209 protein-coding genes, 3 tRNA genes, 1 pseudogene, 2 riboswitches and 1 other annotated feature (2 of these 216 running past the window's edge) are annotated in these 230,686 nt (G+C 37.3%); of the genes and pseudogenes, 175 read left to right on the top strand and 38 right to left on the bottom strand.

Translation table 11 applies throughout. The features are described from left to right. On the bottom strand, positions 1-388 hold the 5' end (the start) of the coding sequence (locus IGI97_RS08730) for a Cof-type HAD-IIB family hydrolase (protein ID WP_002363786.1). Its footprint begins 392 nt before the window's first position; only the first 388 of its 780 coding nucleotides appear in the window; the start codon lies at positions 386-388; its stop codon lies off the left edge, out of view. Between the two features lie 214 nt (positions 389-602). Here IGI97_RS08730 and IGI97_RS08725 point away from each other — a divergent pair, with 214 nt between their 5' ends. Together IGI97_RS08725 and IGI97_RS08720 are read left to right on the top strand one after the other, a co-directional pair. Beyond that, a complete protein-coding gene (locus IGI97_RS08725; protein ID WP_002381953.1) occupies positions 603-1,322 on the top strand; it encodes a response regulator transcription factor in 720 nt (239 codons plus the stop codon). Then, the gene (locus IGI97_RS08720; RefSeq protein WP_002357872.1) at positions 1,322-2,791 is read left to right on the top strand and encodes a sensor histidine kinase; all 1,470 of its coding nucleotides are present in this window, start codon (positions 1,322-1,324) and stop codon (positions 2,789-2,791) included. The genes IGI97_RS08725 and IGI97_RS08720 overlap by 1 nt, the downstream gene beginning before the upstream one ends. 37 nt (positions 2,792-2,828) lie before the next feature. Here IGI97_RS08720 and IGI97_RS08715 read toward each other — a convergent pair whose 3' ends face one another. The 3 genes from IGI97_RS08715 to IGI97_RS08705 form a co-directional block, all read right to left on the bottom strand. Then, positions 2,829-3,380: a hypothetical protein gene (locus IGI97_RS08715; protein WP_002357871.1), complete on the bottom strand. Its 552-nt coding sequence runs from the start codon at positions 3,378-3,380 to the stop codon at positions 2,829-2,831. A gap of 14 nt (positions 3,381-3,394) precedes the next feature. Further along, positions 3,395-4,096, bottom strand: coding sequence for a hypothetical protein (locus IGI97_RS08710; protein WP_002357870.1), 702 nt, complete (start codon positions 4,094-4,096; stop codon positions 3,395-3,397). 105 nt (positions 4,097-4,201) lie between these two features. Beyond that, positions 4,202-6,310 (bottom strand): LTA synthase family protein, encoded by a 2,109-nt coding sequence (locus tag IGI97_RS08705; protein WP_002357869.1) that lies wholly within the window; start codon positions 6,308-6,310, stop codon positions 4,202-4,204. A 257-nt stretch (positions 6,311-6,567) separates the two neighbouring features. Between IGI97_RS08705 and IGI97_RS08700 the strand changes: the two genes are divergently transcribed. Next, entirely contained in the window at positions 6,568-7,740 is a 1,173-nt protein-coding gene (locus IGI97_RS08700) for a class I SAM-dependent rRNA methyltransferase (RefSeq protein ID WP_438738431.1), read from the top strand. Between the two features lie 66 nt (positions 7,741-7,806). On the opposite strand, the gene rnhC is transcribed toward IGI97_RS08700, so the two are convergent. After that, entirely contained in the window at positions 7,807-8,724 is a 918-nt protein-coding gene (gene rnhC / locus IGI97_RS08695; protein ID WP_002393198.1) for a ribonuclease HIII, read from the bottom strand. Positions 8,725-8,942: 218 nt separating this feature from the next. Here rnhC and IGI97_RS08690 point away from each other — a divergent pair, with 218 nt between their 5' ends. The 9 genes from IGI97_RS08690 (at position 8,943) to IGI97_RS08650 (ending at position 19,125) form a co-directional block, all read left to right on the top strand. Then, positions 8,943-11,363 carry a cation-translocating P-type ATPase gene (locus IGI97_RS08690; protein WP_002382225.1) on the top strand — a complete coding sequence of 807 codons (2,421 nt, stop codon included), beginning with the start codon at positions 8,943-8,945 and terminating at the stop codon, positions 11,361-11,363. Between the two features lie 141 nt (positions 11,364-11,504). Continuing rightward, positions 11,505-13,391 carry an Ig-like domain-containing protein gene (locus IGI97_RS08685; RefSeq protein ID WP_438738429.1) on the top strand — a complete coding sequence of 629 codons (1,887 nt, stop codon included), beginning with the start codon at positions 11,505-11,507 and terminating at the stop codon, positions 13,389-13,391. A 205-nt stretch (positions 13,392-13,596) separates the two neighbouring features. Next, positions 13,597-14,070 carry a ribosome maturation factor RimP gene (gene rimP / locus IGI97_RS08680; protein WP_002357863.1) on the top strand — a complete coding sequence of 158 codons (474 nt, stop codon included), beginning with the start codon at positions 13,597-13,599 and terminating at the stop codon, positions 14,068-14,070. A 143-nt stretch (positions 14,071-14,213) separates the two neighbouring features. Next, on the top strand, positions 14,214-15,413 hold the full coding sequence (nusA, locus tag IGI97_RS08675; protein ID WP_002357862.1) for a transcription termination factor NusA: 1,200 nt from the start codon (positions 14,214-14,216) through the stop codon (positions 15,411-15,413). A 20-nt stretch (positions 15,414-15,433) separates the two neighbouring features. Beyond that, a complete protein-coding gene (gene rnpM / locus IGI97_RS08670; RefSeq protein WP_002363794.1) occupies positions 15,434-15,733 on the top strand; it encodes an RNase P modulator RnpM in 300 nt (99 codons plus the stop codon). Continuing rightward, entirely contained in the window at positions 15,723-16,028 is a 306-nt protein-coding gene (locus IGI97_RS08665; protein ID WP_002357860.1) for a YlxQ-related RNA-binding protein, read from the top strand. Before rnpM ends, IGI97_RS08665 begins: the two co-directional genes overlap by 11 nt. 12 nt (positions 16,029-16,040) lie before the next feature. Then, complete coding sequence (gene infB / locus IGI97_RS08660) at positions 16,041-18,437, top strand: translation initiation factor IF-2 (protein ID WP_002357859.1); 2,397 nt, start codon at positions 16,041-16,043, stop codon at positions 18,435-18,437. Between the two features lie 24 nt (positions 18,438-18,461). Then, positions 18,462-18,812: a 30S ribosome-binding factor RbfA gene (gene rbfA / locus IGI97_RS08655; RefSeq protein ID WP_002360497.1), complete on the top strand. Its 351-nt coding sequence runs from the start codon at positions 18,462-18,464 to the stop codon at positions 18,810-18,812. A gap of 82 nt (positions 18,813-18,894) precedes the next feature. Further along, complete coding sequence (locus IGI97_RS08650; RefSeq protein ID WP_025187326.1) at positions 18,895-19,125, top strand: hypothetical protein; 231 nt, start codon at positions 18,895-18,897, stop codon at positions 19,123-19,125. Positions 19,126-19,184: 59 nt separating this feature from the next. Here the strand turns inward: IGI97_RS08650 and IGI97_RS08645 are convergent, their stop codons facing one another. Together IGI97_RS08645 and IGI97_RS08640 are read right to left on the bottom strand one after the other, a co-directional pair. After that, positions 19,185-19,670 (bottom strand): toxin, encoded by a 486-nt coding sequence (locus IGI97_RS08645; protein WP_002382232.1) that lies wholly within the window; start codon positions 19,668-19,670, stop codon positions 19,185-19,187. A 34-nt stretch (positions 19,671-19,704) separates the two neighbouring features. After that, complete coding sequence (locus IGI97_RS08640; RefSeq protein WP_129193588.1) at positions 19,705-20,187, bottom strand: helix-turn-helix domain-containing protein; 483 nt, start codon at positions 20,185-20,187, stop codon at positions 19,705-19,707. A gap of 169 nt (positions 20,188-20,356) precedes the next feature. Between IGI97_RS08640 and IGI97_RS08635 the strand changes: the two genes are divergently transcribed. From IGI97_RS08635 to IGI97_RS08525, 23 genes are all read left to right on the top strand, one after another. Then, entirely contained in the window at positions 20,357-20,539 is a 183-nt protein-coding gene (locus tag IGI97_RS08635; RefSeq protein ID WP_141416716.1) for a hypothetical protein, read from the top strand. Positions 20,540-20,584: 45 nt separating this feature from the next. Further along, on the top strand, positions 20,585-21,340 hold the full coding sequence (locus IGI97_RS08630; RefSeq protein ID WP_163327401.1) for a DnaD domain protein: 756 nt from the start codon (positions 20,585-20,587) through the stop codon (positions 21,338-21,340). Between the two features lie 18 nt (positions 21,341-21,358). Further along, positions 21,359-22,201: an ATP-binding protein gene (locus tag IGI97_RS08625; RefSeq protein WP_438738425.1), complete on the top strand. Its 843-nt coding sequence runs from the start codon at positions 21,359-21,361 to the stop codon at positions 22,199-22,201. Positions 22,202-22,267: 66 nt separating this feature from the next. Beyond that, a complete protein-coding gene (locus IGI97_RS08620; protein WP_002360492.1) occupies positions 22,268-22,660 on the top strand; it encodes a hypothetical protein in 393 nt (130 codons plus the stop codon). A 19-nt stretch (positions 22,661-22,679) separates the two neighbouring features. Next, positions 22,680-23,087: a RinA family phage transcriptional activator gene (locus IGI97_RS08615; RefSeq protein ID WP_002360491.1), complete on the top strand. Its 408-nt coding sequence runs from the start codon at positions 22,680-22,682 to the stop codon at positions 23,085-23,087. Between the two features lie 221 nt (positions 23,088-23,308). Beyond that, on the top strand, positions 23,309-23,725 hold the full coding sequence (locus tag IGI97_RS08610; protein WP_002382237.1) for a hypothetical protein: 417 nt from the start codon (positions 23,309-23,311) through the stop codon (positions 23,723-23,725). 12 nt (positions 23,726-23,737) lie between these two features. Continuing rightward, the gene (locus IGI97_RS08605; RefSeq protein ID WP_002369526.1) at positions 23,738-24,250 is read left to right on the top strand and encodes a phage major tail protein, TP901-1 family; all 513 of its coding nucleotides are present in this window, start codon (positions 23,738-23,740) and stop codon (positions 24,248-24,250) included. A 32-nt stretch (positions 24,251-24,282) separates the two neighbouring features. Next, a complete protein-coding gene (locus tag IGI97_RS08600) occupies positions 24,283-24,642 on the top strand; it encodes a tail assembly chaperone (protein WP_002357848.1) in 360 nt (119 codons plus the stop codon). 17 nt (positions 24,643-24,659) lie between these two features. Then, a complete protein-coding gene (locus tag IGI97_RS08595) occupies positions 24,660-25,028 on the top strand; it encodes a hypothetical protein (protein WP_002361692.1) in 369 nt (122 codons plus the stop codon). Beyond that, on the top strand, positions 25,018-27,951 hold the full coding sequence (locus tag IGI97_RS08590) for a phage tail protein (RefSeq protein WP_438738422.1): 2,934 nt from the start codon (positions 25,018-25,020) through the stop codon (positions 27,949-27,951). Before IGI97_RS08595 ends, IGI97_RS08590 begins: the two co-directional genes overlap by 11 nt. Position 27,952: 1 nt before the next feature. Beyond that, the gene (locus tag IGI97_RS08585; RefSeq protein WP_438738420.1) at positions 27,953-28,879 is read left to right on the top strand and encodes a distal tail protein Dit; all 927 of its coding nucleotides are present in this window, start codon (positions 27,953-27,955) and stop codon (positions 28,877-28,879) included. Positions 28,880-28,891: 12 nt separating this feature from the next. Continuing rightward, a complete protein-coding gene (locus IGI97_RS08580; protein ID WP_096397700.1) occupies positions 28,892-30,349 on the top strand; it encodes a phage tail protein in 1,458 nt (485 codons plus the stop codon). A 32-nt stretch (positions 30,350-30,381) separates the two neighbouring features. Further along, positions 30,382-32,151, top strand: a complete 1,770-nt coding sequence (locus IGI97_RS08575; protein ID WP_438738418.1) for a hypothetical protein — start codon at positions 30,382-30,384, stop codon at positions 32,149-32,151. 23 nt (positions 32,152-32,174) lie between these two features. Next, positions 32,175-32,570: a phage holin family protein gene (locus IGI97_RS08570; RefSeq protein WP_002357842.1), complete on the top strand. Its 396-nt coding sequence runs from the start codon at positions 32,175-32,177 to the stop codon at positions 32,568-32,570. A 118-nt stretch (positions 32,571-32,688) separates the two neighbouring features. Beyond that, positions 32,689-33,813 carry an SH3 domain-containing protein gene (locus tag IGI97_RS08565; protein WP_438738416.1) on the top strand — a complete coding sequence of 375 codons (1,125 nt, stop codon included), beginning with the start codon at positions 32,689-32,691 and terminating at the stop codon, positions 33,811-33,813. Between the two features lie 153 nt (positions 33,814-33,966). After that, entirely contained in the window at positions 33,967-34,887 is a 921-nt protein-coding gene (gene truB / locus IGI97_RS08560) for a tRNA pseudouridine(55) synthase TruB (RefSeq protein WP_002360476.1), read from the top strand. Between the two features lie 25 nt (positions 34,888-34,912). Further along, on the top strand, positions 34,913-35,863 hold the full coding sequence (gene ribF / locus IGI97_RS08555) for a riboflavin biosynthesis protein RibF (RefSeq protein WP_002375028.1): 951 nt from the start codon (positions 34,913-34,915) through the stop codon (positions 35,861-35,863). After that, positions 35,863-36,459, top strand: a complete 597-nt coding sequence (locus tag IGI97_RS08550; protein ID WP_438738413.1) for a GNAT family N-acetyltransferase — start codon at positions 35,863-35,865, stop codon at positions 36,457-36,459. The genes ribF and IGI97_RS08550 overlap by 1 nt, the downstream gene beginning before the upstream one ends. Before the next feature lie 391 nt (positions 36,460-36,850). Then, entirely contained in the window at positions 36,851-37,174 is a 324-nt protein-coding gene (locus IGI97_RS08545) for a PadR family transcriptional regulator (protein WP_002357837.1), read from the top strand. A gap of 3 nt (positions 37,175-37,177) precedes the next feature. Further along, complete coding sequence (locus tag IGI97_RS08540; protein ID WP_002357836.1) at positions 37,178-37,519, top strand: DUF1048 domain-containing protein; 342 nt, start codon at positions 37,178-37,180, stop codon at positions 37,517-37,519. 25 nt (positions 37,520-37,544) lie between these two features. Next, a complete protein-coding gene (locus IGI97_RS08535; protein ID WP_002360471.1) occupies positions 37,545-37,805 on the top strand; it encodes a DUF2087 domain-containing protein in 261 nt (86 codons plus the stop codon). Positions 37,806-37,963: 158 nt separating this feature from the next. Then, entirely contained in the window at positions 37,964-39,139 is a 1,176-nt protein-coding gene (locus IGI97_RS08530) for an FtsW/RodA/SpoVE family cell cycle protein (RefSeq protein ID WP_002357834.1), read from the top strand. Beyond that, on the top strand, positions 39,105-40,253 hold the full coding sequence (locus tag IGI97_RS08525) for an FtsW/RodA/SpoVE family cell cycle protein (RefSeq protein WP_129193598.1): 1,149 nt from the start codon (positions 39,105-39,107) through the stop codon (positions 40,251-40,253). Before IGI97_RS08530 ends, IGI97_RS08525 begins: the two co-directional genes overlap by 35 nt. Positions 40,254-40,314: 61 nt before the next feature. Here the strand turns inward: IGI97_RS08525 and IGI97_RS08520 are convergent, their stop codons facing one another. Together IGI97_RS08520 and IGI97_RS08515 are read right to left on the bottom strand one after the other, a co-directional pair. Further along, positions 40,315-41,202 carry a LysR family transcriptional regulator gene (locus IGI97_RS08520; protein ID WP_002357832.1) on the bottom strand — a complete coding sequence of 296 codons (888 nt, stop codon included), beginning with the start codon at positions 41,200-41,202 and terminating at the stop codon, positions 40,315-40,317. A gap of 23 nt (positions 41,203-41,225) precedes the next feature. Then, positions 41,226-42,101: a LysR family transcriptional regulator gene (locus IGI97_RS08515; RefSeq protein ID WP_002382245.1), complete on the bottom strand. Its 876-nt coding sequence runs from the start codon at positions 42,099-42,101 to the stop codon at positions 41,226-41,228. Positions 42,102-42,353: 252 nt separating this feature from the next. Then, positions 42,354-42,524, top strand: a riboswitch (M-box (ykoK) riboswitch). Between the two features lie 113 nt (positions 42,525-42,637). Here IGI97_RS08515 and mgtA (IGI97_RS08510) point away from each other — a divergent pair. The 12 genes from mgtA (IGI97_RS08510) (at position 42,638) to IGI97_RS08455 (ending at position 57,321) form a co-directional block, all read left to right on the top strand. Next, entirely contained in the window at positions 42,638-45,298 is a 2,661-nt protein-coding gene (mgtA, locus tag IGI97_RS08510; RefSeq protein WP_002363817.1) for a magnesium-translocating P-type ATPase, read from the top strand. Between the two features lie 243 nt (positions 45,299-45,541). Next, entirely contained in the window at positions 45,542-46,690 is a 1,149-nt protein-coding gene (gene hemW / locus IGI97_RS08505) for a radical SAM family heme chaperone HemW (protein ID WP_002357829.1), read from the top strand. A 225-nt stretch (positions 46,691-46,915) separates the two neighbouring features. Continuing rightward, a complete protein-coding gene (gene hrcA, locus IGI97_RS08500) occupies positions 46,916-47,959 on the top strand; it encodes a heat-inducible transcriptional repressor HrcA (RefSeq protein ID WP_002357828.1) in 1,044 nt (347 codons plus the stop codon). A 54-nt stretch (positions 47,960-48,013) separates the two neighbouring features. Beyond that, positions 48,014-48,553 carry a nucleotide exchange factor GrpE gene (grpE, locus tag IGI97_RS08495; protein ID WP_002357827.1) on the top strand — a complete coding sequence of 180 codons (540 nt, stop codon included), beginning with the start codon at positions 48,014-48,016 and terminating at the stop codon, positions 48,551-48,553. Positions 48,554-48,612: 59 nt separating this feature from the next. Beyond that, a complete protein-coding gene (gene dnaK / locus IGI97_RS08490; protein ID WP_002357825.1) occupies positions 48,613-50,442 on the top strand; it encodes a molecular chaperone DnaK in 1,830 nt (609 codons plus the stop codon). 114 nt (positions 50,443-50,556) lie between these two features. Continuing rightward, positions 50,557-50,679, top strand: coding sequence for a hypothetical protein (locus IGI97_RS08485; RefSeq protein WP_002357824.1), 123 nt, complete (start codon positions 50,557-50,559; stop codon positions 50,677-50,679). Positions 50,680-50,733: 54 nt separating this feature from the next. Further along, positions 50,734-51,900: a molecular chaperone DnaJ gene (gene dnaJ, locus IGI97_RS08480; RefSeq protein ID WP_002361704.1), complete on the top strand. Its 1,167-nt coding sequence runs from the start codon at positions 50,734-50,736 to the stop codon at positions 51,898-51,900. Positions 51,901-52,138: 238 nt separating this feature from the next. Then, positions 52,139-52,873 (top strand): metallophosphoesterase family protein, encoded by a 735-nt coding sequence (locus IGI97_RS08475; protein WP_438738411.1) that lies wholly within the window; start codon positions 52,139-52,141, stop codon positions 52,871-52,873. Positions 52,874-52,970: 97 nt separating this feature from the next. After that, entirely contained in the window at positions 52,971-55,163 is a 2,193-nt protein-coding gene (locus IGI97_RS08470; RefSeq protein ID WP_002360465.1) for a Tex family protein, read from the top strand. A gap of 26 nt (positions 55,164-55,189) precedes the next feature. Beyond that, positions 55,190-55,651: a SprT family protein gene (locus tag IGI97_RS08465; protein ID WP_002365561.1), complete on the top strand. Its 462-nt coding sequence runs from the start codon at positions 55,190-55,192 to the stop codon at positions 55,649-55,651. A gap of 68 nt (positions 55,652-55,719) precedes the next feature. Beyond that, positions 55,720-55,803, top strand: a tRNA-Leu gene (locus tag IGI97_RS08460). A 300-nt stretch (positions 55,804-56,103) separates the two neighbouring features. Next, a complete protein-coding gene (locus IGI97_RS08455) occupies positions 56,104-57,321 on the top strand; it encodes a pyridoxal phosphate-dependent aminotransferase (RefSeq protein WP_002357817.1) in 1,218 nt (405 codons plus the stop codon). Positions 57,322-57,386: 65 nt separating this feature from the next. On the opposite strand, the gene IGI97_RS08450 is transcribed toward IGI97_RS08455, so the two are convergent. After that, positions 57,387-57,563, bottom strand: coding sequence for a hypothetical protein (locus IGI97_RS08450; RefSeq protein ID WP_002357816.1), 177 nt, complete (start codon positions 57,561-57,563; stop codon positions 57,387-57,389). 177 nt (positions 57,564-57,740) lie between these two features. Between IGI97_RS08450 and IGI97_RS08445 the strand changes: the two genes are divergently transcribed. Next, a complete protein-coding gene (locus tag IGI97_RS08445) occupies positions 57,741-58,568 on the top strand; it encodes a helix-turn-helix domain-containing protein (RefSeq protein ID WP_002381942.1) in 828 nt (275 codons plus the stop codon). A gap of 100 nt (positions 58,569-58,668) precedes the next feature. Next, complete coding sequence (nagA, locus tag IGI97_RS08440) at positions 58,669-59,817, top strand: N-acetylglucosamine-6-phosphate deacetylase (protein WP_438738409.1); 1,149 nt, start codon at positions 58,669-58,671, stop codon at positions 59,815-59,817. A gap of 42 nt (positions 59,818-59,859) precedes the next feature. Here the strand turns inward: nagA and IGI97_RS08435 are convergent, their stop codons facing one another. Beyond that, positions 59,860-60,246, bottom strand: a complete 387-nt coding sequence (locus IGI97_RS08435) for a hypothetical protein (protein ID WP_002360464.1) — start codon at positions 60,244-60,246, stop codon at positions 59,860-59,862. Between the two features lie 13 nt (positions 60,247-60,259). Next, positions 60,260-60,919: a DNA/RNA non-specific endonuclease gene (locus tag IGI97_RS08430; RefSeq protein WP_002357812.1), complete on the bottom strand. Its 660-nt coding sequence runs from the start codon at positions 60,917-60,919 to the stop codon at positions 60,260-60,262. A 160-nt stretch (positions 60,920-61,079) separates the two neighbouring features. On the opposite strand from IGI97_RS08430, the gene IGI97_RS08425 reads away from it, so the two are divergent. The 8 genes from IGI97_RS08425 (at position 61,080) to IGI97_RS08390 (ending at position 67,601) form a co-directional block, all read left to right on the top strand. Further along, complete coding sequence (locus IGI97_RS08425) at positions 61,080-61,781, top strand: ABC transporter ATP-binding protein (protein WP_438738407.1); 702 nt, start codon at positions 61,080-61,082, stop codon at positions 61,779-61,781. A gap of 9 nt (positions 61,782-61,790) precedes the next feature. Next, positions 61,791-64,427, top strand: coding sequence for an FtsX-like permease family protein (locus tag IGI97_RS08420; RefSeq protein WP_438738405.1), 2,637 nt, complete (start codon positions 61,791-61,793; stop codon positions 64,425-64,427). 182 nt (positions 64,428-64,609) lie between these two features. Further along, positions 64,610-65,143, top strand: a complete 534-nt coding sequence (locus IGI97_RS08415) for a hypothetical protein (RefSeq protein ID WP_002357809.1) — start codon at positions 64,610-64,612, stop codon at positions 65,141-65,143. A 16-nt stretch (positions 65,144-65,159) separates the two neighbouring features. Continuing rightward, positions 65,160-66,629 carry a flotillin family protein gene (locus IGI97_RS08410; RefSeq protein WP_002357808.1) on the top strand — a complete coding sequence of 490 codons (1,470 nt, stop codon included), beginning with the start codon at positions 65,160-65,162 and terminating at the stop codon, positions 66,627-66,629. Between the two features lie 146 nt (positions 66,630-66,775). Continuing rightward, positions 66,776-67,009 (top strand): DUF2969 domain-containing protein, encoded by a 234-nt coding sequence (locus IGI97_RS08405; RefSeq protein WP_002357806.1) that lies wholly within the window; start codon positions 66,776-66,778, stop codon positions 67,007-67,009. 96 nt (positions 67,010-67,105) lie between these two features. After that, positions 67,106-67,186, top strand: a tRNA-Tyr gene (locus tag IGI97_RS08400). 9 nt (positions 67,187-67,195) lie between these two features. After that, positions 67,196-67,267: transfer RNA gene (locus IGI97_RS08395), tRNA-Gln, on the top strand. Between the two features lie 154 nt (positions 67,268-67,421). Further along, positions 67,422-67,601, top strand: coding sequence for a hypothetical protein (locus IGI97_RS08390; protein ID WP_002357804.1), 180 nt, complete (start codon positions 67,422-67,424; stop codon positions 67,599-67,601). Positions 67,602-67,656: 55 nt separating this feature from the next. Here IGI97_RS08390 and IGI97_RS08385 read toward each other — a convergent pair whose 3' ends face one another. Beyond that, positions 67,657-68,268, bottom strand: a complete 612-nt coding sequence (locus tag IGI97_RS08385; RefSeq protein ID WP_002357803.1) for a TetR/AcrR family transcriptional regulator — start codon at positions 68,266-68,268, stop codon at positions 67,657-67,659. A 175-nt stretch (positions 68,269-68,443) separates the two neighbouring features. On the opposite strand from IGI97_RS08385, the gene IGI97_RS08380 reads away from it, so the two are divergent. The 23 genes from IGI97_RS08380 to trxB all read left to right on the top strand — a co-directional run bounded on the left by IGI97_RS08380 (position 68,444) and on the right by trxB (position 93,958). Beyond that, a complete protein-coding gene (locus IGI97_RS08380) occupies positions 68,444-72,691 on the top strand; it encodes an acyl-CoA dehydratase activase-related protein (RefSeq protein ID WP_438738801.1) in 4,248 nt (1,415 codons plus the stop codon). Between the two features lie 205 nt (positions 72,692-72,896). Next, on the top strand, positions 72,897-73,604 hold the full coding sequence (locus IGI97_RS08375) for a GntR family transcriptional regulator (protein ID WP_002357800.1): 708 nt from the start codon (positions 72,897-72,899) through the stop codon (positions 73,602-73,604). 417 nt (positions 73,605-74,021) lie between these two features. Further along, positions 74,022-74,315 (top strand): WXG100 family type VII secretion target, encoded by a 294-nt coding sequence (locus IGI97_RS08370; RefSeq protein ID WP_202564659.1) that lies wholly within the window; start codon positions 74,022-74,024, stop codon positions 74,313-74,315. 27 nt (positions 74,316-74,342) lie between these two features. Then, positions 74,343-77,819 carry a type VII secretion protein EsaA gene (gene esaA, locus IGI97_RS08365; protein WP_438738403.1) on the top strand — a complete coding sequence of 1,159 codons (3,477 nt, stop codon included), beginning with the start codon at positions 74,343-74,345 and terminating at the stop codon, positions 77,817-77,819. A 2-nt stretch (positions 77,820-77,821) separates the two neighbouring features. After that, positions 77,822-78,319, top strand: coding sequence for a hypothetical protein (locus tag IGI97_RS08360; protein ID WP_438738401.1), 498 nt, complete (start codon positions 77,822-77,824; stop codon positions 78,317-78,319). Positions 78,320-78,333: 14 nt separating this feature from the next. Then, entirely contained in the window at positions 78,334-78,603 is a 270-nt protein-coding gene (locus IGI97_RS08355; RefSeq protein WP_010712367.1) for an EsaB/YukD family protein, read from the top strand. Continuing rightward, positions 78,600-79,772: a type VII secretion protein EssB gene (essB, locus tag IGI97_RS08350; RefSeq protein WP_438738399.1), complete on the top strand. Its 1,173-nt coding sequence runs from the start codon at positions 78,600-78,602 to the stop codon at positions 79,770-79,772. Before IGI97_RS08355 ends, essB begins: the two co-directional genes overlap by 4 nt. Continuing rightward, entirely contained in the window at positions 79,753-84,201 is a 4,449-nt protein-coding gene (gene essC / locus IGI97_RS08345) for a type VII secretion protein EssC (protein ID WP_438738397.1), read from the top strand. The genes essB and essC overlap by 20 nt, the downstream gene beginning before the upstream one ends. A gap of 14 nt (positions 84,202-84,215) precedes the next feature. Continuing rightward, positions 84,216-85,088, top strand: a complete 873-nt coding sequence (locus tag IGI97_RS08340; protein WP_421502862.1) for a DUF6232 family protein — start codon at positions 84,216-84,218, stop codon at positions 85,086-85,088. A 12-nt stretch (positions 85,089-85,100) separates the two neighbouring features. Beyond that, positions 85,101-85,547 carry a YwqH-like family protein gene (locus tag IGI97_RS08335; protein WP_438738395.1) on the top strand — a complete coding sequence of 149 codons (447 nt, stop codon included), beginning with the start codon at positions 85,101-85,103 and terminating at the stop codon, positions 85,545-85,547. A gap of 19 nt (positions 85,548-85,566) precedes the next feature. Then, on the top strand, positions 85,567-85,839 hold the full coding sequence (locus IGI97_RS08330) for a hypothetical protein (protein WP_438738393.1): 273 nt from the start codon (positions 85,567-85,569) through the stop codon (positions 85,837-85,839). A 13-nt stretch (positions 85,840-85,852) separates the two neighbouring features. Then, positions 85,853-86,497 carry a DUF4176 domain-containing protein gene (locus IGI97_RS08325; RefSeq protein WP_421502860.1) on the top strand — a complete coding sequence of 215 codons (645 nt, stop codon included), beginning with the start codon at positions 85,853-85,855 and terminating at the stop codon, positions 86,495-86,497. A gap of 15 nt (positions 86,498-86,512) precedes the next feature. Further along, positions 86,513-88,069: a T7SS effector LXG polymorphic toxin gene (locus tag IGI97_RS08320; RefSeq protein WP_438738391.1), complete on the top strand. Its 1,557-nt coding sequence runs from the start codon at positions 86,513-86,515 to the stop codon at positions 88,067-88,069. After that, positions 88,045-88,770 carry a hypothetical protein gene (locus IGI97_RS08315; RefSeq protein ID WP_057086931.1) on the top strand — a complete coding sequence of 242 codons (726 nt, stop codon included), beginning with the start codon at positions 88,045-88,047 and terminating at the stop codon, positions 88,768-88,770. The genes IGI97_RS08320 and IGI97_RS08315 overlap by 25 nt, the downstream gene beginning before the upstream one ends. Before the next feature lie 68 nt (positions 88,771-88,838). Further along, positions 88,839-89,030 (top strand): hypothetical protein, encoded by a 192-nt coding sequence (locus IGI97_RS08310; RefSeq protein ID WP_438738389.1) that lies wholly within the window; start codon positions 88,839-88,841, stop codon positions 89,028-89,030. Next, entirely contained in the window at positions 89,027-89,737 is a 711-nt protein-coding gene (locus tag IGI97_RS08305) for a hypothetical protein (protein ID WP_438738387.1), read from the top strand. The genes IGI97_RS08310 and IGI97_RS08305 overlap by 4 nt, the downstream gene beginning before the upstream one ends. 25 nt (positions 89,738-89,762) lie before the next feature. Then, positions 89,763-90,461, top strand: coding sequence for a hypothetical protein (locus IGI97_RS08300; RefSeq protein ID WP_438738385.1), 699 nt, complete (start codon positions 89,763-89,765; stop codon positions 90,459-90,461). Next, positions 90,449-91,168 carry a hypothetical protein gene (locus IGI97_RS08295; RefSeq protein ID WP_438738383.1) on the top strand — a complete coding sequence of 240 codons (720 nt, stop codon included), beginning with the start codon at positions 90,449-90,451 and terminating at the stop codon, positions 91,166-91,168. Before IGI97_RS08300 ends, IGI97_RS08295 begins: the two co-directional genes overlap by 13 nt. Before the next feature lie 239 nt (positions 91,169-91,407). Further along, positions 91,408-91,854, top strand: a complete 447-nt coding sequence (locus IGI97_RS08290) for a hypothetical protein (RefSeq protein WP_002357783.1) — start codon at positions 91,408-91,410, stop codon at positions 91,852-91,854. Between the two features lie 8 nt (positions 91,855-91,862). Next, entirely contained in the window at positions 91,863-92,051 is a 189-nt protein-coding gene (locus IGI97_RS08285) for a hypothetical protein (RefSeq protein ID WP_438738381.1), read from the top strand. Continuing rightward, complete coding sequence (locus IGI97_RS08280; protein ID WP_438738799.1) at positions 92,052-92,312, top strand: DUF5085 family protein; 261 nt, start codon at positions 92,052-92,054, stop codon at positions 92,310-92,312. A 73-nt stretch (positions 92,313-92,385) separates the two neighbouring features. Continuing rightward, the gene (locus tag IGI97_RS08275) at positions 92,386-92,886 is read left to right on the top strand and encodes a hypothetical protein (protein ID WP_002357781.1); all 501 of its coding nucleotides are present in this window, start codon (positions 92,386-92,388) and stop codon (positions 92,884-92,886) included. 157 nt (positions 92,887-93,043) lie between these two features. After that, positions 93,044-93,958 carry a thioredoxin-disulfide reductase gene (gene trxB / locus IGI97_RS08270; protein WP_002357780.1) on the top strand — a complete coding sequence of 305 codons (915 nt, stop codon included), beginning with the start codon at positions 93,044-93,046 and terminating at the stop codon, positions 93,956-93,958. Positions 93,959-93,999: 41 nt separating this feature from the next. Here trxB and IGI97_RS08265 read toward each other — a convergent pair whose 3' ends face one another. The 3 genes from IGI97_RS08265 to IGI97_RS08255 all read right to left on the bottom strand — a co-directional run bounded on the left by IGI97_RS08265 (position 94,000) and on the right by IGI97_RS08255 (position 97,616). Beyond that, positions 94,000-94,461: a hypothetical protein gene (locus tag IGI97_RS08265; RefSeq protein WP_002355960.1), complete on the bottom strand. Its 462-nt coding sequence runs from the start codon at positions 94,459-94,461 to the stop codon at positions 94,000-94,002. 196 nt (positions 94,462-94,657) lie between these two features. Continuing rightward, positions 94,658-95,158, bottom strand: coding sequence for a plasmid sex pheromone cAM373 precursor (camE, locus tag IGI97_RS08260; RefSeq protein ID WP_002358931.1), 501 nt, complete (start codon positions 95,156-95,158; stop codon positions 94,658-94,660). A 118-nt stretch (positions 95,159-95,276) separates the two neighbouring features. Next, positions 95,277-97,616, bottom strand: coding sequence for an ABC transporter ATP-binding protein/permease (locus IGI97_RS08255; protein WP_002360456.1), 2,340 nt, complete (start codon positions 97,614-97,616; stop codon positions 95,277-95,279). Between the two features lie 124 nt (positions 97,617-97,740). Between IGI97_RS08255 and IGI97_RS08250 the strand changes: the two genes are divergently transcribed. Further along, positions 97,741-98,250 (top strand): MarR family winged helix-turn-helix transcriptional regulator, encoded by a 510-nt coding sequence (locus IGI97_RS08250; RefSeq protein ID WP_002365578.1) that lies wholly within the window; start codon positions 97,741-97,743, stop codon positions 98,248-98,250. 37 nt (positions 98,251-98,287) lie between these two features. Here IGI97_RS08250 and IGI97_RS08245 read toward each other — a convergent pair whose 3' ends face one another. From IGI97_RS08245 to IGI97_RS08235, 3 genes are all read right to left on the bottom strand, one after another. Next, positions 98,288-99,151 (bottom strand): sugar ABC transporter permease, encoded by an 864-nt coding sequence (locus IGI97_RS08245; RefSeq protein WP_002360454.1) that lies wholly within the window; start codon positions 99,149-99,151, stop codon positions 98,288-98,290. A gap of 3 nt (positions 99,152-99,154) precedes the next feature. Then, positions 99,155-100,498, bottom strand: a complete 1,344-nt coding sequence (locus tag IGI97_RS08240) for a carbohydrate ABC transporter permease (RefSeq protein ID WP_002357775.1) — start codon at positions 100,496-100,498, stop codon at positions 99,155-99,157. An 85-nt stretch (positions 100,499-100,583) separates the two neighbouring features. Further along, on the bottom strand, positions 100,584-101,834 hold the full coding sequence (locus tag IGI97_RS08235) for an extracellular solute-binding protein (RefSeq protein ID WP_002382263.1): 1,251 nt from the start codon (positions 101,832-101,834) through the stop codon (positions 100,584-100,586). A gap of 259 nt (positions 101,835-102,093) precedes the next feature. Here IGI97_RS08235 and IGI97_RS08230 point away from each other — a divergent pair, with 259 nt between their 5' ends. From IGI97_RS08230 to lpdA, 9 genes are all read left to right on the top strand, one after another. Next, positions 102,094-103,860, top strand: a complete 1,767-nt coding sequence (locus IGI97_RS08230; protein WP_325820811.1) for a glycoside hydrolase family 13 protein — start codon at positions 102,094-102,096, stop codon at positions 103,858-103,860. Between the two features lie 27 nt (positions 103,861-103,887). Beyond that, positions 103,888-105,513, top strand: coding sequence for a glycoside hydrolase family 13 protein (locus tag IGI97_RS08225; protein WP_104890972.1), 1,626 nt, complete (start codon positions 103,888-103,890; stop codon positions 105,511-105,513). A 1-nt stretch (position 105,514) separates the two neighbouring features. Then, positions 105,515-107,128, top strand: a complete 1,614-nt coding sequence (locus IGI97_RS08220) for a glycoside hydrolase family 13 protein (protein WP_438738379.1) — start codon at positions 105,515-105,517, stop codon at positions 107,126-107,128. A 169-nt stretch (positions 107,129-107,297) separates the two neighbouring features. Beyond that, positions 107,298-107,879, top strand: a complete 582-nt coding sequence (locus tag IGI97_RS08215; protein ID WP_002392546.1) for a TMEM175 family protein — start codon at positions 107,298-107,300, stop codon at positions 107,877-107,879. Positions 107,880-107,960: 81 nt separating this feature from the next. Next, positions 107,961-108,128: riboswitch (M-box (ykoK) riboswitch) on the top strand. Positions 108,129-108,352: 224 nt separating this feature from the next. Then, a complete protein-coding gene (gene mgtA / locus IGI97_RS08210; protein ID WP_438738377.1) occupies positions 108,353-110,965 on the top strand; it encodes a magnesium-translocating P-type ATPase in 2,613 nt (870 codons plus the stop codon). Between the two features lie 598 nt (positions 110,966-111,563). Then, on the top strand, positions 111,564-112,679 hold the full coding sequence (pdhA, locus tag IGI97_RS08205; RefSeq protein WP_002357768.1) for a pyruvate dehydrogenase (acetyl-transferring) E1 component subunit alpha: 1,116 nt from the start codon (positions 111,564-111,566) through the stop codon (positions 112,677-112,679). Positions 112,680-112,681: 2 nt separating this feature from the next. After that, entirely contained in the window at positions 112,682-113,659 is a 978-nt protein-coding gene (locus IGI97_RS08200; RefSeq protein WP_002357767.1) for an alpha-ketoacid dehydrogenase subunit beta, read from the top strand. A 142-nt stretch (positions 113,660-113,801) separates the two neighbouring features. Next, a complete protein-coding gene (locus IGI97_RS08195) occupies positions 113,802-115,421 on the top strand; it encodes a dihydrolipoyllysine-residue acetyltransferase (RefSeq protein WP_002357766.1) in 1,620 nt (539 codons plus the stop codon). Positions 115,422-115,428: 7 nt separating this feature from the next. After that, entirely contained in the window at positions 115,429-116,835 is a 1,407-nt protein-coding gene (lpdA, locus tag IGI97_RS08190; RefSeq protein WP_002357765.1) for a dihydrolipoyl dehydrogenase, read from the top strand. Positions 116,836-116,948: 113 nt separating this feature from the next. On the opposite strand, the gene IGI97_RS08185 is transcribed toward lpdA, so the two are convergent. Then, a complete protein-coding gene (locus IGI97_RS08185; protein ID WP_002382271.1) occupies positions 116,949-117,935 on the bottom strand; it encodes a PocR ligand-binding domain-containing protein in 987 nt (328 codons plus the stop codon). A gap of 160 nt (positions 117,936-118,095) precedes the next feature. On the opposite strand from IGI97_RS08185, the gene IGI97_RS08180 reads away from it, so the two are divergent. From IGI97_RS08180 to IGI97_RS08160, 5 genes are all read left to right on the top strand, one after another. Beyond that, positions 118,096-119,235 carry a glycerol dehydrogenase gene (locus tag IGI97_RS08180; protein WP_002363858.1) on the top strand — a complete coding sequence of 380 codons (1,140 nt, stop codon included), beginning with the start codon at positions 118,096-118,098 and terminating at the stop codon, positions 119,233-119,235. Between the two features lie 12 nt (positions 119,236-119,247). Further along, a complete protein-coding gene (gene dhaM, locus IGI97_RS08175) occupies positions 119,248-119,646 on the top strand; it encodes a dihydroxyacetone kinase phosphoryl donor subunit DhaM (protein ID WP_002357762.1) in 399 nt (132 codons plus the stop codon). Next, positions 119,647-120,630 (top strand): dihydroxyacetone kinase subunit DhaK, encoded by a 984-nt coding sequence (gene dhaK, locus IGI97_RS08170; RefSeq protein WP_002366604.1) that lies wholly within the window; start codon positions 119,647-119,649, stop codon positions 120,628-120,630. Positions 120,631-120,642: 12 nt separating this feature from the next. Then, on the top strand, positions 120,643-121,245 hold the full coding sequence (gene dhaL / locus IGI97_RS08165; protein WP_010822768.1) for a dihydroxyacetone kinase subunit DhaL: 603 nt from the start codon (positions 120,643-120,645) through the stop codon (positions 121,243-121,245). A 123-nt stretch (positions 121,246-121,368) separates the two neighbouring features. Next, positions 121,369-122,151 carry a hypothetical protein gene (locus IGI97_RS08160; protein ID WP_282897315.1) on the top strand — a complete coding sequence of 261 codons (783 nt, stop codon included), beginning with the start codon at positions 121,369-121,371 and terminating at the stop codon, positions 122,149-122,151. 72 nt (positions 122,152-122,223) lie between these two features. On the opposite strand, the gene IGI97_RS08155 is transcribed toward IGI97_RS08160, so the two are convergent. After that, positions 122,224-123,375 (bottom strand): hydroxymethylglutaryl-CoA synthase, encoded by a 1,152-nt coding sequence (locus IGI97_RS08155; RefSeq protein ID WP_033660168.1) that lies wholly within the window; start codon positions 123,373-123,375, stop codon positions 122,224-122,226. A gap of 185 nt (positions 123,376-123,560) precedes the next feature. Between IGI97_RS08155 and IGI97_RS08150 the strand changes: the two genes are divergently transcribed. Then, a complete protein-coding gene (locus tag IGI97_RS08150) occupies positions 123,561-125,972 on the top strand; it encodes a hydroxymethylglutaryl-CoA reductase, degradative (RefSeq protein WP_016633510.1) in 2,412 nt (803 codons plus the stop codon). Between the two features lie 21 nt (positions 125,973-125,993). Here IGI97_RS08150 and IGI97_RS08145 read toward each other — a convergent pair whose 3' ends face one another. The 5 genes from IGI97_RS08145 to IGI97_RS08125 all read right to left on the bottom strand — a co-directional run bounded on the left by IGI97_RS08145 (position 125,994) and on the right by IGI97_RS08125 (position 130,729). Next, a complete protein-coding gene (locus IGI97_RS08145) occupies positions 125,994-127,046 on the bottom strand; it encodes an AI-2E family transporter (RefSeq protein WP_002357754.1) in 1,053 nt (350 codons plus the stop codon). Positions 127,047-127,062: 16 nt separating this feature from the next. Beyond that, positions 127,063-128,268 carry a YdcF family protein gene (locus tag IGI97_RS08140; RefSeq protein ID WP_002382277.1) on the bottom strand — a complete coding sequence of 402 codons (1,206 nt, stop codon included), beginning with the start codon at positions 128,266-128,268 and terminating at the stop codon, positions 127,063-127,065. A gap of 155 nt (positions 128,269-128,423) precedes the next feature. Further along, complete coding sequence (locus tag IGI97_RS08135; protein ID WP_002357750.1) at positions 128,424-128,624, bottom strand: cold-shock protein; 201 nt, start codon at positions 128,622-128,624, stop codon at positions 128,424-128,426. A 297-nt stretch (positions 128,625-128,921) separates the two neighbouring features. Further along, positions 128,922-130,043: a baeRF6 domain-containing protein gene (locus IGI97_RS08130; protein WP_002365588.1), complete on the bottom strand. Its 1,122-nt coding sequence runs from the start codon at positions 130,041-130,043 to the stop codon at positions 128,922-128,924. 335 nt (positions 130,044-130,378) lie between these two features. Next, the gene (locus IGI97_RS08125) at positions 130,379-130,729 is read right to left on the bottom strand and encodes a helix-turn-helix domain-containing protein (protein ID WP_002377642.1); all 351 of its coding nucleotides are present in this window, start codon (positions 130,727-130,729) and stop codon (positions 130,379-130,381) included. A 191-nt stretch (positions 130,730-130,920) separates the two neighbouring features. Between IGI97_RS08125 and IGI97_RS08120 the strand changes: the two genes are divergently transcribed. From IGI97_RS08120 to IGI97_RS08100, 5 genes are all read left to right on the top strand, one after another. After that, the gene (locus IGI97_RS08120) at positions 130,921-132,354 is read left to right on the top strand and encodes an MFS transporter (RefSeq protein WP_010715153.1); all 1,434 of its coding nucleotides are present in this window, start codon (positions 130,921-130,923) and stop codon (positions 132,352-132,354) included. A gap of 204 nt (positions 132,355-132,558) precedes the next feature. Beyond that, positions 132,559-133,233: a metal-dependent hydrolase gene (locus tag IGI97_RS08115; protein WP_002357744.1), complete on the top strand. Its 675-nt coding sequence runs from the start codon at positions 132,559-132,561 to the stop codon at positions 133,231-133,233. 9 nt (positions 133,234-133,242) lie between these two features. Then, a complete protein-coding gene (locus IGI97_RS08110; RefSeq protein WP_002357743.1) occupies positions 133,243-134,562 on the top strand; it encodes a DRTGG domain-containing protein in 1,320 nt (439 codons plus the stop codon). Positions 134,563-134,575: 13 nt separating this feature from the next. Next, on the top strand, positions 134,576-135,529 hold the full coding sequence (locus tag IGI97_RS08105; RefSeq protein WP_438738373.1) for a DHH family phosphoesterase: 954 nt from the start codon (positions 134,576-134,578) through the stop codon (positions 135,527-135,529). A 113-nt stretch (positions 135,530-135,642) separates the two neighbouring features. Then, positions 135,643-135,981 carry a zinc ribbon domain-containing protein YjdM gene (locus IGI97_RS08100; RefSeq protein WP_002357741.1) on the top strand — a complete coding sequence of 113 codons (339 nt, stop codon included), beginning with the start codon at positions 135,643-135,645 and terminating at the stop codon, positions 135,979-135,981. 60 nt (positions 135,982-136,041) lie between these two features. On the opposite strand, the gene IGI97_RS08095 is transcribed toward IGI97_RS08100, so the two are convergent. Beyond that, positions 136,042-136,440: a hypothetical protein gene (locus IGI97_RS08095; RefSeq protein WP_002382283.1), complete on the bottom strand. Its 399-nt coding sequence runs from the start codon at positions 136,438-136,440 to the stop codon at positions 136,042-136,044. 55 nt (positions 136,441-136,495) lie between these two features. On the opposite strand from IGI97_RS08095, the gene IGI97_RS08090 reads away from it, so the two are divergent. From IGI97_RS08090 to IGI97_RS07930, 33 genes are all read left to right on the top strand, one after another. Continuing rightward, positions 136,496-137,677, top strand: a complete 1,182-nt coding sequence (locus tag IGI97_RS08090; protein WP_002357739.1) for a VanZ family protein — start codon at positions 136,496-136,498, stop codon at positions 137,675-137,677. 53 nt (positions 137,678-137,730) lie between these two features. Beyond that, positions 137,731-139,089, top strand: coding sequence for a DEAD/DEAH box helicase (locus tag IGI97_RS08085; RefSeq protein WP_438738371.1), 1,359 nt, complete (start codon positions 137,731-137,733; stop codon positions 139,087-139,089). Between the two features lie 543 nt (positions 139,090-139,632). Beyond that, the gene (locus tag IGI97_RS08080; RefSeq protein WP_002381934.1) at positions 139,633-140,316 is read left to right on the top strand and encodes a helix-turn-helix domain-containing protein; all 684 of its coding nucleotides are present in this window, start codon (positions 139,633-139,635) and stop codon (positions 140,314-140,316) included. A 345-nt stretch (positions 140,317-140,661) separates the two neighbouring features. Further along, entirely contained in the window at positions 140,662-143,304 is a 2,643-nt protein-coding gene (gene alaS, locus IGI97_RS08075; RefSeq protein WP_002357736.1) for an alanine--tRNA ligase, read from the top strand. Positions 143,305-143,506: 202 nt separating this feature from the next. Then, positions 143,507-144,223, top strand: coding sequence for a tRNA (adenine(22)-N(1))-methyltransferase (locus IGI97_RS08070; RefSeq protein WP_002357733.1), 717 nt, complete (start codon positions 143,507-143,509; stop codon positions 144,221-144,223). Further along, positions 144,207-145,325 carry a Nif3-like dinuclear metal center hexameric protein gene (locus IGI97_RS08065; protein ID WP_002357732.1) on the top strand — a complete coding sequence of 373 codons (1,119 nt, stop codon included), beginning with the start codon at positions 144,207-144,209 and terminating at the stop codon, positions 145,323-145,325. Before IGI97_RS08070 ends, IGI97_RS08065 begins: the two co-directional genes overlap by 17 nt. A gap of 29 nt (positions 145,326-145,354) precedes the next feature. Then, entirely contained in the window at positions 145,355-146,584 is a 1,230-nt protein-coding gene (gene pepT, locus IGI97_RS08060; RefSeq protein ID WP_002357731.1) for a peptidase T, read from the top strand. Positions 146,585-146,729: 145 nt separating this feature from the next. Next, positions 146,730-146,996 carry a DUF1294 domain-containing protein gene (locus tag IGI97_RS08055; protein WP_002357729.1) on the top strand — a complete coding sequence of 89 codons (267 nt, stop codon included), beginning with the start codon at positions 146,730-146,732 and terminating at the stop codon, positions 146,994-146,996. Positions 146,997-147,015: 19 nt separating this feature from the next. Beyond that, a complete protein-coding gene (locus IGI97_RS08050; protein WP_002357727.1) occupies positions 147,016-148,044 on the top strand; it encodes a lysylphosphatidylglycerol synthase transmembrane domain-containing protein in 1,029 nt (342 codons plus the stop codon). A gap of 140 nt (positions 148,045-148,184) precedes the next feature. Beyond that, a complete protein-coding gene (gene mobA / locus IGI97_RS08045) occupies positions 148,185-148,760 on the top strand; it encodes a molybdenum cofactor guanylyltransferase (RefSeq protein WP_002357726.1) in 576 nt (191 codons plus the stop codon). 15 nt (positions 148,761-148,775) lie between these two features. Then, positions 148,776-149,600 carry a formate/nitrite transporter family protein gene (locus tag IGI97_RS08040; RefSeq protein ID WP_438738369.1) on the top strand — a complete coding sequence of 275 codons (825 nt, stop codon included), beginning with the start codon at positions 148,776-148,778 and terminating at the stop codon, positions 149,598-149,600. Continuing rightward, positions 149,590-150,171, top strand: a complete 582-nt coding sequence (locus IGI97_RS08035; RefSeq protein WP_002363879.1) for a hypothetical protein — start codon at positions 149,590-149,592, stop codon at positions 150,169-150,171. The genes IGI97_RS08040 and IGI97_RS08035 overlap by 11 nt, the downstream gene beginning before the upstream one ends. After that, positions 150,159-150,647 (top strand): NADH-quinone oxidoreductase subunit NuoE family protein, encoded by a 489-nt coding sequence (locus IGI97_RS08030; RefSeq protein WP_002357722.1) that lies wholly within the window; start codon positions 150,159-150,161, stop codon positions 150,645-150,647. Before IGI97_RS08035 ends, IGI97_RS08030 begins: the two co-directional genes overlap by 13 nt. A gap of 11 nt (positions 150,648-150,658) precedes the next feature. Next, positions 150,659-151,957 carry a complex I 51 kDa subunit family protein gene (locus tag IGI97_RS08025; RefSeq protein ID WP_002394421.1) on the top strand — a complete coding sequence of 433 codons (1,299 nt, stop codon included), beginning with the start codon at positions 150,659-150,661 and terminating at the stop codon, positions 151,955-151,957. 2 nt (positions 151,958-151,959) lie between these two features. After that, on the top strand, positions 151,960-154,680 hold the full coding sequence (gene fdhF, locus IGI97_RS08020) for a formate dehydrogenase subunit alpha (protein ID WP_438738367.1): 2,721 nt from the start codon (positions 151,960-151,962) through the stop codon (positions 154,678-154,680). 17 nt (positions 154,681-154,697) lie between these two features. Then, positions 154,698-155,900 carry a molybdopterin molybdotransferase MoeA gene (locus tag IGI97_RS08015; protein ID WP_379896970.1) on the top strand — a complete coding sequence of 401 codons (1,203 nt, stop codon included), beginning with the start codon at positions 154,698-154,700 and terminating at the stop codon, positions 155,898-155,900. A gap of 262 nt (positions 155,901-156,162) precedes the next feature. Continuing rightward, complete coding sequence (gene moaC / locus IGI97_RS08010) at positions 156,163-156,672, top strand: cyclic pyranopterin monophosphate synthase MoaC (protein WP_438738364.1); 510 nt, start codon at positions 156,163-156,165, stop codon at positions 156,670-156,672. Further along, positions 156,669-157,643 carry a GTP 3',8-cyclase MoaA gene (moaA, locus tag IGI97_RS08005; protein WP_438738362.1) on the top strand — a complete coding sequence of 325 codons (975 nt, stop codon included), beginning with the start codon at positions 156,669-156,671 and terminating at the stop codon, positions 157,641-157,643. Before moaC ends, moaA begins: the two co-directional genes overlap by 4 nt. 2 nt (positions 157,644-157,645) lie before the next feature. Continuing rightward, positions 157,646-158,080 carry an MOSC domain-containing protein gene (locus IGI97_RS08000; RefSeq protein WP_002357714.1) on the top strand — a complete coding sequence of 145 codons (435 nt, stop codon included), beginning with the start codon at positions 157,646-157,648 and terminating at the stop codon, positions 158,078-158,080. Then, positions 158,073-158,555, top strand: coding sequence for a MogA/MoaB family molybdenum cofactor biosynthesis protein (locus IGI97_RS07995; RefSeq protein WP_086317854.1), 483 nt, complete (start codon positions 158,073-158,075; stop codon positions 158,553-158,555). Before IGI97_RS08000 ends, IGI97_RS07995 begins: the two co-directional genes overlap by 8 nt. Before the next feature lie 3 nt (positions 158,556-158,558). Then, positions 158,559-159,530 carry a molybdopterin-binding protein gene (locus IGI97_RS07990; protein WP_379896967.1) on the top strand — a complete coding sequence of 324 codons (972 nt, stop codon included), beginning with the start codon at positions 158,559-158,561 and terminating at the stop codon, positions 159,528-159,530. 18 nt (positions 159,531-159,548) lie between these two features. Next, entirely contained in the window at positions 159,549-160,349 is an 801-nt protein-coding gene (gene modA / locus IGI97_RS07985) for a molybdate ABC transporter substrate-binding protein (protein ID WP_002357711.1), read from the top strand. 8 nt (positions 160,350-160,357) lie between these two features. Continuing rightward, positions 160,358-161,029 carry a molybdate ABC transporter permease subunit gene (modB, locus tag IGI97_RS07980; protein ID WP_002357709.1) on the top strand — a complete coding sequence of 224 codons (672 nt, stop codon included), beginning with the start codon at positions 160,358-160,360 and terminating at the stop codon, positions 161,027-161,029. Beyond that, complete coding sequence (locus IGI97_RS07975) at positions 161,026-162,030, top strand: ATP-binding cassette domain-containing protein (RefSeq protein WP_010828773.1); 1,005 nt, start codon at positions 161,026-161,028, stop codon at positions 162,028-162,030. Before modB ends, IGI97_RS07975 begins: the two co-directional genes overlap by 4 nt. 121 nt (positions 162,031-162,151) lie before the next feature. Continuing rightward, on the top strand, positions 162,152-164,254 hold the full coding sequence (locus IGI97_RS07970) for a heavy metal translocating P-type ATPase (RefSeq protein ID WP_002357707.1): 2,103 nt from the start codon (positions 162,152-162,154) through the stop codon (positions 164,252-164,254). Positions 164,255-164,522: 268 nt separating this feature from the next. Beyond that, positions 164,523-164,966, top strand: a complete 444-nt coding sequence (gene zapA / locus IGI97_RS07965; RefSeq protein WP_263306437.1) for a cell division protein ZapA — start codon at positions 164,523-164,525, stop codon at positions 164,964-164,966. Positions 164,967-164,985: 19 nt separating this feature from the next. Continuing rightward, positions 164,986-165,534, top strand: coding sequence for a CvpA family protein (locus IGI97_RS07960; RefSeq protein ID WP_002357705.1), 549 nt, complete (start codon positions 164,986-164,988; stop codon positions 165,532-165,534). 110 nt (positions 165,535-165,644) lie between these two features. Further along, complete coding sequence (locus IGI97_RS07955) at positions 165,645-168,011, top strand: endonuclease MutS2 (RefSeq protein ID WP_263307406.1); 2,367 nt, start codon at positions 165,645-165,647, stop codon at positions 168,009-168,011. A gap of 97 nt (positions 168,012-168,108) precedes the next feature. Then, positions 168,109-168,423: a thioredoxin gene (gene trxA / locus IGI97_RS07950; RefSeq protein ID WP_002357703.1), complete on the top strand. Its 315-nt coding sequence runs from the start codon at positions 168,109-168,111 to the stop codon at positions 168,421-168,423. Between the two features lie 164 nt (positions 168,424-168,587). Further along, positions 168,588-170,384, top strand: a complete 1,797-nt coding sequence (uvrC, locus tag IGI97_RS07945) for an excinuclease ABC subunit UvrC (protein ID WP_002366633.1) — start codon at positions 168,588-168,590, stop codon at positions 170,382-170,384. A gap of 151 nt (positions 170,385-170,535) precedes the next feature. After that, entirely contained in the window at positions 170,536-170,793 is a 258-nt protein-coding gene (locus IGI97_RS07940) for a DUF3884 family protein (RefSeq protein ID WP_002369461.1), read from the top strand. Between the two features lie 104 nt (positions 170,794-170,897). Beyond that, a complete protein-coding gene (locus IGI97_RS07935) occupies positions 170,898-171,797 on the top strand; it encodes an ABC transporter ATP-binding protein (RefSeq protein ID WP_002357699.1) in 900 nt (299 codons plus the stop codon). Continuing rightward, positions 171,790-173,052, top strand: coding sequence for an ABC transporter permease (locus IGI97_RS07930; protein ID WP_002357698.1), 1,263 nt, complete (start codon positions 171,790-171,792; stop codon positions 173,050-173,052). Before IGI97_RS07935 ends, IGI97_RS07930 begins: the two co-directional genes overlap by 8 nt. Positions 173,053-173,087: 35 nt before the next feature. On the opposite strand, the gene IGI97_RS07925 is transcribed toward IGI97_RS07930, so the two are convergent. After that, positions 173,088-174,086 carry a LacI family DNA-binding transcriptional regulator gene (locus IGI97_RS07925; RefSeq protein WP_438738359.1) on the bottom strand — a complete coding sequence of 333 codons (999 nt, stop codon included), beginning with the start codon at positions 174,084-174,086 and terminating at the stop codon, positions 173,088-173,090. Between the two features lie 140 nt (positions 174,087-174,226). Here IGI97_RS07925 and IGI97_RS07920 point away from each other — a divergent pair, with 140 nt between their 5' ends. Next, on the top strand, positions 174,227-175,621 hold the full coding sequence (locus tag IGI97_RS07920; protein ID WP_353973644.1) for a 6-phospho-beta-glucosidase: 1,395 nt from the start codon (positions 174,227-174,229) through the stop codon (positions 175,619-175,621). A 25-nt stretch (positions 175,622-175,646) separates the two neighbouring features. Here the strand turns inward: IGI97_RS07920 and IGI97_RS07915 are convergent, their stop codons facing one another. Continuing rightward, positions 175,647-176,153 carry a hypothetical protein gene (locus IGI97_RS07915; protein WP_002357693.1) on the bottom strand — a complete coding sequence of 169 codons (507 nt, stop codon included), beginning with the start codon at positions 176,151-176,153 and terminating at the stop codon, positions 175,647-175,649. 259 nt (positions 176,154-176,412) lie between these two features. Here IGI97_RS07915 and abc-f point away from each other — a divergent pair. Continuing rightward, positions 176,413-177,768 (top strand): annotated as a pseudogene (gene abc-f, locus IGI97_RS07910) (ribosomal protection-like ABC-F family protein); the annotation flags it as partial. Between the two features lie 40 nt (positions 177,769-177,808). Here the strand turns inward: abc-f and IGI97_RS07905 are convergent. Next, positions 177,809-179,095, bottom strand: a complete 1,287-nt coding sequence (locus IGI97_RS07905; protein WP_002371192.1) for an NAD(P)/FAD-dependent oxidoreductase — start codon at positions 179,093-179,095, stop codon at positions 177,809-177,811. 137 nt (positions 179,096-179,232) lie between these two features. Here IGI97_RS07905 and gdhA point away from each other — a divergent pair, with 137 nt between their 5' ends. Together gdhA and IGI97_RS07895 are read left to right on the top strand one after the other, a co-directional pair. Beyond that, positions 179,233-180,579 carry an NADP-specific glutamate dehydrogenase gene (gene gdhA / locus IGI97_RS07900; protein ID WP_002360402.1) on the top strand — a complete coding sequence of 449 codons (1,347 nt, stop codon included), beginning with the start codon at positions 179,233-179,235 and terminating at the stop codon, positions 180,577-180,579. Positions 180,580-180,760: 181 nt separating this feature from the next. After that, positions 180,761-182,110, top strand: coding sequence for a glucose-6-phosphate isomerase (locus tag IGI97_RS07895; RefSeq protein ID WP_002357685.1), 1,350 nt, complete (start codon positions 180,761-180,763; stop codon positions 182,108-182,110). Between the two features lie 65 nt (positions 182,111-182,175). Here the strand turns inward: IGI97_RS07895 and IGI97_RS07890 are convergent, their stop codons facing one another. Further along, the gene (locus tag IGI97_RS07890; RefSeq protein WP_002357684.1) at positions 182,176-182,355 is read right to left on the bottom strand and encodes a hypothetical protein; all 180 of its coding nucleotides are present in this window, start codon (positions 182,353-182,355) and stop codon (positions 182,176-182,178) included. A 58-nt stretch (positions 182,356-182,413) separates the two neighbouring features. After that, positions 182,414-182,857, bottom strand: a complete 444-nt coding sequence (gene nrdI, locus IGI97_RS07885) for a class Ib ribonucleoside-diphosphate reductase assembly flavoprotein NrdI (RefSeq protein ID WP_002389303.1) — start codon at positions 182,855-182,857, stop codon at positions 182,414-182,416. Between the two features lie 209 nt (positions 182,858-183,066). After that, positions 183,067-183,114 (top strand) — a sequence feature (sodium ion sensor (DUF1646 type); this cis-regulatory element may regulate processes involved in with the transportation of sodium ions). A gap of 116 nt (positions 183,115-183,230) precedes the next feature. On the opposite strand from nrdI, the gene IGI97_RS07880 reads away from it, so the two are divergent. From IGI97_RS07880 to IGI97_RS07835, 10 genes are all read left to right on the top strand, one after another. Continuing rightward, positions 183,231-183,554, top strand: a complete 324-nt coding sequence (locus IGI97_RS07880; protein WP_002381927.1) for a V-type ATPase subunit F — start codon at positions 183,231-183,233, stop codon at positions 183,552-183,554. After that, the gene (locus IGI97_RS07875) at positions 183,544-185,523 is read left to right on the top strand and encodes a V-type ATP synthase subunit I (protein WP_033595230.1); all 1,980 of its coding nucleotides are present in this window, start codon (positions 183,544-183,546) and stop codon (positions 185,521-185,523) included. The genes IGI97_RS07880 and IGI97_RS07875 overlap by 11 nt, the downstream gene beginning before the upstream one ends. 27 nt (positions 185,524-185,550) lie before the next feature. Next, positions 185,551-186,024 (top strand): V-type ATP synthase subunit K, encoded by a 474-nt coding sequence (locus IGI97_RS07870; protein WP_002363905.1) that lies wholly within the window; start codon positions 185,551-185,553, stop codon positions 186,022-186,024. Between the two features lie 16 nt (positions 186,025-186,040). Beyond that, positions 186,041-186,622 carry a V-type ATP synthase subunit E gene (locus IGI97_RS07865; RefSeq protein WP_002365627.1) on the top strand — a complete coding sequence of 194 codons (582 nt, stop codon included), beginning with the start codon at positions 186,041-186,043 and terminating at the stop codon, positions 186,620-186,622. 16 nt (positions 186,623-186,638) lie between these two features. Further along, positions 186,639-187,640 (top strand): V-type ATPase subunit, encoded by a 1,002-nt coding sequence (locus IGI97_RS07860; RefSeq protein ID WP_002363908.1) that lies wholly within the window; start codon positions 186,639-186,641, stop codon positions 187,638-187,640. After that, complete coding sequence (locus IGI97_RS07855) at positions 187,630-187,941, top strand: V-type ATP synthase subunit F (RefSeq protein WP_002357676.1); 312 nt, start codon at positions 187,630-187,632, stop codon at positions 187,939-187,941. The genes IGI97_RS07860 and IGI97_RS07855 overlap by 11 nt, the downstream gene beginning before the upstream one ends. 17 nt (positions 187,942-187,958) lie before the next feature. Further along, positions 187,959-189,740, top strand: a complete 1,782-nt coding sequence (locus IGI97_RS07850) for a V-type ATP synthase subunit A (RefSeq protein ID WP_438738797.1) — start codon at positions 187,959-187,961, stop codon at positions 189,738-189,740. After that, positions 189,733-191,109, top strand: coding sequence for a V-type ATP synthase subunit B (locus IGI97_RS07845; RefSeq protein WP_002357674.1), 1,377 nt, complete (start codon positions 189,733-189,735; stop codon positions 191,107-191,109). Before IGI97_RS07850 ends, IGI97_RS07845 begins: the two co-directional genes overlap by 8 nt. A 4-nt stretch (positions 191,110-191,113) precedes the next feature. Continuing rightward, entirely contained in the window at positions 191,114-191,749 is a 636-nt protein-coding gene (locus IGI97_RS07840) for a V-type ATP synthase subunit D (protein ID WP_002357673.1), read from the top strand. Between the two features lie 74 nt (positions 191,750-191,823). Then, complete coding sequence (locus IGI97_RS07835; protein WP_033921470.1) at positions 191,824-192,234, top strand: hypothetical protein; 411 nt, start codon at positions 191,824-191,826, stop codon at positions 192,232-192,234. A gap of 59 nt (positions 192,235-192,293) precedes the next feature. On the opposite strand, the gene IGI97_RS07830 is transcribed toward IGI97_RS07835, so the two are convergent. Next, positions 192,294-193,175, bottom strand: coding sequence for a serine hydrolase (locus IGI97_RS07830; RefSeq protein WP_002374908.1), 882 nt, complete (start codon positions 193,173-193,175; stop codon positions 192,294-192,296). A 154-nt stretch (positions 193,176-193,329) separates the two neighbouring features. Beyond that, positions 193,330-195,210, bottom strand: coding sequence for a fructose-bisphosphatase class III (locus IGI97_RS07825; RefSeq protein WP_002357667.1), 1,881 nt, complete (start codon positions 195,208-195,210; stop codon positions 193,330-193,332). Between the two features lie 197 nt (positions 195,211-195,407). Between IGI97_RS07825 and lysA the strand changes: the two genes are divergently transcribed. Together lysA and IGI97_RS07815 are read left to right on the top strand one after the other, a co-directional pair. Then, complete coding sequence (gene lysA, locus IGI97_RS07820; protein WP_002357666.1) at positions 195,408-196,718, top strand: diaminopimelate decarboxylase; 1,311 nt, start codon at positions 195,408-195,410, stop codon at positions 196,716-196,718. 146 nt (positions 196,719-196,864) lie between these two features. Next, positions 196,865-197,857, top strand: coding sequence for an alpha/beta hydrolase (locus tag IGI97_RS07815; RefSeq protein ID WP_002392399.1), 993 nt, complete (start codon positions 196,865-196,867; stop codon positions 197,855-197,857). On the opposite strand, the gene IGI97_RS07810 is transcribed toward IGI97_RS07815, so the two are convergent. After that, complete coding sequence (locus IGI97_RS07810; protein WP_002357664.1) at positions 197,854-198,405, bottom strand: hypothetical protein; 552 nt, start codon at positions 198,403-198,405, stop codon at positions 197,854-197,856. The genes IGI97_RS07815 and IGI97_RS07810 overlap by 4 nt on opposite strands. 285 nt (positions 198,406-198,690) lie before the next feature. Here IGI97_RS07810 and IGI97_RS07805 point away from each other — a divergent pair, with 285 nt between their 5' ends. Beyond that, entirely contained in the window at positions 198,691-199,545 is an 855-nt protein-coding gene (locus tag IGI97_RS07805; protein ID WP_438738355.1) for a hypothetical protein, read from the top strand. Between the two features lie 212 nt (positions 199,546-199,757). Then, complete coding sequence (locus IGI97_RS07800; protein ID WP_002357661.1) at positions 199,758-200,297, top strand: GNAT family N-acetyltransferase; 540 nt, start codon at positions 199,758-199,760, stop codon at positions 200,295-200,297. 97 nt (positions 200,298-200,394) lie between these two features. On the opposite strand, the gene IGI97_RS07795 is transcribed toward IGI97_RS07800, so the two are convergent. Beyond that, positions 200,395-200,739: a metal-sulfur cluster assembly factor gene (locus IGI97_RS07795; protein ID WP_002357660.1), complete on the bottom strand. Its 345-nt coding sequence runs from the start codon at positions 200,737-200,739 to the stop codon at positions 200,395-200,397. A 275-nt stretch (positions 200,740-201,014) separates the two neighbouring features. Here IGI97_RS07795 and IGI97_RS07790 point away from each other — a divergent pair, with 275 nt between their 5' ends. The 18 genes from IGI97_RS07790 to fur all read left to right on the top strand — a co-directional run bounded on the left by IGI97_RS07790 (position 201,015) and on the right by fur (position 224,260). After that, positions 201,015-202,079 (top strand): dipeptide epimerase, encoded by a 1,065-nt coding sequence (locus IGI97_RS07790; RefSeq protein ID WP_002357659.1) that lies wholly within the window; start codon positions 201,015-201,017, stop codon positions 202,077-202,079. A gap of 16 nt (positions 202,080-202,095) precedes the next feature. Then, the gene (locus tag IGI97_RS07785) at positions 202,096-203,472 is read left to right on the top strand and encodes a transglutaminase-like domain-containing protein (RefSeq protein WP_002357657.1); all 1,377 of its coding nucleotides are present in this window, start codon (positions 202,096-202,098) and stop codon (positions 203,470-203,472) included. A 17-nt stretch (positions 203,473-203,489) separates the two neighbouring features. Further along, positions 203,490-205,142, top strand: a complete 1,653-nt coding sequence (locus tag IGI97_RS07780; RefSeq protein ID WP_033595226.1) for a peptide ABC transporter substrate-binding protein — start codon at positions 203,490-203,492, stop codon at positions 205,140-205,142. Positions 205,143-205,880: 738 nt separating this feature from the next. Continuing rightward, positions 205,881-206,714: a PRD domain-containing protein gene (locus IGI97_RS07775; RefSeq protein ID WP_002357655.1), complete on the top strand. Its 834-nt coding sequence runs from the start codon at positions 205,881-205,883 to the stop codon at positions 206,712-206,714. A 36-nt stretch (positions 206,715-206,750) separates the two neighbouring features. Next, the gene (gene nagE, locus IGI97_RS07770) at positions 206,751-208,748 is read left to right on the top strand and encodes an N-acetylglucosamine-specific PTS transporter subunit IIBC (protein ID WP_425135841.1); all 1,998 of its coding nucleotides are present in this window, start codon (positions 206,751-206,753) and stop codon (positions 208,746-208,748) included. A gap of 240 nt (positions 208,749-208,988) precedes the next feature. Then, on the top strand, positions 208,989-210,470 hold the full coding sequence (locus IGI97_RS07765; RefSeq protein ID WP_438738352.1) for a BglG family transcription antiterminator: 1,482 nt from the start codon (positions 208,989-208,991) through the stop codon (positions 210,468-210,470). After that, the gene (locus IGI97_RS07760) at positions 210,460-210,912 is read left to right on the top strand and encodes a PTS sugar transporter subunit IIA (RefSeq protein ID WP_002384546.1); all 453 of its coding nucleotides are present in this window, start codon (positions 210,460-210,462) and stop codon (positions 210,910-210,912) included. Before IGI97_RS07765 ends, IGI97_RS07760 begins: the two co-directional genes overlap by 11 nt. After that, positions 210,912-211,229 (top strand): PTS fructose transporter subunit IIB, encoded by a 318-nt coding sequence (locus IGI97_RS07755; RefSeq protein ID WP_002408519.1) that lies wholly within the window; start codon positions 210,912-210,914, stop codon positions 211,227-211,229. The genes IGI97_RS07760 and IGI97_RS07755 overlap by 1 nt, the downstream gene beginning before the upstream one ends. A gap of 19 nt (positions 211,230-211,248) precedes the next feature. Next, positions 211,249-211,698, top strand: a complete 450-nt coding sequence (locus IGI97_RS07750; RefSeq protein ID WP_085366381.1) for a PTS sugar transporter subunit IIA — start codon at positions 211,249-211,251, stop codon at positions 211,696-211,698. A 108-nt stretch (positions 211,699-211,806) separates the two neighbouring features. Then, positions 211,807-212,907 (top strand): PTS fructose transporter subunit IIC, encoded by a 1,101-nt coding sequence (locus IGI97_RS07745; RefSeq protein ID WP_101731772.1) that lies wholly within the window; start codon positions 211,807-211,809, stop codon positions 212,905-212,907. A 137-nt stretch (positions 212,908-213,044) separates the two neighbouring features. After that, on the top strand, positions 213,045-213,734 hold the full coding sequence (gene alsE, locus IGI97_RS07740) for a D-allulose 6-phosphate 3-epimerase (protein ID WP_142956387.1): 690 nt from the start codon (positions 213,045-213,047) through the stop codon (positions 213,732-213,734). A 291-nt stretch (positions 213,735-214,025) separates the two neighbouring features. Continuing rightward, positions 214,026-214,643: a lysozyme family protein gene (locus IGI97_RS07735; RefSeq protein ID WP_438738347.1), complete on the top strand. Its 618-nt coding sequence runs from the start codon at positions 214,026-214,028 to the stop codon at positions 214,641-214,643. Between the two features lie 128 nt (positions 214,644-214,771). Then, a complete protein-coding gene (locus IGI97_RS07730; RefSeq protein ID WP_438738345.1) occupies positions 214,772-217,108 on the top strand; it encodes a cation-translocating P-type ATPase in 2,337 nt (778 codons plus the stop codon). Between the two features lie 316 nt (positions 217,109-217,424). Then, complete coding sequence (gene dnaG, locus IGI97_RS07725) at positions 217,425-219,311, top strand: DNA primase (protein WP_010822804.1); 1,887 nt, start codon at positions 217,425-217,427, stop codon at positions 219,309-219,311. A gap of 107 nt (positions 219,312-219,418) precedes the next feature. Then, complete coding sequence (gene rpoD / locus IGI97_RS07720; RefSeq protein WP_002360364.1) at positions 219,419-220,525, top strand: RNA polymerase sigma factor RpoD; 1,107 nt, start codon at positions 219,419-219,421, stop codon at positions 220,523-220,525. A 151-nt stretch (positions 220,526-220,676) separates the two neighbouring features. Beyond that, positions 220,677-222,740 (top strand): cell division site-positioning protein MapZ family protein, encoded by a 2,064-nt coding sequence (locus IGI97_RS07715; RefSeq protein ID WP_438738343.1) that lies wholly within the window; start codon positions 220,677-220,679, stop codon positions 222,738-222,740. Between the two features lie 73 nt (positions 222,741-222,813). After that, positions 222,814-223,695 (top strand): CvfB family protein, encoded by an 882-nt coding sequence (locus tag IGI97_RS07710; protein WP_141410147.1) that lies wholly within the window; start codon positions 222,814-222,816, stop codon positions 223,693-223,695. A 115-nt stretch (positions 223,696-223,810) separates the two neighbouring features. Next, the gene (fur, locus tag IGI97_RS07705; protein WP_002357640.1) at positions 223,811-224,260 is read left to right on the top strand and encodes a ferric iron uptake transcriptional regulator; all 450 of its coding nucleotides are present in this window, start codon (positions 223,811-223,813) and stop codon (positions 224,258-224,260) included. Positions 224,261-224,310: 50 nt separating this feature from the next. On the opposite strand, the gene gap is transcribed toward fur, so the two are convergent. Then, on the bottom strand, positions 224,311-225,321 hold the full coding sequence (gene gap / locus IGI97_RS07700) for a type I glyceraldehyde-3-phosphate dehydrogenase (RefSeq protein ID WP_002357638.1): 1,011 nt from the start codon (positions 225,319-225,321) through the stop codon (positions 224,311-224,313). Between the two features lie 287 nt (positions 225,322-225,608). Between gap and obgE the strand changes: the two genes are divergently transcribed. The 5 genes from obgE to IGI97_RS07675 all read left to right on the top strand — a co-directional run bounded on the left by obgE (position 225,609) and on the right by IGI97_RS07675 (position 229,972). Beyond that, positions 225,609-226,925 (top strand): GTPase ObgE, encoded by a 1,317-nt coding sequence (gene obgE / locus IGI97_RS07695; protein WP_002384537.1) that lies wholly within the window; start codon positions 225,609-225,611, stop codon positions 226,923-226,925. 138 nt (positions 226,926-227,063) lie between these two features. Continuing rightward, entirely contained in the window at positions 227,064-227,366 is a 303-nt protein-coding gene (locus tag IGI97_RS07690; protein WP_002357636.1) for a hypothetical protein, read from the top strand. 26 nt (positions 227,367-227,392) lie between these two features. Further along, on the top strand, positions 227,393-228,691 hold the full coding sequence (locus tag IGI97_RS07685; RefSeq protein WP_002363934.1) for a PTS sugar transporter subunit IIC: 1,299 nt from the start codon (positions 227,393-227,395) through the stop codon (positions 228,689-228,691). 218 nt (positions 228,692-228,909) lie between these two features. Continuing rightward, a complete protein-coding gene (locus tag IGI97_RS07680) occupies positions 228,910-229,455 on the top strand; it encodes a TetR/AcrR family transcriptional regulator (RefSeq protein WP_002365644.1) in 546 nt (181 codons plus the stop codon). A gap of 142 nt (positions 229,456-229,597) precedes the next feature. Further along, on the top strand, positions 229,598-229,972 hold the full coding sequence (locus IGI97_RS07675; RefSeq protein WP_002357632.1) for a YxeA family protein: 375 nt from the start codon (positions 229,598-229,600) through the stop codon (positions 229,970-229,972). Positions 229,973-230,015: 43 nt separating this feature from the next. Here IGI97_RS07675 and IGI97_RS07670 read toward each other — a convergent pair whose 3' ends face one another. Beyond that, positions 230,016-230,686, bottom strand: partial view of a peptidylprolyl isomerase gene (locus IGI97_RS07670; RefSeq protein WP_010708185.1) — the 3' portion only. Its footprint extends 79 nt past the window's final position; only the last 671 of its 750 coding nucleotides appear in the window; the start codon falls outside the window, past its right edge; the stop codon is at positions 230,016-230,018.

The raw sequence follows: 230,686 nt of genomic DNA, 5'->3' as shown, positions 1-230,686 counted from the left end.
CTGAATGAATATAATCATAGGCTTGTTTCACTGTGCCAGTATGCCCTGTACAAAAAATACGGCGCTCATTGTAAAAAGCCAATTCATGACCACGCTGTTTGACATGTTCATGCAGTGAAACACATTCCTCTGTTGTAAATTCATCTGAATAAATCGTTTTTCCTTCATAATGAATAAATTGCCCGTTCATTACAATCGCTGAGTCAATACCACTGGCTTTCATGATTGGCTGAATCTCACACAAGGTCCGTCCTGTCGCAATTAAAGGTAAAATTTGATTGTCTTTCAAGGCCGCCACTGCTGCGGTAATCTCAGGAGTAATTTGCGATGTTCCATCTAACAAAGTTCCATCTAAATCAAAAAAAGTAATAGCTTTCATTTTATCCATACCCTAACATCCTCTCTACGCTTGTTATTTTAACAAACTTTTCTGAAAAGACAATGGGTTCCCATCGTTTTCTTTAAAAGAGCAGGAAAAAAAGTGATTTTTGATGGTTCTGTAAAGGATTTTTGAAGAAATATAGAATCGGTTGGTACAAATTCAATTTTAGAGTATACTACAATAGAGCAGTTTTATGAAAAGTGAATAAGGAGTGAATGAAATGAATATATTAATGATTGAAGACAATGAATCCGTCTCAGAAATGATGCAAATGTTTTTCTTAAATGAAGGGTGGGAAGCTACCTTTAAAGATGATGGCAAAGAAGGATTGGCGACTTTTCTTGCTTCGCCAGAAAAATGGGACATGATTACGTTAGACTTAAACTTACCTAGTATGGATGGGATGGCTGTTTGTCGTGAAATTCGCAAAGTTTCAGCCAATGTTCCCATTATTATGTTGACCGCTCGTGATTCTGAAAGTGACCAAGTAATTGGCCTTGAAATGGGTGCGGATGATTATGTGACAAAACCATTTAGTCCATTAACTTTGATTGCACGGATGAAAGCTCTACATCGTCGTGCCGAGGTGGCAGAGGCTGCGCATGATACGTCTGAGAATACAGATGAAACATTTGACGTGATTACGGATCATTTTAAAATGAATACGAAAACACGAGAAACATATTTAGATAATCAATTAATTGAAGGCTTAACACCTAAAGAATTTGATTTGCTATACACTTTAGCAAAAAAACCACGCCAAGTCTTTTCACGCGAACAACTACTAGAATTGGTTTGGGACTATCAATACTTTGGCGATGAACGGACAGTTGATGCCCATATCAAAAAATTACGACAAAAAATTGAAAAAGTAGGTCCTCAAGTCATCCAAACGGTTTGGGGCGTAGGGTATAAATTCGACGATTCAGGTGTTGCTTAATGAAGTATTTGTATCAACAATTACTTGCTTTTATAGGTGTGATTGCTCTGATAATTCTCATTGTCGGAACGTCTTTCACACAATTGACCAAGCGCACAATGCAAGAAAATAACTATGAACAGCTGTATGGTTATGCAGAATCGGCTTTAGAAACACGTGACTTTTTTATTAATGTCGCAGGCGTTTCGGATCGAGATGTTTTATCCTATTCATTTCAGTTGACTGAACGTGTACTCCAGAAGCAAGATGTGCAATTTGTGTTTATTAACAAGGACCGCGAAGTGCAGTACCCACCAGTTGATAGCACAAAAAAATTAGACTTTTCCTTAATCGATAAAAATTGGGATCAAATCATGAAAGGCAATCGTGTTTATGCAACAGAAAACATTGATATTTACGGGGCCCGAAATACTTCGTCCTATGTAATGTTACCGGTGTATGCATCAAATCAGTCTTCTGATAAAAAAGTGATTATTGGTTCACTCGTTATTACACAACCTGCCAAAAACGTTGACCGAAGTGTTCAGTCCGTGACACAAAACTTGATTAAAGGCTTTATTTTTTCTGGTGTGATTGCCTTGTTACTAAGTTATCTATTTGCGACTTTCCAAGTGAAACGAATTAATCGGATGCGTAAAGCCACCAAAGAAATTACTAGTGGAAATTTTGATATTCAATTACCGGTTCATGACAAAGATGAATTTGATGACCTAGCAGAAGATTTTAATAAAATGGCCGCGTCTTTAAAAGAATCACAAGAAGAAATCAATCGGCAAGAAGAGCGCCGTCGTCAATTTATGGCGGATGCCTCTCATGAAATGCGGACGCCTTTAACAACTATTAATGGCTTGTTAGAGGGATTGCAGTATAATGCTATTCCTGAAAATCAAAAAGAGAATGCGATTAAACTGATGCAGAATGAGACCGCTCGCTTGATTCGCTTAGTCAATGAAAATCTTGATTATGAAAAAATTCGGACCAACCAGATTCAAATTGTTGTGAAGAAGTTCAACGGAACAGAAGCTTTAGAAAATATTGTGACTCAACTAACGGCCAAAGCTGAAGCCGCCGGTAATCAATTGTATTTAGACACCACCGAACCAATTGATGTGTATGCCGATTATGATCGTTTCGTTCAAGTAGTTGTCAATATTGTTCAAAATGCCATCCAATTTACTGAAAATGGCGAAATTCATATTGCTTTAGAAAAAGGCTATTTAGAAACTATTGTCCGTATTTCTGATACAGGAATCGGCATGACGGAAGAGCAAATTCTGAATATCTGGGATCGTTATTACAAAGTAGATCCATCCCGTAAAAATACGAAATATGGAGAATCAGGATTAGGCTTACCAATCGTTCAACAATTGGTCCGTTTGCATAAAGGAAAAATCAATGTTGAAAGTGAACTTGGTAAAGGCACCACATTTATTATTTCATTTCCTGATGTTGAAATTACTGAAAACTAAAGAAAACGTCTGGTCACAATCAGTGCCAGACGTTTTTTTAGTTTAATAACGCATGTAGAGACAGAGGGTGCACATAGGGACTATCAATAATTTGTGGATCTTTTGTCAGAAATAGCAAGCGCTTGTTTCTTTTTTGAACTGCTATTTTTAATTGAGGTAAAATTTCTTGACGTTGTCCAATCGTTAATGAAGAAAAGATGTCATCAATCACTAATGTACTTGTTTTTGAAAGCAAAAGTTGTATTATGCGCATTTTAATTTTTTCAAAAGTCGTAAAAGAAGTAAATGAACGACCAAGTAAGGCAGGTTCTAATTGGAACACCTGGAAAGCTTCGGCTAGAACTACTTTTCGATCCCGTTCTTTGATCGTACTAGCGATAAATAAATTTTCTTCTAATGGCAAGTAGGGCAGAAAGGTTTCACTAGAAGAAAGCCTAGTAATGGTTAGTTGGTTTGTTTGGAAAACATCGGCCAATGCGAGTTCTTGTTCTGGAGCAGAATAAATGATTCCATAAACTTCTCGCAAAGCTAACGCGTCGAATGAGGATTTTTTTTCGGTTGTTTTTTTGAATGATGGTGTGACATTCATAGAAAATCCCTCCCTTATTTCTGATGTGTGCGTAAATAAATCAATGTAAAAGGAGTCCCGCAAACAAGAGGAATACCAAGCAAGATTAAGCAGTTAACAAAGCAATTACGGATTGTATAAAGTGACTGCATACTTTTAAAATCAAAAGAAAACGCTTGGATCGTTTGAATCCCTAAATGCTGGATATTTGTAATCGTGACATCCTGGTCGGTACTTTTAGCTAAAAATGCTGGAGTTTCCAAATGAGACCACTGTAAAATAGCATCACGAGCAGCCCAAAGAACAGTATTATACGTTTCTTGAAACATTAAAGTGAAAAGTAAAAAACTGAAAATTCCTAATAGAGCCGGTAAACATAACTCTAGTAAGAGCTGTTTGGTGACATACATATTTGAAAAGTGCATGTGATACCATGTATGTATTTCTTCCTTTTTTATGCGTAATGTCACATACATCAACAGAAGAAAAGTAACACCAAAGAAAATGACACTACCTAGATAGAGGTGCCAATAGTATTGGATCAGTTGGTAATGGTAACTAGTTTGTTTTTCAATATCGACAAAGTCTGGCATCGTTCGTAAAAACTCTTTTTCAAAATCAATCAAGTTAAACAGCCCTGTCAATAAGAAAGAGAACAGGAAGAAGAAGAGTGCAGTGATTAACGTGATTTTTTTATGATAAAAACTACTAGCTGTAGCGTAACGGACACTTCTCATCAACTTTCACCTCTCTAAACTATCTTTAGTATAGTGAAATAATATGAATTAATTATGAAAAAGTAGCAAAAAAGCTTGAGCAAATTGCTCAAGCTTTTTGAAGATTTATTTACCCGTTTTTTGATAGCCTTGATAACTGTCAGTGTGATATTCATCAACGGTTGATTTATTATTGTTTTTACTGTAAACACTCGTTGATTTTTCACCTTTTTCTTTTTCAATTGCTTCCAGTTGTTGCAATTGGTTCTTGTAATCATAGTCTTCTGGGTTAACTGGTTTTAAGCCGCTATTGGTATAGAAACGAAGCAAGTCACCGTTAGTAATTTGGTCAGACGTTTCTAATTGTTTCGTCGCTTTGGCTTTTAAATCAGCGACTTCTTTCTTAACTTCTTCGGTTGGCTCTGTAATTAAAGTGCCTGTTTTAGTATCGTAAATGCTAGAACCTAAAATAGTATATTTAGGTGTTACAACATTGCCGTTGCGGAAAGCAACGATTTGATTGTGTTGTTTAGAGAATAAATCTTGGCCTAACTGAATGTAGTTTTTCGTATCGACACCAAGCAAGTGTAGAAGGGTTGGTAAGGCATCAACTTGGCCGCCATACGTATGGTTCACACCGCCATTTTCTTGACCAGGAACGTGAATCATATAAGGAACACGTTGCATATTGGCGTTGTCAAAATCGTTCCAATCTGCTTTGGTTTTACCTACTAATTCTGCTAAGTTTTGGTTTCTTGAATTAGAAACCCCATAGTGATCGCCATAAAGAACAATGACTGAGTTTTCATAGAGACCTGAAGATTTCAAGTAGTTAAAGAATTCTTCTACCGCTTTATCTAAATAATTCGCTGTTGCAAAGTAACCATTAATTGTTTCGTCAGAGGTTTTTGCAATTGGGAATCCTGCTTCATCGTTTGTAAATTGAGAATAAGGATAATGATTGGATACAGCAATAAATTTAGAATAGAACGGTTGTTGTAAATGTTCTAAATATTGAACGGATTGATTAAAGAATGGTTTATCGTGTAACCCATATTGGAATGAGTTATCTGAATTAACATCATAATAACTAGCATCAAAGAAATAGTCATAGCCTAAACGTTTATAGGTTTCATTTCGATTCCAGAAGTTACCGGCATTTCCGTGGAAAGCAGCGCTAGTGTAACCTTGCGTTTGTTTTAAAATATCGGGTGCTGCTTCAAACGTATTTTTCCCACCAACTTGTGTAAAGAGTGAACCTTGGTCTAAACCAAAGAGTGAATTTTCAAGTAACGTTTCGGCATCACTTGTTTTTCCTTGACCAACTTGGTGGAAGAAGTTATCAAAGCTAAAGGTACTTTTACTATTGTAAAGACTATTGATAAATGGTGTGACTTCGTGTTCTACGCCATTTTCATCTTTTAATTTGTAATTAACTAAAAATTGTTGGAAACTTTCTAAATGGATATAAATTACATTTTTGCCTTTTGCAATACCAAACTTACTATCATCGGGTGCCGCATATTGTTGTTTCACGTAATCTTCAACTTGTTTCATATCGTTAGCACTAGCTTCTGCACGGACTTGGTTTGTTTGGTAAGTTGTAATGCCATCGTACACGGTAAAGGCATTTAAGCCTAAGAATTTCACGATATAGTCACGAGAGAATTGACGTCCTAATAATTGGGGACGTTCTGTTTCAGCCATAAATAGATTGAATAAGAAAAAGACAACAGAAAGGAGTGTGACAGAGACTGCTACACGTGCGCGGACTGGACGCGCATCTGTTTTAATTTTTTTCGTTAATAATAATACGCCAATAATAATGAAGTCTAAGAAATAAATGACGTCATAAGGTCTAAAGAGACGTAAGGCACTTTCGCCAAGACCGCTAGCTACTTTGCCAGCACCAAGCATCGTATTAACTGTGATGAAGTCAGTAAATTCTCGATAATACACGACATTTGAGAAGAGCAGTAAACTCATCAAGAAGTAAATAATCATCATTGTAATATAAGAAGCTTTTTTACGGCGAACATACAAAGCGATGGCTAATAAAAAGACCGTTGTGGCAATTGGATTAATTAAGAGTATGAAATACTCGTTAATATTTTCCAAACGTAAATGGAAATCAACGGCGTACGCAAAGAGGTTTTTTAGCCACAATAAGATGGCGATTAGCGAGAATAACCCCAGTCGCGTGTTCAAAATATTTGTTTTAAATAATTTTTTCAAAATAAACGTCCTTTCTAAACGATGATTCTATAAAAGTAAAATTAGGTAAATTTCGTATTTTACAATATCGCTTTAATTTTACTCTTTCACAAATTTTATGTCAATTCTTACCGAAGTGAGGAATGATGATGTTAAAGAAAACTTACTATTTCCTTAAACTTTTTAGTTCGTTAAATGACGTGAAGCTTGAATCCTTTAAAGACAGATGGGCCTTTTTTTGCTATACTAGATAGGACTTTGAAAAGTAGGTGTACAGAATGAAACTTCAAGTAACTAAAAAAGCAGAACATAAATTTAAAAAAGGATATCCTTTAATTCAGAAAGAAGATTTGCAACAAGTGCCAGCGCCGTTACCAACAGATTGGCTTACTTTGATTGATAGTAAAGGCCAGCGTTTAGCTGAAGGATATTTAGGCGAACAAAATAAAGGAATTGGTTGGTTGCTGTCATGGCATGGACCAATTAATCAATCTTTTTTTCAACAACTCTTTGGAATAAGTCGTGAGAAGCGGACGTCTTTTGAAAAGGATTCGCTGACAACCGCGTATCGATTATTTAATGGAGAAGGGGATGGCATTGGGGGAGTGATCATCGATCGCTATGCAGATTACGCCGTTTTTTCATGGTATAATGAAACCCTTTATCAGAAAAAAGCCGAACTTTTGACGGCGTTTCGCACAGTTTACCCTGACATTGTTGGTGCCTACGAAAAGATTCGCTTTTCCACAAAAGATTTACCAGAATCACAGTTTTTATATGGTGAACAAGCACCCGAGCCATTACTTGTCACCGAAAATGGCGTTCAATTTGCTACCTATTTAAACGAAGGATTAATGACAGGCATCTTTTTAGATCAAAAAGAAGTTCGTGGTCGATTAGTAGATGGTTTTGCAGTAGGGAAAACAGTCTTAAATATGTTTAGTTATACAGGTGCTTTTTCAGTAGCTGCCGCTATGGGAGGTGCCGTGGCCACCACTAGTGTGGATTTAGCTAAACGAAGCTTACCGAAAACGACTGAGCAATTTGAAGTCAATCATTTAAATCTTGCCGCGCAAAAGATTATTGTCATGGATGTTTTTGACTACTTTAAATATGCTTCACGTAAAGGCTTGAGTTATGACATGATCATTTTGGATCCGCCAAGTTTTGCTCGCAACAAAAAGAAAGTTTTTTCCGTTGCTAAAAATTATGGGGAGCTAGTGAAAGATTCTATTGATATTTTAACGGATAAGGGAACGCTTATTGCCTCAACCAATGCGGCAAATTTATCCTTAGCCAAATATCAAAAAATGGTGATTACTGCCTTGCAAGAGAAAAATGTCCGTTACAAGATTACGGACACGTATCAATTACCAGCAGACTTTCAAGTGAATTCTAATTTTCCAGAGGGGAACTACTTAAAAGTCCTGTTTATCGAAATTGAAAAATAATTTTTTACACCAAGCAAAAGTCCCAGCGCCGCTAATCGGCATTGGGACTTTTGCTTGGTGTTTATTTTATAGTAACTTTTGAGCTTTTTGGGTGTTTGCAAAATGCAGCTTCGCGTAGTTCGCTAATAAGTCTAGGCCGCCTTTTTTCAAAATACGGGCGGCTACTTGGTCTGATTTGCTGCCAGCACCAGAGGGCACAGAGAAACCCAATTCTGCAGATTCTTTGTCTAACTCTTCTAAAAAAGCAGCGCGGCTAATAATAGAGGCGGCAGCAACGGCAACATGATACTGCTCTCCTTTAGTGACGAAGAACAATTTTTCAGTGACTTGATTTTTTTCATTACGAACATATTTCCGATAGTTATTTTCAGGGGTGAACTGGTCAATCAAAATCCCTTCTGGCTTTGTGGGAGCCAATTCTTGCAGCAACAGATAAATCGCTTGGTTATGCAAAGCGACTTTCATGTGTACAGCATTGTAGTTTGGTTGGATCTCATTGTATTTTTTGGGTTCAACGATTAATAACTTGTAAGGAATCAGTTCTTTAATGACATGTGACAATTGAATAATTTGTGGGTCGGTTAATTCTTTGGAATCACGAACACCTAATGCTTTTAGTTTGCTAATCATGCTTTTGTCAACATAGGCAGCACAGACAGTTACAGGACCAAAATAGCTACCATTACCGACTTCATCGGAACCTATCACAGACCAGTTGCCAAAATCAGCAGGCAGTGTAGTAGTCTGGGGAGAAATTTTTTTCTTTGGTGTGGTACTCGTTCCTTCCCAACGAGCGGCCTCTTTTTCAGCTTGAGGTCCCTGAAACATGACTTTACCTGATTGATAAGCAGTGATGGTAGTGGTACCAACCTTGGCCACAAAGACAGTATAAGGCACCGTTTTATTTAAACGATTGGGTTGATAAACAGTGGTCATCTCTGCTAATGTTTTTTTACTAACTTTAATTACGTGATTCTGTGCCATCAATTGTTCCTCATTTCTTGATATTTCTTCTTTACTATAGTAAAGGAAAAACAAGTAAATGAAAAGGTTTTGCGTTAGCTTGTTCCTGAAAATGACAATGTTTAGGAAATGTATAATTTTTTTCTATAGTTGGACGCTAGTTGTTATCTAAATTTTTATTCAGTGCTATACTGTGGGAGAGAAGGAGACGATGAAAGAGTCGACTAGAACAAGGGGTGATGTGTTTGAGAAGAAAAAAAGAAATGCAAGAAAATGAACCAATAGCAGTGACTGCTAACGCGGAACGCTATTATCCAGAAGATAAACAAGGCTTGACGGCCGCACAAGTTGAAGAAAGAAAGCGAAAAGGCTTAGTCAATGCCGCCGTCGATACAGAGTTTATCACAACGAAACAGATTGTTATTAATAACGTATTTACGTATTTCAACTTAATTTTTGTGGTACTAGGTGTGTTATTAATGCTGGTACAATCTTATAAAAATATGACCTTTTTGCCAGTAGTAATCATTAATACGGTCATTGGAATTTACCAAGAAATTAAGTCGAAGAAAGTATTAGATAGCTTAAATATTCTAAACGCTACAAAAGTAACCGTTGTAAGGGATGGCCAAGAACAAGAAATTTCGCCAGATGAACTGGTTTTGGATGATGTGGTGCTCTTTAAATCGGGTGAACAGATTTCTGGGGATGCAATTGTCTTATCTGGTGAAGTCCGTGTGAATGAATCCTTGTTAACTGGGGAATCTGATGAGATTACCAAAGTAGCAGATAGCCAACTTTTGTCAGGTAGCTTTATTGTGTCAGGTTCTTGTTATGCAAGAATTGATAAAATTGGCGCTGAGGCCTATGTTCATCAATTAACGCTTGAAGCGAAGTCAATTAAAAAAGGGGAACAATCAGAGATGGTTGGTTCCATTAACCGTTTGGTGAAATGGGTAGGGATTATTATTATCCCAATCGGCTGTGTTCTATTTTTCCAAAGTTATTTCATCAACCATCAAGGGCTTCATGACAGCATTGTCTCCATGGAAGCTGCCTTGATTGGGATGATTCCGGAAGGGTTGTACCTTTTAACAACCGTTGCATTAGCTGCCAGCACAATGCGCTTAGCGAAGCGCGGCGTTTTATTGCACAACATGAAAAGTATCGAATCCTTAGCACGTGTCGATGTGTTATGTGTAGATAAAACAGGAACAATTACTGAAAACACGATGGAAGTCCAAGAGTTGGTTCCTGTGGTGAGTATCGAAAATGATGGTACAGACTTAACCAATGTCGAAAAATTAATTGGCGATTTTTGTCGAACAATGTCAGCTGACAATGATACGATGAAAGCGATGAAAGAATTTTTTGTTACTAATAATCAGAGGGAAGCCGTTAGCTATACCTCGTTTTCGTCTGTCGAAAAATTTAGTAGCGTGACTTTCCCAGAAGCGACGTATATTCTTGGGGCGCCAGAGATGATTTTGAGAGACAATTATGAAATGTATCAATCTGAAGTGGAACATTATACAAGTCAAGGCTATCGCTTATTGGTGTTCGGAAAGTATTTAGGAGAATTTCAGGAAACGTTGGCAGCAGAGGTTCAACCTCTAGGCTACATTCTTCTTTGGAATCCGATTCGTAAAGAAGCCAAAGCAACTTTTGAATATTTCGCTGAACAAAATGTGGCTATTAAGGTCATTTCTGGCGATAATCCTTTAACAGTATCCAATGTAGCACAAGCGGCAGGCATTATTGGTGCTGAAAATTATGTGGACGCGCGAACATTAACTACAATGGAAGCCCAGACAGAAGCTTTAGAAAAATACACCGTTTTTGGTCGTGTCACGCCAGAACAAAAGAAACAATTTGTACTATTGTTGAAAAAATTAGATCATACAGTGGCGATGACAGGGGATGGAGTCAATGATATTTTAGCCATGAAAGAAGCAGATTGTAGTATTGCCATGGCTTCAGGAAATCAAGCTACAGCACAAGCCTCGCAAGTTGTGTTGTTGGATTCTGATTTTTCAACGATGCCGGAGGTTGTCTTTGAAGGCCGCCAAGTAGTTAATAACATTGAACGCTCTTCAAGTTTATTCCTTGTAAAAAATATTTTCTCCTTGCTAATGTCTGTCTTTGCTATGATTTTTGCCGTGACATATCCTTTACAACCGACACAAGTCACATTGATTAGTTTATTTACAATTGGGATTCCTTCGACATTTCTAGCTTTGGAACCAAATCATCGTCGCATTGAAGGGAAATTTCTTTTCAATGTGTTATCAAAAGCAATTCCTGGTGGGTTAACGGATATGTTAGTAGTCGGTGCCTTACTAATTTGTGGTGATATTCTTGCACTTCAAAAAACGGACATTTCAACGACTGCAACATTGTTGCTAGTTTCAGTCGGCTTTATGGTTCTTTATAAAATTAGTTCACCAATGAATCGTTACCGCAAGCGCGTAATGATTGGCTGTTTAATCGGAATGGTTATTACAAGTATTTCCATGAAAAACTTGTTCTCGTTAACTTCGGTATCGCCAACAGCCTTGTTACTTTTAGCCATTCTTTTCTTTGCAGCAGACTCAACTTTCCAACATTTATCAACCATTTCTGAAAAAGTTCAATTATGGTTTTATAAGAAAAGACATTAGGAGCAAAACACCGAGCCAAAATTATTTTGGTTCGGTGTTTTTTGTTTTTTATTGTTGGGAAAAATAAAAACACTTGTACCTAGTTAATCCTTGATAGTATAAACCTAACCAATTATTTTAGATAGGAAGGATTGAATAAAAATGAAAAAAAGAAGTTTTGTCTATTGGGGAATGTTTTTCATTCTTTTGTCGACGCTGATAACGCCTTTTCTGAAACTTGAAACAGGATATGCACAAACGGAACCAACTAGTACCAGTGAAACCAATCAAATTTCTGCTACGCCAAACGTAGTGCCGCGTAAGCAAGTAGGCAACATTGTGACAGCGATTCAGCTAACGGACAAAGAGGGAAACCCACTTGGGACCATTAATCAATATACAGACATCTACCTCCGAATTGAGTTCAACTTAGCGGATAATACCGTTAATAGTGGGGATACGAGTGTGATTACTTTGCCCGAAGAGCTACGTCTCGAGAAAAATATGACCTTTAATGTAGTAGATGATACAGGTGCTGTGGTTGCAATCGCACAGACCGATGTAGCAAATAAAACGGTCACGTTAACGTATACAGATTACGTAGAAAACCATGCCAATATTAGTGGGTCTTTATATTTTACAAGTTTGATTGATTTCGAAAATGTCGAAAATGAATCCAAGATTCCTATTTACGTCACGGTTGAAGGGGAAAAAATATTTGCTGGCGATCTTGATTACCAAGGTGAAGGCGATGATGTTAACGAAAAATTTAGCAAGTATTCGTGGTTTATCGAAGACGATCCAACCGAAATTTACAATGTACTACGGATTAATCCAACAGGGCAAACGTATACTGATTTAGAAGTGGAAGATGTGCTAAAAACAGCAAGTTTAAGTTATATGAAAGACACTATGAAAATTGAACGAGGACAATGGACACTGGATGGAAATGCTATTTGGCAGTTCACGCCAGAGGAAGATATAACTGATCAGTTGGCTGTCCAGTATGGTCCTGGTGACCGCAATTTTTCGGTGCATTTTGGTAATATTGGGACTAACGAATATCGTATCACCTATAAAACCAAAATCGATCATCTTCCCGAAAAAGGTGAAACCTTCACAAATTATGCAAAATTAACAGAAAATCAAACGGTGGTGGAAGAAGTCGAAGTGAGTCGTGTCTCACAAACGGGTGGTGGAGAAGCTAATGGTGAACAATATGTTGTTGAAATTCATAAAGAAGATGAAGCAGGCCAGCGTTTAGCAGGTGCAGAGTTTAAACTCATTCGTAACTCAACCAATCAAACAGTGGCCAAAATCACAACAGATCAAAACGGAACAGCGATTGTTAAAGGCTTGTTAAAAGATAACTATACTTTAGAAGAAACCAAAGCACCTACCGGTTACCAGCTTTCGCAAAACAAGATTTCAATAACACCTGAAGACTTTGGTAAAAACTTAGTTGCACTGAAAACTGTTGTGAATCATAAGATTTCATATCAACCAGTCGCTGCTTCATTTTTAGCTGGAAAAGTTCTTTTAGGAAAACCACTGAAGGATGCTGAATTTCAATTTGAATTGTTAGATGAGAAAGGTACAGTACTAGAAACGGTTAGTAACGATACTTTAGGGAAAATTCAATTTTCACCATTAACCTTTGAAACTCCCGGAAACTATCAATACACCATTCGGGAAGTAAACACGCAACAGGCAGGTGTTTCCTACGATACGCACAACCTTCAAGTTCAAGTAACCGTCGAGGCGCTTTTAGGAAATCTTGTGGCGACTACTCAGTATGATGGAGGTCAAGTATTTACTAATCACTATACGCCAGAAAAACCTATAGAAAGTACCACACCACCAACGAGTGGGACAACAGATACTACCACGAATTCAACCACAGAAACTACTTCAATAACCATTGAAAAACAGGCGATTCGTAATAAGGAATTGCCAAAAACAGGTGAAACAAAAGAAAACGCGTTTCTTTTCTTAGGTAGCCTTCTTTTGATTCAAGGATTATTTATCTATTTTAAAACGAAAAAATAATCGCTTAGATAGTTTCAGTAATCGAGACAAAATGTGCAAATTTCGAGAGATTTAGCTTGTTCATTTGAGTTTGGAGTGGTTCTGTGCTATACTATCTTTAGCGTAATGATACTAGTTGGGAGTGAGCGGATTTCTGCTCACTCTTTTTGATGGAAAAGTCATCAGGACACGGTTCGTTACATCAATCTCGAAGGAGGCGAAAATTTTGAGTAGTGCTGTGGAGACTGTAACAAAGTTAGTCACACCAATCTTAGAAGAACAAAATTTTGAACTTGTGGAAGTAGAGTTTGTTAAGGAAGGAAAAAATTGGTTTTTACGAGTATTTATCGATAAAGAAGGTGGCATTGATATTGAGGAATGTGCCTTTGTCAGCGAAAAATTAAGTGAAAAACTAGATGCAATGGATCCAGATCCAATTCCGCAAGCGTACTTTCTGGAAGTTTCTTCTCCGGGAGCAGAACGTCCGTTAAAGAAAGAAAGCGATTATGAACAAGCGGTAGGTAAGTACATTCATATTTCTCTTTATCAAGCAGTTGATGGAGAAAAACAGATTGAGGGTACCTTAGTCCATCTTGATTCAGAACAATTAACATTAAGTGTAAAAATTAAAACCAGAGTGAAGGAAATGACTTTTGAACGTAAAAATATCGCAAAAGCTCGTTTAGCCATTCAATTTTAATCAACAGACTCGAATGTAAAAAAGGGTCCACTAAAAGTTTTACTTTTAGCTAGGCCTGTGACAAGTTTTAACGAGAAGTTTTTCCCTTGGAAGAAGAACCACTCGTTCAGCTTTAACGAATCCATAGGAGGAAAAGAAAAACAATGAGCAAAGAAATGTTAAATGCATTAGACGTATTAGAAGCTGAAAAAGGGATTCCTAAAGATACGGTGATTGAAGCGTTACAAGCAGCTTTAGTTTCTGCATATAAAAGACATTATGGACAAGCAAGCAACGTCGAAGTTGAATTTGAACCAAAAAAAGGCAATATTCACGTGTATGCTGTCAAAGAAGTAACAGAAGAAGTATTTGATTCACAATTGGAAGTTTCATTAAAAGATGCCGTTGCATTAAATGGTGCATATGAAATCGGCGACAAAATTCGTTTTGAAGTTACACCAAAAGACTTTGGCCGCATTGCTGCCCAAACAGCAAAGCAAGTAATTTTACAACGTGTCCGTGAAGCGGAAAGAACAATTATTTATAATGAATTTAGCGAATATGAAAATGACATCATGCAAGGAATTGTTGAACGTCAAGATCGTCGTTATATTTATGTAAACTTAGGTAAAATCGAAGCAGTCTTATCAAAACAAGATCAAATGCCAAATGAATTTTACCAACCGCATGATCGGATTAAAGTTTACGTATCACGTGTTGAAAACACATCAAAAGGCCCACAAGTTTTTGTAAGCCGTAGTCATCCAGATTTACTAAAACGTCTTTTTGAACAAGAAATTCCAGAAGTTTATGATGGAATTGTTGAAATCGTAAGTGTCGCTCGTGAAGCTGGCGATCGTTCAAAAGTAGCTGTTCGTTCAACAGATCCTAATATTGATCCAGTGGGTACCTGTGTCGGTCCAAAAGGCCAACGTGTCCAAGCGATTGTGAATGAATTAAAAGGCGAAAATATGGATATTGTGGAATGGAACGAAGATCCAGCTATTTATATTAGTAATGCCTTGAATCCAGCTCAAGTATTAGATGTTATTTTTGATCCAGAAAATAGCAAAGCCTGTACAGTTGTTGTACCTGATTATCAATTGTCATTAGCAATTGGTAAACGTGGTCAAAATGCGCGCTTAGCTGCTAAATTAACGGGCCATAAAATTGATATCAAATCAGAATCTGATATGGCTGAATTTTATGAGCAACAAGCCAATCAAGAAGTTGCCGAAGTGGCAGAAGAAATGGATGAAGCAATTATCCATTCAGATATGACGGCAGATGATTACGAAAACTTGGCTGCTGAAGAAGCAGTTGTTGAAGCAGAAATTACAGAAGAATTACCTGAACAAGAATAACGTTTTTGGAGGGTGAAAAAATGAAAAAGAGAAAAATTCCAATGCGTAAATCGGTTGTTTCAGGCGAAATGAAACCGAAAAAAGAATTAGTCAGAATTACTCGCTCCAAAGAAGGTGAAGTGGCCTTAGATCCAACTGGTAAATTACCTGGACGTGGCGCTTACGTTGATTTGGATCCTGCGGAAGTCCAAAAAGCTTGGGATAAAAAAATTCTTGATCGTGTCTTAGAAACAAAATTAAGTGATGAATTTTATCAAGAACTATTGGATTATGTAACGCACCAAAAAGCCCGCAAAGAGTTGTTTGGCGATGGAAAATAAAACCAAAATTTTGAACCTTTTAGGTTTAGCAATGCGCGCCGGTAAATTAGTCACAGGCGAGGAATTAACCCTTAAAGATATTCGTGCAAACAAAGCGAAATTTGTGTTTGTTGCGCAAGATGCCAGTGAGAATACTAGAAAGAAAATCAAGGACAAAAGTTCTTATTATAATGTTCCTGTTAGCGAACTGTTCAGTCAATTCGAGCTCAGCCAAGCGATTGGGCGACCACGAATGGTTATCGGAGTAACTGATGCAGGATTTGCCACCAAAATCAAGGAATTACTAAAAGGTTAGGAAGGTGATTGCATGGGAAAAAAAAGAATTTATGAACTAGCAAAAGAAATGAATAAAGCAAGCAAAGACGTTGTCGATAAAGCGCATCAATTAGGTATGGATGTTAAAAACCATATGGGCGCAATTAGTTCCGAGCAAGAAACAAAGCTTCGTCAAGCATTCGGAGGAGGAAGTACCGTAAATACTCAATCAAAAGCAACAAACAACCAAAAGCAACAAACAACACAAAATAAACCAGCCAATAAGAAACCAATGAACAATAAACCTGGTGAACAAAGAAATAACCAAAATCGTCCAAACAATCAATCAACGAATGGACAACAAAGAAACAACAACAACCAAAATCGTCACGGCCAAAGCAACACACAAAACCGTAGCAATCAAACAAATACAAACAATCAAAACCGCAATACCCAAAACAATAACGGTTCTACAACGAATCAAAATCGGACCAGCCAAAATAACAATGGCGGGAACAACCAAAACCGTGGCGGCCAAAACCGCAACAACAATTTTGGTGGCGGTCAAAATCGTAATAACCGGAATAACTTTAATAACCAAAACCGCAATCGTTTCAATAAAAAAGGGAAAAAAGGCAAACATCAACAAGAATCAGCGAAGCCAGCAGTACCAGCACGTAAATTCCGTGAATTACCAGATGTTTTAGAATATACAGAAGGTATGAACGTGGCGGATATTGCGAAAAAAATCCACCGCGAACCAGCGGAAATCATCAAAAAATTATTTATGATGGGTGTCATGGTTAACCAAAACCAAGCCCTAGATAAAGATACAATTGAATTATTAGCTGTGGACTATGGCATGGAACCGCAAGAAAAAGTCCAAGTTGATATTGCGGACATTGATAAATTCTTCGAACCAGAAGCAGTTGTTGAAGAAAACTTAACTACACGTCCCCCTGTTGTCACAATCATGGGACACGTAGACCACGGGAAAACAACATTATTAGATACATTGCGCCATTCTCGTGTGACTTCAGGTGAAGCGGGCGGAATCACGCAGCATATTGGGGCCTATCAGTTAGATATTGATGGCAAACCAATTACGTTCTTAGATACACCAGGACATGCGGCCTTTACAAGTATGCGCGCGCGTGGTGCCAGCATCACTGATATTACCATCTTAGTTGTTGCAGCGGACGATGGAGTAATGCCACAAACAATCGAGGCGATTAACCATGCCAAAGCGGCAAAAGTGCCGATTATTGTAGCAGTTAACAAAATTGATAAGCCTGGTGCGAACCCTGATCATGTGAAACAAGAATTAAGTGAACATGAATTAATTCCTGAAGAATGGGGCGGAGATACGATTTTCGTCAATATTTCAGCGAAATTCAATCAAAACATTGATGAACTATTGGAAAATATTTTACTGATTGCTGAAGTAGAAGACTTAAAAGCTGATCCAACGCAAAAAGCAATTGGAACAGTGATTGAAGCGCGCTTAGATAAAGGTAAAGGTCCGGTTGCGACATTACTCGTTCAACAAGGAACTTTACATGTTGGTGATCCAATCGTTGTTGGTAATACTTACGGACGTGTTCGTGTGATGACCAATGACATGGGCCGCCGTGATAAAGAAGCAGGACCAGCAACTCCTGTGGAAATTACCGGATTAAATGATGTTCCTCAAGCGGGTGATCGTTTTGTAGTCTTTGAAGATGAAAAAACAGCACGTCAAGCAGGGGAAGAACGAGCTAAACGTGCGTTACTTGAACAACGTTCAGCAAGTAGCCGTGTGACATTGGATAACTTATTTGAAAGTCTAAAAGAAGGCGAATTAAAAGAAGTTAATATCATTGTCAAAGCAGACGTACAAGGATCTGCCGAAGCCGTTTCAGCAAGTTTACAAAAAATTGATGTAGAAGGCGTTCGTGTGAAAATTGTTCACGCGGCAGTTGGGGCCATCAATGAAAGCGACGTAACTTTAGCCGCAGCAAGTAATGCGATTATTATCGGCTTTAACGTTCGCCCAACACCACAAGCGAAACAACAAGCAGAACAAGAAGAAGTTGATATTCGTTTACACCGTATTATCTATAAAGCCCTAGAAGAAATCGAAACAGCGATGAAAGGATTATTAGATCCAGAATTTGAAGAAAAAATTACGGGTCAAATGACGGTTCGTGAATTGTACAAAGTATCTAAAGTTGGCACAATCGCTGGCTGTTATGTTACAGAAGGCTTTATTCGCCGCGATAGTGGCGTTCGTGTCATTCGTGATGGTATTGTTATTTATGAAGGTAAATTAGCAAGCTTGAAACGCTTTAAAGATGACGTGAAAGAAGTCAAACTTGGTTTTGAATGTGGCGCTATGATTGAAAATTTCAATGATTTACGTGTAGATGATGCGATTGAAGGCTTCATTATGGAAGAAATCAAACAATAATTTTAGTAATTGGAGGAAGACACTATGGCAAATTATCGTGACCGTCGTGTAGGTCAAGAAATCATGCGTGAAGTGAATGATATCTTGAACAAACGCATCAGAGATCCACGCGTCCAAGGCATCACTATTACAGATGTTCGTGTGACCGGTGATTTACAACAAGCAACGATTTATTACAGCTTGTTATCTGATTTAGCTTCCGAACAACAAAAAGCTCAACAAGGCTTAGACAAAGCCAAAGGACTGATTCGTAAAGAATTAGGACAACGGTTAACCTTGTATAAAACACCAGAGTTGATTTTTGAAAGAGACGAATCTGTCCAATACGGAAATCACATTGATGAGTTGATTCGTAAGTTGAATCAAGGTGAATAATTAAAAAGAAAAAGCACACCAGACGAATGGTGTGCTTTTTCTTTTCATGATTTCTTGATAAAATAGTCATGGAGGTGCAAAGATGAAAAGAATTGTTGGTTTCTATAAAAATGGAGATCGCTATTTAAAAGAAATGGGTTCAGGCAAGAGTTCCCTGTACTTTTTTCTTTTCTTATTTGTACTACATAGTATGCGGGAACATATTATTCAGTTCATCGGATTTTGGCCGTCATTTATATTCGTCCTCATACTTGTCCCAAATCTTATGCTTGGCGTCGGACATATTAACCATTGGTACAAAAACCGCTCTTGAATTTTCCAGAATACTTTTAAGCATGGAACAAAATCAATAAGGATTTTGTTCCATGCTTTTTAAGTTAACCCGGTATTTAATACCATCACAGAATAATCCCTAAATTCAAAAATTCGTCCTTTATAAAGATAAGTGGCGCCATACTTTTGTCGATAGTACGTAATCACATTTTTTAATGTTTCAACATCGATTTCCAAAAATTCAGCACAAGAATAATGGTTGCTTAAGCCAGCTTCAGAGCAACGAATTAAATCGTCTAATGTAACTAATTGCTCTAAGGCCACATTGCGGGCTTTCAACTCTTGCTTCCGATTTTCTGTACAATTTTGATTTAAAATAGTGCCAACGGATGTTTGATAATGCCCGTATTCCTCGGCTAAAATATTCTTCTTTTGACGGGTACTCAATGTTTTTTCAATATAAATTTTGCCATTTCGATACAACCCATAACAACCTGTTTGATTGTATAAATCAATTTCTAAAACCGTCACATCCTTTTGAATGGAACTGACGAGTTTTTCATAATCATTCACTTTACCATTCACCTGCCATTACTTAATAAAAAGAGTAGATGGGAAGTTAATCCTCTTTTTTGTCAGAAGAAATCGATTGTTGATATTTGGCATCAATTTCATCCAAGTAATCGTGAATTTTCTCGATTTCTTCTTTTGAAAATATCTTTTCTGGATCCCCAGCGTGGGCAGCCAGTGTCATTTCGTCATGGCGAGGGAAGGAAAGAATTTCTGCTTGCGTTTGTTGTTCGTGTAATTGTTGTTCGGCAAATTGATAAACGATGGCTTGTCGTTGGGGCTCTAATTTTTTATAAATGCGGTCGATAGTTGAGGCATTTTTTTCCATGGGAACCTCTTGTCCCATCAACCAGGCCTCATTAATATCTAATGCATCTGCAATGCGATAAACTTTGTCTTGTTTTGCTTCGTAACGACCAGCTAGCCAATCGCTGATCGAAGATTTACCGATGCCAGTTTTTTTCGCTAATTCACTAGGTTTGATATTCTTGGCTGTTAAAGCCTCTTTTAAACGGATAGCAAAAATGTTCATATTTCCGAACCTCCTATTGTCTCAAAGTATACTATACCTGTTTAGAGAAGGCAAGTAACAATCGCAATTAAAATTAGCAGTTCATAAAACCGAACTTATGAGTTGACAGTGAAAATATTTGATGCTAAGATAGAGCCATTCAAATGTTCGGTTAACTGAACTAATTTTTTTGAACACTTTGTTCGGAAAACCGTATTTTGGTGGAAAGGGTGAAGAAATGAGTCAGAACTATAAAAAAACGTTGTCGGATACGTTACTTTTAGCAATTATTTTATTAATAAGCAGTGTCTCAATAAAAATTGGGGCCATCGTGATTGGTATGATTGGTCTCATGGAATTACTAACAGAGTAACAATAATTTAGTCAAAAGGAGAGAAGCGGATTGGCAGAACGACGCATGTTTGCAAAAACGATTATTGATAGTGATGCGTTTTTAGATATGCCCTTATCAAGTCAGGCCCTGTATTTTCATTTAGCGATGCGTGCCGATGATGATGGATTTATCAATAATCCCAAAAAATTGCAGCGAATGGTTGGTTGTGGGGAAGACGATCTAAAATTGCTAATGGTTAAAAAATTTATTCTAGTATTTGAAAGTGGTGTGATCGTTATCAAACATTGGAAAATTCATAATTATATTCGCAGTGATCGTTACAAACCAACCTTGTATCAAGAAGAGAAAAATCAGATTGTTGAAAAAAATAGCAAAGCTTATACGTTTAAAGCAGAATCGTCTGTCAGTGGTCAACCAACTGACTACCAACGGTTACCACAGGAAAGCATAGTCCAGTCTAAGTTAGGTCAGAGTCAAGGTAGTAGTTCAGAAAACGATTGTTTAAAGACGATTTATCATTTTTATGAGGAAAACGGCTTTGGTACACTGGCCTCAAAAACAAGCCAAGATTTTAAGTATTGGTTGCAAGATTTTATACAAAAAGGGGCTAGCCAAGAGGAAGCATGCCAATTAATCTTGCATGCTTTAGGAATTGCCGTCGATCGAAATAAAAGGAATTACGGCTATGTAAATGCTATTTTGAAAAGTTGGGAGCAACAAAATTATTTATCCGTACATGAAGTTCTGGTAAATGATAAAAAACAAGTGTTGGAGCATGCGCCGCAAATGACAGAAGAATATCAAGAGTTAGGTTTTTAAAGAAAGGAGGAAATCAGTATGCATGCGACAGATCAAACTTTTCAAATACTATTGAGTCAATTGTTAGAAAAAGTTGAAGACCGTTGTCCTGAATGTGGCAGTGAACAATATGTTTGGCAACAAAAAAATAAAGATGGCACAGAACGTTGTGCCCCAACTTGTTGGTCGTGTGGGTATAAAATGCTAAAAAAACATGAACAAGAAGCCACTCAACAACGTTCTCAAGAGAGTTTTATGGCACGTACACAAAAATTTTTTCATCAAGGGTCCTTAATTGCTGATGATGCGCTACGGCAATGTCGTTTAACCAATTACCAAACCACTGAATTAGAAACAAGACAAGCAAAAGAACGGGCCTTAGCAGCAGTTTCAGCGATTGTTGAAGGAAAGCCAATCCACGTTATTTTTTCAGGGAAACCTGGTGTCGGTAAAAGTCATTTGGCTATCAGTATTTTAGTTGAAGTCTTAGAACGCTCTGCATATAAAAAGTATTGTTTATTTGTCAGCTACTCTGAGTTATTAGAAAAACTAAAAATGTCCATGAATGAGTCGACCAAAAGCCAAGCAAAGGCTCAAGCGTATATTACTAGAATGAAAAAAGCAGACGTTTTGGTCTTAGATGATTTAGGTGCTGAATTAGGAATTAAAAATAAAGTTAGTACGGATTTTAATAATGACATCTTAAACCGAATTTTAGAAGCTAGACAGAATAAAGCAACTATTTTTACTACTAATTTTTCTGGAAAACAACTGGTGGAGGCCTATGGAACACGCATTATTTCTCGTCTAATGAAGCACGCCAGTGGCTATGTTTTCCAATATAAAGACACAACAGACAAACGAATGAGGAGTGTGAAATAAATATGTTAACAATTATTATTGGGTTTATCTTTTGGACAATGACACTGATGTTAGGTTATCTAATTGGTGAAAGAGAAGGCCGTAAACATGAGTAATTTAACAAAACGTAAAAAAGATTTATTTGAAATGAAAAGCGTTGTATTTAAAGATATTTCAAAGCAACAAAGCGAAAAAGCACAAAAAAGAAAACGACTCTTACAACTAATGAATCAATATCCCGATTGGGCAAGTCAAAAAAATAAACTTATTATGCAGGAAATTCAAGAATTAGGACAAGCAATCGGTAATTGGTCGATGGATCAATCAAGACCCATCCAATCCATCAAGGCCGCATCGTTTACAAAAAGCGAGTATCTCTATTTAATTTGGCTCGGTTATTCAGATGAAGCGATTCGTCACGGCTTAGACATGTCGAAAGAGTGTTATTTTATTTATCGATTAACGCTTTTAAATGAATAAAAGTAAAGGAGATTAACCAATGCGTACGTCAACATTTAATTATATCAAAGATATTTTAGCAGACTTTTATAAAACAGATGAGTATATCCGTCAACGGGAAGAAGAATTACGGCACCCTTATCAAGAAGCAGATTTAAATGCTGGTATTAGAGGACAAGGACTTCACTCTGTAGTGACCGAACGAATGGCGATTACGATAGCTATGGATCGTCGTCTGTGGAACTTAGAGAGAAATCGAGACATTATCAAAAATTGTTTAGCTGAAGCGGATGAACAAACGCGCGTGATTATTGAAGAACTATATATGAAAAAACGGCCCTCTTTAACATTAATTGGACTTGCCCAGCAATTATTTATTAGTAAAAGCCAAGCCTATAAATTAAGAAATCATTTCTTTGAAGCGGTGGCGGATGAACTAGGCATGTAAACATGGAAAAAGCGTGGAATTTTTTCAGGTGTCAACATGGTAAATTAATAGTGTCGAAAGAGATAGATAAACGTGAGGCAACCAAAAAAATGAAGACACGGAATTCTATAATTTTGACTGCTTTCTTGTGTCAGCTATGAAGGAGAAGAAAATGCCGGCTACTTTCAAAATCCTTCATTTTGACTAGAAGAGAGCCAATTGGTTAACCAATCCTGAATTTTTTGAATGGAAAGGTGGCTCTAAAAATGAATGAAGCGGAACAAGAGTTATATGAAGCCCTTGTTGCAATCTGCCAGACGTCAGGATTTTTGTTGCTAGAGGAACTGCCGACAGATTTACCAGATCAGCCATTTGTTTACTTAGGTGATAGTAAAGAATTACCTAAGCCAACTAAATCAGCTATTTTGGGAGAAATTGAATTAATAATGCATGTTTATGGTGCGTTATCTGAACGACAACAAATTTCTACAATTAAAGGAACGATTTTACGGCAGGCAACCAGTAACTTAAAACGAACGGCTCATTTTAATTGGGGTATCAAACATCAAGAAGTCAAAGCACAAATGGTAAAAGATACCAAACAAATGAAAAAAACAATTTGGCATGCTGTACTACCATTACACATGCAATTTTACTAGGAGGAATTATCAATGGGAGAAGTTATGCAAGGAAAAGACCGTATTTTATTAGTTCGTCGCTTGGATGAAGCAGCGACAAAGAAAGCAATGAAACCCTTATTTCAAATTGAACATGAATGGGAATTCTCACGTGAATCGAGCGGTACGCAAACAAAAGATGGCGTTGCGAATGCTGTTTCTGGTTTAGAAGTTACGTTATCGTTAAGCGGTTTAGCCTCTCGAGATGATGAAAATTTATACATGAAAGACGCAGTTGAAGATGGCATCTTAATGGAATTTTGGGATGTTGATTTAAAAGGTGAAAAAAATGCGGAAGGTAAATATCCAGCAATTTATGCCCAAGGTTATGTAAATTCATGGAGTTTACCAGCCAATGTAGAAGAATTAGTAGAAATCGAAACAGAAGCCTCTATTAATGGCAAGCCACAAGATGGCTTTGCAACAGTAGAAGCAGATATTATTGCGGAAGCACAATATGCGTTCCAAGATACCGTTCCAGAGAAAGCACCACAACCTGGCGAATAATCAAAAAGTGTTGAATTTTAGGAGGATAAAAAATGAATTTAGAGATTAACGGAAAAACAATTGAAGTGAAATTTACGATTGGCGCGATTCGCGAATTAGATAAACGTTACCAAATTGAAAATGGCGCTGCCAAATTCGGTATGGGCATCAGTTCAGCAATGATTTATTTACGCCAATACAATCCAGTAATCTTAGTTGACATCATGGAAGCTTTACAAAGTGGGCAATTAAAAATAGGTAAGTCGGAAATTGAAGCATGGTTAATGACCCAAGATGTCAAAAAACTTTCAGATGATTTGCTTAAAGAAATGGGAAAGCAACCTCTTACAAAACCAATGATCGATCAGTTCAGCAAAGAAGCGAAGAAAGCAGAAGCGCAAGCGACCAACTAATTAAAACGAGCGATGACGTGTATCACGACATCGCTCTTTCTGCTTTTCGCTACTTAGGCTGTCGTTCGTTTGAAGAAGTGGATCGGATGACCATGTCTGAATTTGAATTACGAATGATTGCTTTTAATTTAGCAGAAGTAGATGAAGAGCGGAAAAGGCACGAGCTTGCCTACTTAAATGTTAAAGCGCAAGCGACAAACAAAAAAGGAAAACCCGTTTTTGAAAGCTTTAAAAGTTTTTATGATTATGAAAAACGAGTTGCTGAAGTTCTGGCAGCTAACCAGCCACAACGAACGAAATTAAATGAGCGGAAAAAAACGCAACTTGCTACTGTGGCAGAGCGTCTACGCCGCTATCGAGAAGGGAGGAGAGTAGATGGAGAATGACAAAGAAAAAACGCCGTTATCGGAGGCAAAGAAAAGCCTTGCAGGCGTCCAACAAGCATTAAAAAGTATGAGCGGTGAGTATGCCTTATTAAGTGGATATTTAGGGAAAATTAGTGCGGGTGTCAATCAGTCAGCCACGGTCATGAACACATTTAAAACCGTCATGCAACAATCTGGAGAAACAGTGAAAAAAACAGGAGACGAAACAGCAAAGGCAGCAGATCAAATGAACACAGCGTTAACAGATTCTGCTGAACAAGCCGGTGAAGCAGCTAAAAAAGCGGGGAAAGAAACCTCTGATGGCTTTACTAATGCACAAAATAATATGCTGAGCTTTGGGACGGCCATGACTAGTGCCGTTTCCTTACCTATGCTGAACGTTTTAAAAACAGCTATGGGCGTCGGTGCTGGGGTCAGTGGCGAATTTCAAGGAATGCAAGGACTGATTATGGCCAGTGCAGGAGGGATTTCTGATTCATTGCAAGGCGAGTTGCAAGGGGCATTGACTCAGATGAATCAATCATTTGAAGCGGCGGCACAAGTGATTCAAAGCGTGATGGCTCCAGGAATGGAAATTTTGGTTCAAGTGGTTATCACAGTCGTCAAAGGCATTACAGCTTTGGTGAATTTATTTATCAAATTACCAAAACCCGTCCAAGTTTTTATTGTTGCCATTATGGGCATTTTAGCCGCCATTGGGCCCATGTTGATTATGGTAACGATGGCTCAGCAAAAATTTCAACAGTTTAGTGATGGTTTGGTTCTTGTAAAAGGAAACATTGGGAAGTTAGGTGGTGGCTTATCAAAACTAAGTGCTAGTTTTAGTGCCTTAAGTGGAGGACCATTAATTTTAATTGTAGCAGCCGTTTTAGCAGCGGTAGCAGCGTTTGTTTATTTCTATAAAACCAATGAAACATTTAGAAATAGTATCAATAGCTTAGCTAGTGCCATTCAAGGAGCTGTTTCAGCGGCGTTTGGCAAATTGGTAGGACTGCTACAACAGATCCAGCCGGCCTTTCAGCAAGTAATGGCAGTTTTTAAACAATTTTTTGCAGTAGGCTTAGAGAAAATGGCGACTATTTTTTCAACAATTGGTCGTGTGCTAACAGGCGTTTTTGCCAGCGGTTTGCAATTAGGTAGTAACTTATTAGGGCAATTTGGTGGCACCTTTGACAAAGCTGGTTTAGCGGTTGGTCTTTTGGTAAAAGTTCTGACAAAGGTTGCACTGGCTGCATTAGGAATTTCCGGGCCGTTTGGTCTAATTATTTCCTTGATTGTTTCATTCGTGACGGCCTGGATGAAAACCGGTGATTTGAGTGCGGGTGGTATTACCCAAGTCTTTGATAATTTAGGTAACACGATTATATCGGTTACAACAATGCTGGCAGCTAATCTACCGAAAGTTATACAACTTTTTACAACCGTCTTAACCAGTATTCTCGAGAAAATAACAGAAGCTATTCCAAGCATCGTAACCGCGTTATCTAGTTTAATTACGTTAATTGTTGGTGCGATCGTTGCCAATTTGCCAGTCTTAATTGAAGCGGCAACACAAATTATTACTACGTTGATTCAGGGGATTACAACAGTCTTACCAATGTTGATAGAAGTTGGTTTGAGCTTATTAATGACTTTAGTTAATGCGATTGTCACCGCCTTGCCAACAATTACAACTGCAGCGATTAATATCATCACTACATTAGTGACAGCTTTTGTCACAGCGTTACCAATGCTAGTTACAGCAGGTGTTTCAATTATCACAGCCTTAGTCAATGCATTTGTTACGATGTTACCGTTGATTTTGACTGCAGGTTTACAAATTTTGATGGCATTAATCACTGGGATTATGACGATTTTACCTCAGTTAATTCAATCAGCGCTGACGATTATTCTAGCGTTAGTGACAGCGTTGATAGGTGCCTTACCACAGATTATCAGCGCAGGTGTCAAATTGTTAATGGCGTTAATTCAAGGAATTATTTCGATTTTACCAACCTTAGTTGCGGCAGCTATTACCTTAATTTTGACATTGGTAAATGCCTTAATTGGTGCCTTGCCACAAATCATCAGCGCAGGCGTCAAATTGCTAATGGCTTTGATCCAAGGGATTATTTCAATTTTACCGCAACTGGTTACTGCAGCAATTACACTAATTACCGCTTTAATGGGTGCGTTAATCAATGCGTTGCCACAGTTGTTAAGTGCTGGGATTCAACTGATTCAAGCCTTAATTAATGGTGTACTCAGTCTATTGGGTGCCTTGCTGTCCGCAGCAGGAACATTAATCTCACAAATGATCACGAAGATTGGTTCTTATTTTGGTCAACTGTTAGCTTCGGGCGGACAGTTAGTTGAAAATATCAAAAATGGGGTTACCAATGCAGCCGATCAGGTAAAAAATGCCATTGGTTCTGTAATTGAAGGTGCTTGGCAAGCAATCCAAGGTTGGTTTTCAAAATTCACCGATGCCGGTGCGAATATTGTCGGTATGATTGCTGATGGAATTACAGGCGCAATTGGAAAAGCCAAAGAAGCAATCGATGGGGTCGCCAGTAAAATTCGTAACTTTTTACCATTTTCACCAGCAAAAGAAGGTCCCTTATCTGATTTGCATAAATTGAATTTCGGCGGCACGATTGCCACGGGGATTTATGCAGGCGAAACAGCCGTTAGTAGAGCAATGGCTTCTATTTTAGACTTACCGCTGTTAAATGATTTTGCCTTGGACTTAGCTGGTCGAGGAAACTTCACGGCAACGATTGACCATCGTTTAGAAAATGATGCATACAATCGACCATTATTTGTGACAGTAGAGTCAACGTTAGATGGAAAAGTTGTCGCAGCAACTACGGCGCCTTATTTAGCAACAGAGTTACAACGACAACAAGTGAAACAAAATAACCGCTTAGGAAGGAGAGGATAACATGTATAAATTTGTTGATACCAATCAAGCAACTCATTCAACGCCTCTTCCTTCAGAAGCGTTGAATTTTAACGGCCAATTTTTAGAAAAAGTCATCCCTGGCTATCAAACATTATCAGTTTCAGGACGAGAATTAGTTCCAAGCGAAATTGAAAGCTATCAATTAGGGATTCGTGATGGTAAACGTCACGTTTATGCGCGAATTCCAGAACGAGAATTAACAGTCAAATATCGCCTTTCAGCTGTGAATAATGAAGCGTTTCGAGATGCATTTAATCATTTAAACGTTGCTTTGTTTACGGAAAAAGACGTTTCTATTTGGTTTAACGACGAACCGGAAATGCTGTGGTTTGGCAGTAAGTCTTCAGTGAGTGATGTACCCGAAGGTGTTAACCAAGTAACAGGCACCTTTACTTTATTGCTTTCTGATCCGTATAAATACACACGGAGTGATGCGACTAGTGTGATGTGGGGTTCGCCAACCATTACATTTCAAGCAAATTACTTAATGGGGAATACAGGCTCGGGAGCAGTTGATTTTCCAATTTTAATTGAAGGTGGAGCCTATTGGGGATCAACCATGATTACCTTTCAAAATCGGGCTTACACGATGGGGGATTTAGGCAAAGAAGTTCGGCCAATTGAAATTTATCCTACGGTTGAAGGCTTAAAAGTCAAACCGACCATTATTTTAACAGGAACCGGACGTGGTGTTTGGATTAAAACACGGAACGATACAATTAACTTAGGAGACTTTGATCGTTCGGAAATTATCATTGATACTGAAAATTTTTATCTGACAAAAAATGGTGCACCGATGATTCGACCAATGAACGATTTTTATCTATATCCCAATGAACCGCTGTATATTCAAGCCAAAGATAGCGACTTCTGCTTGACGATTCGCTATCCTAACCGATTTGTGTAGGAGGGTGATTAAATGTTAATGGCGCTGGATTTAAAAAGAACATATACGGCAATCTTGGATAATGCCTATCAAGTCAGTTATGAAAAAATAGAGAACAAAATTGGCAGTTTAGATTTTACCATGCCGCTAGATGATCCTAAAAATGAATTTATTGCAGAAATGCAATGGGTGGAACTGACCGACAATGAGAATGAATATATTGGTTTATATCGCGTGATGCCAACCACAATTAAGAAAGATGCGAACAATAATCAAATTCACTACTCTGCCACAGAAGCATTATGTACCTTAGGTGATACTGTCCTTTTTGGTTGTCACGAAATTAAAAACAAAACAACGAAAGAGGCCATTCAATTTCTATTAAATAAACAAAAAACAAAGCATTGGGTCCTAAAAAAATGTGATTTTTCAAGGAAATTAACCTATAAATGGGAGAATGAAAACGGGCTAGTCGAGCCTTTATTTAGCATCCCAGCCGATTTCGAAGAGGAATATCTTTGGCAATGGAATACAGAGGTCTATCCTTTTGAACTTTCATTAGTCAAACCGCCAACAGAACCAGTTGCGCGAATTCAAGAAGGTTACAACATGCAAGGATTTGAAATAGAACGTAATCCCAAGATGCTAATCAATCGGATTTATCCATTAGGTTCAGGCGAAGGTGTTAACAAAGTCAATATTCGCTCGGTCAATCAAGGGGTTCCGTATTTAGAGAACAAGGCCGCAATTGACCGCTATGGTTTATTAGAGTCAATTTGGGTGGAACAGCGTTTTTCTGATCCCAAGGCATTAAAGGAAAATGCTTTGCGAATGTTAGAAGAATGGACCAAGCCACAAGTTTCTTGGGTAGTGACTGCAGCTGATTTAATTAAATTAACAGATCAACCTTTAGCAATCGATCGTTTGCGGTTGGGCACGGTTATCATGATTAATACGAATGAGTTTGGGAGTGTCAACCTTCGTATCAAAAAAGAAAGTAAAAAAGATGTCTTTGGTGCCCCCCAAGACATTCAGCTAGAGTTGGGAAATCTGCAAGAAACAATTCATAGTACCATGACAGCTTTCAGTCGGAAACAAGAGATTAGCGAAACTTACGCACAAGGGGCGACGACACTTTTAAATCGTTCAGTACAAGGAGAACTTAGCAAGACACAGCCAGTGGAGCTGAATTTATACTTTGACGAGGACATTCTTTATGTAAACACCTCAGAATTAACGTTCAAGGCAACTGCTAAAGGACCTTCGCATTCTGTAACGAACATTGATTTGGTAGTGGATGGCAAAAAATTACCCCAACTATCATTGCAACAACAACGGCTAAACATTTTGAGTTATTTACGAAAAACAACAGATGGAAAAATCGAACGCGGCAATCACACGCTTCAATTTTTCTCTCATCAGCCACTATGGTTGGATGCTTCGGTCATCTGTCGTGTGTATATTCAATCCCAATTGGGCGGTCAGTTTTAATAAAATAATGAAAATTAGAGGAGTGTGACGAAATGTCAGTAGAACATATTGAAGAATTAGATACCCTGAATCAAGGTCGCCTTAAAATCAATGCAATCTTGGATCAGTCGAATGCATCAGCTGAGAAAGTTGATGCTTACCAAGTCCAGTTAACGAATGGAATTTCTGAAGCGAAAAACATTGCAGATGAAGCTGGCAAAGAAGCCGTACAAATTGCCACCGATGCAGGCAATCAAGCAAATGAAACAGCCAACCAAGCGATGAACAATGCCAAAACAGCAATCACGATTGCAGGAAATGCAGTTTCAACGGCAAATAATAATAAACAAGAATTTGATACTTTGCGAAATGATTTCGATCAATTAGTAGCAGAAGCAGGTGATAGTAATCCAGAAATTGTCCAAGCACGCACAGATACACAAGGCATCAAACAAGCTACCTTAGCGAATCGTCTTCAAATTGATTTGAATGACCGTATGACAAAAGCAGATGGTATTTCTTTATTGGCTAAGCCAACCACTGTCAAATTGAAGTTAGACTTTAACGGTAAAACGGCCGGCAATACAGCCACCAATGCAAACAGTTATTCCACTGATTTTACGGCAAAAATTCTTAAGAAGCCAACAGACGTTTGGGAGGAAGTTTCCCAAGCGGACTACAATAAAATGGCCAGCCGTGATGATGAGGGTGTGAAAACAGGTTCCACCCAAAGCGGTGTGATTCCGCAACAATTAGCGGCCTTCAATCTCGTTGAAGCCGCTAAAAAATTAATTCCACAAATGTTTGAGACAGTCACAACTGACGAGGCGGTGGCATTTATTCGCCAGAACGTTCAATTTTTTACGATTAATCAACGTGTGAAAGCCGCTGCGCCGAATAATCAAACGATTAAAATCGCTGCGTATTTACCAACTACGGATAATTGGGTAACTCAAATTCAAGAATCAGCAAAAGAGTTCAGCGATTTTTCAATTCAAATCAATGATCAGAATTTTATCACAGATGAAGGTTTCATTTATTTAATGAGCTATACAGATTCATCAAATGGGGTAACGCCAGCCAGCGTAGAAGTTGATTACGTGGGGCTTCATATTGGTCTGTCTGTTGATGCCCAAGCGGTTTTAGCGAAGAGTGGCTTTGTTCAAGCAGAGCAACTCAATACCCATGTGGAAAATCAGAATAATCCGCACCAAGTAACCGCTGAACAAGTGGGGCTAGGCAATGTAGAAAATTATGGCTTCGCATCAGACAGCGAAGCAGTCGCGGGAACTTTAACTAGTAAATATATGCACCCGAAAAACGTTGCGGAAGCGATTAAAGGTCAAGCTGTGACACAAACAGGTGATCAAGAGATTGCTGGGGCGAAGAATTTTGTAACTATGCCAACCGTCAATGATGTGCCTTTAGAATCCTCTAAAATGGCCATTTATGAAGCTAGTGGAGTCGGTGAAGTCGAGGCAAAATATCAGGCGGCCTTTAATAAGGATAATATGAAATTTGTATTAATTAGGGTAGGAAATCGTGTTGATGCATTTGTAAGATGTAATTTGAGTGATCCAACGAAATTGAATAACCAGGTAGTCAAAGTTTTTAATGTTCCCACAGGTTATAGTATAAACTCTGTTATCAAAAGAAATACTTGGAATATTCCTTTAACAGCAGTTCAATATAATTTTCCTCAACCAATTTGTACAGCCTTGTATGAGATGGATAATAAGGGAATTATATTTTGTTCTAACCGTGCTGGAAATATTTACCTACAAGGAAGTTGGTACACGGACGATCCGTTTCCAACAAAATAACAAGCTAGTTTAGGAGTCTTTTTATGGAACGTTATCTCAACACAATAACAATGCTTTTAAGCATTTTCGGTGGGATTGTCGTACGTTTATTAGGTGGATTAGATCAATTGTTGGATGTCTTCCTCTTTTTAATTATTGTCGATTTCATCACAGGTTGGATTAAGGCAATCGCCACAAAAGAATTGTCCAGTCGGATTGGTATGCTCGGAATTGCGAAAAAAGTTACGATGTTATTTGTGGTTGCCGTAGCGGTTCGTGTTGAAAAAGTTGTGGGGAACAATTTGCCAATTCGGGAAATGGTTCTGATTTTTTACATTGCGAACGAAGGACTTTCTTTTTTTGAAAATATTGCGACCTTTATTCCTATGCCGAAAAAGTTAAAAGAGTTATTTATTCAGTTAAAAAATAAAGATGATTAAGTAGAAGTGGTCGGGACAAACGTAGAACTTTCGGCTGATTGCCGAAGAAATTACTTCTGTCCCGCCATTTATCTGCGGGTTTAAGCCGTGAAAGGGAAGTTATTTTGACCTTCCTTTCATGGCTTTTTTTAGAAAGGAGTATGCTATGTTTAAAAAATTAATGATTCAACTTGCTTTAGTGATTGGCTTAAGTTTAACGATTCCGATGACGGCTTGCGCTTACACCATCGAAGCGGATCCAATCAACTTTACTTATTTTCCAGGCTCTGCAAGCAATGAATTAATTGTTTTACATGAATCTGGAAACGAGCGGAACCTAGGACCACACAGTTTAGACAATGAAGTGGCCTATATGAAACGAAATTGGTCAAATGCTTATGTCTCATATTTTGTCGGATCTGGTGGACGAGTGAAACAATTAGCTCCTGCTGGCCAAATTCAATATGGCGCAGGTTCTTTAGCTAATCAAAAAGCCTATGCGCAAATCGAATTGGCTCGAACGAATAATGCGGCGACGTTTAAAAAAGATTATGCTGCCTATGTTAATTTGGCCCGTGATTTGGCTCAGAACATTGGTGCTGATTTTTCGCTAGACGATGGAACAGGTTATGGAATAGTCACTCATGATTGGATTACAAAAAATTGGTGGGGAGATCATACAGATCCTTATGGTTATTTAGCGCGTTGGGGGATTAGTAAAGCGCAGTTGGCACAAGATTTACAAACGGGCGTTTCTGAAACAGGTGAGACTGTCATTATTCAGCCAGGTAAACCTAATGCACCAAAATATCAAGTAGGACAAGCAATTCGTTTCACTTCAATCTATACAACACCAGATGCTTTAATCAATGAACATCTATCAGCAGAGGCACTTTGGACACAGGTAGGAACAATTACAGCGAAATTACCGGACCGACAAAACCTTTACCGTATTGAAAATAGCGGACATTTGTTAGGCTATATGAACGATGGCGACATTGCTGAACTTTGGCGCCCGCAAAAGAAGAAATCATTTCTAATTGGTGTGGACGAAGGCATTGTTTTAAGAGCAGGACAACCTAGTCTGTCAGCACCCATTTATGGTATCTGGCCCAAAAATACTCGCTTTTATTACGATGCGTTTTATATTGCAGATGGGTATGTTTTTATTGGTGGGACAGATACAACAGGCGCGAGAATTTATTTGCCAATCGGACCAAACGATGGCAACGCACAGAATACATGGGGATCATTTGCTAGCTAAAAAAAGCCACAAACTCTGCTTTTATCAGAGTTTGTGGCTTTTTTTGCATTTAGCAGAGATTTTGCCAAAGGGAATAAGCAACGGAGACTGCGAAGCTAGGTACTTTTATGCTATAATGACAAAGTTAGTATTATCGGAACTGGAGGAACTATAATGGACGGCATTTTACCGTTATGGAAGGAACGTGGCATGACAAGTCATGACTGCGTATTTAAATTGAGAAAAATTTTACATACCAAAAAAATTGGTCATGGTGGTACGCTAGATCCAGATGTCGAAGGGGTCTTACCCATCTGCGTTGGCAAAGGAACGAAAGTGATCGAATACATGGTAGATTCTGGCAAAACCTATGAAGGTGAAATTACACTTGGATTTGCTACGACAACCGAAGATGTTAGTGGCGAGATTGTTGAAAAAAAACCAGTTACAACACCTCTGTCAACTGAACAAATTGATCAAGCAATGGCCGAAATGACAGGTGAAATCACACAAATCCCACCGATGTTTTCTGCGGTGAAAGTCAATGGTAAACGTTTATATGAATATGCGCGGAATGGGGAAGAAGTTGAACGGCCCCAACGAAAAGCTACGATTTATTCATTTGAACGTACTAGTGAACCAATTTTTAATGAATCTGCTCAAACACAAAGTTGGCGGTTTAAAGTGGTCTGTGGCAAAGGAACCTATGTACGGACACTATCCGTGGATACTGGCAAAAAATTAGGCTATCCTGCCCATATGTCGGATTTAACGAGAACGGCAAGTGGCGGTTTGCAAGCTGCGCAATGCTTAACGTTAGAAGAAGTAGCCAAACAAATGGCTGCTGAAACAATTGATCAATGCCTGTTGCCCATTGAGACAGCAGTAGAACAATTCCCACGAATTGATTTATCAGATGAATTGTATCAAAAAGTAAAAAATGGCATGCGTTTGCACAAAAAAGAATTAGGAATAAAGGCAATGCCAGAATCCTTAGTTGCCTTATTTTACCAAAATCAAGTGGTTAGTTTATACATGCCACACCCAACGCATGATAAATTATTGAAACCAAGTAAAGTTCTACGGAATAATTAAATAAAAAAGAAGGAAGTTTTTGCACATGCAAGTTATTCAACTACATCATCCCTATGAACCCAATCAAATTCCTAATGACGAAGTCGTGATGGTCCTAGGCTTCTTTGACGGTGTTCACAAAGGCCACCAAAAAGTAATTGAAACAGGCAAAAAGATTGCTGAGGAAAAAGGCTTGAAGTTAGCTGTGATGACCTTCAACCAACACCCATCAATCGTTTTTCAAAAAGTTTTACCAGAAAATATGAAATATTTAACTAGCTTGGAACAAAAAGAACGCCTAATGGCCAACTTGGGCGTTGATATTTTATATATTGTCGAATTTACTTCAGCGTTTGCTCAATTAAAACCGCAAGATTTTGTCGATCAGTATATCGTTAATTTAAATAGTGCAGTAGCAGTCTCTGGGTTTGATTATACGTATGGTCCTAAAGAAATTGCTGGAGTCAAACAGTTACCAACTTATGCGCAAGGCCGTTTTGAAGTGGTGACAGTACCAAAAGAAGAAATGACTGGTGCCAAAATTAGCTCAACAAGAATTCGCGAAAAAATGGAAGCCGGCGAAATGGAGGAGGTCACGGAGTTGTTAGGATATATTTATGAAACAGAAGGAACAGTTGTCCATGGCGATGCTCGTGGCCGTTTATTGGGTTTCCCGACCGCTAATGTCAAAGTGAAAAGCACTGTGCGCTTACCAAGAATTGGCGTCTATGCTGTGCAAATCGAAGTTGGTGGCAAATGGTATGTCGGCATGGGCTCAATTGGTCATAATGACACCTTTGGAGAAGGACGCGATTTAACCGTGGAAGTCTATATTTTGGACTTCCATCAAGACATCTATGGTGAACAAGTGGTGGTTCGTTGGAATCATTATTTACGTGACCAAGTGAAATTCAATGGGGCTGAAGCCTTGATCGACCAATTAAAACAAGATGAACGAGATACGGCTGACTATTTCCAACAATCTGAGGACAAATAATGAAGATTCGTCAAGAAAAACCTGCAGAGTATCAAGCTGTAGAACGTTTAACGTATCAAGCGTTCAAGGAATTAAACTTGACCGAAAACTGGCGTCCCACAGAGCATTTTATCGTGCATTTATTAAGAGAAAGTGCCGACTTTATTCCGGAGTTGTCCTTAGTTTCAGAAACTGATCAAGGAAAATTAACGGGTCATATTATGTCTTCGAAAGCCAAACTACGATTACCTGATCATACAGAGAAGGCTGTTTTGACCGTTGGGCCGCTAAGTGTCCATCCAGAAGCACAGAACACGGGCGTAGGCTCAGCGTTAATTAAGCATTCTGTACAGAAGGCCAAAAAATTAGGCGTCGGCGGATTGATTATCCTGGGCCATCCAACTTACTATACGAAGTTCGGTTTTGTTCCAGCGACTACTTTTCAGATTACGTTACCGGAAAAAGAAACATCAGAAGCATTATTGGCTTTGGAATTACTGCCAGGTTATTTTAGCACAAGTGGTGGGGAGTGGCATTTTTCAACATGCTTTGCTTATCCAGAAACACACCTTGTAGAATTAGAAGCCTTTGAAGCAGAACTCGGAATAAATGAATAAAGAATAATAAGGAGGTCGGGACAGAAGTGTTTAACTCCGAGAAATAAGAAGGAATTTCCGAAAATTGTTCTATAATTTTTGGAGACCAAGTAGGTATTGTTCATCATCGAATCACTACGTTCTTCGTGATTCTCAACAATTTCGGCTTATTTCCGAAGGACCTTCAACTCTTAGAGCTTTAGCTCTTAGAAGTTGTTGAGATCGGAGCAACGCGTAGTGTTGCTTCTGTTCCCGCCGTTTATTAGTTTTTGAGCGTGGAGCAAAAATCCAAAGTGATTTTTGTCCCACGCTCCTTTACTACTTTTTATTACAAAGTAGTTGACAGAACCGGTACTCAGTATTATTATGTAGTGGTACATAGTAATAAAGAGTAGTTCAGGGAGGAAAAGCAGTGAAGCAGACAGAGTTGCTAAAAGGCATTTTAGAAGGTTTAGTTTTAGCCATCATCCAAAGGAAAGAAACATATGGTTATGAAATTACAAAAATTTTAAATGACCAAGGGTTTACTGAAATTGTTGAAGGAACCGTTTATACGATTTTACTGCGTTTAGAAAAAAATCAATGGGTTATAGCTGAAAAAAAGCCTTCAGAAAAAGGACCAATGCGGAAGTTCTATCGCTTAACCTCATCAGGAGAAGCAGAACTCGCTGATTTTTGGCAGCGGTGGACGTTGCTTTCAAAACAAGTAAACAAGATGAAAAAAATGGAGGGATAGAGCATGTCAAATTTTAAAGCGTTGATCAAAAAAGTTGTTGGGGATAAAAAAGAGTACAAAGAATATAAACGACGGATTGCTGCATTACCAGCAGAGTATCGACAAGTATTTCAAGAAATTGAAAAATATGCATGGCATTTTTCAGATCATAGCGGAGCCAATATGTTCAATGCGTTGACTGATTTACTTGATCTGTTTGAAGAAGGAGCTGCTAACGGAACACCTATCAAAAATATTACGGGAGAAAAAGTAGGTGATTTTGCTGAAACAATTGTCAATGAAGTCGCTGGCAAATGGACTGATAAACAGAAAGAAAAACTGAATCATCAATTTTCTAAACAATAGTCAAAACAAAAAAAGGAGAATAAACATGGTTGAAAATTTTTTTAAAGAAGGAAAGTTGCTGGTTATTCCCAAGAAAAATGCGAAAAAAGTCCAAGTGTTTCAACGTGTGGCCAACCAATTTGAATTTGGGAAAGAATATACGGAAAAAGAAGTCAATCAGCGACTTAGAGAAATCTATGAAGATTATGCACTTTTGAGACGGTATTTAGTAGATTATCAGTATTTAGAAAGAGATAAGTTTGGAAAAATTTATCAGAAATGTGAGCAACACACAAAAATTATATAAATGTCTTTTTTTAAAAGTAGCGAAACTAGGTGAAATGAACCAAGTCTAGCTACTTTTTGTTATGTAAGCTTAGTAATAGTTCTATAAAAAACTCTCTATTTGTTTTCTAACTCAGACTGGTAAGATTGATTTAATTAGAAAAAGATAGAGGTGAGAGAATGAATCTACGTACTTTAGGTCTAACAAAAATTCTTTTGACCTTTATTATATTAAGTATTATTGGCGCGTTAATGATTTATAGCGCCAGTAGCTATGACTTGCTGATGCAAGGCGTGAAGCCCACTGCTGTGTTTATTAAACAAGGTATTATTATGTGTCTCAGCTGGGTGCTAATGTTCGTGATCTACAAAGTTCGACTAGAAGTGTTATTTAATAAGAAAATTGCGATTGGACTGCTTTTAGTTTCGGTACTATTACTGTTAATGGTTCGACTACCTTTTTTTGGTGTAGCAGCGAATGGCGCACAACGTTGGATTTCTCTCTTTGGAATCCAATTTCAGCCATCAGAGCTTTGTAATTTTGCGATTATTTATTACTTGAGTTGTTATTTAGGTGAAAAAGAAAATGGCTTGACAACGAAGCAGTTAAGGAAACAATGGCTGTTTGTTTTGGTCGTTGCATTTTTAGTTTTGATTCAACCCAAAGTTGGCGGGGCTATTCTTATTTTAGTTATTGGCAGTGTCTTGATTTTCTCAGCAAGTATTCATGCAAAATTTAGTGTAATTGCTGCGGGGATTGTCGTTGCTAGCGCGGCGCTTCTTTCTAAAATAATTATTTTTCTAGGCGATCACCGCTACTTACCACATTTTTTTGCGCATGTGTATGACCGCTTAGTTGTTTTGAAAAATCCGTTTTTATCCTTTCATGATCGCGGATTTCAGCCTTCAATGGCCTATTTAGCAATGTATAACGGTGGGTTTTGGGGCACTGGATTAGCCAATGGTATGGTAAAAAAAGGTGGCTTGCCAGAAGGTCAAACCGATTTTATCTTTGCGGTGATTGTGGAAGAACTTGGTTTAATTGGCGGCTTACTATTGCTATTTCTTTTGTTATTTTTAGCGGCCTCGATTTTGCGGAGTAGTTGTGTAATAAAAAATCATTGTTACGGCTTGTTTTTGTTAGGGGTCGGGACCTTGATTTTAGCTCAAACGGCGATTAACATTGGTGGCGTTTTGGGTTTGATTCCAATGACGGGAATTCCTTTACCGTTTGTTAGTTACGGTGGGACAAGTTATTTAATCTTTTCAGTGGCATTAGGAATCGTCATTAAAATTATTGCAAACGAAAGGCGGCAGTTAAATGGTCAATACAAAAAAATTCAACTTACATCTTAATTATGATTTATTATTGCCCATTTTTTTACTCACACTTTTATCTTCTGGTGTGCAATATTGGATTGCCGTTAATGAAGGAAAAGATGGAACTGTGCCAGCATTAAAACAACTTTTCTTTATTTTTGTTGGCTATGCAGGCATGTTTTTAGCTAGTCGGCTGTCACAGAAGTTTATTTGGAAAGTAGCTCCTTTTTTCTATGGGTTTTCATTAATCTTAATGAGTGCTTTGTATTTTTCCTATGACAAAGGAATGTATTTATTGACGGGCACAAAGCGCTGGTTAGATTTAGGGTTTATTAAATTTCAGCCATCAGAAATTGCGAAAATTGCGTTTATTTTAATGTTGGCAAAAATTATTGTCCAACATGAGCAACAAGACTGGTCTGATAAATGGCGTTCAGACAAGCAACTTCTAAAAAAAATCGTTGCGGTTAGTGTCCCTGTTTTTTTCTTGATGGCGATACAAAAAGATTTTGGGACATCCCTTGTTTTCGTAACGATTATCCTATCTCTTTTAGTTATTTCAGGAATTGATCGTAAAATTTTAATCATTATTTTCAGTGCTTTAGCAACGTTAGGCGTGGTCTTGATTCTGTTAGTCTTTACAGAGTGGGGGCACAAAGTACTCTTCTTTTTACATTTTAAACAATATCAATTGGATCGAATTTTAGCATGGATTCATCCCTATGATTATGTCGATAAAATCTCCTATCAACAAGTACAAGGCTTATTGGCAATTGGTTCGGGTGGTTTATTTGGCAAGGGTGTGCATGGGATTGAAGTGTATGTTCCTGTTCGTGAGTCTGATATGGTTTTTACTTTTATCGGGGAAGCCTGGGGCTTTGTGGGCAGTGCCACTGTTGTTTTTCTCTATTTTTACTTGTTTTATCAAGTTTTAGTAGCTGGCTTGCGGAGCAATTCGCGTTTTTGTATGTACATCTGTGTCGCCCTCATTTTTTCGCTGGTTTTTCAAACGGTGGAGAATATCGGTGCGGTGATTGGACTGTTGCCGTTAAAAGGTATTCCGCTTCCGTTTTTAAGTCAAGGAGGCACTTCGTTAGTGATGGCTATCACTTCTTTAGGATTTGTCAAAGGAAGAGAAGCCGCTACCTGAAAACACAAATAAAAACCAAGACTGGAACTCGCTTGCCGACAAGCTCTAGTCTTGGTTTTTACTATTGAAATTGTTTTTGGCATTCAGCCAAAAGTTGTTGAAGTTGTCGACTCATGTAACGTTCTTTTAAATAATAAACTGCCATGTTTCGTTTAGGTAGTTCTTGGTAAGTTAGTGTATGAATCGAATTGTCTAAAAGTTGAATATTTGTGTATTCGGGGACAATAGCGAAACTATCGGAATGAGACACCAAGTGAGTAATAAGTGAAAGAGTATCCACTTGAATGACTTTCTCTGGAGAAAAATTAGAAAACGTAGTATCTAGCCAATTGGTTAATTTGTTTTGCTCGGAAAATTCGGTATTTAAACGGACGAAGGGGTACATTGTTAGTTCTTTTAAAATTTCTTCCGTCGTGGCTTTGGCCAAAGCTGGATGATCATTTCTTAAAATGAATTGATAATTTGCTGTAAATAAATCAATTTTACCAATATGTTCAGGTAATGGTAAGTCAGCAAAGGAAATACCAAAATCTGCATCCATTGTTTCCAAGGATTGAAGAATATTTTCTGTAATAATGGTGTGGACTTGTAAGTTGGATGAACGATCCGTTAATGTTGTCATTAGTAAGTCATTCAATTTATATTCTAAATCACAGAGATAAGTGGCTACATAAATATGGTTGGAAGAATGATTAATTTCTTTTAGCTCTTCTTCAATTGAGACCAACTCATTGGTGATGCGCCAACAATATTTTTCTAAAATTAATCCAGCTGGTGTTAAGGTGGTAGTTTGGCCTTGGCGATTAAAAAGTTCAGCGCCTAACGTTGCTTCAAGAATTTTTATTTGCTTACTTAGGGCAGCTTGAGAAATTGCTAAATTTTCGGCTGCTTTAGTAAATTGTTTCACTTTGCATAACTCTAAAAAATAATGTAAACGAAATAGTTCCATGGGAATTCCTCCTTTTTCTATTCCTAGAATAAATAACGTAATTGTTCGAATAAATAACGGTGTGCTTCACAATGTCCGTGATGATTATTCTGAACTAAATAGATGGCTCGTTCTGGACTATCTTCCAGAGGAATACCAACTAAGTTACGTCTGTTTAGTTCATCAGTGAGTGAATAGGGAAGGATGCTACAGGCTTTTTCTCGTTGGACCATGTCTAAGACTAAATGAAGAGAAGGAAGTTCGATGACGATTTGCCGATTTTCCCAATTGATTTTACGTTCCCAACGTTTAAACACTTTTTTTTCATATACTTGATCGGAATATGCAGCAAAAGGTAAAGAACGAATTTCGTCAATCGTCACGCTATCGGCATGGGCTAAAGGATGATTTTTATTGACACAAAGGAGATAGCTTTCTGTATAAATTAATTCTTTCTCTAATGGAATCGAGGTATCCAAAAATATCCCAATCCCAATGTCAATTAAATCTGTTTCCAAGGCTGTTTCAAGATCGTAATAATACTTAAAATCAATACTTACATACGGATAGGATTGATTAAATAACAACAAGACTTCTCCAAATGCTTTATCTATATCAATTAAGTTTGTTCCAATCCGAATGGTCGTTGTCGATCCTTGGGTCACTAATTCGTTAATCTCTTCTTGCGCTTCCTTAATGAGTGCAAAAATCATTTCTGTTCGCTTGGCGACGACTTCGCCTGCTGGAGAAAGCCGACAATGTTTCTTGTCTCTTAAAATTAATGAAGCACCTAATTCACGTTCCAACTCCTTGAGCTGGGTACTTAAATAAGGTTGACTCGTATGGAGCTTTTGAGAAGCTAAAGTAAAACTCGCATACTTTGAAACTGCCATAAAATATTCTAGTTGTTGTAATTTCATTTTCCTCACCGCCGTTTCTTTAACTATACAAAAAATAGCAGAAGAAAAGCTTCTCGACAAGGCTATCTGACGGTCTTTAGATTAATTTAACCAGTTATGATTCTATGAATAAATACGAATCATACCAGAAAACCATAGTAAATAAGCGGATTATTTTTCTTTTTGTTACTGAATGGACAAAAAGTTATCTGCTAAAAACTTTTTCTATATCGTTATTTTTTCAAGGAAGAATTATACTTGCTGTTGTAATTAAATAAGATTTGTTAGGTGAGGCTCCTATACAAACATAGGCTACTGCCCAAAAATGTCGAGAGACGCCAATGGGTAGAACAGGAACTGTCGAATGAAGGCTTTTCTTAAGGTAGCTAAAAGCAATCGCTTTTTACGTTGTATAGTGCTAAAGCTCAACGATAAGAACGATTATTCTTTGACACGTTGAGTTTTCAGCGTGTCTTTTTTTGTGGAAAGGGTGAGGAAAATGGAAGATGAATCGATCGTCAATTCAAGTCAACAACAGATAAATGAGGTGAAAGAAAATGGAAAAGAAAATGCGTCACTTGGGCCATGACTATAGTTACAAAAAGTTTGCCCATTCAGAAGTAGAAAAAGTTTTACAACGTTTCGGCTCAACTTGGGATGGCATTAAACACCAAGATATTGAAGAATTACAAGAACGTTATGGCCGCAATAAAATTATGAATGAAAAAAAAGCTTCACGGCTGCGACTTTTTATAAAATCGTATATCACGCCGTTTACTTTGGTGTTATTAGCACTAGCCACGATTTCATTTTTTACAGAATATGTCTATGCTGCGCCAGAGGAAAAAGATGTTACTGGCGTGTTAATTATGTTAGCGATGGTCATCTTAAGCGGCACGATGAGTTTTGTACAATCAGTCAAATCAAGCAATGCAGTTGAAAAATTACAAAATATGATTAAAGTTACAGCGACAGTCATTCGTGACAAGAAGCAAATGGAAATTCCTATTGAGGAAGTTGTGTGTGGCGACTTAGTCCAACTATCCGCTGGCGATATGATTCCAGCCGATTTACGTTTAATCCAATCTAAGGACTTATTTGTTTCCCAATCATCCTTGACTGGAGAGAGTTTTCCCATTGAAAAACACGCGACTCATCAAAAAGATAGTGATCAAATTGATACAGAATACGACAATCTTTTGTTTTTAGGAACAAATGTAATTAGTGGCACTGGTTTGGGCATTGTCATTAAAGTTGGTAATCAAACTTTATTCGGACGGATGGCTTCTGATAACGGAGAAGAGCAGCAACAGACGAGTTTTGAAACAGGAATTAATAAAACAACGTGGGTGCTGATTCGCTTTATGTTGGTCATTACGCCAACTGTTTTTCTAATTAATGGGTTAACAAAAGGCGATTGGGTGGAAGCGTTAATGTTTGCGATTGCCACAGCTGTCGGCTTGACACCAGAAATGTTACCTATGATTGTAACAACCAATTTAGTCAAAGGTTCTCGAGAAATGGCTAAAGAAGGCACGATTATGAAAAATGTCAATGCCATTCAAAATTTTGGCGGGATGGATGTACTTTGTACGGATAAAACAGGTACCTTAACACAAGATAAAGTAATTTTAGAATACCACTATAATATTGGGTGCCAAGAAGATCAAAAAGTCTTGGATTTAGCATTTCTAAACAGTTATTTTCAAACAGGTTTGCGTAATTTAATGGATAACGCCGTTATTCAAGCGGCGACGCAAGAAAGTGATATACAATCAGATGATTTTTATAAAGTAGATGAAATTCCTTTCGATTTCAATCGACGTCGAATGAGCGTGATTATCAAAGAGTTTAAAACGCGAGAAACACGCTTAATTACCAAAGGTGCGGTTGAAGAAATGCTCTTGGTCTGCACACAGGTACTTTTAAATGGCGAAATTGTGCCCTTAACAGAGACGCTACGTCAAAAAATTACCAAAGACGTTGAAGCTTTAAATCGAGATGGTTTGCGCGTTCTAGCAATTGCCGATAAAAAAGTCGAAGCGGCTGAATGGGAGTATACAACTAAAGATGAATCAGAGTTGATTTTACAAGGTTATCTTGCCTTCTTGGATCCGCCAAAAGAAACAGCGGCGGCAGCTATTCACGCCTTGCATCAACATAATGTAGCTGTGAAAGTATTAACGGGGGACAATCAGTATGTGACGCATTCTGTTTGTAAAGAAGTTGGTCTGGCTGGCGAAAAAATTATTACAGGAAATGAACTTCAACAATTAAACCAAGAAGAATTAAGAAAAACCGTTCAAGCGTATAATATTTTCGCCAAAATTACGCCTGACCAAAAAGTTCGTATTGTAAATGCGTTAACTGAAAATGGTCAAACTGTTGGCTTTTTAGGTGATGGAATAAATGATGCTGGAGCAATGCGTGCTGCTGATGTAGGAATCTCTGTTGATACAGCTGTCGATGTGGCGAAAGAATCGGCGGATGTAATTTTATTGAGAAAAGATTTAATGGTTTTGGAAAAAGGAATTTTATCTGGACGGCGCGTGTTTACGAATACGATGAAGTACGTCAAATTAACAGCAAGTTCTAATTTTGGCAATGTTTTTTCCGTGATCCCAGCAAGTATCTTTTTACCATTTTTACCGATTGCTCCGATTCAATCGCTATTATTAAATCTAATTTACGATACTTCGTGTATGTCAGTTCCTTGGGACAAAGTAGATGAAGAATACGTAGAAAAACCAAAAAAATGGGAACCAAAATCAATTGGTAATTTTATGCGTTGGTTTGGTCCAACGAGTTCTATTTTTGATATTGTTACCTATTTATTTATGTATTTCATTGTGTGTCCGGCTATCCTAGGTGGCTCATTCTTTGAATTAAATGGAGCAGATCAATTGCTCTTTATCGGTATTTTCCATGCAGGATGGTTCATTGAGTCCTTATGGTCCCAAATGCTCGTCTTGCATTTCCTACGAACAGAAAAAATGCCTTTCCTTCAAAGTAGTGCTTCTGGAATTATGACGTTAGTCACTACAGCAGGGATTGTTCTCGGAACTGTTTTACCCTTTACCGCTTTCGGTGCAGAACTAGGATTTGTCGGTTTATCACCAAGCTATTTCTTGTATTTAATCCCGACAATTGTTGCTTATTTAGCACTGGTTGCGTTCATTAAAGTTTTATACGTCAAACGTTACGGTCAATTACTGTAACTGATTTGTACTATTATATATAGAAAAATTTTTTTACTTTTCTTTCAAGGTTGAGGAGGTGTCGGTTTTTATGACAGCTCCTCATTGTTGTTTTAAGTGGCTGCGCGAATTTTTTTATGGATTTATTTGTCATTTACAGTTAGTATGGCTAGTAGAGACTTTCCAAAAAGAACGAGCTTTTTGGTAATAAGGAGATAAAACGAGCTAATGACCAAAACAAACCAACTTTCAACTTCAACGCCGATGTTCGATCGGTCGGCCTATATTCATATTCCATTTTGTGAGCATATTTGTTATTATTGCGATTTTAACAAGGTCTTTTTAGAAGGACAACCAGTTGATGAATATATTCAGAGTTTATTAAAAGAAATTCAACTTACGCAAGCATTGTATCCAGAACAAGAAATGAAAACCATCTATATTGGCGGAGGCACGCCAACTTCATTATCAGCGAAACAGTTAGATGTGCTACTAAAAGGGGTTCGCGAACAGCTAACGTTTGATGACCGAAATGAATTTACGGTGGAAGCAAACCCTGGTGATTTAACCCAAGAAAAATTACAAGTCATGAAAAACTATGGCGTCAATCGTCTTTCGATGGGCGTTCAGACATTTGATGATCGCTTGCTCAAAAAAATCGGCCGCAAGCACACCGCCGCAGATGTTTATGAAACAATGAAATTTTTAGAAAAAGAAAATTTTACCAATGTCAGTATTGACTTAATCTATGCTTTACCTGGACAAACATTGGAAAGTTTTCGCGATACTTTGACAAGAGCATTAGCATTGGACTTGCCACACTATTCGCTTTATTCATTAATTCTTGAAAATAAAACAATGTTCATGAACTGGGTTCGTCAAGGACGGTTACAGCTGCCTGAAGAAGAAATCGAAGCGCAAATGTTTGACGAAACGATTGAAGCAATGGAGAAAAAAGGACGTCACCAATATGAAGTCAGTAATTTTGCTTTAACAGGAAAAGAAAGCCAGCATAATCTAGCTTATTGGAATAATGACCACTACTATGGATTTGGCGCAGGTGCCAGCGGCTATCTTGGGCAAACTCGTTACAAAAATCACGGTCCAATCCAACATTATTTGAAACCCTTGCGAGAAAATCAATTGCCAATTGTGGAGACCGAAGAATTAACTCGTCTAAATCAAATAGAAGAGGAGTTATTTTTAGGCTTACGTAAAAAAGTAGGCATTTCTAAACAAAAATTCCAACAAAAATTTCATGAACCAATTGAAGCAATTTATGGAGAGGTCATTCAACGCTTAATCAAAGAAGAATTATTAATTGAAGAAGCAGATATCTTACGTTTAACGAAAAAAGGACTATTTGTGGGGAATAATGTTTTTGAAGCATTTTTGTTAAGTGAAAAAGAGTAAAAAAATAAAAAAATCATCGAAGTGTGACAAAGCATTTCGATGATTTTTTTATTACAAAAGTTGGTATTGATAATTTTTTAAGGTGATTTGCAGCAGTTAGCACTCTTGTTTGAAGAGTGCTAAAAAGTTGCGTATTTCCCTTGACAAAAAGGTAAGGACTTGTTATATTAGTATATGTAGTTAGCACTTAGATGTTAAGAGTGCTAATGAAGGGTGGTAATAACGATGATTACAGAAAGACAACAAAATATCTTGAGACTTATCATCCAAAATTACACGAACACGGGCTTACCTGTCGGTTCTAAGAAATTGATGGAGGATGGCATTGCCTCTAGTTCTGCCACAATTCGTAATGATATGAAAGCATTAGAGGAATACGGCTTATTAGCTAAGACCCATTCTTCTTCAGGGCGAATCCCCTCAATGGCTGGTTATCGTTACTACGTGGATCATCTTTTACAACCAACACAAGTAGAAGAGAACGAACTTAGAAGAATCCGTCAATCTTTTGGAAAAGAATTTCATGAGATTAATGATATTATTCGACAATCAGCTGAAATTCTATCAGAATTGACAAGTTATACTGCTTTTTCATTAGGACCTGAAGTGAAAGAACGGAAATTAACCGGCTTTCGAATGGTTCCTTTGAATGATCGGCAAGTCCTTGCTATTATAGTGACAGATAAAGGCAATGTTGAAAACCAAGTATTTGCCATTCCTGCCGCTGTTTCTAGCCAAGATCTTGAAAAAATGACACAAATCATCAATGATAAGTTGGTTGGACAACCTTTGTTGACCGTTTATCATCGTTTGCGGACGGAGATTCCGATGATTTTACATCGCTATTTCCAAACGCCAGAAGGAATGATGAACTTATTCGATGAGATGTTAGGACATGCCTTTGAAGAAAAAGTCTTTGTCGGTGGTCGCATGAATTTGTTAGATTTTGGCATCAAACAAGATATTGAACAATTGAAATCTGTCTATTCCTTTATGCAAAATTCTGATGAGCTGACGCATTTATTAAATGGTTCTGCAACAACAGAAAATCCAATTGTTTTTCGTATCGGCTCAGAAATTGGCAACAATCTCTTAGAAGATATGAGCATGATCACTGCTACGTATGAAGTATCAGGACATGGCAAAGGAACAATTGCCCTGCTAGGACCAACCAGTATGCCGTATTCAAAAATATTCGGTTTGGTAGACACGTTTCGACATGAGCTAGCTTCACAACTAGGTGACTATTACCGTTTTTTAGGTAATTAAGCAAACCTTGTTAGGATAAGAAGTAGATGCATAAAGAGAAAGGAAGTTGCTGAAGTGAGTAAAAAAGAAGAGAAGCAAGAAGAATTACAAGAAGAAATGGAAGCTGTTGATGCTGCTGGCGTTTCTGAAGTAGAAGTTGAAGCAACAGAGATTGAAAATCTTAAAGCAGAGCTTTCCGAAATGGAAGACAAGTTCTTGCGGGCAAGAGCTGAAATTGCTAATATGAGCAATCGAAATAAAAACGAACGAGAATTATTAGTTCGTTACCGCTCACAAGATTTAGGTAAAAAGATTTTACCATCTATTGATAATTTAGAACGAGCAATGGCTATTGAAGTATCAGATGAACAAGGCGAAAGCTTGAAAAAAGGTATTTCGATGGTGCTAGAAAGTATTACTGTGGCTTTAAAAGAAGAAGGAATTGAAGAAATCCCAGCAATGGGTGAAACCTTTGATCCAAATTTACATCAAGCCGTTCAAACAGTCCCTGCTTCTGAAGAAACCCCAGCAGATACCATTGTTGAAGTTCTACAAAAAGGGTACAAATTACAAGATCGTGTGTTACGACCATCAATGGTCATTGTTGCACAATAACAAACGTTAATTAAAAATATATTATTATAGAAAACTAATACAGATTGGAGATATTCACTATGAGTAAAATTATTGGTATTGACTTAGGAACAACAAACTCAGCTGTCGCAGTGCTAGAAGGCGGCGAAGCAAAAATTATTGCAAACCCAGAAGGTAACCGCACAACTCCTTCTGTCGTTTCATTCAAAAACGGTGAAATTCAAGTGGGCGAAGTAGCAAAACGTCAAGCTGTTACAAATCCTAACACGATTTCATCTATTAAACGTCACATGGGTGAAGCTGGCTACAAAGTTGATGTTGAAGGAAAATCATATACACCACAAGAAGTTTCTGCAATGATCTTACAATATTTAAAAGGTTTTGCTGAAGACTATTTAGGTGAAAAAGTTGAAAAAGCAGTTATTACAGTTCCTGCATATTTCAACGATGCGCAACGTCAAGCAACAAAAGATGCTGGTAAAATTGCTGGTTTAGAAGTAGAACGGATCGTTAACGAACCAACAGCAGCAGCTTTAGCTTATGGTTTAGATAAAACAGACAAAGATGAAAAAATTCTTGTCTTTGACCTTGGTGGTGGTACATTCGACGTGTCAATCCTTGAATTAGGCGATGGCGTTTTCGATGTATTATCAACAGCAGGTGATAACAACCTAGGTGGGGATGACTTTGATAATAAAATCATTGACTACATGGTTGCAGAATTTAAAAAAGAAAATGGCATTGACTTAGCTAACGATAAAATGGCATTACAACGTTTGAAAGATGCTGCTGAAAAAGCGAAAAAAGACTTATCAGGTGTAACAAGCACACAAATCAGCTTGCCATTTATTACTGCTGGCGAAGCAGGACCATTGCACTTAGAAATGAACTTAACTCGTGCAAAATTTGATGAATTAACAAGTGATTTAGTTGAACGTACAAAAGTACCAGTACGTCAAGCCTTGAAAGATGCTGGTTTAAATCCTTCTGAAATCGACGAAGTTATCCTAGTTGGTGGTTCAACACGTATTCCAGCTGTAGTTGAAGCTGTTCGCAAAGAAACAAACAAAGAACCAAACAAATCAGTTAACCCTGACGAAGTAGTAGCAATGGGTGCTGCCATCCAAGGTGGCGTAATCACTGGTGATGTTAAAGACGTTGTCTTATTAGACGTAACACCGTTGTCATTAGGTATTGAAACAATGGGTGGCGTATTTACAAAATTAATTGATCGTAACACTACGATTCCAACAAGTAAATCACAAGTCTTCTCAACTGCTGCTGACAATCAACCAGCTGTTGATATTCACGTTTTACAAGGTGAACGTCCAATGGCCGCTGATAATAAAACATTAGGTCGTTTCCAATTAACAGATATTCCTGCGGCTCCTCGTGGTGTGCCACAAATTGAAGTAAGCTTTGACATTGATAAAAACGGGATTGTAAATGTTCGTGCGAAAGACTTAGGCACTCAAAAAGAACAAACAATCACGATTAAATCTTCTTCAGGTTTATCTGATGATGAAATCGAACGTATGGTGAAAGATGCTGAAGCAAACGCTGAAGCAGATAAACAACGTAAAGAAGAAGTTGACTTACGTAACGATGCAGATGCTTTATTATTCACTGTTGATAAAACATTGAAAGAATTAGAAGGCAAAGTAGACGCTGAAGAAGTGAAAAAAGCAGAAGATGCGCGTGATGAATTAAAAGCAGCCATCGAAGCAAACGATATCGAACAAATGAAAGCAAAACGTGATTCATTGAATGAAATCGTCCAAAACTTAACAGTAAAACTTTACGAACAAGCTGCGCAACAACAAGCACAAGAAAATCCTGAAGCTGCCCAAGGTGGCGCTGATGATGTTGTTGATGCTGATTTTGAAGAAGTAAATGGTGATGACAAATAATCAATAACAATTGATTTTAGGGACTGGATCATTAGTACAATGACTAATGTCCCAGTCCCTTGTCTTTTGTGAGAAAATCAACCACAATCAAGTTAGCAAGAAACTATTTAGGTTTTGAAAGAACTGTGGTATGATTACAACGATGTTAAACAAGCTGAAAATACCTATTCACAGCTAGTAACACTGATTCAAGGTGTGACAGATAATCCAACCAGAGAGACCGAAAGCAATCGATGAATTTGGCTGGTTCTAAACACATTGTAAAGTTTGAAGAAAGTTGGAGGGAAGTCAATGGCGACGAAACGAGATTATTATGAAGTGCTAGGATTAGCAAAAGGTGCTTCAGATGATGAAATTAAAAAAGCATACCGCAAACTTTCCAAAAAGTACCATCCAGATATTAACAAAGAAGCCGATGCGGAAGAAAAATTTAAAGAAGTTTCTGAAGCGTATGAAGTATTAAGTGATCCACAGAAAAAAGCGGCCTATGACCAATATGGCCATGCAGGAACTGATCCTAATTACGGTGGCGGCGCTGGTGGCTTTGGCGGTTTCGGTGGCGGCGGATTTAGCAGTAGTGGTTTTGGTGGATTCGAAGATATTTTCGATTCATTCTTTGGCGGCGGTGGCCGTTCTGTTGATCCAAATGCACCAAGACAAGGCGCCGATTTACAATATACAATTCAATTGAAATTTGAAGAAGCTATTTTCGGTGTCGAAAAAGAGATTAAGTACAATCGAGAAGATACTTGTGCAACCTGTGGCGGTAATGGCGCCAAACCAGGCACACACCCAGAAACTTGTCATAAATGTCATGGCTCTGGAACAATCAATGTTGAACGTCAAACGCCATTAGGTCGTATGATGAGTCGTCAAACTTGTGATGTGTGTCATGGCACAGGGAAAGAAATTAAAGAACCATGTCCAACTTGTCATGGCACTGGTCATGAGAAAAAAGCGCATACTGTCAAAGTAAATGTGCCTGCTGGAGTAGAAGACGGTCAACAAATGCGCTTAGCCAACCAAGGAGAAGCGGGTACCAATGGTGGACCATATGGTGATTTATATGTAGTCTTTCGTGTTGAAGATAGTGATATTTTCGATCGAGATGGCGCAGAAATCTACTACGATTTACCAGTAAGTTTCGTCCAAGCGGCTCTAGGTGACGAAGTAACTGTGCCAACTGTTCATGGTGACGTGAAATTAAAAATTCCGGCTGGAACACAAACTGGCACAAACTTCCGCTTAAGAGGCAAAGGTGCGCCACGTTTACGTGGTGGGGGCAATGGTGATCAACACGTGAAAGTGAAATTAATAACACCAAAAAATCTTAATGAAGAACAAAAGGATGCCCTACGAGCTTTTGCAAAAGCTGGTGGACAAAATGTAACTGAACAACAAGAAGAAGGCTTCTTTGATAAAATGAAAGATGCGTTTGGCGGTAAGAAGAAAAAATAAACCAAACGAGTTAGAGACAAAAGCAGTTAGCTCCAAGTGTTCATCACTCTTGAAAGCTAAATTGCAACGAGTAATTGCAGGTGCTGCTTTTGTTCAACTGATTATTTTAAGATTTAGAGAGTGGGACATAAGTCGTTTTGACTTATGTCCTATTTTCGTTTTTTATTTCCAAACATTTTACGAGAATATTTTAAAATTTAGCGTATACTTAATATAAGCAAGTTAGGAGGGCTTATTTATGAAACCATATGTTTATGTAATCAGTGATATTCATGGACAAGCAGATTTGTTTGATGCCTTACTCACAGACTATGACCCAGTCGAGCATCAGCTGGTTTTAATTGGTGATTTAAACGACCGTGGTCCGCATTCTAAAACCTGTTTTCTCAAAGGAAAAGAACTTGTCGAGCAACACGGCGCTGTTTATTTACGAGGCAATCATGAAGAATATTTTTTGCAGTTTCTTCAAAATCCAGAGGACTGGTTTGTAGGATATGTTCGCAATGGTGGCAAGGAAACAATTGAAAGCCTCTTGCATCCAGGAGCTACTGCAGAATACTCACCAACAGAAATGGCCTTAATGATCTGTAGTCGCTATCCAGAGTTAATTGATTTTTTAACAAAACGACCGCTTTATTTTGAATGGCAGCATTACTTATTTGTGCATGCTGGGGTTGATTTAACGATGGAAGATTGGCGGCAAACAGCACCTAAGGATTTTTTGTGGATTCGCGAACCCTTTCATCAAGGGAAAAATAATACAGGCAAGACCATTGTTTTTGGTCATACCATTACCCCGATGTTACATGGTGATATGCAGACCACGGACCTTTGGCAAAGTGATGGAAAAATTGGGATAGATGGTGGTGCTATTTTTGGTGGCTCAGTGCATGGTGTGATTTTTAATGAAAAAGGCATTGTCCAAGATATCGAATATCAAAAACGCACCCCTGCGTGGCAACCAGAATTTTGATTCCTTAATCGCACGAATCAGTTACCTCACTTCTATATTTAGAAGCAAAAATATGCTAAAATAGATAAGTATGCATAAGAAAAGAGGTATCTAGTTAATGGCAGAAGCTTATAACGAAGAAGTAGTAGCGCTACTTCAAAAAGAATTGACAACGTATCGTTCAAAACAAATAACAACGGTTTTAACTTTATTAAATGAAGGAAATACAGTTCCTTTTATTGCCCGTTACCGGAAAGAAATGACTGGAAGTTTAGATGAAGTCCAAATCCGTGAAATAGAAGAACGTTATCATTATTTACAAAACTTGAAAAAGCGGAAAGAAGAAGTTCTCCGTTTAATTGAAGAGCAAGGAAAACTAACAAAAGAACTCAAAACAGATATTCAAAAAGCAGTAAAAATGCAACAAGTGGAAGATTTATATCGACCATATAAACAAAAACGTCGGACTAAAGCGACTATCGCGAAAGAAAAAGGGTTGGAACCATTAGCAGATTGGTTGCTCTCTTTACCTGAAAACGCGGATATCTTAGCTAAAGCGGCTACTTTTATTAATGAAGAAAAAGAAGTTGCAACCGCCGAGATAGCCTTGCAAGGTGCTCATGAAATTTTAGCAGAACGTATTAGCGATGAACCAAAATACCGAACATGGTTACGTGATTATATGGTTAAACATGCGCAATACGTTAGCGTAGTTAAGGACGAAGAAAAAGACGAAAAGCGGACCTATGAAATGTATTACGATTTTGCAGAACCAGTTAGCAAAATGGTGCCGCACCGTGTCTTAGCAACGAATCGTGGTGAAAAAGAAGACATTTTAAAGGTTTCCCTTGTCGCTGATGAAACAAAAATTAATGATTATTTCCAACGTCAACTAATCGGCAAACAAGCAACAAGTTTTGCTGCTCCATACATTGAGGCTGCTTATTTAGATAGCTATAAACGATTTATTGGACCAGCGATTGAACGGGAGATTCGCAATGAATTAACAGAAAAAGCTGATGAACAAGCGATTGCAATTTTCGGTGAAAATTTACGTAATTTATTATTACAGTCACCACTTAAAGGAAAAGTTGTTCTAGGATTTGACCCGGCTTATCGGACAGGCTGTAAATTAGCAGTTGTCGATGAAACGGGTAAAGTTTTAGCAATTCAAGTGATTTATCCACATAAACCAGCGACTGCTGCGAAACGTGAAGCCGCTGGTCCAGCCTTTAAAAAGATCATTGAAGACTATCAAGTGGACATGGTAGCTATTGGAAACGGAACGGCAAGTCGTGAATCTGAATTGTTTGTGGCAGAGCAATTAAAAGCGGTGAAACGGGACGTCTTTTACGTGATTGTTAATGAAGCAGGGGCTTCCGTTTACTCTGCGAGTGAAGTGGCTCGTAAAGAGTTTCCTGATTTACAAGTCGAAGAACGAAGTGCGGTCAGCATTGCACGTCGTTTACAAGATCCGTTGGCAGAATTAGTAAAAATTGATCCCAAAGCAGTCGGGGTCGGTCAATATCAGCATGACGTATCGCAAAAACGTCTTGCCGAGCAATTGGATTTTGTTGTGGAAACTGCGGTAAACCAAGTTGGTGTTGATGTGAATACAGCGAGTGCTCAACTTTTACAACATATTTCTGGCTTAAATAAAACAACGGCGCAAAACTTAGTCACTTATCGTGATGAAAATGGTGTCTTTACAGCACGAAATCAAGTCAAAAAAGTACCTCGTTTAGGACCAAAAGCATTTGAACAAGCAATTGGCTTTTTACGAATTCCTAATGGCAAAAATGTGTTAGATAACACTGGCATTCACCCAGAAAGTTATCCAGTAGCACAAGCAATTTTAGAAAAAGCAGAGATTGCTTCTAAAGAATTAGGGACAGCAGAAGCTATCGAAAAATTGAAACAGTTACCAGTGAATCAATTAGCTACTGAGTTAGAAGTTGGTTCAGAAACACTCACAGATATTATTGCTAGTTTAATCCAACCAGGTCGTGATATGCGCGATGAGATGTCCGCGCCACTTTTACGTAAAGACGTGTTGACAATGGAAGATTTGAAACCAGGAATGGAAATGCAAGGGACTGTTCGAAACGTAATTGACTTTGGCGCGTTTGTCGATATTGGTGTGAAGCAAGATGGCTTAGTCCACATTTCTAAGTTAAGTACTAAATTTGTTAAGCACCCAACGGATGTTGTTGCGGTGGGGGATGTAGTCACAGTTTGGGTAGAAGATGTTGACTTGAAAAAGGGGCGTATTAGTTTAACTATGTTGCCTCGTGCTGATAGAAAAGAGTAACAATGAAAGAGTCTCAACCAGTCTTGATGACAGATCAAGCGCTTCAAACGCTAGTGGAAAAAATTTCAATCGTATTTTTTCAGAAACCTTTTCTGCATCAAGCTACATTTAATCGGCGGTTAAAAACTACGGGCGGTCGCTATCATTTAGCTTCGCATCACCTGGATTTTAATCCAACTGTCTTTTTAAAGTATGGACAAGAGGAACTGGAAAAAGTCATTAAGCATGAGTTATGTCACTATCATTTACATTTAGCTGGCAAAGGCTATCAGCATAAAGATAAGGACTTTAAAGAGTTATTGGCTAAGACTGGCGGTGCCCGTTATGCACCGCCTCTAGTAGAACGGAAAAAAGCAGTTTTCCATCAGTACCAATGTCAGTCTTGTGGAGAAGTCATCCTCAGAAAACGACGAATTGATACGACACGATATGTCTGCGGAAAATGTCATGGGCGTTTGTCCTGGCAAGCGAAAAAAGAACAAATCTAACGATTCTGGTCTTTGTTATCTTGACAAAGACCAGTAATTATTTTAGGATAAATAAGTGCTCTTAAAATGCAGATGTGTTGGAATTGGCAGACAAGCATGATTGAGGGTCATGTGGACAGATGTCCGTGTGGGTTCGAGTCCCATCATCTGCATCAACTAGTATAACAAGAGGTCGGGACAGAAGTGTTTAACTCCGAGAAATAAGAAGGAATTTCCGAAAATTGTTCTTTAATTTTTGGAGAATTTCGGCTTATTTCCGAAGAAGTTGCTTCTGTTCCCACCGTTTATCAGTTTTTGAGCGTGGAGCAAAAATCCAAAGTGATTTTTGTCCCACGCTCTTGTTTATTACGGAAAAACCATCAATTTTTTATTAAATTCTGATATTTATTATTGCTTTTTCATTATAGTTGGCGTAACTTTAGAGTATAAATTTGTGAAGCGAGGGAGTCCGTGTGAGAAATTTTAAAAAATCTGATAAATTAAATAACGTAAGTTACGATGTCCGTGGTCCTGTTTTAGAAGAAGCAGAACGCATGCAAGAAGAGGGCATACGTATTTTGAAATTAAATACAGGGAATCCAGCGCCATTTGGTTTTGATGCCCCAAATGAAATTGTGCGCGACATGATTGTAAATGTTCGCGATTCAGAAGGTTATTCCGATTCAAAAGGTATTTTTTCTGCAAGAAAAGCGATTGAACAATATTGCCAATTAAAAAAATTTCCTAATGTAACGATTAATGATATTTACACTGGTAATGGCGTGAGTGAACTAATTACCATGTGTATGCAAGGCTTGTTAAATAACGGCGATGAAGTACTTGTGCCAATGCCAGACTATCCTTTATGGACTGCATCTGTTTCTTTGGCGGGCGGTACGCCCGTTCATTATATTTGTGATGAGCAAGCAGAATGGTATCCAGACATTGATGATATAAAATCAAAAATAACTTCGAATACAAAAGCAATCGTTATTATAAATCCAAATAATCCGACTGGTGCTTTATATCCGAAAGAGTTATTACTAGAAATTGTCGAAGTGGCACGTCAAAATGATTTAATTATTTACTCCGATGAAATTTATGATCGTTTGGTCATGGACGGTTTGGTTCATGTACCGATTGCTACATTAGCACCTGATTTATTTGTCGTAACATTGAATGGTTTGTCAAAATCACATCGAGTGGCAGGCTTCCGATGCGGTTGGATGGTGTTAAGTGGAGATAAATCACGAGTAAAAGGGTATATCGAAGGGCTAAATATGCTTGCTTCCATGCGGTTATGTTCGAATGTGTTGTCACAACAAATCATTCAAACCGCATTAGGCGGCTATCAAAGTGTCGATGATTTACTTTTACCAGGTGGCAGAATTTACGAACAACGAGAATTTATTTACAATGCGATAAATGATATTCCTGGTTTATCAGCCGTGAAGCCTAAAGCAGCTTTCTATATTTTCCCGAAAATTGATACGGCCAAATTTGACATTTATGATGATGAAAAATTTGTTTTAGATTTCTTACACAAACATCATATTTTATTAGTCCATGGTGGTGGGTTCAACTGGCAACAACCAGATCACTTCCGTATTGTTTATTTACCGAAGATGGAAGACTTAAAAACTACAGCAGATAAAATGCGTGAATTTTTAAGTACCTACAAACAAAAATAAAAGAACTACCAAAAAATAGCCTCTAACGAAGCTATTTTTTGGTAGTTCTTGTTTTATCAACAATACTATTCTGCGGTTTCACATGCTTTTTTACTAATAATCATTCGGTTGGTATATTTTTCTTCCATATCAGGACTAGGATTTGCTACTACGATGAGATAAGAATTTTCATACTCCTTCTCCACAAAGCCTGAATAATTTGTTTTTTCCCAAATGAAGTGAACCTTTTTCTCTTCGGCCATACAATAACACTCCTTTTTAATAAAAATGAACCTATTTATTTTCTAAGAAAACCTTAGATAATGTTCTTGCAGTATATTATGCAATAAAGTACAATAAAAGCATAATGCGAATTCGCATATTTTGACAAAATCCCCATTTTGCAAGGAAAATGGCCGATATAAATAGGAGCTATTGTGATGAATTCTTTAGGTGCAGTTATTAAAGAAATTAGAAAAAATAGAAAATTGACACAGAAAATGTTATCAGAAGACATCTGTTCGCAAAGTGTTTTAAGTCGCATTGAAAACAATGAAGAGTTGCCAAACGTTCTCGTAATGCAACAACTTTGTGATCGTTTAGGTGTGACTGTTGATCAGATTATGCGTTATAAATCTGGTGATGTGCACGTTGTTACGTATTCATTTGAAAAAATGGCTGAATATTTTCGCCATAAAAAATATCAATTATTATTAAATTATTTAAAGGAAAATCGTATTGAAGAACAATTGTATTTAGATACGGACTGGCAAAAATATTATTATTATTTAGGTAGTTGTGAATTGTTTGTTCTAAATGATTATGAAAAAGCTATTGCTAGCTTGCGTAAAGGGTTATCTTTCACCTATAAAGCCGATAAGTTAAATGTTTCTGATTTAGAGATTCAATTAATTAGTTGTCTAGGTGCCACTTATGGTTACATGGGCAATCGAGTAGAAGCAGAACGATTTTTAAGTTTGAGTATTCATTATTTTAATCAATTGCCAAATGAACGCAGTAATGCAGAGTTAACGAAAATATTTTTTAATTATGCTGATTTCTTATTTAAAAATTATACAGAAAAAGATGCCGAAATTTATGTGGATCAAGGAATTACTTGGGCCCGCAAAAAAAATAGTTATTATTATTTAAGTGAATTATTAAATCTAAAATATTTAGTTTTAATGAGAAAGAATAAACACGAAGAAGCAGAACGTTATTTAAACTTAGCACAACAAATGAAAAATGTGGAAAGTGGCAATCTTTAAAAAATCCTCAGAATTGCTTAAAAGGTCTACACCATTTCTTGACTTTTGTACTGATTAAGAGTACTTTTGAAGTAAGTAAAATAAAGAAAGAAGGATGAAGATGAAAACATTTATCTTTGCAGACAAGTTCTTTTTAAAAAGCGAGGTTAAAGGACCTGGTTATTTAGAAATCACGGATGGTATCTTTGGTAATTATACAAAAGATGAACCGCAAGGGGACGTAAAAATTATTCGTGAGGAAGGCAAATGGATTGCCCCAGGTTTAGTGGATACTCATATTCATGGTTACATGAATCATGACGTAATGGATAACGATGCAGAAGGCATTAAAGTGATGTCTGAAGGCTTATTATCTTGTGGTGTAACTTCATTTTTACCAACAACGTTAACTTCAAGTAAAGAACGTTTAACAGACGTTGCACGTACGATTGGTCAAGTCTACCAAGAAGTACCTGGTGCAAAAATTCAAGGGATTTACTTTGAAGGACCTTTCTTTACTGAAGAACATAAAGGCGCACAAAATCCAAGTTATTTTGGAGATCCAGACCTTGATACATTCCACGAATGGCAAGAAGCTTCAGGCGGAATTATTAAGAAAATTGCGTTGGCTCCAGAACGTAATGGTGTGAAAGAATTTGTTGAAACCGTTACAGATGAAGGTGTCGTTGTTGCTTTAGGCCATAGTAATGCGACCTTAGAAGAAGCTGATGTGGCAGTTGAAGCAGGCGCTAGCGTTTTTGTTCATGCATATAATGGGATGCGCGGCTTAAATCACCGTGAACCAGGGATGGTTGGTGCATTGTTAACGTTACAACACGTTTTCTCTGAATTAATTTGTGATGGACACCATGTACATCCGCAAGCGGCTGAAGTATTGATGGAAAAAGCGGGCCATGATCACGTTGCGTTAATTACAGACTGCATGATGGCTGGCGGTATGCCAGATGGCAACTACAATTTAGGTGAATTTCCTGTTGTGGTAGCAGAAGGAACGGCTCGTTTGGATACTGGGAACTTAGCAGGTAGTATTTTAAAACTAAAAGAAGCAATTAAAAATGTAGTTGATTGGGGTATTGCAACACCTGCACAAGCAATTATGATGGCTTCATTAGTTCCTGCTATTAGCTGTAAAATTGATGATCAATGTGGCATGATTGCAAATGGTCGAGATGCTGACTTTATCGTATTAGAACCAACCATGGAATTAGCAGCCACTTATTTAGATGGCGTAGAACGTTATCGAGCATAAGACACAAGAAAAAGCTTGCGGAAATTTATCCGCAAGCTTTTTTTATAATTCTTTTGGTAAAATCGCAGAAGTGATTTCTTTGTTCTCGTAGGCAATAAAAAAATCGATTAATTGCTTGTCAAATTGCTCAATATCCTCTTTGTAAAGGGAGCTGGGAATCACAAAGGTTTGCTCTAGAGTACCTGCTAGATAATCGCCATCTAAACTTTGGGCGACAACTAAAAATTCTTGTTTGCGCCAATGTTCCACATCTGTTTCAGAAATGGTTTCTGGAGAGGCTAAAAATTTACAATTTTCGACAAACTGTTCATCAATTTCTTCACTGAAAGTTAATTCAGCATCCTCTTCTTGAGGTTGAGAGAGGATTGCTTGCAAAAATGTTTGTGGTTTTGCATCGGGTAATGTTTCTTTTAGCTGTTCAAAATCCAATGAAAGTTCCTCCTTATTGTTTGTTTAAAATAGTTACTGAAAAATCAATGGGTGAATTTGTTTTAAGGCTTTTGGCTTCTAAGATGATTTTTTCAGCCAACAAATCGTTTCCGTTATATACAGGTGTCACGCGATAACGAACGGTTTCGCCGCGATCAAGAGCTGCCCGAATCTGATTTTCATATTTCGTCATATAAGGAGTGTTGACAGGATTCTGATACAAGGTGGTTAAGTTACGTGGATCATCACCACTGCCTCCCATTTGACGGCCGATTAGGTGGCCACGCGAATGATTAGCTTTTCCTGAAATGAAACCAGCTGGTCGAATATCTTTATTAGCGGAAGTTCCTGTATTGACCATTGCGGGTTTTAATAGCGCATCAGCGCCTGTCGCTCGTTTTAGACGATCTAGAGAATGATAAGTAATCCAGCCGTTTGAGTTATCCTTTAATTCCTCTGCTGAAAATGTGGCTTTACCATTTTCAATGGGTCCGGGATTATCTCCTTTAGGTGCTGGTGTGCTTGAAGGGGTGGTTGTTTGTGGTTGAACATTAAATAAATCTTGTAAAGCATCAGGAACTTTAACGCCAACCGCGCCTAAAATTAAAATGATTAATGCGCCAATTAGCATGATGGTTGAATTAAATGGTGGTTTCTTCTTTCTGTTTGCCATAACGTGCTCCTCTAATTTTATACTTGCAATAGTCCAAATTTAAGTGGACCATCTTTTCTATTATACGTAAATTTGCTAAAAAATCAAAAAAGGCTTTTCTTTGAAAGACTTGTTTTCTCAGATATGTTACTATTTTAATGTAGAAGGGAAGGGATAGTGGATGGCCTATATTGAAGTAAAAAATGAATACAAGCGTTACCAAATGGGAGAGACAACTATTACTGCGAATGACGGCATTTTTTTTGAAGTGGAAAAAGGAGAAGTAGCGGTTATTTTAGGCCCCAGCGGTGCTGGAAAATCAACTGTTTTAAATATTCTTGGTGGAATGGACAGCTGTGATGAAGGGGAAATTATTATTGATGGTACAGATATCGCTCAGTTTTCAGAGAAACAATTAACCACTTATCGACGCAATGATGTCGGGTTTGTTTTCCAATTTTACAATTTAGTCCCAAATTTAACGGCAAAAGAAAATGTCGAATTGGCTTCGCAAATCGTTGCGGATGCGTTGGATTCGACCACTGTTTTACAATCGGTGGGTTTAGGGGAACGTTTAGATAATTTTCCAGCGCAACTTTCTGGTGGTGAACAACAACGAGTGACCATCGCCCGTGCGATTGCTAAAAAGCCCAAGTTACTTTTATGTGATGAACCGACAGGAGCACTGGATTATGAAACAGGGAAACAAATTTTAACTATTTTGCAAAACACTGCTCGTGAAACAGGAACGACCGTCTTAATTATTACCCACAATTCAGCCATTGCAGAAATGGCCGATCGGGTAATTCGAATTAATGATGCGAAAGTTCGCGAAATGACTGTGAATGATCAGCCTAAATTGGTTGCTGAAATTGAATGGTAGGTGCCTAAAATGAAGAAAACAGCGCTAATTAAAACAAGCTTACGTGAAATTAGACAATCTACTACACGGTTTTTATCGATTATGGGGATTATTTTCCTTGGTGTAATGGTTTTTGTTGGTTTGAAAGCTACTGGACCAGATATGATTAAAACCGCGAATAATTATTACCAGAAAGAGCAGCTTCCAGATGCGCGAATAATTTCTACAATGGGACTGGAAAAGAAAGATTTAACAACACTACAGTCTTTAAAAGATGTCGAAACAGTTGTGCCGCGGTATACAATAGATGCCACGATTGGGCCGCAAAATAATGCAGTAAAATTGTTTGGCTATCGAAAAAATCAAGCAGGATCGGTTAACTATCAAGTAGTTGACGGTCGCTTACCTAAACAAACAAATGAAATTGCATTAGATACATTAGCGAAAACTAGATATGACTATAAAATGGGTGATAAAATCACTTTAAACGATGCAGCGATTAAAGAAAAAGGACTGACGCAAACTCATTTTACTGTTGTCGGATTTATCAATTCACCAGAATATATTGATAATACATCCAGGGGAACCACAACGGTCGGTTCTGGAACGTTAAACTTTTTTGGCGTGGTTTCGGAAAAAGCCTTTGACAGTCAACGGTATCCAGAATTGCTAATCTCATTTCGTTCATTAAAACATCAAAATACGTATTCCTCTGATTATGAAAAGAAAAGAGAGCAGGCCTTAAATCAGGTAAAAGAGGCACTGAAAAATCGGCCAGAAGAACAGGTTGCGGCTCTGCGTGATTCGGCTCAGCCGGACATTAACCAAGGTCGGCAAGCGCTGGAAACGGGAAAACAAGCACTTGCGCAGTTGGAGCAACAACCAGGAATTCCATCTGAGATGCTTGAAAAGCAAAAAGACGAATTGGCTAAACAAGAACAACTGTTGGCTGAAAAAGAAACAGAGCTAGCCAATTTGAAAGCCCCAACTTATTATTATTTTACCAGGGAAGACAATCCAGGATTTTCTGAATATCAAGATAATGCTGATCGGATTTCTTCTTTAGCCACGCTGTTCCCGTTGTTCTTTTTCCTAATTGCGGCATTAGTCAGCTTAACTACCATGACACGTATGGTGGAAGAAAAAAGAATGGAAATTGGTAGTTTGAAAGCTTTAGGTTATCGTAATCGTGAAATTGCTTCGATTTTTATTACCTATGCAACGGTTGCTAGCCTAACAGGTGCATTATTAGGATTGGCAGTTGGCTATTATCTATTCCCTAAAATAATTTTTGATGCCTACGGTCAAATGTACAATATTCCTGATTTAGTTACACCGTGGTACTTAAATTACAGTTTATGGGGCATCATTGTAGCCTTAGCTTGTACTGTGGGAGCGGCCTTAGTGACATTAAGAATCGATTTATTAAGTACCCCAGCTACCTTGCTAAGACCCAAAGCGCCGAAAGCAGGCCAACGGATTTTATTAGAACGAATCCGCCCTTTATGGCAACGCATGAGCTTTATTCAAAAAGTGACCGCTAGAAATCTGTTCCGCTATAAACGACGGATGCTGATGACCGTTATCGGAATAGCTGGTTGTATGGGGCTGTTAATTGTTGGTTTTGGTTTACGCGATTCAATTGTGGATGTCGCTACAATTCAATTTAATAAAATCTGGCATTACCAAGCAGTCGTGACTTTTAAAGAGCAAACAACACCTGAAGAGACAAAAGAGTATCAAGAAACGTTGCGCAAACTGGATGGTTTGAATAAAACAATTCCGTTATATTCAGAAATCTTTAAAACGAAGGGCAAAGGCGCACCAACTCAAAATATTACTCTTTATGTGCCACAAGATCCTTCGAAAATGGCTGAGTTTCAATTATTTAATGATCGAGTCACTGGAGAAAAATATTCCCTCAACGATGACGGTGTAATCATTAATGAAAAATTAGCTAAATTATTTGGCTATAAAGTCGGAGATCAATTAAATTTAGAAAATAGTGATAATCAAACCTATCACGTGAAAATTGCCGCGATTGCAGAGAACTACACGGGTCATTTTGTCTATATGACGCCGAAACTCTACCAGACGATGACGAAACAGAAGCCGGAGTATAATACAGAATTCCTACTTTTTGACAAAAAGTTATCCTCAAAACAAGAAACCTCAATCGGAGAGGCGTTGACAAAACAGCCGAAAGTGTTGAACATTACGTTTTTAACTGCGATGAAAGGTTCGTTTGATGATATGCTAAAAAGCCTTGATATTGTCATTTGGGTACTAATTGCTGTTTCTGGTTCTTTAGCGTTAATTGTGTTATATAATTTAACCAACATTAATGTTTCTGAACGGATTCGAGAACTTTCCACGATTAAGGTTTTAGGGTTTTACGATCGTGAAGTCACCACCTATGTTTACCGTGAAAACATTATTTTAACGTTCATTGGTATTATTGTTGGCTGCTTCTTTGGGAAAATTTTGCATCAGTATATTTTAGCAACCGTTGAAGTTGATTTAATTATGTTTTCGCCAATTATTCATTGGCCAAGTTATCTGTATTCCGCAGTCATCACCATGTGTTTCACGTTGTTTGTGATGGTCATTATGCATCGGAAATTGAAGAAAATCAATATGATTGAAGCGTTAAAATCAAATGAATAGCACATTTTAAAAACGAGGAGTCCGTAGAAGTTCGATAATTCTAGGACTGCTCGTTTATTGCTGCTTCTTTTATTAAGAAAAAATAGGTCTTAAGATGTATCTTTTGAGATTTATTTGGAAATTACTACTCTTTTTATTTAAAAATTGGTACACTATTACTAGGTTATAGCACAGAAAGGAGTGTGGGGAAAGTGTTAGAAGGTCTACCATTGGAAACGGTTTATTTTTATGCATTAGTGGGGAGCGCGGTCCTCGCTTTTTTACTAATTATTTTTGGGGATGTTTTTAATTTTGATGGACCGGTGGACCCAATGCTGATTATTCCATGGATTGCTTTTACCTCGCTGTTTGGGTACCTTGGGGAAGAATTAACAGCGGTGAATAGTTGGCTTATTTTAATTGTCAGTGGTATTCTTTCAACCATTATTGTTTTCTTCCTAAATTTTTATGTGTTGGTCCCTTTGAAAAATTCGGAGGCCACAATTTCTATTTCGGAAAAAGACATGGAGGGTCGTGTTGCTACTGTGATTACCCCAATTCCTGTCCGGGGAATGGGCGAGATTCAATTGAAGAGTGTCACAGGTTCGTTAAGTCGACCAGCAGCATTTTATGTGCCACAAGAAGTGGCTGCGCCAAGAGGTAGTGAGGTATTGATTATTGAATTGAAAGAACGGGTTTGTTATGTCATTCCTTACGAAGGCAGTCTAAAAATATAGAGTAGGAGAGAAGAAAATGGGGATTTTGTTACCGATTATTATTGCAGTTTTAGTATTATTAATGTTATTAATTGTGTTTGTTTCTAAATATCAGACAGCCAAACCTGATGAAGCGTTAATTATCAGCGGGAGCTATCTAGGCTCTAAAAATGTTCATGTAGATGAAGGTGGCAACAAAATTAAAATCGTTCGTGGCGGTGGTGCGTTTGTCTTACCAGTGTTCCAACGTTCAAATCGAATTAGTTTGCTTTCAAGTAAATTAGATGTTTCTACACCAGAAGTGTACACAGAACAAGGGGTTCCTGTGATGTGTGATGGAACATCAATCATTAAAATTGGTTCGTCAGTTGAAGAAATTGCGACAGCAGCGGAACAATTTTTAGGAAAAACAACAGAAGAATTAGAAAATGAAGCACGTGAAGTATTAGAAGGACATTTACGTTCGATTTTAGGTTCAATGACAGTGGAAGAAATTTACCAAAACCGTGATAAATTTAGCCAAAGTGTACAAGAAGTTGCCAGTGTTGACTTAGCTAAAATGGGCTTAGTTATTGTGTCGTTCACAATTAAAGAAGTTCGTGATAAAAATGGATACTTGGATTCATTAGGGAAACCAAGAATCGCTCAAGTTAAACGTGATGCAGATATTGCTGAAGCAGAAGCCTTGAAAGAAACTCGCATCAAAAAAGCGGAAGCAGAAAAAGAATCACAACAAGCGGAATTGCAACGTCAAACAGAAATTGCAGAAGCTTCAAAAGAAAAAGAATTGAAATTAGCGTTATACAAACAAGAACAAGATATTGCCAAAGCCAAAGCAGACCAAGCCTATAACTTGGAAAGTGCGCGTGCACAACAACACGTGGTGGAACAAGAAATGGAAGTCAAAGTTGTTGAACGTCAAAAACAAATTGAGTTAGAAGAAAAAGAAATTACGCGTCGTGAAAAACAATACGACTCAGAAGTTAAGAAAAAAGCTGATGCAGATCGTTACGCACGCGAACAAGAAGCTCTTGCTCAAAAAGCACGCGAAGTAGCAGAAGCCGAAGCAGAACGCTTCAAAGTTGAAGCATTAGCCGAAGCGGAAGCCAATAAAACGCGTTTAACAGGTCAAGCGCAAGCCGAAGCTATTTTAGCTCGTGGTGCAGCGGAAGCCGAAGCCAAACAAAAGATTGCTGATGCCTTCAAAGAATATGGTGAAGCAGCTGTGTTAAGTATGGTGATGGAAATGTTACCACAATTAATGAAAGAAGCAGCACAACCATTGGGCAACATCGACAAGATTTCAGTGGTAGATACAGGCGCAGGTGGCGAAAATTCTGGCGCCAACCGTATTACCAATTATGCAACAAACTTGTTGGCTGGTACACAAGAAACACTAAAAGAAACAACGGGCCTCGACGTGAAAGAGCTAATTGAAAACTTTTCTAAAAAAGGTACCTCAAATAGCGTGAACTATCATGCAACAGAAGGTTCAGAAAAAGAATAGAAATCAGCCATTAAGGAGTAGCGAATCGCATTTCGTTACTCCTTAATGCTGCATTGAAACGATAAACGAACAATCTGACAGAGAAATAGCGAGTGCTTGTTTTGTTTCAAAGATTCTGATAACATAGAGTTCTTGGAGGGATAGAGATGTCAAAAAAGAATAAAGATATTGAAGTACGTGTTGAAGAAGAAAAAGCCCAATACAATGGAGCAAATGTTTTAATGAACAAATTATTTATTGGTAAAAAAGAAATCGGTCGTGTCATTCCGCAAAATGATAAAAAATTCATCATTGAAATTGATGGCAAGCAAGAAGGTACAGCAAAAAATCTGGACGAAGCCTTTGAAACAATTATTCGTCAATGGAATTTAAGTGAATAAAAAATAAATAACAATTTTTTTAAAAAAAGGGTTGCTTTTTTCTGGAAAAGATTGTATTATAACTAAGTCAGGTCGTTACAGCGACAATGACTTTTTGGAGGAATAGCGAAGTGGCTAAACGCGACGGACTGTAAATCCGTTCCTTAGGGTTCAGTGGTTCGAATCCACTTTCCTCCATTTTCTTTTTGGGGTATAGCCAAGCGGTAAGGCAACGGACTTTGACTCCGTCATGCGTTGGTTCGAATCCAGCTACCCCAGTTTTCAGAACATTTCTGGTAGAGAGATGTTCTTTTTTTGTATAATTATATAACAAAAATGAGGTAAGATTTTCCTCATGTACAGGCTAGAAAAGTTTTCATTTATATAAGAATATGCTAAAGTATTAAGAAAGAATAGTCTGGAGTTGATAAGAATGAACTTTAAAGAAAAAATTACAGAAATGGTTGAAAATGTTTACGATTTAGCACGCGATGGTAAGTATGATGTCAAAGTTGACTTAATTCCTCGTAAAAAAGGCAACATCAAAAGTGGTGTTAAAGTCACTTCTTCAAGAAATACAGCCCACAATATCAAGTGGCGTTCAAAAAACTAATTCGTCTTTAACAGAAACACCGGAGCAGACAAAATTATTGTCTACTCCGGTGTTTTTATTTTTCTAATTCGATACCTAAGACAGTTAAATGCCCATTACCAACTAATTTGATAACTAATTGGGCTAAGTGGTTGGGTGTCATATCTGTTTCGCTAGTAATCCACCAATGAAGGGTACCGATGAAGATAGAGGTCATGTATTCAATAACAAAATCTATCGGTACATCAATATCATTTTCGGTAATACGCAACTGCGAAAAAATCGTCGCATATTTTTCTTCGATAATTTCAGCTAAGCGTTTTCGAAAGTGTTCGTTGAAATTATTGTCCATGATAGTTAAGAAGAAAGATTTGTTCTCTTGAATATTAATATAGAGTTGCGTCAGAAGTTCTTCAATGTGCTTCACGCGGACACGGTTGCCATTAACCAGTTGTTGCGAATCAAGAATAGCGGTAAAAGCACTAAGCGTAAAGGTGAAGATTGCATCATATAAATGCTGTTTGTCTTTAAAATGAGCATAAAAAGTCGCACGATTAATCATAGCTTCATCAGCAATATCTTGAATCGTCACCGCTTCGTAGCCTTTCGTTTCTACAAGTTTAAAAAAAGCTTCAATAATCATTTTTCTGGTTCGTTGTACTCTAAGGTCTGTTTTCTTTGCCATCATAAATTCCTTTCGAGATAGTCAACATTCGCGGAAACTTTGTTGTTTATCTCACAAAATAGGGTAAATTGCTTGTTGCAAATCATTTAGAACCTTTCTAAAATAGGTATATCTATTATAACAAACAGTTTGTATAATAATCAACAAACTGTTGGGAAATGAAGGGGTATTTTAATTGATGGTTATGAGAGCAGGGATTGATGTTGGGTCAACGACAGTAAAATTAGTATTTTTAAATAAACAAAATCAGCCTATTTTTACAAAATATGAACGCCATTTTTCAGATGTCAAAGCAGCAACGGAACGTATTTTAAAAGAAGGGCTATCAAGGATCGGTGCAGACCAACCTGTGACAATGAGCATAACTGGCTCTGGTGGTATGGGGCTGGCTGAGGTATTAGGGATTCCCTTTGTTCAAGAAGTTATCGCGTGTACACGAACTGTTGAAACAATAATCCCAGAAACGGATGTTGCTATTGAACTTGGCGGAGAAGATGCAAAAATCACTTTTTTTGATGGTGCTTTAGAGCAACGAATGAATGGTAGTTGTGCAGGTGGGACAGGCGCCTTCATCGATCAAATGGCTGTTTTACTTAAAACAGATGCCAATGGAGTGAATGAATTGGCGAAGAATTATCAAACTATTTATCCGATTGCTTCCCGCTGTGGGGTTTTTGCCAAAACGGATGTTCAACCTTTAATCAATGAAGGAGCAGCGAAAGAAGATATTGCGGCGAGTATTTTTCAAGCGGTAGTTAATCAAACAATCGCCGGGTTAGCTGCTGGTCGCAAAATTAAAGGTAAAGTAGCGTTTTTAGGGGGACCTTTATTTTTCATGTCAGAATTGAGAAAACGGTTTATTGAAACCTTAGCAATTCAGCCAGAAGATGTTATTTTTCCAGAACAACCGCAACTGTTTGTAGCAATGGGTGCAGCACTTTATTCAGAAGATGCAGCCGAATGTACATTGGAAGAATTAATTCAGCGCTTAGTGAACAGCCAGGCTACTGATTTACAGCCGAGCGACACGTTACCACCGTTATTTAACAGCGCAGAAGATTTGGCAGATTTTCGAGAAAGACACGCGCAAGCTCAAGCAACGGAGAAACCTTTATCTCAACATACTGGCGTGACCTTTTTAGGGATTGATGCAGGCTCTACAACGACAAAAGTCACATTGATTGATGAAGATGGTCATTTGTTGTTTTCTTTTTATGGTAATAACCAAGGGCAACCTTTAGAAACCACCATGACAGTACTGAAGTCACTTTATCAACAACTGCCTGAAGAAGTTTTTATCGGAAAAGCGGCTGTTACAGGATATGGAGAACAGCTAATAAAAAATGCGTTAAAAGTCGATATTGGTGAAGTTGAAACGATGGCCCATTACAAAGCAGCCAACCATTTTCAGCCAGGTGTGGATTTTATTTTGGATATCGGAGGACAAGATATGAAAGCGATGACCATTAAAAATGGCGTGCTTTCCTCCATTCAATTAAATGAAGCTTGTTCTTCTGGGTGCGGTTCTTTTATCGAAACCTTTGCGCAATCTTTAAACTATAATGTGAAGGATTTTGCTTTGGCCGCTTTAGAATCGCAAGCGCCTGTTGATTTAGGTTCTCGGTGTACTGTTTTTATGAACTCAAAAGTGAAACAGGTTCAAAAAGAAGGGGCCTCTGTCGGCGATATTTCTGCTGGACTATCTTATTCAGTCATCAAAAATGCCATTTATAAAGTCATTAAGGTTCGCCGGCCTGAAGAGTTGGGAGAAAAGATTGTCTGCCAGGGAGGAACATTTTACAATGAAGCGGTCTTGAGAGCTTTTGAAAAAATTAGCGGTCGTGAAGTGGTTCGTCCTTCTATTGCTGGTTTGATGGGGGCCTATGGGGCAGCGCTGATTGCTTTGGACGCTTATGAAATTGGGGAAGAAACCACGCTTCTTTCTTTAGAAGAGTTAGCGGCATTTACCTCTGAAAAGGAATTTACTCATTGCGGCTTGTGTGAAAACAATTGTCAATTAACGGTCACAGTGTTTTCAGATGGGCGCCAATTTATTACGGGAAATCGCTGTGAACGTGGTGCGCGAATTAAAATTAAACGAGAAGAACGCAAAGTGAATTTGGTTGATTATAAGTACCGCAAGTTATTTAAGTACCGACCTTTGCGGGAAAATAAAGCGTTTCGTGGGCGCTTGGGTATCCCTAGAGTCCTAAACATGTATGAAAATTATCCTTTGTGGCATACATTTTTTACTGACTTAGGCTTTCGGGTCGAATTATCGCCACGTTCTAATAAACAAATCTATGAACAAGGCCTTGAAACGATTCCCAGTGATACGGTTTGTTACCCAGCGAAAATGGCGCATGGACATATTCAAGCATTAATTGATGCGCAAGTGCCAATTATCTTTTATCCTGGTGTCGTTTTTGAACAGCAAGAAACAGTGGAAGCGGATAATCATTTTAATTGTCCAATTGTGCAAAGCTACCCAGATGTCATTCGAAATAATGTGGATGCCATCAGAGAGGGCCAAGTGGATTATCGAAATCCCTATCTTAATTTAGCGAATGAAGCTGCAGTTGCCAAAGTTTTAGCTGAAAATTTTGCTGATTTAGGGATTTCCTTAGAAGAAATTCAAACAGCGCTGCATCATGGTTATCAAGAATTAGCAGCCTTTAAAAAAGAAATTCAAGAAAAAGGCGAAGAAACGTTAGCCATGTTAACTGAAAAAGGCCAGAGAGGGATTGTCTTATCGGGGCGACCGTATCACTTGGATCCAGAGATTAATCACGGCATTGCCGAAGTCATTACACAGGAAGGATTCCATGTCTTGACAGAAGACAGTATCTCGCATCTTGGAGACGTGCAGAATTTACGTGTGGTGAATCAATGGGTCTATCATTCTCGCTTATATGCGGCGGCTAAAGTAGTGGCTAAGACGAAAAATTTAGAACTTGTCCAACTGAATTCCTTTGGTTGCGGCTTAGATGCTGTGACAACCGATCAAGTAGAAGAAATCATGGATCGGTCTGGCAAAATTTATACAGTCCTCAAAATCGATGAAGGTGCGAATTTGGGCGCAATTCGTATTCGGTTGCGCTCCTTGAAAGCGGCTGTCAATGAGCGGGAGAAGCAACAGTTTGTTCCGCATATGCAAATGGAAGAGCCGGAGAAAATTGTGTTTACAAAACAAATGAAAAAAACACATACTTTACTGTTACCAATGCTTAGCCCGATTCATCAATCTGGATTAGTCGATGTAGCATTACAAGCTTCTGGCTATCATGTCGTCTGTTTGCCTGCGCAAGACAAAGAAGCTGTGAATGTCGGGTTAAAATATGTCAATAATGATGCGTGTTACCCAGCAATTATTTCCATCGGACAACTAGTTGAAGCTTTGGAAAGTGGTCAATATGATTTGGATAATGTCAGTGTCTTAATGACGCAAACAGGGGGCGGTTGCCGCGCAACGAATTACATTCCATTATTACGAAAAGCTTTAAATGATGCTGGTTTTTCTCAAGTTCCTGTAGTTTCAGTTTCGATGGGCAATAAAGGAGTCGAATCCAATCCAGGATTTAAATTTACGTTGCCAATGCTCAAACGCTTAGTAGTTGCCTTTTTATATGGTGACTTATTCGAACGAGTAGTTTATCGAACAAGACCTTATGAAACAGAAAAAGGAATGGTGGATCAACTACACCAAGATTGGCTAAAAAGAGTGGAAGCCAATGTCCGGAATGGTTCGCTGACACAATTTAATCACTTCATGAAAAAAATTATTCGGACGTTTGATGAAATTCCTTTACAAGAGATAAAAAAACCAAAAGTCGGTGTGGTCGGGGAAATTTTAGTGAAATATTCGCCGACAGCGAATAATGGTATTGTGCGTTTGCTAGAAGAAGAAGGTGCTGAAGCAGTTGTGCCAGATATTGTTGGCTTTATGAACTATTCTTTGTACAATCAAATTTGGAAATACGAAAATATGGGCATGTCAAAACAAAGCAAACGTTTAGCAGAATTTGCGATAAAAATCATTGAATTGGTAGAAAAACCAATGGATAAGGCATTGAGAAAATCTGTCCGTTTTGATGGTATTCATTCCATTTATGATATGGCAGCAGATGCAAGTAAAATTTTATCAATTGGTAATCATACAGGTGAAGGTTGGTTTTTAACAGCTGAAATGATTGAGCTCTTAAAACATGAGGTGAATAACATCGTTTGTATGCAGCCGTTTGGGTGTTTACCAAACCATATTGTTGGAAAAGGGGTCGTGAAAGAGCTACGACGTCAATATCCGCAAGCAAATATTGCGGCGGTGGATTATGATCCAGGGGTATCTTTGGTCAATCAGTTGAACCGAATCCGTTTGATGATGGCCACAGCGAACAAGTTGTTGAAAGAAGAAAATGTAAAAAGATAATAACTAATAGAAATTCGTTTAAAAACATTTGACTTGGTCACTTTTTACTGACCAAGCCAAATGTTTTTGTTATAAAAGAAAGTGTGCAACTAGACCAACTTTGATAAAAATTCCAATTTCTCTTTTATTTATCATTTTTTGGTTGTTTACACGGTCTATACCAGTTATAATAGAAGAGGAGATGAACGAAGAGGAGGAAGCGTAAATGGTTCAAAATATACCAATTTATATTCAAATTCACGATAAAATCAAAGAAGATATTGAAAAAGGTGTCTGGAGTATCGGGGATCGTTTGCCCTCTGAGCGAGAATTAGCCTTGAAATTTGATGTTAGTCGAATGACCTTACGCCAAGCCATTCAGACTTTAGCAGACGAAGGGATTTTAGAACGAAAAATTGGTTCAGGAACGTATGTAGCACGTAAGAAAGTTCAAGAAACAATGACAGGTACCACTAGTTTTACAGAAATTACCTTGTCTCAAAATCGCGTTCCTTCTAGTCGGACGGTGTCTTATTTTGTAGCGAAACCTAGTTCTAGTGAGATGGAAAAATTACAACTAGGTCCAGAAGATTCAATTTTACGAATGGAAAGAATTCGTTTTGCGGATGACATTCCGATTTGTTTTGAGGTGGCGAGCATTCCTTATTCATTGGTCTCGCAATATGGCAAATCTGAAATCACGAACTCTTTTTATAAAACACTTGAAGCCAAATCTGGCCACAAAATTGGCCATTCTAACCAAACGATCTCTGCTGTTCAAGCATCGGAGCAGATCGCAGAATATTTAGAGATTAAACGAGGCGATGCAATTCTGCGTGTGCGCCAAGTCTCCTATTTTGAAAACGGGCTACCCTTTGAATATGTTCGTACGCAGTATGCAGGAAGTCGATTTGAGTTTTATTTAGAGAAGTAGAGAAAAAGAATGAATAAAAGATAGGAAAACTTATCACATTGATAAGTTTTCCTATCTTTTAATTTTTAGCGATAAAGAAATAAATTGTTTTTTTAAAATAAAATACATGTTTATTTGTTTATTTACTTGACGTTAAAAAACTATAATTTAATGGAATTTATTTATTTTTTAGAATTTTATTTAAATATTTTTTTAATAATTTTTATTTATCATAGGTTTTTGTTTTTGTTTTATAAAACGTTGATTTAAATAGTTTTGTAACTTTGTTTTCAATCTTTTTTATTTGTTTGTTTTATTGTTATATTTATTTTTATGCGAATACGTATATTTTAAAATAGTTATTGACTATGTTTTTTATATATAGTTATAATATTTATATCACGTAATAAAACTATAAAAAATGTGGAGGGATTACTTATGGCAGGATCAATTGCTGTAACACCAGAACAACTGAAATCACAAGCGAAAGTATATTCGCAAGCATCATCGCAAATTCAAGATGCGATTCGTAAAGTGAATTCAATGAACCAACAAATTTCACAACAATGGAAAGGGCAAGCATTTCAAGCGTATCTGGAGCAGTACAATCAATTGGAAGGTAATGTCAAACAGATGGAAGAATTATTGATTAATATTAATCAACAATTAAACAAATACGCAGATACTGTCGCAGAACGTGACCGTCAAGATGCAGGATCATTTGGCTTTTAATTGATCAAAGATTGAAGCGCTAGCGCAATGAATTGCACTAGCGCTTTTTCTAAAGGAGAGAAGATAATGGAAGGGAAAATAAAAAAAGGTATCCCTTTTGCCTTAGCAATTGGAGCAACTTTCTTGTTATTACTTTTTTTCATTCATTTAGGGTTTAAAGATGAGAACGTGACTCGAAGTAGCAAAGATCAGACAACAAAGATGCAGTACGCATTAGTTAATGAAGATAAAGGCGCAAGTTTTGAAGGAAAACGTTATGCATTAGGTTCTGATTTTGTCACATTAATTAACAAAGATACAGCTAATCGATGGGAAACAACGACTCGGAATATCGCAACATCTGGGGTTGAAAATGGACAATTCGATGCCCAAATTATTATTCCGCAAGATTTTTCGGAGAAATTATTGTCACTACAAGCTGTTAGTCCAGAGCAGGCTTCTGTTGAATACCAAGTGCGAGACGGACAAAATGAATTGACCAATCAAGCAATTCAAGACAAAGTAAATACTATTTTGAAAGATTTTAACCAACGCGTAATTCAGATGTATTTTTCCAGTATTGTTGGAAATTTAGTTATCGCACAACAAAACGTTAACCAAATTACTGATACGCAGTTGCTGTATCAAAATCAATTAGAAGAAACAATTCAGCAACCATTTAAAGAAATTCCCATGAATTATACGACAGTATTAAGTACGGCTAGTATTTTAGATGAGGACAATAAATTATTTACAAACGAGCAAGAAGCGTTTGTAAAATCAGTACAAACCTTATTAGAAAGCAATAATCAGAGCTTAGAATCAACTAGTAAGACAACGGAAGATACGAAAAAATCAGTGGGTGAGTATTCGAAAGAAGCAAATGAAAAAATAAAAAAATCAATTGCACAATTTAATGAACAGTTTGAGAGACAAAAACAAGAATTGACTAATCAATGGGAAAGTGACACGACAGTATACAAACAACAATTCGATCAACTAAATGGAACGGTAATCAATCAGTTTAGCTCCTTCTACACACCAAGTGAACAAGGAAGCTCAGGGATTTATGCTGACTTTTTATCAGAATCTAAATTATTTCAAGAAACACAAAGCAATCGCATTGGCGAACTACAAAAAGAAATTGCAGAACTACATATGCAAGTAGAACAATTAACTGCGTTAAAAAAGCAAATTGCGGCTACATATTATAATGATCTTGAAGCAACACCTGAGATAGCAACAGACACTCAAATTAAGCAAGCGATTATTCAGTTAATTACGAACGAAAAAGAAAATATACCTAACTTAGATAAAAATTATCAGGAAAGATTAGAAGAATCACTAAGTGAAATTTCTTTTGTAAGTTTAGAAAGACTCGTTAGTGAATTAGAAATGAATAATAGGATTTCAGTTGAACAAGGCAATCTTTTCCGTGATGAGTTACAAATTATTCAGCGATATGCAGAACAACATGAACTTGATTTCACCAATTCAAGCCGCTTTATGTATTTGGAATCTAAACAACTTCATGAAGATACTATAGCGATTCCACAAGAAAAAGTAACTTTTTCACTAGCGACAAATCAAGAGTCGGTTATTTCATTACGACAAACCAATACACAAAATGGCGAATTGTCATTTCTTTTAGATGATTCAAAAGTTCAAACAATTAAAACATCTTTGAATCAGCAGTTAGCAGGTGCAGGTTACAGCATTGATATTTCAGCAATTACCCCAACACAGCTAACAATTACCAAACCAGTGAAAATACAAGCTGAGATTCCTGAGAATGATGAAGTGAACGAAGAAAATACGCAAGAAGAGTTGGTAGAAGAATCCGAAGAAGAATCTGAAAAAGTAACTGAGCCAGCAAATGATTTGCCCCCACTTCCAGAAAAACTTTCTTTAACAATTGACTTACCAATGGTTTGGCAACTGACACCAGAACAACAAAAAACAGCATTTAATCAGATCAATTATTCTTGGCGGGTAAATAATGAGCTTCAAAATGCACGTTCGTTTGCTGTGTATATTGCAATGGACCAACCATTAGTAACCGATATTCCTGAAATTATGAAGCAATTTCAACTTTTAGATACTGTATCACAACAAATTGTGACTTTATATGGTACGCCTAATCAAAGTCTATCTATTCAAGAGTATGCAGCAATGTTAACCGCTCCTGAAAATCAGGATAAAACAATTGAAGAGTTAGCAGGTGAGACATCCATTTACTGGATGTACGACAATATCACTGAAAACGAGCAAACCATGATGATTACAGATAAATTATTAGACGAATATAAAAAAACAGGAAATCAATTATATCGAGAAACAGATGAACAAATTAATCAATTAAAACAATTAATTGGTACTGAGACAGATCAAAATACAGACGGACGACCTACAACACTTTACGGAACATTAAATTTAATGACGGTCCCTGAAAAATTATTACGAGAAGCAGAGAAATTAAATACATGGTTTGATGAAGCAACAAAACAAGTCAATGCGACATATGCTACTTGGCAAGAAGCTGGAAAAGTGGGAGCTACTTCTGTAATTGATGAAAGAAATCCACATCCAGAAGAAAATCAAACCAGCACTTTAGATGTAGAAACAGAAAATTTAGTTAAAATGATGCAAACGTTAATGCAAACAACGAAAGAAACTAGTCTAACAACAGCTGATTCAGCAGCCAAAGTCAAAGATGTTGCCCCGACTATCAAAGAATTGAAAGCCTCAACAACCAAAGTTCAAGATCATGCGCAAAATATTTTAGCAAACTTAAATGATTCAATTGATGAGTCAAAGAAAACAACCAAAGAAAATGAAGAGTATGCCAAAACATTTGAAAAAGTATTGGCTAATACAAGAGACGGCGGTGCTGATAATCCACGGGTATTTAGTTTCCTTGCGAGCCCAATTCAAGGAGAAGGAATCTTTGGCGAAACACGACAAGTCTCTTTAATTCCCTATTACGCTACCTTGATTGTTAGTATTTTAACATTCGTTATTGCGCTAACTTTCCAAGGCTTTATGAAGAAAAGAACAGTTACTGTAGCGGATGCGTTGGTTGAACCAACCAGAGTTTGGCAAAATATACCAAATCTGTTATTACTCTTGATTACGGTTATTTTGTTTGGGAGTGTCTTTTCACTTCTACTGGTGTTCAATGTATCTCAAATAAATCGATTCGCTTGGTTTAGCTATAGTTTCTTAGTATTTGCTAGCGGTGCACTTTTGGTTTGTGCTTGTTTACGCCAATTTAAAAAACTTACTTTATATATTTATGGAGCTATGCTGGGGTTATTTTTCATGTTGACACCTTTATTAGGCATTGCAACAAAGGTAGGCTCATTAAGCAATTGGCTCTATCGTTTATCGCCGCTTCAAAATATCCAAAATGGCTTTACTGCTTTAGTAAATGGCGTACAAATTAGTTGGGTTAGTTACCTTATTTTAATCGTTTTACTTGTTTTAGGTATTGTCCTTAACTTGTTTGTACGACCGGAGGAATAGCCATGAGAAAAATAATAAAAATAGTGATTGTTCTAAGTGTTAGTATGCTCTATTTGTCATTGACATCAACAAAAACAAAAGCAGAAGAAGTAGGCGCTTTAAAAATAAATAATCAAGTGCTCTACCAAGACAATCAGCAGAAAAAAAACGTAGAAGTGAATTTCATTATCCCAGATTTGTTTTTACCGATAAAAGCAGAGAGAGAAAAAGAAGTCAATCAAAGTAAAGCGAGGGTTGTCAACGAAGCAAAAAATGATGTATTTAGGACAGAACAGAATGCAAAAACATTAGCAGTTGATAAAAAGGTAAGGCCTTTTCTGTTCAAAGAGGCGGCAACGGTCACTTCTCCTGAAAGCGTTGAATCTCTTGAGGTTCACCGAGAAATATCCATAAACTTTTGGTTGTACAGTGGTATTTTTTTAGGAAGTATAGTTATTTTATTCGTTGGTGTTTTTCTAGGAAACCGTTTTTCATATCATCGTGCACAAAGCGGAAATTAAGGAGTGAAAGAAACATGAACAAAAGAACATCGATTGGTATCGGCTTACATGTGTCGAATCAAATTATTGATTTGCAAATCCCTAATCAGGTATCAGTTGCACGTTTAAAAGAATTGTTACTCGAATCGTTTGAGCTGTTGCCAAACCGTTTGCCAGCATCATTTGAATTGGTTGTTTTGAATAAACCAATTCATTTAGCTGACAATCAATTAATTGCAGATTATCCATTAGGGAATGGCGACCAACTAGTAGTAAAAGAAATTATAAAGGAGACACATGGATGAGCGAGTTAAAGGATATTTCAGAGACAATCACGTTAGAAGCAACAAAAGAATATGTTCAAGTGACATTACAAGCAAATCAATATCAGTTAGAAAGACTAGAACAGTTTCAACAATTTTTAAAATCAAGTCGTGGATTTTTATCGGGAAAAATAATACAAGCAACGGAAGAAGCGTTAGTGATTCAATACCATAAGGATCAATATATGCAATCCATTTTACAAGCGATAAAAAAAATGGATCAATATGAGCGATTATTGTTAGCGCAAAGAGTTCATTATTTGGTTGATTTCTTAGGTACGCCGGTCCAACCCTTTATTCATCCAGAAAACATCTATATCTTGGGAGAAGAATTATTAATTGCTCATCGTGGTTTTATGCAGGTCATTGTGCCTTATTCAGCAGATGAAAGAGAATTTTTTAAACAATATCGAGCACTGATTTTAGCAATCTTACATCCAAAGTATGAGTATGAACAATTAATTCAAGGGAATGGCACCCTGAAAGATACGCTATCTAAACAATTACAAGAGGCGAAAACAATCAATGAAATTGAGCAAATCATTGGTGAACAAGTCATTCGTCAAAAAGCCAAGCGTGAATCAGAAACCAAATTAGTGAGTAAAAAAAGTTATTTAACCTTTAAATGGGCCAGCTTAGTGTTATTGGCTTTAACGCTACTTTTTGCAACTACAACAGGGATTTATGTCTTAAAAAAATTACCAGCCCAAGAGCGAGTGAGTTTGGCAGAAGCGCAGTATATTTCTAATGACTATGCAAGTGTTACGAAAACATTAAAAGAAGATACACCAGAAGAATTGCCGATAGGAGCTAAGTATGTTGCTGCTGTTAGTTCTGTCCAACTAGATAATTTATCAAATGAACAAAAAACAGCAATTTTAAATAATTTATCTCAAAAATCTAGTGAAAATACCTTACTTTATTGGATTTATATTGGCAAAGGAGACTTTGAAAAATCATTAGATATTGCCCAAAATTTAGGCGATAACCAATATATATTACATGCCTATACAAAATTATATGATGCAACCAAAGCCAATAACAAAATGAACGGCGAGAAAAAACAAGCATTGTTAACAAAATATGAAGAAGCGATTGATAAATACATGAAAATCTTGGGAGGAAAAACGGATGACAACGAAAATCAGTAAAAAATTGGTCTCTGTGAATGATCAAATTCATACATCTAGCATGATTTATTTTGACATTTTTTATTTTGGTCCCCAACTTCTTCACCGTCAAATTACGGCTAAAAACCCAAGTGTTTCAATCAATCAACAATTATTTTTTTACGAAAATGAAGAATTATTCTGTAATGGTGAAACCTTTAATTCTGCTGAAAATTTTTCTGTTTTTCCCCACGAAGAATTAATTACTGTCACCACCAATAAACCGCAGAAAGATTTTTTAATTGCCTCTGCCAAAAATGCTGCGATTTCATTAGAAACAGATGCCATCATCAATATTACACTAGCACCAGAAACTGGGGAATATACAGCAACGGTTTATCCCGGAGAAGATACGATTTACTACAATCATTATTTAGTTGAAAAAGGAAGCTATGCTTTTACAGTCGGTGATCAATTAGTTGTCAATGGCTTAATCATTGAAGTCCGGGAAAAACAATTAAAGTTAACAAGTCTAGGAGCTACATATTCCCTGAATCCTTGGCAAATTGTAGAAGAGGAGGCTATTCCAGAATATCCTGTCGATTTCCCGTCATTTCGACGAAGCCCACGGATTCACTTGAAGGAGCCAAAAAAACAAATAGAAATTGCTGCCCCAAAAGCCAAGCAAACAGAAGGGAAAAATGAACTGTTACGGACGATTGTCCCACCTTTAGGAATGGTCGTTTTGAGTGGTGCAACAAGCTTTTTAAGTGGGGGCAATCCAATTATGATGCTTAGTATGGGCGGAGCGAGTTTATTGACGGCTGGTTTTTCAGTCTCTAGTTATTTCACCAATAAAAAAGAAACAAAGCAAAAGAATATCGAACGGAAAAATAACTACGAACAATATTTAATACAAGAGAAAGCTCGTTTAAGTATCCTGCAACAAGAACAAAAAGAGGCCTTGGAATATATGAATCCTGCCATGAACGAATTAGCCTTAATGACAAAAGAGTATCATGCGCGGATATATGAACGCATGATAACTAATGAAGATTTTTTGACAGTTCGCTTAGGGGTTGGTGAAATTTCTTCAAGTTTTACGACAAATTATCAGTCAACGGAAGATGATTCACTAAGTCAAGAAGCTGAAGAACAATTAGTATGGCCATATAAACAATTAGAAAAGGCGCCGATTGTTGTACCACTAATGGGACAAACCTTAGGATTGGCGGGAACACCTGCTGTTTTAAGGACAGCCATTCAAACGTTGTTATTTCAAGTGTCTGTTTTACATTCCTATCGTGACGTAGAGTTTGTTACTTTAGTACCAGAGGAAGATTATCAGAAAGATTGGCATTCTTGGCGTTGGTTGCCACACGTCAAAATCCGCAGCCTGAATTTGCGTGGGATTGTTCATGATCCTCAAACAAGGGATATGGTTTTAAACTCTTTCTATCAAATGATTACGAAACGTCGTCAACAAGTGCGCGAAGCCGGCAATGAAAAAGTTCACTTTCAACCACAGTACATTCTGTCGATTTTAGAGGAAAGTTGGTTGTCAGGGCATGGCTTAAATGAATTTTTAGCTGAAGATATGAGTCAATATGGTGTGACAGTTATTTGGGGAAAAGGTGCTTTAAATATGTTACCAGAAACGACAACTACACTGATTGAGTATCAAAGTAGTGAAGCGGCGACTTTAATCAATCAAAATAATAAATATGTGAACCAAAACTTCGTTCCTAATCATTTACCGACTGCTTATCCGCTTGCTTATGCGATTCAGCGCTTGGCGAATTTGCAGCATGTGGAAGTGGAGAAGAATGCTATTCCTGAAGCAATTGACTTTTTAGAATTATATGATGTAAAGGAAATAAAGGATTTAAATGTAATAGACCGTTGGCAAAGAGCCGATACTTCTAAGTCTTTAGCAGTTCCTCTTGGTGTTCGTGGCAAAGATGACATTGTTTACTTGAACTTACATGAACGTGCCCATGGACCGCATGGACTTGTCGCAGGAACGACTGGCTCTGGTAAGTCTGAAATCGTTCAAAGTTATATGTTGTCATTAGCTGTTAATTTTGCTCCAGAAGATGTAGGTTTTTTACCTATTGATTTTAAAGGAGGCGGAATGGCTAACTTATTTGCAAAATTACCTCATTTATTGGGTTCGATTACTAACTTAGATGGAGCTAGTTCAGCTAGAGCATTACAAAGTATTCGTGCAGAATTACAAAAACGGCAACGAAAATTTGGAGAATACGGGGTTAACCACATCAATGGTTATACGAAATTATATAAACAAGGTAAAGAAATTACTGACCCAGAAGAAAAGAAAAACTATCCAAGTGAGCCATTACCCCATTTATTTTTAATCAGCGATGAATTTGCTGAATTAAAAGCCAATGAACCAGATTTTATGGCAGAACTTGTCTCTACTGCACGGATTGGTCGTTCGTTAGGTGTACATTTAATTTTAGCGACACAAAAACCAAGCGGCGTAGTGGATGACCAAATCTGGTCAAACTCACGGTTTAAGCTGGCATTAAAAGTTGCTGACGCCAATGATTCCAATGAGATTATTAAAACCCCAGATGCTGCTAGTATTACTCAACCGGGTCGTGCTTATTTGCAAGTAGGGAATAATGAAATTTACGAATTATTCCAATCTGCTTGGAGTGGTGCTAACTATGATCCATTCGCTACCAAGGAAGAAAAAGTGGATGAAAGGATTTGGTCAATTAATCAATTAGGACAATACGAATTATTAACTGCCGACCTTTCCGAAGAAGAAGAGGTTTCTATTAAAACGGAGGAAGAGTTAACACAATTAGACGCAATTGTTGAAGAAATTGCCAACCATGCGGAAGAAAGTCAAGCAACTTTACCAGAGAAACCTTGGTTACCTCCATTAGCAACAGAAATTGTTTCACCACTTTTTAAAACGCAATGGCAAGAACAACGAGAACTTTCTGTTCCTTTTGGTTTTATGGATATTCCAGCAAAACAAGAACAAGTCAATTTCAATTTCGATTTGCACGAATTAAATCATACTGCCTTATATGGTTCGCCGGGGTTCGGTAAATCAACAACTTTGCAAACCCTAGTAATGAACTTTGCTCGTAAAAATACACCAGAACAAGTTCAATTTAATTTGTTTGATTTTGGTACAAATGGGTTGTTACCGTTGAAAAAATTACCACACGTTGCTGATTTAGTCCGTTTAGAAGAAGAGGAAAAATTGGTTAAATTCTTAAAACGAATTCGTAAAGAAATTCAAGAGCGTAAAGATGCCTTTACTGAATACGGTGTTGCTAGTTTAAATCAATACGAAGAAAAATCAGGACAGAAATTACCAGTGATTGTTACGATTGTAGATGGGTTTGATGCAGTCAAAGAAAGCCCATTAGAAGATCCAATTGAATCTGTTTTAAATCAATTGCTACGAGAAGGAGCAAGTGTTGGCTTGTATACCATTATTACGGTCTTAAGAACAAATAGCTTTAAAATGAGTATGACAAGTAATATCCCAACACATATCGGTTTGTATTTAGTAGAAGAAGATGCGATTCGTGATGTTGTTGGACGAGAAGCTTTGATTCCACAAGAAATTATGGGACGTGCACAAGTGAAATTGGAACAGCCGCAAGAAATTCAAATCTATCTACCAACAGAAGGGGAAAATGATATCGCTCGTTTAAACCGTTTAGAACAAGAAATTGAAAAGATGAGCCAAAAATGGGGCGGTGAACGACCACTACCAATCCCAATGTTACCGAAAACAATCGCTATGGCGAATCTATACAATCATCCACACGCGCAACAAATGCTGGAAAATATGGAGTTCCCCATTGCCTTTGATAAAGAAACGACTAACATAGTGGGCTTCAAACCAACGGAACACGGTTATTTTGTGATTGGTGATGATACACCACAACAAAATGAATCTGTTGAAAAAGTGATTATCGAAGACATGAAGCATTTTAGAGGGCGTGCCGAACGGATTATCTTTAACCATAGTGACCGTTTTGGCGGTTATGCAGATAGCTTTGATACGGTGGTTGCAGGAACTGAATATGGAAGCTTTGTCAATGAATTATTACAGGAAATTGAACAACGACAAATGATTAGTGAGTATGAACCAATGTTGATTTATATTCCCGAAGCACAACAATTTGTTGAAAAATCCTTTATTAGTGCTGAAAACCTAAATATCCTACTGAAAAAAGGTAGCCAAGTCGCGATGTATTTTATTTTCCAAACCAATCAAAAATTATTGGAAAACAGTTTTAATGATGCCGATAAAGTATTACGTGCTAATATCCCAGCGGGTATGGTTGGTACCAGACTCGCAGACCAAAGCTTTGTTAAAACGAAAAGTGATTATAATGAATCTGCCGTGGAATTGGATGAATCTCATTTCTTTGAAGGTCGAACAGCAATGCGGGTGAAGTTAGTAAGTGAATAAAAAGGAGTGGAATTATGAATAATGAATTGTCAAAATTAATTGATATGAAAAAGAGCGAAGAAGAAATTGAAACAAATCATTTTATTATCAAAGATAACATTTTAAGATTTGATCATTTAACTTTACAATTAAGTAACATTTCCAGAATATATGCTGGAACTAAGCGGATGAGAATTCCTGTGATGGCCATAAGCATTTTTGTTTTAGCTTTTGGAACTATTCGGTTTGAAGGATTACGTTGGATTAGTTTAATTATTATGGGATTGACAGGATTGTATATCTATATGGTTTATCAAAGACATCAAAGTAATAAAGAATATTTAATCTTTCAACTAAATTCTGGAGATAATTACTCCCTTTATTTTCAAGATGCTGAATTTTTAAACAAAGTCCGTAATGCAGTTGAAGCGGCATTCAATCACAAAAATGTGTATTCAGAAATCAATATTGCGGAACAAAAAATTATTCAAGGAAATCACCATGTAATTCATGGCAACCAGGCCAACCTAAACACAGGGATTCAACAAGGCAATACAATGCATTCGAATAATCATGAAGAACATTCGTCAACTACTGTTGGGGATATCACAGATAGTACTATTCATCATTCGATATTTGGCAACCAGAATCATCAAAAAAATGAACAACCTGTTTATGATTGGCCGGTACTTGAAGCTAATTTTAAAGCAGTAATCACTTCATTGAAAAATGAAGACGAAACAAAACAAGTCAACAGGCAAGTACTAAAAGCTGTTGAAGAAAAAGACGCAAAACAATTTGAGACAATCATTAAAATGAATCGGAAAATTTTTACGTCTAATCTATTTTTAAATACTGCTAGTGGTGTATTGGCTCAAGTGATTTCAACGATTTTAGGAATTCGATAAAGGAGGAACCTCATGAGTGATGAAGCAATAAAAGCGCAAAAAAGAGCACTGGCAGCCGGAAAGCGTGCTGAAGCCAGTCATTTAAGTAGTCAGGTCAACACGGCACAAGCCAACAAAAATCAAATTGATCAGAAAATTCGAGAATTAGAAAAAGCAATTCGTGAATTAAGTCGAGAGATTCTTAATATTCATCAATTGAAATCAACCGTTTCTAATAAGTTAAAGAGTATTTCTGGAAGTAATTTTAAAGGCACACGACGGAATAAGTATAATGAAAAAGTTAGAAAAGTAGATAGTGATTTATCAAAATATGCCACAAAAAATCAAGAAAATTTACAAACGATTCAACGGAAATTGTCTAACTTACAAGAAGAAGCGCAACGTGAAGCCATGACAATCAGTTCATTAAATTCACAAATTTCGGCACTATTATCAATAGCAATGAGTTTGGATTCTTAATAAAGGAGTGAAAAAAATAATGAAAAGCGGTGTAAATTTATCGGAATGGACGCAATCTGTCAATAAAGCAAACAGCACAATTTCAGGAATTGGCAAAATGAAAACTGTATCTTTTTCTCAAACAAATGCACGACCTTTTACAGAATTCAAAACAATGATAGAGCAAATCAATTCTTCTCTAGAAAGTTACAAAGAATTTGCAAAAGGAAGCGCCAATAAAATGATTGCTGCCGGAAAAAATAAAGCCAAGGATGATAAAGCGGGAGCTGCTACTATGAAAATTAGTCAATAAGGAGTGAAGAAAAATGAATCAACAACAAAAGGAGTTGTGGGTTGCTACTTTAGAAAGTAGCAACCTGACTGGAGAAATAACAAAGGACACCATAAACGAACTCGGTTTAATTTTGGGCGGTCAACCCCAATTAGCTCAAAATATTTATCAAAGTTTCCTCAATCAAACCACAAGTTATGAACATAAACCAAGAATTGGCGCGATTATTCATATTAGTTTTGATTATGAAGAGGAAAGAGTCACTTTTGCTTGGTTAAAAAAACAAGTTGTATTGACCGTGCCACAATTTAAACGATTTATGGGTTTCGTTGATACAATTTTTACAGAAATCTATCCAATTGGAACCATTGTCGAATTAGATGAAGAATTATTAACCGAAGATGTTAAAGTGCTTTTTACTACAGATGAATTAGGTTTATTTGTTTCTGTTCAAGGGAGAAAATTAACCATTCCAGAAACGCAAATGATGATTGATTACGTAGGAACTTTATGGCCATTTGGATTACAAGCAGAGGTGGAGCCAATTTATTTTAACTCGGTCATGGTAAAACGAGTTATTTCAGAAGGGCCTACTAATGCGTACGAGGAAAAGTTTACTTTTGAAGTTTTGAGAAAACAATTGGTGCAAGATGAAATATATTCGTGTATGTATGTCTAATGAGGAGGTGGGTAAATGAAAATTAATATGCGTGAAGTGATGGAAGCTAAAAACAAAATTACTTCTTCCAGAAATAAACTACAAGCAGAAATCAATCGTGCCAAAAGCGATTGGAAAACAGTCCAAGGAAGCGATGCTTTATCTGGAAAAGTCAAAACAGCTATTAATGGTGAAATTGGTAATTACCAACTACCGATGCTAACCAATTATTATGATCTTTTACATACAATAGCACAAGAAATGGAAAAAACAATTAGTGATTTTAAAGCTAGTGTGAAGGAAAATAGTGACTCAGCCATCATTGATACAGACGCCTTAAATGAAGCAAAAGGAAAATTTTCAACACCGTTATCAAATTTTGCGAAATTAGATAAGAAAATTAGCAACATCTACAGTTCTGTAGCACATATCGTCCCTATTTCCGCACCATCCAATCAATTTAATAAAAAAATGGAAGAGGCTAAGAAAGTCTTGACGGAAACATTGAAAGGCATGGATACCTTTAACGGACACAAAGCAGACAGTGCTGTAAAAGACAAACTAGCCCAACAATCTAGTCAAATCACAAACGTCGGAGGATTAAGCTATACCAATCCCAAATCATTGGCAATTTTTACGGATAAGACATTTAAAAATGAAATAAAAGAAGCACATAAAAAAGTCCAGGAAGAAGAAAAAGATAGACTTGCTTTTGAAAAAGACCATCCAATTTTAATGGCTATGGATGGTAATTTAACAGAAAAAAAGTTAGACGAACTAGATAAATTAATTAATCATGCGATAGCAAAAGGCGTTGTTTCAGGAAAAAAATATATAAACCATATGAAAAAATTATACATTTCTAGTCGTATCAAACGTCTGCCGAATGGAAAATTGGTAATGAGACGAGCAAAAGGCTGGCTAAAAAAATTAGATCAATTAGCAGATATTGATGATTATGTGCCAAAAGGTCACCGGTCATTAAGTATCACTGCATCGGGGACCGCAAAGGAATTTACTAAACTAGGAGATAAATTATTAGGCAAATTAGATTTAGTAGATAAGAAGGCTATTCTAAGAGAATCTGGTGAAGCTTTTAGTAAAGCAAGTATTAAAGGAGTCGCAAAGGGAACTCTAAAATCGATGGGAAAATCGTTAAAGAAAGGATTATCTTTTGGTGTTAACGGTGTTGTGAAAGATGCCAAAGCATTAATCAATGCAAAAGGTGCAGGAAAAATTATTCCTGGATTAAACATAGCGGCAGGTGCTGTGGAGGTTGTGCAAGGAATAAGCAAGAGTGAGGGACTAGCAAGAAAAGACGGATTGAGAGGGCATGAAATTACCGCAAGTAAAGTTGGCGGAGCATTGGTGGATGTCGGGAAAGTGGCGGTGACAACAGCGGCGATAGGAGCGGTCGGAGGTTTAATTGCAGCTGCAAGTGCCCCTGTATGGGTAGTTGTTGGAGGAGGTATATTAGCTTCTCTAGCTATAGCAGAAGCCGATAAGCGAATAGGAATAACTAACATGGGAAAGAAAGCCGTTAATTCAATGATAAAAGGAGTGTCTGGATGGTTCAAACAAAAGAAATATTGAAAAATTTTATCCCAAGTTTTTACAAAAAAGTATCAAAAAAAGATTACAATGCTAAATCTTTTTTTAGTTTAATAGGGGGATATTTAGTAATAGAGTTTTTTTTAGTTATGATTAGTATTTCAGAAAATTTAAAATCTAATTTTAGTGTAGTATCTATTAACTTTAAAAATTTTGTAATAATTAGTGGCTTAGTTATTATATTGTTAAATCTGTTAGGGATATTTTTGATGAAAAGGGAAAAAACAAAAAATATTAGCGCCTGTATCGCATATATATCAGGTATCATATTTTTGTATTTTGTTTTAATCGTTTTAGGATTTTTAATTGAGAATCCCATAAAGCTGATAGTTAAAGGTAGTTTGATTTTAAATGTATTATGGATAGTAGGAGTGTTAATAAATAGCATTTTGGTGAGCTTATCTTTAGTAAAAAATAACATGAATTACAGAGATAAATATGCAAATTATTATATAAATGGATTATCTGGTGTAGCTATTGCCTTAGCTGCCGTTTCTCAAATATCTGATGATTATAATTATTTATATATAGGTTGTGTTTTAATATTATCCGTTTTACAAATTATTGCTGTATATCATATACCAAGAGTGTTGAAATATTGGAAAAAAGAACCAGAAAAAAATGAAAATGCCTCTGTATATGGCAATTCAATTGAAATGATGAAGAAGATAAACAAAAAATAATGGTTGGTAAAGCTATTAATTGAATCGGAAAAGATAACAAGGTATTGGTAAATATTGGAAAAGTGGCGGTGACAACGGCGGCGATAGGAGCGGCTGGTGCTGTAGCAGGATTTTTTGGCGCTCCTGTTGAGGGTGTGGTAGGAGCAGGTATTGCAATGTCCTGGGGAATAAATTTCTTAGATAAGAAGTTTAAAGCAACAGAAAATTTAAAACATGGAGTTAATTCAATGATAAAAGGCATTCGGGGGTGGGGAAAATGAAAGATATAATAAAAAATTACATTCCAAATCAATACAAAATAAGGAGCAAGAAAAAAATAACAACCAGAACAATAAAAAGAGGCTTGTATATACTTTTAGCTACATTCTTATTGCAGATTTTTTATTATGTATTTGGTAATGATATAGTAATTGATAAGCTATTTCTAGATATATTAACCTTTATCACTATATTTATAATAGTTGTAAATCTAAGTATATATTTAAATTATGTTTTCAAAAGCAGTATAAATAAGTGGGCAGGAATTTTTTTCTATGTATCTATGATAGTGGATATATTTTTGATACTAGGTTGTATATCATTTTTATTAGATAATTCTTTTGAAACTTTTGTCGAAGTTAGTATAGCTACTTTAGTTACATTTGTAATAGCTGAAATTTTATATCTATTCTCTATTAAACGCTCAGTTATCAAAAATAATTATAAAATAAGAGATAAATTTTTTAACTTTCTGCTCAATGGAGTTAGTTTATTAGGGATAGTATTTCTGTTTATATCAGATTTTACAGATAATTGGTTTTTGGGAATCTTAGGTTGTGCATGTATTTTAATCATGACTCTTCTTTTAGCAACTATTCATTTAAATAGAATCCTTCTTCTGTGGAAACCAAATAATTCGAATAATGATCAAACGTCAATCTATGGTAATTCAATTGAAATGATGAAGAACAAGAACACAAAAAAATAGCTATATTTCTTCCAGAATTAAGTGAATGGCAGATGGTAAGTTGGTCATAAATAAAGCTGGAAAATATCTAAGCAAACTAGATAAATTAATAAGGATTGATAAATACGTAAAACAAGGGAAATCATTTACACGACTAAGCACCTCAGGAGGCTTAAAACAATTTACTGATTTAGGTGATTCATTACTGGATAAATTGAAGTTAGTGGATAAAAATGTTGTATTAAAAGGATCAAAACAAGCATTCAAAGAATCAGTTAAAGGAATTGGCAAAGGAACTTTAAAGAGTGCTGGTGGTGCGTTGAAAAAAAGCGTAAGTTTTGGGATTAATGGTATTGTGAAAGATGCTAAAGCATTAGTCAATGCAAAAGGTGCAGGAAAAATTGTGCCAGGGTTGAACATAGCTTTAGGAGCTGTAGATGTCGTTCAAGGAATAAGCAAGAGTGAAAAACAAGCCAGAAAAGACGGATTGAAAGGGCATGAAATTACCGCAAGTAAAGTTGGCGGTGCATTGGTGGATGTCGGGAAAGTGGCGGTGACAACAGCGGTTATTGGAACAGTAGGAAGTGCAATTGCGGTGGCAGGTGGCCCAGTATGGGCTGTAGTTCTAGGTGGAATTGCTATTTCTGCTGGATTAGAAGAGATAAATAAAAGAACAGGTGCTACAAATATGGCTAAGAAAGCTATTAATTCAATGGTAAAAGGAGTATCTGCATGGTTCAAATAAAAGAAATGTTGAAAAATTTTATCCCGAGTACTTACAAAAAGGTATCAAGAAAATCCTTTACCAGTAAGTCCTTCCTTAGCATTATAGGTGCATTTGTCTTTATATTAGGAATTTTATTTCTTTTCTCTATTTCACTTGATATGAAAGAAACACTAAATACTAGCTTGAATGATAAACTCATATATTTATCCTATGGAACTATATGTGCTAATCTTGTAGGTTTGGTTTTGTTTAGAAAGGAGAAACTACAAAAATTTGTAATTATAATTCCGTATATTACTTGTATCTTAATGTTCTATATAATTATGGCAATAGGTGCATCAATGACAGATAATCCAGTTTCTGATTTAAAATTAGGGATGGTTGGAAGTAACTTACTATGGATTATTGGCGTTCTTATAAATACAGTCTTAGTATGGAAATCAGTGAAAACTTCACATTTTAAAATACGAGATAAATATGCAAACTACTTTATTAATAGCCTATCAATAGCAGGGATTATATTTTTCTTTGTGAGTAAAGTGATTAATAATTTTACTTATGCATATACTGGCATGGTGTTTCTAATTGCAACGCTACAAATACTTGCGACCTTTCACTTTCCAAGAGTTCTTAGATACTGGAAAAAAGAATCAGAAAAAAATGAAAATACATCTGTATATGGGAATTCAATTGAAATGATGAAGAACAAGAGAACCAAAAAATAACTATATTTCTTCCAGAATTAAACGAATGTCAGACGGCACTTTAGTCATCAAAAAAGCCGGGAAATGGTTGAGTAAGTTTGATAAATTAACTGGCATTGATAACGATATGAGAAAAGGCAAAGACTTTACTTGACTCCAAGCACGCAAGGAGGCTTAAAACCAGCCTTCAAAGATTCAATCAAAGGAATTGGTAGGTATTGAAAAATTTAAAAATAGATCGATTTTAGGAAATTAATTTAATGAAAAGAGGGAAAAAGATGATTGAAAAAGTTTCATTGGAAATGAACAATTTAGTGTATATTGAAAAACGAGCAACAACAGATCAATTAGTGGATTTAATTTTACAATCAGAAGAATTAACTTATGAAGAAGGTTTTTATAAAAATGGACCAACAATGATTGAACTAAAACCAACTGAATTAAGTGAAGAAGAACAAACGTATAAATTTTATATTCCTGTGAATGAGCCAGTTGAAAGTGGCGAGATTTTTACTGTAGAAAATATTCATTATGATCATCTAGTTCGTAAAAGAATTCCTTTTGATGATGAACTTGGCGCTAATATTGAGGAAATGACGGATTACTTGCTGGAACAAAAGATTGAATTTGATGATAAATTATTGTTGGTAATGACCTTAGTTTATGATGAATATTGGGTAGATGTTTTAATCCCAACAAAAGAGTAGGTGAAAAAATGAGAAAAACAATTGGCTATAAACAATCATTACATTATCAAAATGTCATCAGTCGTTATTATGTAACGACTTCAGAGGAGATGGGTCGTTGTTTAGAAGATGCTTTGGAAACAATTTTTGAAGCAGATTATTCTTTATCAGACAGCTTTTTCTATTCAATGAATTCTGACATTCGTGAAGAAGAATAGCTGATTCAAGTTTTTTTACCTGTCAATGAAGAATGCCAAGAGAATCTTCCAGCAGAATATCGTTTCCAATCTTATTTTCAGGTGAACAATATGTTAGCAACTAGAGCAAAAGGCGATAAGTTATCTGAATTCTCTAAAGCATTAGAAGAGTTAATCACTATAGTTGTTCAGGAAGATTTGACAATTGTTTCACCAATTTTCTATTGTCCGCAAGTAATAGATAATAAGGTATACACTGATTTGATGATTGGTATTAAATAGTTTTGAACTGATTAGAGTTTTCTCGTAAGGAAAGAGAAGATAAAAGTTTATAAATGAGGAAGAGATATTTGAAGTGAGACTGACTAAGGCAGATGGGTACAAAAAAATTGGTATAGGACTAGGTGTTATTTTTGTCACACTTATTTGCTTGGTATGGTTTTACTTTTCACTCTATAAAAATCCAGTGACAAGTAATATAATTTTTTTTGTTTTTTTAACAGTAGTGGCTATACTAATCAGTGCTTTATCCTTACTTAAATTAATATGTATGTTTGCTTTTTTGATAATCGAAACCGGGATTAATGAGACTAAGTATATCAGAAAATATGGTGGCATTTTATATAGAATGGACAGTCATGGTTTGTCATATCATGAAAAGGGATTTCTAATAGTGCGTAGTTGGTCGGAGGTCATTGATGTAGGACTTTTCAGACAAATGGAAAGTGAAGTTATTTATAATTATCAAATAAAATTTAGTGATGATGATAGACACACTTTTGATTTAAGAGGGAATTATCCAACGATAGCATTCAAAGAAAAAATTGAAGAATTCTGGTTTAAATACAATAGCTAAATTAATCTTCATTCCCCCTCCTAGAAAACACAAAACCGTGGTACAATAACTTACGTAATAGACACACCTACTCCGAATGTCAAAAAAGGGCAGAAAAGTAGACAAGAAATTGTTTAAGGAGTAAAGTAAACTTACTTAAAATTTTGGGGGAAATAAAATGTATGATGTAATTATCATTGGTGCCGGTCCTGCTGGGATGACGGCAGCACTTTATGCATCACGGTCCAATCTTTCTGTATTGATGATTGAACGCGGTGCGCCTGGTGGGCAAATGAACAACACTGCTGAGGTAGAGAATTACCCAGGCTTTGATTCTATTATGGGTCCAGAATTGGCCTATAAAATGTATGAAAATGTAGAAAAATTTGGTACGGAAAATGCGTATGGTATTGTGATGGGCATCGAAGACCACGGATCCTATAAAGAAGTGATTTGTGATGACAAATCTTATGAAGCTAAAGCGGTAATTATTGCAACAGGCTGTGAACACCGAAAATTGGGTGTAAAAGGCGAAGAAGAATTTGCTGGCCGTGGTGTTTCTTATTGTGCCGTTTGTGACGGTGCCTTCTTTAAAAATAAACGCTTAGTAGTTGTTGGTGGCGGCGATTCTGCAGTTGAAGAAGCAATCTATTTAACACAATTTGCTTCTGAAGTAGTGATTGTTCACCGTCGTGATGAATTGCGTGCGCAAAAAATCATTCAAGATCGTGCCTTTGCAAATGAAAAGATTTCCTTTGTTTGGGATACAGTTGTCGAAGAAATTGTTGGCAATGAAATGGTCGTGACAGGTGTGAAAGCACGGAATGTCAAAACAGATGAAGTTTCTGAAATTGAAGCAAACGGCGTGTTCATTTACGTGGGGCTAGATCCATTAACAGAACCATTTAAGAAAGCTGGTATTACGAATGAGGCTGGTTGGATTGAAACAGACCAAGAAATGAGAACAAAAATTCCTGGTGTTTATGCCATTGGTGATGTCCGTGAAAAAACATTGCGTCAAATCACGACAGCGGTCGGTGAAGGCGGTATTGCTGGACAACAAGTATTTAACTATATTGAAGAATTAAAATAAAAAAATGCTTTTGCCTTTAATAATAAGGGCAAAAGCATTTTTTAATAGGTTCCTTTAATGACAAAATAAGAGCCGCGAATGGTTCCAGCTAATTTTGATTTTTGACGAGCAAATTTGAATTTTCCTTCAAATTCTGCAGGGATTGCCATACCATCTGAAAGTTTAAACCCAACGGCGCGTTTGCCTTCCTCAGCTAATGTGTACATCACGTTAACTGCTAAGCCGTTTTCATAAAATACATAGGCCATTTTTATGCCATCTAAAGTGAAAGAAGAAATTTCAAGTGGCTTGTAAGGGAAATGTAATTCTCGTTCTAATAAAATTTTTTCAATCCAGGCCAATGTTTCTGGAGCTTCAGAGGCAGGGACGGTCGTAAAGCGATGTTTGTATTTATTCCAAAAATAGCGAGCTTCATTCGCTCTTAGTCCAGCAAGGGCAGGTGCCACTGGTGAACTTTCTAAACCAATAGTGGCTACTTCTTTAAAATCAACTGTATAAACCATGAATTGATACTCCCATCTTTTCTTTTAAACTAAGTATAACGGTAGCAGGGGTAACGAACAATTATTATTACTTAAAAGAATGAAATTGGGACAGAACGATCGGCTTCGGAAAATGTTAAGGTTTCCGAATGCGTAGGTTCTGTCCCAAAGAGTATTTTAAGATTTGGTTATTTCGTGATAAGTTATACGCTTGTGCTTATTTGTTGGCATCTAAGGTAACTTTTTCATCTGCCGTAGTTGTTTTAACATCTACTGTATAAACAAGTTTATTGTTATTTTTGGTTAACTTCCAAGTCAAAATACGTGGAGAAAGTCCTCCAACTTCTTTTTTTGCTTTGGCTAAAACGTCGTTAACAGCGCCTAATTCTTTGACTTCAGCAGCTGAAAAGGCTGTCTCGTTTTCGCCAAGTTGATTTGCTTCAGTATTTTTGGTGACTTTTCCTGTTTCAGGATTCACGTAAAGTGTTTCTGTATCGTTAGTAAAGATATAGCTGTAGTCACTTGCTGGTTCTGTATCAAATTGGACATTTACTAATGGTTTGCTGTTGCCAGCTTCTTTTTCATAGATTTCAGCAGCTTGCTGCAAACTAACTTTGTACTTAGTATCAGTGACAGCATCTTTTCCTATGCCACAACTAGCTAAAATAAAAATAGCTCCTAAAAGTGAAAAAAATAGTAAAAATGGTTTTTTTAACATGAAATTACCTCGTTTCTTTTTATTAAGCATTCACAATCATTTAGTATACGGTGGTTTTATAAAAATTACAAACAAAAAATAATCCTTTAAGAGAAATTAAAGGATTATTTTTTGTTATTTATTCTGCACGTAAAGCAACTGCCGCATCTTTTTTCGCTGCCATTCGGGCAGGAATATGGCCACCAATCATGGTTAAGATTGTGCTAATTACAATCAAAATAATCCCGTGAATTGGATTTAAGGTGGCAACATTTTCTAAATCAGTCAGGTTATAGAGCACTGCATTGATCGGAAATGTTGCGAGAAAGGCAATCACAACACCAAGAATACCAGAGGCAACGCCTAAAATAGCAGTTTCGGCATCGAACACCCGGGTAATATCTTTTTTACGAGCTCCTAACGCTTTCAGGATACCGATTTCTTTGGTCCGCTCAATGACAGAAGTATAGGTGATAATCCCAATCATAATCATACTTGTAACAAGGGAAATCCCAGCAAATGCAATCAGCACATAAGTGATGGCATCCATTAAACCACCTGTTAAGCGGGTCATTGTTCCAGCTAAATCAGAATAGATGATTTGGTCTTTTTTATCTTTTCCTTTGTTATAAGCATCTAAATAATCAAGAATTTTATCTTTTGATTTGAAATCGTTTGGATAAATCATAATACTTGAAGGGATTTCATTCGCTCCTAAATAAGACAACAGGTTTTCTTTCGCGGAAGCATCTAATGTTTCGTTAGTCATAACGTTAGTGTTGCTGGCTTCTTGCGCTTTAACAATATCAGAGGTTTTGTTTTTGGCAATCATATTAGTTGAAAGTGCATCGCTATAAGCAATTCCAGGTGCTAATAGATTCATTGTTGAAGAATCTTTAATTCGCAAAATCCCTGAAATTGTTAATTCGGTATTTTCTGGATTATCGTAAACAGCTTGCAAATCTTGGTTAGGAATGAAGTTGCCTGTCGGTAATTTGGTGTAAAATGCATTATTATTGGCTAATTTCATTTTTGTGCCAACAATGTCTGAAAAGGCAATCTTTTGATTATCTTTCACGTCAAAGCCAAGATTTTTTAAAGCATTAATATTGGTGGTATTGTTACTATCGACGATTAAAACGACATCGGTTTCTTTTTCTGGATAATTTCCTTCAAGCAACGAGTAATTGTCTTTTAAGAAATTGTTTTTTCCATTTTCTAGTTGTTTAGGAAAAGCAGAAACGCCGACGCCAGTTTGGGCAGCCATCATAGAAGCCATCGCGTTTGATTGGCCGTCGGGTGCATCGTTTGAAAATTTGACAGCTTGTGCTTTCCCGTTGATTTCTCTTAATAAGTTCATATTGACTAGACGAGTATAGCCGATATTATTACTTAATTCAGGATCAATGTGATTGACATAGTCAATAAACTTTTGATCAATTAAATTCGTGTGTTGCGCACGGTCCGCATCGCTAATTTTAGCAGTCACTTCTTTTTCTTTCGGGAAGGTGCCTTTTTTGTCCTGATTATTGAAACTTTCTGGATCTTGATCTGTCGCTATTTTAGAAATGGTAATCGGAAATTGCGCTAACGTTTCCGACTGAGTTTTATCAATTTGTTTCTGGAATCCTGTTGAAAGAGAAAGGACAATCGCAATACTGATAATTCCGATACTTGAAGCAAAGGCGGTTAAAAAAGTTCGCCCTTTTTTAGTGCGGATATTATTAAAAGATAAACGCAGCGCAGTCGTGAATTTCATTTTGGTGCGTTTCAATTCGAAAGGTTCTTTTTTTTCATGTTCAATATGAGGACGCGAGTCATGACGAATTTGGCCATCTGAAAATTCAATAATTCGATCAGCGTATTCGTGAGCTAATTCAGGATTGTGGGTCACCATAATAACTAATTTTTCTTTCGAAAGTTCTTGGATAAGTGCCATAATTTGCAGACTGGTTTCTGAATCCAATGCACCAGTTGGTTCATCACAAAGTAAAATATCGGGATCATTAGCTAAAGCGCGAGCAATGGCAACCCGTTGCATTTGACCACCAGATAATTGGGAAGGTTTTTTATGGATATGGTCCTTCAAACCGACACGGATGAGTGCATCTTCGGCTTTTTGGCGTCTTTCTGCTTTTGAAATACCACTTAGTGTCATACCAAGCTCGACATTATCCAAAATCCCTTGATGACTAATTAAGTTGTAACTTTGAAAAATAAAACCAATTGAGTTATTCCGATAAGCATCCCAGTCGGCTTCTTTAAAATTTTTTGTTGATTTGCCGTTAATGATTAAGTCACCAGAATCGTAATTGTCCAATCCGCCAATCACATTCAACATCGTCGTTTTACCAGAGCCGCTGGGACCCAGAATGGCTACAAATTCTTGTTTTCGAAAAGCGACAGAGACGCCATCTAAAGCTTTAGTGGTCGTTCCGCCGACAGTATAATATTTTTTTATCTCTTTGAGTTCTAGCATATTTTTCGCATCCTTCTTCCAATTTATCAACAACACAACCTTAAGTTAGTGTATAACGTAACATAATAGTTAACAAAAATCAATCATTACCATTTGATAATCAAGTGAATTTAGTATACACTAGGTGGGAAACGAGGGAGAACATATGGATAAAGAGAAGCATTCATCAAATTTAGATATTAGTGTCTTTACTGAAATTTTTTCATATATGAGCCAATTGCTTTTTAAAGACCTAGACTTGGAGGATCTAAAATTAACCAAGTTAGACATGTTAATTTTATTAATTGTGGCAACAAATGAAGGAATTAGTATGACGGAGTTAGCCAACCAAGTAGGAACGTCGAAAGTTCAAGTGAGTCGCTCTATTGCGGGGTTAGAAGAACGAGCGATTGTTCAACGTCGCCATAATCAAGAAAATCGCCGCGTGGTTAATGTTTATACGACAAAAGAAGGCGAGAAGCTCTTTAAGCAAAAAGAAAATCAAGTAAAACAGCAACTATCTGAAACGCTTAGTGTTCTTTCCTTAGAGGATTATCAAGAGGTCAATCAACACTTTTTGGCGGTCATGAAAATTTTGTCCAATTATCAAGCGCTACGAAGAAAAACGTGTAAGGAAAACAACGCCAAAAAATAAAAAACATCGTTTGGCTATAAACCAAACGATGTTTTTTCTAGCCTTTGACAGAGCCAGAAGTCACGCCTTCTACATAGAAACGTTGCATTAATATAAATAAAATAGTAATTGGAATGGCAATTAGCACACATCCTGCTGTAAAAGCCATGAATAGTGAATTGGCTGTTGATTTGGTCATCATCGAAAAGAGACCAATCGCAACGGTGTAATTTTCAACTTTATCACCCATAATAACTTTTGCGAAAATAAAATCCATCCAAGGGCCCATGAAGGCGGTTAAAGAAGTATAGACAATAATTGGTTTCGACAATGGCAACGTAATTTTTGTGAAAATTTGCCACTTGTTGGCACCGTCAATCATAGCCGATTCGTCTAAAGCCATCGGAATGGTGTCGAAGAAACCTTTGGCGATGTAAAAACCTAGCGCCGAGCCTGCAGAGTAAACCAGAATTAAAGCGAATAAACTTTCAGTTAAATTTAAGGCTTTTAAAATATAGTAAACGGCAATCATACTCATAAAACCAGGGAACATATTTAAAACGAGCGCCACTTTTAAAAATGGTTTTCTTAAGCGGAAACGCAACCGGGACAGCGCATAAGCCATTGCGATTGTAATGAAAGTTGATAACAGACAGCTTGCGATGGAAACGAACAAGGTGTTCAAAAACCAACGGACAAATGGGAAGTTGCCAGTCTGATTTGTTAATAATACTTTATAGTTTTCTAAAGTGAATGTTTTGGGAATGATATAGGGAACAAATGCACCGCCTTCGCCGCGAAAACTTGTTAAGATAATCCACACAATGGGGAACATCCAAAAAACTGCTAAAATGGTTAGAATGATGTAAACGCTGGTAAGTGCAGTGCGTTGTTTTTTCTGGTAACTTTTTGCTTTAGCCATAAGTTACGCCTCCTTAAATGAATTCGTCCGTGTATAGGCAATTAAACTGAAGACTGCGGAGAGAATGAAGATTAAAATACCAATCACAGAGGCTAAATTGTAATCCATTGTATCGACAGTCAATTTGTATAGCCAGGTAACTAAAAGGTCAGTTGAGCCTGCACCGTAGAAGTTAGAATTGGCTGGCCCACCGCCTGTTAATAGATAAATGACATTGAAGTTATTGATGTTGCCAATAAACTGTTGAATCAGCGCCGGGGTCATCACAAATAGAATTTGTGGAAATGTAATACTTTTAAAAATTTGCCATTTATTGGCACCGTCAATTCTAGCTGCTTCGATTTGATCTTCAGGAAGATTTTGGATAATCCCTGTAGAGATTAACATCGTAGCAGGAATACCAATCCACATATTGACAACAATAATGGTTAATTTTGCCCAATTCGGATCTGTTAAGAAGGGGATAGAAGAATCGATTAAGCCCCAGTTTAACAACAGAGCATTGATAGGTCCGGAACCATTTAAGAGGTTTCGCATAATTAAAAGTGAAACAAACGGAGGTACGGCCATCGTGATAACAAAAATAGTCCGCCAAAACGCTTTATATTTTAAGCCTTTTGTATTGATAAGCAAGGCTAAAATGATTCCAAAAAAGAAACAAGTTGCGGTTGCGAAAACAGCCCAAATCAAGGTCCAGCCAAGTACTGGAAAGAACGTTGAAGCCATATCGCCTGTGATTACATTACCTAGATTTGCCAATCCAACCCAAGTAAAAAGGTTTTTCGGTGGTAAATGGTTATGGTCGTAGTTGGTAAAAGCAATTGAAATCATATATAACAACGGCAAGATGGTAAAGAAAAGAACGCCTAGTAAGGGGATCGTCATTAAAGTTGCATGGAAACGTTCGTTTAACAAGCTGCGTAAATCATCCATAGTTGTTGGAATTTTTTTGCCGGCTGTCTTTAATTCATATAGGTGACGGGCGCTTTTTAAATTGATTACATATAAAATGATTAGCGATAAACAGACTAAAATTGCTGCAATTCCGAATAATAATAAGAGCATTGAATTATCGCCTTCTTTTAGAACTTCAATCCCTAAAGAATCATCATATACTAATCCTTGCTGTTGGGTCCCTAGTGTTCCTAGCATCATTAATGCGTGGAAACCATTACGGATTAACCAATAGATAAAGCCAATTTCAGCTGTTAAAAAGATGATTCCCTTTAACCACTGCTTGTTGGCGAAGTTTGCAGCACCCATAACTAAAAAAGATAGTTTTGTAGCGAAGTCGCCTTTTTTAAAGACCTCTCGAAATGACGTCTGGGCTTTCTTTTTCTTGAACATCTTCGTTCACTCACTTTCTACTTAAATAAAAAAGATAGAGGAAATGGGACAGCAGATTGAAGCTCGTCCCATTTCTTTACTCTTTTTATTCTTTTGCTTCTTTTGATGTGTCTTGGACTAATTTATCTAATTTTGCTTGATAATCCGCAGGTTTGATATTGCCTTTGTACGTATCATTGATCACTGCATCCATCGCAGGCCAGAATGAAACGATTTCTGGGATTTTTGGCATTACCACAGAGTGGGTTGGTTGCGCCATTTCTAAGATAGCTTTTGCAACAGTATCTTGTGTAATTTCTTCGTTTGTTTGTAATTTTTTGTTTGAAGGGACAAAGCCGATTTCTTTGAAGTAAGTCATTTGTGCTTTTTCACTGGTTAAATAGTTTGCTAATGTCATTGCGGCCAATGGTGCTTGTGTTTGTTGGTTGACAGCAAAACTACGAACGCCCAAGAAAGCTTTCATTTGTTTTTCTCCATTGCCAAAATCAATGGTTGGGTAGGCAGCGGCCCCCATTTTGTCGCCAAGAGCTTTTTCTACATCGTTTTTAGACCAAGGACCAGAAAGGAAGGCATCCGTTTTGCCAGAACCTAGATTAGACAATGCTTCTGTATTTGATTGGATCACACCAGGATTATTTTTTTGATCGGCAATCCATTGTAATACTTCTATACCTTGTTGGTTGTTAAAGTTGGTACCTTTTGGATCTTCGCCATTTTCACCATATAAGTAATCGCCGTTACTCATAAATAGAGGACCGAAGATATAATTTGCGCCATCTTCGCCAAAATTGGTACCGATTTTGCCTTTTTCAGTTAAAGACTTCCAAGTTTTGATTTCCTCTGGAGAATACGTATCTTTGTTATAATAAAGAACTTGTGACTCTACGGCATAAGGGTAGGCATAGACTTTGTCTTTCCAAGTGACTCCTGCTACTGCCGAATCGATATTGTTTTCTTTGACTTCTTTTTCATATTTTGTGTTAGGGTAAATCAGACCAGCTTCTGCCATTTGACCAATTTGATCATGCGGCATCATGAAAACATCTGCGGCAGCTTTAGGATCTTTTGCAATGTCTTTTTTAGCATCTGCCGAATTTCCAGCAGTTAAGTTAACTTTAATATCGGGGTTTTCTTTTTCAAAATCGGCGACAACTTTTTTAAAGACGCCCATATATTCAGTATCAACCCATAATTTTACGTCACCAGCTGCTTTATTTGCTGAACCGCTTTCATTTTCAGCTTTCGTTTTTTCTGCGCCACCACAGGCAGTAAGTAAAACCGCGGAAGCACTTAAAAGGATACCGCCCATTAAAATCTTTTTCCAATTCGCTTTCATTTTTGAACCCTCCAAAAATTATTTTTTACAAGTCTTATTATGCAACCGATTGCGGAAATAATCAAGTGTTTTTCATCGAGAAAGTTAAAAAAGTTTTTTTGTTATAAATAACATACTGTTTGTTTAAAGTGGTGTATACCACTAATTAAGCATTTTAAATAAAAAAATAAAAAAGGGTATACAAATGCAATCGTTTGCGCTAAAATGTGTTCGAGTATTAGAAAATACACGAAAAGCGACAATTAAAGGAGAGAATTAAATGAACACTGCTGCAATCTACCATCGTCCAGAAAGTGAATTTGCTTATCTTTATACAGAAGAAACCATGCATATTCGTTTGCGTACGGCAAAAGGCGACATTGCCTCTGTCCAATTAGTGCAAGGAGATCCTTATCTTTTAGGGAAAGAAAAGTGGTACCAACAGTCGTTAACCATGGAGAAGTTAGTATCTACGGAGTTATATGATTACTGGTTTATTGCATTAAGTGCAAAATTTAAACGCCTTTCATATGCTTTTACTTTAGTAGGGACGGATGGCTTGACGGCGTTTTATGGCGAACACGGCATTTATACTTTAGAAGAAAAGTATTTAGCGATGGCGAATAATTATTTTCGGATGCCGTATTTTCATGAAATCGATCGTTTTAAAGCACCTGAATGGGTAAAAGAAACGGTTTGGTATCAAATATTTCCAGAGCGTTTTGCAAATGGTGATCCCGCCAATGATCCTGAAGGGACGTTGCCGTGGGGATCTAAAAGACCAGATCGACAAGATTTTTTTGGTGGGGATTTGCAAGGGGTGCTAGATCATCTTGATTACATTGAAGATTTAGGTGTTAACGGCTTATATTTTTGCCCAATTTTTGAAGCGTTTTCTAATCACAAATATGATACGATTGATTATTTAAAAATTGACCCAGCTTTTGGTGATGGCGCTACCTTTAAGCGTTTAGTCGAAGAGTGTCATCGACGGGGCATTAAGATTATGTTGGACGCCGTTTTTAATCATATGGGGGACACTTCGCCTCAATGGCAAGATGTGTTAAAAAATGGCCAGGACTCAATTTATGCCGATTGGTTCCACGTAAATGAGTTTCCAGCTAGCTATGAAGAAAGTGCTGATTTTGAAGAAGCAAGCAACATTACCTATGATACTTTTGCATTCACTCCGCATATGCCTAAATTAAATACAGCAAATCCAGAAGTGCAAGCCTATCTTTTAGAAATTGCTCGTTATTGGATTGAGGAATATGATATTGACGCCTGGCGTTTAGATGTGGCAAACGAAGTGGATCATGCGTTCTGGAAAAAATTCCGGCAAACATGTGATGACGCAAAAGAAGATTTTTATATTTTAGGAGAAATTTGGCACTCGTCGCAAAGCTGGCTCCAAGGAGACGAATTTCATGCAGTGATGAATTATGCATACACAGATGCGATTATGGGCTACTTTGTCAAGCAAGAACTGTCCTTGGAAAAGATGCTCTCTGAAATGAACAACCAGTTAATGCTTTATCGACAACAAACGAATCAAATGCAGTTTAATGTTTTAGATTCCCACGATACACCACGCTTATTGCATGAAACGAAAGAGGATAAAGAGCTGATGCGCCAAGTATTAGCGTTTACGTATATTCAACCAGGCGTCCCTTGTCTTTACTATGGTGATGAAATTGGTATGACAGGTGATATGGATCCTGATTGTCGTCGTTGTATGGTTTGGGAGGAAAATCAGCAAGATTTGGATTTGAAGGAATTTGTAAAATCATTGATTGCCCTTCGCAAAAAGTATGCGGCTGTTTTTTCTGGTGGAACAATCGATTGGACAGGCACTTCTTTTGAAACGGGGTTGATTAGACTCGCTTGTCGTTTGGAGGAACAAACGATCTATGGGATTTTTAATACTGGCCAAGAGACACAATTTGTCGATAGAACTGATCGAGAAGTTTTGCTAAGTTCTTCTATCGAAATTGCTTCAGAACAGATAATGGTTTTACCAAAAGGTTTTCTTTTATATCAAGCATAATAATTAAGCAAAGGAATGTGAAGAAGAATGGAAAAACATTGGTGGCAAGAAGTCGTGGTTTATCAGATTTATCCTCGCAGTTTTAAGGATAGCAATGGAGATGGCATTGGAGATTTACCAGGAATTATTGAAAAATTGGATTATTTGGAAACGTTAGGCATTGGGGCTATTTGGTTATCACCAGTTTATCAATCACCCAATGATGACAATGGTTATGACATTTCTGATTATGAAGCGATTATGACAGAGTTTGGGACGATGGCGGATATGGATCGTCTAATTGAGGAAGCGAAAAAGCGAAAGATTGAAATTATTATGGACTTAGTGGTTAACCATACGTCAGATGAACATCGTTGGTTTATTGAAGCGAAAAAAAGCAAGGAGAACCCCTACCGAGACTATTATGTATGGGCTGATCCTGCTTCAGATGGCGGTGTGCCTAACCGATTGAAATCTGCCTTTTCGGGTTCGGCGTGGACGTTTGATGAAGCGAGTGGGCAATACTATTTGCATTTGTTTAGTAAAAAACAACCAGATTTAAATTGGGAAAACCAACAAATGCGTCAGTCGGTTTACGAGATGATGAATTTTTGGATTGATAAAGGAATTGGCGGTTTCCGTTTAGATGTAATTGACTTAGTGGGTAAAATTCCAGGAGAAGAGATCACCGCGAATGGACCTCATTTACATCGTTATTTACAAGAAATGAACGCCGCGACATTTGGCGGCAAAGAGCTGTTAACTGTAGGTGAAACATGGGGGGCCACACCTGAAATTGCAAAAATGTACTCTAGTCCAGAGCGTCATGAATTATCCATGATTTTTCAGTTTGAACATATGAGCTTGGATCAACAACCAGGTAAAGAAAAATGGGACCTTCAGCCAATGGAAGTTGCCAAGTTGAAACAGGTTTTTGCAAAATGGCAAACAGAATTAGGAAATGATGGCTGGAATTCTTTATTTTGGAATAACCATGATTTACCGAGAATGATTTCACGTTGGGGAAATGATCAAGAATATTGGTTGGAAAGTAGTAAGTTATTCGCTATTTTACTGCACATGATGAAAGGCACACCTTATATTTATCAAGGGGAAGAAATTGGTATGACCAATACGCCGATCACAGATATTCGTGAAGCGCGGGACATCGAAACGATTAACATGTACCATGAGTATCTAGAAAAAGGATATTCTAAAGAAGAAATTTTGCTGAAAATTAATACTAAAGGTCGCGACAATGCACGCCGGCCTATGCAGTGGACCGCTGAAAAAAATGCTGGCTTTACGACGGGTACACCTTGGATTGATGTTAATTCCAATTATCAAACGATTAACGTCGCTGCTGCTTTGGCAGATAAAAATTCACTATTCTATACGTACCAAGAAATGATTCGTTTGAGAAAAGAACATCCTTTAATTGTTTGGGGCGACTTTGAATTGCTGGAAACAGTGGACGAAGTGATCAGTTTTTATCGTACCTATGGTGAGGAACGCTGGCTTGTTGTAACAAACTTTTCTGACAAAGTTCAGCCATTTTCTGCAGACGTTCATGTAGAACAAGTAATGATTGAAAATATGCCGACAGATGTCACTGCTTTAGCAGACTATTCGTTAGCGCCTTGGCAAGCATTTGTTGTGAAAGTGAGTCAATAAGATGGAACAATGGTGGAAAAATGCTGTCGGTTATCAAATTTATCCTCGGAGTTTTAAAGATAGCAACGGGGATGGCATTGGTGATTTGCAGGGAATTATTGAGAAATTACCGTATTTAAAAGAACTAGGGGTCGATTTTTTATGGTTAAATCCGATTTACACTTCGCCAAACGTTGACAACGGTTATGATATTGCGGATTATCAAGGGATTCAGCCAGAATTTGGTACGATGGAAGATTTTCAAGAACTTTTGGACCAAGCGCATCAATTAGGTTTGAAGATTATTCTTGATTTAGTGGTCAATCATACAAGTGATCAACATCCGTGGTTTGTTGAAGCAAAAAAAAGTTTAGATAATCCGTATCGTGAGTATTATTTATGGGCCGATGCGACACCAGAACGTATGCCGAATGAATGGCAAAGCTTTTTTGGTGGCTCGACTTGGACGTATGACGAGGATACAAAGCAAGCATATTTTCATGTGTTTGCAAAAGAGCAACCTGATTTGAACTGGAAAAATCCTAAAGTTCGTGAAGAGATTTATGCGATGATTCGCTGGTGGTTAGATTTGGGAATTGATGGTTTCCGATTGGATGCGATTAGTCATATCCAAAAAGAACCTTGGGATTTTAAAATTACCACGAATCCGTGGGCTCCCTTTATGAATGTAAAAGGCATTGAAGACTATATGCTGGATTTGAAAGCTATTTTTGCTGAGTATGACATCATGACAGTGGGGGAAGCTAGTGGCGTTTCAAGTAAAAAAGCGGTGGAATGGACCAATGATGCGGGCTATCTGAATATGATTTTTGAATTAGAGCACAATGTTCGAGAAGGGAAGCCAGGAGAAGAACGGTTAAATATTTTAGGCTATAAAAAAGTAATGGCTCGCTGGCAAAAGCATTTAGGGACAGAAGGCTGGAATGCATTATATGTAGAAAATCATGATAATCCCAGAATCAATTCAATTTTAGGCAATGAAACCTCTCATTCTGCTAAGGCGATTGGAACAATCGCCTTGCTCTTGCGAGGAACGCCGTTTATTTATCAAGGACAGGAAATCGGCATGGTTAATTATCCGTTTCAACAGATTGACGAGTTAGATGCTAAAGATTCCCATAACCATTATCGTTTGCTTATAGAAAATGGCTACGATGCGAAACAAGCATTAAAAGAAGTGGCGCATTGGACGCGGGACCATTCGCGTACGCCTATGCAGTGGACGAATCAAGAGGCAAGTTCATTCACCTCGGGGCATCCGTGGTTAGCAATTCATCCCAATTTCAAAGAAATAAATGTGACTGACCAAGAAACGGATGCGCAATCCGTGTTGAATTATTATAAAAAGTTAATTGCGTTGCGGAAAGAAAATCCAGTCTTTACAGATGGACAGTTTGAACTATTAGCGCCCAATCATCCGTCTGTTTTTGCTTTTTTAAGAAAAACAACTGAGGCAACAGCGTTAGTGATTGTCAATTTAAGTGGAGGAAAGTGCCAATTTGACTTGCCGAATAAATTACTAGGCAGAAAGTGGCAACAATTGTTAGGGAATCAAGATTTTACGGTGAAGAAACGGATGCAGTTAGCACCTTATCAGGCAGGGGTCTTCCAATAACTGATTTGTTCTATAACGAGTGCAAGAGGCTTACTTTTAAGTAGGACTCTTGCACTCGTTTTTAGGAACTTCAACAACCGAGAGACTTCATAAATAATTGAATTTTTACAGAAATGCGTTATACTTACTTTGGGTAAGTTGTTTAATTTTATGAAAGTAGGGGGAAATGATGCCGAAAACACGTGTAGAAGCATTTACAGATGCAGTCATTGCGATTATTTTAACGTTATTAATTTTAGAATTAAAAATTCCTGAAAAAGCAGATTGGTCTGCTCTGACTCAATCTGGACACAAAATCATTATTTATTTAATTAGTTTTGTTACTTTATTGATTTATTGGAACAATCATCATCATTTATTTCAAAGTGTCCGTAAAATTGATGGACGTGTCCTTTGGATGAATAATTTATTAATTTTGACGTTGACATTTTTCCCGTTTGTTACTGGTTGGGTGGGTGAACATCCGTTTTCTTGGCCGCCACAAGCTTTGTATGGCTTAGTAGTATTAGGAGCTGATGTTGCTTATTATCTAGTGGTGCGGGCATTGATTCAGGCAAATGGGCCCAAATCCGAAGTACAACGTTTGTTTGGCCACTATCCAAAATTAACGCTTTCGATTGTGTTGAATATTATTGCGTTGATTGTAGGCAAACTAGTAGCGCCAATCGCTGTCCTGATTATTGATACGATTGTTTTAGTCATGTGGTTTATTCCTGAGCGAAAAGCAGAAATAAAGGAAATTTTAAAGTAGTTATTTTTTATTTATAACAAAAAAGTCATAAATCTTTTGACAAGAATGTCAAACTCCTCTATTATAAGAAGTGGATAGAAACTGAATAATTGTTAGGTGAGGCTCCTATTTGGACAAATGCTGCTGCCGCGAAAGGATCGAGAGACCCTTAGTTGGTTGAACAGGAATAATCGTGAAGGTTATTCATAATGTAGCTGATACATGTTATCTACGCCCTATAGTGCTAAAGCTCAACGATAGAGAATCTTATTTAAAGATGGTATTTTGGGACGTACTCTATTGTTGAGTAGGTCCTTTTTTTGTGTGTTTGGCAAAAAAGCAATTATTCACTGGAAGTATAAATAAGAAAAAGAAAGGATGACTGTCATGGAAGACCCTGGAAGTGAACAGAGAAACAAAATACAGTCACCAACGAAAGGAGAAGATTTTAGCACTCTTTTCGGCAGGTGACCACAACCTTGGAGGAAAAGAAAATGATGAACAAAAAAACAATGGATATGAGAAAAGCAACCAAAGATCAAGAATTACGTAAATTGGCGTTGCTTTCTGAACGGGAATTAATGATGGAATTACGGACATCTGAAAAAGGACTCTCGAATGAAGATGCCGAAAAAAGATTAGAGGAATTTGGACCAAACGAAGTTTCTGCACAAAAGCCAACCCCAGCAATTATTTTATTTTTAAGTGCATTCAAAGATCCATTTGTCTATGTCTTAGCCTTATTGATGGTCGTTTCAACTTTAACGAAAGATTTCGAAGCCGCTATCGTGATGGGCGTGATGATTTTAGCCAGTGTCTTGATTGCTTTTATACAAGAATATCGTTCTCAAAAAGCGAGTTTGGATTTAAAAGAATTAATTGAAAATACCGCTGCAGTGACACGGGAAGGAATTACGAAAGAAATTCCAATGGACGAAATTGTTCCAGGAGACATTGTAACTTTAGCTACAGGAGACATGATTCCTGCAGATGCCGTGTTGATTTGGACCAAAGATTTATTCGTTAATCAATCGTCACTAACAGGTGAATCCATGCCTGTCGAAAAATTTGTGGATGCAGGTGTGGATCGTCAACAAACAGAGGTTTCTGCATTAGATATGCAAGACCTAGTGTTTATGGGCACAGATGTCTTGAGTGGACAAGGAAAAGCGATTATTTTAAAAACTGGGCAACATACATTTTTTGGTGATATTGCTAAAAATGCTACAACACAACGAGGAAAAACTAGTTTTGACTTAGGCTTAGCAAAAGTCAGTAAGTTTTTATTACGAATGGTAATGATTTTATTTCCAATCGTTTTCTTGATTAATGGTTTAACTAAAGGTGCTTGGGGCGAAGCGTTTTTCTTCGCGATTGCCGTTGCAGTTGGTTTGACACCAGAAATGTTGCCAATGATTGTTACGAGTAACTTAGCCAAGGGTGCATTATCCTTATCGAAACATAAAGTCATTGTTAAAGAATTAGCGGCTATCCAAAATTTGGGTGGTATGGATGTGCTCTGTACAGATAAGACTGGAACGATTACCGAAGATCGTGTAGTTTTGGTTCAACATTTGAATCCATTAGGTGATTTGAGTGACGAGGTTCTAAATTTAGCCTACTTAAATTCTTCTTATCAAACAGGTTGGAAAAATTTAATGGATATTGCCGTTATTAATTTTTATGAAGAGCATCAATGGAAAACGCCGTTTAAAAATGTCACTAAAATTGATGAAATTCCTTTTGATTTTTCCAGACGCCGCTTAACGGTTGTCGTGAATGCAGATGATCATCAATTGATGATCACGAAAGGCGCCGTGGAAGAAATGGAAGAAGTGTGCACGCATGCGCAAATTAATGGCGAAATTGTACCATTAAGCAGTGCTGTACGAGAAGAACTACGCCGAGTGAATGTTCAAATGAACAAACAAGGGATGCGTGTGTTAGCGGTAGCTGTAAAAAAAGATGTCCATAAAGAAGCAGTTTATTCAGTTGAAGATGAAAAAGAGATGACATTGATTGGGTTTATGGGTTTTCTTGATCCAGCAAAAGAGTCAGCTGTCAGCGCTATCCGCTCCTTACATGAACATGGTGTCAACGTGAAAGTGCTAACGGGCGATAATGATATTGTCGCCAAAAAAGTCTGTAAAGATGTAGGTATTGAAGTTTCCCATGTGTTATTAGGTTCTCAAATTGAAGCAATGACAGATGAAGAGTTGCGGGCGCAAGTGGAAGAAACTAATTTATTTGCCAAATTAAATCCGATGCAAAAATCTAAAATTATTGAATTGCTACAAGCAAAAGGTCATACGGTTGGTTTTATGGGGGATGGTATTAATGATGCACCAGCATTACGAAAAGCTGATGTGGGCATTTCAGTAGATACTGCAGCTGATATTACTAAAGATGCTAGCTCGATTATTTTACTGGAAAAAAGTTTAAATGTACTGGAATCTGGTGTGATTGAAGGACGAAAAGTATTTAGCAATATGATGAAATATATTAAAATTACCATCAGTTCTAATTTTGGGAATGTCTTTTCAATTTTAGTAGCCAGTGCCTTTTTACCATTTCTACCAATGCTTTCCTTACAACTCTTGATTCAAAATTTGATTTATGATGTAGCTCAGTTGACAATTCCTTGGGATAATGTCGATGAAGAAGAGTTATTAAGCCCTGTTCGGTGGGAAACGAACGGACTAGCGAAATTTACGATATGTATTGGCCCGGTAAGTAGTATTTTCGATATTCTAACGTATCTTGTCATGTGGTTTGTGTTTAGCGCCAATAGTTTGGCAACTCAACATTTATTCCAAACAGGTTGGTTTATGGTGGGACTTGTTAGTCAAACGTTAGTTGTTCATATGGTCCGGACGCGGAAAATACCATTCATTCAAAGTCGTGCGTCAATGCCTGTGATGTTAAGTAGTTTAGGCGCAATCTTACTCGGTTTCTTGATTGTAGCAACGCCCATAAGAGAGGTTTTTGACTTTGTGAAACTTCCGGCTAACTACTGGCCATGGTTCTTTGGAATCATCATTGCGTACATGTTAACTGTTGAAGTAGCTAAACGTTTATATATTAAAATTACCAAGGAATGGATTTAGTAAAATCTACTGAAAGAGAAAAGAATTTGCTAAGCTGTATTACTCGTTTTGCGAAAATTTGGTGATTTTAAGCAATGAATGTTCGTGATAAAACCTAAGGTAAAGTATTTGGCAAAAAAGCGAGCCGAAAAAAATAAAAATTAACGAAAAAAACTTTGTTCTCTAAAAAATAAAAAACCGCATGCTGAGTAGGTTACTCGGCTGACGGTTTTTATTTTTTGGTTTTTTCAAGATAATTTTCATGAAAACGCAAAGTTCGGAAATCAGATTACTAGCCAGCTCGGGGATGAGGGGGCTCGGATTAATAGAACTGTTATATAATATTTTCAAAATAGAATATAACAGTTAGAAGAAAAATAGTACAGAAGAAGTGTGGAACAGAAACCGTTTTCTTGTTTGTGAAAATTATCACTAAACCGCAAAAACATGCGGTTTTGCTCTTTTGTGAAAAAATGAAGAAATTAGAGTTTTTTTCTTGCGCTTTTTCGAATTTAGTGATAATTTGTTAAGTGTAGTCGATAAAAAGTAATACAGTTTCGCACTCTGTTTTACTTTTATCGAAATTAAAGAAACGTAATAGAGAGGATTGTGTGACAAAATGGCAAAGGCTAAGAAACAAAAACCTATTGACTTTAAAGAGCTAATGGCTAAAGTCGACGCTGATTTCCCAACTTTCCAAATCTTGGATCAAGATGGAAAAATTGTGAATGAAGATTTAGTACCTGATTTATCGGATGAGGAATTAGTTGAATTAATGACACGCATGGTTTGGTCTCGTGTGTTAGACCAACGTTCTACTGCATTAAACCGTCAAGGACGCTTAGGATTCTTCGCGCCAACAGCTGGACAAGAAGCAAGCCAATTGGCAAGTCAATTTGCAATGGAAAAAGAAGACTACTTATTACCAGGTTACCGTGATGTACCTCAATTAGTACAACATGGTTTACCATTAAGAGAAGCTTTCTTATGGTCTCGTGGTCACGTAGCAGGGAACTACTACGCGGAAGATTTAAATGCATTACCACCACAAATTATCATTGGTGCTCAATACATCCAAGCAGCTGGTGTTGCTTTAGGATTGAAAAAACGTGGAAAAGAAAATGTTGTCTTCACTTATACTGGTGACGGCGGTTCTTCACAAGGGGACTTCTATGAAGCAATTAACTTTGCTGGTGCTTACCAAGCAAACGGTGTCTTCATTATCCAAAACAATGGTTTTGCGATTTCTACACCTCGTGAAAAACAAACAGCGGCTAAAACTTTAGCTCAAAAAGCTGTTGCAGCAGGAATTCCTGGTATTCAAGTTGATGGTATGGATCCATTAGCAGTTTACGCAATTGCAAAAGAAGCACGCGATTGGTCAGCTGCAGGAAACGGTCCAGTTTTAATTGAAACATTAACCTATCGTTATGGTCCACATACTTTATCTGGAGACGATCCAACACGTTACCGTTCAAAAGAAATGGATGACGAATGGGTACAAAAAGATCCATTGACTCGTTTCCGTAAATATCTAACAGATAAAGGCTTATGGTCTGAAGCAAAAGAAGAAGAAATTATTGAAAAAACAAAAGAAGAAATCAAAGTAGCGATTGCAGAAGCGGATAAAGCGCCAAAACAAAAAGTTTCTGATTTCTTGAAAAATATGTTTGAAGTTCAACCTCAAACAATTAAAGAACAAATTGCATTTTATGAAGCGAAGGAGTCGAAATAAAAATGGCACAAAAAACTATGATCCAAGCAATTACAGATGCCTTAGCTCTTGAATTAGAGAAAGACGAAAATGTCTTAATCTTCGGTGAAGACGTTGGTAACAACGGTGGGGTTTTCCGTGCAACTGAAGGTTTACAAGAAAAATTTGGTGAAGACCGCGTCTTCGATACACCTTTAGCTGAATCTGGTATCGGTGGATTGGCTTTCGGTCTTGCCTTGCAAGGTTACCGTCCAGTTCCTGAAATCCAATTCTTTGGTTTCGTTTTTGAAGTATTTGACGAAATCGTTGGTCAAATGGCTCGTACGCGTTACCGTATGGGTGGAACTCGTAATATGCCAATTACTGTTCGTGCCCCATTTGGTGGTGGTGTTCATACACCAGAACTTCACTCAGATAACTTAGAAGGATTAATCGCACAATCACCAGGTGTTCGTGTTGTTATTCCATCAAACCCTTACGATGCAAAAGGACTATTAATTTCATCTATTCGCAGCAACGATCCAGTTGTCTACTTAGAGCACATGAAATTATACCGTTCATTCCGTGAGGAAGTGCCAGACGAAGCTTATGAAGTACCTTTAGATAAAGCGGCTGTAACTCGTGAAGGAACAGACGTATCAATCATCACTTACGGCGCTATGGTTCGTGAAGCGATTAAAGCAGCTGATAGCTTAGCGAAAGACAATATTTCAGCAGAAATCATTGACTTACGTACAGTGGCTCCTTTAGATGTGGAAACAATTATTAACTCTGTTGAAAAAACTGGCCGTGTGGTTGTCGTTCAAGAAGCACAAAAACAAGCTGGCGTTGGCGCTATGGTTGTTTCTGAAATTTCTGAACGTGCCGTATTATCATTAGAAGCACCAATCGGACGTGTATCTGCTCCAGATACAATCTTCCCATTCGGACAAGCAGAAAATATCTGGTTACCAAATGCGAAAGATATCGAAGCAAAAGCTAGAGAAATCGTCGAATTTTAATAGTTATTCGAAGTAGATAAACGAAGAATTAAACAGGTGGAATACGGCTATAGGCATGAAATGTTCAGCTACTATAGTCGTTTCCCCGCGTTTTGCTCCTAAGAAAATAGACAGATCCAACGAAGAAGGGAAGACTTAAAAAATGGCTTATCAGTTTAAATTACCGGATATCGGTGAAGGGATTGCCGAAGGCGAAATCGTTAAATGGTTTGTAAAACCTGGCGATACAATCAACGAAGACGATACGTTATTAGAAGTACAAAATGACAAATCAGTGGAAGAAATTCCATCACCAGTAACAGGTACTGTAAAAAATATTGTTGTACCAGAAGGAACAGTTGCAAACGTTGGTGACGTGTTAATCGAAATCGACGCACCTGGTCACGAAGATAACGATGCAGCACCAGCAGCTCCTGCACAAGAACAAACACCAGCACAACCTGCTGCTGTACCAACAACAGAAGCAGCTGGCGGATTTTTCCAATTCAAATTACCAGACATCGGTGAAGGAATTGCCGAAGGCGAAATCGTTAAATGGTTCGTTAAAGCTGGCGACACAATTAATGAAGATGATTCATTATTAGAAGTACAAAATGACAAATCAGTAGAAGAAATTCCATCACCAGTAACAGGTACTGTAAAAAATATCGTTGTACCAGAAGGAACAGTTGCAAACGTTGGTGACGTGTTAGTTGAAATTGACGCACCTGGTCATAATTCAGCAGCACCGGCAGCCGCAGCACCAGCTACTGACGCTCCTAAAGCGGAAGCATCAGCTCCAGCCGCTTCAACAGGCGTAGTTGCAGCCGCTGATCCAAACAAACGCGTTTTAGCAATGCCATCTGTTCGTCAGTATGCGCGTGAAAAAGACGTTGATATTACACAAGTAACTGCAACTGGTAAAGGTGGCCGTGTCATTAAAGCGGATATTGATGCCTTTGTCTCTGGTGGTTCTCAAGCAGCACCAGCTACTGAAGCTGCCGCAACAGAAGCAGCACCTAAAGCGGAAGCAGCTGCACCTAAAGCAGCGCCAAAAGCCTTTACTTCTGATTTAGGCGAAATGGAAACACGTGAAAAAATGACACCAACACGTAAAGCAATTGCTAAAGCAATGGTTAACAGCAAACACACTGCTCCTCACGTAACATTACATGATGAAGTAGAAGTTTCTAAATTATGGGATCACCGTAAGAAATTTAAAGATGTTGCTGCTGCAAATGGTACAAAATTAACATTCTTACCATACGTTGTAAAAGCATTGACTTCAACTGTTCAAAAATTCCCAATCTTGAATGCATCAATTGATGACGCAGCACAAGAAATTGTTTACAAAAATTACTTTAACATTGGTATCGCTACTGATACAGATCATGGCTTATATGTACCAAATGTTAAAAATGCTAATACGAAGAGCATGTTTGCTATCGCTGATGAAATCAACGAAAAAGCAGCATTGGCTATCGAAGGCAAATTAACTGCACAAGATATGCGTGATGGTACAATCACAATTAGTAACATTGGTTCAGTCGGTGGCGGCTGGTTTACACCAGTAATCAACTACCCTGAAGTTGCTATTTTAGGCGTTGGTACAATTGCACAAGAACCAGTTGTTAATGCAGACGGCGAAATCGTTGTGGGACGCATGATGAAATTATCATTAAGCTTTGACCACCGTATCGTTGACGGCGCAACTGCTCAAAAAGCAATGAACAACATTAAACGCTTATTAGCTGATCCAGAATTACTATTAATGGAAGGATGATTAACAAATGGTAGTAGGAGATTTCGCCATTGAACTAGATACAGTCGTAATCGGAGCTGGTCCTGGAGGATACGTTGCTGCAATTCGTGCCGCAGAAATGGGTCAAAAAGTTGCGATTATCGAACGTGAATACATCGGAGGTGTTTGTTTAAACGTTGGATGTATTCCTTCAAAAGCTTTAATTGCTGCTGGACATCATTACCAAGAAGCACAAGATTCTTCAACTTTTGGTGTAACAGCTAAAGGAGTCGAATTAGACTTTGCAAAAACACAAGACTGGAAAGATAACACAGTTGTTAAATCATTAACAGGCGGCGTTGGCATGTTATTGAAAAAACACAAAGTAGAAATTATTGAAGGCGAAGCATTCTTCGTTGACGAAAATACATTGCGTGTTATTCACCCAGACTCAGCACAAACTTACTCATTCAATAATGCTATTGTAGCAACAGGTTCTCGTCCAATTGAAATCCCAGGATTCAAATTTGGCGGACGCGTGTTAGATTCTACAGGCGGTTTAAACTTAAAAGAAGTTCCTAAAAAATTCGTTATTATCGGTGGCGGTGTCATCGGTGCTGAATTAGGTGGCGCTTATGCTAACTTAGGTTCAGAAGTAACAATTTTAGAAGGTAGCCCATCAATTTTACCAACTTATGAAAAAGATATGGTTAAAGTTGTCACAGACGATTTCAAGAAGAAAAACGTAACAATCGTGACTTCTGCAATGGCTAAAGAAGCTGTTGACAATGGCGATAGCGTCACTGTTAAATATGAAGTTAACGGAAAAGAAGAAAGTGTTGAAGCAGATTACGTAATGGTCACTGTTGGACGTCGTCCAAACACAGACGACTTAGGCTTAGAACAAGCGGGCGTTGAAATTGGCGAACGTGGTTTAATCCCAGTTGATAACCAAGGACGTACTAACGTGAAAAACATCTTCGCAATCGGCGACATCGTACCAGGTGCTGCGTTAGCGCATAAAGCAAGCTACGAAGCAAAAATTGCTGCTGAAGCAATTTCTGGTAAGAAAGTTGCAGTTGATTACAAAGCAATGCCAGCTGTTGCCTTTACTGATCCAGAATTGGCAAGCGTTGGTATGACTGTTGCAGAAGCAAAAGAAGCGGGAATCGAAGCAAAAGGCTACAAATTCCCATTTGCTGGTAACGGCCGTGCAATCTCTTTAGATAAAACTGAAGGATTCATGCGTTTAGTTACAACTGTAGAAGACAATGTCATCATCGGTGCACAAATTGCCGGTGTCGGTGCAAGTGACATGATTTCTGAATTAGCTTTAGCTATTGAATCTGGCATGAATGCAGAAGACATTGCTTTAACAATCCACCCACACCCATCATTGGGCGAAATTACTATGGATACAGCTGAATTGGCTTTAGGTTTACCAATTCATATTTAATAGTATCACTTTGTCGCACGACAGATATAATGCGCCTTTTGCACTTGTTGCATTAGCCACAGCAAGTGCAAAAGGTGTAAAAAAAACAACGACTTCTCGGAGTCGTTGTTTTTTTATGCTCTGTTCTTTCTTTTACGGTATTTAAGAGGTGTTTCACCCGTTTCTTGTTTAAAGATACGGACAAAATAGCTATCTTCAACAAATCCTAAATCTTCACTGATTTGGGCAATTGTTTTATCTGTCTCCAAAAGAAGCTGTTTGGCCCATGTGATTTTTAATTGTCGATAAAATTGACTAAAGGGAATACCAAACTCCTCTTTTAATAAACGACTTAAATACGTCGGTGTCAAATGAACAAGGTCTGCCAGTTCTTGTAAATTTAAACGCAGCGATTTGTTTTCCCAAAGGGCATCTAAAACCGGTTGTAATTGCTTATTTTTAGTTTGATAGGCACTTGAAGGAGTTAATTGAGCAGTTAATAAAGTTTGTTGAATATCTTTTTGGATCATATTCAATGGCTCCAGCTCTTCTTTTCGCGAACTAATCTGTAAGGATTGTTTGTACGTATTGATTAAATAATCTTTTTTGATGGCTTCAGAAATAATATATTGGCTTAGATCAGCGATTAATGTCGCGCTCTTTTCTAAGTCTGCTAGTTCTAAAACAGGGTATTGTTGATACAGCTCTTGGTGTGTTACTAAAAATTCTTGAATGAAGGCATCATTCATGGTTAAAACCTGTTCTAACTCTTCTTGGTGATCTTCGAGCAAAACTTCACCAGCCATAATGGCTCCTACATACTGGTCATCAACAATAATGGGGATGGCCATATCAACGATGTTAAAGTGACAACGGTAGATAAAAGGCTGACCAGTGCGAACAGCTTCCAAGCCACCACGAGCATCACATTTTTCACAAAGTTTCGAGAGCTCAGGGGAGTGACGTACCAGTTGGCAAAAGGGTTGAACTTGACTATGTTTCGTCACAGGTCGCCCTTTATAATCGACTAAAATAATGGCTAAACGAGTGCTTAAGGCCAATGATTCTTGCAATTTTTCCCACTTTTCTAAATCTAAAATATTTTTTAATTCTACAGTCATAAGGCAATCCTTCAATCTAAAGTTTAAAAATCATAATATTTTATTATTTCACAAAATAATTCTATCATTTTTTGCAAGAAAACGATACCAAAAGTTCAATGCTTTTTTGATGAAAGCGTTTTATACTATGCATGTAAACAAAATATAGGAGGCTATCAACATGAGAAAAGCATTGATTTTACCAACGAAATATGTTCAAGGGGAAGATGAATTACTAAACTTAGGTTACTTCGTTTCAACTTTTGGAAAAAAAGCGTTACTAATTGCAAATCCTGCTGACGTTGATCGTGTACGTCCACAATTGGAAGAAACAGCGAAAAAGTTTGACATTACCTTCGTAGAGGGTGGCTTTAGTGGAGAAGTAACGCGTGAAGAAACAAAGCGCTTGCAAAACGTTGGACAAAAAGAACAAGCAGACTGTATCATTGGTTTAGGTGGCGGTAAAGCAATCGATGCTTCAAAAGTCGTAGCAGAAGGTGAAAACTTAATTATTGTACCAACGATTGCGGCTCAAGATGCACCAACTTCGCATTCAGCTGTACTATATCATGAAGATGGCTCATTTGATGATTATGCTTACTTTAAACAAAGTCCAAGTGTCGTTATGGTTGATACAAAAGTGGTTGCCAAAGCGCCAACTAGATTTTTAGTTGCTGGAATGGGGGATGCCTTATCCACATATTTTGAAGCACGCGCAACACACAATTCATATTCTCGGGTTAATGCTAGTTTGCCAATGGGTTCAAGAGAAGGCTTAACGCCTGCTGCTAGCGGCACATATGCAGCTTTGGCCATGGCAAAACTTTGCTGGGAAAACCTACAGGAAGATGGGTTAAAAGCGAAATTAGCTTGTGATGCAAATGTGGTTACTGAATCATTGAATAAGATTATCGAAACAAATATCTTACTTTCAGGCTTAGGTTTTGAAAGTGGCGGTTTAGCTGCAGCGCATGCGATTCATAACGGTATGACAGTCTTACCTGGTGCGCACAGTTATTTACATGGTGAAAAAGTAGCCTTTGCAACGATTGCACAACTTGTATTAGAAGATGCAGCAAAAGACGAATTAGAAGCTGTTTTAGACTTTAGCGCTTCTGTAGGTTTACCATTAACGCTTTCAGACATTGGTGTCGATGAAATCACTTATGAAGAAGCGTTGGAAGTAGCCAAAATTGCTTGCATTCCAGAAGAATCAATTCATTCAATGCCATTCCCAATTGTCGTTGAAGAAGTAGCGAATGCAATCATTGTTGCAGATAAAGTCGGACAAGAATATAAAACAAGACATAAATTAGATTAAGGAAGTGTCCACATGAAAGCAGATATTTTACTCGTTTCACATAGCAAAATGATTACAGATGGTATTAAAGAGATGATTGAACAGATGAACGCCAGTGAAGAAATTACGATTCATTCACTTGGTGGCACATCAGATGGTTCATTAGGTTCAGATCCAATGAAAATCATTGACACGATTAACGAAGCGGACTCTGACCGAGAATTTTTAATTTTTGCCGATTTAGGCAGTGCCGTTTTAAGTTCAGAATTAGCTTTTGATATGCTAGAAGAAGACCAACAGAAACATTATCATTTAGTCGATGCACCATTGGTTGAAGGTGCCTTTGCGGCAGCAATTACTGCAGGTGTCTCAGATGATTTGACGCAAATTTTAGCAGAAGCTCAAAATGCTGGTAAGAAAGGGTGGAACTAAATGAAAAAAATTATTAATGAACCTGGTAAAATTGTCGAAGAAATGCTCCAAGGAATTGTGAAAAGCTATGGAAACCTTGTTCATCAAGTCGAAGATTCTCGCGTGATTGCTCGCAACGACTCAAACAAACAAGTTGGGTTAGTATCTGGTGGCGGAAGTGGTCATGAGCCTGCACATGCTGGGTTTGTTGGTGATGGAATGTTAAATGCCGCAGTTTTAGGTGATGTCTTTACTTCACCAACACCAGATCAAATTTTAACAGGAATCCAAGCGGCAGACCAAGGGGCCGGTGTTCTGTTAATCGTAAAAAATTATACAGGCGATATTTTGAACTTTGAAATGGCCAAAGATATGGCTGATATGGAAGACATTCATGTAGAAATGGTCGTTGTCGATGACGATATTGCAGTCGAAGATAGCACCTATACCGCTGGAAAACGCGGTGTTGCCGGGACTGTTCTTGTCCATAAGATTTTAGGACATCATGCCCGCCAAGGTGCTTCTTTAGAAGAGCTCGTTTCTTTAGGAGAAAAGATTGTAGCAGCCACGAAAACAATTGGAGTGGCTTTAAAAGCAGCCACTGTGCCTGAAGTTGGCAAACCAGGTTTTACTTTACCAGAAGATGAAATTGAATTTGGCGTAGGGATTCACGGAGAACCAGGCTATCGTCGTGAAAAAATCCAACCATCGAAAGAGTTAGCGAAAGAATTAGTTGAAAAAACATTAAGTAGCTATGAACAACAACCACAAACAGTTGGGATACTTGTCAATGGCATGGGCGGCACGCCATTAATGGAACAATTTGTATTTATGAACGACGTGCTAACATTATTAGAGGATAAAGGTGTTCAAGTGACCTTCCATAAAGTGGGTAACTATATGACGTCTATTGACATGCAAGGATTATCTTTAACGATGATTGACTTGGCGACAAAAGACTGGCAAACAGCGCTAGAAAGCAATGTAACAACAATTTCTTGGTAAGGGTGATAAAAGATGGAATTAACAGTAAAAGACATTCAAACATGGTTAGATAATTATTCAAAAGTTATTGAAGAAAAAAAAGACTATCTAAGTGAGTTAGACACGCCGATTGGTGATGGGGATCATGGCAACAATATGGCTCGTGGTATGGCTGAATACAAAATTGCGTTTGACAAAAAAGTACCAACAACAATCACGGAGACATTTAAAGTCCTATCCATGGCTTTGATTTCAAAAGTTGGCGGAGCTTCTGGTCCTTTATATGGTACAGCGTTTATGAATATGACTAAAGCGACAAAAGATTTGGAAACCATTAGTTCGCTAGAGCAATTAAAAGAAATTGTTCAGCAAGGTCTAGCCGGGATTCAGATGCGTGGCAAAGCTGAACCAGGAGATAAAACGATGGTTGATGTCTGGGCACCTGTTGCTGAAGTAATTGGAACGGAACAATTTAATGAAGAAAAAATTGAACAATTTGCTGAAGCAACAAAAGATTGGGTGGCGAAAAAAGGACGTGCCTCTTATTTAGGGGAACGAGCAATTGGTCATATTGATCCAGGAGCAGCATCTAGTGCATTATTATTTGAAGAACTAGTCAAAGTAATCAATCAATAACAGTGAGAAAAAAGTTTAGCAAGTGCCTCTCTTGAAGCGCTTGCTAAACTTTTTTATAAATAATGGTTTCTTTTGTTTATCTATGGGATAATTTAAGTAACAAAAAATAACAAAGATAGACCAATGGGGGATTTAAAGATGAAAAAGCATGTGATTGTGGGATGTTTATTAATCGTTAGCTCAATGTTTGTAAGTGCTTGTGGAAATTCGTCAGACGTGACCACGGAAAAAGCCAGTGTCACAAAACAAGTCGAAGCTACGGGACAAAGCACATCCTCTTCCGTAGACCAAACCAAGTATGATGCCCTTATTACAGAAGCTAAAAAGTTAACGGCAGAGGGGCAATATAAAGAATCAGAAGAAAAATTAGCTACGATCCCTGTTAGCGATTTAGGGAAACCACACTATTCGATCGTTAAAGAAACGGTTGAGAAACTAAATAATCAAAATAATGAAGGCTTAAAAAGACAAGAAGAAGTCGCGGTTGAAAAGCAAACGAAGTCGAGTCCGGCACCAACGGAATCACTTAAACCAATTCCAGATGAATTTGCTAAATGGGCAACCACGTATCTTTTTTATTATCCACGAGGAGATCAAAAGCAAGCGGGGTTAATCATTGAAGCGAATGGAGCGGTCACGCAGACGAATACGAATGGCGAAATTTACACAGGAAAAGCCGAAATAAGTGGAGCTTCGGGCACTATTTTAAGTTATGATACGACTAGTTATCGCCCGACGACCCAACCAGCTACAAAATCGATTACTCCAAATGTTAAAATCACTGTTACTTGGAACAATGGCGGCGGTGTTGATGTTTATTATGGCTACGTTTCTTATTCACAACGTTTAGCTTTGACAGATGGTATCGCCGTGACAGACGGGGTCAAAGAAGTTTGGCTTTCATAAAAAGAGCTAGACATTCAAGCAAAAACTTGAATGTCTAGCTCTTTTGTTGATTGAATCGGGGGATTTAAATACTTAGTTTCGATAAGAACGAACGGTATTATTAATAGCAGAAATACTATATTTTAATTCATCTTCTAACGTTTGATCAATGTCTGTGTCTAAAGTCTCTGCAAACATGGCTTCATATTCAGCGATAGAAAGTTCTGTCCGATTATCCAGCAGTGCTAAATGAGTTTCTTTTTGTAAATGATTTTGATAACCAGCTACTAATTCACCAGTGAAAAATTCAGCGACAGCACCAGAACCATAACTGAATAACCCAATTTGATTGCCTGCGGTTAAAGTCGTTGCATTTTCTAAAAGGGAAATGAGTCCCAGATAAAGTGAACCCGTATACAAGTTTCCTACGCGACGACTATAGATGATGCTTTCTTCATAACGGGCTAAAATTCGTTCCTGTTCTGCTTCAGTTTGGTCGGAGATTTTTGCTAATAAGGCTTTTTTGCCCATTTTTGTGTAAGGAATATGGAACGCTAAAGCATCATAATCTGCAAAATCAAGACCGGTTCGTTTTTTATGTTCATCCCAGACTTGGGCAAAAGATTGGATGTAGGTTTCGTTTGACAAAGGACCATCGACCATAGGATACAGATGGCCTGTTGGACGCCAAAAGTCATAGATATCTTGCGTCAGCATCACATTATCCTCTTTTAAAGCCAAGATGCGCGGTTCACTAGTAACTAACATTGCAACCGCCCCAGCTCCTTGTGTAGGCTCACCGCCAGAATTTAAGCCATATTTTGCAATATCTGCCGCTACGACCAAGACTTTTTTATCTGGATGTAAGGCTACGTGATTCTTAGCTAACTGTAAGCCTGCTGTTGCTCCGTAACAAGCTTCCTTGATTTCGAAAGAGCGAGCGAAAGGTTGAATCCCCATTAAACGATGTAAGACAACTGCGGCCGCTTTTGACTCATCGATACTGGACTCAGTCCCGACAATCACCATATCAATGGCCTCTTTATCTTCTTTGGTCAAGATCGCTTCTGCGGCATTGGCTGCAAATGTCACAATATCTTGGCTGATTGGGTTCACCGCCATTTGGTCTTGCCCAATACCAATATGAAATTTTCCAGGGTCTACATTTCTGGCTTCAGCCAGTGCCGTCATATCAATATAATAAGGGGGCACAAAAAAACTAATTTTATCAATCCCAATTGTCATTTCTTTAACTCCTTTACGATAAATAGATTCATTATATAAAATAGCACGAAATGAACCAAAATGGGGAATTTTTGTATTAACTTCATAGATTATTAAAAAATATCTTATAAGTCTGTTAACATTCAGTAATTGGCACTTGTGATTCTGGGATTTTATGATATATTTCAAGATGGAGGTGCATTTAGTTGAAAACAGTAGTTATTATTGATGCATTACGAACACCAATTGGAAAATATAAAGGCAGCTTAAGTCAAGTAAGTGCCGTAGACTTAGGAACACATGTTACAACACAACTTTTAAAAAGACATTCCACTATTTCTGAAGAAATTGATCAAGTAATCTTTGGAAATGTTTTACAAGCTGGAAATGGCCAAAATCCCGCACGACAAATAGCAATAAACAGCGGCTTGTCTCATGAAATTCCCGCCATGACGGTTAATGAGGTCTGCGGATCAGGAATGAAGGCCGTTATTTTGGCGAAACAATTGATTCAATTAGGAGAAGCGGAAGTTTTAATTGCTGGCGGGATTGAGAATATGTCCCAAGCACCTAAATTACAACGATTTAATTACGAAACAGAAAGCTACGATGCGCCTTTTTCTAGTATGATGTATGATGGGTTAACGGATGCCTTTAGTGGTCAGGCAATGGGCTTAACTGCTGAAAATGTGGCCGAAAAGTATCATGTAACTAGAGAAGAGCAAGATCAATTTTCTGTACATTCACAATTAAAAGCAGCTCAAGCACAAGCAGAAGGGATATTCGCTGACGAAATAGCCCCCTTAGAAGTATCAGGAACGCTTGTGGAGAAAGATGAAGGGATTCGCCCTAATTCGAGCGTTGAGAAGCTAGGAACGCTTAAAACAGTTTTTAAAGAAGACGGTACTGTGACAGCAGGGAATGCATCAACCATTAATGATGGGGCTTCTGCTTTGATTATTGCTTCACAAGAATATGCCGAAGCACACGGTCTTCCTTATTTAGCTATTATTCGAGACAGTGTGGAAGTCGGTATTGATCCAGCCTATATGGGAATTTCGCCGATTAAAGCCATTCAAAAACTGTTAGCGCGCAATCAACTTACTACGGAAGAAATTGATCTGTATGAAATCAACGAAGCATTTGCAGCAACTTCAATTGTGGTCCAAAGAGAACTGTCTTTACCAGAGGAAAAGGTTAACATTTATGGTGGCGGTATTTCATTAGGTCATGCGATTGGTGCCACAGGTGCTCGTTTATTAACGAGTTTAAGTTATCAATTAAATCAAAAAGAAAAGAAATATGGCGTGGCTTCTTTATGTATCGGCGGTGGCTTAGGACTCGCTATGCTACTAGAGAAACCTCAGCAAAAAAAAAACAGCCGATTTTATCAAATGAGTCCTGAGGAACGCCTGGCTTCGCTTCTTAATGAAGGCCAGATTTCTGCTGATACAAAAAAAGAATTTGAAAATACGGCTTTATCTTCGCAGATTGCCAATCATATGATTGAAAATCAAATCAGTGAAACAGAAGTGCCGATGGGCGTTGGCTTACATTTAACAGTGGACGAAACTGATTATTTGGTACCAATGGCGACAGAAGAGCCCTCAGTGATTGCGGCTTTGAGTAATGGTGCAAAAATAGCACAAGGATTTAAAACAGTGAGTCAACAACGCTTAATGCGTGGACAAATCGTTTTTTACGATGTTGCAGATCCCGAGTCATTGATTGATAAACTACAAGTAAGAGAAGCGGAAATTTTTCAACAAGCAGAGTTAAGTTATCCATCTATCGTTAAACGGGGCGGCGGCTTAAGAGATTTGCAATATCGTGCTTTTGATGAATCATTTGTATCTGTCGACTTTTTAGTAGATGTTAAGGATGCAATGGGGGCAAATATCGTTAACGCTATGTTGGAAGGTGTGGCCGAGTTGTTCCGTGAATGGTTTGCGGAGCAAAAGATTTTATTCAGTATTTTAAGCAATTACGCAACGGAGTCGGTTGTTACGATGAAAACGGCTATTCCAGTTTCGCGTTTAAGTAAGGGGAGCAATGGCCGGGAAATTGCTAAAAAAATTGTTTTAGCTTCACGCTATGCTTCATTAGATCCTTATCGGGCAGTCACGCATAACAAAGGAATCATGAATGGCATTGAAGCTGTAGTTTTAGCTACAGGAAATGATACACGCGCTGTTAGCGCTTCTTGTCATGCTTTTGCGGTGAAGGAAGGTCGCTACCAAGGCTTGACTAGTTGGACGCTGGATGGCGAACAACTAATTGGTGAAATTTCAGTTCCGCTTGCGTTAGCCACGGTTGGCGGTGCCACAAAAGTCTTACCTAAATCTCAAGCAGCCGCTGATTTGTTAGCAGTGACGGATGCAAAAGAACTAAGTCGAGTAGTAGCGGCTGTTGGTTTGGCACAAAATTTAGCGGCGTTACGGGCCTTAGTCTCTGAAGGAATTCAAAAAGGACACATGGCTCTACAAGCACGTTCTTTAGCGATGACGGTCGGAGCTACTGGTAAAGAAGTTGAGGCAGTCGCTCAACAATTAAAACGTCAAAAAACGATGAACCAAGACCGAGCCATGGCTATTTTAAATGATTTAAGAAAACAATAAAAAAAAACAGTTCAGCAGAAATTATTCTGCTGAACTATTTTTTTTCACATTAGGTAGCCGTTTCAGGCCACGAATTGGTTTTACTTTTAAGACATCTAAGAAGAAAGTGAACACAGGGATTCCTACAATAAGTCCCCATACACCAAAGAGACGCTCACTAACTAATAAGATGACAAACGTATAAAAGATTGGTAACTCTGTTTTACTAGACATGAATTTAGGATTTAGCACGTAAGATTCAAATAAATGGACGATTGTAATTAAAGCTAAGATATAAATCACATCGTTCAAGCCACCTTGGGAATAAGCGATGAAACTTAGCGGAATGCAAGAAATAATCACACCAGCAACTGGGACTAAGCTCAAAATGAAGATCATAATGGCTAAACTAGGTAACTGAGTAAAGCCGATTATCGCCAAGGCCAAGGTAGTAATGACTGTATTCACCACAGCAATGAAAAACTGAGCTTCCATTACGACACCAAATGTGTTAACGAACTTGTTGGCGAAATAATAGATATCCTGAAAAAACCAATCAAAATCACTTTTTAAAAATAACTTAGAAAAATCAGCCATTTGCTTCTTCTCAATCATAAAGAAGAAACTTAAAATAAAGGACATGACAAATGATAAACCGACAGCGCCAATATCTTGAATGTAGCGTAAAATCATTGAAGCGCCATTCTGGAGTTGAGAGAGTAAGTTAGATTTTTCCAAGTATTGATCAATAAATTGCAATACTTGATTTGTATCTGTATGTGGACTTTGATAAAAATCAACTACAGAATTAATCATTTGAGTCGTTTGGTTAACTAGAACGGGAACATATTTAGTAATCGCTAAATAGATTAGAAAAACAACCAATGCATAGGTTAAGAGAACGATGACAATCGTCGGGATTTTCATATAGCGTTGAACAAAATGGACCAAACGAACAGCTAAATAGGTAAAGATAAATGTTAAAAGAATTGTTGTAATCATGCTTCTGGATAAATAAAGCACAAAAATAATCAAAGCAAGGACGCAAAAACGTCGCAAACGTTCATTTTGAATAAATTTTTGATACAAACTCATAGGGGAAACTCCTTCTTTACTGAATAATCAATCCTGTTAAGAATAACATAACCATACCGATGGCAGCTAGGCCGCAAACAATAATATGGCGACGTTTGTACATCACTACAATGGCGATGAACTCTCGAATAAACGCGTTAGGTAAAAAATAAAAAGCGGTTTTTGCACCAATGCCATCAGCTTTTAAGCCAGCCATTCGAGCGAAAAGACCCGCTCGGAAAAGGTGATAATTGTTTGTAGTAAAAATGGCTTGGAAATTAGCATTTCCAAAATCCTCAATCATTGTTTCTTTGGAAAAACGCATATTTTCTAGTGTGTTTTTTGAATGAGCTTCTACTAAAATATCATCATCAGGAATACCTTGTGTCAAAGCATACATTTTCATCGCGACACTTTCAGGAAGTAATTCATCAGGGCCTTGGCCACCAGACATGACGATTTTTGGTGGATTTAACGTTGCGCGATTTTGAGCCTTGTAAAATTGAATGGCTTTGTTGATACGGGCTTGCAATAACGGCGGCACAATCTCACCATTGATTAACCCCGAACCTAACACAACAATATAATCCTGTGTATATTTTGGCTGATTAAATTGATACAACGTAGAAACAGTTAAAAAATTATAAAAAACAAACGCGAAATAAGTCAAAATAAATGGCGCAATAGTTAAGGGTAAGGAGAGCCAAGTTGGTAACAACGATTGAAAAAAGAAATTATAAATTAATAGTAATGTTAAGCCAATTGCTAGCAACAATGTCAACAAGTTCCCTAGAGACCGACCTTCTTTTCTCATAACAACGACCGCATTCCAATAGAGGAAAATAATTAAGGCATAGAGTCCTAAAGCCAAAGCGATAAAAATTGCCAGCAGGGCAATAATTGCTAAGGTGATTAGAAAGTAGTTGTTTGTACGAATCGCAGTAATCCCTAAATAAGTCGCTAGAACCACAAGAAAAATATTAAATAATGTTCCATTCAGTAAACGCCTTTTTTCTTTGAAGTAGAAGAGCGCAAACAAGCCAAAAAAAGCAATGGGAATTAAAAAGAAGGCTGTGCCACGAATGATTTCTAAATATAAAACATATGAGAAGAACATAAAGACAGTCCAGCCAAACATCCACGGCAACCAATCGTGTTCTTTTTTCTTTTTCCGCCACGAGGGAATGAAAAAGAGACCCAATAAATAAACACCTAAAAAGGTTAAATCACCATAAAATTGCATAAATAAACTCCTTTAAAACATTTTTCCTCTTCAGTATAACGAAAACTCTTCAAAAAAAATAGAGGAAGCACTTAGTTTCAGAAAGTTTTCTTGTTCTTTTTTTTATAAAAAAAACCTGACGATTAACGTCAGGTTTTTGAGTCAGTATTGTTTAATTAAGCTTTAGTAACGTTAGTTGCTTGAGGGCCACGTTGACCTTCTTCGATTTCGAAAGTTACTGCTTGACCTTCTTCTAAAGTTTTGAAGCCGTCACCTTGGATAGCTGAGAAATGTACGAATACATCGTTTCCGTTTTCTGCAGTGATGAAGCCAAAGCCTTTGTCTGAGTTAAACCATTTTACTGTACCTGTTTCCATAATAAATATCCTCCTAGATGTGTGTTATAACACATTCATATTTTGCAATTACTTGAAAGGTGAAAAATGTGGAAGATGTTTATTTGAAACAGCTACCCATATTACCGAACAAAAACTACATCTATTACTATAGCATACTAACTGGTTTTTGTATAGCGATAACCTTATTTTCTTTTTTATCGGATGTTTTTTAAAAACTAGAAAGTGAAGATAAGGCTGTTATAGTGCTGTTTCAATAAGTCTCAGAAAAAAAGCCCATTGTAAGGCGCTTTCTTACAATGGGCTTTTTGCCTGTTTTTAATAACGGAGGATAGCCGCTAAAGACTTTTCATCTGGTGCAGCTTTTTGGTCTAAAACAAAAACTTGACCGCCGTTTTGAATGACTTGGTAAGCAATGGTGTTTAAAAGTTTGCGGCGATCGTACTCTTCAGATGACATTTCATTGTTTTCAGTAACAAAGAGTGACGTTGCAATAAAAAGATGGGAAATTTTACCGTCAGCTGCCGCTGGCGAAATATCTGTAAATTGATCTAAGAATTTACGATCTAGTAATTTGTTATAAGAAGCTGTTTCTTTTTCTGTTAACTCTGCAGCTATTTTTTCACTAGCGCTGCGGATATCTTGAATGGTTGCTTGTGCAGGTGAAGCAGCAACTGAAATTGAGCAATCATAATAAGGATTTTTAGCAATCTTTTTAAAGAGTGTTTGGTTTTCTGGTAAAGCATAAAGATAAAGCGGTAATTTTTCAGGATTATCCAGTTGATCTTTTAAGAAAGTATCGACTGCTTGATAGTAGTTCACCCAATCAATTTCAACTTCTTTATCTTTAGTATTGATGCTATGATAAGCGACACCTTCTTTAGAACCGTTAGAACTACCTTGAGTTGAAAAGTTTAAATTACCACCCGTTAATTCATCACCTAAAGCTGTGACCACGTCTGTTGGCGCGTCTTTAGGCAATTCAACAGGAGTCACAGTCGTATGATCAACCTTGTAAAGTTTCATTGAATCGCGATTTAGAGCAAGTAGGTAATAATGGTAGTTAAATTGTTTGTCTTTGACTAGTCCAAGTAAATAAGGAATCGTGTCCACGTAATATTGATCGTCAACGGGCACATCTAATCGTTGAACAAAGGTGTTTTCTGGAGATAAGATGATTGAAACACTTGCTGTGCCGTTGCGCCAGAAGGAAGCATCAGCTAGAAGTGCGTCAATTTTTTCTTGGAAAACAGACCATTTTTCCTCAGGAAATTTTTTTTCAAAGCGTGTTTTTGCCGCTTTTGCAAAATTTTTCAAAACAAGCGAATCTTTTTCTACGTTTTGATGAGCGACATGGGTGTTAAACAAGAAAGTAACAAACGGTCCATGAACTTCTTCAGAAAATAATGTTGATAAGCTATCTTTTTTTTGATTTGCCATAATAAAATCCCCCTTCTAAAAGTAAGTGTAGCACAGGAAATCGAATGTTTAAAACAATATGTTCAATAAAAGAAAACGCTTTAAAGAATTTAAATAAAGGACTGTTAATGGTGTTCTAATAAAAGTTTTATAAAAAATATAGCTGAAACTCATGATAAAAAAGGCACAAACTACTATACTTACGTTATGCCAATTATCCCGAATTGGTTTTTTCATACTTACTCCTACCAAGAGTAAATAACAACCTTCATTTCCACCACAGACGACGGTCGTGGTGGTTTTTTTGTTTAGGTTCTAGTTTTTGCTATTAATTGACTAGGAGTAGTGAACGCTCTTTAAGAATTTGTCATTTCAAATTTACGGAACCGCAAGAAACGATTTGCTTCTTCCTCTAACTGAGTAATTTCTTCTTCTGTTAACTCTTCCGTAGTAATCTGAATATGTAACTCTTTTTGTGTGCTTGTCATAGGTGCCTGATGATTGATCTCTGTTTGTTGGGTGCGGCCCATTAAATAGTCCAAGGAAACAGAAAAATAGTCTGCTATTTTTAAAAGATTCTCTACTTTAGGCGAAGAGGTATCCCAACGACGAATTTGTCCATTGGAAATGCCGACGTTTCTTTCTAATTGGGCGAGGGTTAATTGCTTTGACTGAGCTAATTGTTTAATGCGAGAAATTAAGGTCATTTCAAGTCCTCCTTGCGTTTTCCGTTTGCTAATTTTAAATTAGCGTAAAAGCGAATGGTTGTCAATTGCGAGCGTGTAATAAGAAGGTGAACATCTCATGAGTGATTTTTTAGAAAATTTCCGATGAAAAAAAGAAGAAATAGAGTTATTATTAGTAAGTAAACTGTTTTGGAGCGAGAGGGGATGAATCAATGGAGAAAATTAAAAGTTACCAAGAGGATTCTGAAGTGCAGAAAAATCGTTGGTGGATCTTAGTTTCTGTGGCTATGTTTACCTTCATGTCTACATTAGATTCCAGCATTGTAAATATTGCTTTACCGACTATTTCAAAAGAAATGTCCGTACCCATGAATCAAGCGGAATGGGTCGTATCTATTTATTTAATGGTTGTCTGTGCTTGTTTATTATTATTTGGAAAAATTGGCGACAGTTTTGGAAAAATAAAAGTTTATCGAATTGGCACGGTTATTTTTACGATTGGTTCGTTACTTTGTGGCTTTAATCAATCGCTGAGCTTTCTATTATTTGCGCGAGTCGTTCAAAGTATTGGTGCTAGCATGACCATGGCGACCAATTCAGGAATTATTACGGAAGTATTCCCTTTAAATGAAAGAGGGCGGGCGCTTGGTGCAGTAGGTGCCTTTGTCTCTTTAGGCGCGATTGCTGGTCCTGGGATTGGTGGATTGATCTTATCAAACTTTTCTTGGTCGTATATTTTTTGGATTAATGTTCCCGTGGGGCTAATTACAATTTTAATTGGCGAAAAGTTTCTACCAAAAGATATTACAAAAACAAAAGAAAAAATCGATTTTCCAGGATTTGCTTGTATTGCCATTGCGATTATGACGTTCTTCGGCGGGATTTTCCTCGGACAAGAGAGCGGGTTTGGCTCGTTACAATCCTATTTATTGTTCATTATTGCAGTAATCGCATTAGGATTATTTATAATGGTTGAACGAAAAAGAAAAAGCCCACTTATTAAGTTCGCAATTTTTAAAAACAAAATTTTTACTTTAAGTTTATTGTCTGCCGTTTTAATTTTTGCCTCAAACTTTTTTGTAAATGTTGTCATTCCATTTTATTTGCAGGATGCACGCAAACTAAGTGCTAGTTATGCTGGTCTATTAATGATGGTATTTCCGTTATTGATGGTGGTTGGGGCTCCTCTGAGTGGCTATTTGACGGATAAGATTGGCCCAGGTATTTTAACGTTTGGCGGATTGTTGCTTTTGTGCTGTACGTCGTTAATGTATATGTTTTTAGATATGAATTCCCCCATCTGGTATTATGTGATTGCAACAGCCATTATGGGATTGGGAAATGCACTTTTCCAGTCTCCAAACAATACAATGGTTATGAGCAGTGTTGAAAAGCAAGATTTAGGTGTAGCAGGAAGTATGAATTCTTTTGCTAGAAACTTAGGAATGGTCATTGGGATTGCGTTGTCAACGACCATTTTATATCGTGGCATGAGCGAAGCCTATGGTGAACGAGTAACCACGTATCTGGCTAATCGCCCAGATATATTTATTGTGGGAATGCGTGAAACCTTTTTTGTCGCCTTTCTATTATGTGTGGCGGCCTTTATATTAACGATTTTACGTTTTCGGAAAACAACCAAATAAGTAAAAAGAAACAGACGAGAAAGATTCATGATTTTTCTCGTCTGTTTCTTTACTAGCTAAGAAAATAAGCAAATGCGATTGTATATTTCTAATTCTCTGTTACAATAAAGAAAGTTAACTGTACTAAACTGTACTACTTTTAAGAATGAATTTGACGATTAATTATCATAAGAGTGTGTAGAAAATACCGTAGGAGGAATACAAATGGAACTGATAGGACATGGACATTCATGTATTGAAATTCGTCTAAACGACGGCACGAACCTTTTATTTGATCCTTTTATTAATGGCAACCCTTTAGCGGACGTTTCACTTGAAGATTTACACCCTGATTACATCTTAATCACCCACGGACACAGCGATCATATTGGCGATATGCTAGCAATTGCTCAAGCCAACAAGGCAACGATTATTGCGATAGCTGAAGTGGCTACGTATGCACAGTCGCAAGGGGTAAAAGCGCATGGAATGAATCTAGGTGGGCGTTATGTCTTTCCTTTTGGTTCGGTTAAATTTGTGCCAGCTTTGCATAGTTCCGGTTATGAAATAGACGGCGTAATGACCTACATGGGCGAAGCAAGTGGGATTATTTTAGAAGCAGAAGATAAAAAAATTTATCACGCTGGTGATACGGCGTTGTTTTCAGATATGCGCCTTTTTGCAAAAGACAAATCCATTGATGTAGCGTTCTTACCAATTGGCGATAATTACACGATGGGACCAGAGGATGCGCTACAAGCAGTCTCTTACTTAAATCCCAAAATAACCATTCCAATTCATTACAATACCTTTCCTGTTATCCAACAAAATCCAGCAATATTCGTAGAGCAAGTAGTTGGCGGGAAAGTATTAAACCCAGGAGAGACGATCCTAGTTTAGGAGGAAATTATGGCGACGAAACATGATCAAATTTTAAAACATATTGAAGAATTACCAATTGGCGATCGAATCTCTGTTCGAAGCATTGCCAAAAGTTTAAGTGTTAGTGAAGGAACAGCGTATCGGGCCATCAAAGATGCAGAAAATATTGGGCTTGTTTCCACCATTCAACGTGTTGGTACGATACGAATTGAGCGGAAGTTAAAAAAACATATTGAAAAATTAACATTTGGTGAAGTGGTCCGGATTATTGAAGGGGATGTGTTAGGCGGTAGCTCTGGTCTAGACAAAGTCCTTAATAAATTTGTAATTGGTGCGATGACAGAAACCGCGATGACGCGATATATTACTCCCGGATCCTTAATGATTGTTGGTAACCGCCAAGGCGTGCAAAAGCTTGCTTTAGAAAATGGGGCAGCCGTTTTAATTACAGGTGGATTTGAAACATCTGAAGAGATTGCGCAGTTAGCAGATCGTCTGGGTATGCCTGTCTTGAGAACCACATATGATACATTTACTGTGGCTACTATGATTAACCGTGCTTTAAGTGATCAGCTGATTAAAAAAGACATTTTACTCGTCAGTGATATTTATACAGCGCTTGAAAAAACCAATTATTTATTGACAACTCAGACGATTGCAGATTATCAGGCATTATCTGAAAGTACCCATCATTCTCGTTTCCCAGTAGTAAATAAGAAATTACGTTTAGTGGGGATTGTCACAGCCAAAGATGTCATTGGTAAAAGTGAACATTTAACCGTGGATAAAGTCATGACAAAGGATCCCAATGTTGTGAAAAAGATGATGAGTGTAGCGAGTGTCAGTCATCAAATGATTTGGGATGGTCTAGAAGTCATGCCGGTGGTGGAAGATGATTTAGCGCTTGTTGGGATTGTTTCTCGCCAAGATGTGATGAAAGCTATGCAATTGGTGCAACGACAACCACAAATTGCAGATACAATTTCAGATCAAATTTCCGGGGAAGTGATGCCTGTTGAAGAAAATGGCAAAGAAACAACCCGTTTTCGTTTTTCGGTTGCGCCCCAAATGGTTAACAGTGTTGGTACCATCTCGTTTGGTGTCCTAAGTGAAATTATTTCTAACGTGACACAACGAACAATGTTGATGAATCAAAAAAGAAATGTATTAATTGAACAAGTGAATCTACATTATTTGCGGCTAATCCAGTTGGAAAGTGAATTGGACATTCGTCCACGGATTTTAGAAATTGGCCGTCGCTCTGCAAAATTAGATATTGAAGTTTATTTAGAAAATGTCATTGTGGCAAAAGCAATTGTTGTTTGCCAAGTGATGGAGAGAACGTAGGAGGCTACAAAGAATGGACGTAGTAAAAGAAATTATGGCAGCAATTAAACAATATGAAACAATTATTATTCATAGACATCAAAGGCCCGATCCAGATGCAATTGGCTCACAGGTTGGGTTAGCAGAACTCTTAAGAGCGAGCTTTCCTGAAAAAAATATTTATCAAGTAGGCGGACCAGTGGAAGGCTTAGAGTTTTTAGCTGAAATGGACGTTATTACTGACGATGTCTATCGAGGTGCATTAGTCATTGTAACAGATACTGCAAATGCTCCACGAATTAGTGATGCGCGTTTTTCTTTAGGCGATCAATTAATTAAAATCGATCATCATCCGAATGATGAACCTTATGGAGATTTAGTTTGGGTGAATACAAATGCAAGTAGTTGTAGTGAAATTATTGTTGATTTTTGGCAACAGCATTTAGCAGAATTAACGATGACAGATAATGCAGCTCGTTTATTGTATGCTGGGATTGTGGGGGATACAGGACGTTTTCTTTATCCTTCCACTTCGGCGCATACACTCGCTGTCGCTGCACAATTGCGTACGTTTAACTTTAATGCCGCAGACTTAAATCGTGAGTTAGACCAAATGCCTTTAAAGGTTGCTAAATTAGCGGGTTATATTTATCAAAATTTAGAAATCGACGCAAATGGCGCTGCTCGTGTCGTTTTACCACAAAGTATTTTAAACAGTTATGATATTGTCGATTCTGAAACGGCAGCCATTGTTTCAATGCCAGGAAAAATTGAAGATGTTCTCTCATGGGCAATCTTTGTTGAACAGCAGGAAGGTTATTATCGCGTTCGGTTACGTTCCAAAGGGCCAATCATTAATACAATTGCTAAAAAACATCATGGCGGTGGCCATCCTTTGGCAAGTGGCGCTAATGCCCGTGATGCAGCTGAAATTGAAGTGATTTACCAAGAAATCCAAGCAGCTTGCCAAGAGTGGGCTCAAAAATAAATAAGTAATTAGAAAGTAGTTATCGGACGTTGATAAATCATTAGGACTACTTTTCATTCACTAGAAAATAAGGTAAAATGAAAAAGAATTATTTTTTACAAAGGAGAACGTTAATGACAGAGCAATTACCAAACTGCCCTGAATGTGGGTCGGCATATGCCTATGAAGATCGCGGATTATTTATTTGTCCAGAATGCGGTCATGAATGGTCACCAACAGAAGAAGTTGCAGAAGAAGGCTTAGTAGTCAAGGACTCAAATGGCAATCTTTTAGCGGATGGTGACAGTGTTACTGTAATCAAAGATTTGAAAGTTAAAGGTGCCAGTGGCGCAATTAAACAAGGCACAAAAGTGAAAAACATTCGTTTAGTGGAAGGTGATCATAACATCGATTGTAAGGTAGATGGCTTTGGTCCAATGAAGTTAAAATCAGAGTTTGTTAAGAAAAATTAAATTTCATTTGAATGATGAGACAGTAAGAGTCTAGGACACAACCATCGTCCTAGACTCTTACTAATGTTTATCGGTCTTGTATTTTATCATTGTACGAAGGCCGTGCCAAGCGTTGTAAAGTGTGAGGATTAACCCGATACCTAAAGGAATCCATAACCATTGCGGAGAATAAGCGGCATCTTTTAACGTTTCAGGGTTGATGGTCCATGATTCTTGCAATACTTGGAAACTAAAAACCATGAGAAATGTTGAAATAAGTAACAAAATAAACCGTAAATAATGAATCGTTGTTTGACGGTGAATCAGTGCAAAGAGTAAGTAGAGCACAAGTAAAAATAGCGGCACTCCAAACGCAAAATATGGCTGTAACATGAGAACGTCCTCCTTTTTCTTAATGATACTGCAAAGGAGAGGATTTGCAAAATAAAATTTATTGTTGGTACATTTTTTTAGAAACAAGTATAGTGTTATTGAGGCATTCATACTTGAAATTGTTTATCTTGGAGGAATTTTTATGGCAGTATATAGCGAACCAATTAAATGGGCAATCATTATTTTCCCGTTTCTAGCATTTTTTATTTCTGGGGCATTATTAATCTATGAATACCGCAAATATGGTTCATTTGTTTGGACACGAGCAATGATTTTGTATTCATTTGTTTTTTATTTATTATGTGCCTATTTCTTGGTAATTTTACCGTTGCCATCTCGGGCAGAAGTGGCTCAATACACAGGACCGACAATGGAACTGCGGCCTTTTCATTTTATTTCAGGGATTTTAAACGAAACTGTTTTTTCGCTCAAAGATCCTAGTACGTATTTGCCAGCATTAAAACAGCATGCCGTTTTAGAACCACTGTTTAATGTTTTATTAGTTTTACCTTTTGGTGTGTATTTACGGTATTATTTCAAATGTTCATTTTTAAAAACAGTTCTTGCGAGTTTTTTATTGTCATTATTTTTTGAATTAACACAGTTATCTGGCCTTTATTTTATTTATCCACGTTCGTATCGCTTGGCGGATGTCAATGATTTAATTAATAATACCGTCGGAGGCATAGTTGGTTATTGGTTGACGCCGCTCTTTACCTTTTTATTGCCAACAAGAGAAGAAATTGATGCCACCTCTTATGAAAAAGGGCAGACAGTTAGCCTGTTAAGACGTTTCTTTGCATGGGGAATTGATTGGTTGGTGATTGGCTTTGTGCAAGGCCTGCTCGTTTTTGGACTAAATTTCATTCCAGCTTATAAAAATTGGGCAACCAATTATCCGATTTTTTCAGATCGGATGTGGTTCTTTATCATGGTGTTTGCGGTCTTTATCGTCATGATGAAACTGACAAATGGTCAAACGTTAGGGAAAAAAGTTGTTCGCATTCGGGTGGTTGAAACAGGACATGAAAAAATTCGTTTAAAAGCTTTGTTTGTTCGCTACGGTTATTTGTATTTTGTGTATGGTTTAATTAGTATTTATCTAGCTAATGCCACTGATTTATTGAATTCTTCTAATCGGATGTTGCAAATGGTGTCGTTGCTTCTGTATTTGTTCTGTTTAATTTTATATTTACTATTTTTGATCAACGTTTTGTTAACCTTGATTCGTAAAAAACGGCGTTTGTTTTATGAAAAAGCCAGCCACACTTATACAGTCAGTACATTAGAAGTTGCGAAAACAAAGGAATCAGCAGGTGAGTAAAAGTTGTTTTTGTGTTATAATGCCAAAGTGCATAAAGAATTTAACGAGAAGAGGTGAGGCAAGTGCCTTCATTTAAACAATTTCAATTTCAACCTTTTATCAACGAAGCACTCGCAGAAAAAGGGTTTGAAGAACCAACAGAAGTCCAAGAAAAATTATTCCCAATCATTAAGAAAGGGAAAAGTGTCATTGGACAATCGCAAACAGGAAGTGGAAAGACGCATACTTTTTTACTTCCATTAATGGATAAAGTTAAGCCAACTATCGACGAAGTACAAATTGTGATTACTGCGCCTAGTCGTGAATTAGCCAATCAAATTTATCAAGAAGCGCAGCAACTGGCTCGTTTCAGTCAACCAGAAATTCGAGTGTCAAATTTTGTTGGCGGAACAGATAAACAACGTCAATTAAATAAATTAAAGCATCAGCAACCTCATGTGGTGATTGGTACACCAGGGCGGATTTTAGATATGATGAATGAACAAGCCTTGAAAGTGCATACGGCTTTTGCCTTTGTTGTCGATGAAGCAGACATGACATTAGATATGGGCTTTTTAGCAGAAGTCGATCAAATTGCTGGTCGTTTGCCAGAAAAATTACAAATGCTCGTTTTTTCTGCAACCATTCCAGAAAAATTACGACCATTTTTAAAAAAATATTTAGAAAATCCAGTGATTGAACATATCAAACCAAAAGCAGTTATTTCAGAAACAATTGACAATTGGTTGATTTCCACCAAAGGAAAAAACAGCAATCAAATAATTTATCAATTATTAACTATCGGGCATCCTTATTTAGCGATTGTTTTTGCAAATACTAAACAAAGAGTTGATGAAATCACCGATTACTTAAAAGATCAGGGCCTAAAAGTTGCCAAAATTCATGGAGACATCACACCACGCGAAAGAAAACGTGTGATGCGTCAAGTTCAAAATCTTGACTACCAATATGTGGTAGCTACTGATTTAGCCGCACGTGGGATTGATATTGAAGGGGTTTCACATGTCATCAATGCAGAAGTTCCACATGAATTGGACTTCTTTATCCATCGGGTTGGCCGCACAGGACGTAATGGATTGAATGGGACTGCCATAACATTATATTCACCAGCAGATGATGAAGCGATTACTCAGATTGAGCAGTTAGGTGTTTCTTTCAAACCAAAAGAAATTAAAAATGGTGAGATTGTAGAGACGTATGATCGTAATCGTCGAACAAAACGAGAAAAATCTCGAGAAGAATTAGACCCAACGTTAATTGGTTTAGTGAAAAAGAAAAAGAAAAAAATTAAACCAGGATACAAGAAAAAAATTAATTGGGCAATTGAAGACAGCAATAAGAAAAAACGTAAAATTGAACGTCGTCAAAAAGATCGTTCTGCTAGAAAAGCAAAAAAGAATTCTTCTAACTAAAAACGTTGTGGATTATAAAAAGTAAGGGACTAGAATCGTAAAGATTTTAGTCCCTTACTTTTTATATGATAAATATTTAAGTCACTTTTAAAATAACTCTTTTTTAAAAGTAGTTATCGTTAAAAGTAGAGAAAATTACCGATTAATTGTAAAGATTTTTGTCGAAAACATCAAAATGTTAGTGTTAAACATCAACATTTTGATGTTTTCTCAAGAAAAAAATAATAAAATTACAGAATTTTTGGCGTGTTTTAGCAAAAAGTAGGAAGTTTCGGCACTTTTTTTGTTAAAAAATCAACTTTATTAGTTGATATTAAAGGAAATTCATTTTTTTACGGAGGATAAAAAAATTTTACACACAAAAAAATCATTTTCTAATATAATATAAATAACCACCAAAATAAAGAATAAAGGAGCGAAGAGAGATGAAGATAAAAAGGTGTTTATTAACCAATCGATGGAGAAAACACGCGATTTGGTAACGTATTTTGATTGGTGCGTTTAGTTATTGGTAGCAGAAAGAGTTCTAGGAGGAAAGAAGAAATGAGAAGGATTTTGGTATTAACAAAGAACATTTTAGTTGAGCAAACATTTCAGCAGCAATTACAACATTTAAATTATGAAGTCTTTTGTACGAACTGCTGTGAAGAAACTATAGAACATGAGTTAACTTTTTTTAATTATTTTGATGCAATTGTATTAAGCGAAACACTATCTCAGAACGATTGCTTGAGATTATTAGGAAGTCTTTCATCGTTAGAGAAGCCGATTTATCGACGTTCACAATCGATGTGTAATAAACGTGAAGCGGAGATTTGGCAGGAAAGAGGTATTATCCGGTGGTTAGGCCTCAAAGATTCATTGGAAGATATTCGTGAAAAAATTGACACTGTCGATCAAAGTTTTGCCGAAGTCACAGCCGAGCTACTTGATGACCAAGTAAAAAAGATTCGCTTTACAAAAAACGAACAACGCTTTTTAAAAATCTTGTATCAGCATGCCCACGAAGGGTTGGATCGTGATCAAATTTGTCGCTTGCTTTGGCAGAAAGAACCAGATGCTTCTACAAAATCGCAGCTGTCTTTCGTATGTAAACGAGTGAAACAAAAATTTAGTGATGCAGGTATGAACGAAGAGATTATTACAACCTCTTGGGGAAAAGGGTATCAAATAAATGAACAAATTTTGCCTTATTTAGAGCAAACGTTATTTGAAACAGCTCAGTAAGGAAAGATTCCTACGAAAACAATTGACTTTTTAGCAGATCTTTCTTATACTTTTGACTATAAGCTAAAGGATATGAGGAATCTTATTTTGATCACAGAAAGCCGTTCATTGCTGAGAGAAGGGCATCAGATAAATTTACTTGCTCCCTTTAGATGGACTTGATAGAAATATCAACGCGACTCTGCGTTATAGAGCTTAAGAGGTAATGATCCAACATCATTGCAATCAAGGTGGTACCGCGAGCAATCGTCCTTGACTGCAATGGTGTTTTTTGTGTTCACAATCTGCCACTTAAGAGGGTACAAAATATAAATAGTTAATTATTAATAGAAAGTAGGAAAATCAATGAAAGAATTAACAAGTAGTCAAGTTCGTCAAATGTATTTAGACTTCTTTAAGTCTAAAGGACATTCAGTAGAACCAAGCGCTTCTTTAGTACCAGTAAACGATCCAACATTATTATGGATTAACTCTGGTGTTGCGACCTTGAAAAAATATTTTGATGGCTCTGTTGTGCCAGAAAATCCAAGAATTACGAATGCTCAAAAATCTATTCGTACAAATGATATTGAGAATGTTGGGAAAACGGCTCGTCATCATACAATGTTTGAAATGTTAGGGAACTTCTCAATTGGAGATTATTTTAAAAATGAAGCGATTCACTGGGCCTGGGAATTTTTAACTGGTGCTGAATGGCTTGCTTTTGACCCAGAAAAATTATATGTGACTGTTTATCCGAAAGATACAGAAGCAAAACGCATTTGGCGTGATGAAGTTGGTTTATCTGAAGATCATATTATTGATGTAGAAGATAACTTCTGGGATATCGGTGCTGGTCCAAGTGGTCCGGATACGGAAATCTTTTATGATCGCGGCGAAGAATTTTTAGATATTCCAGAAGATGATCCAGAAAATTATCCTGGTGGCGAAAATGAACGCTATTTAGAAATTTGGAACTTAGTGTTCTCTGAATTTAACCATACACCAGAAGATACGTATGAACCATTACCACATAAAAACATTGATACGGGCATGGGCTTGGAACGTGTTGTATCTATCATTCAAGATGCACCAACAAATTTTGAAACTGATTTATTTATGCCAATCATTCATGCGGTAGAAGCTTTAGGAACCAACGTGAAATATGGAGATGCACCACAAACGGATGTTTCCTTTAAAGTGATTGCTGACCATATTCGTGCCTTATCCTTTGCAATTGGTGATGGTGCGCTTCCTTCAAATGAAGGTCGTGGCTATGTGTTACGTCGTTTATTACGTCGTGCGGTAATGCACGGGAAAAAATTAGGCATTAATGAAGCCTTTTTATACAAATTAGTGCCTGTTGTTGGCGAAATCATGGTAAGCTACTATCCAGAAGTATTACAACAAAAAGACTTCATCGAAAAAGTGGTTCGGACAGAGGAAGAACGTTTCCATGAAACCATCAATGAAGGTTTAAGCATGTTAAATGAGGTTATTAAAGAAGTTAAAGATGCAAAAGGCGATACATTAGATGGAAAAATTATCTTCAAACTTTATGATACTTTTGGCTTCCCCGTAGAATTAACGGAAGAAGTTGCAGAAGATGAAGGCTTGAAAGTCGACCATGCTGGGTTTGAAACAGAAATGGAAGCACAGCGTGAACGCGCTCGTTCTGCCCGCAGTAAAGAAACTTCAATGGGTGTTCAATCTGCTTTATTAACAGATATTAAAGTAGAAAGTAAATTTGTTGGCTATACAGAATTAACACATGATAGTGAATTATTTGTTATTATTCAAGGTGACGCACTAGTAAATGAAGCATCTGCAGGAACAGCCGAATTAATTTTTGCTGAAACACCATTTTATGCTGAAATGGGTGGACAAATTGCTGACCGCGGCTATGTAAAAAATACCGCAGGGGAAGTCGTTGCCAACGTGGTGGATGTGAAAAAAGCACCAAACGGTCAATTTTTACACAAAGTAGAAGTTTTGGCGCCATTAGCAGAAGGTCAAATTTATCAATTGCAAGTGGACGAACGGATGCGGACACGTATTTTGAAAAATCATACGGCAACCCATTTATTGCATCGTGCTTTAAAAGATGTGTTAGGGGAGCATGCCAACCAAGCAGGCTCATTAGTTGCACCAGGACATCTACGTTTTGACTTTACTCATTTTGGGCAAGTTACATCAGAAGAACTAGCGCGGATGGAAGCCATCGTTAACGAAAAAATCTGGGAAGCTATTCCTGTTGTCACAATTGAAACAGATATTGATACAGCGAAAAACATGGGCGCAATGGCGTTATTTGGCGAAAAATATGGCAAAGAAGTCCGTGTAGTTAATATTGGGGATTACTCTATCGAATTATGTGGTGGAACACACGTTGCTAATACAGAAGATATCGGGATTTTCAAAATTGTTTCTGAATCTGGAATTGGTGCAGGAGTACGCCGTATTGAAGCAGTGACGAGTAAAGAAGCGTATCAACTTTTACAAGAAGAAGAACGTCAATTGAAAGAGATTGCTACATTAGTTAAATCACCTCAATTAAAAGAAGTGGTTACGAAAACAGAGCAATTGCAACAACAATTACGTGATCTACAAAAAGAAAACGAACAATTGGCAGGCAAATTAGCGAACCAACAAGCTGGTGACATTTTTAAAGATGTCAAAGACATCAATGGTGTTCGTTATATTGCCGCTCAAGTCAATGTTAAAGACATGAATCAATTACGCCAATTGGCTGACCAATGGAAACAAAAAGAATTGTCTGATGTACTAGTTCTAGCAACTGCACAAGATGAAAAAGTAAGCTTGTTAGCGGCTATGACAAAAGACATGAACGGAAAAGGCTTAAAAGCCGGTGACTTAATCAAAGCAATTGCGCCAAAAGTTGGCGGTGGCGGCGGTGGTCGTCCTGATATGGCTCAAGCTGGTGGGAAAAATCCAGCAGGGATTGCGGATGCCTTAGCAGAAGTTGAAAACTGGTTGGCAAATGCCTAATTAAAAATGTTTTCCCTATTATTAATATAAGGAGAATGCTCTTTATAGCAATAATGACAGCCCTCTTCAAGGTTATGAAATTGATTTTGAAGGGGGTTCTTTTTTATAAATGATTAAGGAGAGGAAACAGTAGATTGCACGAATGTGTAAGTTTTCATCTTCAATTGACAATGGTATAATAAGCAACGGAGGAATCAAAAATATGAATGAAAATCAATTATCAAAACGTCTCGCAACGGTTGGTGATTTAATCCCTAGAGGAAGTCGCTTAGCAGACATTGGTTCAGACCATGCTTATTTACCAGTTGCTTTAATGTTAGAAAATAAACTGTCTTTTGCTGTGGCTGGGGAAGTGGTAGAAGGACCTTATCAATCTGCCAAAACCCAAGTCAGTAAATCCAATTTGACGGATAAAATTATCGTACGTTTAGCGAACGGGCTAGATGCAATTGAACCTGAAGATCAAATAGACGTCATTAGTATTTGTGGAATGGGCGGCACATTAATCCGAGATATTTTAGAAGCTGGACGCAAAAAAAATCGTTTAACAGGGAAGGAACGCCTTGTTTTACAACCGAATATTGGTGAACCAACTTTACGCCGCTGGTTAATGGCAAACGACTACAGTATTATTGATGAAACAATCGTGGAAGAAAACCGTAAGTTGTATGAAATTATCGTAGCCGAAAAAACAGAGCAATCCGTTTCTTATACGGACCAAGAATTACTATTTGGGCCAGTTTTAATTAAAAAACAAGGACCGGTTTTTACTAAAAAATGGCAACGAGAATTAAAACAGCGCAAAACTGTTCTTGCACAACTAGCAAAAGCAAGTGGAGAACATATTGAAAAACAAGCGAAACTACAGCAAGACCAACAATTAATTGAGGAGGTGCTGGCCAATGGCTGTGAACGGTAAGACATTGATTCGACGTTTCAATGACTATTGTCCCGAGTGGCTAGCTGAAACGGGAGATCCTGTGGGCTTGCACATTGGTACGTTAGATAAACCAATTGAAAATGTGATGGTTACCTTAGATGTTCGTCCTGAGGTCGTTGCAGAAGCAATTGAGAAGCAGGTTGATTTAATTATTGCGAAACACCCACCTATTTTCCGCCCAGTTAAGCGATTAACCACAGATAATTTTCAAGAAAAAATGTACGCTGATTTATTAAAACACGATATTGCTGTTTACGCAGCGCATACTAATATGGATATTATTGACAATGGGCTAAATGATTGGTTTTGTGAATTATTGGGAATTAAACAGACCACCTTTTTAACTAAAACACATACTGTTCCTTATAAAAAATTAGCCGTTTTTGTGCCAATTGATGAAGCTCCGCAAATGAGAGAAGCTTTAGGTCTAGCTGGCGCTGGAGCTCAAGGTGATTATTCTAAAACAAGTTACTCTTTAATTGGAACAGGACGTTTTACACCAACACAAGGAGCAAATCCCACGATTGGCGAAATTGGTCAAGAAAGTGTCGTCCAAGAAGCAAAAATCGAAGTGATTTTCCCTGAAACTAAGCAAGAACAAGTTCTTGCAGCTATGTTACAGGCGCATCCTTATGAAGAACCGGCGTATGATGTTTATACCATTGAAAATCAATCAAAAGAATTTGGTTTAGGTCGGGTTGGAGTATTAGACAAGCCTGTGAGACTCTCTGATTTTGTACAGCAAGTCAAGGAAGCTTTCCAATTGGACGGCTTGCGGGTCATTGCAAAAGATGATACTAAAATGATTCAACGGGTAGCCATTTGTGGTGGAAGTGGTGAAAAGTTCTATCATGATGCATTACGTAAACAAGCCGATGTCTATATTACTGGTGATGTGTATTATCATACGGCACATGACATGATTGCTGAAGATTTACCAGTCATCGATCCTGGTCATTACATTGAAGCGCTTTGTAAGCCAAAACTTGTGGAATTAATGAATCAATGGAAACAAGAAAATGAGTGGGCTGTATCCATTTTTGAATCAGAAGCGAATACCAACCCATTTCGTTTTAAATAAAAAAATGAAGATTAAAGGAGTGTTCTTTTATGTATGAAAATCTATTACCTCGTTTTTTACGCTATGTGAAAACAGAAACACGCTCAGATGCAACAAGCACAACGACACCATCAACACAAACGCAAGTAGCCTTTGCACAAACCTTAAAAAAAGAATTAGAAGAATTAGGGATGAGCGATGTTATTTATAACGAAACAAATGGTTTTGTGATTGCTACGTTACCTAGTAACGTGGAGAAAGACGTTCGTTCAATCGGCTTTATTGCCCATATGGATACCGCTGATTTTAATGCAGTGAATGTTTCTCCGCAAATTGTTGAGAACTATGACGGAGAATCAACGATTCCTTTAGATAAAGAAGGCAAATTCACTTTAAATACGAAAGACTTTCCTAACTTAAAAAATTATCGTGGTGAAACACTTATCACAACCGATGGTACCACTTTATTAGGAGCTGATGATAAATCAGGTATTGCGGAAATAATGACAGCCATGGAATATTTAATTAATCACCCAGAAATTAAACATGGCACCATTCGTGTGGCTTTCGGTCCTGACGAAGAAATTGGTGTAGGTGCCGACAAATTTGATGTCGCTCAATTTAACGTGGATTTTGCTTATACAATGGATGGCGGACCAGTAGGTGAATTACAATTTGAAACGTTTAATGCGGCGCAAGCAGAAATTACAATTCAAGGGAAAAACGTTCATCCAGGAACAGCAAAAAATACAATGATTAATGCGTTACAATTAGGAATTGATTTCCATAATGCCTTACCTGCTGACGAAGTTCCAGAAAAAACAGCAGGTGAAGAAGGCTTTTATCATTTAGCAGCGTTTGCTGGAACGCCAGAAGAAGCTACAATGACGTATATTATTCGCGATCACAATCGCGAGATTTTTGAAGCACGTAAAGCTAAAATTAAAGAAATTCAGCAAACATTGAATGCACCATTTGATGAAGAACGAATCAAAGTTGATTTATTTGATCAATACTATAATATGCGAGAAGTGATTGAAAAAGATATGTCCATTGTCGAAATTGCTAAACAAGCAATGGAAGAATTGTCAATTCTTCCAATTATTGAACCTGTTCGCGGTGGAACGGATGGCTCAAAAATTTCTTATTTAGGGATTCCAACACCAAATATCTTTGCTGGTGGCGAAAATATGCATGGCCGTTTTGAATTTGTTTCATTACAAGCCATGGAAAAAGCGACCAATGTGATTATTAAAATTGCTGAATTAAATGCAAAATAAATGAGGCACTCAATAGGAAAGTAAGAAAACGGGCAACCGAGAACTTACTTTCCTGTTGTAGTTTCATGAGTCATTGAAAAATTTTTTGCAATTAGAATCAGAACAAGGTATCCTAGTACAGTAACTAGTTAGGAGGCCAGAAAGAATGCTTCAGTGGATAGTAATCATTTATTTCCTCGTCATTAATTTAGTATTGTTTAGTATGATGGGTTATGATAAAAAACAAGCAAAACGTGGGGACTGGCGTATTCCAGAACGCCGCTTATTGACGATAGGACTTGTCGGTGGCGGTCTAGGTGGGCTAATGGGACAAAAGAAATTTCATCATAAAACCCAAAAACCAGTTTTTGCATTGTGTTATTCAATTGGCGTAATCGCGATGATTAGTTGCATCTATCTAACGTTTAAGTAAGAACAAAAAAGGAGAAGCGATGAAAGGAAAAGTAAAAATTGGCTTAAATATGTTGTTAATGATTATCGTTTTAGGCGTAATCTTTTATGTCATGGATAATTCATTAAGTGATATTTTTGCTCAACTGATGGAAACGAGTTGGCTGGTGCTGATTGCTGTTATTTTTTTTGGAGTAGTTTATCAATTTGCAGAAGGGCGCTCAATCAAGGAAATAGCTCGTTATTTTAACAAAGACTTTACAACAGTGGATGGTTTTTTTACTTCTTGTTATGTAGCATTTTATCGGATTATTTCATTTGGCACGGGAACCTTGCTTTCAGAAATTTATTTTTATAAGAAAAAGGGAATTCCTGTTTCTAAAAGTGTGGGGATAACGGCATTACATATGATTATGTACAAAGCAGCCGTGATTTTTTTAGCAATTATTGGTTTGATTATTCAATTTTCCCTGTTTTATGAAAATGCGCCTAAGATGATTCCATTCATTTTAGCAGGTGTTATTTTAACATTAGTAATAATTGCAGCATTACTTATTTTATCTAGTAGCTTAAAGTTGCAAGTTTTATTGGTTAAGTTTGCCAATCGTTGGTTTAAACGACCAAAACTAAGAGATTGGGTGGATAATTGTAATTTACAAATCTATTCCTTGCGGGCAGCTGTCCAAACAATTACACAAGATCACTCAGCGTTGCTTCGAATCTTTTCATGGAATGTATTTAAATTATTATTTTGGTACATTATTCCTTACATTGTTTTAGTAGAAAATCACCCGAATATTGATTTATTATTAGTGATGTCCTTTACCAGTTTTGCTGTTATTCTTTCAGGAGTTATTCCGACACCTGCTGGCATTGGTCCATTTGAATTTGTTTACTTATTGTTGTTTAAACCATTGGTCGGCAATGTTGATGCTGTAGCATCTGTTTTACTGTATCGATTTGGTAGCTTTGTGTTACCCTTTTTGATTGGCTTGGTTTATGTCGCCATTGAGAAACGAAAATCATTACGCATTGAGATTGAAGAAATAAAACGTCAAACAGATGAATAAGGTAGAACGAGAAAAAGAGCGACTCTTTTTATCGTTCTTTTTTTTTAAAAGGAATTGACTTGTACGAGGGATGTCTTATAATAGACTTAATACATGACTAAAAAATATTTTTTTGAACTAATAAAAATTATGGTAAAGGGGTGGCGAAAATTATTGCTGATTGTACAGCAGTGCTGTTATGCGGCGGGAAAAGTTCACGGATGGGATTTGATAAAGCATTATTGAAAATTCAAGGCCAATACGTGATCTTGCAAACAGCTGAAAAGTTAATGGAACTGTTCGAAGAGGTTATTTTAGTAACGAATGATAGTCAAAAATTTCCTAAGGCGTTTAGAAAATGCACAATCATTCAAGATATGTATCTTGGAAAGGGGCCATTAGGTGGGATTGTGACAGCAATGAACTATACTCAGAAAGCTGAAGTGTTTGTAATTGCCTGTGATATACCAACTTTTTCTCCTAAACTTGTGTATCAGTTAGCCTCTAAGCGTGGACAAAATCAAGTAACAATCTTTGACTTTGAAGGTCGTCAAGAACCATTATTTGGCTTTTATCGATGTTCTTGTTTACCAACATTTCAAAAACAGCTTGCGCAAAATAACTATCAGGTTCGCCAAGAATTTGAGCGTCTATCTGTAAAAACGGTGCAACTATCAAAAGAGAATCAACTTAAAAATGTCAATCGAAAAGAAGAATTGTCTCAGTGGTATCGATAAAAAGGAGGAATCGTAATGGATTTTTTCAGTAGTGAAGAAATAGTTGCAAGCTTAGGTGATAAGGCAAAAATGAAAGGGAAATTATCGTTTGTTCGACTCTGTATTTTAGGCATCATGGCTGGTTTTTGTATTGCACTGGGTTACTTGGCGTTTATTCGTATCACTGGAACCGTCCCCACAGAATGGGGAAGTTTTAACAACTTTCTGGGTGGAGCTTTATTTCCAGTTGGGTTGATAGCGCTTACTTTTGTTGGTGGTGAGTTAGCAACAGGCAATATGATGGTAATGACATTAGGCGTATTACAGAAAAAGGTTCGAGTGGGCACTCTTTGTTATAACTGGCTAGTTGTTTTATTGACCAATTGTCTAGGCGGATTTCTTGTGGCGTATTTATTTGGCCATATTGTTGGGTTAACTGAAGGTGCGTTTCTGGATAAAACAGTCGCAGTTGCTCAGGCGAAAATTGCTGATCCACCGCTAGTTGCTTTTGTTTCAGGGATTGGCTGTAATATTTTTGTTTGTTTAGCGGTTTATCTCGGAGCGTTGGCAAAATCATATTTAGGTAAAATGTTTGGCTTATGGTTTCCTGTCATGGTTTTCGTTGTTTGTGGGTTTCAACACGTGGTCGCCAATGCATTTATTATTCCAGCGGCAATTTTTTCACAAAGTACCACAATCAGTTGGTGGGATTATTTGCAGAATACATTATGGGTATTTTTAGGCAATGCAGTAGGGGGCAGTCTTTTTATGGCCGTACCATTGATCTTTATGACAAAACCAGCAACTGTCAAACCAAGAGTTGAGAAAACGATTCAGACGGAGGAGCTCTATGGCAATTGAGGTACCAAACATGATTCAAATTGGATCTACTGGTCGGAATAGTGGCAAAACGACATTAGCCGAAGCCCTTATTAAACAGTACCAAGAAGTCTATCCAATTTATGGCTTGAAGATTATTACGATTAGTGGTCAACGAGGGGTGTGTCAACGAGGCACAAAAGGATGCGGAATTTGTACCAGTATTACAGCTGGTTATGAATTAGTAGAAGAGCAAGAGACGATTGGCAATAAAGATACCATGAAATTATTAGCTGCAGGCTGTCAAAAAGTTTTTCTATTGAAAGTTTTTCAAGAAAATTTGGCGGAAGCCATTCAGCAATTTCTGAAAGCTGTGCCGGCCCAAGCATTAATCATTTGTGAATCAAATTCATTACGTAATGTTGTGCAGCCAGGACTATTTCTTATGATGAATAACCAGAATCGCCAAAAAGAATCAGCAAAAAAAGTTATAGATAAAGCCGATTTTTGTTTACTATCTGCTGAAATACCAAAAGAATTGCGTATCTATTATCAAGGAGAACAACTTCAAGTTTCACTAAAAAGGGGGAATAAAAAGGAATGTGTGCATTAAGCTTAATTGAAAAAGAAGCGATTATTCTAGAAAACGATGCTGATCCACAACGAATTTTAAATATTTTAATTGAATTACAATTTGCTTCAGAGGAAGGGTATATCGATCAGGAGACAGCTCAATTAGTTGCAGAGCATCTACATTTAACGGAAGCGCGAGTCTATGAAATCGTCAGTTTTTATGCCATTTTAAAGACGGAACCGCAAGCGAAGTATGTCTTGAAGATTTGTAACAGCACACCGTGTCATTATACTGGTGGGGCGATGGTTGCCGAAGTTTTAGAAACTATTTTAGAAGTGCCAGAGAATCAGCCGACACCAGATGGCTTATTTATGTATCACAGTATTCCTTGTATCGGGGCTTGTGATTTGGGTCCAGTGATTAAAATTAAGGACACCGTTTTTAGTCAACTAACAGAAGAGAAAATTTATCAATTAATTCAACATTTACAAAATGATTGCTATGAAGGATTGTAGGAGGTGAGTCAATGCTTAAGAGAAACCAACCAATGTTATTAGAGAGAATGGGGAAAATGCAATCTGCGACCGATGTTGCTGAATATTGTAAATACGATGGATTTGATGGTTTAAAAAGAGCAATTTCACTATCGGATGAAGAAATTTTAAACGAACTTGATGTTGCTCACTTAAGAGGTCGCGGTGGAGCAGCCTATCCTTTAGGAAAAAAATGGCGCCATCTTTATCATGCAAAAGGAACCACAAAGTACATTGTTTGTAATGCTGATGAAGGCGAACCAGGGACCTTTAAGGATAAAGTACTTTTATCTGAAGATCCATTGAGTGTGATTGAAGGAATGATCATTGCTGGCTATTTATTTTCAGCAAAAGCAGGTTATATTTATATGCGAGGAGAATATCGCAGAATTCAAAAAACATTTCAAGAAGCACTCGATAATGCACGACAAGCTGGCTTTTTAGGGGAAAACATTTTAGGAATTGAAGGATTCAATTATGATATTACGATTATTTCTGGTGCTGGCGCCTATATTTGTGGGGAAAATTCAGCACTTTTAAATTCAATTGAAGGAAAAACGGGGCGGCCGCGTGTCAAACCACCACACTTAGCAGATGTTGGTTTATATTTGCAACCAACATTAGTGAATAATGTTGAATCATTTGCAAGTGTTCCCGTAATTTTACGAGAAGGTGGACAAGCCTTTTTAGAGATGGGTACTGCCGATGGTGGCGGCACAAAGCTAATTTGTTTGTCTGGACATATTAAAAATCGGGGCTTATACGAGGTCAACCTTGGAACACCATTAGAAGAAATAATTTATGGCGAGCAATACGGCGGAGGCTCTGCAACTGGTCGATCATTAAAATTTATTCACTTCGGTGGACAATCCGGTCCAATTGGTGCTGTCGCAACGTTAAGGGATTGTTTGTATTCCTACGAAGATTTATGGGCCCATGACTTATCTGTCGGCTCTGGTGCAATTGTAGTAATGGATGATTCAGTCAATGTTGTGGACTATTTAGTACACGTGGCAGCCTTTTTTGCTCATGAGTCCTGTGGTAAATGCACCCCTTGTCGATTGGGAACAACTAGGATTTTGGAATTATTGAGTAAATTCAATCGGAACGAGGCAACAGCTAGTGATTTGCCACGATTGGAAAAGATGCTCACGCATGTCACGCGATTATCAGCTTGTGGTTTGGGCCAATCCGTCGCAAATCCAATGAAGAGTGCATTGGCTTTGTTTCCAGAAGAATTTGAAACGACTGCTGAAACAGAAATCTATGCCACCAGCAAAGGAGGTTGGTAAAAATGAAAACAAAGTTGCATACGCAAACAGTTACGTTGTCTATTGATAACCAAGAAGTAACTGTGCCTAAAGGGACTACTATTCTCGAAGCAGCGAAAGGGCTAGGTGTTGAAATTCCAACACTCTGTCATTTAAAGGAATTAGCACCTGATGGTTCTTGTCGGATGTGCGTGGTTGAGGTGGAAGGCGGCCGACGTGGTGGCTTAACAACTGCTTGTACGGCACATTGTCAAGAGGACATGGTTGTGTCAACACATTCTGAAAAAGTTGCTGATTCCAGACGTTTTATTCTTGATTTATTATTGAGTAATCATAAATTAGAATGTTTTTCTTGTGGAAAAAACGGGGATTGTCAATTACAACAGTATGCGCTAGATTATGGGATTGATGCCACTAGCTTTACCGAGGGAAAAAGAATGCCTTGCCATCAAGAAGATACCAGTAATCCATTTTTCTCTTATGATCCAGAAAAGTGTATCATGTGTCGTCGTTGTGCCCGTGTCTGTCAATTGCGGCAGGGAAGAGATGTACTCAGTATTGCTAATCGTGGCTTTGAAACAAAAATGATGCCGAGTTATGGGCAGGCGTTTGATCAATCTATCTGTGAATCATGTGGCAATTGTGTCTCTTCCTGTCCTACAGGAGCGTTAACAGCAAAAGATACGAAAGAGTACCGCAAATGGGAAACCCAGAAAATTCCTACAACTTGTCCGCATTGTGGGACAGGCTGTCAGATGAATTTACTCGTTAAAAACAATCGTTTGGTGGGTGTTGAACCCCTGGATGGACCAGCTAATAAAAATTTACTTTGTGTGAAAGGAAAATTTGCTTCATATAAATTTGTTGGGTCAGGAGATCGCTTAACGGAGCCATTAATTAAACGGAATGGGATTTTTGAACCTGCTTCTTGGGAAGAAGCCTTAACGCTTGTTTCGTCAAAATTTAACGAAATTAAAGCAGAAAACGGTCCGGATGCTCTTGCTGGTTTTTCGTGCTCTAGAGCGACAAATGAAGATAATTATGTCTTTCAAAAAATGGTGCGTGCTGCTTTTGGTACCAATAATGTTGATAACTGTGCCCGTGTTTGTCATTCGGCTTCGGTCCATGGTTTAGCCCAAACCTTAGGCTCTGGTGCGATGACTAATCCTATTGCTGATATCACTGAAGATGTCGACATGATTTTATTAGTAGGTTCCAATCCAGAAGAAGCTCATCCAGTGATTGGTGCGCAAATTCGCCAAGCCATCCAAAGAGGAACACAAGTTGTTGTTGTTGATCCGCGGAAAATTAACTTAGTGAAGGATAGTGCACTGCATTTACAAGTTCAGGCGGGAACGAATGTCGCATTTGCTAATGGCATGATGCATGTGATTTTGAAAGAAGGTTTAGCAGATCGCCATTTTATTGAAGAACGGACAGAAGGATTTTTAGATTTAGAAAAAATGGTGGCTGATTATACGCCAGAAAAAGTCGCAGAAATTTGTCATATTCATCCAGAAGATTTAATTCAAGCAGCACGCATGTATGCAAAAGCAGAGAAAGCACCAATCATTTATTGTTTAGGCGTAACGGAACATTCGACAGGAACTGAGGGTGTTATGAGTATGTCAAATTTGGCAATGTTGGTTGGTAAAGTTGGAAAACCAGGCTGTGGTGTCAATCCTTTGCGAGGTCAAAATAATGTTCAAGGTGCTTGCGATATGGGCTGTATGCCTTATGATTTCCCAGGCTATCAAAAAGTCAATAATCCAGAAGTAATCGACAAATTTGAAAAAGCTTGGCATGTGCCGTTAAATCGAAACACAGGTTTAACTTCTACTAAAGTCTTGCCAGCAGCAACGGCAGGAAACGTCAAAGGCCTTTATATTTTTGGAGAAGATCCAATTGTTACGGATCCAGACACAGGACATGTTCGTCAAGCTTTAGAAAGTTTAGACTTTTTAGTTGTTCAAGAATTATTTATGACCGAAACGGCTGCTTATGCAGATGTCGTTTTACCAGGTATCAGTTATGCAGAAAAAGACGGGACATTTACAAATACAGAACGGCGCGTGCAAAGAGTTCGTAAAGCTGTTGAACCAAGAGGACAAGCGCGAGAAGACTATGAAATTTTTTGTGAAGTCATGACACGAATGGGCTATCCTTGTGCGTATGAATCTGCAAAAGAAATTATGAAAGAAATTTCAGCTGTGACGCCTTCGTTTGGTGGAATTAATTATGAACGATTAGAGAAGGAGAGCTTACAATGGCCTTGTCGGAGCTTGACAGATCCAGGTACGCCGATTATGCATGTGGGCAGTTTTGCTCATGGGAAAGGTTTATTTAAAGCAATTCCGTATAAGCAAGCACAAGAATTACCAGATGAAGAGTACCCGTATTTAATGTCGACAGGCCGAATGCTTTACCATTACAATACCCGAGCAATGACAGGACGAACGGAAGGGATTAACCAAATAGCGAATCACTCTTATATTGAGATAAATGCAGTCGATGCACAAGCTCTGGGAATCCAAGAAGGTGACAAAGTTGAAGTTCATTCTCGACGTGGCAAAATTGAAACCTATGCGGCTGTCGGAAATCGAGTATTTCCGCAAGAAGTCTTTATGACATTCCATTTTCCAGATGGGAATGTTAACGAAATCACCAATGCTGTATTTGATGATATCGCCACAATTCCTGAATATAAAGTTTGTGCCGTTGCGATTAAACCAGTGAATAAATAAAAAAGGATGGTTAAAACATGATCGAGTTGGAAGAAGCACGAGAGAAAATGACCCAACATATGAAGAGTCAATGTGAAACAGAAGAAGTGGCGCTGCTTGATTCCTTGGGGCGGATTAGCGGAGAAACCATTTTTGCAGAGACAGCGATTCCTCATTTTCCTCGTGCCGGGATGGATGGGTATGCCGTTCGTGCAGTAGAAACACGAGGTGCGACTGCTGAAAGCCCAAGTTGTTTAAAAGTCGTCGGTTCTTTAGTGGCAGGGGATTCCATGTTTTATTGTAATCAGACGAATAACTGTGCGATTAAAATAACAACAGGTGCTTTTATTCCAACCGATTTTGATGCTGTAGTGCCACAAGAATGGACGGATTTTGGGCAAGACCATGTTAAAATTTTTCGCTCTGTCACTGCGGGCCAAAACTATGCGGAAATTGGAGAAGATATTGCTTTTCAGCAAAAAATTTTAGCAAAACATCAACAGATTAATAGTCGCATGATTGGTCTGTTGGCAATGCAAGGGATTGATAAAGTTGTTGTATTGAAGCGCATGAAGGTGGGGATTTTAGCGACGGGTAGTGAGTTAGTTTCTTTGGAAGAACCGCTGTCAGTTGGGAAAATTTATAATAGTAATCTCTACATGTTAGCAGCTTTTGTCAAAGCGAGTGGCAATGAAGTAATGCACCTAGATCATTGTTCAGATGATCCTGAAGAATTAGCAAAGAGGCTGATTGAGATTTCACCAAAACTTGATTTATTAATTACTTGTGGTGGTGTTTCGGTAGGTGAAAAGGACAATTTACCTTTAGCGATTAAACGTATCGGAGGAACAGAGTTGTTTCATTTTGTAAATATGAAACCTGGAACCCCAGTTATGGGAAGTCAATTTCAAGAAACACTCATTTTAAGCGTTTCAGGCAATCCGTTTGCGGCAATGGTTAATTTACATCTTTTTTACTGGACATTATTAGCTACTTTTTTTAATTGTGTCGAGTTAAATCTCAAGGAACGAACAGTAATTTTAGCGCATGAATTAGCACCAAGTAGACTACGTCGATTTTACCGAGCGAAAGAAATAGATGGCACAGTAAATTTAGTGACAAAAAGTCATCTTTCATCCAATTTATCAAATACTTTAGAAACAAATTGTCTGCTAGAACAACCAGCTGGTGTACTACTCAAAAAAGGCGCGCTTGTAAAAGTCTATTATTGGCAAACTTGATGACAACCTGACCTAAGATTAGTATGAAAGTAAGCCATCAGTCGAGTCGACTGGTGGCTTATTGCTTATCAAGTTTTAAGACTTAGACAAAAGTCTGGTCAGGCTAAGCGAAGCACGTAATTTTTGTCGCTTAACTTTTTTAACTTCGATTTCTCGCTAAAAAAAATTATGGATGCCAGATTGTTTTTTTGATACAAGAGTGATACACTTAAAAAAGAAGTATTGTGTAAACGTTAACAAATGTCAAATGTGAGGTGGAGAAATGGTTCAAAGTAAGGAATTTACGCACTTGAATACACAAGGAGAAGTGTATATGGTTGATATTTCGGAAAAAAATGATACTCAAAGAACAGCCCTTGCTTATGGAGAAATTCACATGTTGGAAGCGACAGCAGAAGCGATTCAGACCCAAATGATTAAAAAAGGTGAAGTATTACAGGTAGCAAGAATAGCTGGGATTACCGCCGCAAAACGAACGTTTGAATGGATTCCTTTGTGTCATTTGGTTGCTTTGACAAAGTGTGAAATTCAGTTTAATTGGCGCAATCAAACTTGTTTAGAAGTACGTTGCTTTACAAAAACAGTGGGTTCAACTGGCGTTGAAATGGAAGCGCTAACAGGTGTGCAGGCAGCACTCTTAACAATTTATGACATGTGTAAAGCAATTGATCGCGGAATGACAATGACAAACATTGGTTTATTAGAGAAAAATGGTGGACGCAGTGGTCATTTCATTCGTTCTTCAATTAAATCAAAGGAAAGTGATGAGTGAACAGCATGAAAGATGCATTTAACCGTGAAATTGATTATGTTCGTTTGTCTTTAACAGATCGTTGTGACTTACGTTGCACGTATTGCATGCCAGCAACAGGTCTTTGCTTTTTAAAAAAAGAGCAGCTTCTAACAGATGATGAGATTATTTTTTTATTGAGGATATTAGCGAAAGAAGGCATCAAAAAAGTTAAATTAACAGGTGGTGAACCGCTTGTTAGACCAAATTTACTCTCTTTAATTAAAAGGATAAAGCAAATCTCAGGCATCGAAAAAGTAACCCTAACGACTAATGGCATGAAGTTAGCTCGTGAGGCTCAAGGATTAAAAGAGGCGGGCTTGGACGGCGTTAATATTAGCTTAGACACTTTGGATCCAGAAGAATTTCGAGAAATAACAAGAGTTGGTCAGTTAAGGAATGTTCTGGCGGGCTTAGAACAAGCGATTGATGTGGGATTACCTAATATCAAAATTAATACTGTAGCTAGGAAAGAGCTAAGTGAAGCAACAATTGTAGAACTGGCTGAAATCGCTAAGAAAGAGACTGTGCATCTTCGTTTCATTGAAATGATGCCAATTGGATTAGGGAAGGAGCATCCAGGTAAGCAACAAGAAGAAGTAGAAGACATTTTAACCAAACATTATGGAACGTTACAACCATACCAAAAACCATTGGGCAATGGCCCTGCTAGTTATTACGCCTTAAAAGATTTTAAAGGAAAAATAGGTTTTATTAGTGCATTAGGGCATTGTTTTTGCGAGACGTGCAATCGGATTCGAATTACTGCAGACGGTCATTTAAAAACGTGCCTGCATTCTGCAGACGGCTACTCGTTAAAGGAAGCTTTAGCTATGGAACAAACAGCAGAATTGTTAGGGATTATCAAGAGTGGCATTGCCTGCAAGCCTGAAAAACATCTTTTCTTGGAACAACAAGGAGAACAACGATTTATGTCACAAATAGGAGGGTAAGTATGAAAACAGGAGAAATTATTGCAATAAATATTAGCCCGCGAAGAGGCACACAGAAAAAGGAAATTCCTGAAGTCAACTTAATTAAAGGCTTTGGATTAGAAAATGATGCGCACGGCGGGAATTGGCATCGACAAGTCAGTTTGTTATCTTTTGAAGAAATAACGGCTTTCAATGAAAAAGGAGCTCGGGTTGGCAATGGTGCTTTTGGGGAAAACATAATCGTCTCAGGGATTGATTTACGTCAATTACCTGTTGGAACGAAAATGAAAATAGGCGATTCCGAATTGGTGGTTACTCAAATTGGGAAAGAGTGCCATAAACACTGTCAGATTTACGCGCGAGTGGGCGATTGCATCATGCCTAGAGAAGGAATCTTTGCAGTCGTTGTGACAGAAGGTCATATTAAAAAAGGAGACCAGTTAGACGTTGTTTAAAGTGGGCATTGTAACATTAAGTGATCGTTGCTTTCAAGGGCTTGCTGTCGACCAATCGGGTCCCTTGATTCGTGAACAGTTACCTGCGCTCTACCAGGTAACCAAACAAACCATTTTACCAGATGAAGAAAATCAATTAGTAGAGCTATTGCAAGAGTGGTCTAAGACCTGTGATTTGATTTTAACAACAGGCGGCACAGGATTGAGTGAACGGGATCGGACCCCAGAAGCAACCTTACGTGTAGCAGAACGAGTCATTCCTGGAATCAGTGAGGGCTTGCGTCAACTTAGCTTGGAAAAAACACCATTTGCTATGTTAAGTCGAGGCGTTTCTGTTCAAAGAGGACGCACGCTCATTGTTAATTTGCCTGGTAGCCCGAAAAGTGTAACAGAACATTTGCATTTTTTGTTGCCTGTTTTGCCCCACGCTTTGGATTTAATCACAAATAAAAAAATCATACATGATGAGGAATAAACCATGAAAACAATTCGAACAGAACAGGCAGTTGGCCTTCCGTTGAGTCATGATATTACGCGAATTGACTATGGGAAGACCAAGGAAGTGTGTTTTAAAAAAGGACATATAGTTGTTCAAGAAGATATTCCAATTCTTTTATCATTAGGGAAAAAACATCTATTTGTTGCTTTAGACCCAGCGGAAATACATGAAGAAGAGGCAGCGACATTTTTGTATAACCTGTTAACAGATGACTCATGTCAGCCGAGTGAAGTCCATGAAGGGAAAATTGTTGCTAAAGCTAGCACGAGAGGTCTTTTAAAAGTCAATCGAGAAAAATTAATTGCTTTAAATGAAATTGAAGGTCTTGCCTTGTCAACTAAAATTACCAATATAGAAGTTCAGAAAGATGAAAAAGTTGCAGCCTTTCGAGTGATTCCACTAACAATTTCTAGAGGGCAATTAGAAAAGGCACGCCAGCTCAGCACGTCTGAGCCACTAATCTCTGTGAAACCTTTCAAAAAAATACGGGTCGGGATTGTAACTACTGGCAGTGAAGTTTACACAGGATTGGTTGAGGATGCTTTTTACCCTGTGTTAAAAGCCAAGTTCTCCGCGTATCCTTTAGTTACGATTGTCAAGCAAGAAATTGTCGATGATCAGCCGCAAAAAATTACTGTTGCGATCCAAAAGATGTTAGCACAAGGGGTTGATCTGATTGTTTGTACAGGTGGTATGAGTGTAGATCCTGATGATTTGACACCGTTAGCAATTAAGCAGACAGGTGCTGAAATCGTAACCCATGGGACACCAGTCTTACCAGGCTCAATGTTTTTGCTGGCTTATAAAGGAGAGCAAACGATCATTGGCTTACCAGGGGGTGTTTTATTTTCAGAAAAAACTGTTTTTGATTTGTTGTTACCAAGATTAATGGCCAAAGAAGTGATTAAAAAATCTGAAATTATTGACTTGAGTTATGGCGGGTATTTATAAAAGAAAAGAGGCGTTCAAATGTCTAAACAAAAAAAGACTGTGTTCTTGCTTAGTTTATTCAGTTTAGTTGCCCTAATTGCTGCATGTACAAATCAGCCGCAAAAAGAAACAGTTTCAACAAAAAAAGAAGAAATAACCCTTGCGGCAGCAGCTAGCTTAGAATCAGTCATGGAGAAGAAAATTATTCCAGCCTTTGAAAAAGAGCATCCAGATATTCAGGTAACTGGAACCTATGATAGTTCTGGAAAATTACAGATGCAAATTGAAAAAGGCCTAAAAGCCGATGTATTTTTCTCAGCTTCGACAAAACAAATGAATGCATTGGTTGCAGAAAAACTAATTAATAAAAAAAGTGTCGTTCCTTTATTGGAAAACCAGCTCGTTCTTATTGTGCCTAACCAAGATCAAGCAAAGTGGCATGATTTTTCTGATTTAAAAAAAGCCCAAATGATAGCAATTGGTGATCCTGCAAGTGTTCCAGCTGGTCAATATGCCGAAGAAGGCTTAAAAGCTTTAGGCGCTTGGTCTTATGTAGAAAAACACGCAAGCTTTGGCACGAATGTAACAGAAGTCCTTGAATGGGTAGCTAATGCAAGTGCAGAAGCTGGCTTGGTTTATGCGACAGATGCAGCAACCAATTCAAAAGTAGCGATTGTTGCGGCCATGCCTGAAGCTGCTTTGAAGAAGCCAATCATCTATCCAGTTGGTAAAGTTGCCGCCTCTAAGAAACAAAAATCAGCGGATGCTTTTTTAAATTTTTTACAGAGTCAACAATGCAGAAAATATTTTGAAAATATTGGCTTTAAGTTAACAAAGTAGGTGGGAAAATGGATGTTCGACCAATTCTTTTATCTTTTCAGACAGCAATAATCGCCATTTTATTTACTTTTGTTTTAGGAACAGGCGTTGCGTATATTGTTTTTCGTTTGAAAAATCGTAAATTAAAAATTCTTTTGAATAGTTTATTTACGTTGCCATTAGTTTTACCGCCGACGGTTTTTGGTTTTTTTCTCTTAACTATTTTTGGTGTTCAGCAACCAGTGGGCCAGTTTTTACTTGATTTTTTTGCCATTCAAGTTGTTTTTTCGTGGCCAGCTACGGTTATTGCTGCCGTTGCTGTTTCATTTCCTTTAATGTATCGTTCAGCCTTAACGGCGTTTGAACAAATGGATAGTGAATTGTTGGCGGTGGCCCAGACACTCGGATTTTCGGAAAGTCGATATTTTAGAAAAATTGCGTTACCTTTGTCGATGAACGGTCTCTTGGCCGGTGGCGTGTTAGCCTTTGCCCGCGGGTTAGGCGAATTTGGAGCGACGACAATGTTAGCAGGGAATATTGCTGGCAAAACAAGAACGCTTCCTTTAGCTATCTACTCTGCTGTAGCAAGTGGGGATTGGCGCTTAGCCAATCAATATGTTGTGATTATGTTATTACTTTGCCTGATTATTTTATTTTTTACGGAATTTTTTAGTCAGCGCGCTTGGAGAAGATCGGAATGAGATTAATTGTTGATATTCAAAAAGAATTGAAAAGTCATACTTTGCAAATTCAGTTTGAAACAAAGACGCAAACAACAGGAATTTTAGGTGCTTCTGGTTGTGGCAAGAGTATGTTATTAAAATGTATTGCGGGTGTTGAGACTGCGGATAAAGGTCAGATTGTTTTAAATGATCAAGTCTTATTCGATGCTGAAAAAAAGATCAATTTGTCGCCGCAACAACGAAAAATTGGTCTTTTGTTTCAGCAGTATGCGTTGTTCCCTCATTTGTCGGTAGTAGAAAATCTGACGTGCGTGACAAAAGATTTACAATTGGTCACTCAATTGCTTGCATCTTTTCACTTAACTAAAGTCCAACAACAATATCCTAGTCAACTTTCTGGAGGACAAAGACAGCGAGTAGCTTTTGCGCGAATGCTAGCGGCTCAGCCGGCTTACCTATTATTAGATGAGCCATTTTCTGCATTAGATGCACCCTTAAAGGAAGAGCTGCAAATTGAACTTCAACAGCGATTAAGTAATTTAAATCAACATGCCTTAATTGTGAGTCATAGTTTAGATGAACTGTATAAGTTATGTCAGAGTTTAGTGATAATCACAAAAAACCAAACACTTTTTGGTGCAACAAATCAATTATTTAACCAACCTCAAACGATTGAAGCAGCTAAACTCACTGGTTGTAAAAATATTTGGCCTGTCAAACGCATAGATGCGCACAGAGTCCAAGTGATTGGCTGGCAACAAACACTAACGGTTACACAAGAAGTTCCTATTTCTTGTCATTCTATAGGTATTCGGGCCCATGATTTCACAACAGAACCGCAGGCAACCAATCAAATCGAAGTGCATCACTTACAAACATTGTCAGCACCTTTTGAACAAAGTGCTTGGTTTCAACACCAACAAACCAAAATTTGGTGGAAAGGCAGCAATAGACTCAATCCGAAAGTTATTACTCAGTTATCCATTCCACCTACAGCAATTATGCCATTATGTCTATAAAATAGAAAAAGATTACGTGAAGCGGTTGACATATGATTGCATCTTCATTTATAATGTATTCATGAAAGGTTATTCATGTAAACGGAATAATCGCTATTATATAGGGAGTGAAGGTGTTTAAATGCAAAAGAGTTATAAACTAGAAGGACTTGATTGTGCAAGTTGTGCAGACAAAATTGAAAAATCTGTCCAAAAAATTCACGGAGTAGAAAAAGCGCGTGTGGACTTCATGGCTGAAAAAATGACACTGGAAGTTGAATCAGGACATGATTTAGAAGTCGAAAATGAAGCGCGTGCAGTGATTGGTAAGTTAGAACCAGATGTCAAAGTTATTTCTTTAAAAGATGTCAAAGAAGAAGAGGGACGTAATCCAAATAAGAATCGCTTAATTCGTATCATTATTGCATTTGTTTTATTTTTAGCACTTATTATCATTAAACCAAGTAATAATTGGGTTGCTTTGGCGTCTTATTTAGTCGTTTATGTCTTAATTGGTGGCGACATTGTCAAACGAGCGGTAACGAATATTTTTCGCGGGGAAGTGTTTGATGAAAATTTCTTAATGTCTGTGGCAACGATTGGGGCATTCTTTATTGGGGAATATCCCGAAGCTGTGGCAGTAATGTTATTCTACCAAGTCGGCGAATGGTTCCAAAGTGCTGCGGTTGATCAATCCAGAAAATCAATTGCCAAATTAATGGATATTCGTCCAGATTCAGCAAATCTTTTAGTAAATGGACAAATAAAAGCGGTCGCTCCAGATACAATTGAAATTGGGCAACAAATATTAGTGAAACCAGGTGAAAAAGTTCCATTAGATGGTCAAATTATTGATGGATCAAGCATGGTAGATACCTCTGCGTTAACTGGTGAATCCGTTCCAAGAACGGTCAAAGTCGGCGATGAAATCTTAGGTGGTTTTATCAATAAAAATGGGGCCTTGACCATTAATGTTACGAAAAAATTTGGGGATTCAACAGTTAGCAAAATTTTAGATTTAGTTGAAAATGCTAGCAGTAAAAAAGCCCCTGCAGAAAACTTTATTTCTAAATTTGCTCGTTACTATACACCAGTTGTCGTTGTTTTAGCTGTCTTATTGGCAGTGATTCCACCATTTATTTTCCCTGATACTTCTATTAATGAATGGGTTTATCGGGCATTAACGTTCTTGGTTATTTCTTGTCCATGTGCCTTAGTCATTTCTGTTCCTTTAAGTTTCTTCGGTGGAATTGGCGGAGCCAGCAAACTAGGTGTTTTAATTAAAGGAAGCAACTATTTAGAAATTTTAGCGAATACGGAAACGATTGTTTTTGATAAAACTGGTACGCTAACAAAAGGAAATTTTGTGGTTCAAAACATAACTAGTGTTGTTTTACCTGAAGAAGAGTTGTTGCGTTTAACAGCAACAGCAGAACAATTATCCACTCATCCTATTGCTATTTCTATTAAAGAAAGCTATGGCAAAGAAACTGTTCCAGCAACAGCAATTGAAGAGGTTGCCGGACACGGTATCAAAGCCACAATTGAAGGCAAAACAGTTTTAGTCGGTAATGCGAAGTTAATGAAACAATTTGGTATCGAAGCACCAGAAGTGAAGGAAGCGGGAACTTTAATTTTTGTCGCTATTGATAATCAATTTGCAGGCTACTTAGTGATTGCGGATCAATTGAAACCAGATGCCATTTCAGCAATAAAAGAATTAAAAGCTGAAGGGGTCAAACAAACTGTTATGCTGACTGGAGACAATCAACAAGTTGCAGAAGCTATTGCAAAAGAAGTTGGTGTTGACAAAGTTTATGCAGAACTTTTACCAGATGGCAAAGTGGATCGTTTAGAAGAGTTGTTAAAAGCATCTTCACCTAAAAACAAAGTTGCCTTTGTTGGTGACGGTATGAATGATGCACCTGTTTTAGCCCGGGCTGATGTTGGGATTGCCATGGGTGGTTTAGGAAGTGACGCGGCAATTGAAGCAGCTGATGTGGTGATTATGAATGATGAACCAAGTCGTATCGCCTCTGCGATTAAATTATCAAGAAAAACATTGAGAATTGTTAAACAAAACATTATCTTTGCGATTGCTGTTAAAATCATTGTCTTGGTACTAGGTGCATTAGGCTTGGCTTCAATGCAAGCAGCAGTGTTTGCTGATGTTGGTGTAACTATTATCGCTGTTTTAAATGCTATGCGTTGTTTACGTGTAGAAAAGATGAAAGATAATAACTAAGCCTTAAAAAGTACAGCTGAGACGAACGTTTTTAGCTGATTATCAGGTTTTGAGCGTGGGACAAAAATCACTTTGACTTTTTGTTCCACGCTTTTTCTCCTACACAATTTCTATTCGTTCTTAAATTGCCAGAGTTCTTGTAAAGAAATCTTTAAATTTTTTGCTTTGTGGCATATAATAAGAGAGAATTTGTACGAAAATTGCGCTTCGCTTTTTTTTCATGGTACAATAAGCAAGAATGGATTGATTTACAGGAGGGAACCTCAACATGGCATCAAATGAAAAAACACGGTATAAAGCAATCATTGCAGACCATACGTATACAATTATTGGCCAAGAGTCAAAACAACATATGGATTTAGTCACAAAAATTGTCAACGAACAACTGGCGGAAATTAAACATCTTTCTCCGCAAACTGATACGGAACAAGCTTCTGTTTTATTAGCAATTAATGCAATTTCAGATCAACTAAAAAAACAAGAACATGCTTTAAAATTGGAAAAACAAGTAGCAGATTTAAAACAGAAAACCATTCGTTTGGCTGAATTAGAGAATCGTGTGCGCCGAATGGAAATTATCGAAGAAGAAGCACGGGATGTTTTGAAAAAGAATGGACAAGAAGATGTAGAAATTCATAATCATGTGGAAGCCCAACAAATTTTGAATGAAAATCGAAAACAGCAGATTCAAAATAAAGGTGTTTCGGAGTAGTTCCTGAAAGGATGACAAGATGTTAACAATACTTATTTTATTACTTTTAGCCTTTGGATTTTATACAGGAGCTAAACGAGGCTTGATTTTACAAGTGCTCTATTCGGTAGGTTACTTAATTTCATATTTTGTTGCTCGAACTTATTACAAAGAGGTCGCCTCTCATTTAGAATTGTATATTCCATATCCGTCGGTTACGCCAACGTCAAAGCTTGTCTTTTTTAATCAAGAGATTTCTTTAGACTTGGACAAAGCCTTTTATTCAGCGGTTGCGTTTTTATTATTGCTGTTTGCAGGCTGGTTGGTCGTTCGTTTTTTAGCGATCTTTTTACATGGATTAACATTTATTCCAGTTTTGAAACAGGTAAATGGACTATTAGGTGGCGTATTAAGTGTTCTTGTGTTATACGTGGGTCTTTTTCTAGTGTTAGCTACGGCGTCAATGATTCCGTCAGATATTGTCCAAAATCAGTTTCGATCAAGTGGCTTGGCACGAGGCATTGTAAAAAATACCCCAATTCTAACAAAACAAGCATATGAATTATGGGTTGAACCAATTACGAAATAAAGCTGAATGGGACTGAGATAGAGATAAGAAGTAAGTGAGCAAAGCGAAACTTCTTATGTTATGTCTCAGTCTTTTCAACAAATGAAAAAGTTAGAAAAGTAGGTGGAAAAATGAATCAGCGCATTCTATCAACATTAGGGTTTGATAAAGTAAAACAACAGTTGTTGCAATTTATTGTGACAGCTCAGGGGACAAACGAAGTTTCGGAATTATTACCGATTGCTGATGAAAATAAAATTCAATCATGGCTAAATGAAACACAGGATGGTTTAAAAGTTCAACGATTACGTGGTGGAATCCCCATTCCTAAATTAGAAAATATCCAACCACACATGAAACGGATTGAAATTGGTGCGGATTTAAATGGCATAGAATTAGCACAAGTAGGCCGTGTCTTGTCGACTACTTCAGAACTGACTCGTTTTTTTGATGAGTTAAGTGAAAATGAAGTGGATTTTGAACGTTTATATATGTGGCGAGAGCAACTAGAAGTTTTGCCTGAATTAAATCGCCAACTCAAACAAGCCATTGATGATGATGGCTACGTCACAGATGAAGCTTCGCCAGCCTTAAAGGCAATTCGGCAAAATATTCGACGTAGTGAGCAGACCATTCGAGAAGAACTAGATAGTATTATTCGTGGGAAAAACGCACGTTACCTTAGTGATGCCCTTGTTACTATGCGAAATGAACGCTACGTGATTCCAGTCAAACAAGAATATAAAAATGTTTTTGGTGGCGTGGTTCACGACCAAAGTGCTTCAGGACAAACCTTATTTATTGAACCTAAACAAATTTTAGAAATGAATAATCGTTTGCGACAACAACAAATTGCCGAAAGAAATGAGATTACTCGCATCTTGGCAGAACTGTCGGCCGAGTTGGTCCCTTATCGCCGTGAAATTACGCATAATGCTTATGTCATCGGTAAACTTGATTTTATTAATGCTAAGGCGCGACTAGGAAAAGAACTAAAAGCAGTTGTTCCAGAAATTAGTCAAGCAAATCATGTAGTTTTTAAACAAGCCCGGCACCCGCTATTGGATCCAGAAAAAGCTGTAGCCAATGACATTTTGATTGGAGAAGAATATCAAGCAATTGTGATTACAGGGCCTAATACCGGCGGGAAAACCATTACTCTGAAAACGTTAGGTCTTTTACAATTAATGGGTCAAGCTGGATTACCTATTCCAGTTGAAGAAGAGAGTAAAATGGGTATTTTTACAGAAGTATTTGCGGATATCGGGGATGAACAATCGATTGAACAAAGTTTAAGTACTTTCTCTTCACATATGACGAATATCGTGTCTGTCTTAAAGAAAGTCGATCATCAAAGTTTAGTACTATTTGATGAATTAGGTGCTGGGACAGATCCGCAAGAAGGGGCCGCTTTAGCGATTGCCATTTTAGATTCATTGGGTGCTAAAGGAGCCTATGTGATGGCAACAACCCATTATCCTGAATTAAAAGTGTATGGCTATAATCGAGCTGGAACAATCAATGCCAGTATGGAATTTGATGTAGATACCTTGAGTCCAACCTATCGTTTATTAATTGGCGTGCCTGGCCGAAGTAATGCTTTTGAAATTTCGAAACGTCTTGGATTAGACAACAGTATTATTGAAGCTGCAAAACAAATAATGGACGGTGAAAGTCAAGATTTAAACGAAATGATTGAAGACCTGGAAAACCGTCGCAAAATGGCCGAAACTGAATATTTAGAAGCTCGCCACTATGTCGATGAATCGGCCGCTTTGCATAAAGAACTGAAAGAAGCCTATCAAGTATTTTTTGAAGAACGAGAAAAAGAATTACAAAAAGCGCGGAAAGAAGCGAATAAAATTATTGCAGAAGCGGAAGAAAATGCGGAAACCATTATTTCTGATATTCGCAAAATGCAATTGGAAAGTGGCCAACAAGGTGGTGTCAAAGAACATCAGTTAATTGATGCGAAAACACAACTTTCTCAATTACACCATGAAGAAACCAAGCTTGCTAAAAACAAAGTGTTGAAGAAGGCCAAAGAACAGAAAAAATTAAAAGCTGGCGATGAAGTAATTGTCAATACTTACGGCCAACGAGGGACATTATTAAAAGACAACGGCAAAGGACAATGGCAAGTCCAATTGGGCATTTTAAAAATGAACGTCTCTGAAGAGGATATGACGCCTGTCGCTCCACAAAAAGAAGCAAAACCAAGAGTTACAACGGTTCGTTCTGCAGAAAGCAGTCATGTTGGCACACAACTAGACTTACGTGGCAAACGCTACGAAGAAGCATTGGCAGAAGTTGACCAATACATTGATGCTGCGATTCTAGCGGGCTATCCACAAGTAACCATTGTTCACGGCAAAGGAACAGGTGCATTAAGAACCGGAATAACGGAATTTTTAAAAAATCACCGCAGTGTGAAAAGCTATGAATTTGCGCCACAAAACCAAGGTGGTAATGGTGCGACTGTCGTAAAATTCCAATAAACAAGGACTTACAATAAGTAAGCAGAACACTCGCTATCTTAGAGATGACGTGTTATACTAAGCATGTAATAAGAGTAAAGAGTAGGAGGTTTGTGAAATGACACAAGCAATTACCGATAAAGATTTTGCAACAGAAACAGATGAAGGATTAGTCTTAATCGACTTTTGGGCAACTTGGTGTGGCCCTTGTCGTATGCAAGCACCCATCTTAGAACAATTATCTGAAGAATATGATGAAGACGAAGTGAAAATCGTCAAAATGGATGTGGATGAAAATCCTGCAACACCAGCAAGTTTTGGAATCATGAGCATCCCAACATTGCTATTGAAAAAAGATGGCGAAGTTGTTGAAAAAGCAGTCGGTGTTCATACAAAAGACCAATTGCAAGCAATGATTGCCAAACACTTATAAACGTTGATTAGTCATTACGAATAGTCTGATTCAGTCTGAAGAGAAATCATTAGCGATTGTCTTTTCAGGCTGTTTCTTTCGTACATAAAGTAGCGGCTTTTTTTGTTTAATTACAAAAAGAGGTGTATAATAGACGAAGCATTTTGTTAGAAAGGAAGTATCGTATGAACGAACGAATAAAAAATAAATTAGCACTGCTTCCTGATCAACCTGGTTGTTATTTAATGAAAGATAAAAACGGCACGATTATCTATGTTGGGAAAGCCAAAATTTTGAAAAACCGTGTCCGATCTTATTTTCGTGGTAGCCATGATACTAAGACAGAACGATTAGTCAGTGAAATCGATGATTTTGAATATATTGTGACAGAATCGAATATTGAAGCACTTTTATTAGAAATTAATTTAATCCATAAAAATAATCCCAAATATAACATCATGTTAAAAGACGATAAAACCTATCCTTTTATCAAAATCACAAACGAAAAATATCCTCGTTTAATGATTACTCGAAAGGTTTTAAAAGATAAAGCGTTATATTTCGGGCCATATCCAGATGTAAATGCAGCGAATGAAACAAAGAAACTGTTAGATCGGCTTTTTCCTTTGCGAAAATGTAATCCATCGCAAAAAACACCTTGTTTGTATTATCATTTAGGACAATGTCTGTGTCCCTATGCTTTTGATGTGGATCCGCAAGTCTACAAAGATATGGTGGAAGAGATTAAAGGGTTTCTCTCTGGTGGACATACAGAAATTCAGGACCGCTTACAAGAAAAAATGGCTTATGCAGCTGCACATATGGAATTTGAAAAAGCTGCAGAATTTCGCGATCAAATTAAAGCGATTGAAACAGTTATGACCCGCCAAAAAATGACGAATGTAGATTTAATTGATCGTGATGTGTTTGGTTATGCTGTTGATAAAGGCTGGATGTGTGTCCAAGTATTCTTTGTCAGACAAGGAAAATTAATCGAACGTGATGTATCGATTTTTCCATTTTATGATGATGCCAGTGAAGCATTTTTAACTTTTATTGGACAATTTTATCAAGAGAATGAGCATTTTGTGCCAAAAGAAGTCTTGATTCCTGATGACATTGATAAAGAAAGCGTCGAAGCTTTATTAGCTACGAAAATCTTGCAGCCGCAACGGGGAGAAAAGAAAAAACTGGTTAAATTAGCCAGTAAAAATGCTGCAGTTGCTTTAAATGAAAAATTTGATTTGATTGTACGGAAACAAGAACGAACAATTGGCGCAGTTGAAAAATTAGGCAATGCGATGAACATACCTGCGCCCATTCGAATTGAAGCATTTGATAATTCAAATATTATGGGAACCAACCCTGTTTCTGCGATGGTTGTGTTTATTGACGGACGGCCAGCTAAAAATGAGTATCGAAAATATAAAATAAAAACCGTCCAAGGTCCTGATGATTACGCTTCTATGAGAGAAGTCATTTATCGCAGATATTCACGAGTTTTAAAAGAAGGCTTGCCTTTTCCTGATTTAATTTTAATCGATGGTGGTAAAGGTCAAGTCGATGTTGCCAAAGATGTGTTAGCCAATCAACTAGGAGTCGATATTCCTGTAGCTGGATTAGCCAAGAACGACAAGCACAAAACGAGTGAACTTTTATTTGGTCCAAACTTAGAAGTTGTACCATTGGAAAGAAACTCACAAGAATTTTTCTTGTTGCAACGAATCCAAGATGAAGTCCATCGTTTCGCCATCACATTCCATCGTCAATTACGTAGTAAAAATAGTTTTGCTTCCAAATTAGATAACATTGAAGGCTTGGGACCGAAACGCAAAAAAAATCTTTTAAAAGAATTTAAATCGCTTAAAAATATTACGGCAGCCAGTGTTGAAGAATTAAGAAAAGCTGGGTTACCTGAAACTGTCGCAAAGAATGTGTATCGTCATTTGCATCAAGAAACAACCTCTGAGATAGAAAAATAAATGAAAATGAACCAGACCAATTAGGTGCTTTTCCTAATTTATCTGGTTTTTTTATTCAATTTTTTCATGAAAAGTTGAACTCTCAAGAAAATATGATAACGATTTCTTTCGTGATATACTAAAACTAACTTAAAAGAGAGGACGTCTGATCATGAAAATACTAACACCCGTTTATCAAATAAAATTTAAAAAAGTACCAAATCAATTACTGATTGATGAGCGTTTAATGAATGAATTGGGTACGTGGTTGAATCGTACAGGTCGAATTTGGGCCTGTCAATCATCAAAATCGGCAAAGGAATTTAAAAATACATTTTATGAAAGCACAGGATTGACCGCAAATGAAGTGCATATTTCTGCCGAGACGGATGGCCTTTTTCGCTTAGCAGAAAATAAAGCGTCTGATTAAAGTGCAACATCTTTCCATAACAATTGTCATTGACAAGCCAACACAGGAAAGATACGATATGAGTAACTAAACAGCGGTTTAGAAAAAGTGAAGGGGGCGTTTATGTGTTAGAGGTAAAAGAGTTAGTCAAAACCTTTGGGGATTTTAAAGCAGTTGATCATGTATCCTTTACGATACCGGACGGGAAAATTTTAGGATTAATTGGCCAAAATGGTGCCGGGAAAACAACTACGTTTCGCTTGATTTTAAATTTTTTAACACAAGATAGCGGGTCGGTTTTATGGAATGGTCAACCATTAAATGAAAAAGAGTACAATATTATTGGTTATTTACCAGAAGAACGGGGTTTATATCCTAAAATTACGATTGAAGACCAACTAATTTATTTCGCTTCGTTGCGGGGAAAAACTAAAAAAGAAATTGAACCTAAAATTGACTTTTGGATGGAAAAATTTCAAGTTAAAGGCAAAAAAACGGATAAAGTTAAATCTTTATCAAAAGGCAATCAACAAAAAGTTCAATTGATTGCGACACTTATTCATGAACCGAAGTTAATTATTTTAGACGAACCATTCAGTGGCTTGGATCCAGTTAATGCAGAATTATTAAAAGACGGCATTATTGAATTGAAAAATCAAGGTTCTTGTGTCATTTTTTCCAGTCATAATATGGACAATGTGGAAAAAATCTGTGACCATTTAGTCATGTTAAAAAATGGACGCATGGTTTTAGATGGTCAGGTTCATGAAATTCGACAACAATTTGGTCGAACAAAATTATTTTTAGAATCACCGTTATCTGTTGAGGAAGTTGCTGCTACAGCAGGTGTGAAAGAAGCACACTTGCGACAAGATGGCGTCTTAGAAGCGACATTAGAAAACGCTGAAGTGGGCAAAGTGTTGTTTGATAAAGCGACAGCCAACGGCTACATTCCAATGTTTAATCAACAACCACCAACATTGGAAGAAATTTTCAAAATGAAAGTAGGTGGGCAAGATGAGTAAATTTTGGATTATTGCGACTGATGTCTATAAGAAAAATGTGAAGTCGCTGTCTTTCTTAATCATGATTTTAGCGCCATTTCTTCTTGTAGGAATTGTTTACTTAGCGGGCTCTCTAGCTAGCGGTTTTTCAGGAGATACTACCATTGGTCTGGTTTCGGAAAATCAAGCGCTCGTTAAAGAGTTGACAAAGAATAAAACAGAGGACTTTTCTTTCAAAGCTGTTTCTTCTGAGAAAAAGGCCCAAGAACAATTAAAAGACGAGAAAATTGATGCCTATTTACTTTTGGACACTACAGATAATCAGATTTCTGGTCAGCTTTACTCTGAACGCTCTTTAGGAAATGCAACCGAGATGCTAATTCCTCAAATGTTAAACCAATTACAAACAATGGCGAATGCCAATCGTTTAAATCTAACAGCTGAGCAAGTTGCCATGTTGAATCAACAAGCAACATTTAAAAAAGCCAAAATTAGTTTTGATGAAAATGGTAAAATAAAAACAGGAGAAGATAACACAGGGATTCAAATGGCGTTAGCAATGGGGATAACAATTTTGTTATTTGTCTTCATCAGCAGTTATTCTTCAATTATTGCCCAAGAGATTGCTTCTGAAAAAGGCACTAGAATCATGGAAGTTATTCTCTCTAGTACAAAAGCGCAAACCCATTTTTATGGCAAATTAACTGGGGTTATTCTAGTAGCTTTAACACAAATTTTTATTTACGGAGTGGCGTTTGTTCTCGGCTATTCTCAATTGAAAAATCTTGATTTTATGAAAAGTCTATTAAGTGGTATTTCACCACAAAGTATTTTTTCATCAACCTTTATTTTTACATTAGGCTTTTTCATTATTGGTATTCTCGTTTTTGCTGTTTTGGCAGCACTTTGTGGTTCTCTTGTTTCCAAACCAGAGGATACAGCAAAAGCAGTTCAGCCCATCATGTATATTGGTTTAATCGGTTATATGATTGGCATTACGTTTGGAACGAATGATCCACAAAATATCGTGGTGAAAGTAACTTCCTTTATTCCGCTGATTTCGTCATACATCATGCCAGTACGCTTGGCGACCGAAACGGCATCAACAATGGAAGCAATTGTCTCATTAGTGATTTTGGCAGTCTTTGGAATTATTTTAACAATCTTCTCTGCTCGTTTATACAAATCAAACGTTCTTGTATACAGCGAAGGCGGCATGATTCAATCCTTAAAACAGTCAATTTCTATTTTAAAAAATGAACAAAAGCATAAATAATTTTTGTTTAACTCTAAAAAGACCCGGTAAATCAGTCAAAGTGACTGATCTGCCGGGTCTTTTTTAGGCACCGTTCGTCGTTCAACTAGACGAACGGTTAATTTTTTTTCAGGAATCTTCGTCTGATTTAATTGGTTGTATAGGTAAATAAATGAGTTTTCGGCTTGATACTGAATGGCATAATCAACAGTCGTAATATGCATCAATTCACTGACATAACTATTATCAAAGCCAATGACAGCGACATCGCGAGGAACGGCATAATTTAGATTTTCAAGTTCTGAAATAAACTCAGCTGCTACGTGATCATTATAAAAGGCCAAAGCTTCTGGCTTGTCGGTTAATTGTTGCCAGTAATGGGCAATTTTGCGACCAGAATGGTTAGTATACTGATCATTAATCAGCCACTCAGCTTGCCAAGGTGCCTGAGTGTTTTCATAAAAATCTTTCATTGCACGTTTTCGTGCGTGCGTGTTTAAGTTTTCGGGATTACCGAGGACATGACCAATTTTTTGGTATCCTTGTTGTTGTAAATATTCTAAGGAACGATAATAACCAGAGTAATGATCAATGTAGGAAGAGTATATATTAGGTGAATCGATACGATGCCAGGTTGCTAAAGGACCATACGCGCTGTATGGCTCAATCACCGACCATTCATTTGTTCGTGTCAATAAAAACAAGCCATCTAATTGTTTGTATTTTAATTGGTTCAAGGCATCAATTTCTTTCTGCTGATCGCCATCTGTAAAAAATAAGGTTACGGAATAATTGTATTTTTTGGCAATTGAAATAAAGCGATTCAAGAGAATACCTAAGGAACCTAAATAGCTAGGGGCTAAAAAGCCAATGGTTTTTGTGGCACCTGCTCGTAAATTCCGCGCCACATAATTCGGGGTATAATTTAATTCTTTCATTGCTTTGAGAATTTTTTCTTGACTATCGGTACTCACATATCCTTTTCCAGAAATTAAGCGAGAAACAGTCGATTTCGAGACACCGGCAACTTTTGCTACATCAATGATAGACGTCATTTTTACCTCCAAAGTGGAATGTATTCTTATAAGAAGTATAGCATAAATTTTTTTGAAAATAGTACTTGACATGGGAACATTCCCATAATTTATCCTAAAGATGTAAACGATAACAATTTTTTCAAGGAGGAAGAAGACGGATGACAAGAGGAGCATTAAAAATTGCAACAATTGGTGGCGGTTCTAGTTATACACCTGAATTAATTGAAGGATACATTAAAAGAAAAGATGAACTGCCAATTAAGGAAATTTGGTTAGTCGATATTGAAGCTGGTAAAGAAAAATTGGAAATCGTTGGGGCAATGGCGAAGCGCATGATTAAAGCTGCTGGTTTAGATTGGGAAGTTCATTTAACATTGGACCGTGAAGCAGCCTTAAAAGGGGCGGATTTTGTTTCAACACAGTTTCGTGTAGGATTATTAGATGCTCGCATTAAAGATGAACGGATTCCTTTGTCCCATGGAGTATTAGGCCAAGAAACAAATGGCGCGGGAGGAATGTTTAAAGCATTTCGAACAATTCCTGTCATTTTAGCTATTATTGACGATATGAAACGCCTTTGCCCAGATGCTTGGTTAGTGAATTTTACTAATCCAGCTGGAATGGTTACGGAAGCTGCAATTAAACATGGCGGTTGGAAAAAAACAGTTGGCTTATGTAATGTGCCGATTGGTCATAGAAAACAAGCGGCCGAAATGCTGGGAATTCCAGAAGAAGACTTATTCTTTAAATTTGCTGGAATTAATCATTTCCATTGGCACCGCGTTTGGGACAAAGAAGGACAAGAGCGAACACAAGAACTCATTGATTTAATTTACGGACCTAAGCAAGAGCAAGAAAGTCATTTGAAAAATATTTTTGATGCGCCGTTCCATTATGAACAGTTAAAAGATTTAGGAATGTTACCATGTGGTTATCATCGCTATTATTATATTGAAGATGAGATGTTGAAGCATTCCATCGAAGAGTATGAACGGGGCGAAACAAGAGCACAAGTGGTTAAAGAAACGGAAGGTCGTTTGTTTGAATTGTATAAAGATCCCAAACTAGATTACAAACCAAAAGAATTAGAAGAACGGGGCGGCACACACTATAGCGATGCAGCTTGTGAAATGATTGCATCAATTTATAATGATAAACGAACGGATATGGTTGTTTCTACTGAAAATAATGGGACAATTACTGATTTACCGTATGATTGTGTTGTAGAAGTATCTGGACCTGTGACAGCTCATGGCCATGAACCTTACAACTGGGGGGCCTTTCCGCCAGTAGCAAGAGGAATTATTCAAAATATGAAAGCTATGGAAGAAACGGTTATTCGAGCAGCCATCAATGGTGATTACGGCGCAGCATTGCATGCTTTCACTATTAATCCATTAGTTCCTGGCGGCGTCATGGCGAAGACCTTGTTGGACGAATTATTAATTGCCCACAAAGCGCATTTACCGAATTTTGCAGATGCGATTAATAAAATTGAAGAAACACAACCAGAAACAGTCACATATGTGGCCGAATTAATGAAAAGTAATTAAAAAATATCGCACGCTAAAGATTCGTTTAGTGTGCGATACTTTTTTTAGAATAGGAAGCAAAGGATTCCGTTTTTTTCTTGACAGTAAAATGATAGGTTTGTTGCCGGAACAGCCACTGAATACCAGAGTAAATTAAAATTTCAGCAATAATAAACGTCGAAAGTTTCTGTGCGGAAAGGAATAATAGCGTTAAAATTAAAAATAAGACGACACAGGTATAAAAAACGTGTTGCAATTTTTTAGAATTGATAATCGTGATTTCTTTGGTATCTTCAGTAACTTCAATGCGCCGATAAAATTGGAACCAGCCTTCATAGAACGTTAAAACATCTCCAGGATCAGCCTCAATTTCAATAGGTACATTAGTAAAAAGTTTCCCTTGATGCACACCATTTTTATAAAATGTAAAATAGCGTAACGCGCCCCAAGCTGATGTTTTTCGTGTCAATGTAATCTTCATGGTTTTCACCTCCGTTTTTATTTTGCCATAGTTTCGGTAAAATTGTATCCTACTAAAGTCCGATTCTCTCATTTTAGGGTCAGAATTGACAAAAGAAAGCAGAGGTGTTAATGTGGGAGTAATTAAACGAGGAGGTATAATTGTATGTTGGCATCTATCAGAATTTGGATTGACTTTTTGACAAAATAAATTGAATAAATCTTATCAAAAAGTCTGAAATTAAAATTCATGGGTGACGTGTGTACTTTTATACGAAACTACAAGGATAGCGATTAGGCTGTCCTTTTTTGCGTACCCAAGATTCTTTCGTTTCAGAAATGAAAGAAGAGGGCAAAATGAAAAAATTGGGATTATTGGTAAAAACGGCGCAGGAAAATCAACACTGCTCAATTTAATTATGGGTAAGATTCAATCAGACAAAGGAAAAGTTCAAAGATTGAACGACTTTCATTACTTGGCACAAGTAGCTGAAGAAATAACGAATGAACCAGAGAAAACTGACAAAAACTGTTTGCTAAATCAGAAAAATCAAAAACTAAGTGGTGGCGAAAAAGTCCAAAAACGCTTAGTAACATTATTTTCAGAGTATCCAACCGGGGTTATTTTAGATGAACCAACTACACATTTAGATAAAGAACATCGTCAGTTGTTAGTGGCAGATTTAACGTATTATTATGGGACCGTTTTGTTTGTTAGTCATGATCGCTTTTTCTTGAATCAATTAGCAGAGAAAATTTGGGAAGTTTCGGATGGACATGTCAAAGAATATTTAGGAAACTACGATGCCTATTGTTGTCAAAAAGAATTGGAACAGCAAACACGATATAATGTCTATCATCAGTATCAAAAGGAAAAGAAAAAATTACAGGAATCTTACACAAAGAAACAAGCACAAGCGCAAAAATCTAGTCATGTTTCAAAAAAACAAAAGCAAATTAAACCTAGTCGTTTAGCTGGTTCTAAACAAAAAGATACCGTACAAAAAGCACTCCAAAAACAAGCGAAAGCGATTAATGCCAGAATTGACAGATTACCCGATGTTGCGCAAGCAAAACAAGAGCGAAAAATTATTTTTCCTACTAATAATCAGTTCTCTTTATACAATCCATATCCAATTAGAATTGAAAATTTAACTTTCGCTTATGAGAATCGAACAATTCTTAACCAAGTGAACGTTCAAATTCCTTTAAACGAAAAAATAGCACTTTGTGGAAAAAATGGTGCTGGGAAGAGTACCTTCCTTCAACAAATTGAAGCCCGTCACCCGGCCATTTACTTTTCTCCCAAAGTCCGGTTAGGAACGTATTATCAATTAGATTATCGATTAAAAAATGATGAACCACTGTTGACTTATTTATTGAAGCGGACAAATTATTCTGAAAAGATTGTGCGTTCACTTTTATATCGGCTAGGTTTTCAACAAGAAAATTTACAGACAAAGATATCTTCTCTAAGTGGTGGCGAAGCCATAAAAATTACTTTGGCTCAATTGTTTATAGAACCAAATAATATTATCTTATTGGATGAACCCACCAATTTTCTTGATTTAGAGACAATCCAAGCACTTGAAGAATTTATAAGTGCCTATCAAGGAACAGTAATTTTCACCTCGCATGATGAAACGTTTGTGGAAAAAGTAGCCACCCGCACTATTTATTTAGAAAACGGGAAAATTATTGATAAATAAAAAAAGAAAACAAAAAGTCGCTATTTTAGCGACTTTTTGTTTAGACTTCTTCAATTGGTAAATAGGTGTATTCTGCAATTTCTGCGGCATGGGAGCCAGCAACATGTCCAGTGACAAATGCAGCTGTAACATTGTAGCCTCCAGTATAGCCATTAATATCTAAAAGTTCACCAGCAAAAAATAAACCATTGACTAATTTGCTCTCCATTGTTTTAGGGGTCACTTCTTTGAGGGAAATCCCACCGCCTGTGACAAAAGATTTTTCCAAAGGCAATGTTTTCGTAACAGTGAACTGAAAGTCTTTCAGTAGTTCCACAAAGGAAAGACGTTGCTTTTCTGTTAGTTGTTTGGCAGGCACTTCTTCAATTGCTAGTTTCTCTAGATAAAAAGTGAGCAGACGTTCTGGTATTAAAGAATGAAAGGCATTTTTTGCCACTTTATTTGGCTGTTCCTCAATCATGTAATCAACATTTTTCAGCACTTCTTCAAAAGATTTTGTCGGAAACACATCCAAGGCTACCGTGACAGGTTGATTGCCGTTGCGAGTTAATTCTTGGTTAATAAAACTAGAACAGCGGAGCGCGGCAGGTCCTGAAATGCCAAAATGTGTAAACAGCATATCCATTTGATGATTAACTAAAGGTTTTCCTTTTTGGTTCAAAACAGTTAAATTAACATCTTGTAAAGAGAGACCTTGCAACGTTTTATCAAGGATAAAAGGTTCTTCAGAAATAACAGGCGATTCGGTAGGGTAGAGCGGGCTGATGGTATGCCCCATTTTTTTGGCTAGTTTATAGCCATCACCAGTTGCTCCTGTGGAAGGATAAGTGCGGCCGCCAGTTGTTAATACAACACACGGTGCATAAATTTTTTCCAGTTCGGTTTCAACGCCAATTATTTGATCGTCTTTTCGTAGTAATTTTGTGACCTGTGTTTTTGTAAAAACAGTGACTCCTAATTCGTTAATGCGGTTAAATAGCGCATCAACAATTGACTTCGATTTATCTGTAACAGGGAACATGCGTCCGTGATCTTCTTCTTTTAAGTGAATACCATTGGATTCAAAAAAGTTCATGATATCATAGTTATCAAATTGTGAAAATGCGCTGTATAAAAATTTTCCATTCCCAGGAATAAATGAAATGATTTCTTCTGCGGGCCGATTATTGGTTACATTACAGCGGCCGCCACCAGTCATTAATAATTTTTTCCCAACACGGCGATTTTTTTCAATCAATAATACTTGAGCACCAGCTTCTGCGGCCGCAATCGTGGCCATCATACCACTCGTCCCAGCACCGACAATAATTACATCAAATTTCTTCATAGTTCTCCTCCAATTCAATAGGTAGTGTACCATAATTACGGGATTTTTTCTGGATTTAAGGAAAAAATAAACGTTTGACTATGGTAATTTTTGAATTTTCAGTTAAAATAAACCTATAACAATGAGAGGATGATTAAATGGACGCAAAACAATATGTTAAAAATATTCAAGAAAAGATTCACCAATTAGACCAAGGTCAAACAGAATATTTACAAGCAGTCGATGAGTTTTTACCAACCGTAGAAGGTTTTTTAGAAAAAAATCCTCAATACATTGAAGCAAATGTTTTAGGTGTCTTGATTGAACCTGAACGTATTTTTCAATTTCGTGTGCCGTGGCAAGATGACCAGGGCAACTGGCATGTGAACAGAGGCTATCGTGTCCAATATAATTCAGCGATTGGACCATACAAAGGTGGTTTGCGGTTTCATCCAAGTGTGAATTTAAGTGTGATGAAGTTTTTGGCCTTTGAACAAATTTTTAAAAATAGTTTAACTGGTTTGCCAATCGGTGGCGGCAAAGGTGGTAGTGATTTTGATCCAAAAGGTAAGTCAGATGCTGAAGTGATGCGCTTTTGTCAAAGTTTCATGACCGAACTTCAAAAACATATTGGTCCAAGTACAGATGTTCCAGCAGGCGATATTGGCGTAGGCGCTCGTGAAATTGGTTATTTGTTTGGCATGTATAAACGCTTGCGCAACTATGATGCAGGAGTGTTGACTGGCAAACCTTTAGGATACTGGGGAAGCCAAGCAAGAACAGAAGCGACGGGTTATGGAACGGTTTATTTTGTTAAACATTTATTAGCAGATAAAAACGATACGTTTGAAGGCAAAAAAGTCGCTGTTTCTGGTAGTGGGAATGTCGCAATTTATGCCATGGAAAAAGCAACTGAGCTAGGCGCCACAGTAATCACATGTTCCGATTCGTCTGGTTTTGTCTATGATCCAGAAGGAATTGATGTGGCGTTAGTAAAAGAACTAAAAGAAAAAAATCGTGAACGCATTTCAAAATATGTTGAAACACGTAAAGGCGCAACTTATTATGATAAAGAATCTGTTTGGGATTTCGAAACAGCGTATGACATTGCGTTACCATGTGCAACACAAAATGAAATCAACGAAAAGCAAGCCGCTATTTTAGTGAAAAACGGAGTGAAAGTCGTGGCAGAAGGCGCAAATATGCCTTGTACACTAGAAGCAGTCGCCGTTTTTGCTAAATCAGCTGTAATTTATTGTCCAGGCAAAGCCGCTAATGCAGGTGGTGTTGCGGTTTCTGCATTAGAGATGAGCCAAAATGCTGAACGTTTAGCTTGGTCCTTTGAAAAAGTTGACGGTATGCTAGATCAAATTATGCAAAACATTTATGAGACTTGTCGTGATACAGCTAACGAATATCAGGCACGAGATAACTTTGTTTTAGGTGCGAATATTGCTGGCTTTGAAAAAGTAGCGGCAGCGATGCTAAGTCAAGGACTCGTTTAATAACAAAAAATGCTAGGATTTCCTAGCATTTTTTATTGATTTGTTTGATTAAGAGAATAAATATCTCTAATTAAATAGTTAAAATTAAACAATTGGTCTATCCAAAAGAATTTGCTTGAAAAAATGTCTAAAAACACGTAAAGTATACATGTAGTAAGTTTACTTTCGAGGAGGAAAAGGAATGTCACACATTCAATTAGATTATTCCAAATTAGCACCATTTGTTGCTGACCATGAATTGGAATACATGCAAACACAAGTCACTGCAGTGGACAAAGCATTACGTGAAGGTACAGGAGCTGGTAATGATTTTACTGGCTGGATTGATTTACCAGAAAACTATGACAAAGAAGAATTTGCGCGCATTAAAAAAGCAGCAGCAAAAATTCAATCTGACTCTGAGGTATTAGTAGTCATTGGTATCGGTGGTTCATATTTAGGTGCCCGTGCAGCAATTGAATTTTTGACACATTCATTTAATAATCTATTATCAAAAGAAGAACGGAAAGCGCCACAAATCTTCTTTGCTGGAAATAGCATCAGCTCAACTTATTTAGCTGATTTAATCAATGTGATTGGTGATCGTGATTTTTCTGTCAACGTTATTTCAAAATCTGGAACGACGACAGAACCAGCGATTGCTTTCCGCGTCTTTAAAGAGTTATTAATTAATAAATATGGCAAAGAAGAAGCCAATAAACGTATTTATGCGACAACCGACCGTGCTAAAGGAGCAGTAAAAGTTGAAGCTGATGCGGAAGGTTGGGAAACATTTGTGATTCCTGATGATGTGGGCGGCCGTTTCACTGTTTTAACGCCAGTAGGTCTTTTACCAATCGCTGTTAGCGGTGCGGATATTGATCGTTTAATGGAAGGTGCAAATGATGCACGTAAAGAATACGGCGCAACGAGCGACTTAAAAGAAAACCAAGCCTATCAATATGCTGCGTTACGTAACATTTTATATCGTAAAGGTAAAACAACTGAAATGTTAATTAACTATGAGCCTGGTATGCACTATTTCTCTGAATGGTGGAAACAATTATACGGTGAATCAGAAGGAAAAGATGGCAAAGGTATTTTCCCAGCAGCCGCAGACTTTTCAACTGACTTACATTCTATGGGTCAATATGTTCAAGAAGGTATGCGTAACTTATTTGAAACAGTGGTTAAAATTGAAAATCCACGCCATAGCATTTCAATTCCAGAACAAAATGAAGATCTAGATGGCCTAGGCTATTTACAAGGAAAAGAAATTGACTTCGTCAATACAAAAGCGTTCGAAGGTACGTTGCTTGCTCACACAGATGGTGGTGTGCCAAACATGATCGTTAAAGTGCCAACAATGGATGCTTATTCATTAGGTTATGTTATGTACTTCTTCGAAATTGCGGTGGGTATCTCAGGTTACTTAAATGGGGTTAATCCATTTGATCAACCAGGTGTTGAAGCTTACAAACGCAACATGTTCGCTTTATTAGGTAAACCAGGTTTTGAAGAATTAGCAAAAGATTTAAATGCACGTCTATAATTTGTAAATAACAGAAGAAAAGAGCCAGAAACACTTACGTTTCTGGCTCTTTTCTTCTGTTTAAATTATTTTTCCAATGGTTCGTTCCATTTTTTAGGACTCCAAATGGTTCCTTCCAATGCAACTTGAAGACTTTCATTATCATCTTCTAATTGTTCAATATATTTGATGGTTTCCTCGATAATAAAAGAATTGGGTTCTTCGCTGATTGACTGAAGTTGTTCTGCTAACCATGTATTTCTCATTTTTCTTCACCTCAAAATGTAGTCTATCATAGGTGAGCTTTTTAGTAATGAAACTTGCTTATTGGTTTTCCTTTAAAATAGCATAAATTCGTTCAATATCCGCTTGGGTACCTCTTAATTCATAGTCAGCTAAGAAGGGGAAGTTAAATTGTTCCGCATACTGTTTAGCTGTCAGGCAGTATTGGTGGTTAAAGTTTTTATTGCCGCTGCCCACCACGCCAGAGCAATAACGATAATTATTTTCAAAAGCAAGATATTCTCGCATGACTTCTGTTAAAATTTCGGTATTGCCGTTGTTGATGCCATCGCCACCATCTAAATAGGTAGGCACAAAGGTAAAAAATGGTTCTGTTTCTACTTCTAACGGAGAATTTTCCGAAATTTCTTTGAAAGTAATCGTAGGATTTTTTTCGTTTTGCTGATGTTGCTCTTCAGCATAAGTTGTTAAACGTTGAACAAATGAGCGTGTATTACCAGAGATTGAAATATATCGTATATTCATCAGAGATCCCTCCAAATAAATTTAATTGTTTACGTAAGTATAGCACATCTATGTGAAAAAAATTCAAGATCAATAATTATAAAGCAAAAAAAAATAATGCCTCTTTATTACCTATTATAAAAGTGAAAATTTGTTATTTTAATTCATTTGGGTAAGTATTGAATTTTGCGAAAAACTTTGCTAAGATGGTAGAGTATTGAATAAAGAATGGTTGGGCGAAAGCTTCAAGGATTCAGTTCTTCAAGGGGTGAGAAGAACAATTTTTGAGTTTGCGCCTTTTTGCATACCTAAAACAAAAGGGCTGAGCGTATCTCTATTTCGCTAGTCCTTTTTCTTATATGCTAAAGGTGTAAAAACTAAGGAGGTGGAGACAATGGTACAAGAAGTACTAGAGCAAATCAAGGCAGCGGAAGATGCGGTGGAAGAGCATCGGCAACAAGCTAAGATGAATTGTCGTTTATATGAAGAACAGAAGCAAGAACGTTTAGCTGAACTACGTCAAGAGAGTGAAGAAGCTGTTGAAAAAGTGCTGACGGATTCACTAGCAACGCAAGAAAAGATGTTACAACTTGAAAAAGAACAACTTTTAGATGAAACAAAGCGCACTGAACAAGCGCTTCACGAACGTTACGAAGCGAACAAAGAACAAGTCATTGATTCAATTATTGAGAGGGTGAAAGACGTTTATGGCAGTTAGTAAAATGGAAAAAATGACAATAATTGCCGCTGCCGAAAAAGAAGCAGCAATTCTACAAGCCATTCAAGGCTTGCAAATTGTCGAAGTAAAACGGATTTTTCATTCGCCTGAAGAAGAACAAGCCTTAAAGAGTCAATATTCTTTTTTACAAGCAGAACAGTCAACTGAACAGCTACGTAAATATGAAACGATGCTACAACAATTGCAAGAGCTTCTTTTATTTTTGACACGCTCTTCAGGAAAAGGCTTAAAGATAAAAAGAAAAGTCTATACCTTAGAAGAGTTGGAACAAACCTTTGATGAAAAAACATTACAAAGCTATTTGACGGAATTAAAGAATATTCAAGAATCTTTGAAACAAATTCAAACGGATCGTCAAGGGTTAGAAGCCGAAGAAGAATTATTAGGCCGCTGGCAATATCTGGATATTTTACCGCATAAACAACAGTTAAAAAGTAGTTATGTCGTTCATGGTTCGATAAATCTAGCCAATAAAGCCAGTTTCTTGAGCGCTTTGTCTCAATGGCCAACGGTTTATTTTGAAGAAATTTATCAAAGTATGCATCATAGTTACTTTACACTCGTTTACCTGAAGGAACATCAGCAGAGTGTAACCGAGTTATTAAACCAATATAGTTTTGAACCACTCCAATACCGTTATGATGTTCCACCTAAAGAGGCATATCAACAAGTCAAAGAACGATATGAAATTTTACAAAAAGAAGAAAAAGCCTTAAAGCAACAACTGGCTTCTTATCATGATTTTTATGAAACGTTTTGTTTGGCTGAAGAAGTCTTATTGGCGGTTATCCAAAGAGAACAAGCACGTCAACATTTGTTAAATGCTTCATCATTTTTCATCTTGCAAACGTGGATTCCGGTCGAAGAAAAAGCCGAGATTTTGACAGCGATTGAAGAAAAAGTTCCTAAGGACGAAATAGCTCTTACTTTTGAAAATCCTACGAAGGCGGAAATTGAGACGGATATACCAGTTAAACTAGCGAATAATAAATTGGTGCAGCCGTTTGAAATGTTAACAGAGATGTATAGCTTACCAAAATATGAAGAAGTTGATCCGACACCTGCGATGATGCCGTTTTATCTAGTCTTTTTTGGCATGATGGTAGCGGATATTGGCTATGGCTTACTGATGCTACTCTTGTCTATTATTGCTCTGAAAGCATTTGTTTTACCGAGAGGCATGAAACGTTTTGCCGACTTTTTCTTGATTTTATCATTTCCAACAATTATTTGGGGCTTCATTTACGGTTCGTTTTTTGGTGCAGCATTACCGCCAACAATGTTTGGAATCAAATCACCATTTCCGATTTTATCAACGACCGAAGATGTAAATACGATTCTTATTTTATCGGTTATTTTTGGGTTTATTCAATTGGTTGTCGGTTTAATGATCAATGGGATTCAGTTATCAAAACAAAAGCGCTATTTAGATAGTATTAACGAAAGTTACGCTTGGTTAGGGATTTTGTTTGGTTTAGCATTGTTAGTCGTTGGTAAATTAGTGGTTAAAAATGAAGGCTTATTTACAGCAGGTGCGATTTTAGCTAGCCTTTCTGCCATTGCAATTATTGTGATTCCAATGATTCAATCGAAGGCCAAATTAAAAGGCTTAGCCAAAGGACTGTATGGACTATACGGTGTGACAGGTTATGTCGGTGATTTAGTTAGTTATACACGTTTGATGGCGTTAGGAATTGCTGGGGGAAGTATTGCTTCAGCGTTTAATATGCTCGTAGAGTTCATGCCGCCAGTTGCCCGTTTTAGCGTGGGCATCTTGCTGTTAATTGTTTTACATGCGTTAAACATATTCTTATCGTTATTAGGTGCTTATGTTCATGGCGCACGTTTGCAATATGTTGAGTTCTTTGGAAAATTTTACACAGGCGGTGGCCGGGCGTTTAATCCGCTAAAAACAAAAGAAAAGTATGTCAATGTTGAGAAAAAATAGAAAATTATTTATTGGAGGAAAATAGAGATGATGGATTACTTAATTAATAATAATGGTGGAATTGTTTTTGCAGTATTAGGAATGGCAATGGCGACAATTTTTGCTGGGATTGGATCAGCCAAAGGGGTTGGCTTTACTGGGGAAGCAGCAGCAGCTTTAACGACGGAGCAGCCAGAAAAATTTGGTCAAGCGTTAATTTTACAGTTATTACCAGGTACACAAGGACTATACGGTTTCGTTATTGCTTTCTTAATTTATATTAACTTAGGAAACGATATGAGTATGGTTCAAGGATTGAACTATTTTGTAGCAGCTTTACCAATTGCTTTTGCAGGATTGTTCTCTGGGATTGCCCAAGGTCGTGTAGCCGCTGCGGGGATCCAAATTTTAGCGAAGAAACCAGAACATGCAACAAAAGGAATTATCTATGCTGCCATGGTTGAAACTTATGCCATCTTAGGGTTCGTAATTTCCTTCTTACTTGTATTGAACGTCAAATAATTGAGGAGGCAGATGGATGGATGCCATTGAAAAAATCATCAGTGAAATTAAGCAACAAGGAAAGCAAGAAGTCGAAGCCTATGTCACCAGTGAACAAACGCGCATCGATCAAGAATTCCAAGCAGCACAACAAGAAATTTTGCTGAAGCAAGAACATGAAATAGAAAAACGACAACAACAATTATTAAAAGAATTTAAACAACGCCAACAACGGCAAACACTAGAAATTCGTCAGGATGCATTAAATAAAAAACAAGCATATCTTAACCAATTATTTGACGAAGTGGTCTTAAAGATGAGTGAATGGTCAGCGGAAGAATTTCAACAATTCATGAAAGCACAATTAGGTTCACTTGAATTAACAGGAAAAGCAACCATTCTTTTAGGCGAGTATTCTCAAACGAAGGTGACGCAAGAATGGCTGACCGCCCTTTCTGATGCTACTGTTCAATGGGAGCTTTCAGAGGAAGTTGTTCCAAAAGAAAGTGGCTTTATCGTTGCAAAAGACGGTTTGGATTATAATTTTCTCTTTTCAGCATTAGTTGAAGAGATTCAAAAAACAGAAGGCTTTAAAGTAGCAGAAAAACTTTTCAGTTAAGAAGGGAGGACGTAGCATGAGAAAACCAACGTATCATCAAATTAATCCGCTGATTCGTTTAAAAGAAACGGAGCTGCTTTCTGAGCAACAGTTTCAACAACTTTTAGAAGCGGAAACAGTTGAAGACGTTAAAAATATGTTAAAAAGTACGGTTTATCAACCTTATTTAACCGAAACTTTTGAAGAAAAATTTGACTACCATTCTTCTGAAGCGCTGGGAAGTCTTTATCGCTGGTTATATGAAATGGCTCCAGAACCAGCTGTAGTAACGTTGTATACGATGCGTTTTACCTTCCATAACTTGAAAATTTTGACGAAAGCTGAGCGAACAGGTAAAGATTTTGATTATCTTTATTTAGAAGATGGTCGTTATTCTCTAAACACAGTCAAAAGTGCCATTCATACAAAAAACTCTTCCGAACTTGAACCAGCGTTGTTAGAAGTGATTCGTGATGTTTTTGCCTATCTGGAAGAAGGCGGTTTGCCGCAAGCAATTGATATCCTTTATGATCGAGCATTTTTACAGCAACAGCGAAAATTAGCGGATGAATTGGGCTATGAAGAGTTAACGAAGGAAGTCATCGCTTTTATTGATTTAACCAATCTATCAACGATGGCTAGAGGGATTGTTCAACATCAAAACAGTAACTTTTTATCAACCGTGCTTTCTAGCGCTGGCAGTCTCTCAAAGAAAGAGCTGTTGACCTATGCGGAAAAGTCACTTGTAGAATTTACAGCATTTGTCAGAACAACGAATTACGGACAACTATTAGAAAAGATTATCAATAAAGAAACCAATGAATTAAATTTATTGGCTTTTGAAAAACTCAAAGATGATTACCTGACCTCAATGTATGAAAACGGTCGGACGGTTGCTTTTGGGCCGCTCCCATTACTAGCCTTTTTGAATGCGAAAGAAGTTGAATGGAAAAATTTGCGTTTAATTTTGGTCGGAAAACATAGTGGGTTTTCAAATGAAAAAATTCGAGAAAGGATGCGAAAAGTCAATGGGGTATAAAATTGGTGTCATTGGAGACAAAAATTCAATCTTACCATTTAAACTGTTTGGCTTTGAGGTCCATCATGCCATTTCAGAAATGCAAGTTAGAGAAGCCATTGAAACTATGGCAAAAAATAAGTTTGGGGTCATTTTCATAACGGAAGAAGCCTCTACTTTAGCAGAAGAAACGATTGAACGATACAAAGAACAAGTGACACCAGCGATTATTTTAATCCCAAGTCATAATGGTACAATCGGAATCGGTTTAAGTGAGATTGAAAAAAATGTTGAAAAAGCAATTGGACAAAATATTTTATAATGCAAAGGAGAATGAGCGTGCAAATTGGAAAAATTGTCAAAGTTTCAGGTCCTTTGATTTTAGCTGAAAACATGTCAGATGCTAGTATCCAAGACATTTGTCATGTGGGAGATTTAGGCGTTATCGGAGAGATTATTGAAATGCGAGGCGACGTCGCTTCGATTCAAGTATATGAAGAAACAACAGGCATTGGACCAGGAGAACCAGTTATTTCAACAGGAGAACCATTATCTGTTGAATTAGCCCCAGGTTTAATTGCCGAAATGTTTGATGGTATTCAACGACCATTGGATACATTTCAAGAAGTAACCCACAGTAACTTTTTAGGCCGTGGCGTTAAAATTGATGCATTAGATCGTGAGAAAAAATGGACGTTTGAACCGACTGTGGCAGTTGGTGAAGAAGTGTCGGCAGGTGACATCGTCGGTATGGTTCAAGAAACACCGATTATTCAACATAAAATTATGGTGCCTTTCGGCGTTTCAGGAACGATTGTCGAAATTAAAGCAGGTGACTTTGCCATTGATGAAACAGTTTACTCAGTGAAAACGGCTAAAGGAACGGAAAGTTTTAGCATGATGCAAAAATGGCCCGTTCGGCGGGGACGTCCCATTTTAGAAAAACTAAGTCCCAAAGTACCGATGGTGACCGGACAACGCGTAATTGATACCTTTTTCCCAATTACGAAAGGCGGAGCGGCAGCAGTTCCAGGACCATTTGGCGCTGGAAAAACAGTCGTTCAGCACCAAATTGCCAAGTGGGCCGATGTCGACTTAGTCGTTTACGTTGGTTGTGGGGAACGCGGGAATGAAATGACAGATGTTTTAAATGAATTTCCAGAATTAATTGATCCAACAACTGGTGAGTCTTTGATGAATCGGACGATTTTAATTGCGAATACGTCAAATATGCCGGTAGCGGCACGGGAAGCCTCGATTTATACAGGGATTACCATTGCAGAATATTTCCGTGATATGGGTTACTCAGTCGCAATTATGGCGGATTCTACTTCTCGTTGGGCAGAAGCGTTACGAGAAATGAGTGGTCGGTTAGAAGAAATGCCTGGTGATGAAGGCTATCCAGCCTATTTAGGTAGTCGCTTAGCTGAATATTATGAACGAGCAGGACAAGTCATCGCGTTAGGAAAAGATCATCGTGAAGGAAGCATTACGGCGATTAGTGCGGTTTCGCCATCTGGTGGGGACATATCAGAACCTGTCACACAAAATACGTTACGCGTTGTTAAAGTATTCTGGGGCTTAGATTCTCAATTAGCACAAAAACGTCATTTTCCTTCTATTAACTGGTTGCAAAGTTATTCTCTTTACTCCACAGAAGTAGGGCAATATTTAGACTTGGAATTGCAAGGAAACTGGGCCGCTATGGTAGCTGAAGGGATGCGGATTTTACAAGAGGAATCTCAATTGGAAGAAATTGTTCGTTTGGTTGGGATTGATTCCTTGTCGGATAAAGACCGTTTAACGTTGGAAACAGCCAAATCATTACGGGAAGACTATTTGCAACAAAATGCTTTTGATGACGTGGATACGTTCACTTCTCGAACCAAACAAGCGAAAATGTTGCAATTGATTCTAACTTTTGGTAAAGAAGGTCAAAAAGCCTTAAGTTTAGGCACTTATTTCTCTGAGTTAATGGCGGGAACAGTTGAAATCCGTGATCGCATTGCTCGTAGCAAGTATTTACCAGAAGAAGAATTAGAAAAATTGGATCGTTTACAAGCAGAAATTAAAACAACGATAAAAGAAATCATTGCTGAAGGAGGAATGACGAATGATTAAAGAATATCGCACAATCAATGAAGTCGTTGGTCCTCTGATGATTGTTGAAAAAGTGGCAGGCGTAAAGTACGAAGAATTAATTGAAGTACGCATGCAAAATGGCGAAATTCGCCAAGGGCAAGTTTTAGAAATCAATGGAGATAAAGCGATGGTCCAAATTTTTGAAGGAACGAGTAACATCAATATTCGTGATTCAAAAGTTCGCTTTCTGGGACATCCTTTAGAATTAGGGGTTTCGCCAGATATGATGGGGCGCGTTTTTGACGGCTTAGGTCGCTTAAAAGATAATGGACCAGAATTATTACCTGAGAAAAAATTAGATATTAACGGCGAAGTTATCAATCCAGTTGCTCGTGATTATCCCGATGAGTTCATCCAAACAGGGATTTCAGCGATTGACCATTTAAATACCTTAGTTCGTGGTCAAAAATTACCTGTTTTTTCAGCTTCTGGCTTACCTCATAAAGAATTAGCAGCACAAATTGCCAGACAAGCCAACGTGTTAAATAGTGAAGAAGAATTTGCCGTAGTTTTTGCGGCCATTGGGATTACCTTTGAAGAAGCGGAATATTTTATGGAAGATTTCCGTCAAACAGGCGCAATTGATCGTTCAGTCTTGTTTATGAACTTAGCGAATGATCCAGCCATTGAACGGATTGCAACACCTAGAATGGCTTTGACAGCCGCTGAATATTTAGCTTATGAAAAGGGCATGCATGTCTTAGTTATCATGACGGATATGACCAATTATTGCGAAGCGTTGCGAGAAATTTCAGCAGCACGCCGTGAAGTTCCAGGACGTCGTGGTTACCCAGGTTATCTTTACACGAACTTAGCAACGTTGTATGAACGGGCGGGCCGAATTCGTGGCTCAAAAGGTTCCGTAACACAGATTCCTATTTTAACAATGCCAGAGGAGGATAAAACACATCCAATTCCCGATTTAACTGGTTATATTACAGAAGGGCAAATTATCTTGTCCCGGGAACTATATAAGAGCGGTATTCAACCACCAATTGATGTCTTGCCATCACTTTCCCGTCTTAAAGACAAAGGAACTGGGGAAGGCAAAACGCGCGGGGATCACGCAGCAACGATGAATCAATTGTTCTCAGCCTATGCACAAGGGAAACAAGCCAAAGAATTAGCTGTCATTTTAGGAGAATCAGCTCTTTCCGATGTCGATAAAATTTACGCAGCTTTTGCCCAACGTTTTGAAGAAGAATATGTCAATCAAGGATTCGACACAAACCGTTCGATTGAAGAAACGTTAGATCTTGGGTGGGAACTATTAAGTATGCTACCGAGAACAGAACTAAAACGAATTAAAGAGGATATGCTCGATCAATATTTAACTGAAGGGAAGTAGAAAAATGGCTCGATTAAATGTTAATCCAACCCGTATGGAACTTTCCCGATTGAAAAAACAGTTAACTACGGCCACGAGAGGTCATAAGTTGCTGAAAGACAAACAAGATGAATTGATGCGACGGTTTATTGCGCTAGTCAAAGAAAACAATGAGTTACGTATTCAGGTTGAACAAGAAGTGACGGATGCGTTATCAAATTTTGTATTGGCAAACGCAACGTTGAACGAAGCCTTTATTGAAGAGTTAGTGGCAATTCCAGCCGAAAAAGTTGAATTAGAAATTATTGAACAGAACATCTTAAGTGTGCCAGTTCCTAAAATGATTTTTGATTACGATGAATCGGTTCAAGAAGCACCCTTAGATTATGGCTACGTGAATTCAAACAGCGAGCTTGATCAAGCTTTTGCTAAAATTTCAAGCATTTTACCGAAATTATTAGCACTTGCAAATGTTGAAAAGACGTGCCAATTATTATCAAAAGAAATTGAAAAAACGCGTCGTCGTGTCAACGCCTTAGAGTATATGACGATTCCACAATTAGAAGAAACAATTTACTACATTCAAATGAAATTAGAAGAAAATGAACGTGGCGAAATTACACGTCTAATTAAAATTAAAAGCATGAACAAAGAAAATTAATGGTTAGAAAGAACGAGTGCGAAGCCAGTTGGTAGCTTTCGTGCTCGTTTTTAATAAAAAAGGGAGTGGAGAAAATGAAAAATGAAGAACGCCGCAAAGCGATTGCACTGAATTGTCAAAAGTACGAAAGTGACTATGCTCACTTGGTGGAACCAATCAATGAGCTACTGTTAAACTTGGGAGCGGCTATTTCAGAAGAAGCCGCGAAGCAAATCATTCTGAATGTAAAACGATATCATCACGGCGTGAAATATCTTCCTGAGTGTCATTTAGATGAAAGTAACCAATTTATCGAAGATGGGCTTGAAGCTCTTAAAAAGGGAGATTTAGGCAACGGTGCGTTACAACTATTTGGGGCTGGCTTAAACTTTGCTAGTTTTGCAGCAAAAGCACAAGGAACCAAAAAAATTGATGCCCACCAAATGTTGGCAGAACGTTTTACGAAGTTGTTGTCTGTACAAACGGATAATGATAACAAACAATAAGAAAAATACCCATAGTTTATTAAGACGACTTAATAAACTATGGGTATTTTTTTTAACTGTTATTGATTAGGATATTCAGACACCTGTAATTGCCATAACTTATCTGTCACTGAAGCAATAAACGCAGCACTCTTAGCATTATCAGGTCCTTTAGTAAAAATTGCTAAAGCAAAGGGGTGAGGTGTTTCTAAAATCCCCATATCATGAATAAATTCATCATAGGAACCAATTTTATGAGCAACTTTTCCTTGAGTTGTGGGAGTTTCCATTCTTTCATGGAAAACACTTTGTTTCATAGAATCATAAATCGCTTGGTAATCTGGTTTTGTTGCTTTTTCAGTATATAATTTTTGTAGAATAACAAGCGCATCTTCAGAAGAAAATTGTGGCTCTTCAATCGAAGGTGTCTTGTGCAAATAACGCTGATACATTTCTCGTTTTGCTTTTGCATCACCACCCAATGTGTCATAGAGCATATTTTTAGCGATATTATCAGAATAGGTGATGGCATATTCTTGTAACGTTTTTAATGGATATTCTGGTTGGATATTATAGGCAATGATCCCAGTTCCTTCTTCATAATCTTCTTCGGCGTTATAGGGAATCAGGTCTGTCCATTTTTTTTGACCAGAAGCAACCGTGTCGGCGACTAACATCGTCAGTGGCACTTTAATAGTACTAGCTGTATAAAATTCATGTTGGCCATTCACGGAACGTTGTTCGCCAGTTTCTAAATCTAAATAACTAATCCCGACCGTTCCTTCAAATTCTTTGACAGAAGCGACGAGCAGGTCATTTATTTTATCAAAAAATACTGTATTTGCTGAATTATTTTCTTCCTTGTCTTTCGTATGCTTCTCATGTTTGGCGGAATCAATTGTAACTTTTTGTTCAGATTCTTTGGCATAATCTTCGCCACGACTTGAGAAGAAGAAGCCCACAATTAGGAAAAAGCAAAGAAAGAAAATGGTGCCGTATAGTGAGAGTTGCTGTTTCTTCAATGTAAAACCCTTTCCGTTTCTCTAATAGATATTTTTCTCAACTCCTCCATTTAATCATTTTTCGGATAAGAGCGCAAGCGTCTTTTTAACGGCACTACTGGTTTTGTTTCATTTGTTTTTGGAGTGCTTGCGATTGCTTTAATAGCTCTTTGCCGATAGTGGTATCTTTCACCAATAGCCGCTGTAAGGGACGATCGATGACTTGTTTGATGGAATGAATGTCTTGATTATTTAAAATGGCTGTTTCTTTACTAGAAAAAGATTTATGCGCGGTCAGTTGTAAACCAAACGAGTTGTACAACAATGTATAACCAGCAATTCCAGTAATTGTCTGATAAGATTTTGAAAAGCCGCCGTCAATTACGAGAAGCGCGCCATTTGCTTTGATCGGCGATTCGCCTTTTGTTCGTTTAACTGGTGTATGGCCATTAATGATATGTCGATTTTCACCAGTCACTTCAAATTCATCTAGGATTCTTTCACAAACTTCAACCGTATCACGCAAAGAGTAGTAAGGATTCTTTTCTTCATGATGTGTTTCTTTTTCAGCGAGAAAATAACGCTCAAAGGTTTTCATAGCTCGTTTGCCAAATAATGAGGAACCTTCGCCACACCAAAGATACCATAAACAATCTGTCGCATAGTCATCTGTACTAGCAGGCTGAGCGTATGCTTCTTCTAACATTTTCTGAAAGAAGTCAACTAAAGCTTTTCCTGAATAGGAGTGGCCTTTAAATGTGTAAGCTTGAAAAGTACCGTCCGCATTCAGAGGCAGACAGCCATGAATCAATAAATTTTGATTATACACAAGGTAAAGAGAAGCTTTTTCCATTAGAAAGCGCATGTGTTTTGTTAACCGCGGTGAAGACTGAAATTGCGTTAATAAATCATCAATTATCTGTTTTTCCTCACGTGTTAATTGGTAAGGCTGCTCTTCAGAAACGGTTTGGAAACAGCTGTTAATTAATGTATAACGACATTCGTCAAAAGTAATAGTTTCCCCTTGAATCTTATCTAAGCGTAGCCGATGTGCCAAGTTAAAATCAGGGCGTCGACCAATAATTTGGCCTTCTAGTTTTTCTTGAATAATGGCAATGGCTTGTTGCACACGCATCGCTATTTGTTTTTCAGCTTCAGTTAACGCACGATAGGGATTTTTCTTGGGTGCAAAAGCAGGATTTTCTTTATACGTTTCTAAACTAAATTTTTTTAAGGCGGTTAAATCGATAGCATAACGTTCTTCTAACAAATCTAAATTTCCATAGCGAGCACAAATACGTACTACATTGGCTAAACAAGCCAGTGAACCACTATAAGCAGCCAGCCAAATCATATCATGATTGCCTAGTTGAATATCCAAGGAGTGATAGGACATTAATCGGTCCATAATTTTATCTGGTGCTGGCCCCCGGTCATAGATATCCCCAATAACATGTAGGTGATCGATAATCAGACGTTGGATTAGATAAGCTAATTCTGTCACGAAACGTTTGGCTTCACCTAGTAAAATAATTTTTTCAATAATTTGTTGATAGTAACCGTTTTTGGTTGTTGTTTCATCATATTGATAAATCAATTCTTCGAGAATATACCCATAGGTTTCAGGAAGGGCTTTGCGAACTTTAGAACGTGTGTACTTCATCGAAGAAGAACGGACGATTTCAACCAGACGGCGAATCGTTAATAGCCACCATTCATAAGAGAGGGCGCTTTCATTTTCTAAAAGTGTTAATTTTTCTTCTGGATAGTAGATAATAAAACAAAGCTCGTCCATCTGATGGGCATTTAATTCTTGTTTAAATAAAAATTGAACTTTTTCTCGGATTCGCCCAGAACCATTTCTTAAAATATGGTCAAAAGCTTCAAATTCACCATGTAAATCACTGACAAAATGTTCTGTTCCTTTCGGTAAATTCAAAATTGCTTCCAAATTAATAATTTCTTCAATTTGTTGATCGCGGTTCAGTGTAGCCAAGTCATCTGCCTTCTTTCTTTTTCGTATATACCAATTTTAATTTAAAAGATTAAAGTCTTGATAATAAAGGTTTTTTATTCGTATGCCAATTATTGTAGGCTATTTGGCGAAAAAAAGCAACAGGAGAAAGTCAGAGAAAAATGTGGAAAATTATAGGAAGCTACTGGGTTTTATGCTATGATTTTTAATAAAACAAAATGAAGGGGCGGGAAAACATGTTATTTGGTACAGCAAAAATGAATCGGGAAAATCATTTAGAAATCGGTGGTTGTGACACCGTAAAGTTGGCGCAAAAATTCGGGACGCCGTTATTTGTCTATGATGTCGCTCATATTCGCGCGCAAGCACGTGGTTTTAAACAAACGTTAAATCAATTAGGTATCAAAAATAAAGTGGTTTATGCAAGTAAAGCATTTAGTTGTTTAGCTATTTATCAAGTGTTAAAGGAAGAAGATATTGCTTGTGATGTTGTCTCTGGTGGAGAACTATTCACAGCTTTAAAAGGGGGCATGGAGCCAGCGGAAATTGAGTTCCATGGAAATAATAAAACCCCTGAAGAATTACGTTATGCTTTGGATAACAAAATAGGTACAATTGTCATTGATAATTTTTACGAAATTGACTTGTTGGAAGAATTATTAACTACACGAAACCAAACACAAAAAGTTCTTTTTCGGGTGAGTCCTGGTGTGGATGCAGAAACACATGATTACATTTTGACAGGCCAAGAAGATTCAAAATTTGGTTTTGATGTTGCAAGTGGCCAGGCAACAGAAGCGCTCGTTCGCCTTTTATCAAATCCCTCTTTTGATGTGCAAGGGGTCCATTGCCATATTGGCTCGCAAATTTTTGCTGTGGAAGGCTTTTTAGCTGCTGTTGAAAAAATGTTCACTATTTTAGAAGACTGGCGGCAAGTCCATCAATTTACAGCACGTGTTTTAAATATGGGTGGTGGTTTTGGTGTGCAGTACACGCAGCAAGATGAGCCATTAGCACCAGCAACATTTGTTGAAAAAATTGTTTATTCCTTGAAAGGTCATTGTGAACAATTAGGGTATCCACTGCCTGAGCTTTGGATTGAACCAGGCCGCAGTTTAATTGCCGAAGCGGGCACAACGATATATACAGTTGGCGCGCAAAAAGAGGTTCCTGGTGTTCGTCATTTTGTTTCCGTAGATGGTGGCATGGGTGATAATATACGGCCTGCTTTGTATCAAGCGGTTTATGATGGATTTCTAGCGAATCGTGAGGGGCATGATTCAGTCAAGAAAGTCACAGTAGTTGGTAAATATTGCGAATCAGGCGATGTCTTACTTCGAGATATTTTATTGCCAGAAGTTAAAGCAGGGGATTTATTGGCCATCAGTAGTACGGGGGCTTACGGTTATTCAATGGCAAGTAATTACAACCGAAATCCTCGACCAGCGGTGGTTTTTGTCGAAGATGGACAAGCAAAATTAGTTGCTCGCCGTGAGACATATGAAGATATGACAACGTTGGATTGTTGATAGATTAAAAGTAGCCGCCTCTTTTTGAGACGGCTGTTTTTTTTTCAAAAAATAACAAAATGTAAGGGTGATTTCTTTCAGAAATGAAAAATCCATAGTATATTAAATGAAGAAGGAAATACTTTAGAAGAGGGTGTGATTTGCAGATGAAATGGCTCCTCGGGTTACTGATCATTTTTGCAATGATTGGCGTTGTTTTTTCTGTTTACATTGCCAATTATTTTTTGAAAATTGCGTTGCTTAAAGACAACCCTTGGTATCATAAAAAAGGGCATCGGTTATTAAATCCTGATAATTTTCAAGAACGTGAAACAAGATATACAAAAATAGAAGAACAACAAAAACAAGAAGGCGAAGCTTTTTGGACAGAGTCTTTTGCTGAAGATCGTTGGTTGAAAATTAAAGATGAAACATTGTATGCACGGTGCTTTATTCCTTATCCAGATAACCATCGTTGGGCGATTTGTGTGCATGGTTATCGTTCAAACGGAAAACGCGATATGGCATATACTGCATTACGTTTTGCAGAAGAAGGCTACAATGTTTTAGTTCCCGATTTGCGTGCGCACGGGAAAAGTTCAGGGAATAAAATTGGGATGGGATGGCTGGATCGGTTAGATTTATTAAGTTGGATTAGTGAAGTTCTTGCCATTGATATGGAAGCAGAAATTATTTTAGTGGGCGGTTCCATGGGAGCGGCTACTGTCATGATGGCAAGTGGTGAAAAGTTACCAACGAATGTCCGCGGATTAATAGTGGATTGTGGCTATACTTCTGTCTATGATGAATTTAAATACGTCCTACATGAATCTTTTCATTTACCCGCTTTTCCTATTTTAACGATTGCTAATCAATTAGCATTAAATAACTATGGCTTTCAATTGAAAACCGCTTCTTCCGTGAGACAATTACACAAAAATACGTTGCCGACATTTTTTATTCACGGTACAGGTGATCGCTTTGTTCCAATGACAATGTTTGAAGAAAATTTAGCGGCAACTCAGGGGATAAAAAAAGGCCTCATTGTTGCTAAAGCACCACATTTATCTTCAAGTGTCTACGAACCTGAAAATTATTACAGTAGTATTTTTGAGTTTTTGGAAGAAAACTGTCCTGCGGTAAAAACAATATCCGACTAAAAAAGACATGGATTTTCATGATTCCATGTCTTTTTTTGTCTGACTCGTTTAGCTAAATTTAAAGTGCTTAAAAAGAAAAATAACGGCGCCAAACTACCAAGGCAAAGGAACCATTTCATTGAATAAGTTAACTCTTGCTGTAAAAGAGATTCTCGTATATAGCTGAAACCTTCGCCATGGACCCGCAAATAAATATAAATGTAAGCAAAAAGAATCACTAAAGGCAAAATACAGACTTCTAATATTTCCAAAAGATAAGGAAAGGTTTTATTTAATAATTTGAGGCGTGTCTTATTCAATAGATAAGCAAAAATGAAAATTGACCATAAAAAACCAAAAAAACTAATCAAATAAAAAATCAGATTCGCACTTCCTGCATTCATAAAAGCTTTCGGGAAAAGTAGTCTGCCGATGAATGTATTTTTAATTGTAAAAGGAACATCAAAAATGGAAATATAAAGACAAAAAAGTACTAATGTTAACAAGGCATGCCAAATCTTTTTCTCCATTTCATTTAAAAAATATCTAATTACTTGGTACATTTCCATAAACTGTCGCTCCGTGTTTGAAATAATCGTAGTTTTGACTATACCATAGCTGTTCTCAATTTTCTTGAAAAAAATACACGCAACCAGCCTTGACTATACGAAACACACAGAGTGTCTAAAAAATAAGTTGCGATCGCATTTTTTCGCATGCTAGTGTTGCACTTCTGTTTCGTTGGTGTTTTCTAATTGCTGATTTGTTGATTAAAAAAGGGCAGGAGGGAGCGTTTTTTTAGTATAATAATATAAAAGAATATAGAAAAAATCGTAGGATGGGAGTTATTCAAAGTGGCGGAGATTACAGTTAAGACAATTTCAGAGAAAGATGATTTAAAGAAGTTGCTTTTGGGTCAAGAGTATGACCACCAGCAGCCGGTTAAAAATATTTTAAAAGCTAGAACATCGAATGTCCATATTGAAAAGTACGAGGTTGTGGAGGATGTTTTTTTAAAGTTAACTGGGAAGGCGACCATGCACAAAGATATTATGAACTCATTTTGGACAACGTATAAAATTATGTTACAACTTGTTTATCCCGATTTCTTTAGACCAGCGGAAGTAATTGGGGAAAATCAAGAAAGCTATTTAGAAAAATCTTCTGAACAGAATTTGCTTGCAGTAAATAGCAAGTATCCGCCTTATGATTCCGGGACATCGGCTGTGATTTCGGACCGATATTTAACTTATTTTGACCAAGTTTTTCCTGACTATTTACCAAATCCTGTACCAAAAAAATATACATGGAATGAATTTCTTCTCGACAATTTTACTAAATTTGAGCGAGTCCATCAGGACCCACAATTAAAGCGTTTTGCCGAACTTACCCATTCAATTGGAAACATTACAGTACTTCCACTAGGATTTAACAGTGGAAGAAGTTTATCGTTTAAAGATTATTGGGATTATTCTTTAGAACAACTTTCGATATTTTTAGCTTCATTTCATTCATGGGAAAGCTACGTTCATACGTATGAGATGCAACCATTTTTAAATGAACAGTATCAACCAGTAGCGCTATGGAAAAATCATTTGAAAAAAGACTCGTTTATCTTACCTCAGAATATAGAGGAGATAAATGAATATTTAGTTCAAGTAAATCAACGAATAGAAAAAAGAGGGCAGCGAATAGTGAATCGGTTGTAATGAAATAAGAATCGACTTTTCACTAAACGTTGAAAGTCTCGAATCGTGTGCTCTTTTATTGACTCAGGAACAGAGAACGATTAAACTACTAGATTAGTATCAAAAAATAATTGCGTATAGGGCTAACCAGTCGCATGTTTAAATAACTTTTAGGTCTTATGTAAGTAACAAAAGTTATTAGTACGAAGCAATCATTTTAGAAAGGAGCTTTTATGCAATTCACATTATTAAATCAAGAAAATCAAGCCTGTTGGGAAGCAACCTACATAGAAGCTTTTCCAGAAGAAGAGAGACTGCCGTTTGGTCAATTATTGACGTCTTCTCAAGCAGGAAAATTTCATTTGTTTGTTATTCAAGAGGCGGATGAGAACGTGGGGATTTTGTTAAATAGTCAAATTGCACCTGAAGCAACCTATGTCTTTTTCTTTGCAATTGATCAGCACCACCGAAACAAACGATTAGGCTCAACCGTGTTAGCGTTATTGAAGACACGTTATCCTAAGGGGGTTCTTTTAGAGAGTGAAGAAATTGGCAAAAATGCAGCGAATGAAGCCCAAAGAGAAAAACGTTATCAGTTTTATGAAAGAAATGGCGTGCAGGATACGGGGTATCTGATTATGGATAGAGGGCTCACTTTTCATATCATGTTTGCTGGAGCGTCAGGCTTCGGTGGAACGCAGCTACAGTTTTTATTAGACTTCCATCCAGTAGCAAAAATTTGGAAAAAGCCAAGTATTGATGGCATTAGGTAATTTTTATCAAATAAGTAAATTAAACAAACAAAAAAACATATGAAAGAACGGACCAATCGGTTCTTTCATATGTTTTTTATCATTAGCCTCGAAATAACTAGCGAATACCCAAAGCAATTCGTGCGTAACGGCTCATTTTATCCGTTGTCCAAGCAGGGTACCAGACTAATTTTACTTCGATATTATTTACTTCAGGAATATCTTTTAAAACACCATGGATTTGTTCTGTTAAAACATCTGCTAACGGACAACCCATTGTGGTTAAGGTCATTTTGATGACAGTATCACCAGTTTCTTCTGCAAATTCAACTTCATAAATTAGTCCTAAATTAACAATATCGATGCCTAATTCAGGGTCAATCACTGTTTCTAATGCAGTTAAAATATCTTCTTTAATTGCTTCAACTTCTTCGGTTGAACGTTGTTGAGGTTGTTCACTCATTCGTCTTCTACTCCTTTGCAAGTTGCCTCTTTACTATCATACCTTTTTTAAGAATGTTTGTAAATGAGAAGTATCTCACATGTCATGGAATTTACTGATTTATTAAAAAAGCTCATAAAAATCTAAATTCATTTTATTTTAATCAAAATCTCATTATTTTGTTGACATTAGAAAACAATGAGTTTAGAATGATCGATAACAATCTAAATTTAATTTTTGGATATTTTTAAAAAACTGAATTTTCAGTCAATTGGAAATATCAAAGGGAGGATTTTATGAAAATTAAGCAGGTACATGTTAGGGCATCGAAAATTAAACTGAAAGAAACATTTACGATCGCTTTGGGGACGATAGAATCAGCGGATAGTGCAATTGTGGAAATTGAAACAGAAGAGGGATTAGTTGGATATGGAGAAGGAGGGCCAGGCATTTTTATTACCGGTGAAACGTTGGCTGGCACGATTGAAACGATCGAATTATTTGGCCAAGCAATCATTGGCTTAAACCCCTTTAATATTGAGAAAATTCATGAAGTGATGGATAAAATATCTGCTTTCGCTCTAGCGGCAAAAGCAGCAATCGATATTGCTTGTTATGATTTGATGGGTCAGAAAGCTCAACTGCCTCTTTATCAATTGTTAGGCGGCTATGATAACCAAGTAATAACGGATATTACACTAGGTATTGATGAACCAAATGTGATGGCACAAAAAGCCGTCGAAAAAGTCAAACTAGGTTTTGATACATTAAAAATTAAAGTCGGAACAGGAATTGAAGCTGATATCGCAAGAGTAAAAGCGATTCGTGAAGCAGTTGGCTTTGATATCAAGCTCCGCTTAGATGCGAATCAGGCTTGGACGCCCAAAGATGCAGTTAAAGCGATTCAAGAATTAGCAGATTATCAAATTGAATTAGTGGAACAGCCAGTTAAAAGACGCGATTTAGAAGGTCTAAAATACGTTACTTCACAAGTTAATACGACAATTATGGCTGATGAAAGCTGTTTTGATGCTCAAGATGCGTTGGAATTAGTTAAAAAAGGCACAGTCGATGTTATCAATATAAAATTAATGAAGTGTGGCGGCATTCATGAAGCGCTGAAAATTAATCAGATTTGTGAAACAGCAGGCATCGAATGCATGATTGGTTGCATGGCGGAAGAAACAACCATTGGCATCACGGCTGCTGCCCATTTAGCTGCTGCTCAAAAGAATATCACACGAGCAGATTTAGATGCGACATTCGGTTTAGAAACTGCGCCCGTAACTGGGGGCGTATCCTTAGAAGCAAAACCATTATTGGAATTAGGAGAAGCAGCTGGATTAGGCATTTCTCATTAAAAAAGGAGTAAAGCAAATGAAGTATGATTTAAAGTATCTTAGTGTTCCTTTGCCTGAGGAAATTCAAAGGGTGAAAGAATTTGGCGATTTTGCAAGTGCGGATATTGCCATTGATTTTTGGTTGACAAAAGAACTTCCGCAGGCATTAAAAGAACGTTTGATAATTGAAAAAGATGTCATTAAAATGATGCGTATGAATGAGTATCCTCATAGCTTTGCAAAAGCTGATCAAATGATGAGAGACACTTTTCAGGATTATCAAACAGAGGAATTAATTCGTTTAAAAGAAACGGGATTAGTGGACTGGGTTTATATTGACGGTGAACCGTATTTCCAACTTCGATTTTTGGCCAATTTAATTAAAACAAATGCGGCATATGTTGCACGTTTGCGGGAAGCAGAAAGCAATCAATTAGAAATTCTCCGCAAAAAAGAACTAAAAGAGAACATCGAACAAATGCAAAAAAACGGTGGTAGAAAAGTGAGAACAACAATTAAAGCCACCATTCAGGTGAAAAAAGAATTTGAGCGTCCAGGTGAGCGTGTTCGTGTCCATTTGCCGCTGCCCAAAGCGTGTCAACAACAATCAGAAATTGAAATCCTAGCTACGTCACCTGAAGCAACCTATATTGCGGCAGAAGATGCGCCTCAACGAACACTGTGTTTTGAAACAATCTTAAAAGAAAATCAAACGTTTACAGTTGAATATTGTTATGTTAATCGGATGGTTTACCAACAGTTAGAAGAAAATAACGTAGACAAAATGCAACCAAGCTTTGATTTAGAGGAACAGTTACCGCATATTCGATTCACGCCTTATTTAAGAAATTTAGCAGATGAGATTGTGGGCGATGAAAGTAATCCCTTAAAAAAGGCACGCTTGATTTATGACTTTGTGACGACAAAGATTCATTATTCTTTCATGCGTGAATATTTTACAATTTCCAATATTTCAGAGTATGCTGCAACTAATTTAAAAGGTGACTGCGGCGTGCAAGCGATTTTGTTTATCACGCTTTGTCGGATTGCAGGGATACCAGCCAAATGGCAATCGGGATTATATGTTTCTACACATTATACAGGCTGTCATGATTGGGCACAATTTTATATAGAACCGTACGGCTGGCTCTTTGCGGATTTATCTTTTGGCGGAGGTGCTTACCGAGACGGGGATAGACAGCGGTGGAATCATTATTTCGGCAATTTAGATGTTTTTAGAATGGTCGCAAATAGTGAGATCCAGGCAGACTTTCAGCCGGCAAAAATGCAATTGCGTGCAGACCCAATTGACAACCAGCGGGGAGAATTTGAGTACGAAAATGAGGGCTTGCCCTACGCATGCTTGATAGTTTCGCAAGAACGGCTTTCCATGGAAGAGTTGCCGTTTGATTGACACATAGGGGGAATAGTATGAAAAAGTTAAAAATGATGGGGATTATGTTATTTGTTAGTACGGTCTTGGTAGGTTGTGGCACAACAGCAGAAACAAAAAGAGACGAGAAAGCAACTGAGAAAACCAGTGTCTCGAAAAAAGTTTTAAATTTAATGGAGAACTCGGAAATCGGTTCAATGGATTCTATTTTTACACAAGATGAAGCCAGTATTAACGCACAGTCCAATGTCTTTGAAGGGTTATATCAATTGGATGAAAAAGATCAACTAATACCTGCTGCTGCTAAAGAGATGCCAGAAATTTCTGAGGATGGCAAACGATATACCATTAAACTAAGAGAAGATGGCAAGTGGTCCAATGGTGATGCTGTAACAGCCAATGATTTCGTTTTTGCTTGGCGTAAATTAGCGAATCCCAAAAACCAAGCCAATTACTTTTTCTTGTTAGAAGGAACGATTCTGAACGGAACAGCTATTACAAAAGAGGAAAAAGCACCAGAGGAATTGGGTGTCAAAGCGCTTGATGATTATACTTTGGAGGTTACTTTGGAAAAGCCTGTACCGTATTTTACGTCGTTATTGGCATTTTCTCCATTTTTCCCACAAAACGAAGCATTCGTGAAAGAAAAAGGACAAGCCTATGGCACTTCTAGTGAAATGATTGTATCCAATGGTCCATTTTTAATGAAAAATTGGGATCAGTCAGCGATGTCGTGGGATTTTGTGCGTAATCCCGACTATTACGATAAAGAAAAAGTAAAATCAGAAACGATTCATTTTGAAGTTCTTAAAGAAACCAATACCGTTTATAATTTGTACGAATCAGGTGAATTAGATGTGGCTGTCTTAACAGGAGATTTTGCTAAACAAAATCGAGACAACCCAGACTATGAAGCAATCGAACGGTCAAAAGTATATTCCTTACGTTTAAACCAAAAAAGAAACGAAAAACCATCCATTTTTGCAAATGAGAATGTCCGCAAAGCTTTAGCTTATGCTTTGGATAAAAAAAGTTTAGTCGATAATATTTTAGCAGATGGTTCAAAAGAAATTTATGGGTACATTCCAGAAAAATTTGTATATAACCCAGAAACGAATGAAGATTTTCGTCAAGAAGCAGGCGCCCTTGTCAAAACAGACGCCAAAAAAGCCAAAGAGTATTTAGACAAAGCAAAAGCAGAGCTAAACGGAGATGTAGCCATTGAACTTCTTTCAAGAGATGGTGATAGTGACCGAAAAGTTGCTGAATTTATCCAAGGCCAGTTACAAGAAACGTTGCCAGGTCTCACTATTAATGTCAAAACAGTTCCTTTAAATAATGCGATTGAATTAATGAGAAAAGGGGATTATGAATTGTCTGTTGGCATGTGGGGACCCGATTATCAGGATCCAATGACTTTCTTAGAAAGCTCAGTTAGTGGTAACCGTATGAACTATTCTAGCCCAACGTTTGATCAACTAATTGAAGAGTCAACAACTAAATACGCAAATGATCCTGAAACTCGTTGGCAAACATTAATTAAAGCTGAAAAAGTATTGGTGGAAGAAGATGCCGCTTTAATTCCTTTATACCAAGAGGCCCGTAGTCAGCTTGTACGACCAGGTGTCAAAGGTATTCAGTATCATAACTTCGGTGCAACGAGCACATATAAGTATGCCTATAAAGAATAAATTAGTGAACAAGCGTGGGACAAAAATCACTTTGGATTTTTGCTCCACGCTCAAAAACTGATAAACGGCGGGAACAGAAGCAACAACTTCTAAGGTGTTTTCTCGACATGCGTCTCGACACAGTACAGCCTTCAAAAGAGCTACAGCTCTAAGAGTTGCGATGTTTCACTGTGAAGCATGAACAGATGAAATCATCGTACCTACTTGGTGAAGGTCCTTCGGAAATAAGCCGAAATTGTTGAGAATCACGAAGAACGTAGTGATTCGATGATGAACAATACCCACTTGGTCTCCAAAAATTAAAGAACACCGGGTAGGTATCATGCAACATCAACTCGTTCCTCGTTGTGTTTTATGACAATTTTCGGAAATTCCTTCTTATTGCTGAGAAACACTATTTGCAAAGCAAATAGATGTTGAACAGTACCTACGTGGTTCTCGGAGTTAAACACTTCTGTCCCGACCTCTTTCCGATAAGAGTTTCTTTTTTGTTAATAGTCAACAATTAATAAAAAAATAATTGAAAAAGGTTGACAAAAATAATGATACTCGTTAGAATAAGCACTGTTAACAAATGAATAGCGTTTTCATGTGACTAGATAATACTAGGCATGGAAGAATTTCGTAATACAATGTGGTGTACAATGGTTACGCAACATGTTTAACGGGATTGTTCTATGCTTTTTTTGTTGTTTTCACTGAAAATGTTAGAATTACTTCTGCAGAAGAGGGTCATTTATGAAAATTAAAAAGGTGCTAAATCAAAATGCTGTACTTGTTCTTGACGAAGGACAGGAGAAAGTAGCTGTCGGTAAAGGCGTCGGGTTTAATAAGACTAAAAATGATGTCTTATCTCGACAATTGGTGGAGCGGATGTTTGTGATGGAGCCAGAAGGACTGAAAAAACTTCAAGTATTGCTATCACAAATCGAAGACAAATACTTTTTAGCGAGTGAAGAAATTATCCAACATGCTGAAACGGTATTGGGTGAAAAGTTGAATGAACATATTAATATTGGGTTGAGTGATCACATTGCTTTTGCAGCTGAAAATATTCAAAATAATATTATTGTTCGGAACAAGCTTTTAAGTGAAATTGAGATTTTATATAGTGAAGAATTTGCTATTGCTCAATGGGCTGTAGAATATTTAACACAAACCTTAGAGATTCCGTTTAGTTATGATGAAGCGGGGTATATTGCAATTCATATCCATAGTGCTCGTAGCGGGCGTACTGATAATAGTAAAAGTATCCGTGAAGTTACAATCGTTTCTGAAATTATTCATTTAATCGAGCAGGAATTGGCTATTGATATTCATGATGATAAAAATAGTCTCAGTTATTCACGTTTGGTGAATCATTTACGTTTGTTTATTCATCGCTTCCAACAAAATCAATATGCTGTTTTAGATGAAGAAATTTTGGAAGTCGTAAAGAAAAAGTATGCTGAAAGCTATGAAATCTCAAAAAAAGTACAAGTCTTATTAATGAGAAATTTTCATTATCAAGTACCAAATGAAGAACTTGGTTATTTATCGATTCACATTGAACGATTAAGAATGACCAAATAATAAAAATTAAATAGTTTATGTGAGGAGTTACGTATAATGAAAGCGTATATGCAAAGAATGGGACGTTCGTTAATGTTACCAGTTGCTGTATTACCGGCGGCTTCTTTATTAGTCGGTATTGCCAACTGGATCGTGGGAACAATCGGCGCTAGTCCAGCCACAACTTTTCTAATGAATGGTGGTTTGGCTATCTTAAACAACTTAGCATTATTATTTGCGGTTGGTTTAGCGTTAGGAATGTCAAAAGATAAAGATGGATCGGCAGCATTAGCTGGTTTAGTCGCTTATTTAGTACCAAAAACTGTTTTAGCGCCTGCTTCTATCCAAGCCATTAAAGGCTTCAAGGATATTGCTGAAGTAAACCCAGCCTTCAACAGCATGGACAACAATGTCTTTGTCGGGATTGTCGCTGGTTTAGTTGCCGCGGCAATGTATAATCGTTTCTCTGGTGTGAAATTGCCAATGGCTTTATCATTCTTTAGTGGAAAACGTTTAGTTCCTATTATGTCAGCTATTTCGATGTTAGCAATCTCAGCTGTCTTATTCTTCTTCTGGCCAGTTGTTTATAACGGATTAGTTGCTTTTGGTAAAGGAATCTCTAGTTTAGGTTTCGTAGGAGCTGGCTTGTATGGTTTCTTTAACCGACTATTAATTCCAACAGGCTTACACCATGCTTTGAATTCTGTTTTCTGGTTTGATGTTGCTGGTATCAATGATATTGGGAACTTTTTAGCTGGTCAACAAGCGTTAGATACTGGTAAAGCAATTGTAGGACAAACGGGTATGTATCAAGCTGGTTTCTTCCCAGTAATGATGTTTGGTTTACCAGCAGGCGCTTTTGCTATTTATCAATGTGCACGTCCTGAGAAGAAAAAAGTTACAGCTTCATTAATGTTAGCTGCTGGTTTTGCGGCTTTCTTTACAGGCGTAACTGAACCTTTAGAATTCTCATTTATGTTCGTTGCTTGGCCTTTATATGTTTTACATGCAGTCTTTACAGGTATTTCTTTAGCATTCGCTGCGTTTATGCATTGGACAGCTGGCTTTGCCTTCAGTGCAGGTTTTGTAGACTTCTTCTTAAGTTTAAAAAACCCAGTCGCGAATCATCCAATGATGTTGGTGGTTCAAGGACTTGTCTTTGCAGCAATTTACTACTTCGGTTTCCGTTTTGCAATCACTAAGTTTAACTTAATGACACCAGGACGTGAAGAAGGCGATGGCGAAGAAATGCCAGATGTTGCAGAAGGCGACAACAAATTTGCTTCTCTAGCTCGTCGTATTTATGATGGTTTAGGCGCTGATGCTAATGTAACTTCTATTGATAACTGTACAACTCGTTTACGCTTAACAGTGAAAGATACAGGCAAAGTGGATCAAGCAAAAATTAAAGCAACTGGGGTTCCAGGTGTGAAAGTCATTGATGACACCAATATCCAAGTGATCGTTGGTACGGAAGTACAATTTGTTGCTGACGAAATGCAACGATTATATAACCACCAAGCGCCAGCAACACCAGTCAAAGAAACACCTGTTTCTCAACCAGTTGTTGAAGAAAAAGCACCAGTTTCAACGAAAGAAACTGAATTATATTCTGTAGCGAATGGGAAAGTTATTCCTATTTCTGAAGTACCAGATGATGTTTTCTCAGCAAAAATGATGGGTGACGGTTTTGCTGTCGTACCAACAGACGGCGAAGTTTCAACACCCGTTGCTGGTAAAATTACTAGCATTTTCCCAACAAAACATGCGTTAGGTATCCAAACAGATTCAGGCATTGAAGTATTATTACACATGGGTCTAGATACTGTTGAGTTACAAGGTGGACCATTTACATTACATGTTGAAGAAGGCCAAGTTGTAAAACAAGGCGATAAAATTGCAACCATTGATTTAGCCGCATTAGAACAAGCTGGCAAAAAATCAGATTTAATTGTTGTTTTCACAAATCAAGATATCGTTGCTCAATACGATTTACAAAAAGCAGGTCAAACGACTTCAATAAATGATGTAATCGGGAATGTTACCGTAAAATAAAAGTAAAAAAGGGCTAGCCGCAAGGCAGCCCTTTTTTTGTATTCTTTGAAAGTATTAGTGTCTGTAGAGCCAGTAATAAAAATCGCTTGCTCTACAGGTTTTTATTTATAAATAGCCTTAGAAAGTTTCGCATAATTGAACACTTTAACTACTCACAAAAATGGCCAATGTAACGGACAAAAAACAAGGAAGCGTTTTCTTTTATATGGATTATAATAAATATATTAAGGAGGGGTTGCTATGAGTTCGAAAAAAGAACGTGGACAAAAATTGTTGTTACTTCTCTCAAAAAAACAAGATTATATGACTGCAGAAGAATTGGCAAACTGCCTAAGTACTTCTCCTAAGACAGTTTATCGTTTGATAAAAACAATTAACGATGAATTTTCAGAAGGTTCACTCATATTATCTGAGAAAGGACGAGGATATAAGCTAGACTATGAACGATTTATGGAACAGAATCGACATTTAGCCGAAAAAGAAAGTGATTTTTCGCCAAGGGAAAGACGCAATCGAATTCTGGAGGAATTGTTGTTAGCTTCTCCACAAGCTAAAAATGTTTATGAATTATTTGCAAGATATTATGTTGGCGATTCTGTGATATTTAGCGATGAACAACAATTATCCGAAGATTTAAAGAAATATGATTTAACACTCAAACGGAAAAATCGAACGTTGGCAATTATCGGTGAGGAAAGAGCTATCAGGAAAGCCATTTCCGATAGAATACAACTGTTGAACATTATCGATATTGAGGATCTTCGAAACAACAAAGCATTAAATTTTAATAATTATGATGTCCTTTTTACGTTAGATCAAGTCAGGAACATTGAAAAGAAACTGGATATTACTATTCCACATCCATATAACGTAAACATCTTTTCGCATCTTTATATCTTAATTAGTCGTTCACGAAAAGTAGCTATTTCTGAAAAATACCAATTATCTAACGAAGAAGAACAAGAATTAACAAAGGACTTAGTACTCAAAAAGGTCGCGCAAACAACGATTCAACAGATTGAAACTTATTTAAATAAGAGACTGCCTAACGTTGAAATTTATTACTTATATCAATATTTGGTTTCTTCTAGGATGCAAGGTTCATTTAGTAAAGTAACTAATTTTTCTTTCAAAGTAATGCAAATTACTCAATTTTATTTAGAGGAAATGAGTGCACAACTAAAAATTTTAACTGATAATGATCAGCTACTTCTTGAATTGGCTAGTCATATAAAACCAATGATAAATCGTCTTGAAAACGGCATACATGTTAAGAATAGTTTATTGGATCAAATAAAAATGACGTATGAAACAATTTTCGAAAAAATTGCGCAAGTTTCTAAGCAAGTAAGTAAAAACTATCAACTGCCGGCTATAAACGAAGATGAGAATGGGTTTATTACATTGTATTTTGCGCGAATGATTGAAACCAATCAGTTACCTATTCGTACTTTGATTATGTGTACCACTGGAATTGGAACTTCAGAACTATTGAGAGTAAAAGTTGAAAAGAAATTCCCTGAATTACAAATTGTTGAAATTATTGCCACACGAAATATAAAGAAATCATTAAAAGATTATTCTGATATTGAATTGATTCTTACAACGATTCATTTACAGGAAAAGGTCCCCATTAAATCATTGTTGGTAAGTGCCATGTTTACAATGGATGATCAGTATCGATTACAAAGAAAAGTTGAGGAAATCTATCATGAACGTTAATCCTTTATACCAAGTTTTCCTAAACCAAGAACTTCTTTCAAAACAGCAAGTATATCAATTCATTGCAGAAACAGCAGCACCTTTGTTAACGCCCGAAGAAAAAAAGCAGATTGAGGAATCTTTGGTAAATCGTGAGAAGATGGGAAGTAATCAGATTGCAGAGCAAATTGTCTTGCCACATTTAGAAAATGCACTCTTGAAAAAAAGTGAAATATATCTGATTGGCTTAAAAACAGAAATCCAAGAATGGACGGCAGACATTAAGCAAGTGAAATTAATTATTGTCATCTTACTAAAAGAAAATGAACAGTTAAAAGTAAAAAAAGAAATCAGTCGATTTACTAGAAAATTAGCAAATGAAGACTTCTTAGAAAAGTTGTTGCGTTTAAAAACAGAAACAGATTTTTATAAAATTATAGAAAAATTTGAGGAGGAAAAATAATGAAGATAGTCGGCGTAGCAGCCTGCACAGTAGGAATTGCTCACACATATATCGCACAAGAAAAATTGGAGAACGCTGCAAAAAAAGCAGGAGTTGAGATCCATATAGAAACACAAGGGACCATTGGGATTGAAAACAAACTAACGGATGAACAAATTAAGGAAGCGGACATTGTTATATTAGCCATTGATGTAAAAATTTCTGGAAGAGAGCGTTTTGATGGGAAACGAATCATTCAAGTACCTACAGAAGTTGCTGTAAAATCACCCACTAAACTAATTGAAAAAGCAGAAGAAGTTATGACACAAGAAAAGTAACCTTCTAGGAGGAATTGTAATGGAAGTAAAGGATATCATTGACTTAAAAACCGTTAAAACGAATATGAATGTAAATACAAAAGAGGAAGCGTTAAAAGAATTAGCCAATCTTTTGCTTGAAAATGGCAATATTTCAGATGAAAAAGGCTTTATAAAAGATATCTATGTTAGAGAGGCGGAAGGCCAAACAGGCATCGGAAACTATCTAGCCATTCCACATGGCAAAAGTGCGTATGTAAAAAAAATAGGCGTGGCCATTGGTATTAATAGTACAGAAATTCCTTGGGAATCTTTAGATGATAATGGCGTAAAAGGAATCATTCTTTTTGCTGTGGGCAATGATCATAAAGAAACAACTAGCCATCTTAAACTATTATCATTGTTTGCCAGAAAACTCGGAAATGATGAAGTAGTGAGAGAATTCCTTCAATCAAAATCGCCAGAGGATGTAGTGAAGGCATTCTCTTAATGAAATTACTAAGACAGCATATTGTGGATATTTTCTACAGAAGAATTCATAACAGCAATTTTTTTAAATAGAAAATAAAATAAAAGAACAATGTTTAGGAGGATAAAAATGAAAAAACTAAAAGAGTTAAATCTTAAAGGTCATTTATTAACAGCAATCTCATATTTAATTCCAATTGTCTGTGGTGCTGGCTTTTTAATTGCAATTGGTATGGGGTTTGGTGGCTCAAGTCAAGGAACCTTGGTACCAGGTGAATTTTCGCTTTGGGATGCTTTAGCTACTATGGGTGGCGCTGGCTTAGGCTTACTTCCGGTTGTTATATCTACTGGCATTTCTTTTTCAATAGCCGGTAAACCTGGAATTGCTCCAGGCTTTATTATTGGTTTAACTGCGAATGCAGTTGGCGCTGGCTTTATTGGTGGTATCTTAGGTGGTTACTTGGCAGGATATCTTGTATTAGCTATTTTAAAATATGTGAAATTACCAAACTGGGCGAAAGGGTTAATGCCCACATTAATTATTCCATTTTTAACCTCAATTACTGGTGGATTAATCATGATATATATTATCGGGACCCCAATAACGGCATTTACTTCATTATTAACGAACTTTTTAGATAGCTTAGGTAACTCGTCATTATTAATTTTTGGTGGTGTAATTGGTTTATTAAGTGGTATAGACTATGGCGGACCCATTAACAAAACTGTTTTTGCCTTTGTTTTGACAATGCAAGCGGAAGGACTTAATGGACCAATTACAGCATTGCAATTAGTAAATACAGCAACGCCAATAGGCTTTGGATTAGCTTTCTTCTTTGCTAAATTATTTAGAAAAAATATTTATACAAAACTAGAAGTTGAAACGTTAAAGTCTGCCGTACCAATGGGCGTGATTAACATTGTTGAAGGTGTTATTCCTTTAGTTATGAATGATATTGTCCGAGGAGTCATTGCTACAGCGATTGGCGGCTTCATGGGTGGCGCAACAACAATGATCTTAGGGGCAGATGCGACAGTTCCATTTGGCGGTGTTTTAATGATTCCAACAATGAGTAAACCGCTGGCTGGCATTATTGCAATTGTTGTAAACGCTGTGGTTACCGGTTTAGTTTTAGCTATTATTAAGAAAGATGTAACTGAGAAAGATATGGAAGCTTTAGTAGAAAAAGAAGAAGAGGAGATAAACTTGGAAGATATTCAAATTTTCTAAACAAAATGAAAAAGCGTAACAAAATTAATGCAATTTATATTGCCTGTCAGAGATGTGTCAACGTCTGAATATAACGAGTTAGAAAAATTTTCAAAAACATCAACCAAATAATCAGATAGAAAGAGTTGAAAATTAGAATGAACAAAGTTGAATTTTCTCCGTCACTAATGACGATGGATTTGGACAAGTTTAAACAACAAATCACCTTTTTGAATGATCATGTTGCTTCGTATCACATAGACATTATGGATGGTCACTATGTGCCAAATATCACGCTATCTCCGTGGTTTATTGAGGAGTTAAGAAAAATTTCGAAGCTCCCAGTATCTGCTCATCTAATGGTTACGAATCCAAGCTTTTGGGTACAACAACTAGTAGATATCAGATGTGAATGGATTTGTATGCATGCAGAGGTTTTAGATGGTCTAGCATTTCGCCTAATTGACCAAATTCACAATGCTAATCTTAAAGCAGGGATCGTCCTTAATCCCGAAACGCCTATTGAATCAATCTTTCCATATATTGAATTGTTGGATAAAATCACAATCATGACCGTTGATCCAGGCTTTGCTGGCCAACGATTTATTGAAGGAACACTTGATAAAATTGTTGCTCTTCGTAATTTACGTGAAGAAAAAAGTTATCGTTATGTAATTGAAATGGATGGCTCATCGAATAGAAATTCATTTAAGCGAATTGATGCTGCAGGACCTGATATTTATATTGTTGGTAGAAGCGGATTATTTGGATTAGATGAAGATATTGAAAAAGCTTGGAGAATGATGAGTAGAGACTATGAAGAAATGACTGGGAAAAAAATTCCATAAAACATTTGACTGTTTGTTAAAAGAATAGATAAGTTGTATAAAGTCAAGCCTAGAAAAGAATTTTGTTCATTCTTATCTGGGCTTTTTTTGATGCAATAAATAAGCGTCAATAGAACAAAATTACTTGTTATTCTATTCTAGGTGAAAACGTTCAATCTTGCGAAGTTACGGTTTGTTCACAAAAAAGTTACTTTTATTAAATAAAACTAAAGAAGTAACAAAAACTTCGCTTTTTTCAGTTATTTCAAGTAACATAGAACGTATCTTAAAAGAAAAAGTTTGGATGATTCGATGCGTAGAGTAAGAAAAATAATTTATAAAATCATGCTACTTTTTTTTGTTGGTTTAGTTGCTGGTCTTGGCTATCTTGGCTATAAAATACATCAAAATGTTGAAACGGTAATGACCTTTGAAAAACAAGTAGAAGCAGAAGTCAAAAAAAATAAAATACCTGAATACAAAACATTAGCTTTAGCGATTATCTATACAGAATCTAAAGGGAAATCTGGCGATATTATGCAGAGCAGTGAAAGTGTTTATGGACAACAAGAAGTGATTGAAACACCAGAGGAAAGTATCGCACATGGCGTCAAATTTCTCGCGGAAGCGTTAACGAAAGCAAAAGAAGCTGGCTGTGATGAATGGACAGGCGTACAAGCATATAATTATGGACTGAATTATATTCAGTTTGTTAAAGAACGCGGCGGGAAACACACGACAGAGTTAGCAGAAGAATATTCAAGAGAAGTCCTTTCACCGTTGCTAGGAAATGACCAAAATACGAAATATCGTTATTATCGTTGGCAAGCGTTAGTTTACAATGGTGGTTACCTTTATCAAAATGGTGGCAATATGTTCTATGCGGAAATTGTCAAAATGAATCGTTGGTTTATTGAAAAGTTAAATTAAAACGAGAAAAGTCTAAAGAATTCTTTCAACTTACAGGAATTTTTTAGGCTTTTCTTGCAGTTTCATGAAAATGCAAGTAAACTAGAAGGGATGTAACTGATTAATTGAAAAGGTAGGGAAAGAGCTGGATGTTGAATAAAGTCGACCTGAAAAAAGGGTTAAGTACAGAAGAAGTTGCCAAGCAGAAAGAGTTAGGCCTTCAAAATAATTATGAGGAAAATGTAGCAAAATCTACAAAAGATATTATTTTTGATAACGTCATGACGTTATTCAACTTTTTAAACTTTGCAATCGCTGTTTGTTTACTATTTGTCGGAGCGTATTCCAATCTGGCTTTCTTAGCGATTATTATTGTGAACATGTCAATCGGGATTTTCCAAGAAATTCATGCCCGTAATTTAGTTCAAAAATTATCTATTGTGGCAAAAGAAAATGTTCATGTTGTTCGAAATGGCGTACGACAAGAAATTGATACAAAAGAACTAGTTATGGAAGATATTGTTATTATCTCTGCAGGGGAACAAGTTCCTTCTGATATGGAAGTTATTGACGGTAAAGTAGAAGCGAACGAAGCGTTGTTAACAGGTGAATCAGATTTAATTGAAAAGGAAATCGGCGATACCTTGCTTTCTGGAAGTTTCATTGTTAGCGGACAAGCCTATGCCCGTGTTATCCACGTTGGTGCCGAAAACTATGCTGTGAAAATCACCCAAGAAGCCAAAGTGCATAAACCAATTCAATCAGAGTTAGTCAATTCGATTCGTAAAGTCTCTAAATTTACAAGTTGGGTGATTATTCCTCTAGGGATTATTTTATTTGTTGAAGCTTTTTGGTTAAGAGATGCTGGCATCAAAACATCTGTTGTTGCTTCTGCAGCAGCTTTGTTAGGGATGTTACCAAAAGGATTAGTACTATTGATTAGTATTGCGCTGACAACAGGTGTCATTAAGTTAGCCAAAAAACGTATTCTAGTACAAGATATGTACTCAATTGAAACATTGGCCCATGTGGACACTTTGTGTTTAGATAAAACTGGAACGATTACAGAAGGTAAAATGAAAGTGCAAAAGGCGATTATCTTGCATGACAAATATGAAGAACTTTTCCCGCAGATTATCGGAAGCTACCTATCTGAAAGTACAGATAATAATATTACAATGCAAGCAATTCGTGATCATTATGAAGTATCCAATCGATTTGGCGCAAAAGAAGTCTTGGCTTTTTCTTCTGAACGAAAATGGGGAGCTATTGAATTTCCAGAAATTGGGACAGTTTATTTAGGGGCTCCTGAGCGTTTGGTAGACGATAGTCGGTTGCCAGAAGCTGTCTTTACAGCACAAGAGAATGGGTATCGCGTCTTGATGTTAGCCATTGCGGAACAACAACCGTTAAACGAAACCAAAATGCCTTATTTAGAGCCATTAGCAATTCTAGAAATTGACGATCCAATTCGCCAAAATGCCAAAGAAACACTGGCTTATCTAAAAGAAGAAGGAATCGACTTAAAAGTAATTTCTGGTGATAATCCGGTAACTGTTTCAAATATTGCTCGTCGTGCTGGGCTACCCGGTTATGAGTCTTATATTGATTTGTCGACCAAAACGACAGAAGCAGAAGTGCGTGAAGCAGTTCAGCAATACACAGTGTTCGGACGTGTATCGCCTCAGCAAAAAAGAACCATTGTACGTGAGTTGAAAGACACAGAGCATGTGGTGGCGATGACCGGCGATGGCGTCAACGATGTTTTAGCGTTACGAGAAGCGGATTGTAGTATCGCCATGGCAGAGGGAGATGGCGCTACTCGGCAAATTTCTAATCTAGTTTTACTAGATTCTGATTTTACAACGTTACCAGATGTCTTGTTTGAAGGACGACGTGTGGTAAATAATGTAACCCGAGTTTCCAGCGTTTTCTTCATTAAAACGATTTATTCGTTTATTCTCTCAATCATTTGTGCCTTAACGGCCATTGCGTTCCCGTTCATTCCGATTCAAGTGACCTTGATTGATTTAGCAATTGAAGGATATCCTGCTTTCTTCTTATCTTTCGAAGGGGACAAACGAAAAGTTGTCGGGAAGTTTTTACCAACGGCTTTGAAAAATGCGTCTGTTAATGCGCTTTTAGTTGTAGCGAATATCATTGCTGTTTATCTGATTGGACAAAATCAAGGATTTTCTTCTTTAGACACCACGACGTTAATGTATTATTTATTAGTTGGAATTAGCTGTATGGCTGTTGTTCGAGCATGTCTGCCTTTAAATCCATTACGCATTTTCTTGGTTTTCAGTACCATTATTGGTATTTATGTAGCAGCTATGTTATTCCACAACATTTTAGAAATTGGTTTCTTAACTTCGCAAACAATGGGTCTCTTCTTTATTATGATGGCCATTAATATTGTAGTGCGTGTAACAATTGGTTTCGTACAAATGAAACGTGCTGGAAAAACAATTAAAGATTTATAAAAAGCAGAGGTTGAGCTAAAAGCATTCGTCTCCAGAAATGCAGTTCTTCTTTAAATCTTGAAGGAAGTCGGAGCAAGCTTGATGTTTAACTGATTATTTTAAGAGTTAGTGTCTGGGGCAGGAGTCAGGATGACTTTTGTCCTAGATACTTTCTTTTTTTGTTGAGTTGAAACAAGATACTTGAAAAACAGAGATTATGTGATACAATAAATCATGTGTAAATGTGTCCATTGGAATTCGCACTGAAATGACAGTGCGTTTTTTAAACGGTCAATCACATGAGTTAGCACAATGCTATTCTTAGGAGGTGAGGACAATGGCACAACGCATTCCTCAGGAAGTCATTGAGGAAGTTCGTCACCGAACGAATATAGTAGATATTATTGGGCAGTATGTCCAGTTAAAAAAATCCGGTAAAAATTATATGGGTTTATGTCCGTTTCACGAAGAACGTTCCCCTTCATTTTCAGTAGCAGAAGACAAACAAATTTTTCACTGTTTTGGCTGCGGGAAAGGTGGAACTGTTTTTAATTTCTTGCAAGAAATTGAAGGCATTAGTTTTCCAGAATCCGTGAAACGTGTTGCAGATTTGGAACATTTATCTGTGGACTTTGATTGGTCAGAGCCGCGTGAAGTAGCGGATACCCCAGAAAACCAACAAAGACGGAGTTTGTTACAACTGCATAGTAAAGCCGCAGAACTTTACCATCATATTTTAGTGAATACTAAAATTGGCGAACCCGCATTAAACTATTTATTAGAGCGGGGGTTAACACAAGAACTAATTGAGACCTTTCAAATTGGATTTGCGCCGCAAAAACGTGATTTCTTAAGTCAAGTTTTTAAAAATGAACAACTGGATGAAGCGCTTTTTGAGCCTTCGGGGCTGTTTGTCCAAAGAGATAACGGTACGTTTTTGGATCGTTTCTATCAACGAATCATGTTTCCAATTAATGATCCCCAAGGCAATGTCATCGCCTTTTCTGGTCGCTTGTTAAAAACAGCTGATTTTCCAGGGGATGAGATGCCTAAATACTTGAATAGTCCTGAAACAACACTTTTTAATAAGCGAGAAACGCTGTTTAACTTTGATAAAGCCAGAAAAGAAATTCGTAAAGAAAATACAGTCTTGCTTTTTGAAGGATTCATGGATGTTATCGCTGCTTGGCAATCAGGCGTAAAAAGTGGGGTGGCTTCAATGGGGACTAGTTTGACCAATGAACAAATTCGGCGTTTGGAACGGGTCGCTAAGGAAGTAGTTATTTGTTACGATGGCGATAATGCCGGTGTTCAAGCCACAAACCGTGCGATTCAATTATTGCAAGAAAACAGTCATTTTGACTTGAGTATTGTCAGCATCCCTGAAAAGCTGGATCCTGATGAATATGTGCGGAAATATGGCGCAGAAGCTTTTCAAAATTTAGCCAATCATGGCCGAGAAACAGTTTTTAGTTTTAAAATGAATTATCATCGGTTAACTAGAAACATGAATAACGAAAAAGAACAATTGGATTATGTGAACGAATTGTTACGGGAGTTAACCAATGTTCAATCTCCCTTGGAACGTGATCGTTATTTAAACCAAATTGCTCAGGAATTTCAACTTTCTGTTCATAGTTTGGAAGAGCAATTCAATCAATTGAAGCAAGAGCAACGTTCAGTCCAACGGCAAGAAAGGCAACAATTTTATCAAGATGAAATGATGCCACCACCAATGGAAGAACCTGTTTTTGAAGAGAATCACGTCCAGAACAAGTTACCGTTAACACAAGTTCAAAAAGCAGAACGTTCCTTATTATTTCGTTTAATGAATGAACAAGGAGTACGGCAAACCGTTCAACAATTGCCAGATTTTTCGTTCGCTCATGATGAATACCAAGAATTATATTTCTTGCTAGAAAGTTATGCGACACTGCATCAAAGTTTCGACATTGCCGATTTTATTAATTTCTTGCAAGATAATCAAACCAAACAATTAGCAATTGAAATTGCGTATCAGAATTTATCGGAAGAAAGCTCTGAGCGAGAAGTTGCCGATTTATTACATGTAATTGCCTTATCAAGTATTGCAGAGGCAATTGAGCAGAAAAAGATTCAACAGCAAGAAGCAAAACGAGTGGGCAATCAACAGCTTGAAGCCGAATTAACAATGGAGATTATCCAATTGGCTCGACAGCTTAAAGCTCAACGAACATTTACTTAAGTAATAAATGAATAGAACTAAGCGTTTTGTTCATTTTATTTTGATAAGTCCCAGTGATTTATCAGTTATTTCAAGCGTGAACCGAAAAATGAAGGGGGCCTTCTTTCATGGAAAAAGAAACAAGTAAAAAATATGAAGCTGCAGTGGCAGCATTTATCAAAGAAAACAAGCCTAAAGGAACAGTGGTTTATGATGATTTAGCGAATCAATTAGCCACACCGTATACTTTGGATGCAGAAGCTATGGAAAAATTAATCCAAAAAGTTGAAGATGCTGGTATCAGCGTAGTCGATGAAAATGGAGACCCAAGTGAACATAGCTTGAAAAAAGATGAAAAAGAAGCGGAAAAGGCCCAAGCAGAAGACTTATCTGCGCCAACAGGTGTTAAAATTAATGATCCCGTGCGTATGTACCTAAAAGAAATTGGGCGCGTTCAATTATTAACTGCTGCAGAAGAAGTTGAATTGGCACTTAAAATTGAAGAAGGCGATCAAGAAGCAAAACAACGTTTAGCAGAAGCTAACTTACGTTTGGTTGTTTCAATTGCTAAACGATATGTAGGTCGTGGTATGCAATTCTTGGATTTAATTCAAGAAGGTAATATGGGCTTAATGAAAGCTGTTGAAAAATTTGACTACCGTAAAGGGTTCAAATTCTCTACGTATGCTACTTGGTGGATTCGTCAAGCGATTACGCGGGCAATTGCGGACCAAGCTAGAACAATTCGAATTCCTGTTCACATGGTTGAAACAATCAATAAATTGATTCGGATTCAACGCCAACTATTGCAAGATTTAGGTAGAGAACCAACGCCAGAAGAAATTGGTGCGGAAATGGATTTACCAACAGAAAAAGTTCGTGAAATCCTAAAAATCGCACAAGAGCCAGTCTCTTTAGAAACACCAATTGGTGAAGAAGATGATTCACATTTAGGTGATTTCATTGAAGACCAAGATGCTACAAGTCCTGCTGAACATGCAGCTTACGAATTGTTAAAAGAACAACTAGAAGATGTTCTGGATACTTTAACAGACCGTGAAGAAAATGTTTTACGTTTACGTTTTGGTTTAGATGATGGTCGGACACGTACGCTAGAAGAAGTCGGAAAAGTTTTCGGTGTCACTCGCGAACGTATTCGTCAAATTGAAGCAAAAGCGTTAAGAAAACTAAGACATCCTTCTCGTTCAAAACAATTAAAAGACTTTTTAGAATAAACATACCGTTTAGCGGCTCTTTTCGTGCATGCGAGAAGAGCCGCTTTTGATTTTTAAAAAGTCTCTAAATGTCATTGCTAGTTATTGGAAGAAGGCGCAAGTTGTGGTAAATTAGAAGTAATGGAATATTAGCAGAATGTGAGGCGGAAGAATGACAAAGAAATGTCCGAAGTGCGGGAACGAATTCGATGCAGAATTAACGACCTGCCCAACATGTGGCTATTCACTAACTGACACAACAGTTGATAAAGAAGAAGCGGAAACGACTTCAACAAATATAGATTTTAAAACACAGGAAAATGAACAACATGAAGATCAATTAAATGAGAATATTGAATGGTCTGAGTTAAAAGATATGAGCTTAGGCCATGTGATGGAACTGTTTGGCGAATCACCTGAAGAAGAAAGTAATGATGACAAAAAAGAAGAGTCGATAGAAGATAACTTAATAGTCTCTGATTCAGAGGATGTTTCTGATTCAGAAGCAGTGCTTCAAGAAGGGGCTAGTGAGGAGACTCATGATTCGGTGGAGGAAACGATACCAGCGACAGAAGCGATGCCTACTCATTCAACAGAAGAAAAACTAGCAACGGACGAAGCAGTTAATTTAGAGGAAACAACAGAAGAAACAACTACTGTTGAAGCAGAAACAGCTGAGGTATCTGAGACAGTGAAGTCAGAAGAGGAAGCTTTAACAGAGATTTCAGGAACTGAAGTTATCTCTACCACTTCTGAAGAAGAAATTTTTTCACAACCACCGATAGAAGATCAAGATGTAACACCAAACGAAACTTTGCAAGCTTATATTCAAGCGCATCGAGCAGATACAGAAATGTCTGAAAATCCATCAGAAGAAACAGCAGAGACCCAAGAGTTAGAAAAAAGCGGTGAGGCAGTATTAACCCAAGCCGAAACACCAACTGAATCCATTTCAGATTCTGAAGAAGGGTTAACAAGTGCAGCGTCGCTAGAGGAACCGAGCGAAGCTGATACAACCGAGGAAAAAGTTTCAGATTCAGGTGTGATACCACCGATGAATGAAACTGGGAATGCTCAACCAGCGCCTGCTCCAAAGAAACCATCAAAAAAAGTGGCTTTCGTTGCGCTTGCGGTTGTTTTATTAGCTGGAGGTAGTGCTTGGGCGTATCATGATCAAACGCAAAAAGCTGCCGCGCAAGAGGCGGCGGCACTATCCAAGAAAACAGATACGCTGAAAGATGAACTAGCAGCCTTTTATACCACGAAAGAGCAAGTTTTTATTAAACCCGATATGGTGACTGTTAGTCCAGAAAAACTCTCAAAACAAGTCGCGGAAATTAAAGATTCAGAAGAGTATTCTCAATTAAATAAACAAATTCAAACATTGAAAGAGAAGCAACAAATCATTCAACAAATCAACCAATTATTTGAGGCCCCGATTGTCAATGGCAATGAGTTGAAACCGGCGATTCTAGCTGCTGATCAACCAATTTCCGTAAAGAAATTAACAGGAAATGATCCATTTGACCAATTGATGAACCAAGCAATCGATCAAGCGAACCAACAATACAACCAATTACAAAAAGCTAAAAAAGCGGTTGAGGTCATTTATAAAGATGGAAAAACTACCAATCAGCTGAATCGAGACACGTATCAAGCTGCTAAGGCAGAAGTAGATAAAGTAACAAGTGATAAGCTGAAAAAAGAACTGGTCAAACAAGTCACGACAGCTGACCAAGCGTTAACCAAGGTTGAAGAAGAACAGAAAAGAATTGCAGAAGAACAAGCTGCCGCAGAGCAAGCAAAACAAGCAGAAGAACAAGCGAAACAAGCTGCTGCCGCGAAAAAAGAGAACGCTAAGAAGGAAGAAACAGCAAAAACAGAAGCGAATGGCTACACGGCGCCGAACAGTGACGGGGTTTACACTAGTCCGCTTTATGCGCCAGATGCTGCCGATATCGCTGATAGTAGCAATCCAGCGTGGACATGGGCACCAGGTGTGAAAGAAAAAGTCTTAGACACAGTGATTGCTCGTGGCTATGTGGTTCCTGGCGGATATTCTTTAGAACCTGCCAAAATTGTGAATGGCGAAGGTTACTACAATCTTTATGCAACAAACAATCAATCAAAATTATTAGAAGGCACTACAGAGAAAAATGTTCACATGTATTTAGTTACAATCAATGCTAAAACAGGTTGGTTCAAAGGGAACGCTTCTCGTAATGCAGGGCAATAAAAGAAAATAGAAACAATCGAACAAAAGCGGAAATCTTTTGTTCGATTGATTTTCCTTGAGGAGTTAATGATAAATGAGAGAATTACTAGCAACAACATTTACCGGCATTGTGGTCGATGAAAATGAACAATTTTATTTTGTTCAAAAAAATGGCATCACATTCCGTTTAAAAAAAGAAGAAGGTACGCATGCCATAGGAGAGGCTGTAGAAGGCTTTGGTTATTTAAATCAAAAACAAGAGCCAGTACTGACAACTACAATTCCTACTGTGCGCATTGGTAGCTATGGCTTTGGTACTGTCACAGGAACGAGACGTGATTTAGGTGTCTTTGTGGATGTTGGCTTACCAGATAAAGATGTAGTTATTTCGTTGGATGAATTACCAACTATGCGGGAACTTTGGCCTAAAAAAGAAGACCGAGTAATGGTTACTTTAAAAGTGGACAGTAAAGACCGCATTTGGGGCGAATTAGCAGATGAAAAAGTCTTTAAAGCAATGGCAAAACGCGGGAATGCTGAAATGCAAAACAAAAACTTAACTGGGCATGTGTATCGTCTGAAACTTGCAGGAACGTATATTTTAACTGATGATTTATACATTGGATTTATCCATCCTTCTGAACGATTCCAGGAACCACGTTTAGGTGAAAAAGTAGTGGGACGTGTGATTGGCGTGCGGCCGGACGGCGTATTGAATCTTTCATTAAAACCAAGAAGTCATGAAGTAATCAGCGATGATGCGTTAATGATTCTAACTTTCTTAGAAAGAGCAAACGATCACCAAATTCCTTTCACCGATAAATCAAGTCCTGATGAAATTAAACAAACCTTTGGCATTAGTAAAGCTCAATTTAAACGCGCCTTAGGCCATTTAATGAAACAAAAATTAATTAAACAAGAAGATGGTAAAACAATTCTAATTGGCTCGTTGGAACAATCAAAAGAAAAAAATTAAGGTAGCTAATTGAGAATATCTTGCAAATTACAGTTATTTCTTTTATAATTATTTTAATTTGATTGATAAATTAGGTTTCTTAATTTGTAATCATTCTAAACAAGGAGCTGTAATAATGGATTCGACTGCTGCTTTAAAAAAGACAAAAAAACAATTACATGAATCAGGCTTTAAATTAACACCACAACGGGAAGCAACCGTACTTGTATTATTGGAAAATGAAAAAGATCATTTATCAGCAGAAGAAATTTACTTCTTGGTAAAACAAAAAAGTCCGGAAATTGGTCTAGCAACAGTCTATCGAACGCTAGAAATTTTAACAGACTTAAAAGTCGTTGATAAAGTGAGCTTTAACGATGGTTTAGCTCGCTATGATTTAAGAAAAGAAGGCGCCAAACACTTTCACCACCATTTGTTATGCTTAGAATGTGGCACAATTGAGGAAGTGGAAGAAGACTTGCTTGGTGAAGTAGAGCAAATTGTTGAAAGTCGGTATCATTTTTTAGTCAAAGATCATCGCTTAACTTTTCATGGTATTTGTCAAAGTTGTCAAAGTAAACATTAAAAAAACTGCCTTGCATTAATTTATGCAAGGCAGTTTTTTATTTATTGGCATTATAAATTAGCGAATTTTTCCAATAAGCGAATCATTTGGCAAGTAAAACCATATTCATTGTCATACCAAGCCACAGTTTTCACTAATTGGAAATCGCCAGCTGTCGTTACTTCTGTTTGCGTTGGGTCAAAAATCGAACCTTCTGTCGTGCCGATTATGTCTCCAGAAACAATTTCACGATCATCATAACCGAAAGAAGGGTTATCAATGGTGTGTTTTTTCATTGCTTCATTTACTTGATCAGCTGTTACTTTTGTTTTTAAAATGCTAACTAATTCTGTTAAGGATCCATCCACAACGGGAACACGTTGGGCATGGCCTTGTAATTTTCCATTAAGTTCTGGAATAACTAAGCCAATTGCTTTAGCAGCACCAGTTGAATGGGGAATAGTATTGTCTGCAGCAGAGCGTGCCGCACGAAGATTTCCGCCACGAACAGGGCCATCTAATAGCATTTGTGTTGATGTGTAGGCATGGACAGTTGTCATGGTCCCAACTTCAATACCAAATTCATTATTTAAAAAGTAAGCCATCGGTGCTAGACAGTTTGTCGTACATGAACCGGCAGAAATGATTTTATCGTTGGCATCAAGTGTATCATCATTGACGTTATAAACGATTGTTTTCATTGCGCCTGCAGGAGCAGAGATAACCACACGTTTCACACCTGCATCTAAATGAGCTTGTGCTTTTTCTTCAGAGGTATAAAAACCTGTACATTCAAGCACAATGTCTACTCCGTTTTCTTTAACCCAAGGGATTTTACTTGCATCTGGTTCTGCGTAGACACGGGTTTCTTCGCCGTCAACAACAATGCCATTTTCAGTGGCTGTCACGGTGCCAGGATAGGTGCCATGCGTAGAGTCAAATTGTAATAAGTGAGCCAACATTGTTGGGCTAGTCAAATCATTGATTGCCACAACTTCAATATCATCAGAAACTTCTTTTATTCGGCGAAAGGCTAAACGACCAATTCTTCCAAAACCGTTAATTCCTACTTTGACTGTCATAACAAAAATTCCTCCTTTAGATGTTTGTGTTTCTTTGGACCCTTGCTGAAAAAGTGATTTTCTTCAACTATCTATAGTATGAACCTCTAAAATTTTTTTGTCAAAAGACTGATAGCGAAGCGACAAAAAGAAAGCGAAAGATTCATGAGAAATTTTGCTTTTTCCAACGATAACTAACTAGAATTGCTAGACAAACGGTTGTTTTCCCGATACAATAATAAAGACTTTCGAATCACGCTTTTTGAGGTGATTAAAGATAGTAGAAGTAGAATAGGAGGACAAATTATATGTCCATGTTTTTAGATCAAGTGACGATTGATGTCAAAGCTGGTAAAGGCGGCGACGGAATGGTTGCTTTCCGTAGAGAAAAATATGTACCAGACGGGGGTCCCGCTGGTGGTGATGGCGGTCGCGGTGGCGACGTTGTTTTAGTTGTTGAAGAAGGATTACGCACATTAATGGATTTCCGGTTTAATCGTCATTTTAAGGCGACACCTGGAGAAAATGGTATGAGTAAAGGAATGCACGGTCGTGGTTCAGAAGATTTACTTGTCAAAGTTCCACCAGGTACAACAGTTCGTGATGCAGAAACTGGAGCCTTAATTGGGGATTTAATTGAGAATGGTCAGACCTTAGTAGTAGCAAAAGGCGGACGCGGTGGTCGTGGGAATATTCGCTTTGCTTCCCCAAGAAACCCTGCACCAGAAATTGCCGAAAACGGCGAACCGGGCCAAGAACGTAAAATTGAATTAGAATTAAAAGTTTTAGCAGATGTTGGCTTAGTTGGGTTTCCTTCTGTAGGGAAATCAACGTTACTCTCTGTTATCTCGTCCGCTCGTCCGAAAATTGGTGCCTATCATTTTACGACGTTAGTTCCAAACTTAGGAATGGTGACTACTAGTGACGGTCGAAGCTTCGCTGCAGCAGATTTGCCAGGCTTAATTGAAGGAGCTTCTCAAGGTGTCGGCTTAGGAACACAGTTCTTACGCCATATTGAACGGACGCGTGTTATTTTACATGTCATTGATATGAGTGGCATGGAAGGACGCGATCCTTACGAAGATTATTTGGCAATCAATAAAGAATTGGCTTCACACAATTTACGTTTGATGGAACGACCTCAAATTATTGTTGCCAATAAAATGGACATGCCTGAAGCAGAAGAGAATTTAGCGAAATTTAAAGAGCAACTTGCGAAGGAACGCACCGATGAGTATGCCGATGAGCTACCTATTTTCCCAATTTCTGGGGTTACTCGTAAAGGTATTGAACCTTTATTAAATGCAACAGCTGACTTGTTGGAAGTAACGCCTGAATTCCCATTATATGAAGATGAAGTGGTAGAGGAAGAAACCGTTCGTTATGGATTCCAACCAGAAGGTCCAGAATTTACGATTGATCGTGAACCAGATGCTTCATGGGTTTTATCTGGTGAAAAATTAGAAAAATTATTTGAAATGACGAATTTCGATCATGATGAAACAGTAATGCGTTTTGCACGTCAATTACGTGGTATGGGTGTCGATGAGGCATTACGAGCACGTGGCGCGAAAGATGGCGACATTGTTCGGATTGGTAATTTTGAATTTGAATTTGTCGAATAAGCATAAAACCAGTTCACTCAGTGAACTGGTTTTTTATTTTAAAATTAGTATTAAATTAGCGAATAGATTGAAATAATATTTTTAATAGCTTATAATTTTAAATGTAACAAAATAACAAACGAAAGGAGCGAAATTGAAATGGAAAACAATCAAGCAATGGTTCCTAAGTTTTCAGTTAAAAGTGCCGGTTTTCTTTTTAGTATGGGGCTCTTATGTGGTGTCCTGTTGCCGAGTGTTTTATTATGGACTTTCAATCTGCCGTTTAATATTGGTGCCATGATTTTTTTGCCTGTTGGGATTGCTTTTGCGTTAGCGTATAGTCATTATTTTATTGAAACGAAAACAGGTTTTTGTAAGCGTTTTATTTGGTTGTTTTTAATTTCTCTTATTTTATTAGAGCTTATCTCTTATTTATGGCTGATTAAAGGAGTTATTTTTTAAGAGAAAAACAGAGGAGAGTGTTATTTATGTTAGATAAACTGACTGTTTGGATTGAAAATCATCTAGCTGGACCAATGGCTAAAATTGCCAATCAGCGCCATTTACGTGCGGTGCGGGATGGGATTATTGCGACATTACCTTTAATTATTGTCGGTTCTTTTTTTCTAATTATTGCGTTTCCGCCGTTACCAGAATCTTGGGGCATTACTCAATTTTTAACAAGTAATGCTGCTACAATCTTATTGCCTTACCGAATGACAATGTACATTATGGCGTTATATGCGACTTTTGGCATTGGCGCTAGTTTAGCGAAATCATATAATCTTGATCAAGTCTCTGGAGGGATTTTGGCTACGATTGCTTTTTTGTTAACATTAGTACCTGTAGCGATTCCTGAAGAAGCCAGTAAAGCAGCTGGCGTTTCTGGGTTTGTTTTACCAATGGCTAATTTGGGTGGTGCAGGGATGTTTGTCGGGATTGTGACGTCAATTATTGCTGTCGAAATCTATCGAGTAACAGATAAGTCTAAGTTCAAAATTACAATGCCTGATAACGTTCCACCTGCTGTTGCTCGTTCATTTGAATCGTTGACTCCGACGTTAATTGTCATGTTATTGATTGGTTCAATCACTTATTATTTAGGCTTTGATTGGCACACATTTGTAGGGAACTTAGTAGGACCACTAGTTCAAGCAGCGGACTCTTTATTGAGTGTCTTGTTGTTAGTCTTTTTAACAACATTTTTCTGGTTCTTTGGGATTCACGGCGCTTCAATCGTAGGATCGTTGGCGCGTCCTCTATGGCTACAACTATTAGAGGAAAACACGACTGCTAAAGCAGCTGGCGAAGCATTACCTCGGATTGCGGCAGAACCTTTTTACCAATGGTTCATTTGGATTGGTGGTGCTGGAGCCACAATTGGTTTAGCTATATTATTAGCCTTTCGGGCAAAATCAGAATATGGTTCAAAACTAGGAAAAGCTATTTTAGCACCGTCTATTTTTAATATTAATGAGCCAGTTATTTTCGGTGTACCGATTGTCTTAAATCCGATTTTAATGATTCCTTTTATCTTTGCACCAATGGTTTTAGCAACGATTGCTTGGTTTGCCACAAAATTAGGTTTAGTAAGTGAAGTTGTCTTTACCGCTCCTTGGACCTTACCAGGACCAATTGGCGCCTTTATGGCGACAGGCGGCGATTGGCGTGCTGCTGTTTTGAATATTGTTTTAATTCTAGTGGCCATCTTGATTTACTATCCGTTCTTTGTAGCTTATGATAAAAATGAGCTTGCCAAAGAACAAGGCAAACAAATAGAAGAATAAAGAGTGCAGCCGTTTAGTGTCCAGAACAAAAGGTGATGACCTTTTGTTCTGGATCTATTTGTTTATAGGCGATGAAAATTCTCAATTTTTTTGAAATGTATAGAAAATTTTGAGAAAAGAAACGCATAAAAAAGTGTAAAATATTATATATATAATGAAAATGGTTTTCTTTTGTGTGAACATAATAAAGTTATTGTTAACTAAAAGAGAAAAGGGGTATGAAAATGGTTAGAACGAAGGTATATACAAAGGAAAAAATCTTAAACGTAGCTGAAAAAATTTTAGTAGATAAAGGTTTTTCTAATTTAACTGCTAGAAATATTGCAGATGCTATGGGGATTTCTACGCAGCCAATTTATTTAGAATTTGTCAACATGGACGATTTAAAACGAACCTTAATTAAATCGTTATTTCATCGTATGCAATTATTTTATAAAGCAGATGTCGGTGCCTCAGACCCAGTGATTGCATTGGGTCTGAACTTTATATTATTTGCCCAAAAACATCAAAAAATCTATACGGCGTTATTTATGAAAGCACATGGTTATGAAGAAGAATTGCAGCAAATGCTTCAAACTTTTTTTGAAGAGCGTTTATTATTGGATAAAAAATATGTACAAATGGACAAAGGAAAATTTGTCGAATTATTTCCTAAAATGGTGGTAATCTATTTAGGTTTAGCCACAGCGGTTACAATGAAAACAATTGACTTAACTAAGAATCAAGAAATTCAATTATTAAGTCAATTATTGATAGAAGAGTAGTGTTTTGTTATTTATTCAAAATAACAAAAATACGACATAAGTCTGAGGAAAAACTGGTCGTTGCGCCCGAGGAAGGATTGTTTAAAACTTGCTATACTTTGGAAGAAGTAACAGAGAATAATTACTCGGGAGGATTTATGTGATGAAATTTATTAAATTTTTAGTGGTGACAGCAATTGTTATTGGTGGTGGTTTATTTGGGGCCAAGTTTTACGCAGAGAAGAACTCTGGCGAATTAGCTGGTGTGTTAGATCAATTAAATCCATTGGTTAAAGAAGGAAATGTGTATGTTAAAACAAAGAAAGCCGATAGCGTTAATGGCTATGGAATTGCTAGTTATACGCAAGTAGCCGCAGATGAGGAAGGCAAAACACGAGAAATAACTTTTACAGCGGACCATGAATTAAAAACAGATCATTATCTAAAAGTCTCAAATAAAGGGGCCCACATCAATACGTATGAAGAGGTCAATCAAGACCAAGTACCAGAAAAGGCATTACAAGCAATTCAAAAATAACAAAAAGTCAGAACGTATCTTCAGCGTACGTTCTGACTTGTTGTTATTTTTTTGCTTCTTGAAGAATATTGATTTTTTCAATTTTAACATCAGTTTTTGGTTTATCGTTGGCACCAACTTCGACTTTGGCAATTTTATCGACAATATCCATTCCTTTGGTTACTTGACCGAAAACAGTATGTTTTTTATCAAGAGAAGGATAGCCGCCTTTTTTGTAAGCATCAATGATTGCTTTTGGATAATCATCATATAAAAGACCATCAGATTGATCATCTGTATTTTGGACAATAAAGAACTGACTGCCGTTAGTATTAGGTCCTGCATTCGCCATTGATAATGCGCCACGAATGTTATATAACTGGTTTGAAAATTCATCTTCAAATGGTTTATTCCAGATGCTGTTTCCGCCAGTTCCATCACCGCTAGGATCGCCACCTTGGATCATAAAGTTATTGATGACGCGGTGGAAAGTCAAGCCATCATAATAGCCATCTTTGGCATGTTTCATAAAGTTCTCGACAGTTTTTGGAGCCTGTTTAGGAAATAGTTTGATTTCAATATTTCCCATTGAAGTAACCATTTGGACTAAGTCTTGATCTTCGGCAACTTTGTCATCTAGTTGTGGTAAATCTAGTGAATTTAAGTCGACCGAATCCTTTGTTTTGCTTTCACTGGATTTAGCGACAGAATCACTCGTTGCGGTCGTGCCTTTAT

The sequence above is a fragment of the Enterococcus sp. DIV2419 genome (genome assembly GCF_051711865.1).
Lineage (GTDB): Bacteria > Bacillota > Bacilli > Lactobacillales > Enterococcaceae > Enterococcus > Enterococcus faecalis.
The sequence above is the reverse complement of the archived record's forward strand: the minus strand, read 5'-3'. Positions and strand labels throughout refer to the sequence as shown.

Bases quoted from the DNA above. Each gene is read 5' to 3' on its own strand.
- IGI97_RS07815 (WP_002392399.1), top strand. From the start codon at position 196,865: ATGAAATGGCTCCTCGGGTTACTGATCATTTTTGCAATGATTGGCGTT.
- IGI97_RS08315 (WP_057086931.1), top strand. From the start codon at position 88,045: ATGGTTCAAACAAAAGAAATATTGAAAAATTTTATCCCAAGTTTTTAC.
- IGI97_RS07775 (WP_002357655.1), top strand. From the start codon at position 205,881: ATGAAAATTAAAAAGGTGCTAAATCAAAATGCTGTACTTGTTCTTGAC.
- IGI97_RS08040 (WP_438738369.1), top strand. From the start codon at position 148,776: ATGGATTTTTTCAGTAGTGAAGAAATAGTTGCAAGCTTAGGTGATAAG.
- IGI97_RS08685 (WP_438738429.1), top strand. From the start codon at position 11,505: ATGAAAAAAAGAAGTTTTGTCTATTGGGGAATGTTTTTCATTCTTTTG.
- IGI97_RS08330 (WP_438738393.1), top strand. From the start codon at position 85,567: ATGAAAAGCGGTGTAAATTTATCGGAATGGACGCAATCTGTCAATAAA.
- IGI97_RS07785 (WP_002357657.1), top strand. From the start codon at position 202,096: ATGAAGTATGATTTAAAGTATCTTAGTGTTCCTTTGCCTGAGGAAATT.
- IGI97_RS08050 (WP_002357727.1), top strand. From the start codon at position 147,016: ATGAAAGGAAAAGTAAAAATTGGCTTAAATATGTTGTTAATGATTATC.
- IGI97_RS08665 (WP_002357860.1), top strand. From the start codon at position 15,723: ATGGAAAATAAAACCAAAATTTTGAACCTTTTAGGTTTAGCAATGCGC.
- IGI97_RS08180 (WP_002363858.1), top strand. From the start codon at position 118,096: ATGAGAAAAGCATTGATTTTACCAACGAAATATGTTCAAGGGGAAGAT.
- IGI97_RS08550 (WP_438738413.1), top strand. From the start codon at position 35,863: ATGAAGATTCGTCAAGAAAAACCTGCAGAGTATCAAGCTGTAGAACGT.
- IGI97_RS08070 (WP_002357733.1), top strand. From the start codon at position 143,507: ATGAATGAAAATCAATTATCAAAACGTCTCGCAACGGTTGGTGATTTA.
- IGI97_RS07975 (WP_010828773.1), top strand. From the start codon at position 161,026: ATGAGATTAATTGTTGATATTCAAAAAGAATTGAAAAGTCATACTTTG.
- ribF (WP_002375028.1), top strand. From the start codon at position 34,913: ATGCAAGTTATTCAACTACATCATCCCTATGAACCCAATCAAATTCCT.
- IGI97_RS08145 (WP_002357754.1), bottom strand. From the start codon at position 127,046: ATGAGTTTGTATCAAAAATTTATTCAAAATGAACGTTTGCGACGTTTT.
- IGI97_RS07845 (WP_002357674.1), top strand. From the start codon at position 189,733: ATGATTAAAGAATATCGCACAATCAATGAAGTCGTTGGTCCTCTGATG.
- IGI97_RS08390 (WP_002357804.1), top strand. From the start codon at position 67,422: ATGAACTTTAAAGAAAAAATTACAGAAATGGTTGAAAATGTTTACGAT.
- IGI97_RS08540 (WP_002357836.1), top strand. From the start codon at position 37,178: ATGTCAAATTTTAAAGCGTTGATCAAAAAAGTTGTTGGGGATAAAAAA.
- pdhA (WP_002357768.1), top strand. From the start codon at position 111,564: ATGGCAAAGGCTAAGAAACAAAAACCTATTGACTTTAAAGAGCTAATG.
- infB (WP_002357859.1), top strand. From the start codon at position 16,041: ATGGGAAAAAAAAGAATTTATGAACTAGCAAAAGAAATGAATAAAGCA.
- IGI97_RS07730 (WP_438738345.1), top strand. From the start codon at position 214,772: ATGTTGAATAAAGTCGACCTGAAAAAAGGGTTAAGTACAGAAGAAGTT.
- IGI97_RS08405 (WP_002357806.1), top strand. From the start codon at position 66,776: ATGTCAAAAAAGAATAAAGATATTGAAGTACGTGTTGAAGAAGAAAAA.
- IGI97_RS07915 (WP_002357693.1), bottom strand. From the start codon at position 176,153: ATGAGAGAATCGGACTTTAGTAGGATACAATTTTACCGAAACTATGGC.
- nusA (WP_002357862.1), top strand. From the start codon at position 14,214: ATGAGCAAAGAAATGTTAAATGCATTAGACGTATTAGAAGCTGAAAAA.
- IGI97_RS08000 (WP_002357714.1), top strand. From the start codon at position 157,646: ATGAAAACAGGAGAAATTATTGCAATAAATATTAGCCCGCGAAGAGGC.
- IGI97_RS08650 (WP_025187326.1), top strand. From the start codon at position 18,895: ATGAAAAGAATTGTTGGTTTCTATAAAAATGGAGATCGCTATTTAAAA.
- IGI97_RS08320 (WP_438738391.1), top strand. From the start codon at position 86,513: ATGAAAATTAATATGCGTGAAGTGATGGAAGCTAAAAACAAAATTACT.
- IGI97_RS08065 (WP_002357732.1), top strand. From the start codon at position 144,207: ATGGCTGTGAACGGTAAGACATTGATTCGACGTTTCAATGACTATTGT.
- dhaM (WP_002357762.1), top strand. From the start codon at position 119,248: ATGAAAGCAGATATTTTACTCGTTTCACATAGCAAAATGATTACAGAT.
- IGI97_RS08230 (WP_325820811.1), top strand. From the start codon at position 102,094: ATGAACACTGCTGCAATCTACCATCGTCCAGAAAGTGAATTTGCTTAT.
- IGI97_RS08525 (WP_129193598.1), top strand. From the start codon at position 39,105: ATGGTCAATACAAAAAAATTCAACTTACATCTTAATTATGATTTATTA.
- IGI97_RS07680 (WP_002365644.1), top strand. From the start codon at position 228,910: ATGAAAATGGTTAGAACGAAGGTATATACAAAGGAAAAAATCTTAAAC.
- IGI97_RS07835 (WP_033921470.1), top strand. From the start codon at position 191,824: ATGAAAAATGAAGAACGCCGCAAAGCGATTGCACTGAATTGTCAAAAG.
- IGI97_RS07685 (WP_002363934.1), top strand. From the start codon at position 227,393: ATGTTAGATAAACTGACTGTTTGGATTGAAAATCATCTAGCTGGACCA.
- IGI97_RS08030 (WP_002357722.1), top strand. From the start codon at position 150,159: ATGTGTGCATTAAGCTTAATTGAAAAAGAAGCGATTATTCTAGAAAAC.
- esaA (WP_438738403.1), top strand. From the start codon at position 74,343: ATGAATTGCACTAGCGCTTTTTCTAAAGGAGAGAAGATAATGGAAGGG.
- IGI97_RS08225 (WP_104890972.1), top strand. From the start codon at position 103,888: ATGGAAAAACATTGGTGGCAAGAAGTCGTGGTTTATCAGATTTATCCT.
- IGI97_RS08015 (WP_379896970.1), top strand. From the start codon at position 154,698: ATGATCGAGTTGGAAGAAGCACGAGAGAAAATGACCCAACATATGAAG.
- IGI97_RS08035 (WP_002363879.1), top strand. From the start codon at position 149,590: ATGGCAATTGAGGTACCAAACATGATTCAAATTGGATCTACTGGTCGG.
- IGI97_RS07930 (WP_002357698.1), top strand. From the start codon at position 171,790: ATGAGTAAATTTTGGATTATTGCGACTGATGTCTATAAGAAAAATGTG.
- IGI97_RS07860 (WP_002363908.1), top strand. From the start codon at position 186,639: ATGAGAAAACCAACGTATCATCAAATTAATCCGCTGATTCGTTTAAAA.
- IGI97_RS08625 (WP_438738425.1), top strand. From the start codon at position 21,359: ATGCATGCGACAGATCAAACTTTTCAAATACTATTGAGTCAATTGTTA.
- IGI97_RS07780 (WP_033595226.1), top strand. From the start codon at position 203,490: ATGAAAAAGTTAAAAATGATGGGGATTATGTTATTTGTTAGTACGGTC.
- IGI97_RS07715 (WP_438738343.1), top strand. From the start codon at position 220,677: ATGACAAAGAAATGTCCGAAGTGCGGGAACGAATTCGATGCAGAATTA.
- IGI97_RS08200 (WP_002357767.1), top strand. From the start codon at position 112,682: ATGGCACAAAAAACTATGATCCAAGCAATTACAGATGCCTTAGCTCTT.
- IGI97_RS08215 (WP_002392546.1), top strand. From the start codon at position 107,298: ATGCCGAAAACACGTGTAGAAGCATTTACAGATGCAGTCATTGCGATT.
- IGI97_RS08630 (WP_163327401.1), top strand. From the start codon at position 20,585: ATGTTTGCAAAAACGATTATTGATAGTGATGCGTTTTTAGATATGCCC.
- IGI97_RS07710 (WP_141410147.1), top strand. From the start codon at position 222,814: ATGAGAGAATTACTAGCAACAACATTTACCGGCATTGTGGTCGATGAA.
- rpoD (WP_002360364.1), top strand. From the start codon at position 219,419: ATGGAAAAAGAAACAAGTAAAAAATATGAAGCTGCAGTGGCAGCATTT.
- rnhC (WP_002393198.1), bottom strand. From the start codon at position 8,724: ATGGCACAGAATCACGTAATTAAAGTTAGTAAAAAAACATTAGCAGAG.
- IGI97_RS08140 (WP_002382277.1), bottom strand. From the start codon at position 128,268: ATGCAATTTTATGGTGATTTAACCTTTTTAGGTGTTTATTTATTGGGT.
- IGI97_RS08295 (WP_438738383.1), top strand. From the start codon at position 90,449: ATGGTTCAAATAAAAGAAATGTTGAAAAATTTTATCCCGAGTACTTAC.
- IGI97_RS08385 (WP_002357803.1), bottom strand. From the start codon at position 68,268: ATGATGGCAAAGAAAACAGACCTTAGAGTACAACGAACCAGAAAAATG.
- IGI97_RS08465 (WP_002365561.1), top strand. From the start codon at position 55,190: ATGACAGATCAAGCGCTTCAAACGCTAGTGGAAAAAATTTCAATCGTA.
- dnaJ (WP_002361704.1), top strand. From the start codon at position 50,734: ATGGCGACGAAACGAGATTATTATGAAGTGCTAGGATTAGCAAAAGGT.
- IGI97_RS08100 (WP_002357741.1), top strand. From the start codon at position 135,643: ATGACAGAGCAATTACCAAACTGCCCTGAATGTGGGTCGGCATATGCC.
- IGI97_RS07800 (WP_002357661.1), top strand. From the start codon at position 199,758: ATGCAATTCACATTATTAAATCAAGAAAATCAAGCCTGTTGGGAAGCA.
- IGI97_RS08160 (WP_282897315.1), top strand. From the start codon at position 121,369: ATGGGGGATTTAAAGATGAAAAAGCATGTGATTGTGGGATGTTTATTA.
- nagE (WP_425135841.1), top strand. From the start codon at position 206,751: ATGAAAGCGTATATGCAAAGAATGGGACGTTCGTTAATGTTACCAGTT.
- IGI97_RS08120 (WP_010715153.1), top strand. From the start codon at position 130,921: ATGGAGAAAATTAAAAGTTACCAAGAGGATTCTGAAGTGCAGAAAAAT.
- IGI97_RS07675 (WP_002357632.1), top strand. From the start codon at position 229,598: ATGAAATTTATTAAATTTTTAGTGGTGACAGCAATTGTTATTGGTGGT.
- IGI97_RS07690 (WP_002357636.1), top strand. From the start codon at position 227,064: ATGGAAAACAATCAAGCAATGGTTCCTAAGTTTTCAGTTAAAAGTGCC.
- trxA (WP_002357703.1), top strand. From the start codon at position 168,109: ATGACACAAGCAATTACCGATAAAGATTTTGCAACAGAAACAGATGAA.
- camE (WP_002358931.1), bottom strand. From the start codon at position 95,158: ATGTTAAAAAAACCATTTTTACTATTTTTTTCACTTTTAGGAGCTATT.
- IGI97_RS08255 (WP_002360456.1), bottom strand. From the start codon at position 97,616: ATGCTAGAACTCAAAGAGATAAAAAAATATTATACTGTCGGCGGAACG.
- dhaL (WP_010822768.1), top strand. From the start codon at position 120,643: ATGGAATTAACAGTAAAAGACATTCAAACATGGTTAGATAATTATTCA.
- uvrC (WP_002366633.1), top strand. From the start codon at position 168,588: ATGAACGAACGAATAAAAAATAAATTAGCACTGCTTCCTGATCAACCT.
- IGI97_RS07760 (WP_002384546.1), top strand. From the start codon at position 210,460: ATGAACGTTAATCCTTTATACCAAGTTTTCCTAAACCAAGAACTTCTT.
- hrcA (WP_002357828.1), top strand. From the start codon at position 46,916: ATGATTACAGAAAGACAACAAAATATCTTGAGACTTATCATCCAAAAT.
- IGI97_RS08300 (WP_438738385.1), top strand. From the start codon at position 89,763: ATGGCAGATGGTAAGTTGGTCATAAATAAAGCTGGAAAATATCTAAGC.
- dhaK (WP_002366604.1), top strand. From the start codon at position 119,647: ATGAAAAAAATTATTAATGAACCTGGTAAAATTGTCGAAGAAATGCTC.
- truB (WP_002360476.1), top strand. From the start codon at position 33,967: ATGGACGGCATTTTACCGTTATGGAAGGAACGTGGCATGACAAGTCAT.
- gdhA (WP_002360402.1), top strand. From the start codon at position 179,233: ATGGACGCAAAACAATATGTTAAAAATATTCAAGAAAAGATTCACCAA.
- mgtA (WP_002363817.1), top strand. From the start codon at position 42,638: ATGGAAAAGAAAATGCGTCACTTGGGCCATGACTATAGTTACAAAAAG.
- IGI97_RS08235 (WP_002382263.1), bottom strand. From the start codon at position 101,834: ATGAAAGCGAATTGGAAAAAGATTTTAATGGGCGGTATCCTTTTAAGT.
- modB (WP_002357709.1), top strand. From the start codon at position 160,358: ATGGATGTTCGACCAATTCTTTTATCTTTTCAGACAGCAATAATCGCC.
- rnpM (WP_002363794.1), top strand. From the start codon at position 15,434: ATGAAAAAGAGAAAAATTCCAATGCGTAAATCGGTTGTTTCAGGCGAA.
- IGI97_RS07735 (WP_438738347.1), top strand. From the start codon at position 214,026: ATGCGTAGAGTAAGAAAAATAATTTATAAAATCATGCTACTTTTTTTT.
- IGI97_RS08720 (WP_002357872.1), top strand. From the start codon at position 1,322: ATGAAGTATTTGTATCAACAATTACTTGCTTTTATAGGTGTGATTGCT.
- IGI97_RS08580 (WP_096397700.1), top strand. From the start codon at position 28,892: ATGTTAATGGCGCTGGATTTAAAAAGAACATATACGGCAATCTTGGAT.
- IGI97_RS08700 (WP_438738431.1), top strand. From the start codon at position 6,568: ATGAAACTTCAAGTAACTAAAAAAGCAGAACATAAATTTAAAAAAGGA.
- IGI97_RS08450 (WP_002357816.1), bottom strand. From the start codon at position 57,563: ATGGCCGAAGAGAAAAAGGTTCACTTCATTTGGGAAAAAACAAATTAT.
- IGI97_RS08430 (WP_002357812.1), bottom strand. From the start codon at position 60,919: ATGGCAAACAGAAAGAAGAAACCACCATTTAATTCAACCATCATGCTA.
- IGI97_RS07905 (WP_002371192.1), bottom strand. From the start codon at position 179,095: ATGAAGAAATTTGATGTAATTATTGTCGGTGCTGGGACGAGTGGTATG.
- IGI97_RS08600 (WP_002357848.1), top strand. From the start codon at position 24,283: ATGAATTTAGAGATTAACGGAAAAACAATTGAAGTGAAATTTACGATT.
- IGI97_RS08570 (WP_002357842.1), top strand. From the start codon at position 32,175: ATGGAACGTTATCTCAACACAATAACAATGCTTTTAAGCATTTTCGGT.
- IGI97_RS08425 (WP_438738407.1), top strand. From the start codon at position 61,080: ATGGCCTATATTGAAGTAAAAAATGAATACAAGCGTTACCAAATGGGA.
- IGI97_RS08585 (WP_438738420.1), top strand. From the start codon at position 27,953: ATGTATAAATTTGTTGATACCAATCAAGCAACTCATTCAACGCCTCTT.
- IGI97_RS07970 (WP_002357707.1), top strand. From the start codon at position 162,152: ATGCAAAAGAGTTATAAACTAGAAGGACTTGATTGTGCAAGTTGTGCA.
- gap (WP_002357638.1), bottom strand. From the start codon at position 225,321: ATGACAGTCAAAGTAGGAATTAACGGTTTTGGAAGAATTGGTCGTTTA.
- IGI97_RS08325 (WP_421502860.1), top strand. From the start codon at position 85,853: ATGAATCAACAACAAAAGGAGTTGTGGGTTGCTACTTTAGAAAGTAGC.
- IGI97_RS08220 (WP_438738379.1), top strand. From the start codon at position 105,515: ATGGAACAATGGTGGAAAAATGCTGTCGGTTATCAAATTTATCCTCGG.
- IGI97_RS07955 (WP_263307406.1), top strand. From the start codon at position 165,645: ATGAATCAGCGCATTCTATCAACATTAGGGTTTGATAAAGTAAAACAA.
- IGI97_RS08380 (WP_438738801.1), top strand. From the start codon at position 68,444: ATGGTTATGAGAGCAGGGATTGATGTTGGGTCAACGACAGTAAAATTA.
- obgE (WP_002384537.1), top strand. From the start codon at position 225,609: ATGTCCATGTTTTTAGATCAAGTGACGATTGATGTCAAAGCTGGTAAA.
- IGI97_RS08535 (WP_002360471.1), top strand. From the start codon at position 37,545: ATGGTTGAAAATTTTTTTAAAGAAGGAAAGTTGCTGGTTATTCCCAAG.
- IGI97_RS08615 (WP_002360491.1), top strand. From the start codon at position 22,680: ATGCGTACGTCAACATTTAATTATATCAAAGATATTTTAGCAGACTTT.
- IGI97_RS08245 (WP_002360454.1), bottom strand. From the start codon at position 99,151: ATGGCTAAAGCAAAAAGTTACCAGAAAAAACAACGCACTGCACTTACC.
- IGI97_RS08530 (WP_002357834.1), top strand. From the start codon at position 37,964: ATGAATCTACGTACTTTAGGTCTAACAAAAATTCTTTTGACCTTTATT.
- fdhF (WP_438738367.1), top strand. From the start codon at position 151,960: ATGAAAACAAAGTTGCATACGCAAACAGTTACGTTGTCTATTGATAAC.
- IGI97_RS08285 (WP_438738381.1), top strand. From the start codon at position 91,863: ATGAGAAAAACAATTGGCTATAAACAATCATTACATTATCAAAATGTC.
- IGI97_RS08055 (WP_002357729.1), top strand. From the start codon at position 146,730: ATGCTTCAGTGGATAGTAATCATTTATTTCCTCGTCATTAATTTAGTA.
- essC (WP_438738397.1), top strand. From the start codon at position 79,753: ATGACAACGAAAATCAGTAAAAAATTGGTCTCTGTGAATGATCAAATT.
- IGI97_RS08355 (WP_010712367.1), top strand. From the start codon at position 78,334: ATGAACAAAAGAACATCGATTGGTATCGGCTTACATGTGTCGAATCAA.
- IGI97_RS08090 (WP_002357739.1), top strand. From the start codon at position 136,496: ATGGCAGTATATAGCGAACCAATTAAATGGGCAATCATTATTTTCCCG.
- rbfA (WP_002360497.1), top strand. From the start codon at position 18,462: ATGGCAAATTATCGTGACCGTCGTGTAGGTCAAGAAATCATGCGTGAA.
- IGI97_RS07990 (WP_379896967.1), top strand. From the start codon at position 158,559: ATGAAAACAATTCGAACAGAACAGGCAGTTGGCCTTCCGTTGAGTCAT.
- IGI97_RS08195 (WP_002357766.1), top strand. From the start codon at position 113,802: ATGGCTTATCAGTTTAAATTACCGGATATCGGTGAAGGGATTGCCGAA.
- nagA (WP_438738409.1), top strand. From the start codon at position 58,669: ATGAAAACATTTATCTTTGCAGACAAGTTCTTTTTAAAAAGCGAGGTT.
- IGI97_RS08340 (WP_421502862.1), top strand. From the start codon at position 84,216: ATGAATAATGAATTGTCAAAATTAATTGATATGAAAAAGAGCGAAGAA.
- IGI97_RS08565 (WP_438738416.1), top strand. From the start codon at position 32,689: ATGGCTTTTTTTAGAAAGGAGTATGCTATGTTTAAAAAATTAATGATT.
- dnaK (WP_002357825.1), top strand. From the start codon at position 48,613: ATGAGTAAAATTATTGGTATTGACTTAGGAACAACAAACTCAGCTGTC.
- moaC (WP_438738364.1), top strand. From the start codon at position 156,163: ATGGTTCAAAGTAAGGAATTTACGCACTTGAATACACAAGGAGAAGTG.
- essB (WP_438738399.1), top strand. From the start codon at position 78,600: ATGAGCGAGTTAAAGGATATTTCAGAGACAATCACGTTAGAAGCAACA.
- IGI97_RS08420 (WP_438738405.1), top strand. From the start codon at position 61,791: ATGAAGAAAACAGCGCTAATTAAAACAAGCTTACGTGAAATTAGACAA.
- IGI97_RS08115 (WP_002357744.1), top strand. From the start codon at position 132,559: ATGGAACTGATAGGACATGGACATTCATGTATTGAAATTCGTCTAAAC.
- IGI97_RS08335 (WP_438738395.1), top strand. From the start codon at position 85,101: ATGAGTGATGAAGCAATAAAAGCGCAAAAAAGAGCACTGGCAGCCGGA.
- IGI97_RS08305 (WP_438738387.1), top strand. From the start codon at position 89,027: ATGAAAGATATAATAAAAAATTACATTCCAAATCAATACAAAATAAGG.
- IGI97_RS08375 (WP_002357800.1), top strand. From the start codon at position 72,897: ATGGTTCAAAATATACCAATTTATATTCAAATTCACGATAAAATCAAA.
- dnaG (WP_010822804.1), top strand. From the start codon at position 217,425: ATGGCACAACGCATTCCTCAGGAAGTCATTGAGGAAGTTCGTCACCGA.
- alsE (WP_142956387.1), top strand. From the start codon at position 213,045: ATGAACAAAGTTGAATTTTCTCCGTCACTAATGACGATGGATTTGGAC.
- IGI97_RS08475 (WP_438738411.1), top strand. From the start codon at position 52,139: ATGAAACCATATGTTTATGTAATCAGTGATATTCATGGACAAGCAGAT.
- IGI97_RS08370 (WP_202564659.1), top strand. From the start codon at position 74,022: ATGGCAGGATCAATTGCTGTAACACCAGAACAACTGAAATCACAAGCG.
- IGI97_RS08360 (WP_438738401.1), top strand. From the start codon at position 77,822: ATGAGAAAAATAATAAAAATAGTGATTGTTCTAAGTGTTAGTATGCTC.
- zapA (WP_263306437.1), top strand. From the start codon at position 164,523: ATGGCATCAAATGAAAAAACACGGTATAAAGCAATCATTGCAGACCAT.
- IGI97_RS08185 (WP_002382271.1), bottom strand. From the start codon at position 117,935: ATGACTGTAGAATTAAAAAATATTTTAGATTTAGAAAAGTGGGAAAAA.
- IGI97_RS08290 (WP_002357783.1), top strand. From the start codon at position 91,408: ATGAAAAGAGGGAAAAAGATGATTGAAAAAGTTTCATTGGAAATGAAC.
- IGI97_RS07865 (WP_002365627.1), top strand. From the start codon at position 186,041: ATGGATGCCATTGAAAAAATCATCAGTGAAATTAAGCAACAAGGAAAG.
- IGI97_RS07895 (WP_002357685.1), top strand. From the start codon at position 180,761: ATGTCACACATTCAATTAGATTATTCCAAATTAGCACCATTTGTTGCT.
- lysA (WP_002357666.1), top strand. From the start codon at position 195,408: ATGAAGGGGCGGGAAAACATGTTATTTGGTACAGCAAAAATGAATCGG.
- IGI97_RS07795 (WP_002357660.1), bottom strand. From the start codon at position 200,739: ATGAGTGAACAACCTCAACAACGTTCAACCGAAGAAGTTGAAGCAATT.
- IGI97_RS08590 (WP_438738422.1), top strand. From the start codon at position 25,018: ATGGAGAATGACAAAGAAAAAACGCCGTTATCGGAGGCAAAGAAAAGC.
- IGI97_RS07960 (WP_002357705.1), top strand. From the start codon at position 164,986: ATGTTAACAATACTTATTTTATTACTTTTAGCCTTTGGATTTTATACA.
- alaS (WP_002357736.1), top strand. From the start codon at position 140,662: ATGAAAGAATTAACAAGTAGTCAAGTTCGTCAAATGTATTTAGACTTC.
- IGI97_RS07750 (WP_085366381.1), top strand. From the start codon at position 211,249: ATGGAAGTAAAGGATATCATTGACTTAAAAACCGTTAAAACGAATATG.
- IGI97_RS08410 (WP_002357808.1), top strand. From the start codon at position 65,160: ATGGGGATTTTGTTACCGATTATTATTGCAGTTTTAGTATTATTAATG.
- IGI97_RS07880 (WP_002381927.1), top strand. From the start codon at position 183,231: ATGGTACAAGAAGTACTAGAGCAAATCAAGGCAGCGGAAGATGCGGTG.
- IGI97_RS08240 (WP_002357775.1), bottom strand. From the start codon at position 100,498: ATGTTCAAGAAAAAGAAAGCCCAGACGTCATTTCGAGAGGTCTTTAAA.
- IGI97_RS08575 (WP_438738418.1), top strand. From the start codon at position 30,382: ATGTCAGTAGAACATATTGAAGAATTAGATACCCTGAATCAAGGTCGC.
- IGI97_RS07840 (WP_002357673.1), top strand. From the start codon at position 191,114: ATGGCTCGATTAAATGTTAATCCAACCCGTATGGAACTTTCCCGATTG.
- IGI97_RS08155 (WP_033660168.1), bottom strand. From the start codon at position 123,375: ATGACAATTGGGATTGATAAAATTAGTTTTTTTGTGCCCCCTTATTAT.
- IGI97_RS08715 (WP_002357871.1), bottom strand. From the start codon at position 3,380: ATGAATGTCACACCATCATTCAAAAAAACAACCGAAAAAAAATCCTCA.
- IGI97_RS07765 (WP_438738352.1), top strand. From the start codon at position 208,989: ATGAGTTCGAAAAAAGAACGTGGACAAAAATTGTTGTTACTTCTCTCA.
- IGI97_RS08445 (WP_002381942.1), top strand. From the start codon at position 57,741: ATGAATTCTTTAGGTGCAGTTATTAAAGAAATTAGAAAAAATAGAAAA.
- nrdI (WP_002389303.1), bottom strand. From the start codon at position 182,857: ATGAATATACGATATATTTCAATCTCTGGTAATACACGCTCATTTGTT.
- IGI97_RS08125 (WP_002377642.1), bottom strand. From the start codon at position 130,729: ATGACCTTAATTTCTCGCATTAAACAATTAGCTCAGTCAAAGCAATTA.
- IGI97_RS07790 (WP_002357659.1), top strand. From the start codon at position 201,015: ATGAAAATTAAGCAGGTACATGTTAGGGCATCGAAAATTAAACTGAAA.
- IGI97_RS08110 (WP_002357743.1), top strand. From the start codon at position 133,243: ATGGCGACGAAACATGATCAAATTTTAAAACATATTGAAGAATTACCA.
- IGI97_RS08470 (WP_002360465.1), top strand. From the start codon at position 52,971: ATGGCAGAAGCTTATAACGAAGAAGTAGTAGCGCTACTTCAAAAAGAA.
- IGI97_RS08515 (WP_002382245.1), bottom strand. From the start codon at position 42,101: ATGAAATTACAACAACTAGAATATTTTATGGCAGTTTCAAAGTATGCG.
- trxB (WP_002357780.1), top strand. From the start codon at position 93,044: ATGTATGATGTAATTATCATTGGTGCCGGTCCTGCTGGGATGACGGCA.
- pepT (WP_002357731.1), top strand. From the start codon at position 145,355: ATGTATGAAAATCTATTACCTCGTTTTTTACGCTATGTGAAAACAGAA.
- IGI97_RS08130 (WP_002365588.1), bottom strand. From the start codon at position 130,043: ATGGCAAATCAAAAAAAAGATAGCTTATCAACATTATTTTCTGAAGAA.
- IGI97_RS08080 (WP_002381934.1), top strand. From the start codon at position 139,633: ATGAGAAGGATTTTGGTATTAACAAAGAACATTTTAGTTGAGCAAACA.
- IGI97_RS08710 (WP_002357870.1), bottom strand. From the start codon at position 4,096: ATGAGAAGTGTCCGTTACGCTACAGCTAGTAGTTTTTATCATAAAAAA.
- IGI97_RS08520 (WP_002357832.1), bottom strand. From the start codon at position 41,202: ATGGAACTATTTCGTTTACATTATTTTTTAGAGTTATGCAAAGTGAAA.
- IGI97_RS08105 (WP_438738373.1), top strand. From the start codon at position 134,576: ATGGACGTAGTAAAAGAAATTATGGCAGCAATTAAACAATATGAAACA.
- IGI97_RS07755 (WP_002408519.1), top strand. From the start codon at position 210,912: ATGAAGATAGTCGGCGTAGCAGCCTGCACAGTAGGAATTGCTCACACA.
- lpdA (WP_002357765.1), top strand. From the start codon at position 115,429: ATGGTAGTAGGAGATTTCGCCATTGAACTAGATACAGTCGTAATCGGA.
- IGI97_RS08725 (WP_002381953.1), top strand. From the start codon at position 603: ATGAATATATTAATGATTGAAGACAATGAATCCGTCTCAGAAATGATG.
- IGI97_RS07920 (WP_353973644.1), top strand. From the start codon at position 174,227: ATGACAAGAGGAGCATTAAAAATTGCAACAATTGGTGGCGGTTCTAGT.
- IGI97_RS08265 (WP_002355960.1), bottom strand. From the start codon at position 94,461: ATGGTTTATACAGTTGATTTTAAAGAAGTAGCCACTATTGGTTTAGAA.
- IGI97_RS07875 (WP_033595230.1), top strand. From the start codon at position 183,544: ATGGCAGTTAGTAAAATGGAAAAAATGACAATAATTGCCGCTGCCGAA.
- IGI97_RS08690 (WP_002382225.1), top strand. From the start codon at position 8,943: ATGTGTTTGAGAAGAAAAAAAGAAATGCAAGAAAATGAACCAATAGCA.
- IGI97_RS07855 (WP_002357676.1), top strand. From the start codon at position 187,630: ATGGGGTATAAAATTGGTGTCATTGGAGACAAAAATTCAATCTTACCA.
- modA (WP_002357711.1), top strand. From the start codon at position 159,549: ATGTCTAAACAAAAAAAGACTGTGTTCTTGCTTAGTTTATTCAGTTTA.
- fur (WP_002357640.1), top strand. From the start codon at position 223,811: ATGGATTCGACTGCTGCTTTAAAAAAGACAAAAAAACAATTACATGAA.
- mgtA (WP_438738377.1), top strand. From the start codon at position 108,353: ATGATGAACAAAAAAACAATGGATATGAGAAAAGCAACCAAAGATCAA.
- IGI97_RS07940 (WP_002369461.1), top strand. From the start codon at position 170,536: ATGAAAATACTAACACCCGTTTATCAAATAAAATTTAAAAAAGTACCA.
- IGI97_RS07870 (WP_002363905.1), top strand. From the start codon at position 185,551: ATGATGGATTACTTAATTAATAATAATGGTGGAATTGTTTTTGCAGTA.
- IGI97_RS07890 (WP_002357684.1), bottom strand. From the start codon at position 182,355: ATGAGAAATACATGGTTAGCAGAACAACTTCAGTCAATCAGCGAAGAA.
- IGI97_RS08640 (WP_129193588.1), bottom strand. From the start codon at position 20,187: ATGAACATTTTTGCTATCCGTTTAAAAGAGGCTTTAACAGCCAAGAAT.
- IGI97_RS08605 (WP_002369526.1), top strand. From the start codon at position 23,738: ATGGGAGAAGTTATGCAAGGAAAAGACCGTATTTTATTAGTTCGTCGC.
- IGI97_RS07925 (WP_438738359.1), bottom strand. From the start codon at position 174,086: ATGACGTCTATCATTGATGTAGCAAAAGTTGCCGGTGTCTCGAAATCG.
- IGI97_RS08135 (WP_002357750.1), bottom strand. From the start codon at position 128,624: ATGGAAACAGGTACAGTAAAATGGTTTAACTCAGACAAAGGCTTTGGC.
- IGI97_RS08025 (WP_002394421.1), top strand. From the start codon at position 150,659: ATGCTTAAGAGAAACCAACCAATGTTATTAGAGAGAATGGGGAAAATG.
- IGI97_RS07745 (WP_101731772.1), top strand. From the start codon at position 211,807: ATGAAAAAACTAAAAGAGTTAAATCTTAAAGGTCATTTATTAACAGCA.
- IGI97_RS07810 (WP_002357664.1), bottom strand. From the start codon at position 198,405: ATGGAAATGTACCAAGTAATTAGATATTTTTTAAATGAAATGGAGAAA.
- hemW (WP_002357829.1), top strand. From the start codon at position 45,542: ATGTTCGATCGGTCGGCCTATATTCATATTCCATTTTGTGAGCATATT.